This window comes from Cyanobium sp. NIES-981, from assembly GCF_900088535.1.
GTDB lineage: Bacteria > Cyanobacteriota > Cyanobacteriia > PCC-6307 > Cyanobiaceae > NIES-981.
Genome location: NZ_LT578417.1, coordinates 1,261,672 through 1,481,133, shown reverse-complemented (window position 1 = coordinate 1,481,133; position 219,462 = coordinate 1,261,672). Strand labels below are relative to the sequence as shown.

General features: G+C 66.5%; 239 protein-coding genes, 2 tRNA genes and 4 pseudogenes (2 of these 245 cut by a window edge). 126 read left to right on the top strand and 119 right to left on the bottom strand.

Features of this window, described 5'->3' with window-relative positions; genetic code table 11:
* Both CBM981_RS07580 and CBM981_RS07575 read right to left on the bottom strand, forming a co-directional pair.
* Positions 1-326, bottom strand: the 5' end (the start) of a protein-coding gene (locus CBM981_RS07580) for a DUF547 domain-containing protein (protein WP_087067917.1). Its footprint begins 367 nt before the window's first position; only the first 326 of its 693 coding nucleotides appear in the window; its start codon is at positions 324-326; its stop codon lies beyond the left edge, outside the window.
* Positions 326-1,039, bottom strand: coding sequence for a class I SAM-dependent methyltransferase (locus CBM981_RS07575; RefSeq protein ID WP_087067916.1), 714 nt, complete (start codon positions 1,037-1,039; stop codon positions 326-328). The genes CBM981_RS07580 and CBM981_RS07575 overlap by 1 nt, the downstream gene beginning before the upstream one ends.
* A gap of 126 nt (positions 1,040-1,165) precedes the next feature.
* Here CBM981_RS07575 and CBM981_RS07570 point away from each other — a divergent pair, with 126 nt between their 5' ends.
* Together CBM981_RS07570 and CBM981_RS07565 are read left to right on the top strand one after the other, a co-directional pair.
* Positions 1,166-2,101: an SMP-30/gluconolactonase/LRE family protein gene (locus CBM981_RS07570; protein ID WP_197686679.1), complete on the top strand. Its 936-nt coding sequence runs from the start codon at positions 1,166-1,168 to the stop codon at positions 2,099-2,101.
* Positions 2,102-3,643, top strand: a complete 1,542-nt coding sequence (locus CBM981_RS07565; protein ID WP_087067914.1) for an FAD-dependent monooxygenase — start codon at positions 2,102-2,104, stop codon at positions 3,641-3,643. It begins immediately after the preceding gene.
* Here the strand turns inward: CBM981_RS07565 and CBM981_RS07560 are convergent.
* A complete protein-coding gene (locus tag CBM981_RS07560; protein WP_197686678.1) occupies positions 3,573-4,457 on the bottom strand; it encodes a hypothetical protein in 885 nt (294 codons plus the stop codon). The genes CBM981_RS07565 and CBM981_RS07560 overlap by 71 nt on opposite strands.
* Before the next feature lie 149 nt (positions 4,458-4,606).
* Between CBM981_RS07560 and CBM981_RS07555 the strand changes: the two are divergent.
* The 4 genes and pseudogenes from CBM981_RS07555 to CBM981_RS07540 all read left to right on the top strand — a co-directional run.
* Positions 4,607-4,756: pseudogene (locus tag CBM981_RS07555) on the top strand (carotenoid oxygenase family protein); the annotation flags it as partial.
* A gap of 48 nt (positions 4,757-4,804) precedes the next feature.
* On the top strand, positions 4,805-5,641 hold the full coding sequence (locus CBM981_RS07550; RefSeq protein WP_225867599.1) for an alpha/beta fold hydrolase: 837 nt from the start codon (positions 4,805-4,807) through the stop codon (positions 5,639-5,641).
* A gap of 417 nt (positions 5,642-6,058) precedes the next feature.
* Complete coding sequence (locus CBM981_RS07545; RefSeq protein ID WP_087067912.1) at positions 6,059-7,042, top strand: SDR family NAD(P)-dependent oxidoreductase; 984 nt, start codon at positions 6,059-6,061, stop codon at positions 7,040-7,042.
* A 66-nt stretch (positions 7,043-7,108) separates the two neighbouring features.
* The gene (locus CBM981_RS07540; protein ID WP_087067911.1) at positions 7,109-8,104 is read left to right on the top strand and encodes a hypothetical protein; all 996 of its coding nucleotides are present in this window, start codon (positions 7,109-7,111) and stop codon (positions 8,102-8,104) included.
* A 19-nt stretch (positions 8,105-8,123) separates the two neighbouring features.
* Here CBM981_RS07540 and CBM981_RS07535 read toward each other — a convergent pair whose 3' ends face one another.
* Positions 8,124-9,179 (bottom strand): MFS transporter, encoded by a 1,056-nt coding sequence (locus CBM981_RS07535; protein WP_225867598.1) that lies wholly within the window; start codon positions 9,177-9,179, stop codon positions 8,124-8,126.
* 217 nt (positions 9,180-9,396) lie between these two features.
* Between CBM981_RS07535 and CBM981_RS07530 the strand changes: the two genes are divergently transcribed.
* On the top strand, positions 9,397-10,428 hold the full coding sequence (locus tag CBM981_RS07530) for a methyltransferase (protein WP_172820846.1): 1,032 nt from the start codon (positions 9,397-9,399) through the stop codon (positions 10,426-10,428).
* On the opposite strand, the gene CBM981_RS07525 is transcribed toward CBM981_RS07530, so the two are convergent.
* The gene (locus CBM981_RS07525; protein WP_087067910.1) at positions 10,410-11,942 is read right to left on the bottom strand and encodes an amidase; all 1,533 of its coding nucleotides are present in this window, start codon (positions 11,940-11,942) and stop codon (positions 10,410-10,412) included. The genes CBM981_RS07530 and CBM981_RS07525 overlap by 19 nt on opposite strands.
* A 145-nt stretch (positions 11,943-12,087) precedes the next feature.
* Here CBM981_RS07525 and CBM981_RS07520 point away from each other — a divergent pair, with 145 nt between their 5' ends.
* From CBM981_RS07520 to CBM981_RS07510, 3 genes are all read left to right on the top strand, one after another.
* Entirely contained in the window at positions 12,088-12,687 is a 600-nt protein-coding gene (locus CBM981_RS07520) for a hypothetical protein (protein WP_087067909.1), read from the top strand.
* On the top strand, positions 12,684-13,796 hold the full coding sequence (locus CBM981_RS07515) for an AAA family ATPase (protein WP_087067908.1): 1,113 nt from the start codon (positions 12,684-12,686) through the stop codon (positions 13,794-13,796). The genes CBM981_RS07520 and CBM981_RS07515 overlap by 4 nt, the downstream gene beginning before the upstream one ends.
* An 89-nt stretch (positions 13,797-13,885) precedes the next feature.
* Positions 13,886-15,559 carry a YdiU family protein gene (locus CBM981_RS07510; protein WP_225867597.1) on the top strand — a complete coding sequence of 558 codons (1,674 nt, stop codon included), beginning with the start codon at positions 13,886-13,888 and terminating at the stop codon, positions 15,557-15,559.
* A gap of 54 nt (positions 15,560-15,613) precedes the next feature.
* Here the strand turns inward: CBM981_RS07510 and CBM981_RS07505 are convergent.
* The 10 genes and pseudogenes from CBM981_RS07505 to CBM981_RS07455 form a co-directional block, all read right to left on the bottom strand.
* Positions 15,614-15,871: pseudogene (locus CBM981_RS07505) on the bottom strand (VapC toxin family PIN domain ribonuclease); the annotation flags it as partial.
* Positions 15,872-15,924: 53 nt separating this feature from the next.
* Positions 15,925-16,176 (bottom strand): CopG family transcriptional regulator, encoded by a 252-nt coding sequence (locus CBM981_RS07500; protein ID WP_087067906.1) that lies wholly within the window; start codon positions 16,174-16,176, stop codon positions 15,925-15,927.
* 187 nt (positions 16,177-16,363) lie between these two features.
* Positions 16,364-16,564, bottom strand: a complete 201-nt coding sequence (locus CBM981_RS07495) for a DUF433 domain-containing protein (RefSeq protein WP_087067905.1) — start codon at positions 16,562-16,564, stop codon at positions 16,364-16,366.
* A gap of 159 nt (positions 16,565-16,723) precedes the next feature.
* Positions 16,724-17,026 carry a DUF86 domain-containing protein gene (locus CBM981_RS07490; RefSeq protein WP_225867596.1) on the bottom strand — a complete coding sequence of 101 codons (303 nt, stop codon included), beginning with the start codon at positions 17,024-17,026 and terminating at the stop codon, positions 16,724-16,726.
* Positions 17,010-17,306: a nucleotidyltransferase family protein gene (locus tag CBM981_RS07485; RefSeq protein ID WP_087069272.1), complete on the bottom strand. Its 297-nt coding sequence runs from the start codon at positions 17,304-17,306 to the stop codon at positions 17,010-17,012. Before CBM981_RS07485 ends, CBM981_RS07490 begins: the two co-directional genes overlap by 17 nt.
* A gap of 38 nt (positions 17,307-17,344) precedes the next feature.
* Positions 17,345-17,692: pseudogene (locus tag CBM981_RS07480) on the bottom strand (DUF3427 domain-containing protein); the annotation flags it as partial.
* 54 nt (positions 17,693-17,746) lie between these two features.
* Positions 17,747-17,962, bottom strand: a complete 216-nt coding sequence (locus tag CBM981_RS07475; RefSeq protein ID WP_087067903.1) for a type II toxin-antitoxin system HicA family toxin — start codon at positions 17,960-17,962, stop codon at positions 17,747-17,749.
* Positions 17,955-18,203 carry a type II toxin-antitoxin system HicB family antitoxin gene (locus CBM981_RS07470; protein ID WP_369801678.1) on the bottom strand — a complete coding sequence of 83 codons (249 nt, stop codon included), beginning with the start codon at positions 18,201-18,203 and terminating at the stop codon, positions 17,955-17,957. The genes CBM981_RS07475 and CBM981_RS07470 overlap by 8 nt, the downstream gene beginning before the upstream one ends.
* A 14-nt stretch (positions 18,204-18,217) precedes the next feature.
* Positions 18,218-18,736, bottom strand: a pseudogene (locus CBM981_RS16100) (DUF3427 domain-containing protein); the annotation flags it as partial.
* A gap of 244 nt (positions 18,737-18,980) precedes the next feature.
* Positions 18,981-19,178 (bottom strand): type II toxin-antitoxin system HicB family antitoxin, encoded by a 198-nt coding sequence (locus CBM981_RS07455; protein WP_087067900.1) that lies wholly within the window; start codon positions 19,176-19,178, stop codon positions 18,981-18,983.
* A 139-nt stretch (positions 19,179-19,317) separates the two neighbouring features.
* Here CBM981_RS07455 and CBM981_RS07450 point away from each other — a divergent pair, with 139 nt between their 5' ends.
* Positions 19,318-19,578 carry an antitoxin gene (locus CBM981_RS07450; RefSeq protein WP_087067899.1) on the top strand — a complete coding sequence of 87 codons (261 nt, stop codon included), beginning with the start codon at positions 19,318-19,320 and terminating at the stop codon, positions 19,576-19,578.
* Entirely contained in the window at positions 19,578-19,976 is a 399-nt protein-coding gene (locus CBM981_RS07445; protein ID WP_225867595.1) for a type II toxin-antitoxin system VapC family toxin, read from the top strand. Before CBM981_RS07450 ends, CBM981_RS07445 begins: the two co-directional genes overlap by 1 nt.
* Before the next feature lie 173 nt (positions 19,977-20,149).
* On the opposite strand, the gene CBM981_RS07440 is transcribed toward CBM981_RS07445, so the two are convergent.
* Genes CBM981_RS07440 through CBM981_RS07430 form a run of 3 tightly spaced genes read right to left on the bottom strand, consistent with a single transcriptional unit; the run spans position 20,150 to position 23,838 of the window.
* Positions 20,150-20,407: a type II toxin-antitoxin system HicA family toxin gene (locus tag CBM981_RS07440; protein ID WP_369801677.1), complete on the bottom strand. Its 258-nt coding sequence runs from the start codon at positions 20,405-20,407 to the stop codon at positions 20,150-20,152.
* Position 20,408: 1 nt separating this feature from the next.
* The gene (locus CBM981_RS07435; RefSeq protein ID WP_087067897.1) at positions 20,409-20,627 is read right to left on the bottom strand and encodes a type II toxin-antitoxin system HicB family antitoxin; all 219 of its coding nucleotides are present in this window, start codon (positions 20,625-20,627) and stop codon (positions 20,409-20,411) included.
* A gap of 37 nt (positions 20,628-20,664) precedes the next feature.
* Positions 20,665-23,838 carry a DUF3427 domain-containing protein gene (locus CBM981_RS07430; protein WP_087067896.1) on the bottom strand — a complete coding sequence of 1,058 codons (3,174 nt, stop codon included), beginning with the start codon at positions 23,836-23,838 and terminating at the stop codon, positions 20,665-20,667.
* Positions 23,839-24,094: 256 nt separating this feature from the next.
* On the opposite strand from CBM981_RS07430, the gene CBM981_RS15290 reads away from it, so the two are divergent.
* Together CBM981_RS15290 and CBM981_RS15285 are read left to right on the top strand one after the other, a co-directional pair.
* Positions 24,095-24,739, top strand: a complete 645-nt coding sequence (locus CBM981_RS15290; protein ID WP_157665374.1) for a hypothetical protein — start codon at positions 24,095-24,097, stop codon at positions 24,737-24,739.
* A gap of 126 nt (positions 24,740-24,865) precedes the next feature.
* Positions 24,866-25,378, top strand: coding sequence for a hypothetical protein (locus CBM981_RS15285; protein ID WP_157665373.1), 513 nt, complete (start codon positions 24,866-24,868; stop codon positions 25,376-25,378).
* A 72-nt stretch (positions 25,379-25,450) separates the two neighbouring features.
* Here the strand turns inward: CBM981_RS15285 and CBM981_RS07425 are convergent, their stop codons facing one another.
* Positions 25,451-26,977: an IS5 family transposase gene (locus tag CBM981_RS07425; RefSeq protein ID WP_225867339.1), complete on the bottom strand. Its 1,527-nt coding sequence runs from the start codon at positions 26,975-26,977 to the stop codon at positions 25,451-25,453.
* Positions 26,978-27,647: 670 nt separating this feature from the next.
* Here CBM981_RS07425 and CBM981_RS07420 point away from each other — a divergent pair.
* The 4 genes from CBM981_RS07420 to CBM981_RS07405 all read left to right on the top strand — a co-directional run bounded on the left by CBM981_RS07420 (position 27,648) and on the right by CBM981_RS07405 (position 32,456).
* Positions 27,648-28,793, top strand: coding sequence for a DUF1837 domain-containing protein (locus tag CBM981_RS07420; RefSeq protein ID WP_197686677.1), 1,146 nt, complete (start codon positions 27,648-27,650; stop codon positions 28,791-28,793).
* Positions 28,780-30,858 (top strand): DEAD/DEAH box helicase, encoded by a 2,079-nt coding sequence (locus CBM981_RS07415; protein WP_087067894.1) that lies wholly within the window; start codon positions 28,780-28,782, stop codon positions 30,856-30,858. The genes CBM981_RS07420 and CBM981_RS07415 overlap by 14 nt, the downstream gene beginning before the upstream one ends.
* 48 nt (positions 30,859-30,906) lie before the next feature.
* On the top strand, positions 30,907-31,845 hold the full coding sequence (locus tag CBM981_RS07410; protein WP_087067884.1) for an IS481 family transposase: 939 nt from the start codon (positions 30,907-30,909) through the stop codon (positions 31,843-31,845).
* Positions 31,846-31,958: 113 nt separating this feature from the next.
* Positions 31,959-32,456: a hypothetical protein gene (locus CBM981_RS07405; protein ID WP_087067893.1), complete on the top strand. Its 498-nt coding sequence runs from the start codon at positions 31,959-31,961 to the stop codon at positions 32,454-32,456.
* Positions 32,457-32,673: 217 nt separating this feature from the next.
* On the opposite strand, the gene CBM981_RS07400 is transcribed toward CBM981_RS07405, so the two are convergent.
* The 7 genes from CBM981_RS07400 to CBM981_RS07370 form a co-directional block, all read right to left on the bottom strand.
* Entirely contained in the window at positions 32,674-33,750 is a 1,077-nt protein-coding gene (locus tag CBM981_RS07400) for a hypothetical protein (protein WP_157665372.1), read from the bottom strand.
* Positions 33,751-33,761: 11 nt separating this feature from the next.
* Entirely contained in the window at positions 33,762-34,262 is a 501-nt protein-coding gene (locus CBM981_RS07395) for a DnaJ domain-containing protein (RefSeq protein ID WP_225867593.1), read from the bottom strand.
* A gap of 225 nt (positions 34,263-34,487) precedes the next feature.
* Positions 34,488-35,753: a DUF2075 domain-containing protein gene (locus tag CBM981_RS07390; protein WP_225867592.1), complete on the bottom strand. Its 1,266-nt coding sequence runs from the start codon at positions 35,751-35,753 to the stop codon at positions 34,488-34,490.
* A 103-nt stretch (positions 35,754-35,856) separates the two neighbouring features.
* Entirely contained in the window at positions 35,857-36,306 is a 450-nt protein-coding gene (locus CBM981_RS15855; RefSeq protein WP_225867591.1) for a hypothetical protein, read from the bottom strand.
* Between the two features lie 499 nt (positions 36,307-36,805).
* Complete coding sequence (locus CBM981_RS07380) at positions 36,806-37,324, bottom strand: GNAT family N-acetyltransferase (protein ID WP_087067876.1); 519 nt, start codon at positions 37,322-37,324, stop codon at positions 36,806-36,808.
* Positions 37,321-37,605: a DUF1778 domain-containing protein gene (locus CBM981_RS07375; RefSeq protein WP_087067890.1), complete on the bottom strand. Its 285-nt coding sequence runs from the start codon at positions 37,603-37,605 to the stop codon at positions 37,321-37,323. Before CBM981_RS07375 ends, CBM981_RS07380 begins: the two co-directional genes overlap by 4 nt.
* Positions 37,577-37,924 carry a hypothetical protein gene (locus CBM981_RS07370; protein ID WP_087067889.1) on the bottom strand — a complete coding sequence of 116 codons (348 nt, stop codon included), beginning with the start codon at positions 37,922-37,924 and terminating at the stop codon, positions 37,577-37,579. Before CBM981_RS07370 ends, CBM981_RS07375 begins: the two co-directional genes overlap by 29 nt.
* 127 nt (positions 37,925-38,051) lie before the next feature.
* Between CBM981_RS07370 and CBM981_RS07365 the strand changes: the two genes are divergently transcribed.
* Both CBM981_RS07365 and CBM981_RS07360 read left to right on the top strand, forming a co-directional pair.
* Positions 38,052-38,306, top strand: coding sequence for an addiction module protein (locus CBM981_RS07365; RefSeq protein WP_225867636.1), 255 nt, complete (start codon positions 38,052-38,054; stop codon positions 38,304-38,306).
* Positions 38,303-38,512, top strand: coding sequence for a hypothetical protein (locus tag CBM981_RS07360; RefSeq protein ID WP_087067887.1), 210 nt, complete (start codon positions 38,303-38,305; stop codon positions 38,510-38,512). The genes CBM981_RS07365 and CBM981_RS07360 overlap by 4 nt, the downstream gene beginning before the upstream one ends.
* 653 nt (positions 38,513-39,165) lie before the next feature.
* On the opposite strand, the gene CBM981_RS07350 is transcribed toward CBM981_RS07360, so the two are convergent.
* The gene (locus CBM981_RS07350; RefSeq protein WP_087067885.1) at positions 39,166-39,795 is read right to left on the bottom strand and encodes a Fic family protein; all 630 of its coding nucleotides are present in this window, start codon (positions 39,793-39,795) and stop codon (positions 39,166-39,168) included.
* A 176-nt stretch (positions 39,796-39,971) separates the two neighbouring features.
* Here CBM981_RS07350 and istA point away from each other — a divergent pair, with 176 nt between their 5' ends.
* The 11 genes from istA to CBM981_RS07295 all read left to right on the top strand — a co-directional run bounded on the left by istA (position 39,972) and on the right by CBM981_RS07295 (position 47,396).
* Complete coding sequence (istA, locus tag CBM981_RS15850) at positions 39,972-41,528, top strand: IS21 family transposase (protein WP_087067414.1); 1,557 nt, start codon at positions 39,972-39,974, stop codon at positions 41,526-41,528.
* On the top strand, positions 41,443-42,210 hold the full coding sequence (istB, locus tag CBM981_RS07340) for an IS21-like element helper ATPase IstB (RefSeq protein ID WP_304441605.1): 768 nt from the start codon (positions 41,443-41,445) through the stop codon (positions 42,208-42,210). Before istA ends, istB begins: the two co-directional genes overlap by 86 nt.
* A gap of 337 nt (positions 42,211-42,547) precedes the next feature.
* Entirely contained in the window at positions 42,548-43,486 is a 939-nt protein-coding gene (locus CBM981_RS07335; RefSeq protein ID WP_087067884.1) for an IS481 family transposase, read from the top strand.
* A 279-nt stretch (positions 43,487-43,765) separates the two neighbouring features.
* On the top strand, positions 43,766-44,026 hold the full coding sequence (locus CBM981_RS07330; protein WP_087067883.1) for an AbrB/MazE/SpoVT family DNA-binding domain-containing protein: 261 nt from the start codon (positions 43,766-43,768) through the stop codon (positions 44,024-44,026).
* Positions 44,027-44,052: 26 nt separating this feature from the next.
* On the top strand, positions 44,053-44,406 hold the full coding sequence (locus tag CBM981_RS07325) for a type II toxin-antitoxin system PemK/MazF family toxin (protein WP_225867590.1): 354 nt from the start codon (positions 44,053-44,055) through the stop codon (positions 44,404-44,406).
* An 80-nt stretch (positions 44,407-44,486) separates the two neighbouring features.
* Positions 44,487-44,753: a DUF1778 domain-containing protein gene (locus CBM981_RS07320; RefSeq protein WP_087067881.1), complete on the top strand. Its 267-nt coding sequence runs from the start codon at positions 44,487-44,489 to the stop codon at positions 44,751-44,753.
* Between the two features lie 5 nt (positions 44,754-44,758).
* The gene (locus CBM981_RS16040; RefSeq protein ID WP_255376849.1) at positions 44,759-44,884 is read left to right on the top strand and encodes a hypothetical protein; all 126 of its coding nucleotides are present in this window, start codon (positions 44,759-44,761) and stop codon (positions 44,882-44,884) included.
* 623 nt (positions 44,885-45,507) lie between these two features.
* Positions 45,508-45,777, top strand: coding sequence for a prevent-host-death protein (locus tag CBM981_RS07310; RefSeq protein WP_087067880.1), 270 nt, complete (start codon positions 45,508-45,510; stop codon positions 45,775-45,777).
* Positions 45,778-45,785: 8 nt separating this feature from the next.
* A complete protein-coding gene (locus CBM981_RS07305) occupies positions 45,786-46,202 on the top strand; it encodes a PIN domain-containing protein (RefSeq protein ID WP_087067879.1) in 417 nt (138 codons plus the stop codon).
* A gap of 403 nt (positions 46,203-46,605) precedes the next feature.
* A complete protein-coding gene (locus CBM981_RS07300) occupies positions 46,606-46,899 on the top strand; it encodes a DUF1778 domain-containing protein (RefSeq protein WP_087067878.1) in 294 nt (97 codons plus the stop codon).
* Positions 46,896-47,396, top strand: coding sequence for a GNAT family N-acetyltransferase (locus tag CBM981_RS07295; protein WP_087067877.1), 501 nt, complete (start codon positions 46,896-46,898; stop codon positions 47,394-47,396). The genes CBM981_RS07300 and CBM981_RS07295 overlap by 4 nt, the downstream gene beginning before the upstream one ends.
* 334 nt (positions 47,397-47,730) lie before the next feature.
* Here CBM981_RS07295 and CBM981_RS07290 read toward each other — a convergent pair whose 3' ends face one another.
* The 5 genes from CBM981_RS07290 to CBM981_RS07265 all read right to left on the bottom strand — a co-directional run bounded on the left by CBM981_RS07290 (position 47,731) and on the right by CBM981_RS07265 (position 50,632).
* Positions 47,731-48,249, bottom strand: coding sequence for a GNAT family N-acetyltransferase (locus CBM981_RS07290; protein ID WP_087067876.1), 519 nt, complete (start codon positions 48,247-48,249; stop codon positions 47,731-47,733).
* Entirely contained in the window at positions 48,246-48,530 is a 285-nt protein-coding gene (locus tag CBM981_RS07285; protein WP_087067875.1) for a DUF1778 domain-containing protein, read from the bottom strand. The genes CBM981_RS07290 and CBM981_RS07285 overlap by 4 nt, the downstream gene beginning before the upstream one ends.
* A gap of 308 nt (positions 48,531-48,838) precedes the next feature.
* Positions 48,839-49,249, bottom strand: coding sequence for a hypothetical protein (locus CBM981_RS07275; RefSeq protein ID WP_087067874.1), 411 nt, complete (start codon positions 49,247-49,249; stop codon positions 48,839-48,841).
* Between the two features lie 50 nt (positions 49,250-49,299).
* On the bottom strand, positions 49,300-49,515 hold the full coding sequence (locus CBM981_RS16195) for an HIT family protein (RefSeq protein WP_369801691.1): 216 nt from the start codon (positions 49,513-49,515) through the stop codon (positions 49,300-49,302).
* 2 nt (positions 49,516-49,517) lie between these two features.
* A protein-coding gene (locus CBM981_RS07265; RefSeq protein ID WP_369801647.1) for an IS3 family transposase occupies positions 49,518-50,632 on the bottom strand; the annotation gives its coding sequence in 2 pieces (ribosomal slippage) (positions 49,518-50,371 and positions 50,371-50,632; 1,116 coding nt in all).
* Positions 50,633-50,901: 269 nt separating this feature from the next.
* On the opposite strand from CBM981_RS07265, the gene CBM981_RS07260 reads away from it, so the two are divergent.
* Positions 50,902-51,834, top strand: a complete 933-nt coding sequence (locus CBM981_RS07260) for a DUF5996 family protein (RefSeq protein WP_225867589.1) — start codon at positions 50,902-50,904, stop codon at positions 51,832-51,834.
* A 50-nt stretch (positions 51,835-51,884) separates the two neighbouring features.
* Positions 51,885-52,490 (top strand): TMEM175 family protein, encoded by a 606-nt coding sequence (locus CBM981_RS07255; RefSeq protein WP_225867588.1) that lies wholly within the window; start codon positions 51,885-51,887, stop codon positions 52,488-52,490.
* A gap of 22 nt (positions 52,491-52,512) precedes the next feature.
* On the opposite strand, the gene CBM981_RS07250 is transcribed toward CBM981_RS07255, so the two are convergent.
* Positions 52,513-52,698 carry a hypothetical protein gene (locus CBM981_RS07250; RefSeq protein ID WP_087069268.1) on the bottom strand — a complete coding sequence of 62 codons (186 nt, stop codon included), beginning with the start codon at positions 52,696-52,698 and terminating at the stop codon, positions 52,513-52,515.
* A 59-nt stretch (positions 52,699-52,757) separates the two neighbouring features.
* On the opposite strand from CBM981_RS07250, the gene dcd reads away from it, so the two are divergent.
* Positions 52,758-53,282, top strand: coding sequence for a dCTP deaminase (dcd, locus tag CBM981_RS07245; RefSeq protein WP_087067871.1), 525 nt, complete (start codon positions 52,758-52,760; stop codon positions 53,280-53,282).
* Positions 53,283-53,335: 53 nt separating this feature from the next.
* On the opposite strand, the gene CBM981_RS07240 is transcribed toward dcd, so the two are convergent.
* The gene (locus CBM981_RS07240; protein WP_087067870.1) at positions 53,336-53,995 is read right to left on the bottom strand and encodes a L,D-transpeptidase family protein; all 660 of its coding nucleotides are present in this window, start codon (positions 53,993-53,995) and stop codon (positions 53,336-53,338) included.
* A 136-nt stretch (positions 53,996-54,131) separates the two neighbouring features.
* Between CBM981_RS07240 and CBM981_RS07235 the strand changes: the two genes are divergently transcribed.
* Positions 54,132-54,818 carry a dienelactone hydrolase family protein gene (locus CBM981_RS07235; protein ID WP_225867587.1) on the top strand — a complete coding sequence of 229 codons (687 nt, stop codon included), beginning with the start codon at positions 54,132-54,134 and terminating at the stop codon, positions 54,816-54,818.
* Between the two features lie 33 nt (positions 54,819-54,851).
* The gene (locus tag CBM981_RS07230; RefSeq protein WP_087067868.1) at positions 54,852-55,532 is read left to right on the top strand and encodes a phosphoribosyltransferase; all 681 of its coding nucleotides are present in this window, start codon (positions 54,852-54,854) and stop codon (positions 55,530-55,532) included.
* A 33-nt stretch (positions 55,533-55,565) separates the two neighbouring features.
* Here the strand turns inward: CBM981_RS07230 and CBM981_RS07225 are convergent, their stop codons facing one another.
* Positions 55,566-55,826 carry a hypothetical protein gene (locus tag CBM981_RS07225; protein WP_172820845.1) on the bottom strand — a complete coding sequence of 87 codons (261 nt, stop codon included), beginning with the start codon at positions 55,824-55,826 and terminating at the stop codon, positions 55,566-55,568.
* Between the two features lie 90 nt (positions 55,827-55,916).
* Between CBM981_RS07225 and CBM981_RS07220 the strand changes: the two genes are divergently transcribed.
* Together CBM981_RS07220 and CBM981_RS07215 are read left to right on the top strand one after the other, a co-directional pair.
* A complete protein-coding gene (locus CBM981_RS07220; RefSeq protein WP_087067867.1) occupies positions 55,917-57,413 on the top strand; it encodes a glycosyl hydrolase family 57 in 1,497 nt (498 codons plus the stop codon).
* A 140-nt stretch (positions 57,414-57,553) separates the two neighbouring features.
* On the top strand, positions 57,554-58,198 hold the full coding sequence (locus CBM981_RS07215) for a hypothetical protein (RefSeq protein WP_197686676.1): 645 nt from the start codon (positions 57,554-57,556) through the stop codon (positions 58,196-58,198).
* Between the two features lie 10 nt (positions 58,199-58,208).
* On the opposite strand, the gene CBM981_RS07210 is transcribed toward CBM981_RS07215, so the two are convergent.
* Positions 58,209-58,619, bottom strand: a complete 411-nt coding sequence (locus CBM981_RS07210; RefSeq protein WP_087067866.1) for an MliC family protein — start codon at positions 58,617-58,619, stop codon at positions 58,209-58,211.
* A gap of 183 nt (positions 58,620-58,802) precedes the next feature.
* On the opposite strand from CBM981_RS07210, the gene CBM981_RS07205 reads away from it, so the two are divergent.
* Both CBM981_RS07205 and CBM981_RS07200 read left to right on the top strand, forming a co-directional pair.
* Positions 58,803-60,074 carry a serine hydrolase gene (locus CBM981_RS07205; RefSeq protein WP_087069265.1) on the top strand — a complete coding sequence of 424 codons (1,272 nt, stop codon included), beginning with the start codon at positions 58,803-58,805 and terminating at the stop codon, positions 60,072-60,074.
* Between the two features lie 110 nt (positions 60,075-60,184).
* Positions 60,185-60,991 (top strand): hypothetical protein, encoded by an 807-nt coding sequence (locus tag CBM981_RS07200; RefSeq protein ID WP_157665370.1) that lies wholly within the window; start codon positions 60,185-60,187, stop codon positions 60,989-60,991.
* Positions 60,992-61,732: 741 nt separating this feature from the next.
* On the opposite strand, the gene CBM981_RS07195 is transcribed toward CBM981_RS07200, so the two are convergent.
* On the bottom strand, positions 61,733-62,869 hold the full coding sequence (locus CBM981_RS07195; RefSeq protein WP_087066680.1) for an IS5 family transposase: 1,137 nt from the start codon (positions 62,867-62,869) through the stop codon (positions 61,733-61,735).
* 570 nt (positions 62,870-63,439) lie between these two features.
* On the opposite strand from CBM981_RS07195, the gene CBM981_RS07190 reads away from it, so the two are divergent.
* Together CBM981_RS07190 and CBM981_RS07185 are read left to right on the top strand one after the other, a co-directional pair.
* Positions 63,440-64,528 carry a DUF389 domain-containing protein gene (locus tag CBM981_RS07190; RefSeq protein ID WP_087067864.1) on the top strand — a complete coding sequence of 363 codons (1,089 nt, stop codon included), beginning with the start codon at positions 63,440-63,442 and terminating at the stop codon, positions 64,526-64,528.
* The gene (locus CBM981_RS07185) at positions 64,521-65,033 is read left to right on the top strand and encodes an ureidoglycolate lyase (protein WP_087067863.1); all 513 of its coding nucleotides are present in this window, start codon (positions 64,521-64,523) and stop codon (positions 65,031-65,033) included. Before CBM981_RS07190 ends, CBM981_RS07185 begins: the two co-directional genes overlap by 8 nt.
* A gap of 9 nt (positions 65,034-65,042) precedes the next feature.
* Here CBM981_RS07185 and CBM981_RS07180 read toward each other — a convergent pair whose 3' ends face one another.
* Together CBM981_RS07180 and CBM981_RS07175 are read right to left on the bottom strand one after the other, a co-directional pair.
* The gene (locus CBM981_RS07180; RefSeq protein WP_087067862.1) at positions 65,043-65,465 is read right to left on the bottom strand and encodes a lysozyme inhibitor LprI family protein; all 423 of its coding nucleotides are present in this window, start codon (positions 65,463-65,465) and stop codon (positions 65,043-65,045) included.
* Between the two features lie 68 nt (positions 65,466-65,533).
* Complete coding sequence (locus CBM981_RS07175; RefSeq protein WP_087067861.1) at positions 65,534-66,229, bottom strand: GAF domain-containing protein; 696 nt, start codon at positions 66,227-66,229, stop codon at positions 65,534-65,536.
* A 182-nt stretch (positions 66,230-66,411) separates the two neighbouring features.
* On the opposite strand from CBM981_RS07175, the gene CBM981_RS07170 reads away from it, so the two are divergent.
* The 7 genes from CBM981_RS07170 (at position 66,412) to CBM981_RS07140 (ending at position 73,124) form a co-directional block, all read left to right on the top strand.
* Entirely contained in the window at positions 66,412-66,684 is a 273-nt protein-coding gene (locus CBM981_RS07170) for a hypothetical protein (protein WP_157665369.1), read from the top strand.
* Positions 66,685-66,737: 53 nt separating this feature from the next.
* Complete coding sequence (locus CBM981_RS07165) at positions 66,738-67,904, top strand: ABC transporter substrate-binding protein (protein ID WP_087067859.1); 1,167 nt, start codon at positions 66,738-66,740, stop codon at positions 67,902-67,904.
* A gap of 66 nt (positions 67,905-67,970) precedes the next feature.
* Complete coding sequence (locus CBM981_RS07160; RefSeq protein ID WP_087067858.1) at positions 67,971-68,360, top strand: DUF6632 domain-containing protein; 390 nt, start codon at positions 67,971-67,973, stop codon at positions 68,358-68,360.
* 206 nt (positions 68,361-68,566) lie between these two features.
* Positions 68,567-69,976 (top strand): hypothetical protein, encoded by a 1,410-nt coding sequence (locus CBM981_RS07155; protein ID WP_157665368.1) that lies wholly within the window; start codon positions 68,567-68,569, stop codon positions 69,974-69,976.
* A gap of 250 nt (positions 69,977-70,226) precedes the next feature.
* Positions 70,227-70,691 (top strand): hypothetical protein, encoded by a 465-nt coding sequence (locus CBM981_RS16190; protein WP_369801676.1) that lies wholly within the window; start codon positions 70,227-70,229, stop codon positions 70,689-70,691.
* Positions 70,692-70,900: 209 nt separating this feature from the next.
* A complete protein-coding gene (locus CBM981_RS15700) occupies positions 70,901-71,557 on the top strand; it encodes a hypothetical protein (protein ID WP_197686675.1) in 657 nt (218 codons plus the stop codon).
* Positions 71,558-71,618: 61 nt separating this feature from the next.
* Positions 71,619-73,124, top strand: a complete 1,506-nt coding sequence (locus tag CBM981_RS07140) for a cytochrome P450 (protein WP_225867586.1) — start codon at positions 71,619-71,621, stop codon at positions 73,122-73,124.
* On the opposite strand, the gene CBM981_RS07135 is transcribed toward CBM981_RS07140, so the two are convergent.
* On the bottom strand, positions 73,119-73,622 hold the full coding sequence (locus CBM981_RS07135; protein WP_369801675.1) for a hypothetical protein: 504 nt from the start codon (positions 73,620-73,622) through the stop codon (positions 73,119-73,121). The two genes, CBM981_RS07140 and CBM981_RS07135, sit on opposite strands and share 6 nt — an antisense overlap.
* A gap of 393 nt (positions 73,623-74,015) precedes the next feature.
* Here CBM981_RS07135 and CBM981_RS16035 point away from each other — a divergent pair, with 393 nt between their 5' ends.
* Positions 74,016-74,150: a hypothetical protein gene (locus CBM981_RS16035; protein WP_255376848.1), complete on the top strand. Its 135-nt coding sequence runs from the start codon at positions 74,016-74,018 to the stop codon at positions 74,148-74,150.
* A 73-nt stretch (positions 74,151-74,223) separates the two neighbouring features.
* Positions 74,224-75,063: an MOSC domain-containing protein gene (locus CBM981_RS07130; RefSeq protein ID WP_225867585.1), complete on the top strand. Its 840-nt coding sequence runs from the start codon at positions 74,224-74,226 to the stop codon at positions 75,061-75,063.
* A gap of 195 nt (positions 75,064-75,258) precedes the next feature.
* On the opposite strand, the gene CBM981_RS07125 is transcribed toward CBM981_RS07130, so the two are convergent.
* Positions 75,259-76,101 carry a lysophospholipid acyltransferase family protein gene (locus CBM981_RS07125; protein WP_087067854.1) on the bottom strand — a complete coding sequence of 281 codons (843 nt, stop codon included), beginning with the start codon at positions 76,099-76,101 and terminating at the stop codon, positions 75,259-75,261.
* A gap of 155 nt (positions 76,102-76,256) precedes the next feature.
* On the opposite strand from CBM981_RS07125, the gene CBM981_RS07120 reads away from it, so the two are divergent.
* Positions 76,257-77,735, top strand: coding sequence for an FAD-dependent oxidoreductase (locus tag CBM981_RS07120; protein WP_087067853.1), 1,479 nt, complete (start codon positions 76,257-76,259; stop codon positions 77,733-77,735).
* A gap of 17 nt (positions 77,736-77,752) precedes the next feature.
* Here CBM981_RS07120 and CBM981_RS07115 read toward each other — a convergent pair whose 3' ends face one another.
* Positions 77,753-77,947 carry a hypothetical protein gene (locus CBM981_RS07115; RefSeq protein ID WP_087067852.1) on the bottom strand — a complete coding sequence of 65 codons (195 nt, stop codon included), beginning with the start codon at positions 77,945-77,947 and terminating at the stop codon, positions 77,753-77,755.
* A gap of 149 nt (positions 77,948-78,096) precedes the next feature.
* On the opposite strand from CBM981_RS07115, the gene CBM981_RS07110 reads away from it, so the two are divergent.
* Positions 78,097-79,125, top strand: coding sequence for a phosphate ABC transporter substrate-binding protein PstS family protein (locus CBM981_RS07110; RefSeq protein ID WP_087067851.1), 1,029 nt, complete (start codon positions 78,097-78,099; stop codon positions 79,123-79,125).
* On the opposite strand, the gene arsJ is transcribed toward CBM981_RS07110, so the two are convergent.
* The 3 genes from arsJ to CBM981_RS07095 all read right to left on the bottom strand — a co-directional run bounded on the left by arsJ (position 79,122) and on the right by CBM981_RS07095 (position 82,183).
* Complete coding sequence (gene arsJ / locus CBM981_RS07105) at positions 79,122-80,402, bottom strand: organoarsenical effux MFS transporter ArsJ (protein ID WP_087067850.1); 1,281 nt, start codon at positions 80,400-80,402, stop codon at positions 79,122-79,124. The genes CBM981_RS07110 and arsJ overlap by 4 nt on opposite strands.
* The gene (locus tag CBM981_RS07100; protein WP_087067849.1) at positions 80,402-81,427 is read right to left on the bottom strand and encodes an ArsJ-associated glyceraldehyde-3-phosphate dehydrogenase; all 1,026 of its coding nucleotides are present in this window, start codon (positions 81,425-81,427) and stop codon (positions 80,402-80,404) included. Before CBM981_RS07100 ends, arsJ begins: the two co-directional genes overlap by 1 nt.
* 90 nt (positions 81,428-81,517) lie before the next feature.
* The gene (locus CBM981_RS07095; protein ID WP_087067848.1) at positions 81,518-82,183 is read right to left on the bottom strand and encodes an SDR family oxidoreductase; all 666 of its coding nucleotides are present in this window, start codon (positions 82,181-82,183) and stop codon (positions 81,518-81,520) included.
* Positions 82,184-82,309: 126 nt separating this feature from the next.
* On the opposite strand from CBM981_RS07095, the gene CBM981_RS07090 reads away from it, so the two are divergent.
* From CBM981_RS07090 to CBM981_RS07085, 3 genes are all read left to right on the top strand, one after another.
* A complete protein-coding gene (locus tag CBM981_RS07090; RefSeq protein ID WP_087069261.1) occupies positions 82,310-82,762 on the top strand; it encodes an Hsp20/alpha crystallin family protein in 453 nt (150 codons plus the stop codon).
* A gap of 137 nt (positions 82,763-82,899) precedes the next feature.
* A complete protein-coding gene (locus CBM981_RS15610) occupies positions 82,900-83,079 on the top strand; it encodes a hypothetical protein (RefSeq protein ID WP_172820844.1) in 180 nt (59 codons plus the stop codon).
* 130 nt (positions 83,080-83,209) lie between these two features.
* Entirely contained in the window at positions 83,210-84,403 is a 1,194-nt protein-coding gene (locus CBM981_RS07085; protein ID WP_172820843.1) for a phospholipase D-like domain-containing protein, read from the top strand.
* Between the two features lie 283 nt (positions 84,404-84,686).
* Here the strand turns inward: CBM981_RS07085 and CBM981_RS07080 are convergent, their stop codons facing one another.
* A complete protein-coding gene (locus CBM981_RS07080) occupies positions 84,687-85,103 on the bottom strand; it encodes a hypothetical protein (protein WP_087067846.1) in 417 nt (138 codons plus the stop codon).
* Positions 85,104-85,280: 177 nt separating this feature from the next.
* On the opposite strand from CBM981_RS07080, the gene CBM981_RS07075 reads away from it, so the two are divergent.
* Positions 85,281-86,768, top strand: coding sequence for a hypothetical protein (locus tag CBM981_RS07075; RefSeq protein ID WP_087067845.1), 1,488 nt, complete (start codon positions 85,281-85,283; stop codon positions 86,766-86,768).
* Positions 86,769-86,813: 45 nt separating this feature from the next.
* On the opposite strand, the gene CBM981_RS07070 is transcribed toward CBM981_RS07075, so the two are convergent.
* The 4 genes from CBM981_RS07070 to cysT all read right to left on the bottom strand — a co-directional run bounded on the left by CBM981_RS07070 (position 86,814) and on the right by cysT (position 90,161).
* Positions 86,814-87,497 (bottom strand): fructokinase, encoded by a 684-nt coding sequence (locus CBM981_RS07070; protein WP_087067844.1) that lies wholly within the window; start codon positions 87,495-87,497, stop codon positions 86,814-86,816.
* Between the two features lie 47 nt (positions 87,498-87,544).
* Entirely contained in the window at positions 87,545-87,931 is a 387-nt protein-coding gene (locus tag CBM981_RS07065; RefSeq protein WP_087067843.1) for a hypothetical protein, read from the bottom strand.
* A 316-nt stretch (positions 87,932-88,247) separates the two neighbouring features.
* The gene (locus CBM981_RS07060) at positions 88,248-89,150 is read right to left on the bottom strand and encodes a sulfate ABC transporter permease (RefSeq protein ID WP_087067842.1); all 903 of its coding nucleotides are present in this window, start codon (positions 89,148-89,150) and stop codon (positions 88,248-88,250) included.
* Positions 89,151-89,291: 141 nt separating this feature from the next.
* On the bottom strand, positions 89,292-90,161 hold the full coding sequence (gene cysT, locus CBM981_RS07055) for a sulfate ABC transporter permease subunit CysT (RefSeq protein WP_087067841.1): 870 nt from the start codon (positions 90,159-90,161) through the stop codon (positions 89,292-89,294).
* 120 nt (positions 90,162-90,281) lie between these two features.
* Between cysT and CBM981_RS07050 the strand changes: the two genes are divergently transcribed.
* Positions 90,282-91,277, top strand: coding sequence for a sulfate/molybdate ABC transporter ATP-binding protein (locus tag CBM981_RS07050; protein WP_087067840.1), 996 nt, complete (start codon positions 90,282-90,284; stop codon positions 91,275-91,277).
* A gap of 43 nt (positions 91,278-91,320) precedes the next feature.
* Here CBM981_RS07050 and CBM981_RS07045 read toward each other — a convergent pair whose 3' ends face one another.
* Entirely contained in the window at positions 91,321-91,752 is a 432-nt protein-coding gene (locus tag CBM981_RS07045; RefSeq protein WP_087067839.1) for an Rrf2 family transcriptional regulator, read from the bottom strand.
* A 143-nt stretch (positions 91,753-91,895) separates the two neighbouring features.
* On the opposite strand from CBM981_RS07045, the gene CBM981_RS07040 reads away from it, so the two are divergent.
* Together CBM981_RS07040 and CBM981_RS07035 are read left to right on the top strand one after the other, a co-directional pair.
* Entirely contained in the window at positions 91,896-92,885 is a 990-nt protein-coding gene (locus CBM981_RS07040) for a sulfate ABC transporter substrate-binding protein (RefSeq protein ID WP_225867584.1), read from the top strand.
* A 7-nt stretch (positions 92,886-92,892) separates the two neighbouring features.
* Positions 92,893-93,738: a class II glutamine amidotransferase gene (locus CBM981_RS07035; protein ID WP_087067837.1), complete on the top strand. Its 846-nt coding sequence runs from the start codon at positions 92,893-92,895 to the stop codon at positions 93,736-93,738.
* A gap of 439 nt (positions 93,739-94,177) precedes the next feature.
* Here CBM981_RS07035 and CBM981_RS15270 read toward each other — a convergent pair whose 3' ends face one another.
* The 6 genes from CBM981_RS15270 to CBM981_RS07010 form a co-directional block, all read right to left on the bottom strand.
* Positions 94,178-94,327, bottom strand: a complete 150-nt coding sequence (locus CBM981_RS15270) for a hypothetical protein (protein ID WP_157665367.1) — start codon at positions 94,325-94,327, stop codon at positions 94,178-94,180.
* Between the two features lie 94 nt (positions 94,328-94,421).
* Positions 94,422-95,536, bottom strand: a protein-coding gene (locus tag CBM981_RS07030) for an IS3 family transposase (protein ID WP_369801674.1) whose coding sequence is annotated in 2 segments (ribosomal slippage) — positions 94,422-95,275 and positions 95,275-95,536 — 1,116 coding nt in all. Because the reading frame shifts where the segments join, the coding sequence is not laid out codon by codon here.
* Positions 95,537-95,607: 71 nt separating this feature from the next.
* Positions 95,608-96,570: a cation:proton antiporter gene (locus tag CBM981_RS07025; RefSeq protein WP_157665366.1), complete on the bottom strand. Its 963-nt coding sequence runs from the start codon at positions 96,568-96,570 to the stop codon at positions 95,608-95,610.
* A gap of 132 nt (positions 96,571-96,702) precedes the next feature.
* Positions 96,703-97,368 (bottom strand): DedA family protein, encoded by a 666-nt coding sequence (locus CBM981_RS07020; protein WP_087067834.1) that lies wholly within the window; start codon positions 97,366-97,368, stop codon positions 96,703-96,705.
* A gap of 7 nt (positions 97,369-97,375) precedes the next feature.
* Positions 97,376-98,500 carry a calcium/sodium antiporter gene (locus CBM981_RS07015; protein WP_087069260.1) on the bottom strand — a complete coding sequence of 375 codons (1,125 nt, stop codon included), beginning with the start codon at positions 98,498-98,500 and terminating at the stop codon, positions 97,376-97,378.
* Between the two features lie 199 nt (positions 98,501-98,699).
* Positions 98,700-99,512, bottom strand: coding sequence for a sulfite exporter TauE/SafE family protein (locus CBM981_RS07010; RefSeq protein WP_225867582.1), 813 nt, complete (start codon positions 99,510-99,512; stop codon positions 98,700-98,702).
* 110 nt (positions 99,513-99,622) lie between these two features.
* On the opposite strand from CBM981_RS07010, the gene chrA reads away from it, so the two are divergent.
* Positions 99,623-101,029, top strand: a complete 1,407-nt coding sequence (gene chrA, locus CBM981_RS07005) for a chromate efflux transporter (RefSeq protein WP_087067833.1) — start codon at positions 99,623-99,625, stop codon at positions 101,027-101,029.
* A gap of 58 nt (positions 101,030-101,087) precedes the next feature.
* Here the strand turns inward: chrA and CBM981_RS07000 are convergent, their stop codons facing one another.
* From CBM981_RS07000 to CBM981_RS06990, 4 genes are all read right to left on the bottom strand, one after another.
* Positions 101,088-103,232 carry a methyltransferase domain-containing protein gene (locus CBM981_RS07000; RefSeq protein ID WP_087067832.1) on the bottom strand — a complete coding sequence of 715 codons (2,145 nt, stop codon included), beginning with the start codon at positions 103,230-103,232 and terminating at the stop codon, positions 101,088-101,090.
* Positions 103,233-103,248: 16 nt separating this feature from the next.
* Positions 103,249-105,072, bottom strand: coding sequence for a DUF2194 domain-containing protein (locus CBM981_RS06995; RefSeq protein WP_087067831.1), 1,824 nt, complete (start codon positions 105,070-105,072; stop codon positions 103,249-103,251).
* 351 nt (positions 105,073-105,423) lie between these two features.
* Positions 105,424-105,552, bottom strand: a complete 129-nt coding sequence (locus tag CBM981_RS16030) for a hypothetical protein (protein WP_255376847.1) — start codon at positions 105,550-105,552, stop codon at positions 105,424-105,426.
* Positions 105,553-105,841: 289 nt separating this feature from the next.
* Positions 105,842-105,915, bottom strand: a tRNA-Arg gene (locus tag CBM981_RS06990).
* 75 nt (positions 105,916-105,990) lie between these two features.
* On the opposite strand from CBM981_RS06990, the gene CBM981_RS16095 reads away from it, so the two are divergent.
* Positions 105,991-106,887, top strand: a complete 897-nt coding sequence (locus CBM981_RS16095; RefSeq protein ID WP_304441611.1) for a hypothetical protein — start codon at positions 105,991-105,993, stop codon at positions 106,885-106,887.
* Here the strand turns inward: CBM981_RS16095 and CBM981_RS06980 are convergent.
* On the bottom strand, positions 106,884-107,117 hold the full coding sequence (locus CBM981_RS06980) for a hypothetical protein (protein ID WP_087067829.1): 234 nt from the start codon (positions 107,115-107,117) through the stop codon (positions 106,884-106,886). The two genes, CBM981_RS16095 and CBM981_RS06980, sit on opposite strands and share 4 nt — an antisense overlap.
* A gap of 38 nt (positions 107,118-107,155) precedes the next feature.
* Complete coding sequence (gene rsmI / locus CBM981_RS06975) at positions 107,156-108,019, bottom strand: 16S rRNA (cytidine(1402)-2'-O)-methyltransferase (RefSeq protein ID WP_087069258.1); 864 nt, start codon at positions 108,017-108,019, stop codon at positions 107,156-107,158.
* A gap of 78 nt (positions 108,020-108,097) precedes the next feature.
* Here rsmI and CBM981_RS06970 point away from each other — a divergent pair, with 78 nt between their 5' ends.
* Positions 108,098-109,024 carry a 3'(2'),5'-bisphosphate nucleotidase CysQ gene (locus CBM981_RS06970; RefSeq protein WP_087069257.1) on the top strand — a complete coding sequence of 309 codons (927 nt, stop codon included), beginning with the start codon at positions 108,098-108,100 and terminating at the stop codon, positions 109,022-109,024.
* 100 nt (positions 109,025-109,124) lie between these two features.
* Complete coding sequence (locus CBM981_RS06965; RefSeq protein WP_087067828.1) at positions 109,125-110,567, top strand: O-antigen ligase; 1,443 nt, start codon at positions 109,125-109,127, stop codon at positions 110,565-110,567.
* Between the two features lie 6 nt (positions 110,568-110,573).
* Here CBM981_RS06965 and CBM981_RS06960 read toward each other — a convergent pair whose 3' ends face one another.
* The 4 genes from CBM981_RS06960 to rseP form a co-directional block, all read right to left on the bottom strand.
* Positions 110,574-112,700, bottom strand: coding sequence for a polyribonucleotide nucleotidyltransferase (locus CBM981_RS06960; RefSeq protein ID WP_087067827.1), 2,127 nt, complete (start codon positions 112,698-112,700; stop codon positions 110,574-110,576).
* Between the two features lie 157 nt (positions 112,701-112,857).
* Positions 112,858-113,160 carry a 30S ribosomal protein S14 gene (gene rpsN, locus CBM981_RS06955; RefSeq protein ID WP_087067826.1) on the bottom strand — a complete coding sequence of 101 codons (303 nt, stop codon included), beginning with the start codon at positions 113,158-113,160 and terminating at the stop codon, positions 112,858-112,860.
* Positions 113,161-113,196: 36 nt separating this feature from the next.
* Positions 113,197-113,880, bottom strand: coding sequence for an endonuclease III (gene nth / locus CBM981_RS06950; RefSeq protein WP_087067825.1), 684 nt, complete (start codon positions 113,878-113,880; stop codon positions 113,197-113,199).
* Positions 113,881-113,908: 28 nt separating this feature from the next.
* Positions 113,909-114,997, bottom strand: coding sequence for an RIP metalloprotease RseP (gene rseP, locus CBM981_RS06945; protein ID WP_087067824.1), 1,089 nt, complete (start codon positions 114,995-114,997; stop codon positions 113,909-113,911).
* Between the two features lie 150 nt (positions 114,998-115,147).
* Here rseP and CBM981_RS06940 point away from each other — a divergent pair, with 150 nt between their 5' ends.
* Positions 115,148-116,221 (top strand): ABC transporter substrate-binding protein, encoded by a 1,074-nt coding sequence (locus CBM981_RS06940; RefSeq protein WP_157665365.1) that lies wholly within the window; start codon positions 115,148-115,150, stop codon positions 116,219-116,221.
* Here CBM981_RS06940 and serS read toward each other — a convergent pair.
* Entirely contained in the window at positions 116,185-117,471 is a 1,287-nt protein-coding gene (gene serS / locus CBM981_RS06935) for a serine--tRNA ligase (protein WP_087067822.1), read from the bottom strand. The genes CBM981_RS06940 and serS overlap by 37 nt on opposite strands.
* 260 nt (positions 117,472-117,731) lie before the next feature.
* Here serS and CBM981_RS15265 point away from each other — a divergent pair, with 260 nt between their 5' ends.
* The 3 genes from CBM981_RS15265 to CBM981_RS16185 all read left to right on the top strand — a co-directional run bounded on the left by CBM981_RS15265 (position 117,732) and on the right by CBM981_RS16185 (position 121,429).
* On the top strand, positions 117,732-119,612 hold the full coding sequence (locus tag CBM981_RS15265) for a hypothetical protein (protein WP_172820842.1): 1,881 nt from the start codon (positions 117,732-117,734) through the stop codon (positions 119,610-119,612).
* 3 nt (positions 119,613-119,615) lie between these two features.
* The gene (locus CBM981_RS06930) at positions 119,616-120,191 is read left to right on the top strand and encodes a type II secretion system protein (protein WP_087067821.1); all 576 of its coding nucleotides are present in this window, start codon (positions 119,616-119,618) and stop codon (positions 120,189-120,191) included.
* A gap of 563 nt (positions 120,192-120,754) precedes the next feature.
* The gene (locus CBM981_RS16185; protein ID WP_087067820.1) at positions 120,755-121,429 is read left to right on the top strand and encodes a type II secretion system protein; all 675 of its coding nucleotides are present in this window, start codon (positions 120,755-120,757) and stop codon (positions 121,427-121,429) included.
* Positions 121,430-121,469: 40 nt separating this feature from the next.
* Here the strand turns inward: CBM981_RS16185 and CBM981_RS06920 are convergent, their stop codons facing one another.
* Together CBM981_RS06920 and CBM981_RS06915 are read right to left on the bottom strand one after the other, a co-directional pair.
* A complete protein-coding gene (locus CBM981_RS06920; RefSeq protein ID WP_087067819.1) occupies positions 121,470-121,748 on the bottom strand; it encodes a NifU family protein in 279 nt (92 codons plus the stop codon).
* A gap of 55 nt (positions 121,749-121,803) precedes the next feature.
* Complete coding sequence (locus CBM981_RS06915) at positions 121,804-122,433, bottom strand: hypothetical protein (RefSeq protein ID WP_087067818.1); 630 nt, start codon at positions 122,431-122,433, stop codon at positions 121,804-121,806.
* A gap of 132 nt (positions 122,434-122,565) precedes the next feature.
* On the opposite strand from CBM981_RS06915, the gene lepA reads away from it, so the two are divergent.
* From lepA to CBM981_RS06880, 7 genes are all read left to right on the top strand, one after another.
* On the top strand, positions 122,566-124,374 hold the full coding sequence (lepA, locus tag CBM981_RS06910; RefSeq protein WP_087067817.1) for a translation elongation factor 4: 1,809 nt from the start codon (positions 122,566-122,568) through the stop codon (positions 124,372-124,374).
* A gap of 121 nt (positions 124,375-124,495) precedes the next feature.
* Positions 124,496-125,068 (top strand): hypothetical protein, encoded by a 573-nt coding sequence (locus CBM981_RS06905; protein WP_087067816.1) that lies wholly within the window; start codon positions 124,496-124,498, stop codon positions 125,066-125,068.
* Between the two features lie 32 nt (positions 125,069-125,100).
* Entirely contained in the window at positions 125,101-125,631 is a 531-nt protein-coding gene (locus tag CBM981_RS06900; protein WP_087067815.1) for a hypothetical protein, read from the top strand.
* Positions 125,632-125,684: 53 nt separating this feature from the next.
* The gene (locus CBM981_RS06895; protein ID WP_157665362.1) at positions 125,685-126,236 is read left to right on the top strand and encodes a hypothetical protein; all 552 of its coding nucleotides are present in this window, start codon (positions 125,685-125,687) and stop codon (positions 126,234-126,236) included.
* Positions 126,233-126,613 (top strand): type II secretion system protein, encoded by a 381-nt coding sequence (locus tag CBM981_RS06890; protein ID WP_087067813.1) that lies wholly within the window; start codon positions 126,233-126,235, stop codon positions 126,611-126,613. Before CBM981_RS06895 ends, CBM981_RS06890 begins: the two co-directional genes overlap by 4 nt.
* Positions 126,610-127,119 (top strand): prepilin-type N-terminal cleavage/methylation domain-containing protein, encoded by a 510-nt coding sequence (locus CBM981_RS06885; protein WP_087067812.1) that lies wholly within the window; start codon positions 126,610-126,612, stop codon positions 127,117-127,119. Before CBM981_RS06890 ends, CBM981_RS06885 begins: the two co-directional genes overlap by 4 nt.
* A 41-nt stretch (positions 127,120-127,160) precedes the next feature.
* Complete coding sequence (locus CBM981_RS06880) at positions 127,161-127,781, top strand: prepilin-type N-terminal cleavage/methylation domain-containing protein (protein ID WP_087067811.1); 621 nt, start codon at positions 127,161-127,163, stop codon at positions 127,779-127,781.
* 116 nt (positions 127,782-127,897) lie between these two features.
* Here the strand turns inward: CBM981_RS06880 and CBM981_RS06875 are convergent, their stop codons facing one another.
* Positions 127,898-128,371, bottom strand: a complete 474-nt coding sequence (locus CBM981_RS06875) for a prepilin-type N-terminal cleavage/methylation domain-containing protein (RefSeq protein WP_225867581.1) — start codon at positions 128,369-128,371, stop codon at positions 127,898-127,900.
* Between the two features lie 142 nt (positions 128,372-128,513).
* Between CBM981_RS06875 and CBM981_RS16090 the strand changes: the two genes are divergently transcribed.
* Positions 128,514-129,908 (top strand): sensor histidine kinase KdpD, encoded by a 1,395-nt coding sequence (locus CBM981_RS16090; RefSeq protein ID WP_087067810.1) that lies wholly within the window; start codon positions 128,514-128,516, stop codon positions 129,906-129,908.
* On the opposite strand, the gene CBM981_RS06865 is transcribed toward CBM981_RS16090, so the two are convergent.
* Positions 129,877-130,584, bottom strand: a complete 708-nt coding sequence (locus tag CBM981_RS06865) for a response regulator transcription factor (RefSeq protein ID WP_087067809.1) — start codon at positions 130,582-130,584, stop codon at positions 129,877-129,879. The two genes, CBM981_RS16090 and CBM981_RS06865, sit on opposite strands and share 32 nt — an antisense overlap.
* Before the next feature lie 140 nt (positions 130,585-130,724).
* On the opposite strand from CBM981_RS06865, the gene CBM981_RS06860 reads away from it, so the two are divergent.
* Positions 130,725-131,549 carry an ABC transporter permease gene (locus CBM981_RS06860; RefSeq protein ID WP_087069255.1) on the top strand — a complete coding sequence of 275 codons (825 nt, stop codon included), beginning with the start codon at positions 130,725-130,727 and terminating at the stop codon, positions 131,547-131,549.
* A gap of 84 nt (positions 131,550-131,633) precedes the next feature.
* A complete protein-coding gene (locus CBM981_RS06855; RefSeq protein ID WP_087067808.1) occupies positions 131,634-131,915 on the top strand; it encodes a hypothetical protein in 282 nt (93 codons plus the stop codon).
* 10 nt (positions 131,916-131,925) lie between these two features.
* Here the strand turns inward: CBM981_RS06855 and trmH are convergent, their stop codons facing one another.
* A complete protein-coding gene (gene trmH, locus CBM981_RS06850; RefSeq protein ID WP_087067807.1) occupies positions 131,926-132,615 on the bottom strand; it encodes a tRNA (guanosine(18)-2'-O)-methyltransferase TrmH in 690 nt (229 codons plus the stop codon).
* Positions 132,616-132,631: 16 nt separating this feature from the next.
* Between trmH and CBM981_RS06845 the strand changes: the two genes are divergently transcribed.
* Both CBM981_RS06845 and CBM981_RS06840 read left to right on the top strand, forming a co-directional pair.
* Entirely contained in the window at positions 132,632-132,973 is a 342-nt protein-coding gene (locus tag CBM981_RS06845; protein ID WP_087069254.1) for an MGMT family protein, read from the top strand.
* Positions 132,966-134,336 carry a 16S rRNA (cytosine(967)-C(5))-methyltransferase gene (locus CBM981_RS06840; RefSeq protein ID WP_225867580.1) on the top strand — a complete coding sequence of 457 codons (1,371 nt, stop codon included), beginning with the start codon at positions 132,966-132,968 and terminating at the stop codon, positions 134,334-134,336. The genes CBM981_RS06845 and CBM981_RS06840 overlap by 8 nt, the downstream gene beginning before the upstream one ends.
* Here CBM981_RS06840 and CBM981_RS06835 read toward each other — a convergent pair.
* The 3 genes from CBM981_RS06835 to CBM981_RS06825 all read right to left on the bottom strand — a co-directional run bounded on the left by CBM981_RS06835 (position 134,333) and on the right by CBM981_RS06825 (position 137,728).
* On the bottom strand, positions 134,333-136,390 hold the full coding sequence (locus CBM981_RS06835) for a PBP1A family penicillin-binding protein (RefSeq protein ID WP_369801690.1): 2,058 nt from the start codon (positions 136,388-136,390) through the stop codon (positions 134,333-134,335). The two genes, CBM981_RS06840 and CBM981_RS06835, sit on opposite strands and share 4 nt — an antisense overlap.
* Before the next feature lie 133 nt (positions 136,391-136,523).
* Positions 136,524-137,504 carry a chlorophyll synthase ChlG gene (gene chlG, locus CBM981_RS06830; protein ID WP_087067805.1) on the bottom strand — a complete coding sequence of 327 codons (981 nt, stop codon included), beginning with the start codon at positions 137,502-137,504 and terminating at the stop codon, positions 136,524-136,526.
* 8 nt (positions 137,505-137,512) lie between these two features.
* Positions 137,513-137,728, bottom strand: coding sequence for a cytochrome b6f subunit family protein (locus CBM981_RS06825; RefSeq protein WP_087067804.1), 216 nt, complete (start codon positions 137,726-137,728; stop codon positions 137,513-137,515).
* 143 nt (positions 137,729-137,871) lie between these two features.
* Here CBM981_RS06825 and hisF point away from each other — a divergent pair, with 143 nt between their 5' ends.
* From hisF to CBM981_RS16085, 8 genes are all read left to right on the top strand, one after another.
* Complete coding sequence (hisF, locus tag CBM981_RS06820; protein ID WP_087067803.1) at positions 137,872-138,678, top strand: imidazole glycerol phosphate synthase subunit HisF; 807 nt, start codon at positions 137,872-137,874, stop codon at positions 138,676-138,678.
* Positions 138,679-138,787: 109 nt separating this feature from the next.
* Positions 138,788-139,117 (top strand): hypothetical protein, encoded by a 330-nt coding sequence (locus tag CBM981_RS06815; RefSeq protein WP_225867579.1) that lies wholly within the window; start codon positions 138,788-138,790, stop codon positions 139,115-139,117.
* Complete coding sequence (gene ubiE / locus CBM981_RS06810) at positions 139,104-139,826, top strand: bifunctional demethylmenaquinone methyltransferase/2-methoxy-6-polyprenyl-1,4-benzoquinol methylase UbiE (protein ID WP_087067802.1); 723 nt, start codon at positions 139,104-139,106, stop codon at positions 139,824-139,826. Before CBM981_RS06815 ends, ubiE begins: the two co-directional genes overlap by 14 nt.
* 257 nt (positions 139,827-140,083) lie before the next feature.
* Positions 140,084-140,989 (top strand): glycine--tRNA ligase subunit alpha, encoded by a 906-nt coding sequence (gene glyQ / locus CBM981_RS06805; RefSeq protein WP_087067801.1) that lies wholly within the window; start codon positions 140,084-140,086, stop codon positions 140,987-140,989.
* Complete coding sequence (locus CBM981_RS06800) at positions 140,986-141,174, top strand: hypothetical protein (RefSeq protein ID WP_087067800.1); 189 nt, start codon at positions 140,986-140,988, stop codon at positions 141,172-141,174. The genes glyQ and CBM981_RS06800 overlap by 4 nt, the downstream gene beginning before the upstream one ends.
* Before the next feature lie 67 nt (positions 141,175-141,241).
* The gene (locus CBM981_RS06795) at positions 141,242-143,284 is read left to right on the top strand and encodes a ComEC/Rec2 family competence protein (RefSeq protein WP_087067799.1); all 2,043 of its coding nucleotides are present in this window, start codon (positions 141,242-141,244) and stop codon (positions 143,282-143,284) included.
* Positions 143,285-143,324: 40 nt separating this feature from the next.
* A tRNA-Ser gene (locus CBM981_RS06790) sits at positions 143,325-143,409 on the top strand.
* A 187-nt stretch (positions 143,410-143,596) separates the two neighbouring features.
* Positions 143,597-144,814: an integrase arm-type DNA-binding domain-containing protein gene (locus tag CBM981_RS16085; protein WP_087067798.1), complete on the top strand. Its 1,218-nt coding sequence runs from the start codon at positions 143,597-143,599 to the stop codon at positions 144,812-144,814.
* A gap of 49 nt (positions 144,815-144,863) precedes the next feature.
* Here CBM981_RS16085 and CBM981_RS06780 read toward each other — a convergent pair whose 3' ends face one another.
* From CBM981_RS06780 to CBM981_RS06740, 8 genes are all read right to left on the bottom strand, one after another.
* Positions 144,864-145,079 (bottom strand): AlpA family transcriptional regulator, encoded by a 216-nt coding sequence (locus tag CBM981_RS06780; RefSeq protein ID WP_087067797.1) that lies wholly within the window; start codon positions 145,077-145,079, stop codon positions 144,864-144,866.
* Between the two features lie 3 nt (positions 145,080-145,082).
* Complete coding sequence (locus tag CBM981_RS06775; protein WP_087067796.1) at positions 145,083-145,727, bottom strand: Bro-N domain-containing protein; 645 nt, start codon at positions 145,725-145,727, stop codon at positions 145,083-145,085.
* A gap of 294 nt (positions 145,728-146,021) precedes the next feature.
* Positions 146,022-146,675 (bottom strand): hypothetical protein, encoded by a 654-nt coding sequence (locus CBM981_RS06765; protein ID WP_087067794.1) that lies wholly within the window; start codon positions 146,673-146,675, stop codon positions 146,022-146,024.
* On the bottom strand, positions 146,665-146,904 hold the full coding sequence (locus tag CBM981_RS06760; RefSeq protein ID WP_087067793.1) for a hypothetical protein: 240 nt from the start codon (positions 146,902-146,904) through the stop codon (positions 146,665-146,667). The genes CBM981_RS06765 and CBM981_RS06760 overlap by 11 nt, the downstream gene beginning before the upstream one ends.
* The gene (locus CBM981_RS06755) at positions 146,901-147,668 is read right to left on the bottom strand and encodes a hypothetical protein (RefSeq protein ID WP_225867578.1); all 768 of its coding nucleotides are present in this window, start codon (positions 147,666-147,668) and stop codon (positions 146,901-146,903) included. Before CBM981_RS06755 ends, CBM981_RS06760 begins: the two co-directional genes overlap by 4 nt.
* A gap of 115 nt (positions 147,669-147,783) precedes the next feature.
* Positions 147,784-148,467: a helix-turn-helix transcriptional regulator gene (locus tag CBM981_RS06750; RefSeq protein WP_087067791.1), complete on the bottom strand. Its 684-nt coding sequence runs from the start codon at positions 148,465-148,467 to the stop codon at positions 147,784-147,786.
* A gap of 30 nt (positions 148,468-148,497) precedes the next feature.
* Positions 148,498-149,037 carry a hypothetical protein gene (locus CBM981_RS06745; RefSeq protein WP_225867577.1) on the bottom strand — a complete coding sequence of 180 codons (540 nt, stop codon included), beginning with the start codon at positions 149,035-149,037 and terminating at the stop codon, positions 148,498-148,500.
* Positions 148,983-149,324, bottom strand: coding sequence for a hypothetical protein (locus CBM981_RS06740; protein ID WP_157665361.1), 342 nt, complete (start codon positions 149,322-149,324; stop codon positions 148,983-148,985). The genes CBM981_RS06745 and CBM981_RS06740 overlap by 55 nt, the downstream gene beginning before the upstream one ends.
* Before the next feature lie 71 nt (positions 149,325-149,395).
* On the opposite strand from CBM981_RS06740, the gene CBM981_RS06735 reads away from it, so the two are divergent.
* The 7 genes from CBM981_RS06735 (at position 149,396) to CBM981_RS06705 (ending at position 155,012) form a co-directional block, all read left to right on the top strand.
* Positions 149,396-149,587, top strand: coding sequence for a hypothetical protein (locus CBM981_RS06735; RefSeq protein WP_087067788.1), 192 nt, complete (start codon positions 149,396-149,398; stop codon positions 149,585-149,587).
* Positions 149,574-152,054 carry an AAA family ATPase gene (locus tag CBM981_RS06730; protein WP_087067787.1) on the top strand — a complete coding sequence of 827 codons (2,481 nt, stop codon included), beginning with the start codon at positions 149,574-149,576 and terminating at the stop codon, positions 152,052-152,054. Before CBM981_RS06735 ends, CBM981_RS06730 begins: the two co-directional genes overlap by 14 nt.
* A gap of 392 nt (positions 152,055-152,446) precedes the next feature.
* Entirely contained in the window at positions 152,447-153,160 is a 714-nt protein-coding gene (locus CBM981_RS06725) for a hypothetical protein (RefSeq protein WP_225867576.1), read from the top strand.
* Positions 153,161-153,286: 126 nt separating this feature from the next.
* Positions 153,287-153,604 (top strand): hypothetical protein, encoded by a 318-nt coding sequence (locus CBM981_RS06720; protein WP_225867575.1) that lies wholly within the window; start codon positions 153,287-153,289, stop codon positions 153,602-153,604.
* A gap of 3 nt (positions 153,605-153,607) precedes the next feature.
* Positions 153,608-154,012 carry a hypothetical protein gene (locus CBM981_RS06715; RefSeq protein WP_087067785.1) on the top strand — a complete coding sequence of 135 codons (405 nt, stop codon included), beginning with the start codon at positions 153,608-153,610 and terminating at the stop codon, positions 154,010-154,012.
* Entirely contained in the window at positions 154,009-154,542 is a 534-nt protein-coding gene (locus CBM981_RS06710) for a hypothetical protein (protein WP_087067784.1), read from the top strand. Before CBM981_RS06715 ends, CBM981_RS06710 begins: the two co-directional genes overlap by 4 nt.
* Positions 154,539-155,012 carry a hypothetical protein gene (locus CBM981_RS06705; RefSeq protein WP_087067783.1) on the top strand — a complete coding sequence of 158 codons (474 nt, stop codon included), beginning with the start codon at positions 154,539-154,541 and terminating at the stop codon, positions 155,010-155,012. Before CBM981_RS06710 ends, CBM981_RS06705 begins: the two co-directional genes overlap by 4 nt.
* 28 nt (positions 155,013-155,040) lie before the next feature.
* Here CBM981_RS06705 and CBM981_RS06700 read toward each other — a convergent pair whose 3' ends face one another.
* The gene (locus tag CBM981_RS06700) at positions 155,041-156,567 is read right to left on the bottom strand and encodes an IS5 family transposase (protein WP_225867339.1); all 1,527 of its coding nucleotides are present in this window, start codon (positions 156,565-156,567) and stop codon (positions 155,041-155,043) included.
* A 121-nt stretch (positions 156,568-156,688) separates the two neighbouring features.
* Between CBM981_RS06700 and CBM981_RS06695 the strand changes: the two genes are divergently transcribed.
* Both CBM981_RS06695 and CBM981_RS06690 read left to right on the top strand, forming a co-directional pair.
* Positions 156,689-157,903: a terminase gene (locus tag CBM981_RS06695; protein WP_225867574.1), complete on the top strand. Its 1,215-nt coding sequence runs from the start codon at positions 156,689-156,691 to the stop codon at positions 157,901-157,903.
* 13 nt (positions 157,904-157,916) lie between these two features.
* Entirely contained in the window at positions 157,917-158,603 is a 687-nt protein-coding gene (locus CBM981_RS06690) for a sigma-70 family RNA polymerase sigma factor (protein ID WP_087067782.1), read from the top strand.
* Positions 158,604-158,673: 70 nt separating this feature from the next.
* Here CBM981_RS06690 and CBM981_RS06685 read toward each other — a convergent pair whose 3' ends face one another.
* Genes CBM981_RS06685 through CBM981_RS15260 form a run of 3 tightly spaced genes read right to left on the bottom strand, consistent with a single transcriptional unit; the run spans position 158,674 to position 162,193 of the window.
* Positions 158,674-160,641 carry a DUF3732 domain-containing protein gene (locus CBM981_RS06685; protein WP_157665360.1) on the bottom strand — a complete coding sequence of 656 codons (1,968 nt, stop codon included), beginning with the start codon at positions 160,639-160,641 and terminating at the stop codon, positions 158,674-158,676.
* Positions 160,638-161,135, bottom strand: coding sequence for a three component ABC system middle component (locus CBM981_RS16180; RefSeq protein ID WP_225867573.1), 498 nt, complete (start codon positions 161,133-161,135; stop codon positions 160,638-160,640). Before CBM981_RS16180 ends, CBM981_RS06685 begins: the two co-directional genes overlap by 4 nt.
* The gene (locus tag CBM981_RS15260) at positions 161,132-162,193 is read right to left on the bottom strand and encodes an ABC-three component system protein (RefSeq protein WP_172820841.1); all 1,062 of its coding nucleotides are present in this window, start codon (positions 162,191-162,193) and stop codon (positions 161,132-161,134) included. Before CBM981_RS15260 ends, CBM981_RS16180 begins: the two co-directional genes overlap by 4 nt.
* A 627-nt stretch (positions 162,194-162,820) precedes the next feature.
* On the opposite strand from CBM981_RS15260, the gene CBM981_RS06680 reads away from it, so the two are divergent.
* The 5 genes from CBM981_RS06680 (at position 162,821) to CBM981_RS06665 (ending at position 167,450) form a co-directional block, all read left to right on the top strand.
* Positions 162,821-164,140 (top strand): DUF4055 domain-containing protein, encoded by a 1,320-nt coding sequence (locus CBM981_RS06680; protein ID WP_225867572.1) that lies wholly within the window; start codon positions 162,821-162,823, stop codon positions 164,138-164,140.
* A gap of 46 nt (positions 164,141-164,186) precedes the next feature.
* A complete protein-coding gene (locus CBM981_RS06675) occupies positions 164,187-165,323 on the top strand; it encodes an IS5 family transposase (protein ID WP_087066680.1) in 1,137 nt (378 codons plus the stop codon).
* 187 nt (positions 165,324-165,510) lie between these two features.
* Entirely contained in the window at positions 165,511-165,666 is a 156-nt protein-coding gene (locus CBM981_RS15255) for a hypothetical protein (protein WP_157665357.1), read from the top strand.
* A gap of 143 nt (positions 165,667-165,809) precedes the next feature.
* Complete coding sequence (locus CBM981_RS06670; protein WP_087067780.1) at positions 165,810-166,229, top strand: hypothetical protein; 420 nt, start codon at positions 165,810-165,812, stop codon at positions 166,227-166,229.
* A gap of 3 nt (positions 166,230-166,232) precedes the next feature.
* On the top strand, positions 166,233-167,450 hold the full coding sequence (locus CBM981_RS06665; protein ID WP_087067779.1) for a LysM domain-containing protein: 1,218 nt from the start codon (positions 166,233-166,235) through the stop codon (positions 167,448-167,450).
* On the opposite strand, the gene CBM981_RS06660 is transcribed toward CBM981_RS06665, so the two are convergent.
* Together CBM981_RS06660 and CBM981_RS06655 are read right to left on the bottom strand one after the other, a co-directional pair.
* Positions 167,451-167,840 (bottom strand): PIN domain nuclease, encoded by a 390-nt coding sequence (locus CBM981_RS06660; protein ID WP_087067778.1) that lies wholly within the window; start codon positions 167,838-167,840, stop codon positions 167,451-167,453.
* A complete protein-coding gene (locus CBM981_RS06655) occupies positions 167,837-168,058 on the bottom strand; it encodes a type II toxin-antitoxin system VapB family antitoxin (RefSeq protein ID WP_087067777.1) in 222 nt (73 codons plus the stop codon). The genes CBM981_RS06660 and CBM981_RS06655 overlap by 4 nt, the downstream gene beginning before the upstream one ends.
* A gap of 120 nt (positions 168,059-168,178) precedes the next feature.
* Here CBM981_RS06655 and CBM981_RS06650 point away from each other — a divergent pair, with 120 nt between their 5' ends.
* Both CBM981_RS06650 and CBM981_RS06645 read left to right on the top strand, forming a co-directional pair.
* Positions 168,179-169,063 carry a hypothetical protein gene (locus tag CBM981_RS06650; RefSeq protein ID WP_087067776.1) on the top strand — a complete coding sequence of 295 codons (885 nt, stop codon included), beginning with the start codon at positions 168,179-168,181 and terminating at the stop codon, positions 169,061-169,063.
* 11 nt (positions 169,064-169,074) lie between these two features.
* A complete protein-coding gene (locus tag CBM981_RS06645; RefSeq protein WP_087067775.1) occupies positions 169,075-169,350 on the top strand; it encodes a hypothetical protein in 276 nt (91 codons plus the stop codon).
* Between the two features lie 50 nt (positions 169,351-169,400).
* Here CBM981_RS06645 and CBM981_RS06640 read toward each other — a convergent pair whose 3' ends face one another.
* The 3 genes from CBM981_RS06640 to CBM981_RS06630 form a co-directional block, all read right to left on the bottom strand.
* Complete coding sequence (locus tag CBM981_RS06640; protein WP_087067774.1) at positions 169,401-169,619, bottom strand: hypothetical protein; 219 nt, start codon at positions 169,617-169,619, stop codon at positions 169,401-169,403.
* Positions 169,620-169,805: 186 nt separating this feature from the next.
* Positions 169,806-170,072, bottom strand: coding sequence for a hypothetical protein (locus CBM981_RS06635; RefSeq protein WP_087067773.1), 267 nt, complete (start codon positions 170,070-170,072; stop codon positions 169,806-169,808).
* 3 nt (positions 170,073-170,075) lie between these two features.
* Positions 170,076-170,807 (bottom strand): L,D-transpeptidase family protein, encoded by a 732-nt coding sequence (locus CBM981_RS06630; RefSeq protein ID WP_087067772.1) that lies wholly within the window; start codon positions 170,805-170,807, stop codon positions 170,076-170,078.
* 244 nt (positions 170,808-171,051) lie between these two features.
* Here CBM981_RS06630 and CBM981_RS06625 point away from each other — a divergent pair, with 244 nt between their 5' ends.
* Positions 171,052-172,188 (top strand): IS5 family transposase, encoded by a 1,137-nt coding sequence (locus tag CBM981_RS06625; RefSeq protein WP_087066680.1) that lies wholly within the window; start codon positions 171,052-171,054, stop codon positions 172,186-172,188.
* A gap of 533 nt (positions 172,189-172,721) precedes the next feature.
* Complete coding sequence (locus CBM981_RS16025; RefSeq protein WP_255376846.1) at positions 172,722-172,853, top strand: hypothetical protein; 132 nt, start codon at positions 172,722-172,724, stop codon at positions 172,851-172,853.
* 239 nt (positions 172,854-173,092) lie between these two features.
* Here the strand turns inward: CBM981_RS16025 and rppB are convergent, their stop codons facing one another.
* Positions 173,093-174,472 (bottom strand): two-component system sensor histidine kinase RppB, encoded by a 1,380-nt coding sequence (gene rppB, locus CBM981_RS06615; protein ID WP_157665356.1) that lies wholly within the window; start codon positions 174,470-174,472, stop codon positions 173,093-173,095.
* A gap of 5 nt (positions 174,473-174,477) precedes the next feature.
* Positions 174,478-175,182: a two-component system response regulator RppA gene (gene rppA, locus CBM981_RS06610; protein ID WP_087069250.1), complete on the bottom strand. Its 705-nt coding sequence runs from the start codon at positions 175,180-175,182 to the stop codon at positions 174,478-174,480.
* Between the two features lie 109 nt (positions 175,183-175,291).
* Here rppA and CBM981_RS06605 point away from each other — a divergent pair, with 109 nt between their 5' ends.
* From CBM981_RS06605 to CBM981_RS06590, 4 genes are read left to right on the top strand one after another with little or no spacing between them, the layout of a single operon-like run.
* Complete coding sequence (locus CBM981_RS06605; protein ID WP_225867571.1) at positions 175,292-175,885, top strand: hypothetical protein; 594 nt, start codon at positions 175,292-175,294, stop codon at positions 175,883-175,885.
* Positions 175,878-179,009 carry an efflux RND transporter permease subunit gene (locus CBM981_RS06600; RefSeq protein ID WP_087067770.1) on the top strand — a complete coding sequence of 1,044 codons (3,132 nt, stop codon included), beginning with the start codon at positions 175,878-175,880 and terminating at the stop codon, positions 179,007-179,009. The genes CBM981_RS06605 and CBM981_RS06600 overlap by 8 nt, the downstream gene beginning before the upstream one ends.
* Entirely contained in the window at positions 179,006-180,139 is a 1,134-nt protein-coding gene (locus CBM981_RS06595; RefSeq protein WP_087067769.1) for an efflux RND transporter periplasmic adaptor subunit, read from the top strand. Before CBM981_RS06600 ends, CBM981_RS06595 begins: the two co-directional genes overlap by 4 nt.
* Positions 180,139-181,215 carry an EamA family transporter gene (locus tag CBM981_RS06590; protein ID WP_087067768.1) on the top strand — a complete coding sequence of 359 codons (1,077 nt, stop codon included), beginning with the start codon at positions 180,139-180,141 and terminating at the stop codon, positions 181,213-181,215. The genes CBM981_RS06595 and CBM981_RS06590 overlap by 1 nt, the downstream gene beginning before the upstream one ends.
* Positions 181,216-181,231: 16 nt before the next feature.
* Here CBM981_RS06590 and CBM981_RS06585 read toward each other — a convergent pair whose 3' ends face one another.
* Positions 181,232-181,489, bottom strand: coding sequence for a hypothetical protein (locus CBM981_RS06585; protein WP_087067767.1), 258 nt, complete (start codon positions 181,487-181,489; stop codon positions 181,232-181,234).
* Positions 181,490-181,931: 442 nt separating this feature from the next.
* Here CBM981_RS06585 and CBM981_RS06575 point away from each other — a divergent pair, with 442 nt between their 5' ends.
* The gene (locus CBM981_RS06575; RefSeq protein WP_157665355.1) at positions 181,932-182,579 is read left to right on the top strand and encodes a hypothetical protein; all 648 of its coding nucleotides are present in this window, start codon (positions 181,932-181,934) and stop codon (positions 182,577-182,579) included.
* 107 nt (positions 182,580-182,686) lie between these two features.
* Here CBM981_RS06575 and CBM981_RS06570 read toward each other — a convergent pair whose 3' ends face one another.
* The 6 genes from CBM981_RS06570 to CBM981_RS06545 all read right to left on the bottom strand — a co-directional run bounded on the left by CBM981_RS06570 (position 182,687) and on the right by CBM981_RS06545 (position 185,777).
* Positions 182,687-183,769: an IS110 family transposase gene (locus tag CBM981_RS06570; protein WP_087067765.1), complete on the bottom strand. Its 1,083-nt coding sequence runs from the start codon at positions 183,767-183,769 to the stop codon at positions 182,687-182,689.
* Positions 183,770-183,980: 211 nt separating this feature from the next.
* A complete protein-coding gene (locus tag CBM981_RS06565) occupies positions 183,981-184,160 on the bottom strand; it encodes a hypothetical protein (protein WP_197686674.1) in 180 nt (59 codons plus the stop codon).
* An 81-nt stretch (positions 184,161-184,241) separates the two neighbouring features.
* On the bottom strand, positions 184,242-184,700 hold the full coding sequence (locus CBM981_RS06560) for a hypothetical protein (RefSeq protein ID WP_087067764.1): 459 nt from the start codon (positions 184,698-184,700) through the stop codon (positions 184,242-184,244).
* On the bottom strand, positions 184,697-185,005 hold the full coding sequence (locus tag CBM981_RS06555) for a hypothetical protein (RefSeq protein WP_157665354.1): 309 nt from the start codon (positions 185,003-185,005) through the stop codon (positions 184,697-184,699). Before CBM981_RS06555 ends, CBM981_RS06560 begins: the two co-directional genes overlap by 4 nt.
* 206 nt (positions 185,006-185,211) lie before the next feature.
* The gene (locus tag CBM981_RS06550) at positions 185,212-185,559 is read right to left on the bottom strand and encodes a type II toxin-antitoxin system PemK/MazF family toxin (RefSeq protein ID WP_087067762.1); all 348 of its coding nucleotides are present in this window, start codon (positions 185,557-185,559) and stop codon (positions 185,212-185,214) included.
* Positions 185,559-185,777 carry a hypothetical protein gene (locus tag CBM981_RS06545; protein WP_087067761.1) on the bottom strand — a complete coding sequence of 73 codons (219 nt, stop codon included), beginning with the start codon at positions 185,775-185,777 and terminating at the stop codon, positions 185,559-185,561. Before CBM981_RS06545 ends, CBM981_RS06550 begins: the two co-directional genes overlap by 1 nt.
* A gap of 99 nt (positions 185,778-185,876) precedes the next feature.
* Between CBM981_RS06545 and CBM981_RS06540 the strand changes: the two genes are divergently transcribed.
* The 7 genes from CBM981_RS06540 to CBM981_RS06510 are packed head-to-tail and all read left to right on the top strand — an operon-like array spanning position 185,877 to position 190,045.
* Positions 185,877-186,785 carry a major capsid protein gene (locus tag CBM981_RS06540; RefSeq protein ID WP_087069248.1) on the top strand — a complete coding sequence of 303 codons (909 nt, stop codon included), beginning with the start codon at positions 185,877-185,879 and terminating at the stop codon, positions 186,783-186,785.
* A 33-nt stretch (positions 186,786-186,818) separates the two neighbouring features.
* Positions 186,819-187,277: a hypothetical protein gene (locus tag CBM981_RS06535; protein WP_225867570.1), complete on the top strand. Its 459-nt coding sequence runs from the start codon at positions 186,819-186,821 to the stop codon at positions 187,275-187,277.
* Between the two features lie 9 nt (positions 187,278-187,286).
* Positions 187,287-187,883 carry a hypothetical protein gene (locus CBM981_RS06530; protein ID WP_087067759.1) on the top strand — a complete coding sequence of 199 codons (597 nt, stop codon included), beginning with the start codon at positions 187,287-187,289 and terminating at the stop codon, positions 187,881-187,883.
* Complete coding sequence (locus CBM981_RS06525) at positions 187,870-188,061, top strand: hypothetical protein (protein ID WP_087067758.1); 192 nt, start codon at positions 187,870-187,872, stop codon at positions 188,059-188,061. The genes CBM981_RS06530 and CBM981_RS06525 overlap by 14 nt, the downstream gene beginning before the upstream one ends.
* A 57-nt stretch (positions 188,062-188,118) precedes the next feature.
* A complete protein-coding gene (locus tag CBM981_RS06520) occupies positions 188,119-188,772 on the top strand; it encodes a hypothetical protein (protein ID WP_087067757.1) in 654 nt (217 codons plus the stop codon).
* Positions 188,773-188,800: 28 nt separating this feature from the next.
* Complete coding sequence (locus CBM981_RS06515) at positions 188,801-189,850, top strand: hypothetical protein (protein ID WP_087067756.1); 1,050 nt, start codon at positions 188,801-188,803, stop codon at positions 189,848-189,850.
* Between the two features lie 3 nt (positions 189,851-189,853).
* Entirely contained in the window at positions 189,854-190,045 is a 192-nt protein-coding gene (locus tag CBM981_RS06510) for a hypothetical protein (RefSeq protein WP_087067755.1), read from the top strand.
* Positions 190,046-190,098: 53 nt separating this feature from the next.
* Here CBM981_RS06510 and CBM981_RS06505 read toward each other — a convergent pair whose 3' ends face one another.
* The 5 genes from CBM981_RS06505 to CBM981_RS06485 all read right to left on the bottom strand — a co-directional run bounded on the left by CBM981_RS06505 (position 190,099) and on the right by CBM981_RS06485 (position 193,099).
* Positions 190,099-190,428, bottom strand: a complete 330-nt coding sequence (locus CBM981_RS06505) for a hypothetical protein (protein WP_087067754.1) — start codon at positions 190,426-190,428, stop codon at positions 190,099-190,101.
* Positions 190,429-190,544: 116 nt separating this feature from the next.
* Positions 190,545-191,048, bottom strand: a complete 504-nt coding sequence (locus CBM981_RS06500; protein ID WP_172820839.1) for a type II toxin-antitoxin system YhaV family toxin — start codon at positions 191,046-191,048, stop codon at positions 190,545-190,547.
* A 2-nt stretch (positions 191,049-191,050) separates the two neighbouring features.
* Complete coding sequence (locus CBM981_RS06495) at positions 191,051-191,404, bottom strand: type II toxin-antitoxin system PrlF family antitoxin (RefSeq protein WP_225867569.1); 354 nt, start codon at positions 191,402-191,404, stop codon at positions 191,051-191,053.
* A gap of 131 nt (positions 191,405-191,535) precedes the next feature.
* Positions 191,536-192,333 (bottom strand): dioxygenase, encoded by a 798-nt coding sequence (locus CBM981_RS06490; protein WP_197686673.1) that lies wholly within the window; start codon positions 192,331-192,333, stop codon positions 191,536-191,538.
* Positions 192,334-192,373: 40 nt separating this feature from the next.
* Complete coding sequence (locus tag CBM981_RS06485) at positions 192,374-193,099, bottom strand: hypothetical protein (protein ID WP_087067751.1); 726 nt, start codon at positions 193,097-193,099, stop codon at positions 192,374-192,376.
* A gap of 305 nt (positions 193,100-193,404) precedes the next feature.
* Between CBM981_RS06485 and CBM981_RS15250 the strand changes: the two genes are divergently transcribed.
* Positions 193,405-193,542, top strand: coding sequence for a hypothetical protein (locus CBM981_RS15250; RefSeq protein ID WP_157665353.1), 138 nt, complete (start codon positions 193,405-193,407; stop codon positions 193,540-193,542).
* Between the two features lie 114 nt (positions 193,543-193,656).
* On the opposite strand, the gene CBM981_RS06480 is transcribed toward CBM981_RS15250, so the two are convergent.
* From CBM981_RS06480 to CBM981_RS06460, 6 genes are all read right to left on the bottom strand, one after another.
* A complete protein-coding gene (locus tag CBM981_RS06480; protein ID WP_087069246.1) occupies positions 193,657-194,265 on the bottom strand; it encodes a hypothetical protein in 609 nt (202 codons plus the stop codon).
* 117 nt (positions 194,266-194,382) lie between these two features.
* Entirely contained in the window at positions 194,383-195,453 is a 1,071-nt protein-coding gene (locus tag CBM981_RS15245) for a hypothetical protein (RefSeq protein ID WP_157665352.1), read from the bottom strand.
* 170 nt (positions 195,454-195,623) lie between these two features.
* Positions 195,624-199,472, bottom strand: coding sequence for an N-6 DNA methylase (locus CBM981_RS06475; protein WP_087067750.1), 3,849 nt, complete (start codon positions 199,470-199,472; stop codon positions 195,624-195,626).
* A 3-nt stretch (positions 199,473-199,475) separates the two neighbouring features.
* Positions 199,476-202,460 (bottom strand): helicase-related protein, encoded by a 2,985-nt coding sequence (locus CBM981_RS06470; RefSeq protein ID WP_087067749.1) that lies wholly within the window; start codon positions 202,458-202,460, stop codon positions 199,476-199,478.
* Positions 202,457-208,009: a DEAD/DEAH box helicase gene (locus tag CBM981_RS06465; protein WP_087067748.1), complete on the bottom strand. Its 5,553-nt coding sequence runs from the start codon at positions 208,007-208,009 to the stop codon at positions 202,457-202,459. Before CBM981_RS06465 ends, CBM981_RS06470 begins: the two co-directional genes overlap by 4 nt.
* 211 nt (positions 208,010-208,220) lie before the next feature.
* Positions 208,221-209,105 carry a hypothetical protein gene (locus tag CBM981_RS06460; protein WP_087067747.1) on the bottom strand — a complete coding sequence of 295 codons (885 nt, stop codon included), beginning with the start codon at positions 209,103-209,105 and terminating at the stop codon, positions 208,221-208,223.
* Positions 209,106-209,275: 170 nt separating this feature from the next.
* On the opposite strand from CBM981_RS06460, the gene CBM981_RS06455 reads away from it, so the two are divergent.
* The gene (locus tag CBM981_RS06455) at positions 209,276-211,411 is read left to right on the top strand and encodes an AAA family ATPase (protein ID WP_087067746.1); all 2,136 of its coding nucleotides are present in this window, start codon (positions 209,276-209,278) and stop codon (positions 211,409-211,411) included.
* 23 nt (positions 211,412-211,434) lie between these two features.
* Here the strand turns inward: CBM981_RS06455 and CBM981_RS06450 are convergent, their stop codons facing one another.
* Both CBM981_RS06450 and CBM981_RS06445 read right to left on the bottom strand, forming a co-directional pair.
* Positions 211,435-211,785 (bottom strand): hypothetical protein, encoded by a 351-nt coding sequence (locus tag CBM981_RS06450; RefSeq protein ID WP_087067745.1) that lies wholly within the window; start codon positions 211,783-211,785, stop codon positions 211,435-211,437.
* A 197-nt stretch (positions 211,786-211,982) separates the two neighbouring features.
* Positions 211,983-212,678 carry a hypothetical protein gene (locus CBM981_RS06445; protein WP_087067744.1) on the bottom strand — a complete coding sequence of 232 codons (696 nt, stop codon included), beginning with the start codon at positions 212,676-212,678 and terminating at the stop codon, positions 211,983-211,985.
* Between the two features lie 579 nt (positions 212,679-213,257).
* On the opposite strand from CBM981_RS06445, the gene CBM981_RS15240 reads away from it, so the two are divergent.
* From CBM981_RS15240 to CBM981_RS06425, 3 genes are read left to right on the top strand one after another with little or no spacing between them, the layout of a single operon-like run.
* The gene (locus tag CBM981_RS15240) at positions 213,258-213,917 is read left to right on the top strand and encodes a hypothetical protein (protein ID WP_157665351.1); all 660 of its coding nucleotides are present in this window, start codon (positions 213,258-213,260) and stop codon (positions 213,915-213,917) included.
* A complete protein-coding gene (locus CBM981_RS06430; RefSeq protein WP_087067741.1) occupies positions 213,910-214,410 on the top strand; it encodes a hypothetical protein in 501 nt (166 codons plus the stop codon). The genes CBM981_RS15240 and CBM981_RS06430 overlap by 8 nt, the downstream gene beginning before the upstream one ends.
* Before the next feature lie 25 nt (positions 214,411-214,435).
* Positions 214,436-214,633, top strand: a complete 198-nt coding sequence (locus CBM981_RS06425) for a hypothetical protein (protein ID WP_087067740.1) — start codon at positions 214,436-214,438, stop codon at positions 214,631-214,633.
* On the opposite strand, the gene CBM981_RS06420 is transcribed toward CBM981_RS06425, so the two are convergent.
* Positions 214,611-215,015: a PPC domain-containing DNA-binding protein gene (locus CBM981_RS06420; RefSeq protein WP_087067739.1), complete on the bottom strand. Its 405-nt coding sequence runs from the start codon at positions 215,013-215,015 to the stop codon at positions 214,611-214,613. The genes CBM981_RS06425 and CBM981_RS06420 overlap by 23 nt on opposite strands.
* Positions 215,012-215,509, bottom strand: a complete 498-nt coding sequence (locus tag CBM981_RS06415; RefSeq protein WP_197686685.1) for a GNAT family N-acetyltransferase — start codon at positions 215,507-215,509, stop codon at positions 215,012-215,014. Before CBM981_RS06415 ends, CBM981_RS06420 begins: the two co-directional genes overlap by 4 nt.
* A gap of 689 nt (positions 215,510-216,198) precedes the next feature.
* Here CBM981_RS06415 and CBM981_RS06410 point away from each other — a divergent pair.
* Positions 216,199-216,753, top strand: coding sequence for a DUF4236 domain-containing protein (locus CBM981_RS06410; RefSeq protein WP_087067737.1), 555 nt, complete (start codon positions 216,199-216,201; stop codon positions 216,751-216,753).
* Positions 216,754-216,860: 107 nt separating this feature from the next.
* Positions 216,861-217,103 carry a hypothetical protein gene (locus CBM981_RS06405; protein ID WP_197686672.1) on the top strand — a complete coding sequence of 81 codons (243 nt, stop codon included), beginning with the start codon at positions 216,861-216,863 and terminating at the stop codon, positions 217,101-217,103.
* Positions 217,104-217,716: 613 nt separating this feature from the next.
* On the opposite strand, the gene CBM981_RS15235 is transcribed toward CBM981_RS06405, so the two are convergent.
* Both CBM981_RS15235 and CBM981_RS06400 read right to left on the bottom strand, forming a co-directional pair.
* The gene (locus CBM981_RS15235) at positions 217,717-218,469 is read right to left on the bottom strand and encodes a hypothetical protein (protein WP_157665350.1); all 753 of its coding nucleotides are present in this window, start codon (positions 218,467-218,469) and stop codon (positions 217,717-217,719) included.
* Between the two features lie 320 nt (positions 218,470-218,789).
* Positions 218,790-218,927, bottom strand: a complete 138-nt coding sequence (locus tag CBM981_RS06400; RefSeq protein WP_225867567.1) for a hypothetical protein — start codon at positions 218,925-218,927, stop codon at positions 218,790-218,792.
* Between the two features lie 92 nt (positions 218,928-219,019).
* Between CBM981_RS06400 and CBM981_RS06395 the strand changes: the two genes are divergently transcribed.
* A protein-coding gene (locus CBM981_RS06395) for an IS5 family transposase (RefSeq protein WP_225867339.1) crosses the window boundary here: on the top strand, positions 219,020-219,462 show its 5' end (the start). It continues 1,084 nt past the right edge of the window; the window shows 443 of its 1,527 coding nt (coding positions 1-443); it begins with the start codon at positions 219,020-219,022; its stop codon lies off the right edge, out of view.

Genomic DNA, 219,462 nt, shown 5'->3' with positions numbered 1-219,462 from the left:
TGGGCCAGGCTGAAGTTCTGCGCGCCGAGGCGATGCACGGGCTGCGTGAAGAACCGGAGGAAGCCGAGCCAGTTCGGCATGCCCAGCAGGCTGGGGCGGATCGAGGCGATCGGGTAGCGCTCCAGCACCGCCTGGATCGTGAAGGCGTTGTAGAGGTTGATCCAGTGGGCCAGGTGATCCTGGCGGCCGCGGGTGATCGCCGATTGCCGCGCCAGCCAATCGGCGAGGGTGCGGGGCTGCTCCGCCTGCCAGGCCCGGTAATCCACCAGGCCGGCCCCATCCACGTAGGTGCGCAGCAGAGCATCCCAGGTGGAGAGTTCGACCATCACTTTCGGGCCCGCTGGAACACCAACCCCACGGTGTCTCCTCGGAGGCCCTGATGGCAGCCGGCATGGAACAGCCGGGCCGTCCAGCCGGGCTGGAGGCTGGTGAGCAGCGGCTCCACGAAGGGATGAATCACGGCCTCGGCCCCGAACTGCGTGTGGGCTGGATACACCCGAATCTCGCTGGCGGTGACCCGCATCAGCTCCCGTAGGGCGCTGCGGTGCCAGGCCAGATCCAGGCCGGGTCCTTCGAGCAGCCCCCCATCGGCTGCTGGCGCGTAGGAGAACAGCAGGCTGCAGCTCACCACAAGGTCGAAGCTCTGATCGGCGAAGGGCAGATCCGGCAGTGCGGCCGCGATGTAATCGCCGGGATGGGCCTGGCGGTCGTCAAGGAACTGGCGGTAGGCCTGCCGTTTCGAGGCGAGGTAGCTGGTCTTGTCGAAGTCGTCCCGGAAGATCGGATCATCGTCGAGCTGATCGGCCACCGCCTGGATATCACGCAGGGTTTGAGCCTCCAGGTGCTCGCGGGGGAGCGCATAGGCAGGGTCCACGGCGGTGGGAAGGGCGCCGTGGCACCGCAGGCTGCTGCTGAGGGAACCGGGCCCGCCTGGGCAGTCGAGAACGCGCAGCCCGTTCAGTGTGGCGGGCTGGAGCGCCAGGATCCGCAACAGCTCCTCGCCGGTGCGGCCGAAGCTGAGGATCCGGGAGAAGCGCATCGCAGGCGTCGCGGCGTCGGAGCCATCGTCCTTACCGCAGCCAACCCCGGCTACAACGGAAGGGATCGCCGATGGAGGCGACGAGGGAGGTCGGCAGCGGTGGAGCGGGATTGGCAAGGCGGCCCGGTGCACTACCCGGACCCGGCCATCGAGGTGGTCGCGCCGGCCTTTCAGCGCTACGTGCTCCCCAATGCCGCCGTGGAGCGGATCCACACCGGTGCCCGCTGGACGGAGGGGCCGGTGTGGTTCGGCGATGGCCGCTACCTCCTGTGGAGCGACATCCCCAACAACCGGATCCTGCGTTGGTGTGAAGACTCGGAACAGGTCAGTGTGTTCCGCAGTCCGTCGGACTACGCCAACGGCCACACCCGTGACCGCCAGGGCCGGCTGATCAGCTGCGAGCACGCCAGCCGGCGGCTGACCCGCACCGAGCACGACGGCTCGCTCACCGTGCTGATGGATCACTTCCAGGGCCGGCGGCTGAACGCCCCCAACGACGTGGTGGTGCACCCCGATGGCTGCATCTGGTTCAGCGATCCGGGCTACGGCATCCTCGTGAACTACGAGGGGAACCGGGCCGAGTTCGAGCTGCCCGCCAACGTCTACCGCCTCGATCCGGACACCGGCGAGGCCGGCGTGGTGGCCGAGGCGATCGAGAAACCCAACGGGCTCTGCTTCTCGCCGGACTACAGCCGGCTGTACGTCACCGATACGGGGGCCTCGCACAAGCCGGGCCACCCGCGCCGGATCCTCGTGTACGACGTGATCGAGGGGGCGCGGCTGGCCAACGGGCGGGTGTTCTGTGACATGGGGCCGGCCATGGCCGATGGCCTCACCTGCGATCTGGATGGCAATGTGTGGGCGAGTTCGGGCTGGGCCGATCCCACCCTCGATGGCGTGGCGGTGTTCTCCCCGGCAGGCGAGCTGATCGGCCGCATCCACCTGCCGGAGGTGTCCTCCAATCTCTGCTTCGGCGGGCGCCGGCGCAACCGGCTGTTCATCACGGCCGGGCAGTCGGTGTATGCGGTTTACGTGGAGGCCCAGGGCCTGCCGTTTCCCTAGATGTCGACAACGCTGCCCTCCCAGACCGCCGTGCTCGTGGTGGGTGCCGGCCCCACAGGGCTGCTGCTGGCGGGGGAGCTGCAGCGTCGCGGGGTGCCCACCCTGCTGATCGACGCCCGCGCCGAGGCGCTGCACTGGGACCGCGCCACGGTGATCCATGCGCAGTCGCTGGAGCTGTTCGAGGCCCTGGGGCTGGAGCAGGCCTTTCTGGCCGCCGGCTGCCGCCAGCGCCGGATCCTGATCCATGCCGACGGCCGCCGGCTGGGGGAGGTGGACCTGGCCGCCAGCGGCAGCCGCTACGGCTTCAACCTCGGCCTCTCGGAGGAGGTGACCGAGTCGATCCTCACGGGCCATCTCGAGCGCCACGGCGGCACGGTGCAGCGCTCCTGCCGGCTGCTGGGTCTGGAGCCCAGTGGCGACGGCGTGCGCGCCACGCTCGCCTGCGGCGAGCAGGAGCACCGCGTGGAGGCCCGCTGGCTGGTGGGCTGCGACGGCCTGCGCAGCACCACCCGCCAGCTGAGTGGCATCGGCTTCGAGGGCCAGGCCATTGCCCGCTCCTGGGCCGTGTTCGACGCCGCGGTGGAGGGCTGGGCTGATGCCTACGAGGCCAACGCGGCCTTTCTTGACACCGCGCCGTTGATCCTCACGGCCCTGCCCGGCCAGCGCTGGGGGGGGTACATGCGGCCCGCCTCCGAGCAGGGCGATCTGGTGGAGGAGGCCACCGCCGTGCTGCGCCGCTACCTGCCGGAGGCCCGCTTCCGGGATGTGGAGAACCCGACCCGCTTCCACTGCCACACCCGGGTGGCCAGCCGCTTCCGGGCGGGGCCGGTGTTCGTGGCCGGCGATGCCGCCCACGTGTGTTCGCCCGCCAAGGGCCACGGCATGAACTGCGGCCTGCAGGATGCCGCCAACCTGGCCTGGAAGCTGGCCCTGGTGCATCACGGTGTGGCGGCGCCGGCCCTGCTCGACAGCTATGAGCAGGAGCGCCGGCCCGCGGCCGTGGAGTTCACCCACTCCAGCGAGGCCGCCGACCAGGCCCAGCTGCTCGAGGGCCGCGGCGAGCGCACTGCCCGCGATGAGGCGATCGCCACGACGCTGGCCGATCCGGCGGCCTGCCGGCAGGAGGCCGTGGCGGAAGCGGAGCTGAATGTGAGCTACGCCGGCTCGGCGATCACCGCCGGCCCCGCCGACCCACCCCTCGGCGCAGGCCAGCGGCTGCCCACCACGATCCCCTTGCCGCCCGGAGCCGGTGCCGCCCATCTGCACCAGCTCACCCACCGGCGCGGCCACACCCTGCTGCTGCTGGCCGGCCCCCAGGCCGATCCGGCGGCGCTCGCAGCGCTGCGGGCCCAGCTGGAGCCCGATCCGGGGACTTCACCGCTGGTGGAAGCCGTGGAGACCATCGGGCTGGAGGAGAACTCCGGCCTGGGCCTCGCCCCCCTCACCCTGCTGGCGGTGCGGCCCGACGGCTTCATCGGCCTGCGGGCCGAGACCGACCACCAGGAGGCGCTGCGGCGCTACCGGCGACGGGTGCTGGGCTGATGGCCTCGAGCCAGCCGACGGTGAGATCGCGCGGATCCTCCTGCAGGTAGAGATAGCCGCTGCCATCGGCCATCACGATCGCCCGGTAGTTGTAGGCCACGCCCTCGGTGTCGCGTTGCACCACGGTGGCCAGGCAGGTGCGCTCCACTTCGAGCGTGCCGGAGTAGGAGGCCGTTTCCACGGCCCCGGCGTAGCTGCTGAGGGCCAACCCCTGCACCCGGCCGTTCCGCCAGGTTTCGCGCTGCACCACCGCATTGGGCCGCCAGCCGTCGTTCCAGCTCAGCCCCTGCTGCTGGCTGAGCACCGTTCCTGTCAGGGTTGCGGACGTGCAGGCCGCATCGACCTGCTGGCGCCAGATCCCGGAGATGGTGGTGCCGGCGACCCCGCTGAGGCTGTAGCGGGGCCGGCCGGAGGCATCCAGCACGGCCTCGGCCACCTCGCGCCCCCCGGGGCCGGCATCCGGCGTGGTGCGCTCCAGCCGCACCCGGCAGGGGCCGATCGGCCGCCACGTGCCGGTGGTGCGGAACTGCCGGAACGTCCGGCCGATTCGCTCGAACACGGTGCCCTCGGTCGTGCCGTCGGCCGTCCAGCGCTCCTGCCGGAGCCGGGCCAGGGGCCGCTGATCAGCGCCCTGGCCCAGCCAGCCCTTTTCCAGCACCACGTGGCGGGCCGCTGGCGGCGGCGGGCAGGAGGCCTGCTCCCTTGGTGCAGCGGCGGCGGGAGCGGGGCGGGCCGGCAGTGGCAGCAGCAGGCCCGAGGAGGCCAGCAGAGCCAGCGAGGCCGAGGGGCGCAAGCCAGCCGGAACGGAGGGCATGCAGCCGCCACCCATCATCCGTTCAGGCTAAGTGGCTGAGGCCATTCCAGTGAGGCAGCCGGCGTTCGATTCGAGCGATCCCACGGCCACCACCACTGCTGCGACGCCGTAACGCGGACCAACGTCGGGCGGCTCTTCAATGGCGGATTGGCTGGCTGCTGGCCCTGGTCTGGAATGCAGGGCGTGGGGGCAGTGATCTGGTGATCCTCGATGCCTCCAGCCTCGCTGAAGTGGCCCCGCTGGAGCTTCCCCTGGTGCTTCCCCATGGGCTGCACGGCAGCTGGAGTGCCAACGGCTGAGCCACCCCAACAGGGCCACCGGCACGATGGGGAAGTCGCCGAACCCCGTTGGCCAACCCCTCCATCACAGCATCGACGCCGCTGCTGCTGATTCATCCGATCGGCGTGGGCCTCTCCTCCAGGTTCTGGGATCGCTTCATCCGGTGCTGGCAGGCCAGCGATCCCTCGGCTGAGCTTCTGGCGCCGGATCTGCTCGGTTGCGGTGCTGCTCCCTGCCCGGAGCAACCCCTCACCCCGGAGGACTGGGCCAACCCCTTGCTCAGCCTGTTGCGTGAGCGGGGCTCGCAGCCGGTGGTTCTGGTGAGTCAGGGGGCCTCCCTGCCGATTGCGCTGGCGATCCAGGCCCAGGCACCTGAGCTGGTGAGCGCCCTGGTGGCGATCAGTCCCCCGGGCTGGCGCGTTCTGCATGAGGAATTCCCGCAGGAGAGGGCCCGCACCCTCTGGCGACTGCTGTTCAGCGGATCGATCGGGAATCTCTTCTATCGCTACGCCCGCCGCCGCAGCTTTCTGCGTTCGTTTTCGCAGAAGAACCTCTTCGCCCGCGCCGAGGACGTCGATGCCGAATGGCTGGACACCCTGGCGGAGGGATCCCGCTCGATGGCCAGCCGCTGGGCCGTGTTCTCCTTCCTTGCCGGCTTCTGGCGGCGGAACTGGGAGCCGCAGCTCACGCAGCTCTCCATCCCCGTGCTGGTGATCTTCGGGCAGGCAGCCACAGGGATCGGGCAATCGCGGTACTGGGACGATCTGAACGAACGGCTGGACACCTATCGCCGCCAATTGCCGCAGGCCACGATCAGCACCATTCACGGCAAGAACGTGCTCCCGTTTGAATCCACGGAGGACTGCGTCGCCTGCGTGCGCCAATGGCTGTCCAGCCTTGGCTGATGTCAGCCACCGGGCCTTTCTGCGTTGCCATGACAAAGCCCCTGGGTGTGATGCACCCAGGGGCCTGGAATCGTTGGGTTGTGGTCGGAGCTGCTGAGGGAGATCGCCTGGGGCCAGGTGTCCAGGGATGGAGCGGATGTGGCTCCTGGGGCACCTCAGGCGGTGCAGGTGGAGTGTCGATGGATCAGACGCTCAGGTGATGTCCGACCCAACGGCCCGCTCATGGTTGGAGAAGACTGTTGGAGCAGGGATCAGCAGTCAGCTCGCTCCTCGTGGCTGAGTCGGTGGATCGTCGTCCATGGATGCCCCCGAGTTCGATGGGAACAGCATCGACGGGAAGGCTTCCGGGATCAATAGGTCTTCATGCTGATGCTGCGCCGGACGCCACAGTGAACAGGCCACAACGGGGAGGGATGGATGCCGGGGGTGCTGGAGGGCGCGGTGGCGCTGGTGACCGGAGCCAGCCGGGGCATCGGTCGGGGGATTGCCGTGGGATTGGGGGAGGCTGGCGCCACGGTGGTGGTCACCGGCCGCAGCCTGCAGCCGGATGGAACCACCGATCCGGTGGGGGGAAGCCTCGCCGAGACCTGCGCGGCCGTTGAAGCAGCTGGAGGCCGCTGCCGGCCTGTCGCTGTGGATCACACCGACGACGCTCAGGTGGAGGCCCTGTTCGCACGCATCAGGCAGGACTTCGACGGCCGGCTGGATGTGCTGGTGAACAACGTCTACGGCGGGGTGCGGGCACTGCGCGAGTCGATGGGCCAGCCCTTCTGGGAGGCGGATCCCGGCCTCTGGGATGCCTGCAATGGGGTGGGGCTGCGCAGCCACTACATCGCTTCGGTGCATGCCGCGCAGCTGATGGTGCCGCGGCGGTGCGGCCTGATCTGCACGATCTCGTCGTGGGGAGGGCTGTTCCCCCTGTTCAATGCGGCCTACGGCACGGGCAAGGCCGCCTGCGACCGCCTGGCGGCCGAGATGGCTGCGGAACTGCGGCCCCATGGCGTGACCTCCCTGGCTCTGTGGCCCGGCATCGTCGGTACCGAGCACATCCGGGAGCTGGCCGAGGAGAGCCGGGAGTCGGGGTCGAGGGACCGCGCCATCCAGGCGCTGGCGAGCCAGGCCAACTGGGAAACCCCGTTGCTGAGCGGGCGTGTGATCGCGGCGCTGGCTGCAGACCCCGATCTGCTGCGCCGATCCGGCACGGTGGGAATCGTCGCGGAACTGGCGGCCACCTATGGGGTGGTGGATGCGGAGGGGCGCCGACCTGCCTCGCTGCGCTCGTTGCGGGCCGTGCTGCCCGCTGTGGTGCCCGCGCTGGCCTCGCGAGCCGGATGGATTCCCGATCTGCGGGTGCCCTGGTGGTTGCTGCTGCTCGCCGGTCGCCGGGCCCCGCGATTCTGAAACCGTCCGATGCCGCAGGGCTTGGCAGGGTGCAGGCAGACAGCGTGGGCCCAGGAGCGGAACGGCATGCAGGCAGCATTTCAGGAGGCCTGCCGCGCGGCGGCGGAGCGCACGGTGGCGTGGGTCTTGGCCCGGCTGAACTCCCCTGGAGGGCTGGGTGACGACCTGGCGGCCCACTACAAGGCGCCCTATCTGCTGCAGCTGGCCGGCCGCCCCCGCGAGGCGAGGCAGCTGCTCGACCTGATCGCAGCCCGCTTCCAGCAGCCCGGCGGCGACCTCCTCAGCCGCCCCGACCTGCGCACCAGCGATCCGGTGCTGGCCGCCTATCCGGCCTACATGGGCGGCTGGATCGCGATGGCGGCCCACAAGATCGGCCGCTTCGATCTGAGCCTGCCGGCCTGGGGCTTCCTGAAGCGCTTCTGGAGCGATACGCCGCCCGGCTTCACCCTCCAGCCCGGCGGCAAGGGCGTCGGCCACGGCCACAAGGCGGTGCTGGAACTGCTCACCTGTGCCCATCTCGGCCTGGCCTCGCTCTATTTCGGGGATCTGGAGCGGGCCCGAGGAGCGGCCCTCGCCCTTCAGTGCTTCCTTGAGGCCCAGCCCGCTCCCGCCAGCCGTCTCTACCTGCGGATGACTCCCGAGGGGCAGCTGCAGACAGAGTTCCCCCTCGAGGCCGCCCCGCTCCATTGCGTGGAGGCGGGGGAGCCGGGCCAGGCCTGGTTCTTCCTCGGCTATCCGATCGCGTTTCTCTGCCGCTTGCATCAGGCCAGCGGCGAGGCGGCCCCGCTCGCCACAGCGCGGGGCTACGGCGCCTTCGCCGAAGCCTGCGCCCCGCTCATGGTGGCCGAACCCTTCGCCCACAAGGTGGCCTGGGGCTGCGCCGAGTTGGCGGCTGCCACGGGGGAGGCCGCCCCGCGGGCGCTGAGCGAGGCGATCGTGCGCCACCTGCTAGCCGGCCAGAACGCCGACGGCACCTGGCTGGCGGACGCCCCGCTGCTCACCCGCATCGACCAGAGCATGGAGATCGCCATCTGGCTGCTGGAGGTGAGTGCGCTGGGGTGAGCTGGCCAGGCGCAGGCGTTCAGGCCCCGGCTTTGCCAGGCCGCTGCTGGCGCTGCCACATCGTGAGGACCGCCAGCAGCGTGGGATAACCGATCCCGTGCAGGGCACCCGCCGGCAGCAGCAGGGCCAGGGCCAGCGGGCCCGACGGCACCGCCACGAAGGCCGCGATCACGCCGCACAGCAGCAGCGCCACCCACCCCAGCAGCGCGCGGGGCGCCAGGCGGGCGTTGAGCGGCTCCACCAGCAGGCCGCTCGCCAGGGCGAGGCCGGTGCCCAGCAGGAACATGGCCAGGCTGGCCGCCTGGGTGCCGTAGCCGAAGCGTGCCGTGAGGCTGTCGGCGGAGAACACGTAGAACCCCATGAAGCAGAGCATGTAGGGGAAGTAGACGGCGGTGACCCGCAGCACGGCGCGCCGCTCCAGGCCGCGGGCGAGCAACCGCCACACCTCCAGCGGGCTGAGCCGCAGCGGCGCCAGGGCCTGGCGGGCATCGCGGAAGCTGAGGGCGATGAACACCAGCGCCACCAGGCAGAGCCCACCACCCACCACGAACGGCAGGGTGGGCGAGGCCCAGGTCCCCAGGAGTGCCGGATCGGAGAACACCCCGCCGATGATCGGGCCGATCACCAGGCCGCCGCTCACGCCCACGTTGGCCAGGCCGAGGTTGCTGGTGCTCTCTGCCTCGCTGCGGGCCAGGTCGATCATCGCCGCCGCCGCGATCGGTTGGGTGCCGGCCGTGAAGCCGGTGATGGCGCGCGACGCCACCAGCAACGGGTAGCTGCGCAGGGGGATCGCGGCGGCGGCCAGGGCGTAGCCGGCGAAGGCGCCCAGCAGGCAGATCAGGATGCCCCGTTTGCGGCCGATGCTGTCCGAGAGGCGGGCCACGTAGATCGAGCCGAACAGCCAGGTGAGGAAGAAGGTGCCGATGGCGATGCTGTAGACCACCTGCGCCTGGGATCGGGAGGTGGCCGCCGGCAGAAACCCCGAGCCGGCCTTGAGCAGCAGCGTGTCAAAGATCGGGAAGGCCAGACCCTGGCCCATCACATCCACGAAGCACACCACCATCAGGGCGAGCACCGCGAGCCTGAGGGCTGAGTTCGAGGGCCCGGGGACGGCGCCGCCGCTCATGCTCACGATGGAGGGTGGGTTGATTCCATCGTGACCACGGCCTGGGCCTACGGCATCGGCTTGGTGAAGCGTTGTGGGCGTGGTGCCGCCCCGGGGCGCCGTGGATACGGTGAAGGGACGCGATCACCACCCGGCAGGCCTGGCGTGGCGTCTCCCCTCTGCGCCCGTGAGCGACCCTGATCCCTCGGCCATCCTGGCCATCGCCAGCGGTTATGGCGTGTCCAAGGCGCTGCTGACGGCCGTGGGGCTGGGGCTGCACACACGGCTGGCGGCCGGGCCGATGACCTGCGAAGCGATCGCCGCCGCCTTTGGACTGCAGCCCCGGCCTGCCTGCGACTTCCTCGATCTGCTGGTGTCGGTGGACATGCTGGCCCGCGAGGGCGACGGGCCCCAGGCGCTGTACGGCAACACGCCAGCCACGGCGCGCTTTCTGGATCGCGGCCAGCCGGAGTACATCGGCGGGCTGCCCGAGATCTGGGAGCTGCGCGACTACCGCTTCTGGGCCGACCTCACCGAGGCCCTGCGCACCGGCCTGCCCCAGAACGAGGCCAAGCATGCCGGCACGCCGTTCTTCGAGGCGGTGTACCGCGATCCGGAGCGGCTGGAAGCCTTCATGAACGCCATGAACGGCTCCTCCCTCCGCAATTTTCAGGCCCTGGCGCGGGCGTTCCCCTTCGGCTCCTACGACACGCTCACCGACATCGGCGGAGCCGATGCGCTGCTGTGCCGTGAAGTGGCCGCCGTGCACCCAGCCATCCACTGCGTGAGCTTCGATCTACCCCCCGTGACGCGGATCGCCGAGCGCCGCATCGCCACAGCCGGCCTGGGGGAGCGGATCCGCGCCTTGAGCGGCGATTTCTTTGAGGATCCCTGGCCGCCGGCGCAGCTGATCGCGATGGGGATGATCCTGCACGACTGGAACCTGGAGCGGAAACAGACCCTCATCCGCAGGGCCTTCGAGGCGTTGCCGGAAGGGGGAGCGCTGATCGTGATCGAGGCGTTCATCGACGACGCCCGCCGCCACAACACCTTCGGGCTCTTTATGTCGCTGATGATGCTGATCGAGTTCGGCGACGCCTTCGACTTCACCGCGGCCGAGTTCCGCCAGTGGTGCTCCGAGGCCGGCTTCAGCCGCTTCGAGACGATCCCGCTGGAGGGGCCCTCCAGTGCCGTGGTGGCCTACAAGGATCCGCGCTGAGGTCGATCGGCCCCCAGGGTGGGCAGGAAGCGGGGCGGCTGGCGGTGCCGGGTGGCCTGCTCGAAGGCAAAGGCGTAGCCGAGGAGCTTGCCCTCCTGCCAGGACCCGGCGAAGAATGAGAGCCCCACCGGCAGACCGTGCACGAAGCCGGCGGGAACGGAGATGTGGGGGTAGCCGGCCACCGCGGGCGGCGTGGAGCAGCCGCCCGGAAGGATGTGATCGCCCACCAGCGGATCGATCACGAAGGGCGGCGAGCCCTCGGTGGGGGCGATCAGCGCGTCGAGCCGGTGCTCGCGCAGGGCCCGGTCGATGCCATCGGTGCGGCTCAGCCGGCGCAGCTCCGCCATCACCTGGCGGCAGGCGGTGTCGCCTGGGTCGCCCTTGGTCTGCGCCTGCTCCAGGAACTCCTGCTGGAAGAAGGGCATCACCTCGGCGGCATGGTCGCGGTTGAAGCGGATCAGCTCCTCCAGCGAGCGCACCGGTGCCAGAGGATGGCTGTGGAGATAGCGGTTGAGGCTGTCCTTGAGGCCGTAGAGGAAGAGTTCCAGCTCCAGCTCGCCGAAGAAGGGCAGCGCACTGGCGCGCACCGGATCGATGATCTCGGCGCCGAGGTCCCTCAGCTGCGCGATCGCCTGCTCGATCACCGCATCGGTGCCCTCGTGCTGGCCGAAGCATTCCCGCGCCACCCCCAGGCGGGCACCCTGCAACGCTGCCGGGTCGAGGAAGGCGCCGTAGTCCGGGGGGCGGTGCTCATCGGCGGCGTCGGTGGCGGGGTCGTTGGGGTCGCGGCTGGCCAGCGCATTGAGCAGCAGGGCCACATCGGCCACGCTGCGCGCCATCGGCCCCGCGGTGTCCTGGGGCTCGGCCACACCGATCCCCCCGGCGCGGCTGATCAGGCCCACGGTGGGCTTGAGCCCCACCACGGCGTTGCTGGAGGCCGGCCGCACGATCGAGCCATCTACCTCCGCACCGATGGCCGCCGTGCACAAACCCGCCGCCACCGCCACGGCCGAGCCGGAGCTGGAGCCCAGCGGACTGCGGTCGAGCACGTAGGGATTGCGCACCTGGCCGCCGCGGCTGCTCCAGCCGCTGCAGGCGCGGGTGGAGCGCATGTAGCCCCACTCGCTCATGTTGGTCTTGCCGAGCAGCACGGCACCGGCCTGGCGCAGGCGGGCTACCACGGCCGCATCCCGCGGCGCGATGTTGCCCACCAGGGCGAGGGAGCCCGCCGTGGTCATCATCCGGTCGGCGGTGTCGAGGCTGTCCTTCACCAGCACAGGCACCCCATGCAGCGGGCCGCGGGGGCCGCTCTCCTGGCGCTCCCGATCCAGGGCGGCGGCGATCGCCTCGGCGTCGGGATTGATCTCGATCACCGCGCGCAGCGTGGGCCCCGCGGCATCGAGCGCCGCGATCCGCTCGAGGCAGGCCCGGCATGCCGCCAGGGCTGTGCAGGTGCCCTGCGCGAAGGCGGCCTGGAGCTCGGTGATGCTGCACGTCGCCAGGTCGATGCTCATGGCTTGCGGATGGTCATGACGGCTGGGCGGGGCCCTGCAGGTTGTTTAGCCGGGAGTCGCTGGCCTGGTGTTCAACCGGGCCGGTTGCAGCGCGGTGCCCTGCATCGGCGCCCGCAGAATGCCCGCGACACTCCCTTTCACCTGGATGGGTCCTCCCGCCCTCAGCCTCGCGGCCATCAGCGCCGGCTGCCTCGCCGGAGCCCTCGCGCTCCAGAACCCGGTCGCCGCGGACCAGAGCGTGGACTGCTGGATGAACACAACCCAGCAGACCTGCACGACCAGACCCTGGGACAAGGGGGGCTTCGAGATCAGCTTCAGCCGTGGTGCGATCTTCCGCTTCGTGCCGGCCGGCCCTGCCACCACCGACAGGCGCCCGATGCGCGATGAGCAGGGCCGCCTCTGGCTGATGAGCGGCCACCACAGCTTCGAGCTGATCGAAAAGGGCGGGGATGGCAACCGCATCTCGGTATCGAGCCTGCGCAGCAAGGCCGCCCCGGCGGTGCGTCACGAAGCCCACAGCAAGGTGAAGCTCAGCGGCCACGGCCAGCCCACCGTGACCCTCTATGCCAGGCCGAACTACGGCTCAGCGATCGCCGGCATGGGCGTGTCGGGCGAGACGCTCGACACGCTCAAGTGCACCTCCAACAGCCAGGGCACCTGGTGCCGGGTGGGCTACCCCGGTCAGAGCGGCCGTGTGCTCTGGGCGCCCAGCGGGTCGCTGATCTTCCTCGGCGACGGTGAGTGACGATCCGCCATCTCGCCGTGAGCGGCTACCGCTCCCTGCAGAACGTGGTGCTGCCGCTGGACCGGCTGACGCTGGTGACGGGGGGCAACGGCAGCGGCAAGAGCAACCTCTACCGGGCCCTGCGGCTGATCGTGGCCGCCGCCCGCGGCGAGCTGGTGGGGGCCCTGGCCCGCGAGGGGGGCCTGCCGGCGGCGCTGTGGGCCGGTCCGGAACGGCTGAGCCGGGAGATGCGGCAGGGCGAGCAGCCTGTGCAGGGCGGCCCGCGCCAGCAACCGGTGCGGCTGCGTCTGGGCTTCGCGGCCGAGCCCTTCTCCTATGCGATCGAGCTGGGTTACCCCCAGGAGCGGCAGACGGCCTTCGCGCTCGATCCGGCCCTGAAGGGCGAATGGATCTGGGCCGGCGGCAGCTTCCATCCCCGCGCCGTGCTCGGCAGCACCCGGGGGCAGGTCGATCCCGACCGGAGCCTGTTCCAGAGCGGCGCCGACCCACAGGAGCAGCCCGAGGTGCATGTGCTGCGCGAGCAGATCCTGAGCTGGCGCTTCTACGACAGCTTCCGCATCGATGCCGGCGCGCCGGCACGCCAACCACGGGTGGGCACACGCTGCTTCGCCCTGGCGGGCGACGGCGGCGACCTGCCGGCGGCGGTGCAGACGATCCTGGAGAGCGGTGACGGTGAGGGATTGCAGCAGGCGATCGCGGATGCCTTCCCCGGCTCTCATCTGAGCGTGAGCACGGAGGCGGGGCTGTTCCGGCTGCGCTTCCATCAGCCGGGTCTGCTGCGGCCGCTGGACGCCTCGGAACTGTCGGACGGCACGCTGCGCTACCTGCTGCTGACGGTGGCGCTGTTCAGCCCGCGCCTGCCGCCCCTGCTGGTGCTCAACGAACCGGAGAGCAGCCTCCACCCCGATCTGCTGGCGCCGCTGGCGCGGCTGATCAGGGCCGCGGCGCAGCGCACCCAGGTGTGGGTGATCGCCCATGCCCCGGAGCTGATCGGCGGGCTGGCCGGACGCGAGCGTTGCCGCCACGTGCAGCTGCAGCGGGAACTCGGGGCAACGGTGGTGCAGGGGCAGTCCACCCTGGAGCGGGGCGCCTGGCGCTGGCCGGGGTGAGGCTCGCCAGGATGATGCGATCAGCGTCGGGGCCACGCCCAGACAGCCCAGAACCCGGGAGACCCGTGCCGACAAATTTGCTGACAGCAGTGCCGACCACCACGTTCACCGAGTTCACGCAACGGGCCGACTACTCGCTGCTGGATTCCCTGCGGGCCGATCCCCAGGCCAGCGCCGATGGCCACGATCACCGGCCCCGCCAGGTGTTCTCCGGCCACTACGTGCCGGTGACCCCCACGCCGATTCCAGCGCCGGAGTACGTGGCGCACAGCAGCACCCTCTTCCACGAGCTGGGCCTGAGCGAGGCGCTGGCCCACGACGACCAGTTCCGTCGTCTGTTCTCCGGTGACATCAGCGTGGCCACAGGGCCGATGCGACCGTTCGGCTGGGCCACCGGCTATGCGCTCTCCATCTATGGCAGCGAGTACATCCAGCAGTGCCCGTTCCGCACCGGCAACGGCTACGGCGATGGCCGGGCCATTTCGGTGTTCGAGGGGGTGTTCAACGGCAAGCGCTGGGAGATGCAACTCAAGGGCGGTGGCCCCACGCCCTACTGCCGCGGCGCCGATGGCCGGGCGGTGCTGCGCTCCAGCGTGCGCGAGTTTCTGGCCCAGGAGTTCATGCACGCGCTGGGGGTTCCCACCTCCCGCTCGCTGACGCTGTATAGGTCGCGGGCGGAAACGGTCCGCCGGCCCTGGTATTCCCCGAACTCCAGATCGTTCGAGCCCGACATCCTGGTGGACAACCCGGCGGCGATCACCACCCGGGTGGCACCGTCGTTTCTGCGGGTGGGCCAGCTGGAGCTGTTCGCCCGCCGTGCCCGCAGCGGTGCCCATCCGGAGGCGCACCACGAGCTGCGGATGATCGTGGCGCACCTGATCGAGCGGAATTACAGGCAGGAGATTGACCCGAGCCTGGAGTTCAGCGAGCAGGTGGTGGAGCTGGCGGGCCTGTTTCGCGGCAGGCTCACGGCCCTGGTGGCGAACTGGATCCGCGTGGGCTACTGCCAGGGCAATTTCAACAGCGACAACTGCGCCGCCGGTGGCTACACCCTCGACTACGGCCCCTTCGGCTTCTGCGAACTGTTCGATCCCCGCTTTCAGCCCTGGACTGGTGGCGGCGAGCATTTCTGCTTCTTCAACCAGCCGGCGGCGGCCGAGGCCAACTACCAGATGTTCTGGGCCGCCATCCGGTTGCTGCTGGAGGACAACCCGGAAGCCCTGGCCCGGCTGGACCAGATCCGGGAGGGATTCGCCGAAGCCATGCAGCAGGAGATGGAGGCGATGTGGGCCCGCAAGCTCGGCCTGAGCCGTTACGACGCCGAGCTGGTGAACCAGCTGCTCCAGCTGATGGTGCAGAGCAAGGTGGATTACACGATCTTCTTCCGCAGGCTGTCGGCCATTCCCGAGCAGGTCTCGGCTCTGAAGAAGAGCTTTTACCTGCCCAGCTCTGAGGAGCTCGATGCGCAATGGACGCAGTGGTTGCAACGCTGGCGGGATCAGATCACGGCCAACGGAGAGCTCAGCGTGATCTCCGCAGCGATGAAATGCGTGAACCCGGCCATCACCTGGCGCGAATGGCTGATCGCCCCGGCCTATGAACAGGCTGCCCAAGGGGACACCACCCTGATCCAGGAGCTGCAGCAGGTGTTCAGCCATCCCTACGAGGAGCCGTCCCCGGAGCTGGCGGCGCGGTACGACCAGCTGAAGCCCAGGGACTTCTTCAACGCCGGAGGCGTGTCGCACTACAGCTGTTCGTCGTGAAGCGAGGCCCCGGCCGCTGCGGTGCACCGCCAGCGCCACCAGATCGGTGGCGGTGAGCTGGTTGGCCTCCAGCAGCCTTGAAGGATCCACAGGACCCTGGTCCAGGAGGCTGAGGGAGTCTGGCCAGAACTGATGCTGCGGATGGCGGATCAGCTCCGCCACGAGTGGCGCCACCACCGCCGGTGGCCCCGGGCTGTTGGGATAGCGCGTCTGGCCGAGGACCCGCAGCACGCCGTTCTGTGTGAGCTGGCAGGTGGCCCAGCCATTCGCCTGAGCTGCCGCAAACCAGCCATGGGCGGGATCGTGGTGCACGTGGCGCCGATCCAGCAAGGCGATCAGCACGTTCACATCCAGCAGAGCCACACTCACGCCAGCTCGTCGCGCAGGTTGTTCACGAGCTCCAGATCCACCGGTGCTCCCTTCTCCTTCCAGGGCAGCAGGGGCAGGCCGCTGCCATGGTAGGACCGCTCATTTTCGGAGCCGGAGCCTGGCGCCGGCGCCACCAGGGCCTGGCGCGCCAGCGCGCTGATCACGGCACCAAGGCTGGTGCGCTGTTGCCGAGCCAACACCCGCGCCGCCGCCAGCAAGTCGTCGTCGAGCTGCAGGGTGATGCGCATCTGATGTGTTCGCATCAAGCATCAGATTAGGGGCACCTTTGGGGGGTGCCATGGCGAGCTGCCAGCGATTTCAGCTCCTCTCCAACCCGCAACCCCGCCGCCAAGCCAGGCAACAGCCAGGCAGCCACGGCGCCGGGATCTTCTGTTCCAGCCGTCAGCCGATCTCGCCTGGGCGAAGATCACATGGTCATCTGCATCCCTGAGACCGAGCTCTCTGACTGCCACCGCCTGGATCAGAGCGAAATGTGTTGTGATTCAACTCGCGTGCGGCGTAGCTGAGGGCTGCCTGCAGATCGTCGGGCTCAAGATCAGGAAGCTCGGCAAGGATCTGGTCGGGGGACAGCCCAGCGGCATAGAGATCAAGCACATCGCTGACGCGGATCCGCATGCCTCTGATGCAGGCCTTCTCCCCCGCACTGGGCTGGGTTTGTGCCAGAGCACGCCTTCGCGGTGGATCCAGGGACCTCTTGATCCCCGCAAGACCAGGCTGCTTGTCAGGACAGAACAGTCTTCAGCTGAAGGATCAGCAGGGGCAATTCCACCTGAACTACATCCCACACCACATCAAGTCGACCCCCAGATAGGCGTGGATGAGTTGATTGCGCATCGCGATGATCTCCCGCCAGGGGATCTCAGGATGAGCAAGCCTCACTTCCTCTGGGATGCGTGTGGCGGCTTCGCCGATCAGCTCGATGTTGCGAAGAACGGCGTCTTGCATCAGTTGATTCGCCTCGAACTGCGCACGATTCAGATCCGCGCAGTAGCGTAAAGCGCGATGGGCAAAGCGATCCATATCCTGCGCATAGAGGCGCCAATCGCGTTTCGGATTGCCGTCAGAGGGTGATGGCATCAGCTTCTACCGAAGACCTCAGCTCTTCTCTGAGTGCTCGTTCTGTCACCAGATCGATGGGCTGTTGAAGAAGGTCTTCAAGAAACAGCTGGAGGCCATAGAAGCGCCTGGCTGTGGCGGGGCCCTCGAACTCCACCAGCAGATCTACATCGCTGCCGGGTGTTGCCGTGCCGCGGGCCCAGGAGCCGAACATCCGGAGGCTTCGCACGCCGAAACGCTCACTCCAGATGGGCGCATGTTCGCGCAACCGGGTGATCAGGATGTCGGAACTGAGATCCATGGCCGGCAGGGAATGCTCAGTCGGGCCCTTGGTCAAGGCTAAACCGCCAACCCCATCGCCGGCATCCACGCTGCCGGAATCTCCCGCTCCAGCCGGCAGCGAATCGCCATGGGCCGCTCACCCTCATGGCTTTCGTACCGCGCAAACCCCAGGCAAACAAACGGCTCGGTGACCGTGCCCTGCCGACGCTGTTCCCGCACAAACAGCAGCACCCGTGAGCCGCGTGCCTCGTGGTGGATGTACCGCTGCCCGGTGGCGGAGGCGGCGGTGGTGGTGCTCTGGCTCTCCCAGTGGAACAGGGAGGGGCCAAGGGCGAGATCGCGGTAGCGAGTGGAGGGGGAGAAGAGGGCTTCGCACCTCTTGTGCAGCGAGATGAACAGCAGGCCCCTCAGCTCTTCCGCATGGGTGCACAGGTTGCCCTGATCCGGTTCAGAGCCAGTTCAGAGATGGTCCAGAAATTCGCGTACATCCACTTGAGCCTGCCTCAGCAGACCAGCCAGTGTTCCCACCTTGACCGGCTTGCGGAGAGGAACGACGCAACCTCTGCTGCCGCACCGCATCACCACATGGCTGCCGCTCTGTCGAACAGCCTCGAAGCCCATGCGCTCCAGGGCTCGGATGATCTCCCGTCCTGAAAGGTGCGGGAGCTTAGGCATGCGCAGGAACGCTGAACATGGTCACAAGGGGATGGCCCTTGAGAGCAGCAGGAAACTCCTCGAGGTAAAGCGTGGTGGCTTCGCGCAGGTTGGCGAGGGCCTCTTCAATGGAATCCCCCTCGGTCGTGGTGCCTGTTTCCGGGTTGAAGGCCACGTAGCCGCCTTCCTCCGCGGGGGAAAGCACTGCAGTGAGTTCCATCGGAAGGGATTCAGGCATCTCATTCTGACGGGGGGTGGTCATGGGTGCTGCAACCCTCAAACCGCCAACCCCATCACCGGCATCCACGCCGCCGGAATCTCCCGCTCCAACCTCCACCGAATCGCCATGGGCCGCTCACCCTCGTGGCTTTCGTACCGCGCAAACCCCAGGCACACGAACGGCTCGGTGACCGTGCCCTGCCGGCGCTGCTCCCGCACGTAGCCGAAGGCTTCCGCGCAGCGGTACAGCAGCACCCGTGAGCCGCGGGCCTCGTGGTGGATGTAGCGCTGCCCGGTGGCGGAGGCGGTGGTGGTGGTGCTCTGGCTCTCCCAGTGGAACAGGGAGGGGCCAAGGGCGAGATCGCGGTAGCTGGTGGAGGGGGAGAAGAGGGCTTCGCTCTAGTGCCTCCGGCACGCTGGCCTGCGGCCAGGTAGGCGCAGGGTGATGAACAGCAGGTCGGTGGCGCTGCTCTGCCGCCAAAGCACGCCTTCGCGGTGGATCCAGGGGGCGTCGGCGGTGAGCACGCCCAAAGCCGCTTCGATCTCGGCGCGGCTGTAGCGACCGTGCACGCGCAGAGCCTCAGCCATTGGCGCCGTTCGCGCTCGCCCAGGGCTTTTGGTGGGGGACAGGGGGGCGAGGCACCGCTGAGGCCCTCCTCTTCGGCCATCACAGCAGTTGGCGGAACTGCTCAGGCGTCAGACCTGCATCCCGGGCGATGGCGCCCATGGTGATGGCGTTGATCGGGTCGTGACGCGGAGTCACCAGACGCGTGGTGCCATTGCTCATGATCAGGTGGCCTGATCCCCGGCAGCCGGGGCATTACAGCGCCAGTTCGAGCGTTTCCACGCTCTTCACGCCAGCCTCCTCGGCCTCCACCTCAAGCCAGAGGGCGATGGCCTCACGGATGTTTGCCAGGGCCTCATCACGGCTCTCCCCCTGCGAATGGCACCCGGGCAGATCCAGACAGCTCACAGCCCAGCCTTCATCCGTTTCCAGGAGACGAATGCGATAGCTCATGGTGTGGCCAAGCCCTTTTACGCACTCTGGCGGGTCTCGAATGGGTGACGCCACCTTGAAGGGGGCCGCGGATCCCGTGGAAGGCGGCACGAGAGCAGGGGCCTGGTCTAGACTTGATACCGATCAGCTGTGGGGTGTCATGCGCGCCAAGTTGTTCCGCAACGGCCGCAGCCAGGCGGTGCGGCTACCGGCCGAGTTCCGCTTCGAGGGCACGGAGGTGGAGGTGCATCGCGATCCCGAGAGTGGCGCGGTGGTGCTCACACCGGTGCGGCCCTCGGCCCGTGCCTTGCTGGATCAACGGGATGCCCTGCTGCAGGAGCCTGGCTTCCAGGCTGAGCTGGAAGCGTTTTTCGAGGGATTGCGTGACACGCGCCCTGCGGAACCGGTGGAGTTCCCCTGATGGCTGCGGCCAAGGGGAGGCTGATGCTCGACACCAACGCCGTGAACGCCTTTCTGAAAGGCCTCTCGCCACGGCTGGATACCTGGGTGCGTGAGCAACGCTGTTGCCTGTCATCGATCGTGGTGGCGGAGATCCGTTACGGGCTGGAGAAGCAGCCGCCAACGTCGCGGTTGCAGTCGCTGGTGGAGAACACCCTCAGGACCCTGGAGATCCTTCCCTGGTCGGAAGCCTGCGCCAGGGTGTATGGCCGACTGCGGGCCGATCTCGAACGCAACGGCACGCCGTTGGCGGCGATGGATCTGCTGATCGCCAGCCATGCCCTGAGCGAAGGTTGCACCCTGGTGACGGCGGATCAGGCCTTTGCCCATGTGGCCGATCTGCACCTGGAGGCCTGGTAACGGCCAGCCGCCCACGAGCCACGGGCGCCAGCGGCCGCTCGCCGTCATGACGGCGGTGGTGGTGCTCTGGTGCCAGAGCACGCCTTCGCGGTGGATCCAGGGGGCGTCGGCGGTGAGGACGCAGAAAGCCGCTTCGATCTCGGCGCGGCTGTAGCCGCCGTGCACGCGCAGGTTCAGGATCCGCGATGAAAGGCGTCAGAGGACATCGTGAACGTTTCTGCGTCCACTCCTGCCTGGCGAAGCACGCTTCCAAGTGTCCCCACAGCCAGATCGCGGCGATGGAGTGGCACCACGCAGGTCACAGGGGCTTTGCCACTTTCAGGGTTGGGGGACTGTCTTCGCAGCACCACATGGCTGCCTCTCTGACGCACCACTCGAAAGCCCAGACGTTGCAAGGCGGCGATGACGGCGGACGCCGGCAGCCGCGGCAACTTAGGCAACGTTGACTTCGAAGGTGGTCAGCAGCCGGGGCGCCAGCGCAGGTTGCGGACATTCCTCCAGGTAGAGCTCGGTGGCTTCGCGCAGGTTGGCCAGGGCTTCCTCGATGGTGTCGCCCTGGCTCGCGGTGCCCACCTCCGGACACTCCGCCACGTAGACCTCATCTTCCCGGTACAGGATCGCCGTGAGGCGCTGGGGGGTGGCGGTCGTCATGGTCGCCGAGGTGGTGTGGCCTCCAGTCTGGCGGGTCTCAAACCGCCAACGCCATCACCGGCAGCCACACCGCCGGGATCTCCCGCTCTAGCCGCCAGCGGATCGCCATCGGACGCTCCCCTTTGTGGCTCTCGTACCGCGCAAACCCCAGGCAAACAAACGGCTCGGTCACCGTGCCCTGCCGCCGCTGTTCCCGCACCAACAGCAGCACCCGTGAGCCGCGGGCGGCGTGGTGGATGTACCGCTGCCCGGTGGCGGAGGCGGCGGTGGTGGTGCTCTGGCTCTCCCAGTGGAACAGCCCGGGGCCGAGGGCCAGGTCGCGGTAGCGGGTGGAGGGGGAGAAGAGGGCTTCGCTCTTGCGCAGGGTGATGAACAGCAGGTCGCACTGGGTGGCCTGGTGCCAGAGCACGCCTTCGCGGTGGATCCAGGGGGCGTCGGCGGTGAGCACGCCGAAGGCCGCTTCGATCTCGGCGCGGCTGTAGCGGCCGTGCACGCGCAGCGGGATGGGCAGGGTCCAGGGCAGGGGGTGCAGGCGGTGGTCGGCGCGATCGGCCAGGAGCAGCAGCAGCTGCCGCAGTTCCTCCCGCCAGGCGGCGGCCTGCCAGAGCACGGCCAGGGCTTCGGGCAGGGGGCGGAAGCGGCGGCCGGTGCCGAACAGCTGAACGGTGAGCATCAGCCACACGCGCCTTTCGCGCTCGCCCAGGCCGGCGGGATCGGGGGGCGCGGCGGCCTCCAGCTGGGCCGCGAGCCAGCGCAGGCGATCGGGGTCGTCCTGGTGGAGCAGACCGTTGGCGATCGCGCGGGTGAGGCGTTCCTCCTCCGGATGGGGCGGATCCAGGAGCCAGCCCAGCTCGCGCCGCAGGGCGGTGAAGCTCACGCCGCCGATGGCGTAGAAGTCGGCCGGGTCCATGGCGAGCGCCTCGAGCCAGTGGGCCAGGCCGCTGGCGGGGCCGATCTCGCCGGCGGCGGCGAGGGAGCGCAGCTCCTCCAGCAGCTGGGGACGGCGCGTGGGCAGGCACTGGCGCAGGCCGGTGAGCACGCGCTCGCTGGCGACGCGATCGAGCACCAGGCGGCAACCGGGCGGCAGAAACGGAAATCCCTGCTGCAGTTGCTCCTGCAGCTGGCGGCGGCTGCCGCCGAGCAGGGCGCGGTAGCGGAGGTCGAAGCGGAAGCGGCGGTGCTGCTGGCCGATGAAATCGAGCACGGTGAGGCAGCTCTTGCCGGTGTCGGGGGAGAGGCGCAGGCCTCGGCCCAGCTGCTGCAGGAACACCACGGCGCTCTCGGTGGGGCGCAGCAGCAGCACGGTGTCGATCGAGGGGATGTCGAGCCCTTCGTTGAAGAGGTCGACCGCGAACAGGACCTGCAGCTCGCCGGTGTGCAGGCGGCGCAGGGCGGCCTGGCGGACGTCGGCGGGGCTGGTGGCGTCGAGGGCTTCGGCGTTGAAGCCGCGGGCGCGGAAGCGTTCGGCCATGAAGCGGGCGTGCTCCACGCTCACGCAGAAGCCCAGGGCGCGCATGCGCAGGGGCTCGGCCACCTTCTTCTCCAGCTCGCTGAGGATCAGATCCACGCGGCGGTGGTCGCCGGTGTAGAGGGTGCTGAGCTCGGCGTGCACGTAGCCGCCGCGGCGCCATTCCAGGGCGGAGAGGTCGGTGGCGTCGGCCACGGCGAAGTAGTGGAAGGGGGCAAGCAGGCCCTGATCGAGTGCTGTCCAGAGGCGCAGCTCGGCGGCGATGCGGCCGTCGAACCAGTGGAGGATGTCGAGCCCGTCGGCGCGCTCGGGGGTGGCGGTGAGGCCGAGCAGGAGCTCAGGGCGAAGGTGATCGAGCCAGCGGGTGTAGCTGGCGGCGGCGGCGTGGTGGAACTCGTCCACGATCACCACCTCGAAGCGATCGGCGGGGATCTCGGAGAGATCGCGCTGGGCGAGGGACTGGACCGAGGCGAACACATGGCGCCACTGGCTGGGGACCACGCCATCCACGTAGAGCTCGCCGAAGGAGGGATCGCGCAGCACCTGGCGGAATGTCTGCAGGGCTTGCTGGAGGATCTCCTTGCGGTGGGCGATCAGCAGCAGGGAAGGGGGATCGGGCGAGGGGAAGCGCTCGGGAAAGTCGGCGTGCAGGCGGGCCACGTCGAAGGCGGCGAGCACGGTTTTGCCGGTGCCGGTGGCGGCCACCACCAGGTTGTGCCAGCGGTTGTGGAGCGAGCGCTCGGCCGCCAGCTGATCGAGCATCTCGCGCTGGTAGGCGTAGGGCCGCAGATCGAACCACACCGGCAGGGCGGCGCCGCCAGCAGTGGGATCGTCGCCCCGGGCAAGGGCGAGCTGGTGATCGAGGCGGGCCTGCTGCTCGGCGGTGGCGGCATAGGGCTCGAATTCGCCCTCTTCCCAGTAGGTGTCGAACGTGTCCTGGAACTTGCTGAGCATCGTCGGCGTTTCCAGGGCGGCCAGGCGCACGTTCCACTCCAGGCCGTCGAGCAGGGCAGCGGCCGAGAGGTTGGAGGAGCCGATGTAGGCGGTGCTGGCGCCGCTGGCGCGATGAAACAGCCAGGCCTTGGCATGCAGGCGGGTGCGGCGCGTGTCGGTGCTGACGCGCACCTGGGCACCCCGGGCCACCAGCCAGTCGAGGGCCTTGCGGTCGGTGGCACCCATGTAGACGGTGGTGAGCACACGCAGGGGGCGGCCGGTGGTGAGGTGGGCGCTCAGCTGCTCCTGCAGCAGCCGCAGGCCGCTCCACTTGATGAAGGCGCAGAGCAGATCGATCCGATCGGCTGAGGGACATTCCGCCTGCAGGGCCAGGCCCACGCTGGGCTCACTGGGGGCATTGATCAGCAGGGTGCCGTCGGCCAGGGGGATCAGGGGGCGGGGTGTGGGCTCCTCGCCCGGCAGCAGGGGGTCAGCGCGCAACTCCTGCAGCAGCCGGGCGCTGGGGTGGAGCTGGTCGCCAGGGGTGATCGCGGTGGGTGCCTGCTGGTGCAGCAGGGCCACGATCTGGTTCACCAGCGCCAGTTGCTGCTGCTGCCGCTGGGCCTCTGGCAATGCCGCCAGGGCGGTCTCGCTGAGCTGGCGCAGGTAGCGGGCCAGGCGCTGGGGGGCTTCGGCGGGGTCGAGGGGCTCCAGGTGGTGCAGCCCCGAGAGCTGAGAGGCAAGAGCCTGGCCGACCGCCTCGCTGAGCGGCTGGTCGTAGAGACCGGGGGGCGGGTCCTGGGCAGGCACGCAAGCAACCGTTCAGCTGATATGGCCCCGTTGAACCTGCCGGCCAAGGTTGGCTCTGTAGCGATTTTATGCGGACCCAGATAATCTGACAGCAGATAGAGGCTTCGGATTGGGAACAGGCGTCCTTTCTGGCTTCGTTGCCACAGATGCCAACACAGGAGGCCGTTTTATGCGGAAACAGGATTGGGCCGCTACAACTTATACGCACCTGCCCAATAACAAGTTAGAATTCCTCATATCAAACCACGATTAGCCTATGGCAGCCTGCCCTTTTTCAGTTATTGAGTCTCGCTGGTGGGATAAAGGCAATCACAGTGTTCGACCTTTATTCGAAGCGGTTGCCTCTATTCATTACGACAATCCCAGCGCATTCGCTTACGATATGTTTGCCGATAAATCATCGCTCTCTGTTGTAATGAATATGCGGGGCGCCGATGAGCGAACCGAGATTGTATACCTCGCGAGCCATGGCGATGAAAAAGCGATAGGACCCAGCGTCGATAAGTCAATTAGCAGAGCTGAGGCTCGTAATATCTTGATTACTGCGAATGCAAGCAAGCAGATCAAGGGGTTGTTCTTGGGCACATGCCTCACCGGTAACGCGGACTTCGCGCGTTTCTTCTTAGAAAACAAGAAAACAAACCTCGAATGGGTCGCCGGCTATGCGAAATCTGTCGACTGGGTAGATGGCAGTGCAATTGACATGATCTTCTTCTCTAAACTAGCCGAGCTGTATGTTGCAAACAAAAGCAAAAGAAAGGGAAAGCTGTCTCCACGAAATATGGCTCATTCTGCCGCCACAAAGCTGGTGGAGCTAGTTCAGGGCGCATATTCATCATATGGATTTAACATTTACTTTCACGAGGACAATAAGCTTACAAGTATGTTCAAGGATCCCTAATTCTAGCACGGCTATGCGCCTAATCTGACTCCGCCGATTGACTGTGCCTTCTGAGGATCTTTTCCTATACCCATCTGCGGGCAGGCGATGCCCAGCATTAGAAGTACTGCAGCTTAACACTGACACATGAACGATCAAAGCATTAAGGCTGATGTCATTCAAAGACTTCAGGCCAATCGGTATGACGCACAGGCAATACCAGAGACGAATGAAAAGACGCCTGATATAGCTGCCTGTGGGCATAATGAATCCCTATTATTCGAAATAAAAGAGAGAATTGCTCCCGCCGGATATCGCGGAGAAGATTCAATCAATACATTTGGGCTTTGTAGGCAGAACAGGATTTCCGGCGTCATCAAGGAGTCCGTGAAGCAGCTTAAGACATATAATCATGATCAAGCCTTTCGTCTACTTTGGATTATTGCTGATCGAGAGTGGGCGGAAGATGTTTATGAGCAGTTTCGCTCAAGCGCGTATGGCCTTAGTCTTGTTGCAGGGAATCGTGACGGCCGTGGAATTCTTAAGGATGCTTACTATGTAGACAACAGTGACTTTTACCGACAAAGAAATGTATTAGATGGAATCGTTGTAGGGCGCACCATGGCCGGACTGTTTCTGAACGACCATAGCCCTAAATAGGGCCTCCTGAGAAAGTGAGCCGCGGGCAATGCGCACCACAATGAGCCTGCCCGGGCGACCTCTGAGTGATCCTCAGGCCCCGCTGAGCTGACAACTCAGCTCTCTGCTGCTGGAGCTCAGAGCCCGTGCGGCGGAGACCAAGAGTTGCCAGCAGAGCACAAAATAGAGACAAAGAAGCTCCAGGAGCTTCTGGAGGTTCATGACCAGGACATTCATCGCGATGGATGAACCCTGTGTTGCCGGCAGTTTCTCTCGGATCAATCCCAATCCATAGCGACGCTTGCCTTGACCGATCTTGCCTTCAACAGCATTGCGCCGCCTTTGATCATCAACGAACTGCCGCCTCTCGGCTGCCACCAACTCCGGATCATTCTTCGGGCGACCAAGACGAGGCCCACTCAGCCGAATGCCGTGACGCTGGCAGAATGCCCGATTTGATCTTGTGCGGTAGATCTGATCAGCGCAGATCACCTCCGGATAGCAGCCGTATCGACGACGATAGGCTTGGGCCTGAACTTTCAGATCTTCCCCTTCGTTGTAGGGGTCAAAGCTCAGCCGATCCAGGAAAGCAAATCCTTCATCGGTGACAGAAAGTGAGATCTTGGCGCCGAACTCAACATTGCACCTCGCCTTGCCGCGAACAATTGGCCTGATGTGCGCTTGACAGAGGCTGACGATGCGAGCGGGAATACTTCTGGTGTCTGAGCGATAGAGAATGTTCTGCTGGCGGACCAGCTCACTGACAACCAACAGCTTCTGATAGGCATGCCGCCCAGCCGCCAGAAGGCTTGCGCCACAGGCTGTCAGGGCGTCAATGTTGGCAAGGTTGCGCTTGAGATGCCCAAGCTGTTGCTTGATCGCTTTGCGGATCTTGAGAAACCGAGGGCGTTTTTTCTTGGCCACGGCGAGGAACTGCTGCCTGGCCTGCTTCCGATGCGTTCGTGGTTTGTGACCAAAGGACTCTCTGACCTGCGAATACATGGCATCGATCAGAGTCTCGGTGAGCTCTCGGCCTTCATTGAGCAGCGAGAGATCCGTTGGATGCCGAATATCTGCCGGAACGCATGTCGCATCAATCAGCAGTGACCCCTGATTTGGCCGTGGCGTTTTGGATTCAATCTTCTGATCAGCTGCGCTCCCGGCTCCGCCTCCATCGCTGCTGTCGTGCTCATCAACTGCAGACGAACGGATCACGTTCAGACCGTGACGCACGATTCGTTCATTGCAGTCATTCACGACCGAATCTGGCAGCCGCTTCCGGAAGTACACCATCATTGATGGGTCAAACGGAGCCGAGTACTGAAATGCCTCCAGGCCGATGAAGAACTGGAGATAGGGGTTCTCTTTGATTTGCTCAACCAGTTCTTCATCAGTCAGCCCCATGCGGGCCTTGATGATCAGGGCGCCCAGTGCCATGCGAAATGGCTTTGCCGGGGCGCCAAAGCCCTTGCAGAACTGAGCTGCATAGTCACCTTCCAGCTCATCCCATGGGATCAGCTCAGCCAGCTTGATCCAGCGATTGTCACCAGAGAGCTTTCCTCCAAACGGCAGGAAGAAGTCCTCGAACGAGAGCTGATCACGATGCTCACGTCGGTACATGTGGAAAACTCTGGGCGGCTTTTGGGCGCAAACGAGCCCAATCTCGTACATTTTAGCCGAGAAAACTGCTCACATCCATTGCGCTGCAGTGGATGTGGCTTTTCTCAGGAGGCCCTAAATATCCAGAGCTAAGAGATAGCCACTTTAGGCGTCTCTTTGGCAGATTTGTTTGCGATCCAGTAGAGCTGGAAAGAACGGGTAAAGCACTTTACCTGCGAGGCGACTTTGACAGATCCAATCATACAGAAGTCGTGAAGCAGCTTGAGGCTCAGTGTGAAATGGAAGTGGGGAGTATTACGTCACTGATCGCCTTTGACGCTAGCATCACCATTGGCACTCCGATAGAACAGGATGAGTTTCTTGATAACACCTAATCATGAAAGACTTCTAACATCTCGATGCACTTGAACTGCCACCGTAAGATGCTTTAAAAATGCTGTCAGCTCTTGCAGTCAAGTGATCGTCGAGTTAGGCACAATGGAAGCTCTGTTGCGATCTCGCGTAAGCACGCTGCAAGTGACGAACCTTTAGCGACAGCACCAAGCCATTACCGCATCTCGGCAGTATCGTCAAGCGAGTCCAACGATGTTTTCATTACGCCAGATATGAGAGGAGGCCAGGCATGAAGGCGAGCGCAACCGCAATAGGGGCACCAACTGCGCAGCCTGCGGTGTCCCCCACGCGGCCGCTGGAGCCGCTGGCAGTGGCACTCGCACGCCTGGCGCGGGGCGAACCGACGGACCTTGCTGCAGTGCTACACGACGTTGAGCGGCATGTGGTCGTTGAAGGTACGAACATCACAGCGCATTGCCACTGCCTCACTCTCGATGGCAACGGACGGCCGCGAATCGAGAGCCTAGTCGAGGCGGTTGCCGAGCATGTCTTGGATTACGCGATTCCGAGGAGCGAGTACCGCGCAGCTTGCGAGGAAGCTGCTCGTACGGGATCGAGCCAGAAGGTGGTCAGGCTCCACACGAAGGCTCGTGAGCTCTTCACTGACCTCATTCTGAGCGGCGAAGGAGGCGAGCTGCTCTTGTTCGCGCTCGCTGAGAAGCTCCTTAAGCTCCCGCAACTCATCTGCAAGATGAGCCTGAAGACCAACACGCGCATGCACATCCACGGTGCTGATGGTCTTCACGCAGGCATTGACGAGGTGAGTGGCAAGCTCCTTCTCTATTGGGGCGAGTCCAAGATTTTCGGCAATGTGACTAGCGCAATTCGAGATTGCCTCAAGTCGCTGGCTCCAATGCTCCAAGATCATGAGGCTAGCAAACGCGACCTGCAGTTGCTACAGCGTCACCTCGATGTCGACAACGAGGATCTAGAGAACGCGCTCAAGAAGTTCCTCAACCCCGATGATCCGGGTTTCAACTTGCTTGAGTTCCGAGGTCTATGTCTCGTAGGCTTCGACTGCGATGCCTACCCAGAGGGACCCTCGAGGTCCGAGCTCGAAGAAGTCGTCTCCGCCATCACCTCGTCGTTGCCGGATTGGAAGAAGCACGTCGTCAAGCGCGTGACGGAAGAGAAGATCGAAGCGTTCTCGATGCACTTCCTATTCGTTCCGTTTCCATCTGCAGATGAGTTTCGGAAGCTATTCCGAGAGCACCTCGGCCTGAGCACGGAGGCGAAAGAAGGTGCACCGGAGATGACGTGCAATCATCCGTCTTCTGTGGTAGCGGAACTAGCCGCCGCGGCTGCGCCGCCCGCTGCTCGTGCTGGTTCGGTGCCGAAGGGTTCCAGCGTGCGGTCTGGAGCGCCGACCGCCAAGCGCTCGCGTTCGCCGAAGAACAAGGGGGCTCCTCGTGGCGCTCCGTGACCTTGGAGGCTGGCTGATCGACGTTCCGGCCTTCCGCAAACGCGCAGACACCGTCGTTGTTGACGCAGCATGCGGTGAGCTCGAGGTGGGAACTCGTTTCACCAGGCTAAACGAGCACCAAGCACTCAAGCATGACTGGAGCTACTTGCTTTTGTGTGCGAGCGCGCTCTCGCATGCCGAGGACAGTCGGTGCCAGTCGGTGGCGCTGCGCATCGCGCAGACCTGCTTGTGCGACGAGTCAGCAACCGACGTTCAGAAGGACTCGGCGGCCCTCGTTCTCGACGCGCTCGCAAACCATCCCGCCATCAATTTGGCGGTGCGCAGACAGCTGCTACGCCCATCATTCGAGGCACGTCTTCCTGGTGCCGCGCGCCTTGACTTCGATCGCCGTTCAATCGAGCAGTCGATCTTGATCCAAGATGACACCTCGCTCCGGGTGAACCGGTTCCAGAAACAGTTTTGGAACGTGATCCAAAACCAGGGATGGATGTCGGTGTCGGCACCGACGTCAGCTGGCAAGTCGTTCATCCTGGCGCGCTGGGTCTGCGAAATGATGCGGGAGTCAGAGGCTGCCAATATCGTCTACCTCGTCCCAACGAGGGCATTAATCAGTCAGGTGGAACGAGACCTTCGCGACCTTTTCGTACGGGAAGGCCTCGAGGAGGTTTCCGTCTCTGCGATGCCGTTTCTAAGGGTGGACGAGTCCACGCCACCGGTTCGTCGGCGCGTTCTCGTTTTCACGCAGGAGCGGCTCCACATCCTCCTATCCTCGCAATCTGACCTAGATGTCCGTGCGCTCATCGTGGACGAAGCACATAAGGTTGGGGACCGCCAGCGTGGCGTGCTGCTTCAGGATGTCATCGAGCGGCTTGGGGAGATGAACAAGGAGCTGCGAGTACTCTTCGCAAGCCCTATGACAAGCAATCCGGAAGTTCTGCTCGCGGATGCTCGTGATAACCGAGCCACATACGCTTTTGCGAACGATGACGTAACGGTCACCCAGAACCTGTTCTGGGTGACCCAAAGACAGCGCAAGCCAAAGATCTGGGACATCTCCCTGTGCTTGCGAGACACGAGCATCTCGCTAGGCTCCGTCGAGCTAGAGGCTTCTCCGAGCCCGGAGAGCAAGCGGCTATCCTTTATCGCGCACGCCATCGCAGGGTTTTCCCACGGCAACATCGTCTACGTGAACGGCGCTGCGGAAGCAGAGAAAATCGCCGGCCAGCTCTACGATCTCATCGGCGCTGACGACGCCGATTCCTCGAAGGATCTGCAGAGACTCGCCGAACTTTCACAGCACATAGTGCACAAGAGGTTTCTCTTGGCGACCTACCTGCGGCGTGGAATTGCTTTCCATTATGGAAACATGCCTTTGCTCATACGCGAGGAGATCGAGCGTCTCTTCACCGCGGGCACTATCAGGTACCTCATCTGCACGGCGACCCTGATCGAAGGGGTCAATATGTCGTGCCGTAATATCTTCATGCGCGGGCCGACGAAGGGCCGAGGCAGCCCTTTGTCTGCAGAGGACTTCTGGAACCTCGCTGGCCGCGCGGGACGCTGGGGCAAGGAGTTCCAAGGAAACATCTTCTGCATCGACCCCGACCGGAAAGATCTGTGGGGGCCCGATGGCCCACCACGCGAACGATCCAGGCAGCCGATCAGACGCACGACAGATGACGTTCTTCGAGTGCCAGCAGAGCTCGTAGAGTTCATCAAGAACCGAGCGCCACTGGATTCTGCCCGGCAGCGACCAGAGTTCGATTACGTCTTTTCATATCTCGCCGGTATTCACGTCCGCTTCGGCGGGCTGCTCGAGGCACCGTGGGCGGGACGATATGAAGCGGGTAGCCTTGATGGCCTGGCGGACGCGGTGAAGGAGGCTGTTGAAGCTCTTGCGATCGAACCAGTCATCATCGCCCGGAATCCCGGCATCAGCCCATTCGCGCTCCACGACCTGCTCGATTACTTCCGAGAGCGTGATGGTGACATCGAAGAACTGCTGCCCGCGGATCCCGCTAGCTGTGTAGTCCCACCACGTTGTTCAGCTGACGATTGGGTGTGAGGTCGCCAGGGTCGGGGTGTCACCGCCCATCCCAAGACCTCACACCCCATGCATAGCCACCCCAATGCCCGACTGACGCCGATCAGTCGGGAACGCCTGATTCGTCGGCACCTCAATGAGGGCGTGCCGCTCAAGGCCCTTGCGGCACAAGCCGGGATCAGCCTGCGCAGCGCCTACAAGTGGCTGGCGCGTTTCCGTGATGGCGGCGTAACGGCACTGGCGGATCGACGGAGTGTTCGCCGCACCCAGCGGCGGACGCTCGATCCGCAGCAACTGCAGCAGGCTGTGGATCTACGGCACCAGCGCTGCACTCTCCGGCGCATCGCCAGGGCCGTCAAGGCGCCCCTCTCGACCGTCGGACGTGTGATGAATGCCCTGGGGCTGGGACGGCTCAGAAATCTTGAACCCAAGGTTCCAGTTCGCCGCTACCAGTGGGAGCGGCCTGGCGACATGATCCATGTCGACACCAAACAGCTGGCCAGGTTTGAGCGGGTCGGTCACCGGATCACCGGTGACCGTCGTCAAGGCTCTTCCCGAGGCGCCGGCTACGAGAAGGTGCACGTCGCCATCGACGACGCCACCCGCCTGGCGTATGTGGAGGTGCTGGCCGACGAGCAGAGGGCAACGACTGTTGGATTCCTGGCCCGTGCAGTCGGTTGGTTCTCGGAGCAGGGGATCACCTGCCGGAGGATCCTGTCGGATAACGGCTCCGCCTACCGCTCAGGGGATTGGCGAAAAGCCTGCCGGGCATTGGATCTGAAACCCATCCGCACCAAGCCCTATACGCCGCAAACCAACGGCAAGGCCGAGCGGTTTATCAAAACGATCCTGGCGGAATGGGCCTACGTGATCGCCTACCAGACATCAGAGGAACGCAACCGCTGGCTACGTCGCTATCTGGCCATCTATAACGGCAACAGGTGCCACATGGCTCTCGGTGGCCTCACGCCTCAGCAGTCCCTCCAGCGATTGCTGATCGCTGAATGACCTGGTGAGAAAACACAGCTAGCAACGACGCAGCCAATGTCTACGCGGGCATCTTCGGACGGCTTTGTAGGCGGGCGTGTCCAAAACTTGGCCCCGAGGGTGGTCGTTCCTTCATGCTCGCCTTGCTTGTAACGCGCTGGATGCGCGGATTCCCGCTTTCCCGCCTGATTCAGGACCGCATCGACTACGTCATGAAGAAGGGCAAGGCGGCTGACGTAGCCGTCATGATAAGGACGGTGATGAACGAGGTGGAGCAGATCGCTCGTTTCGAGGCGCCCCGCGGGTTGAGCTGCTACTGCGACGTGCTTCGCCAGCACCTCTGCGAGATCGGGCGCGAAGACCTCCTCGATCAGCTCCCTCTCTTCAATGTTTTCCTAGAGCTCGGCGTCAACCAGCAGACCCAGATCGCATTGATCGGCATCGGACTCTCGCGCACCTCAACCATCGCGGTCTCGGAGCTCATCACAGCGGATTCGCTGACCGAGTCTCAAGTACTCCTGTGGCTTGAGGCCAACGTCGAGCTGTGGAGCCACGCTTCGCTGCCTGCGTTAGTGAAGCGGGAGATCGAAAGAGTCCTCGCGCAACACAAGACGAGGAAAGGCTTGAGATGAGCGTCGACGAGATTAAAGGAGCGGCTATGTGCCTAATCGCGAGAGGCCGTTTACCAGGGTAGTGGATAGAGGATCCTGTAGTGCATGATTGTGTGCGCGGTGCATCGCGCCACGGCTACCAACAGCAGAAGTGTTATTGGTGGCTCGCCTCCACTGCGCTGTACCTAACAGCGCGTTGCGGCGGACGGCTAAAGCCGGCCGCCGCTGAACGCGAGCGTTAATAAAGGAGCTGATTCCCTTCGAATCTTGCCTGTAGCAGTTCCAGCCGATTCATGAGCTTCTCCAGCTTTTTCTCCTTCTGCTTCCGCGTGCTTGGAGGCCCATCAAAATAGCTCATCTCGTTGCGCAAGAGATAGTCGACAAAATCCTTGGGTTCACATGGCTTGGCGCCGATCCACTTATGGAAGTTTTGGTGGATGCTCTGGGTGATCACAATCAGGTTGTCTTCATAGGCCGCCAGGTCTGGCCTTGAGCTGGCATCGAACAGATGATGGGCTTCCAGCTCCACAGGTTGCTTGTCGGATGGTGATGGCCTGCAACCGGACACTGCACAACCCGGTCCATCTTTCCGTAAAGCCTTCTGTCGCACCCGATCCTTGGTGGCTTTCACCCGGGCTTCGTGGCTTTCCAGGATCTTCCGCTGGGTCTCGAAGCAGTCTTCTGCAACATCCGCCACCGCCTTGACCCAGGCCTTGCGGGCTTTTGTGATTTTTCCTTTGTCGTTCATCGTCTTGGCTAAGCGCACGATGCCGCGCTGGCTCCAATGCCGCTGTTCCTTGCCTTCAAAGTCGTCAAAGTGAACACCGATCTCAAGACCCTCAGCGCCTTCTAGCCCGGCACTCTCCTCTTGGATTCTCCGAATGGTGCCAGCCATGCCCTTGCCATTGGTGCCCAGCACACTCACAACAGAGCGCTGCTCCAGGAAGACAAGATTCCCTCGGATCTCGATGGCGGTTCGATCTTGGGTGACTTGAATAATCCGCCGCTTAACGAGCGTGCGCGTCACGCGGGCCCTGTGATGGGTGAAAAACTCTCGAATCTTGGCAAGAATGCTGCCTCCCTCTTTCTCTTCAAGGTATTTGGCGATGGCCATCACGCCTTCTTCGTAAAAGCGCCGGCTGCGGGCTTGCCCAGGCTCATACTCGAAAAACTCTCCTTCCACTAACTCCCATTCGTCGTCTTGATGGGCATCAAAGAACTGACAGATGCCGTCCAGCTTCTTTGCGCTGATCCCAAGAATCTTGGCGGTCTCCTGGAAGGAGAAGGCATCCCTGAGTCGCTTGGATACTGCCATCATCATTCAGATCAGAGGAAGGCCAGAAGGGAATCGCGCATTTTCTGCAGTCTTTCCATCACGCGTGGATCTCCGCCTGCATCGGGATGGTGTTCCTTGGCGAGTCTTCGAAAGGCTTCCTTGATGTCTTCGGCAGTGGCTGATTTTGGATCGAGGGAAAAGACGTGCCAGGGCCTGAAGTTTTCCAGGACATCAATGCCGTTAATGCACGTCCTGCCACTCCTATCCCGTTCACTCCTGGGCACTCCCACCCACTCTCGGTAGAGCTTGAGCCAATCGGCCTTGGTTTTGAGATTGAACTCCCGGCCTGCCATCGCCAAATTGAACTCGTTCGACTTCCGTAGTTCGGTAGCGTTCTTGCATCCGAACACCTTGCAGACAGCCTCTTTGAGCTGTGTAACCGTTAGGACGGGTTCTGGGAAGGGTTTGCCGTTGATGAACTCCGCAAACGACAGAAGAGTTTCTTCATCCGGAGGACCGGCTGAGAGAATCTCTGCAATGCGTGCCTGCACGGCGGGCCGATCCAGTTTCTTGCGCGTTGGCGACCGAGTTGCCACGGTTTCGTAGGCTGGCTACCCGTTAATAGCCATCGATGCCGCCCGGCGGGGCGAATTGTCATCAGATGTTTCCTGCAGTCGCTCAATAGCTCGCTTCTGGGCCTTCGCCTTCGGGTTATTCGTAGCACTTAATCGTGGTGGTGTAATCGATGCTGGACCATCGTTCATAGCTGAACGACTTCAGGGCTTTGTCATTGCGCCTGCCGCTTCTTTCAACCACCCATTCAACTCCGGATCACAGGCAAACACCCAGCACGCCTTCGTGCCTCGGCTCATCAACGTTCGGTAGGTGTTGCGGATGATCGCGTCAGCCTTCAGCCGGATTGCCTGGGGGTCGCGCTTCAGCCCCACCTTGAACCCCTTCAACGACTGATCCGTGCGCGCCCGCGCCGTGGGCACCGTCACCACCTGGCTATCCCGGTAGGCCAGATCCGGCCCGATGATCACGCCGATCGTTTCCAGCTCCAGGCCCTGGCAGGTGTGGATGCAGCCCACCTCCTCCACCGTGCCCGGCTTCATGATCCACACGCTGCCGTCCTTGCTCAGGTTCCAGCGGGCCCGGTAGCCCCAGGGCTCGATCGTGATGTCCCAGGCGTTCGGGTGGTACTTCGACGCCCAGTTCCAGCAGTAGCCCGCCACCATCCGGGCCTGGTTGGCGTGGTTGGCCTGGCGGATCGCCTCGTGCAGATCCACCGGATCATCGAACACCCGGAAGTCGTAGCTGGCTGGATCCAGCCGCTCGTTGGCCGTGGCGCGGATCCCCAGGGTGGAATCCAGCCAGGCCAGGTAGCCATCCGAGCCGCTGCATCGGAACTGCGACGGCAGCCTGTCGCGGTGCAGCTCGGCCTCATGGAACTGGCTCCACTTTTCGATCTCAGCCGTGCTGCCGATGTCGTCGAAGGTGACGCGCTGGTCTTCATCGAGGAAGAACACCGCCAGCTTGCTGGCGTGGATGATCTCCTTGACCTGGTTCTCGCCCTCCTTGTCGTAGATGGTCTTGCTCATCAGCCGGTGGCTTTCGTCCACGATCAGGGCGTCGTAGAAGCCCTCCGGACAGCCAACAAAGCAGGCCGAGCCGCAGAACAGGTTGTCGTATTCGCCCTTCTGGAGAGAACCAGTGAGCTTGGCGCGGTACACCGCTCGCGGCGCCGCGTTCTTGCTCACGTAGCGGGCATTGAGGCCCAGGCCCAGGAGCCTGGCCAGCAGGTTCACCGCCACCACCGATTTCCCCGTTCCGGGCCCGCCCTGCACCAGCAGCACGCAGTGCCGCCCCTCCCGCAGGTGGCGTGCCAGGGCCAGGGCCTTCTCGAACACCACCTTCTGCTCGTCGATCAGCACGAATTCGGTGTTGCCCTTCAGCATCCGCTCCACCGCATCGGCGAGCTGCTGGCTCGGCTTGGCCTTGCCGTCGCGGATCCGCTCGATCGTGCGGCCCCGGTCGCCCACCTCCAGGCAGCGGCGCCTGCTCCAGATAGGGCCGGTAGCGCGCGTCGCTGATGCCGCTGCCATCGGTGCAGTTGTGCAGGTAGGCGCAGGGCTGCAGCGCGATTCAGTGCGCCACCACGGCTGTGTTGAATCCGCGCAGCAGGGCGCCGTAGCTCATCGCCTGGTACGAGGGGTGGGTGGTCTCCCGCGGTCCCTTGCCCAGGAACGTGCGCACCACCCCATCCAGCTCGGTGGGCTCCACCGTTTCCCACTGCTTCAGCTCCACGATCACCGCCGCCGGCGCACCCGTGGCGTCGCGGCCGGAGAGCAGCAGGTCGATCCGCTTGGCGGTGTTGTGGATCCTGTACTCGATCGCCACCCCCAGCTCCCTGGGGATCGCCTCGAACTGCAGCACGTTGCCCACGCACTGCAATGAGTTCTGCCAGGCGCGGAATTCATTGGCAGCCACCGTGTGGCCTGTGCGGGCGATGTAGCGCTCGCGAACCTCCTCCTCGATGCGCTGCTCGCGCACGTGCTGGAGGAACTCCTCCCGGGTGGCGAGGTCGATGATCACGGCGGCAGGGGGCGGTCACTTGCTTTCTGGCGGATTCTGCCCCTGATGGGCGGATCAGGTGGTTGTTGGAGGCACCGCATCGGTTCCGTGAATGGGTTGACCGGGTGTGACTTCACGCCGTTTGCGTTCTTCTTCATGAGCTGTCGTTGTGGAATTACCCCCCTCACCCCACCTCTCGGATCTTCAACATCCCGTTCCCGCCTTGGAATCAGATGCCTGTGTGTAAGAAGCACCGTGCGCATGCGCCCCGCAGCTCCAGCTGTATGAGCGGTTGGTCGATCGGGCTCATGTGCATGCATTCGGCGACGTCGTCGCGAAGGGAGGCGGGGTGGAACTCAAGGGTTGAGCAGCACTGCAGCTTGGCGATGGCTGGTCAGCCGCGCGCTTCACATGTTCTGGAGCAGCTCTGTATCCGGAAACCGGCTCAGTTCCTCAACCAGGCTCTTCACGGTTCTCATTTGCGGAATCCCTTCTTGGATTGATTGCGAGCGCAGGAAAATCATCTCAGCGTGCGCAGGATGTCCTTCATCAGCAGCACCAGATGCAACGGGTCGGTGGGAGATGGTTCGAATTCCGGGATCAGGTGGAGGTAGAACGCCCGCGCTGCAGTGCTCTCGGCATGGACGAGCAATCCCCGGCAGCCCACTTCAGTGCCGATCTGTGCCGTGCGGCTGATCACATCCGCCAGCAAGGCGGCACCGAGGCCCCGTCTTTCATGGTGCAGGTCCACTCCCAGCCGGGCCAACAGGGCCACGGGCTGGGGATAACGGCCAGCCCCTTTTCGCAGCCGCGGCGGAGCCTCCACAGCCGTGAGGCTGGCCATGCACCAGGCGTAGTACGCCACCACGTCGCTTCCGCCGACTTCGGTGACCACGAACACCCGGCTGGTGCCACCGCGGGCATGGGCCTGGCGGGCGTGCTTTCTCAGCCAGATCGTCTGCTCCTCGGATCGGCACTCGAAACCGTCGAGGCGATCAGCGGCCGCCAGCAGCCGGGGCGACCGGTACGTGGCGCTCATTCCTGGAAGGGAGAGGGTCGATCCATCAGCGCGCGTAGACCCTTCAGCGACCGTGCCGGCCGTTGGTTGATGCGCTCCCACGCCTCCAGCGCTTCGGGGTCGAGGCGGAACTCCTCACGATCAGCCAGCACCTGCTGCGCAGCGAGGCGCAGATGGGTGAGCACAAATCCGGTGAGATCGGTGCCGGAAGCGGCCACAGCCCGATCAATCAGTTGGCGGTCTTCAGCTGTGGCGCGGATTTCGATACGCCGATCACGGGCGCGGCTGCCGGCGGTGTCCATTGGCCTGCCTGTGTGTACGTCCATGGTACGGCCAAAGCCATCGCCTGACACCCGCGGCGTCGTGGCCGGAGAGCAGCAGGTCAATCCGCTTGGCGGTGTTGTGGATCCGGTAGTCGATCGCCACCCCCAGCTCTCTCGGGATGGCGTCGAACTGCAGCACGTTGCCCACACACTGCAATGAGTTCTGCCAGGCGCGGAATTCATTCGCCGCCACCTTGTGGCCCGTGAGGTCGAAGTAGCGCTTGCGCACCTCCTCCTCGATGCGCCGCTCGCGCACGTGCTGGAGGAACTCCTCCCGGGTGGCGAGGTCGATGATCACGGCGGCAGGGGGCGGACCGGGGGCGCCGGGGGGGATTCTTGCGGGATGAGACGGGGGTGGCACTGGTGGAGGAGAAGCTCATGCGCCATGGCATCCATCTCTCGAGTCCCATTGCTCCCCTTTGACCGTGCCTACAGTGGGTCCCTCGCTGGATGTGGTGGCGATGGCGCCCATGTCTGACCTGCTGCAACTGCCGCCGAGCGAGCGGTTGGCCTTGGCGATCGCCCTCTGGGACAGCCTCGATGACCAGGCCCGAGATGGGGCGCTGCCGCTCGATCCCGACCTCTGCGCTGAGCTGGATCGGCGCTGGACAGCCCATCTCAGCAACCCTGACGCAGCTCTGGGCTGGGATGAGGTGCGCAGCCAGCTCGGCATGGGATGACGCTGCCTGCAGTGCGCTTCCTGCCGGAGGCGGTGGAGCGCATCCGCCAAAGCCCCCAATCCTTCCCTTTGATTCACGGCCCGATCCGCAGGCTGGTGCTGGGTCGATTTCCCTATGCCGTCTATTACCGCGAGCAGGGCGCTGAAATCCTCGTGATCGCTCTGCACGGCCGCCAGGATCCCCACCGTTGGCAGCAGCGCACCTGAACGGGCATGGCAGGCCCAGTGCTAGCAGGGGTTGTGGCAGCAGGTAGCCCTCGGCGAGGCAGAGCACCAGTTCGTTCCCCAGCAGCACACGGCCGCTGCCCTCCAGCGCGCAGTAATAACCACTGATCGGCGCGCGGAAGGCATCGAGGCGTTGGCGGCAGAGCTCCAGCAACTGGTCGCGCTCGGCGTCGCTCAGCTGCTCGCCTCCCACCAGGGCGTAGGTGCCCTTCTCGCAGCGGGTGATGCCGTTGCCGGTGAGCACCTTGCCCACCATCCGTTTCCCAGGATCCGCCGGGCCACGTTCTGCGCCGGGACCAGGCTGCGGAGGCCGAGCAGTTCCATGAGCATGAGCGGTTGGTAGATGTGGCTCATGCGCATGCGCTTGGCGATGGTCTCGCGCAGGCGCTCGTAGGTGGTGGAGGGGGGCGGGGGCATGGGGGCATCCTGTCTGGGGGTGATGGGGGCACTCTCCTGCGACATTGCTGCAAGAATGAAGGGTGGAATGATCGTGCCGATGCCCAGTTCCGACCCTGAGCTTGAACGGCTGCGCCAGCAAGCGAGTGTGCTGCCGCTTGACACGCGCATCATCCGTGCTGTCGCCAGTTCTACGGCCATCGAAACAGGCCAGCCAGTTGCTGAGATTGAGCGTGCACTCACGGATCGTCAGTCGAGCCAGGCAACACCTGCCTGAAAAGTTCCTCCATCGGGGCCATTTCCAGCACGGCCCCTGCGCGGATCGCAGCAAAATACTGCTCTCGGTGTTGATCCCAGGCCGAATAGTCCAGCGGACCGATCCCTGCCTGGCATGCCATTACGTCAATCAGCAGGCGCGCGATTCGCCCATTTCCTTCGCGGAAGGGATGAATGAGCACGAACTCAACATGGACATGAGCAAAGCTGCTGATCAGCTCATCCATCGATTCGGGATTGAATGGAGTCAGCCTGGCCAGCTGCTCTGATTCAAAAGCCTTGAGAAGATCTGGCAGCAGATGAGCACTCGCAAAGGCAAAACCCTGCTTGCTCAGATTGAACGTTCGCACCTTCCCTGCCCACGCATAGACAGATCCCAGCCATTGCCGATGCCATCCGATCAGATCTTTGATCCTGAGGCGGTTGGTGGGAGTACCGTTTCCGATGATCGTCTGGTAAAGATCAAGCAGCAGATCCCGCTCTACTACCTCCATTACGGCCGGATCTTTGATGCCCAGTCGATTGTGCAAGACCAGGCCATTCGACCCTGGCTCACACTCCGCTGCTGACCCAACAACGCTGTAACGGCTCATCGCTTCATCTCCAGGGCCCTTGGCCCCCTAGATGTGTCACTGTCCGGCGACAATCTGGTTGAGGGGTCGCGCCGATCTGGTTGACCGCTTCTGAGGGGGTCTGCTGAATCCGGTTGCCATGCGCAGGGCACCGGGCCATGCCTGCTCCCCTCACCGCTCAACAGATTGCGCTGTACATGTCCAAACGACGAGCCGGCAGCCGCCAGGAGGTGGCTGCCGCAGCGGCGGGCATCTCGGTGAGCAGTGCCCACCGCATTGATGCAGGCCGCCTCCAACCCAAAGCCGCCAAGCCCCGCACCAGGCGCCGACCCGATCCATTGGCGGAGGTCTGGGAACCACTCTTACTGCCGCTGCTGGAGCGCCATCCAGCGCTCACGCCCACCACCCTGCTGGAGCACCTGCAGGAGCAAAAGCCTGATCAGGACTGGAGTTCGGTGAAACGCACCCTGCAGCGGCGGGTACAGCAGTGGAAGGCACTGCATGGCCCGGCGCCGGAGGTGATGTTCCCGCTGGCCTACCAGCCCGGCGAGATCGGCTTCTGCGACTTCACCCGGGTGAAACGGGTGGCGATCACCCTGCGCGGACAACCGTTCCCCCACCTTCTCTTTCACTACCGCCTGGCCTGGAGCGGCTGGGCCTACGGGCAGATCGTCCACGGCGGAGAGAGTTTCGTGGCCCTCTCCGAGGGTCTGCAGAACGCCCTGGCCGCCTGCGGTGGGGTGCCCAGAGAGCTGCGCACCGATCGGCTCTCGGCCGCCAGCCGCAACCGGGATGGCAGCTACGCCCTCGACATCACCCCCCGCTACCAGGCCCTGTGTGCCCACTACGGCCTGTCCCCCAGCCGCAACAACCGGGGTGTGGCCCACGAGAACGGCATCGTCGAGGGACCCAACGGCCATGTGAAACGGCGGCTGGAGCAGAAGCTGATCCTGCGCGGCAGCTGTGATTTCGAGGAGCCGGCCGAATACGGCGAGCTTCTCGCTGAGGTGTTCAGCGCCCTCAACGCCCCCCGGCAACGGCGCTACGAGCAGGAGCTGGAGCATCTGGCCCCTCTGCCGGCGTTCCGCTTTGCCGACTACGAGCGGCTCACGGTGCGGGTGCGGAGCACCAGCACGATCGAGGTGAGGCAGGTGATCTACTCGGTGCCGCCCACCCTGATCGGCCGTCAGGTCACGGTGCGGCTGCACCACGACCGGCTGGTGGTGTTCCTGGGCAGCGGCTGGGTCTGCCAGCTCCCGCGCGCCTATGGCGCCGCAGGTGAGAAGCGGGCCTGGTGCATCGATCTGGAGCACCTGATCGATGGCCTGCGGGCCAAGCCCCGGGCCCTGCTCCATTGCCGCTACCAGCGCCACCTGTTCCCGGATCAGCGCTGGTGGGAGTTCTGGCAGCAGTTGCTGGCCGGCGGTGAGCGTGACGGTGCGGCCCGGCTGATGGCGGAGGCCCTGTATGTGGCGGTGCGGGTGGCCTCGTTTGAGTTGGTGCTCGCCTTCCTGGAGCAGGCCCAGCGCCGCCAGTCCCTGTCCCTCTCGGCTCTGCAGCAGCGCTTTCGCGTGCCGCCCCGCTGCCCGAGCCTCCCCGATCCCGTCATTCCCCAACACCTGCTGGCCTCCTATGACCACCTCGTCCCCGCTGCCGCGCTCACAGGCGGTGGAAGCGGCCCTGCCGCTGCTGCTCAAACAACTCAAGCTGGCGCGGTTTCGCAGCCACTGGCAGCCGCTGGCCGAGCAGGCTGAGGCCCAGGGCTGGAGCCCGGGCCAGTTCCTCTACGCCCTCTGCGAGCAGGAGCTGGAACAGCGGCAGACCGCCCGTCAGCAGCGGCTGCTGCGCGGTGCCCATCTCCCCTGGCAGAAGGGCCTCGACGGCTTTGACCACCAGCACCTCGATCCCCGCCAGTGGCAGGAGCTCCAGAGCCTGGCGCGGCAGACCACCTGGCTGCTGCAGGCGGAAAACCTGCTGCTGTTCGGTCCCAGCGGGGTGGGCAAGACCCACCTGGCCATTGCCATCACGATGGCGATGGTGGCGCAGGACCAGGTCTGCCGCTTCTTCCCCGCCACCACGCTGGTGCAGCTGCTGCAGAAGGCCAAGGCGGCCTACGACCTGCCGGCGATGCTGCAGAAGCTCGATCGCTACGCCCTGCTGGTGATCGACGACATCTCCTACGTGCGGCGCAGCGAGCTGGAGACCTCGGTGCTGTTCGAGCTGATCTGCCACCGCTACGAGCGCAAATCACTGCTGGTGACCAGCAACCAGCCCTTCCGCGAGTGGGACGACATCTTCCCCAGCGGCTCCATGACCGTGGCAGCGGTGGACCGGCTGGTGCACCACTGCCACATCATCGGCATCAAGGGCGAGAGCTACCGGCAGAAGGCAGCTGCTGCAAGGGTTTCCAGCGATTCCAGCGACCCGCCAACGTAATTGACGCGGGCGTCAGCACCGGCACGATCACCGGCATCAGCGGCCCAGACGTCCAAGACCAGGGCGGCGACGCGACAACTGGCCCACCTGTCGAGGCAATCTCCCCGCGCAACCAACCAGATTGACGCGCCGCGACATGCCTGGTCACGATCCAGTCCTCATCGGCAGTTCAGGCCTGCAGCAGGGGCAAAACCGGTGCCGCTCACCGGTCAACCTGATTGACGCCACCCTTCAACCTGATTGACACGGGACAGTCCCACCACGTTGTTCAGCTGACGATTGGGTGTGAGGTCGCCAGGGTCGGGGTGTCACCGCCCATCCCAAGACCTCACACCCCATGCATAGCCACCCCAATGCCCGACTGACGCCGATCAGTCGGGAACGCCTGATTCGTCGGCACCTCAATGAGGGCGTGCCGCTCAAGGCCCTTGCGGCACAAGCCGGGATCAGCCTGCGCAGCGCCTACAAGTGGCTGGCGCGTTTCCGTGATGGCGGCGTAACGGCACTGGCGGATCGACGGAGTGTTCGCCGCACCCAGCGGCGGACGCTCGATCCGCAGCAACTGCAGCAGGCTGTGGATCTACGGCACCAGCGCTGCACTCTCCGGCGCATCGCCAGGGCCGTCAAGGCGCCCCTCTCGACCGTCGGACGTGTGATGAATGCCCTGGGGCTGGGACGGCTCAGAAATCTTGAACCCAAGGTTCCAGTTCGCCGCTACCAGTGGGAGCGGCCTGGCGACATGATCCATGTCGACACCAAACAGCTGGCCAGGTTTGAGCGGGTCGGTCACCGGATCACCGGTGACCGTCGTCAAGGCTCTTCCCGAGGCGCCGGCTACGAGAAGGTGCACGTCGCCATCGACGACGCCACCCGCCTGGCGTATGTGGAGGTGCTGGCCGACGAGCAGAGGGCAACGACTGTTGGATTCCTGGCCCGTGCAGTCGGTTGGTTCTCGGAGCAGGGGATCACCTGCCGGAGGATCCTGTCGGATAACGGCTCCGCCTACCGCTCAGGGGATTGGCGAAAAGCCTGCCGGGCATTGGATCTGAAACCCATCCGCACCAAGCCCTATACGCCGCAAACCAACGGCAAGGCCGAGCGGTTTATCAAAACGATCCTGGCGGAATGGGCCTACGTGATCGCCTACCAGACATCAGAGGAACGCAACCGCTGGCTACGTCGCTATCTGGCCATCTATAACGGCAACAGGTGCCACATGGCTCTCGGTGGCCTCACGCCTCAGCAGTCCCTCCAGCGATTGCTGATCGCTGAATGACCTGGTGAGAAAACACACCTAGAACCACCCGGGCCCAGGAGTTCCATGCGCATCAGGGGTTGGTGGATTGGGCTCATGCGCATGCGCATGGCGATGGTGTGCCGCAGGCGCTCGTAGGTGGCGGAGGGGGGCATGGAGCGATGTTGGCGGCTGCCTGGCGACCGGGCCAGGTTTGGATTTGGGCGGCTCGTCAGGCAGGCGCCCCTGCTGGGATCCCCTCTGGCGTGGGCGTGCAGCGGGCCAAGAGCGTCTATCCTTTTGTTTATACGCCTGAGTCCCATGGCTGCCACCCCTTCCCGCCAGGCCCTGCGCCGCTGGGGCAACAGCCTCGGCATCCGCTTGCCCGCCGCCATTGCCCGTGAGGCTCAGCTTCAGGCGGATCAGACCGTGGAACTCTCCGTTGTGGAGGGAGGCGTGATGATCCGGCCGGTGCAGCATCGCCTCTCCCTGGCCGAACGGCTCGAGGCCTACGAGCCCATGGCTGGTGAACCCACCGAGGCCATGGCCTTCCGTCCGGTTGGTGCTGAGGTCATCGAGTGAGTCCCCGCCGTGCCGTCCAAGGCTGGGTGCCGGATCGCGGCGATGTGATCTGGATCGACCACAACCCCCAGGCCGGCCGCGAGATGAAGGACCACCATCCCTTTGCGGTGCTCTCCACCGCTTCCTTCCATTCCACCGTGGGCCTGGTGGTGGGCTGCGCGATGACCACAGCTCCTTACAACCGTGGCTCCACCCTTGCGGTGGACCTGGGACCCATCCCCGATCGGCCGGGTTCCCACAGTTATGTGCTCTGCCAGCAGCTCAAATCCTTCGACTGGCGCGCCAGGGGCGCTCGCCCCCATCCGATCGGGCGACTGCACGACTCCCAGCTGGAGGAGGTGATGGCGATTGTGGGACAGATCCTTGGGTTGGTGGTGTAGGTCATGGCGTCGCGATGATCATCTGCATAGACACCGTCGACCCATGGGGGCTGGGGTGGCTGAAGGCCTGCTGTTCATCCGTGGCTGCCAACCCTCGCCTCAGCTGGAACCTGCGGGTCACGCCCGACGATCAGGCGCTGATCGATCACGCAGTCCGGTCCTCCGGCCTCACCCGAACCGACTTCGTTCTGCAGGCGGCCCGCACCGCCGCCCGTGAGCTGCTGGTGCAGCATGCCTGGCAGGCTGTTTCGCCCGAGCACTTTGACCAGTTTCTCCGCCAGCTCGATGCTCCTCCCAGTCCCACGGATCGCCTGCGACGCACCATGACGGCACCCAGGCCCTGGTAGCGCTGATGGATCAGCTGGCGCCGCAGCCGCTGGCGCAGCATCACAGCACGGCAGGCTTTGGCTGCGGCGACTCCGGCCTCAACCGCTGGCTCCAGCAGCGTGCCCTGGCCAACCAGACGCAACAGGCCTGATCCCATCCCCGTGGTGGTGCTGGCGCGGTTGGCGGTCTGCCGCAGCGTCCAGGGGCGCGGCATCGTGGTTGATGCCGCCTCCGCGGAAGCCCGCAGCTTCTTTCTCCCCATGGGTTTTGATCCCTCACCCATGGACCCCGACACCCTGCTGATCCGTCTCTCCGATGTGGGTGCTGGCGGCACAGCTGCTGCAGCTCGTCGCGTAGTGGCTCCGCCACGCTGGCCAGGTACCGCAATCGCTCAGTTCGTCGCCGCCGCTCAGGGAGTCGGCACCGTTGCCAGCGCGGCTGATGCGTTGAAGGTGAACCTTGCCCACCTTGCGCTTCCCAGGATCCACCAGGCCACGTCCTGCGCCGGGGCCGGGCAGGCTCTGGCCAGGCAACACCGTGGCCGAGCAGTTCCATGAGCATGAGCGGTTGGTCGATGGGGCTCATGCGCATGCGCATGGCGATGGTGTGCCGCAGGCGCTCGTAGGTGGCGGAGGGGGGCGAGGGCATGGAGGCATCCTCGCTGGGGTGAGACGGGGGTGGCACTTGCATGGTGCAGGTCCTGCCCCGCTCCACGTTCCTCATCCCAAGACCCCAGGAACGCCTAAGGTGTGTACACAAGTAGGCCAGGATGCCATGGTGGCCCGCGTTGGCATTCGGGAGTTGAGGGCCAGGCTTGCCTCCCATCTGGAATCAGCCACGCCGATCGAGGTCACCCGCCATGGCCGCACGATCGGCCTTTATGTGCCGCTCCCCCAGCAGGGTGACATGAGTGAGCGGGAGAGGCTGCTGGAGGCAGGCCGCCGCATGCAGGCTGAACTCGAGCGGATCGGCCTGGATGAAGAGACTCTTCAAGGCGACTTCCAGACCTGGCGCCAGCAGCAACGTGCCGGCCAGCAAAGCTGAAGCTGGAGATGGAACGCAAGCGTCTTGTACTGGACGCCAACATCCTGATTCGTGGTTGCTTCGGTCGGCGCGTGCGGGCTGTTCTCGCCGACCATGCTGATCAGGCCGATTTCTTTGTGGCTCAGGCGGCCTTCTCTGAAGCCAGCCGCTATGTCGCCGATCTTGCAGGTAGGAGGGGGTTGGATGCGGCTGTCTGCACCGAAGCGCTCCACAGTCTGCTGAGCATTGTGCAGGTGGTCGACGATGAACTGCTGGAGCACGCCAGGGATGAAGCGCTGGCCCGAATCAGGGATCCCGAAGACTGGCCCACCCTGGCCCTCAGCCTTCAACTGGAGTGTGCGGTCTGGACAGAAGATCAGGATTTCTTCGGTACCGGAGTGGCCACCTGGACCTGCGCCACCGTGGAGCGGTATCTGAGGGGTTGACATGGCCCGCCAGACGATTCGCCCGATAGCAGATTGGCGCTGTCGATCAGGGAGCAGGCACCGCTGCCATAGCGGGTGATGCCGTTGCAGGGCTGCGGCGCCCGAGCAGTTCCAATCGCTGCGCGGAAGCCTTCGGCTACAGCATCAAGGGCTGATTCATGGGGCTCATGCGCAAGCGCTCGGCGATGGTGTGCCGCAGACGCTCGTGGGTGGCGGGGGTGGCGGGGCATGGAGGAATCCTCGCTGGGGTGAGACGGGGGTGGCACTGGTGGCGGAGAAGCCCGACGGTCATGCCATGCCCTCCGTCATGCCCTCAGCCAAGCCTTGCGGGACGCCTCCTCACCCGTTGCGTGCGTCGGTTGTACTAACATTGTGCAGCTGCTTAAGCAGGAGAGGATTCGCCATGGCTGCCACCGGAGCTTCGCGTCCTGCGCGCTCAGCCCGGCTCGGCCTGCGCGCCACGCCGGAACAGGAAGCCGTGCTGCGCCGTGCCGCCGAGGTCACCCACAAGTCGCTCACCGACTTCATCCTCGACAGCGCCTGCCTCGCTGCCGAGCAGACGCTCCTTGATCAGCGCCTGTTCATGGTCTCGGGGTCCCATGCCCAGGCCCTGATCGATCTGCTGGACCGCCCTGAACAGGCCAACGAAGGGCTCCGTGATCTGTTCACGCGGCAGGCACCCTGGGACGCCCAGTGACCTGGCGGCCGCCGGAGCCGCTGGCCGTCCAGCACCGGCTGGAAGCCTTTGACTGCGGCAAGCCCACACTGAATCACTGGCTGTTTCACCACGCCCGCCAGGCGCAGACCAGTGGCTCGGCCCGAACGTTCGTCGTCGCGAACGAGGAGAACCGCGTTGTCGGCTATTTCAGCCTCACCGTGGGCCAGGTCGACACGGTGAAAGCGCCAGAGCGCATCCGTGCGGGCATGGGGCGATTCCCGCTGCCCGTGGTCATCCTGGCCAGGCTCGCCGTGTCACGGGAGAACCATGGACGTGGCCTCGGTGTCGGGATGCTTCAGGACGCGATCCGTCGGACGCTGGTGATCGCTGACCAGGCCGGAATTCGGGCGATCCTGACCCATCCCATCGACGACGATGCGGCCCGCTTCTACACCCGGTTCGGATTCATCACATCGCCGCTGCGCCAGCAGCAACTGCTTCTGCTGCTCAAGGACGCGAGGAAGATCCTCCGGTGAGCACCACCTCTCGGATCTTCAACATCCCGTTCCCGCCTTGGAATCAGATGCCTGTGTGTAAGAAGCACCGTGCGCATGCGCACCGCAGCTCCAGCTGCATGAGCGGTAGGTCGATGGGGCTCATGGGCCTGCATTCGGCGACGTCGTCGCGAAGGGAGGCGGGGTGGAACTCAAGGGTTGAGCAGCACTGCAGCTTGGCGATGGCTGGTCAGCCGCGCGCTTCACATGTTCTGGAGCAGCTCTGTATCCGGAAACCGGCTCAGTTCCTCAACCAGGCTCTTCACGGTTCTCATTTGCGGAATCCCTTCTTGGATTGATTGCGAGCGCAGGAAAATCATCTCAGCGTGCGCAGGATGTCCTTCATCAGCAGCACCAGATGCAACGGGTCGGTGGGAGATGGTTCGAATTCCGGGATCAGGTGGAGGTAGAACGCCCGCGCTGCAGTGCTCTCGGCATGGACGAGCAATCCCCGGCAGCCCACTTCAGTGCCGATCTGTGCCGTGCGGCTGATCACATCCGCCAGCAAGGCGGCACCGAGGCCCCGTCTTTCATGGTGCAGGTCCACTCCCAGCCGGGCCAACAGGGCCACGGGCTGGGGATAACGGCCAGCCCCTTTTCGCAGCCGCGGCGGAGCCTCCACAGCCGTGAGGCTGGCCATGCACCAGGCGTAGTACGCCACCACGTCGCTTCCGCCGACTTCGGTGACCACGAACACCCGGCTGGTGCCACCGCGGGCATGGGCCTGGCGGGCGTGCTTTCTCAGCCAGATCGTCTGCTCCTCGGATCGGCACTCGAAACCGTCGAGGCGATCAGCGGCCGCCAGCAGCCGGGGCGACCGGTACGTGGCGCTCATTCCTGGAAGGGAGAGGGTCGATCCATCAGCGCGCGTAGACCCTTCAGCGACCGTGCCGGCCGTTGGTTGATGCGCTCCCACGCCTCCAGCGCTTCGGGGTCGAGGCGGAACTCCTCACGATCAGCCAGCACCTGCTGCGCAGCGAGGCGCAGATGGGTGAGCACAAATCCGGTGAGATCGGTGCCGGAAGCGGCCACAGCCCGATCAATCAGTTGGCGGTCTTCAGTCGTAGCCCGGATTTCGATCCGCCGAGCACGAGCACGGCTGCCGGCGGTGTCCATTGGGCTGCCTGGGCGTACGTCCATCGTACGGCCAAAGCCATCGCCTGGGACATCGGTGGCACCAGTCCTTGCAGCCGCCCCACCCCCTTGCCCACCCGTGCCGTCTTCTCGTTCAAAGGCTTTCCCGGCGTCCCGGTGCGCCACCTCTATCTCCACCACGACGGCTACCCCACCGGCGCCGCCTGGCGGTTTGCGGAGACCTTGCGCGCGTCCTCCGATCCCGCTGCCCTCCTGGCCACTTTCCTGAGATCCCAGCCCAGGGCGGAGCCGATCGAGAACCCCGAGCAGGCCGCCGATGCCGAGTACCGCTACCAGGTGCAGCTGCTCCACGGCCCGGATCCCAGGCTGCAAGTGCAGTGCTGGAGGCGTCCTCCGGGCAGCAGCGGCTGAAGCAGCTCGAAAAACGTCTGCGGCACCAGGTGCTGCCGCAGCGGCTGCCAATTCACCCGCACCAGCCAGCCCTCCTGGCTCCAGTTCTCGCCCGTGGAGCCAAACTCCGGCGGCTTCTCCGCCGTGACCGCCGCCGTTTCCACCAGCCCGATCTGGCTGATGCGCCCATTCGCATAGCTGAACACCACATCCCCCCGCTGGCAGCGGCTGAGGTTGTCGTAGCTCACATTGCCCGCGCCGTTGGCTTTCGTCTTCGGCGACCAGATGTAGCCGCCGTCGGTTTCCTGGCGGTAGGTCTGCTTGTGGTTGACCCACCAGTAGGAGGGCACGGATCCGGACTGGGCTTTGCTTGTTGTAGACGAGTCTGCCCTGGCTGGCCTCAATAGCCCTGCTGGGTTGGGATCACCCCCCGCACCCCACCCCGCGGCTCCTCGCAATCCCCCTCTCGCCTGGGAATCAGATGCCAGTGCGCATGAAACACCGTCTTCCCGGTCGCCTCGCCTGAATTCAGACCCACGTTCCAGACGCTGATCGAGGTGTCCTGGGTGACGTGACCCCCTTTATCGGTCCAGGGCTTATGAGAGTGGGTGGTCATGGTCATGCTGCAGCTCCTTGTTGAGCTGCCTCCAGGGGCGTACGCCCCTGGAGGGCCGAATGCGGCCTGAGTGAGTTGTACTCCCATCGCCAGCGATCGGCCAGGATCTGAGCCTCCGGGGCTGTGGTGAACAACTCGGTGTTGAGGAATTCATCGCGGAAGCGGCCGTTGAAGGATTCTGCGAATCCGTTCTCCCATGGGGATCCCGGCGCGATGTAGGCCGTGCTGGTGGCGCTGCTGGCCTCGCACCAGTCCCGTAGGGCCTGCGCAATGAACTCCGGGCCGTTGTCCGATCGGATGAACGCTGGCGCCGGGTAGAGGCTGGTGAGTTCCTCCAGCACAGTCACCACGTCTTTGGCCTTGCACCGCCTGCCCACCCGGATCGCCAGGCAGAGGCGGCTGTGCTCGTCGATCACGTTCAGGAACTTGAGTCTGCGGCCATCGGCGGTGGCATCGAACTGGAAATCCATGGCCCACACCTGGTGGGGATGCTGGGCCCGGTGACGCCTCACCGAGCCGTCGGCGGGCCGTGCCCGCTTCCGCTTCCTGGGAGTGGGCCGCTGCAGCCCCTCCTCCCGCCAGAGCCGTTGCACCCGCTTGTGGTTCACGGTCCAGCCCTCCCGACGCAGCAGGCGGTAGGCCATGCGGCGGCCCCAGCGGATGTGCTCAGCTGCAATCTCCCTCAGGCGGTGCCGAAGCTTGGTCTCCTCCAGGTCGACGACCTTCCCGCAATGGCGCTGGGTGCTGCGGTGCTGCCCCACAACACGGCAGGCCTGGCGCTCTGATGCCCGGTAACGCTCCTGCAGGACCGTGACGGCCCTGCGACGGCGTTCCGGGCTCAGAAGTTTCCCTCCGCAAGGTCCTTGAGCATCGCCTTCTCCAACTCGGCTTCTGCCAACAACTTCTTGAGCCGGGCGTTCTCCTTCTCCAGCTGCGTCAGCCGGCGGGCCTCCTCGGCCTGCATGCCGCCGTACTGCTGCCGCCAGCGGTGATACGTCGGCTGCGTCACCTCGATGACGCGGCAGACATCGGCGACGGTCTTGCCCTGGGCAATCAGCTGGTCGGCGGTCTTGAGCTTGCGGATGATCTGCTCCGCTGTGTGCCTGGTGCGTTTCATGGTGAAGTCCCCGGCCCAGTCTGGCCGGCTGAGGACTCTCATTCACCCTGGACCAATTCCCGGGGTCCACGTCATGGGCACTCAGCTGCTCCCGGCGCTGCTTCAGCAGCTCCACCACGGCGTTCCATTGCGGCTGGTGCAGCGCCAACCCGTCGGCCCCATGGCCTGACGCCATGGCGATTCACGACGGGAGGGTGGATCGCGGGCGGCTCGAGCCGCCGCCACGGCTAGAACGACCACATCACGCCGGTGCCGGCGCCGCCATGGCGATGACGCCCCACTCTCCCCAGGCCGCCTGGCCGCCGGGCCTGCCCTACGCGGACTGGCAGGACACCTGCAGGACCCTGCACCTGTGGACCCAGATCGTCGGCAAGATCCGGATGGCGCTCACGCCCGCCATCAACCACTGGTGGCACGCCACGCTCTACGTGACCCCGCGCGGACTCACCACAGGCACCATTCCCTGCGCCGCGCGCACGTTGGAGATCCGCTTCGACTTTCTCGAGCATCAGCTGCGCCTCGAGGCCAGCGATGGAGCCAGCCGCAGCATCCAGCTGGCGCCCCGATCCGTCGCCGATTTCCACCGGGCGGTGATGGCGGCCATGAACGAGCTGGGCATCGAGGTCTCGATCTGGACCATGCCTCAGGAACTGGCGGATCCGATTCCGTTCGAGCTCGATGAGCTCCATGCGGCCTACGATCCGGCCGCCGTGCAGCGGTTCTGGCAGATCCTGGTGCAGGCGGATCGTGTCTTCACCCTCTTCCGATCCGGATTCATCGGCAAGTCGAGTCCGGTGCATTTTTTCTGGGGCAGTTTCGATCTGGCGCTCACCCGGTTCTCCGGTCGTCCGGCTCCGCCCCATCCCGGTGGCGTTCCGGGGATGGCCGATTGGGTCACCCGGGAGGCCTACTCCCATGAGGTGAGCAGCTGCGGCTTCTGGCCCGGCGGCGGATCGATCGCCGAGCCCGTGTTCTATGCCTATGCCTATCCCGCCCCTGCTGGCTACAGCGCTTCCCCCGTTCACCCCGGGGAGGCCTTCTTCAGCCCCGAGCTGCAGGAGTTCCTTCTCCCCTACGAGGTGGTGAGGCAGGCGGCTGATCCCGATGCCCTGCTCCTGGACTTTCTCCAGAGCAGCTACGACGCTGCCGCCAATCTGGCCCACTGGGACCGTCCGGCGCTGGAGCGCACAGCAGCAGGGTGATTCGCCAGTCGCGGGCCGATCAGGGAGGTCACCACACGATGCCGGAAACCATGGCGAACAGTCAGATCCGTGCCCCCCGGATGGCCAAGGGCCGGCTGGAGGCCTTCAGTGATGGGGTCATCGCCATCATCATCACCATCATGGTGCTGGAGCTGAAGGCACCGCCCCAGGCCGATCTGGCGGCGATGCGGGCGCTGATCCCGGGATTCCTGAGCTATGTGCTGAGCTTCGTGTATGTGGGCATCTACTGGAACAACCACCACCATCTCTTTCAGGTGGTGAAGCACGTGAACGGCGCCACCCTCTGGGCCAACCTGCATCTGCTGTTCTGGTTGTCACTGTTTCCCTTCGCCACCGCCTGGATCGGGGAGAACCCGTTCGCCGCCCTGCCCGTGGCCTTCTATGGGGTGGTGCTGCTGCTGGCGGCGCTGGCCTATTTCCTGCTCACGCGCACCCTGGTGCTGCATCACGGGGCCGGCTCCGCCCTGGCCAGAGCCCTGGGCCGTGATCGCAAGGGCAAGCTCTCGTTGCTGCTCTATGCCGCAGCGATTCCCCTCGCCTTTGCCAGCGCCTGGCTGGCGTGTGCGCTCTACATCCTGGTGGCCGTGATCTGGCTCGTTCCCGATCGCCGGATGGAACGGGCGCTGACCCCCTGAACCCGGGCCGATCGAGCCGTTTCTACCCCACCCCGCCGGAGCCGAGCGAGCGCAGGATCGCCCAGAGGCTGCCGCCGGCCTCGGGCCGCTCGATGCCCCGGTTCACGAACCACATCGCGCCCGCCATGCCGTTGAGCGCCAGCACCGCCAGCCACACCTTCCATCCCTCCGGCAGCTTCATGGCATGGGCCCAGGCAACGGCGCCCATCATCTCCGCCGCCCCTGCCGCCTGACACAATCCACAGGCGCCCACCCCCAGGCAACACCATGGCCGTTCTCGGGAAGGAGGCGATCCTGCAGGCGATCGCCCAGGGCGCGATCACGATCACGCCCTTCGATCCGGAGCGGGTGGGGCCGGCCTCGGTGGACCTCACCCTCGCCTCCACGGTGCGCGTGTTCCGCAAGGTGCATGCGGTGATCCACGTGGGCGAGCACACCGACTACCGGGAGCTCACCGAGAAGATCGAGGTGCCCCAGGGCCAGCACATCCTGATCATGCCGGGCGAAACGGTGCTGGGCATCACCCAGGAGCGGCTGCGGCTGGGGCCCGGCCTCTGCGGCTGGCTCGAGGGCCGCAGCCGCTTCGCGCGCCTCGGCCTGATGGTGCACATCAGCGCCCCGTTCATGGGCCCGGGCATCGACAGCCAGCAGGTGCTGGAGATGAGCAACTTCGGCCCCGCGCCCCTGGCGGTGTATCCCGGCACCGCCATCTGCCAGTTCGTGTTCCAGAAGCTGCAGGGCAGCGAGAGCTACGCGGGCCGCTTCGCCGGGCAGACGGAGCACTCCTTCTGAGCGCCTGCGCAGGCCGGGCCCGCGGGCAGCACGGCGCGGCTTGGCCCCTGCCTTCAGGGCGTGCAGGCCCCCTTGGCGCTGATCACCACCTCGTCGCCCAGCTTCACGCTCTGGAGCAGGGTCCGCATCATGGGCTCGGCCACGTTGAGGCAGCCACCGGTCACCTGCTCACCGATGCGCGCATCGTTGTTGCTGCCGTGGATGGCGAAGCTGTACCAGCGGAATGTGCCGTCGTAGGTGTTGAACGCAAAGGGCTGCGGCACGCTGTCCACCGGTGCCAGGCTCACGTAGCCGATGCCGTACTCACCGGTTTCGCCATCGCCGCTGAAGTCGATCGCGTTCATGTTGCGGAACAGGGTTGTTTTCAGCTCGGTCTCGGATTTTCCCGACTGGGCGATCAGCGCCGGATCCATCACGAAGCGGTCGTTGCTGAGAATCGCATTCACCTTGAATCGCCCCAGCGGCGTGTAGCCCTCCTCGAAGCGGCTGCCCGCGCAGGTGATGCCCTTGCGGCCGAAGCCCACCTTGAACACGGTGCGGTCTTCGCCGCGGGGCAGCACACCGAAGCTCAGGGAGGGATCGCCCGGATCGAGCTCGATCTTGATCGGGCCCGTGATGCCGGTGGCCTCCTGCCTGGCCTGCTGGCTCTCCCCACAGCCGGACAGGGCCAGAAGAGCGACCCCCATCAGGCCAAGGGTTGCTACACGAGGCATGGCGGGCCCGCACGTCCGGGCCCATGATGCCGGGCCGTGCATGAGCTGGTCTGCCGCTGGCGGCCGGGCAGCCCGCTGTCCGGTGGCAGCGGCGTGGCTAGGGATGGGGAAGAGCTGCCGGTGCGGGCAGAACCCTGTGAGCCGTTCCACTGTGAGCCGTTCGAGCGTCATCGAACGCGAGGTCATCGTCCAGTCGGCAGGCGTCGTGCTGGCAGGCAGCCTCACGCTGCCGGATCCTGCTGCCGCCCTGGTGCTGTTCGCCCACGGCAGCGGCAGCAGCCGCTTCAGCCGCCGCAACCGCGCCGTGGCGAGGGTGCTGATGGAGGGCGGGCTGGCCACGCTGCTGTTCGATCTGCTCACCACCGCCGAGGGGCGCCGCGATGCGCTGGATCGCTCGCTGCGTTTCGACATCCCCCTGCTTGGCCGGCGCCTGATCGGGGCGATCGACTGGGCAGGCTGCCAGGCGGAGCTGGGCGGCCTGCCGATCGGCCTGTTCGGGGCCAGCACCGGCGCTGCCGCCGCCCTCACGGCGGCAGCGGCTCGCCCGGATCGGGTGGGCGCCGTGGTGTCCCGCGGGGGGCGCGCGGATCTCGCTGCCGAGGCCCTGGCGCGGGTGGGCAGCCCCACGCTGCTCATCGTCGGCGGAGCCGACCTGGAGGTGCTGCAGCTCAATCGCTGGGCCGCCGCGCGGCTCACCGCCCCCCATGCCCTCCAGGTGGTGCCGGGAGCCAGCCATCTGTTCGAGGAGCCCGGAACCCTGGAGCAGGTTGCCCAGCTGGCCCGCACCTGGTTTCTCCAGCACCTCGCAGGGGCCAGGCCCTGAAGGCTTCCAGGATCCCCTACCCCTCCTCAGACCATGGCTGCTCGACCCCCTCTCTGGACCGATCGCCACCAGGCGGGTGTGGCCCTGGCGCACGCCTTCGCCGACCGCCGGGGCCGCGCGCATGACACCACCCTGCTGGCGCTGCCGCGAGGGGGTGTGCCGGTGGCGGCGGCGATGGCCTCGCGCCTGGGCCTACCCCTGGCCACCTGGTCGGTGCGCAAGGTGGCCGATCCGGCCTCGCCGGAGCTGGCGATCGGTGCGGTGGCCGCCGGCGGGGTGGTGGTGTGGCGCAACGGCGAGGGCGCCCGCCGCCGGGCGACCAACGCCACCACCCACGGCTGGCTGGCGGCGCAGGAGCAGGAACTGCGCCGCCGGCAGCAGCTTTTCGGCGATCCGCCGGCCGAGCGGCTGCGGGGCCGCCATCTGATCGTGGTGGATGACGGCATCGCCACCGGCATGACGATGCAGGCGGCCCTGCTTTCCCTGCGCCAGCTGGAGCCGGCCTCGCTGGAGCTGGCCGTGCCGGTGGTGGATCGGGTGGTCGCCACGGACCTGAGCCGGCAGGTGGATCGGCTGGTGGCCCTGGCCTCCGTGGATGATCTCCGGGCCGTGGGGCTGTGGTACGAGCACTTCGAGCAGCTTCGGGATGAGCAGGTGCTGGCCCTGCTCAACACCACCCCGCCGGCAGGGGAGCCGCTGCCGGCGGGGCCCTGAGCACTGGCCGCCACGTCAGGCCGGCGGCCGGGTTCAAAAGATGCCCAGGGTTTTCTTCTTGCAGTAGCCCGCCCCAACATTCATCCAGCCCGACTCGCAGGGCTTGCCGTTGGTGGGCTTCATCTCGTAGTAGATGGGCGAATTGCAGTGCTGCTTGAGGTCATTCACATACCCGAGCGGGCACTCGTCATAGCCCGGCAGTTTGGGAATCCGCTTCTGGGCCAGGGCTGCGCTGGGGATCCAGGCCGGAAGGCTCAGGAGGGCCGTGGCGAGAACGAGGGAGGCCTGCTTCACCGGGCGAACACTCAGCTGGTGCAACTGTAGGAGGGCTGCTGCTCATGGCCACGCGCCAAGCCCTTTCGCATCGGCGCCATCCCCCCAGCCATGAGCCACCAAACCCTGCCGCCGCTCGCCGGCCGCGAAGCCGAGCTCCTGGCCCTGGTGCAGCAGCCCGGCCCGGTGGCGCTGTCCCACACCAACCTTCAGCTGGGGGCGATCCGCTCCTGTTTCGCCTGTGCCCTGCACATGCACCAGCCCACGATTCCGGCCGGGGCGCAGGGCGAGCTGATCTGCCACCTGCAGTACATGCTCGAGCACCCGGGCGAGGGCGACAACCACAACGCCGAACCCTTCGCCCACTGCTACAGGCGCCTGGCCGAGATCCTTCCTCAGCTGATCCGGGAGGGGTGCAACCCGCGGATCATGCTCGATTACTCCGGCACCCTGCTGTGGGGTTTCCAGCAGATGGGCCGCCACGACATTCTCGCGGCGCTGCAATCGCTGGCCTGCGATCCCACCCTCCAGCCCCATGTGGAGTGGCTGGGCACCTTCTGGGGCCATGCCGTGGCGCCCTCCACGCCCATCCCCGATCTGTTGCTGCAGATCCAGGCCTGGCAGCACCAGTTCGCGGCCCTGTTCGGCGACGCGGCCCTGCAGCGGGTGAAGGGCTTCTCCCTGCCGGAGATGGCCCTGCCCAACCATCCCGACACGCTCTTTGCCCTGGTGCAGGCGCTGCGGGAGTGCGGCTACCGCTGGCTGCTGGTGCAGGAGCACAGCGTGGAGAACCTGGACGGTTCACCCCTGCGTGATGGGCAGCGCTTCCTCCCGAACCAACTGGTGGCCCGCAGTTCCAGCGGGGACGAAGTGTCCATCACCGCCCTGATCAAGACCCAGGGTTCCGACACCAAGCTGGTGGGCCAGATGCAGCCGTACGACCAGGCTCTGGGGATGGACCGGGTGGCGCTGGGGGGGATCCCGATTCCCCCAGTGGTGAGCCAGATCGCCGATGGCGAAAACGGCGGCGTGATGATGAACGAATTCCCGCCCGCCTTCATCCAGGCCCATCAGCGCATCGCCGCCGAACAAGGCGGCACCGCGGGTGGCGCCGCCGCGGGCACCGTGGCGATCAACGGCACGGAATACCTCGAACTGCTGGAGGCCGCCGGCCTGCCGTCCGCCGCGTACCCCCGGATCCAGGCGGTGGGGCAGCAGCGGCTCTGGCAGCAGCTGGGCGGCCCACCGACCCAGGGCGGCACCCCGGCGGCTACGACAGCGGCCATCACCGCGCTGCAGGCGAGTGATCCCTCCTTCGCCATGGAGGGCGCCTCCTGGACCAACGACCTCAGCTGGGTGGAGGGCTACACCAACGTGCTGGAACCGATGAACCAGCTCAGCGCCCGCTTCCACCAGGTGTTCGATCCCCTGGTGGCTGTTGACCCCGCCACAACCGCGACCCCCGCCTATCAGGAAGCTCTACTCCATCTGCTGCTGCTCGAAACCAGCTGTTTCCGCTACTGGGGCCAGGGCGTCTGGACCGATTACGCCCGAGAGATCCACCGGCGCGGCGTCGCTGCCCTCGGGGGTTCGCCGCCCTCTGCCTGAGCCGAGCAATTCCCATACGATCGCCGTGTCGATGCCTCCCAGGAGCGATGCAGCGATCAGAACGGGACTTCATCACCAGAGACCCCCACAAGGGGGGGGCGGCTTCACTGGCCTCCCTTGGTGTCCCGGCCTCCATCGCGATGGTGCTCGCCATCGGGCTGGCGGGCCGCGGCTCGGCTGGCGAAGGGCCGTCCTCGCTCGCCGCGCCGACGCCCACCCCCATCCCCGCCCGCCTGGCTCCGTTCGGCGACGGCTACCCCGCGGCGGGGGATCCCTGCCGGCGCCTCGGCGAAAGTGCGGCCACCTCCTCCTACCTCGATGACAGTGCGGTGCTGGTGGGCTGCCCCAGTGTCGAGGCCGCGGCGGCCCTGGGCGGCCGGGTGGTCGCCACGGTGGACGGCACCACGCTGGTGTCGATCCCAAGCTCGGCTTCCTTCCCCCGCTCGGATTCCACCGGGGGCGACGCCCTGGTGCCGGGCACCGACTACAACGCCACCACTTCGGTGGCCTGCGGCTTTGACGGCGGCGAACCCAGCGGAAGCTGCCCGGCCGGGGTGAAGCGCCGCTGGGGCGAGGACGGCACCACCCTGGTGGAGATCACCAAGCCCGACGGCCGCAAGCGGGCCCTGTTCTTCCGGGGCACCACCCCCTACGGCGCCGACAGCGCCCAGGCGGACGGGTCGGCCGGCTGGTCCTTCGCGGTGTCCCGTCGCGACGATCAGAGCGTGATCCGCTTCGGCCCGGAGACCTACGTGATCGTGGATGCCTTCGTGGTGGGCGGCTGAGCCACCGGGCTCACTCGCTGTCCGTGATGCAGCCCTCCAGCACGGTCTGCCAGTCGCCCTGGTCGTCCAGACGCTGCAGGAAGCCCTCCTCCCCCTTGCTCCACCACTGCCAGAGCTGGCCGCTGCTGTAGCGCGCTCCCGAGCCCGACACCAGCTGCGGCAAGGTGAGGAGCTGCCCGCCGGGCGGCTGCAGCCGCACGAACGCGAGGCTGTCGTCGCTGAGGCGGCCGTAGCGCACCGCCAGTTCCCTGGCGCCGCTGCAGCGGTAGAGCACCGGCTCCCCCAGCTCCACCCCAAGGTCTTCCGCTGCCACGGGAGCCACGCCAGCCACGGGAGCCACGGCCGTGAGCAGCAGCATGCCGACAGCCAGCGGCGCACTGGCCAGGCGGGCGATCAGGGCAGAACAGGGTTGCAGCACCATCCAATCCGCGGCTGCCCACCAGTCTCGGCCCGTTGCAGGCGCTTGGCGGGGCCGTCAGCTGACGCCACTCTGGAAGCAGCAGCCAGGCGTCCGATCACCCGTCGTCTTCCGCTTCATGGCTGGCTTCCCCTGCCGGGTGCCCTGGTCCTGACGGCCCTTCTGCTGCTGGCACCGGCCGCGGCGATGGGCGCCGCAGCTCCGGACGGGCGCCCCTGGACCGCCGCCTCCTCCGATCCGCGCACGCTTGGCTGGATGCAGGGCTCGCCGCCGCCGCCGGATCGGGTGATCGGATTCGGGGATCCCCAGGCCTTCAGCTTCCCCCGGCTGCGCTGGAGCGTGTGCCACACCGACCAGCTGATGCCCACCCGGGCCGTGAGCCGCGGGCTCGGACCCGTGCGCCCCCTGCCGCGCCAGGAACGTGCCGACCTCGACGCCGTGCGCTTCCAGCCCTGGGGCACCAGCCAGCCGATGACCTGGGGGCAGGCCTTCGACGCCAACTTCACCGACGGCCTCCTGGTGCTGCACCGGGGCGCGGTGGTCTACGAGCGCTACGCCGGCTGCCTGGGCCCCACCGGCCGCCATGCCGCCATGTCACTCACCAAGTCGCTGGTGGGGCTGCTCGGTGAGGTGCTGGTGGCCGAGGGCGTGCTGAACGCCAACGCGCAGGTGTGCGCCACCATCCCGGAGCTGGCCGGCAGCGCCTTCGGCGAGGCCACCGTGCGCCAGGTGCTCGACATGACCACCGCCCTCGACTACTCCGAGGACTACGCCGATCTGAACGCCGGCGTCTGGAAGCACGCCGCCGCTGGTAACGCCCTGCCCAAGCCGTCCGACTACAGCGGCCCTCGCACCTACTTCGAATTCCTGCAGACGGTGAAGCCGAAGGGGGTTCATGGCCAGGCCTTCGGCTACAAGACCGTGAACACCGACGTGCTCGGCTGGCTGATCAGCCGCGCCACCGGCCAGCCCCTCACCGATGTGATGGCCGAGCGGCTGTGGAGCCGCCTGGGAGCTGAGGCCGGCGCCTTCTTCAGCGTGGATTCGATCGGCACCCCCTTCGCCGGCGGCGGCTTCAACGCCTCCCTGCGCGACATGGCCCGTGTCGGCCAGCTGATGCTCGAGGAGGGCCGCGTCGGCACCGAGCAGGTGATCCCCGCGGCGGTGATCCGCGGCATCCGCGCCGGCGGCGATCGGGCCGCCTTCGCCCGGGCCGGCTACAAGCAGCTCCAGGGCTGGAGCTACCGCGGCATGTGGTGGGTGAGCCATGACGCCAACGGCACCGTCATGGCCCGGGGCGTGCACGGCCAGTCGCTCTGGATCGACCCGGCGGCCCGGGTGGTGATCGCCCGCTTCGCCTCCCACCCGGTGGCCGGCAACGCCGCCAACGACGCCACCACCCTGCCGGCCTACCGGGCGATCAGTCGCCATCTCGTTAGCCACTCGGTTCGACGCTGATCGGTCTGGAAACCACTTGAAATCCCTCGGCGCTGAAGGGAGACAAGGGGTCAGAGACAAGGGGTTTTCTGCAAAGTTCTGTCATTATGCCGTTTATATATCCCGAAATAATGTTTGCTGATCAGCTGGACCCCGAGGCGCAGCGTTTCCCCTGGCTGGGGCGTGTCTGGTTTTTCAGCCGGGTTGGCCTGATTCTGTTGGCCCTCTTGGCCGTGAAGCTCCTGGTGCACCGCATGGGCTGGGAAGTACTGGACCCGAATCTCCTGCTCCCGGCATTGGTGGCATCCGAGGTATTTCTGTTGGGCTTCCTGTTGAATGGGATCTTGATGGATTACAAGGAGAGTGAGAAGATTCCAGGCGAATTGGCCGCTGCTCTGGAGTGCCTCGCCATGGAGGTCAGAAGTATTCGGGAGCTTCATCCGGAGGCTGAGGTCGTTGGTTCATTGGCGTTGCTGGTTCGCTTCAGTGAGGAGCTCCTGGCCTGGATGAAGCATGGCGGCCTCGACACCAGGCTTCTGGATTGCCTCGATGAACTGCAGCGTTCAATCCAACAGCTGGGTATCTGGCTAGCGGCCCCACTGCAGGCTCGCCTTCTGCTCGAACTGGCTAACATTCGGCGCGCCTTGTATCGGATCGAGGTGATACGTGAAATCACTTTTGTGCCCACTGTCTACTGGATGGCCTATGCAGGGACTGGATTCCTCATTGGAGGACTTATTCTTACTGAAATTGAGCCATTTGGAGAATCTCTTTTCTTTATTGCCGTGATATCATTCCTGTTGATCAAGTTGCTGTTGCTGATTGCTGATCTCGATAACCCGTTTGCGCGGGGTGAAGTGATGTCCGTCGAAAACGTATCGCTTCTGCCGGTCTCATTGGCTATTCGCAGGCTCCAAGATCTGGTGGAAGCTGCATGAGGCTGCTGCATTCTTAAGCGGACCCACAGGGCTCGCGCAGGGCAAAGACGAGTCGCAAGGCAGTGAACTTCCGCCGCAAGGTGGCGAGCGAAGCCTAGGCGCTCATAGCTGTTCTGCTTCCTGCCCGTGACCAGGACAAGCTGCCAAGCCGTCAATGCATGAAATTTTGAGCTGGGCGCAAAGGCCATCATGTCGGCTGGCGGAACATCAGCTGCAACAGCTGCGGCCAGTTGGGCTGCCACACGCCCGCTATGCGCCCTATTGGTCAAGATGATATTGCCTCCGTCGACTCTTCAGGTCTTCGGAGTTGCACATCCGGTCGCCTCGTGATAATCGCCGGCCTGAATCCGATCCGCTGGGACTTCGCCACGATTGGCATGCCCGGCACTCCCCATGGCCGTCAGCCCGAGGGCTCCAACCATTGCTGGGTTGCCCATGCGCATGGACTAGGAGCACGGCAATTGCGGTAGCAATCCCCTTGTTGATCGCGACCAAACTGCCTGCCCAGGATGCACGGCTTCGACGAGTTTTTGACAACCTTTATCACCTGAACCCGCTAGGAGTTTGCAGAAAAAATCTCGTCGCGAGGCGAGTTCTCCCCCTCCGTGACCCAGCCAGCTGGTCATGGCGAGGCGATTATTGGAATGACTCAGGCTCGCTGTGAGTCCCTGATCCTCGGGATTGGTACCTCGCTCGACGCTGAATCTCCTCGCAGGCTCCCATCTCTGGAGAACGGCCTGTTCATGCCATCGCCTCCACAGGCCTGAGCAGGTTGCTCAGGCGGATCAGGTTGTAGGCGATCACATGCAGTCCGAACATGGCACTGACATTGGCCTGGCCGCGCAGCTTGAACTGGCGCAGGCCGCCGAACTGCTTGATCCAGCCGAAAACCTTCTCGATGCCGCGGCGTGCATGGATCGACTTGGCATAGCCCTCATGGCGAGTGGTGCGGCCATCGATGGCGGAGCCGCCGGAGCGTCCTGCGTTCTGGGCGACATGCGGGGTAACGCCGATCCGTCGCATCTCTGCGACGAATCCATGGGTGTCGTAGTTCTTGTCAGCACCGATGGTTTTCTGGTGGTGCCCGGGGAGATCGGCGGCCATCTCCTTGGCCGCATCCCGTTCGCCGTAGCCGTCAGCCTGGGTCACCCGGCAATCCACCACCAGGGCATGGCGGTTGTCCATGAGCACATGCCCCCGGTAGCTGGGCAGGGCCGGGTGAACATTCGACTTGCGGGCCAGAAGAGCGTCGGGATCCGTGCCGGAGCGATGGGTCTTGTTGCTGAGACGCACCCCGCGGAAGTCGCCCTTGGCCCGCTTCCTGCCATCCTTGGCCGCCCCGAATCCCTCGCCAGGGCCTGATGGCGGAGGCGGCGGGTCATCCTCTCCGTCGATTCGCTCCAGGGAGGCATGTGAGGCCCAGGCTTGGAGCAGGGTGCCATCGACGGAGAAGTGTTCATTGCTGAGCAGCGGTTTCACCTCCGGTGCCGCCATCAGCTTCTCCAGGAACCGGCCCATCAACTGCTCGTTGAGCAGCCGCTCACGATTCTTGGTGAACGTGGTCGGATGCCAGATCGGATCGTCAGGACTCAAGCCCACAAACCAGCGGAACAGCAGGTTGTAGTCGAGCTGCTCCAGCAGCAGGCGCTCCGAACGGATCCCGTAGAACGCCTGCAGCAGTGAGGCCAGCAGCAATTGCTCAGGCGGTATCGATGGCCTGCCTTCTGAGGCATAGAGATGGCAGAAGGTGGGATTGAGGCGATCGAGAGCCTGATCCGCCAGCTTGCGAATCCGCCGCAGCGGATGGCCGGCCGGAATCCGCTCCTCGATCGAGACGTAGGAGAACAGTGAGCCTGTGCGCTCCTGCTGACCACGCATCAAGCCTGAGGCGGATACTCCATTTTCGCAGGGGTGGGCGGGTTTTTCAGCGAACTCCTAGAGAATCCAGGGAATCCAGACTGCCCGAAGGACCCTCTCTTCCAGGCGAAGTTCGCGACCCGCGCTCTGTTGCACACCAAGGCCGACGGGAAGGAAGGCCAGGCTGTGGCTACATAGGATGGGGTGCCATTGCTGTCTGCGTGGACATCGGTGCGGGTGGGGGCCGAAACGGGCGCTCAGCCGCTCCACCGAAGGGATTGGTGAAGCGGTAGACAACATGCCCCCGTGGGATCCCATACCTCCTGGGGATCAGGTGCTTCCCAGAGGAAACTGGATCTGTCAGTAGGCCTGGCGCACCATGATCAGGCTCCTGCCCTGTATCGGGGTCTGTACGTTCGTCAACCTGCGAGTAGGGCGGCAAGCCCTACGTGTTGTGACTTGCTTCGGGGATTAGCCCGTGATCCGCTGGCCATAATCACCGAGTGTTGCTGGCGTGGTTGGCGAAAGCTCCACCCATCCGGCTCCGCCCATCCGGCTCCGCCCATCCGGCTCCGCCCATCCGGCTCCATCGTGAACAGCACCACTGTGTCGCCCGACGACCTCCGCCTCGAGGCCCTCCGGCTGGAATTCGAGCACGAGGCCAGCTTCAATCTGGTGTTCGTGGTGCTCACGGTGGGGGCCACCCTGATCGCCACCCTGGGTCTGCTGGCCAACAGCCCCGGGGTGGTGATCGGCGCCATGGTGGTCGCCCCCTGGATCCTGCCCCTGCAGGCGATGGCCTTCGAGATCCTGCGGGGGCGGCTGCCGATGTTTCTGCGGGCCCTGCGCACCCTGCTGCTGGGGGTGGTGATCTGCGTGCTCCTGGCCATGGGGGTGGGCCATCTGGTGGCCTTCCCCAGCTTCGGCAGCGAGGTGATGAACCGCACCAGCCCCAACCTGCTGGATCTGGGTGTGGCCCTGGTGGCCGGCGCAGTGGCGATGTTCGCCAAACTCCGCAAAGAAGCGATCTCGGCCCTGGCCGGGCTGGCGATCGCCGTGGCCCTGGTGCCGCCGATGTGCGTGGTGGGAATCCTGCTGGCCTCGTCGTACTGGGCCCAGGCCTACGGGGCCCTGCTGCTCTTCACCACCAACCTGCTGGGGATCATGGTGGGCGCGATGGCGGCCCTGGCCACCCTCGAGCGGGTGTATCGGCGCCGCCTGTTCCACAGCCGCCTCGGTGTCACCAGCGTGGCCCTCACCGCTCTGCTGGTGATCCCCCTCGGGACAAGCTTCTTTCGCCTGGTGGATCGCTACCGGCTGGAAACGAAGGCTCAGCAGCTGGAGACCGTGATCGAACAGCAGCTGCGCAGCAGCACCATCACCCTCGGCGGCGATCCCGCCATTGATCTGGCGGGGATTTCCATCGACTGGCAGCAGAATCCACCGCTGATCCGGGCCCAGGTGCGGGTCACCGATCCCAAGCTGCCCACGTCCAGCCAGGTGGCGGCGGTGCAGGACTTCATCAACAGGAAACAGGCCCCCCTGCGCTTCCGGCTGATGGTGCAACGCACCGCGGTGGACCTGATCGGCCCGGAAACCGCTCCCAATCCCCCCGAACTGGAGGTGCTGCCTCCGCCGGAGCTGCCGCCGTTGCCGGAGGCCGTCCGACAGGATGGGTGATCTCCAAGATCTGATCGCCTCCACGCTCACGCCAGCGGCCTTCGCGCCGTTCGGCTTTGTGATCCAGCCTCAGCCCGATGCCGATCCCTGGCAGCCGGGGGATGCGGAGCTTCACTTCCGCGGCGGTCCGCCCCGCCTTTATCTGATGACGCTGCCGCCGCGGGGCCTGGCGCTGTCCGAGCTCGCCCGTCATCGGCTGGTGAGCCAGGCACTCGGTGCCATCGACAGCCCTGACTGGTTCCTGGTGGTGGCCCGGCCCGACCATCCCGCCGATCGCCCCTTCGATCCCGCCACCGATCTGCACGCCTTCCGCATCCCGTCGCGCCGGCTGGTGGTGCTGCATCCGGGCACCTGGCATGCCGGACCGCTGTTCGAGGGGCCGGGCGAGCGGGTGTTCCTCAACCTGGAATCCCGCACCACCAACCTCGACGACCGCACCCTGTTGCCGATCGGAGGCAGCGGCCGCTGCGTTGTGGTCAGCGACGCGGCGGTGGGCCGCCACTGACGTTGCAGCTCAGGGGGCGAACTGCTTGAGCAAGGTTTCCGTGAGCTCGATCTCGCAGCTGGTGGTGAAGATGCCGTAGCCGGTGCCCTGGAATGCCATCGACTTGGCGTAGCCGCATACCTTTCGGCGTTCACTGCGGAAGGCCTCGGCCTGCTCCTTCGGGTCCGCACTTGTGCGGTAGAAGTTCGTGAGGTTGTCGCGCCAGAGGCTCTGAAAGGTATCGCTGGGTACGCCGGCGGCCTCCGTGGCGACGCCCATGAGGGCCGTCTCAAGACTCCGGTCCACGGCCTCAAGGACCTGGATCAGGCAGCGGGTTGCCTCCACCGTGGACTGGGCATCGCTGCACGGAGTCTCCGCCGCCCGGGCCACCCCCTGCAGAGGCAGTAGCGGGGCCGCCAGCAGAGCCAGCAGCATGGGCCAGGGCTGGACCATCGTGTGGGTCGAGACGTTGCTGCCATCCTCTGGTACCGGTAGGCCCGCCGGATTTCTGCCGCAGGGGCTCACGGCAGCGGCGGCACCTCCGGGAAGTGCTTCGCCATGCAGGCCTCGCACACGCCGTGGGAGAACTCGACGTTGTCGTGGCTCTTGATGAACGCTTCCACGGTTCCCCAGTAGCCCTCGTCGTTGCGGATGCCCTTGCAGTAGGAGCAGATCGGGATCAGCGCCTCCATCACATCGATGCGCTGGAGGGCGCCGGCGAGCTGATCGGACACCCGTTTCAGTTCCAGCTGCAGCACCACCTGCCGGGCCAGCGCCTCCAGGGAGCGGAGTTGCGCGTCGCTGAGGTCCCGGGGCTGGTGATCGATCACGCAGAGGGTGCCGATCCTGAAGCCATCCGGGGTGCACAGGGGCACCCCGGCATAGAACACGATGTGGGGGGCACGGGTCACCAGGGGGTTGTCCCGGAAGCGTTCGTCCTCACGGGCGTCCCGCACCACGAGGGGCTCCTCGCCCTGGATGGCGTGGGCGCAGAACGACACATCCCGGCTCGTTTCGCTCACATCCACGCCCACCCTGGATTTGAACCACTGACGCTCGGCATCCACCAGGCTGATCAAGGCGATCGGCACGGAGCAGAGCTGGGTGGCCAGCAAGGTGATGTCGTCGTACGACTGCTCGGGGGCCGTATCGAGAACGCGGTACCCCTTCAGCGCCTCCAGGCGGGCCTGCTCGCGGGGAGCCACAGTCGGGCGCATGCTGGGCGCACCGGGGCGGGAAGGCTGAACCATGGGCTGGAGAGGCCGGCTCAAACGTAGGGAGGGCCCTGGGGGGCGCCTTGCAGGGGTTCACATCTCCTCATGCCGGGCCGTGGCGCCCGCCGGACGGTGCTGTCTACGTTGAAGACGAGGTAATCCCTGCAGCGGCGATGACCGAACCCATGACTGAAGCCACGTCTGACGGCACTCCAGACGGCTCCCCGGACGGCTCCCCCACCCGCGCTCAGGCCAGCCCTGAATTCGTGGCCTGGGCCCGGCACCACGAGGAGGAGCACAGGGCCTACCGCCCCGAGCTCGCCGAGGTGAGCGAGCACCAGCACCCCGAGGGCACCGCCAACGCGGCCCACCAGGAGCAGGTGTGGGCGGCCCGGCGCGACCACGAGCAGCGCCTGCACGACAGCGCCATCGAGCAGATCCGCCATCACGACAGCTAGCCAGGAGCCTCGGCTCTGGGAACGGGGCCCTGCGGTTCGGGCAGACTTCCGCGATGGCATCCCGCGGACTGCTGGCGCTGGTCACCCCTCTGGCCTTGCTCCTGGTCATGCCCGCGGCTCTGCCCCCCCGTGCCGCTGCGGTGGAGCCGGAGAATCGGGTGGCGTCGCCGCCACCGGTGCTGCGGGTGGGGGTGGTGGATGGGGCGCCCCCCTGCAGCTACCGCGAAGCCGGCGACTGGCGCGGCCTGTCCGTGGAGCTGTGGAGCCGGATCGCCACCCGTGAGCAGCTCCCCTCTGTGCTCTCGGGGTGGCCGTCGGTGCAGGCGATGTTGGAGGCCAGCCGCAACGGCGCGCTCGATGTGGCGGTGGGCTGCATCAACGTGTCGCCCGACCGCCTGGCGCGGTACCGCTTCAGCCTGCCTTTTCAGGAGGACGGGCTGGCGGTGATGGTGCTGCAGAGCCGCCTGGACCTGGGCCGCTCCTTCCTGCTGGCGCTGTTCACCCCCACCCTGCTGCAGCTGCTGGGTGGCTACCTGGCGGCGATCGGGCTGCTGGCCCTGCTCACCTGGCGCGTGGAGCACTACCCCGCCCAGCCCCAGACCCTGAGCCGGGGTCGCCGGCGCAGCTTCATCGCCCTGTTCCAGGTGCTCGCCACCGGGCCCGGCAGCAACACCGTGGCGACCACCAGCCGTGGCAACGCCATCGTGCTGCTGGCCTATCTGGTGCGGATCGTGTCCGCCTCGCTGCTGGTGGGCTACCTCACCGTGAACGTGGCCCGCCAGGTGCAGGGCACCCCCGCTGCCCGGATCCGCTCCGAGGGCGATCTGCGTGGTCTGCGGGTGGGGGTGCGGGGCGGCACCGTGAGCGAGGCGCTGCTGCAGGAGCTCAATGCCGGCGGCCGCGGTGCGAAGGTCACGGTCGTGCCCCTGGCCAACCTCCGCTCGGGCATGGATCTGTTGGTGTCCCGCCGCCTCGATGCTCTGCTGGGCGACACCCTGCAGCTGCGCTATCTGCTGATTCACGCGCCGCTGCAGGGCGCCCGGCCCACCCTGGCTCTGCAGGGGATCCGCCCCGAATCCCAGGCGTTCGTCTTCTCCCCGGCCCTGCCGGCGGCCACCGCCGCCCGGATTGACCGGGCGATCAGCGCCCTCAAGCGCCAGGGCGTGGTGAGCGCCCTGCGGCAGCAGGCCATCGAGCCGGCCGGCAGCCCGAACCGCTGACGCCCGGCGTGGCAGTGGCTAAGGAATGGGTCACCCGGCGGACCGCAGCTCCAGGAGGCAGGACCCATGAACGCCCCCAACCCGGACAGGGCCCTGCGGATCGCCCTGATCGCCGTGGGCCTTGTGTACACCTTCGGCCTCTATCCGCTCACGGTGCTCTGGCCCGATGGCTTCATGTGGATGCCGCGCCAGGCCGAATACGAGCAGATGATCCTCGCCACCTTCGCCGTGCTGGGGGTGTTCCTGCTGCTGGCCGCCCGGGCGCCGGCCGAGCACCGCAGCCTGATCGGTTTCGCCGGCTGGTCGAGCCTGGTGCATGGCCTGGTGATGCTGGTGCAGGCCCTGCGCGATCCGATGGAGCAGGCCAACCTGTTCGGCGACATCCCGGCCCTGATCGTGGTGGGAGTGCTGCTGCTGGTGCTGAACCGTCCCGCGGTGAGCCCTGCCCGGGGCTGACGGCCGCTGCCCCGTGATCGCGAGGGCGGCGACCGCGGGAATGACTACGTTGAAGCCATCGCGTCTGGGGAACCGGGCGGGGTCCCCTGTGCGGCAGGTGCGCGATGCAACTCAGCCTCTCCATCGACGTGCCTGCACCCGATGCGGTGCTCCAACCCCGGAGTCGCACGGTCTTCAGCGGGACCTACTCCGCCTCCATGAGCCCCTTGACTCCCGCAATCCCGACACTCCTGGGGCTGGGCTGGCGGATCGAGCAGCTCGCCACCGGGCTCTTCTGGCATCCCCCATCGGAATCGTTCACCTCCGAGGCCCGCTTCTGGGACTGCGGCGGCCCCATCGATCCCGACACCGGGGAGTCGGCCTTCAGCTGGGCATCCATGCCCGGTGTGTTCCGCTCGGCGTCCTGGGTCACGGCCGTGCCCAACAGCCGCCAGCTGGACCTGGCCCTGTTCCCCGATGGGGAGTACAGCGTCCAGGTGGAGCTGAAGGCCAGGCGCACCCTGGGACCCATCCGCACGGCGACCGCGCAGGCCAGCTTCAGTATCGACAGCCGCGAGCCGGTGGTGACCATCGAGTCCCCAGTGGCCGGAGGCGTGGCGGCCATCCCGGTGGCCCGGATCCGGGGAAGCGTGAGGGATCCCGGCGACAACCTGCTGGGCCTGCGGATCGCAGTTCAGGACCGCGTCAGTGGACTGTGGTGGGATCCGGCCGGCTGGTGGCGCGATCGGCGGGTGTCGATCGAGGTGCCAGTGCAGGGGGAGAGCTGGTCGTACCGCTTCCTTGGCGGTGCGTTCGGGTCAGGCTCCTATCTCCTGGAGGTGGCCGCCTGGGACGCGGCGGCCAACCTCAGCGAGCAGACACGCACCTTCCTGGCTGACTTCGGTCCGCCCGCGGTGGATGTGCTCGCTCCCCAGCCCGGCTCCCAGGGCCAGGCGGCGTCGGTTGAGTTTCTGGGCTTCGTGCGCAACCGCAACCACGGATCGGTGCGCCTGGAGGTGGTGGTGGAAGACCTGGAGCGCGGCACCCGCTGGGACGCCGCGCAAAACGACTGGTCGACGACCGCCTCGCCAGCCGAGGCCAGTATTGATGACAGCCTCAGCTGGCGCTCCGCCTGGTCGTTCAGCTTCGATGTGCTTCAGGCTGCCGCCCTGGGCGGTTCAGGCTCCTACCAGGCCAGCTTCACGCCCCGCATCGCCCGCCTCTTCCCACGTTCCAGGGGAGAGACCGTCGTCGTGCCCTTCTCCACCATCCCGGTCGGCGACACCATTCGCCCTGACACCGTGATCGTCCGTCCACTCAGCAGCGACACCCTGCCCCAGGGGATCGTGGAGATCGAGGGCACGGCCTCCGACAACTTCGCTCCAGTGGAGGTACGTGTCACCGTGGCGCGCTCCACCGGCAACAGTTCGGTGCCCTATGAATACTGGAACGGCGCCATCCAGGCCTTCACCCCGACGCGGGTGGAGAATCAGGCCCTGCTCGAGGCAGACGGCACGTGGATCTGGTCCTGGGATGCCACGGGCTATCCGGGTGCTTACAACGTCAGTGCGGCGGCCTATGACGGCACGGGGAACCGCGATCAGTCTCCCTCCGGCATTGCGCTCTTCATTGCCTGACGGCCTGTTGGCCAGCAGGGAGTGGCTCTCTGGGCGGCCCCTCGACCTGCCGGACGGATCTCCGTACCCCCAGCGGTGAGAAACGGCCGCCGGCGCTGAAATCGACAGGCGGTCATCCGTCCCGGGCTGCATGGCGCCGGTTGGATTTCAGTCGATCCGGGAAATGCCGTCTATGTTGATGCCAGGGAGAAGAAGCAGGAACAGATCCGGTTCAACGCGTATCGAATCCATCGCGTATTGAATCCATCGCGTGTTCAATCCATTGGGTGTTCAACCCAGCGCGTGTCCAAGCCAACGCGTCTGGCATCCGCCATTGGATTCAGCGGCGATTGCCATGGTCAGGGAGGCCATCGGGGATCGCTTCGCTGCTCTTCTTTTTGTTCAGGCCGGTGATTCGGGCCCAATTCCAACAATTTCATCAGCGGAGATGATCGTCATGACCCAAGCAACGCAGCCAAAAAAAGTGAGAAACTATGCGGAGTCTGAGGGAGGCATGTGGGATTCCGAGGATTCGCAACTGCTCGATCCCAAGGTGATTGAACCGAAGATGTACAGGGCCAGTGCGGAGAGCGACAGCGGCTGGGGTTTCCACCGCCGTGCCGAGCTGCTCAACGGGCGCCTCGCCATGCTCGGCTTCGTGATCGGGGTGCTGGTCGAGGCCGTTTCCGGCCAGGGGATCCTGCAGCAGATCGGCCTGGGAGCACTGCTGCGCTGACCCCGGCACTCGCCATGGCCGTTCGGGCGGCTGGGCATCCAGTGCCGTCCCTTTCGTGATCCCAGCCACGTCAGCCGCACCGGCGTGATGGCCGACATCCCCGACCGTGCGGGAGGACGGCCTCAAGCCGGAGACGACGCGGTTGCTGCTTCAACCAGGTCCTGATCCGGGATGATGGGCCCCTGTTGTTCCACCCCGGACCCCGCAGCATGCTTCCGTTGGTGCGCGAAGCGCTCGCCAGGGTGCTGCCGGCGGGCAGCCTCCGCCACATCGCCTTCTCCCCTGTGGAGCCTGATGCGTGCGGCTTCCTGAGCGGGAAGCTCGCCGCCACACACCCGCCCACCCTCGCCTGCAGGCACGGCGGCAGCTCGCGCGGCGATGGGGCCAGCCTGCTGGGGGCGCTCAGCCTGGCGCTGGTCGCGGGCCTGCTGCCGGCTGTGGCTCGGGCCCAGCCGGAGCCCGCGGCAGCGGCGCCGTGGTCGCCCCCGGCGGAACCGGCAGCCTGGGCGTCGGTGCGGGCCTCCCTGCTGCGGCAGGGGCCGCCCGAGGGGCTGGCCCGCCGGAGCTGGATCTTCGTGCGGGCCGTCGATCGGCCCGATCTCCGCGCCGGTGAATACCTGGCCGATCTGGTTCCCGCTGCCGACGCCGCCGGCCCGCTGGTGGCCTTCCAGGCGGTGGTGCTGCTGCAGCGTCCGGCGAACGGGCCTGCCTGGCAGGTGCGGGAGCGCCGGATGCGGGCCCGCTGCGCCGATCAACGTCTGGAGGTGCAGGATCCGGCGGGAGCCTGGGTCGCCTACACCGGCACGCCGGATCCACAGTCACCGGCCAGGCTCGCCTGGATCTGCAGCCGGCCCGTCAGACCATGACCTGCTCCTGGCTGCCGTGCTGACCCAGGCGCCATGGCTGCTGCCTGCGTTGCCTGTGGCAGTGGCGGGCCTTCTGGCCTGGGGGGCCTGGCGCCGGCGCCGGCACTTCGCTCCCCTGCGCCAGCTCCCCTCACCGCCGGGGGTGCCCCTGCTCGGCCACATCCCGGCGGTGCTGGCAGCCGTGCGCCAGAAGCGCTTCTTCCAGCTCCTCCATGTCTGGAGCGAGACGTATGGACCGGCGTATGTGTACTGGGCCGGCAGGCCCGTGCTGGTGCTCAGCCGCCCGGCCCTGATCGAGACCACCATCGTGCAGGGCATGCGCTCCGGCTGCCTGATCCGCTCCCCCGGCACACGGCGGGCCTGGAATGACATGCGCGGCCCGATCCTGATCGGTGAGGACGGGCCGGCCTGGCAGTGGCGCCGCCGGGCCTGGAATCCCGAGTTCACCGCCGCCAGCATCGCCGCCCATCTGCCGCTGCTCCAGCAGGCCAGCGCCCAGGTTCTGGAGCGGCTTGCGCAGGCGCCGGCAGCACAGGCGATCCCCCTGGATCCTCTCTTCGTGGAGATGGCGATGCGCGTCATCGCCGCCCTGCTGCTGGGCATCCCCCTGCGGCCCGGGGCGGAGAGTCCGGAAGGCCCGCCGCTGGATGTGGCCCGCACCTATCAGGCCATGGGCGTGCTGGGGTACCGGTTTCTGCGGCTGGCCACCGGCGAGAGCCGCTGGATGAAGTTCGTTCCCACCCGCGCCTCGCGCCGGTACTGGGATGCCCGCCGGCAGCTGGAGGATCTGCTCGCTCCCCGGGTGGCCCTCGCCCTGCGCCTGCGGGATGGGAACGCCGGCGACGACGCGGGCCTCACCCCCGGGTTCCGCCAGTGCCTGCTGGTGCGGATGGCGGCCAAGGAGCCCCGCTACGACCAGGACGCCCTCACCGCTGAGGCCATTGAATTCCTGATCGCCGGCACCGACACCACCGCCCATACCCTCTCCTTCGCCGCCGGCTGCCTGGCCCTCCAGCCCGACGTTCTGGCCCGGGTGAGGCAGGAGGTGGATCGGGCCTGGGAGCGCCATGGCGGCCTGACGCCGGCCTGCATCGGTGCCCTGGATCTGGTGCGGGGGGTGATCAAGGAGACGCTGCGCCTGTTTTCGGTGGCCTCCGGATCCACGTCCCTGCAGGTGGTGAAGGCGATCAACCTCGACGGGCTCGGCAGGGTGCCGGTGGGCACCACGCTGCTCTGGTCGATGCTGGGGGCCGGGCGGGATCCCCAGGCCTACCCCAGGCCGCTGGAGTTCCTGCCGGAACGCTGGCAGCAGGGGGGGGCTGACACTCCTGCCCCCCCGATGATCGACTTCGGCTCCGGCGCCCACCGCTGCATCGGGGAACATCTGGCGATGCTGGAGGCCACGGTGATGCTGGCCCAGCTGCTGCGCCACTACACCTGGGAGCTGGTCAACGGCGCGGCGTCGCTGGAGAACCAGCGGCAGAACCTGCTGATCTATCCCGCCGACGGCATGCCCGTGCGCATCCGGCGCCGGGGAGCGGCGGAGGGATCAGCAGCGTGGTCATGAGCCGGGGTAAGGCCGGAAGCTCACCGGTTCGTACTTGGCGATCGAGACGCTCCAGACCCTGGACGCCAGGGCCCGGAGCTCCTGCAGTGCCGCCTCGGTGTCGCCCCCGGCGATCCACCTCGCCTTCAGCTGGGGCAGCTGCGCGTTCATCGCCTCCATCGGCATCACCACGAGCAGCAGGCTGGCGTCGCCGGCGGCACGCCGCAGCGGCCCCCCATCGCTGCGCTGCCAGATGCGCAGCAGCAGCTCGAGCGCCAGGCCATGGCCCTCCTCGCCGGGATCCTCGCGATCGGCGGCGGCGCTGAGCGATCGGCCCCCCAGCGGCAGGGCCCGGCTGCCGTTCTGTTCCAGGAAGGCCAGGGCGATCAGGTAGGGCGCTTCCGCCATGGAGAGACCAACAAACACACCTTCACCCTGATGCAGCACCAGGCTCACCGGGATGTGCCCATGGACGGGTGGACGGCTGGATTCGACAGGCTTGGCCAAGTGCTGGGCCATGGGTGTGGTGATCGACCCCTGCGGATGTCAACGGCCGGTTTGATGTCAACGGCCGGCTTGATGTCGACTGAAGTCTCCGCCTCCACAACCACACCGGCGATCGGTGAGCTTGAGGCCCGCCATTCCCCCCGTTTTCGGACTTTGTGCATTCCGCCTGCCGCCCAAAACGGGACACTCCTTCAACAACATCAAGCGCACAATCTGCAGGCTCAGGTTGGCAAGCCGCTCTGCCGCGTCGGGTTCGGGACCCAGCGCCTCTCGACGTTGTGCTCAAGCGTGTGATGGAGCCGGAGGGTGGGGCGGCGTGGCCGACAGCATCACCATCCACTGCAGCCTGATCGACCCCATCCTCACCCCAGACCTCACTGGTTTGCAGGCAGGTGGCGCCGATGAATGACGGTTTCCCCGGAAGCCGATGGGCACCTGGCCCTGACCATGAACGGCCGCCCGTTCCTGCGCACCCCGGGGGTGCACAACCACCTGCAGGCCGTGCTCGGGGGGATGCGCTGCGGTTTGGTGAATCGGTGAAGCCCTCGTCGCGCCGCTGTGAGCTCCGAACCTTCTTCCAGGGCGTCTGCCCCTTGAATGGCCGTTCCGAGCGGTGGAGATCTTGAGCGGCATGGCCGAACAGCTGGTGGGCCATGTGGAGGCGCTCTGGCGCTATCCGGTGAAATCCATGCTGGGGGAGCAGCCCCCGCAGGTTGATGTGACCGCCGGCGGCATCTGCGGCGATCGGGCCTACGCCCTCTGGGACCATGCCACCCAGCGGGTGGCCAGTGCCAAGAATCCCCTGGTGTGGAAGGCGCTGCTCCACTTCCGTGCCCAGTTTCTCTCGCCTCCGCAGCCCGGAGAGCCCATGCCGCCTGTGGCCATCGCCGGCCGCGAGACGGCCGCCCCCCTGCACAGCGGCGACTCCGGCATCGACGCCGCCCTCACCGGCCTGATGGGCCGACAGGTGAGCCTGCTGAACCAGGCTCCGGCCGGGGCCAGCCTGGATCAGTACTGGCCTGATGTGAAGGAGCGGCAGTTCCAGAACGTGGTGAACGAACTGCCGCTGCCGGAGGGCACGTTCTTCGATGCCTGCCCGATCCATGCCCTCACCACGGCCACCCTGGAGGAGCTGCGGCGGAGGGAGCCCCAGCTCGATTTCGCCGTGGAGCGGTTCCGCCCCAACCTGCTGATCCGCCCCAGCGGCCCGGCCGAGGGGTTCGTGGAGGAGGCCTGGAGCGGCCATACCCTGCGGCTGGGCCGTGAGGTGCTGCTTCGGGTGGACGGCGGCTGCCCCCGCTGCGTGGTCACCACCCTCGCCCAGGGCGACCTGCCCCAGGAGATCGAGATCCTGCGGGCCACGGCGCGCCACAACCAGGTGGTGGCGGGGATGCGCCTCTCGGTGCTGCAGCCCGGCTCGGTGGCGCTGGGGGATCCGGTGCTGCTCTGCTGAGTGCAGAACGTTGCTCAGGGCCCGCCCACGGGCTGGGCAGGGGCGTGAAGCTCACCGGTTCGTACTTGGCGATCGAGACGCTCCAGACCCGGGACGCCAGGGCCTGCAGTTCCTGCAGTGCCGCCTCGGTGTCGCCCCCGGCGGTCCACCTCGCCTTCAGCTGGGGCAGCTGCGCGTTCATCGCCTCCAGCGGCATCACCAGCTGCACACGCCCCCACCCTGGCGGACGGTCTGCGCCAGCCGATCCAGTTCGGCCTGCATGTGGGCCACCACCTGCTGGTAGCAGGCTCGCACGTAGCTCCGGTCGCGGCTGGCGGCATAGCCGGTTCGCGGGAACACCACCGGTGCGCACACCCGCGTGTGGATCGGCACGGGCAGGGGCAGGTTGGGCAGCGGACCCACGCCGAGCCCCCACGGCAGGCCGAGATAGAGGGGAACGACCTCCGGGTCGATGCCCAGCAGCCAGGGCATGCCCAGGTCGTGGAGGCGCCGGGCCTGGGCGGTGCAGTCGTCCAGCACCAGCAGGGTGTCGTGGGCGCCCCAGGAGATCAGCGGGATCAACGGCAGTTCCCGCCACAGGGCCAGGCGGATGAAGCCGGTGCGCCCGCCGAAATGGATCCGATCCCGCTGGCGATGCGGCCGGAAGGCATCCTCGCCGCCGCCGGGGTACACCAGCAGGCTGTGGCCCTGCCCCAGCACGGCCAGGGCCTGGCGCGGGTGGAAGGGCACGGCGCCCACCCGGGCCGCCAGCGCGGCGAGGCGGGGGAAGGCGCTCCACAGCTTGACGTGGGCCAGGCCGTACACCTCCCGCTCCACGCCGTAGCGCCGCACCCAGTCCACCAGGAACATGGGCAGATCGGGCGTTGCCAGACCGCCGTTGTGGGAGCCCACCAGCAGCACCTGCCCCTGGCTGGGGATGTGCTCCCAGCCACTGGTGCGCACCCGGAAGTAGTGGCGGTAGAACCACTCCCACACGGGCATCAGCCGCTGGATCACGCGGGGGTCGCGGTGGAGCGCCGGTGGGGGGAGTGGGGGCATCGGGGGCGTCGGCGGCGGGCCGGGTGGATCGAGGGGCGCGATGGAGAGGGGCGCGATGGAGAGGTTGGCGGTTGGGGTGGGAAGAGGGGCCGGTGGCCGGGATACCCCCCACACTGGGCACTCTGGAAGCACCCGGCGACGGGATGGCTGGATCGATGACGCAGCCACTGCTGGAGCGGTCACAGAGGGAACGGCCTCTGGCGGAACCCGTGGATGTGGTGGTGGTGGGAGGTGGGCTCTCCGGTCTGGTGGCCGCCGGGGCAGTGCAGCAGGCGGGCCGCTCGGTGCGGCTGATCGAGGCTGCCGAGGTGCTGGGCGGGCGCATGACCGGTCAGCGGCTGGTGCTGGCTGGCACGGCCTTGCAGGGCTCCAGCCCCTGGGTCGATCTGGGCGGCCAGTGGGTCGGCCCCACCCAGACCCGCGTTCTCGCCCTGCTCGATCGCCACGGCATCCGCCGCTTCGCGTCGCCCCATACCGGTGACACGGTGCTGGTGTTCGGCGGCAGCCGCTGCACGTTCGCCGGCTTCTTCCAGGGGTTCCCCGAGGGCCAGCCCCCCGCCGTGCCCAGCGCCGACTGGGCCGACGCCATGGCCGCCCTGGAGCAGTTCCAGGCGCTGGTGGCCCAGCTGCCCGTGGGGCATCCCCACCACCATCCCGCCGCCGCCGCCCTCGACCGGCAGAGCTTCCAGCACTGGATCGACGCCCACACCCACACCCCCTTCGCCGCCTGGTATTTCGCCTACTTCTGCCGCGCCGTGGGCTTCCTCGGCCCAGCCGAGCCCGCGCAGGTGTCACTGCTGCACGTGCTCTGGGGCCAGCGCACCGCCCCCCAGGGCGAGCACCCGGAGCAGGAGCTGCTGCACGGCGGCGCCGGCCAGCTGCCCCCTCTGCTGAAGGCACAGCTGGGGGAGGGGGTGGTGCGCCTGGGCGAGCCGGTGCGCGCCATCGAGCAGCACGCCAGCCCCCCTGGAAACCGGGCGGCGGCGGCGCTGGACCATCCCGTGGTGGTGCACACCGATCGGGCGCGCCACACCTGCCGCGCCGTGATCGTGGCGATGCCGCCGGCCATGGCGGCGCGGCTCGCGTTCACGCCGGAGCTGCCGGCCGACCGCCTGGAGCTGCAGCGGGCCATGCCGATGGGCGCCTGCGCCAAGGTGCTGCTGGTGTACGGCAGGCCCTGGTGGCGGCAGCTGGGTCTCTCGGGCATCGCCATCGGCGATCGCCCCACGGTGGAGCTCTGCGCCGACAGCTCCGACCCGGAGAGCGGCTGCGGCGTGCTGGCCGCCTTCGTGGCCGGACACCGCTATCGACGCTGGGCGGCCCTGGAGGAGGGGGAACGGCGGCAGGCGGTGCTCGCTGACCTGGCCGCCTATCTGGGCCCGCAGGCCCGCACTCCCCTGGCCTATGTGGCGAAGGACTGGCCGGCCGTGCCCCACGTGGGCGGGGCCTTCGCCGGCTGGATGCCGCCGGGGCTCTGGACCCGCTGCGGCGATGCGCTGCGCCGCCCCCATGGCCGGGTGTTCTGGGCGGGCACCGAGGTGGCGGAACGCTGGCCGGGCTTCTTCGAGGGCGCGGTGCGCAGCGGCGAGGAGGCGGCCGCGGCGGTGCTGGAGCAGCTGGCCACCGGAAGCTGAGCCTTCGCTGCGGAGGGTCAGGGGCGACCTGCGTTGCCTGCCCCATCCCCTCCGCCGGCCTCCGGCCGCGGCTGGAGCCCAGCCTGCTGGCGCTCAGCCTCCTGCCGGTCGATGCACGTGGAGCAGAACACGCGGCCCTTCTGCTGGCGGTAGAGGCGAACGGAGCGCTCGATCTGCACGCCGCAGCCGGCACACGCGAAGAGAGGGCTCATCGGGATCGGGGCTCCTCTGTTCACTGGCGGGCATCATCAGACCTGGCCCTGATGCGCTTTGTATCCGCTGGGAGGCGGCTCCACCATCCCTTAACCAACAACGCAAGTTGATGGGTCAGGCTGGAGGCCTCCGGGTCGCTCCGACTCCGATGGCCATCCCCCTTGCCGGTGCCCTGCCGCTGCTGGCTGCGCTGCTGGCCGCCTGTGCTCCCGCGCCCAAGCCCCAGGCCAGCCCCATCCGGATCACCGGCTCCAGCACCGTGTTTCCGATTCTCGAGCGGGCTATCGCCGGCTACGGCGCCACCGCCCGCGGCCGCGGCGTGAAGCTGGAGCTCAGCGAGGTGGGCACCAGCGCCGGCCTGCGGGCCTTCTGTTCGGGCGAGGCCCCGCTCGCCAATGCCTCACGCCCGATCAGCACCGAGGAGCTCCAGGCCTGTGCCGACACCGGCATCACCTTCATCGAACTGCCCCTGGCTTTCGATGCGCTCACGGTGGCGGTGAACAGCGACAACAGCTGGGCAACCTCCATCTCCACCCAGGAGTTGCAGCGCACCTGGTCGCGGCCGGCGCAGGGCCGGGTGACGCGCTGGGGCCAGATCAACAACGCCTGGCCCGACCGTCCGCTGCGTCTCTGTGCGCCGGGAGCGGATTCCGGCACCTTCGACTACTTCAACGAGGCGATCAATGGCGGCAAGACCAACGCCCGCACCGATGTGGAGAGCAGCGAAGACGACACGGTGCTCGTGGAGTGCGTGGCCCGCGATCCCAACGCCATGGCCTATTTCGGCATCGCCTACTACACCGCCAATGCCGCGCGGATCAGGGCCCTGTCCATTGCCGCCCCGGGGAGGGAGCCGGTGCCACCCTCGGTGAGCGCGGTGCAGAAGGGCCTCTACAAGCCGCTCGCACGGCCGCTGTTCCTCTACGTGAACGACCGGGCCATGCGTGCCGATGACGAGATCCGCAGCTTCGTGGGCTACACCGTGGGCAACGGCCTGCGCTTCGTGGAACAGGCGGGTTTCATCCCCCTGCCGGCCGACACCTACCGGCTGGTGGAATCCAAGCTCTACCGCCCCATCCTCGGCACCTCCTTCGGTGGGGATCTGCCGGTGGGTCTGGGCATCGAGGCCGCCCTGCGGCGCAGCTTCGACGACACCCGCAAGCCCGAGTTCCGCTAGGCTGCAAGCCCCTGGCCAAGCCCCTGCCGGGGCGGCACTGGCAGCCGGGTGCCCGCCGCCCAGGCCAGGGCCACCTGCAGCGCCGAGCACCAGAGGCAGGCCTGCAGGCCTCCCACCAGGAACAGGGCCCCGGAGAGCAGGGTGCCCACCAGCCGGCCGGCGGCGTTGGCCATGTAGTAGAAGCCCACGTTGAGGCTCACCGATTCGGCGTCGGTGTAGGCCAGCACCATGTAGCTGTGGATCGAGGAATTCATGGCGAACACCACCCCGAAGGCCGCCAGACCCACCACCACGGCGATGCCGGGATGGCCCACCTGGCGCCAGAGGCTGATGGCGATCAGGGCCGGAATGGCGGTGAGCACGGCACTCCAGAACTGCACGGCGGCCACACCGGGCGGGCCGCTCTGGCCCCAGCAGCGGCGCAGGGCCGGCACGGCGCCCTGCACGATCCCGTAGCCGATCACCCACAGACCCATGAAGCCGCCCACCTCCCAGTAGCGCCAGCCCAGGGCGGCCTGCAGGAACACCGGCAGGGCCACCACGAACCACACATCGCGGGCGCCGAAGAGAAAGAAGCGGGCCAGCGACAGCACGTTGATGCCCCGGGATTTGGAGAACAGGGCGGTGAAGGCGGGCTTGCGCTTCATGCGGCCGAGGTCGCCGGGCAGCACCAGCGTGAGCAGGAAGGCCAGAAACAGCCCGGCCGCCATCGCCCCCACGGCGGCGTTGAAACCGAGCGTGGTGAGCAGCACGCCGCCCAGAAAGAACCCCACCCCCTTGAGGGCGTTCTTGGAGCCGGTGAGGATCGCCACCCACTGGAACAGCTGGGTCTCGCCGCGGCTGTGGTCGTCGGGGGTTTCCGGCACCACCGTCTTGATGGCGCTCTTGGCGCTCATCTTGTTGAGGTCCTTGGCGATGCCGCTGATCGCCTGGGCCACCATCACGTAGGCCACGCTCCACCACTTCGGCCAGCTGTCCGCCACCGGGATCAGCAGCAGCAGGGCGGCCACCTGCAGCAGGGTGCCGCTCCACAGGGTGAGGCGCAGCCCGAAGCGGGCCCCCAGCCAGCCGCCGTAGAGGTTGGTGACGATGCCGAAGAACTCGTAGAAGAGAAACAGGAAGGCGATCTCGAGGGTGCTGTAGCCCAGCTGGTGGAAGTGGAACACCACCAGCATCCGCAGGGCGCCGTCGGTGAGGGTGAAGGCCCAGTAGTTGGCCGTCACGATCGCGTACTGCTGCAGCGCGCTCAGGGGCTGCCGCTGGCTGAGCAGGGCCATCACTTGCCCTCCGCCGCGGCCACGTGGCAGGCCAGATCGGCCAGGCGGCAGCTGTAGCCCCACTCGTTGTCGTACCAGGCGTAGACCTTCAGCTGGGTGCTGTTCACCACCAGCGTGGAGGGGGCGTCCACCACCGCGCTGCGGCTGTCGTTGACGAAATCCACCGACACCAGGGGCCGGGTTTCGTAGCCGAGGATTCCCCGCAGCGGGCCCTCGGCCGCCGCCTGGAAGGCGGCGTTCACCGCCTCGGCGCTCACGGGCCGCTCCAGCTCGAACACCGCGTCGGTGAGGGAGGCGTTGAGCAGCGGCACCCGCACCGCGTGGCCGTTGAGCCTGCCCTGCAGTTCGGGGAAGATCAGGCCGATCGCCCGGGCCGAGCCGGTGCTGGTGGGGATCAGGCTGTGCAGGCAGGAGCGGGCCCGGCGCAGGTCGGCCTTGAAGCCATCCACCACCACCTGGGTGTTGGTCACATCGTGCAGGGTGGTGATCGAGCCGTGGCGGATGCCGAAGGATTCGTGCACCACTTGCACCACCGGCGCCAGGCAGTTGGTGGTGCAGGAGGCGGCCGTGATCACCCGGTGGCGGCTCGGGTCGTAGAGCCCGTGGTTGATGCCGAACACGATGTTCAGCACCTCCGCGCCGGCCACGGCGCCCTTCACCGGGCAGGCCACGACCACCCGCTCCACCCCCAGATCGGCGATGTAGGGCTCGAGGGTTTCGGGGGTCTTGAGCTTGCCGCTGCACTCCAGCACCAGCTCCACCCCCAGCTGGCGCCAGGGCACCAGCGCCGGGTCGTCGGCCTGGGAATAGCTGATCGCCTGGGCGTCCACCTGGAATCCGTGGGCAGCGGCAATCACGGCGTGCTCCCAGCGGCCGTGCACCGAGTCGAAGGCCAGCAGGTGGGCGGCGGCAGCCGCATCGCCGGCCCTGTCGTTCACGTGCACCAGCTCGATGCCGGGCCGACCCCACAGGGCTCGGAACACGAGCCGGCCGATGCGGCCGAAGCCGTTGATGCCCACCTTCATGCCCAGCCCGCCGCTGCAGTCAGTGTCTCATCAAGAAGAGTTGATGAGTGTTAGGGCGGGGTTAAGGGCTGGGCTGGTTCAGGCGCGGCCTCACCAGGGCAGCACCTCGCCATTGGCGTGCCAGAAGGTGCCGCTGTTCTCCAGGCTGAGCCCGTCGATGCGCTGCAGCAGGCCCCGCACCGCCTCTTCCGGAGGGATCCCCTGGGGGGTGAAGCCGGTCATGCGGGTGCGCACCAGCCCCGGGTGCAGGATCGCCACGGCGATGCCGCGGGGCTTCAGGTCGATCGCCAGCGACTTGCCGGCCATGCAAAGGGCCACCTTCGACATCCGGTAGCCGTAGGAGCCGCCGGAGCTGTTGTCGGCGATCGAGCCCATGCGGCTGGTCATCAGCACCAGCTTCGCGCCCGGATGCAGCTGGGGCAGCAGGGCGCGGCTGAGCTGCAGCGGCCCCAGGGCATTCACCGCGAACTGGCGCCGGAGGCTCTCCGGATCGAGGTTCTCCAGGCTGGTGCGCTCCAGGATGCCGGCGTTGTGGATCACCAGATCCAGCGGCAGGCCGTCGAGGCGCCGAACCAGATCGGCGATGGCTTCAGGGGAGGTGATGTCCACCCCCGGCTCGATCCGCACCCCCAGGCTCTCCAGCTCGGGGGAGGGGGTGCGGCACACCGCGATCACCGTGTCGCCCCGGGCCTGCAGCTGGCGGCAGTATTCGGTGCCGATGCCGCGGTTGGCACCGGTGATCAGGGTTGTCGCCATGGCGGGGTGGGGAGGACGGCCTCCCGCACCTTCCCATCACAGGGGGGCGGATGGATAGTCGAAACAGGAGGGGCCATGAGCCTGCTGCCCCTCCTTCCCAGTTGTTCAACCCAGGAGGTCAGCACCATGGCGCTCTTGAAACGCGAATCCCTCAGAGACGTCGAAGATCTCTTCGACCGCTACACCCTCTCGCTGCCCTGGCCCTTCGGCCGCAGCAGCTTGCCCCTGGCGGGCACGGCCCTGCAGGACTGGCACCCGCGGGTGGACATCTCCGAATCCGACCAGGGCTATGAGGTGCGGGCCGACATTCCCGGCGTCCGCAAGGACGACCTCAAGGTGACCCTGCAGGACGGCGTGCTCACCATCCAGGGCGAACGGCACCAGGAGCAGAAGCACGAGAGCGAGCGCATGCACCGCGTGGAGCGCAGCTACGGCAGCTTCAGCCGCAGCTTCCATCTCCCCGAGGATGCCGATGCCGACGCGATGAGTGCCAGCGCCAGCGATGGCCAGCTCACCGTGACGGTGCCCCGCAAGGGCCCTGCCCCCGGTGCTGATCCGGTGCAGATTCCGGTGCAGTAGTGCGTTCTATCGGCCTGTCTGCCCCACGCCTGCCCTCCCGGTAGGCGCGGGGCAGATGGAATGATGGGCCCCCAAGAGCTTGCCTTAGTGACAGATTCCAGGCCCAAGGTCAACATGGAGTGTTGACAGGAATGGCAATGACGGAAGGGCAAGCTCACGGTGCTGCTTTCGGCACTGTTGTCGTCACCGGTGCCCTGGCTGGGTCTTTCTTTGGTCCGGTGGGTGCTGCGGGGGGAGCCGCGGCCGGTGCGGTGGGTTATGGCGTCGGCTACCTCATCACCAAACTGTTCGAGGACGATGAGGACTACGCCCCCTGAGGTTCCAGCAGACCCTCAGGCGATCGGCGTTCAGGCCCACTTCACCTCCGACGCGTCCAGCTGCACGCCACGGCAAGCCATCCTGGATGCCCTGGGGTATGCCCGGCGGCTGGCCATGGGGGGTGAGGTGGTGGATGTGCACATCACGCTGTTTTCGATCACGGATCAGCTGCTGGCCGCGGCTCTGCTGGAGCTGGCCAGAGATTGTCCGCTGCTCTCCCTGCGCATCCTCTGCGATTGGTGCCAGGGGGGACCGGGTTCCGGGCGCCTGATCCAGAGCGTTCTGCGGCTGTCCCTTCCCAATCTGGAGGTGCGGTTCAAAAAAGATCAGCCCTATCTCTACGATGCCGATACGCAGTCCCTGAAGTGGTCGTACAAGGCGAGCCGGGGCCTGCTGCATCACAAGATGCTCTCGGTGAACAGGAGCGGCAGGCCGGTACTTCTGGCCTTTGGCAGTTACAACTGGACGGCGCGTGCCGCCCAGCAGAGCTACGAGAATCTGCTGGTTCTGCGCGATGATCAGCCGTCCAGGCGTGCGGTGATGGTGCGGTATGAACTGGAGTTCCGGGAACTCTGGTGCTCTCCCGCGGCCAGCCTCTCATCGCAGCGGAGCCAGGAAGCGGCCGCCCACATCCTCAGCATGTACACAAAGCGGCCCTCCACGGCGCCCCAGAGCATCGCGATGGAGGCCTTCGGTGATCGGGGACGTCTTCCTCCCCATCTGTTGGATGATCTGGGGCAGCATGAACTGATCGAGCAGGACACCCGCATTGCCTTCAGTTTTCGCGCCTGCGACTCGTCGACGCCAACCCATGGCATGGCGGCGATCAATCACGCCCAGCGTTTCGACCTCACCAAGCCGTCGGGACGGGTGAAGTCGGTGCCTCTTTCCATGACTGTTCTCTCGCTGGATGTGATCCACCGTGCCCTGCAGGGGGAGAGATTGCTTGTGGCGATGTTCGCCTTCTCGCGCCGCGTGGCGGAATTCAGCGCCCTGCTCGATGCGGCACGCCGAGGCGTTCGGATTCAAGTGCTCACGGATCGCCGAACCAGCGCTGGTTTTCTGCGGGAGATGGGGCGCCACCGCGATCTGCAGATCACGATCAAGACCGGGCAGCGCTTCATGCACCAGAAGTATGTGGTTCATCCGGCCAGCAACACCGTGGTGAGCGGAACCGCCAACTTCACAACGGATTCGTTGAAACGCCACGCGGAGAACCGTGTGTTGTTCAATTACGATGCCAAGCTATGCCGTGCCTTTGAGGCTGACTTCCGGCGGATCTGGGCTCGGCTGGATCGCTACCGACCCAGCGCCAGGCATTGAGGTGGCCTGACAGCCATGGACAGCCAAAAAAAAGAAGCAGAACCAGAGGCACAGCATCTGCCTACTGGTTCTGTGGAAAGGCTGAGAGGTGGAGAGCCTAAGGATCACACCCCTCTGAACGCAAGGAAGCCGCGCTGGACAACCCAGTTTCAGCCGACGTCACGCCGGTTGTTCTGATTATGGCGTGGCGGTTGGGCCAAGGGGAGCTGGGCGGTGGCGCCTTCACACTTCTTCTCCTCGCATCGGGTCTGGCCGCGGGCATGCGGGCGGCGCACCTACGGATTCATCGGCAGCCTGCTGCCCGCCTTTCGGTTGCGATGGCCCTGGCATGGGCATCGAGGCCTTTCTGAGCCTCGGCGAGGCTGCTGATCTGGTCTTTCACCATCGCCCAGTAGTGGCGGGTCCACACCTGTCCGTTCCAGTTGGAGTAGTAGTGGTTCCCCTTGGTCACCGCGTTGCTGTGCTCCTGGTAAGCCTGGCGTAACTGGCCATGGAAGGAGGTGAGAAAGCCGCAGAAACGCTCCTTGCCGCGCTGCCTTTCCCCGGGATTGGAGCTGCCCTGGGAGAGCCGGTAGGCGTGGGCCTCCGCCTGATGGTGAACGCCTGTGGTCTGGGCCTGACCGGCTGCCTCTGCAGCTCGCTCGGCTGCTCTTTCGAAGATGCGCTTGTCCCTGGTGATCGCCTCGAGGTTTCCAGCCATGGCGGTTCCGCGTTGCCTCTGCTCCCTCTCCGGTGTAGGCACGCGGTCGTTGGGCTGCCACCCACCACCTCGAGGATGCCCCGTGGGCGAGGATTGAAAGGATACGAATCACGAAGCCCGGGGCGACGTCGCTCCTGCTGGAGCTAATAGCTGAGGAGAAGCACCAGACGGCTGCCCATGGGTCGACTCTTCACCATCGGCGACAGCATCTCCCAGGGCTTCCGGAGTGGCTGCACGGCCTTCACCGAGCATGCATACAGCACCTACCTCGCCACTGCCCTGGGCCTGGGGGGTAAGGATTACCGCTACCTGCGCTGGCCAGCGGAGAAGCTGAAGTGTGATCTGGAGGCCATCTTCCGGTTGATCCAGAGCAGGCATGGCACCACGATCGATGGCGTGGAGTGGATCAAGATCTTTTTCGATGTTTCAAGATTTCTGGATAAGGCTGAAGATTATTACGAACGTGGCGATGGCGCCTTGGGTCAACCGATCCCCGCGTATGGCCATGATTTCACGGACAACTGTGCCGTTGAGGGGATGCGGGTTGCGGATGCCTGGGAGGTCACTCCGGCTCTCTGCGAAGCTCGAATCCTTCAGGACCCCAATGGCCTGAGGAACAACGCCGGGCTTGCCATTGCCAGCAGCCCCTTCTACAGAGCTGCCCATCGGGTTCTCAACCCTGCCTGTAAGCGGAAGTACAACGATTATTCCGCTGTCCGCTGGTTGCAGAGTGTGGCAGAAACAGAGGGTGTGGACAACATCATCATCTGGCTAGGTGCCAACAATGCACTCGGCACCATCTTTGACCTCGAGGTCAGGCTGACTCCCGGCACGGCGGCCACCCGGGGTTCCCGTCACGATCCAGAGGAAGAAACCAAGTACAACCTGTGGCACCCCAGAGATTTCGCCCACGATTACACCTTGCTGCTCAAGAAAGTGGAGGCGGCGCTGAAGAAAAATCAGACCAGTGACTGGAAGGTGTATCTGGGCACAGTTCCCCTGGTCACGATTGCTCCGATGCTCGAAGGATTCGGCGAGGCCCGGTTGGTTGATGATCCTCAGGTTCCTCCGGGCCAGGCAGCCAAGCAGTTTCGTTATTTCCAATACTACAAGCACTATGGCGTGAATGAATCCACGGCCATCCGGGATGAAAGCAAGTTTCTTCGTTTCAGGGATGCACTCTTCATTGACAAGGTGATTGGCGACTACAACGCAACGATCAGATCGCTTGTTGCCGAGAGGAACGCTGCCCTGGGCAGGCAAGCCTATGTGCTGGTGGACCTGTCCACCACCCTCTCAACGATGGCGTGGAAGCGGAACAGCGGCATGCCCACCTTCGAGTATCCCCCAGAGCTTCAGTGGCTCTATCCTCCCCTGAACACCAAGTTCTATCGGGTGAATGCTTCAGGGGAGATCACTGACGGTGGCATCTTCAGTTTGGATGGAATTCACCCCACCGTGATCGGGCAGGGTGTGATCGCCTCGGAGTTTCTCAAGGCCTTCAAGCAGAGTGGCTCGAGCCCTGACCAGGCCGCACTGGATTGGGACCAGATTGTGCGTGACGACACGCTGCGCCAGGATCCAATCGCTGTGCTGCACGATATCGTCGAAGTGGATCAGGCCATCGACTTTGTTGTGCAGGTGTTTTCCCTGCTCGGCAAGTAAGCCGCGGACGATGGCCTGGGTTGATCCCCACTCCCCGGATCCAGCTCACGGCTGGGCTGCCGCGGCCGCCGCCAGCAGCTGCTCCGCCAGCTGATCGGGATCGGCGATGGCGTCGATGCCCGGGCCCGCATTGCCGAGCAGGGCCGGGTGGGCGCAGAGGTTCTCCAGCAGGTGGGCCAGAAAGCCGCTCTCGCCCTGCAGCAGTTCGGGCGCGATACGCCCCTGGCGGCCGCCGATGCACCAGGCCAGGGCACCGTCGCGCTGGCGCACCAGCACCGCCGGCTTCTGGGCCATCTGCCGATGCATGGTGCTGGGATCGTCGCTGGAGAAAAAGCACTCGGCTTCATCGGCCGTGCAGCGGATCAGCTGGGCGCTCTGCGCCAGGGGCCTGAATCGCCGCATCACCTCGGCGGTGGGCGGAGCGTTCTCAGGCAGTCCCCAGCGCGGCGGTTGCCAGTCCACGTCCAGGGCGACGGACACCCCGGCGGGGAGGGCACGCTGCAGCACCATCTGAAGCACCTGGCTGCGCGTGGTGTCGGCCAGGGCCTGGCTGCTCACCCGCAGCCAGAACGTGCCGCTCACCTCAGGCAGCAGCCGTTCGGTGAGGCTGGCCGGTGTGGCCGCAGTGGAGGCGTCGTCACTCCGACGGAACGCCTCGGCGAAGTCGACCACGCCGCTGGCGCGGTCCTTGAGGCCGGGCTGGCCGGTGTCGGTGCTGGAGAAAGGCATGGGGACGCTGGAGCTGATGGTGTACAGGGTGTCGGCGCTGGGCAGGTTCAGTGCTGCTGCGTGGCGAAGTCGTGGAAGCGGCGGGCCAGGCTCTGGAACACCTCATCGCTCCTGCGCAACAGCGATTCCCAGCTCTCCTGGGTGGCCTGTTGCAGCTGCTCGAGCTGGGCCCGGGCCTGGTCGCGGGCCTGGGTCAGTTCAGCCAGGCGCAGTTCCGTGGCGGAGCGCACATTGTCAGCCGCTGAATCCAGGGCCTGCTGCACCTGGTCGATCTGCTGCGACCAGGCCTCGATCTGCGCCTCCTTCTTGTTCAGGATCGCCTGGCGCAGCTGCGCATCGGCCTCACGCACCGTCATGGGGCTGCTGTTCTGCGCGCCGCTGGCTGCGGCATCGATGGTGGTGGCTGTGGTGGTGTTGCTGAGCGTGGTGTTCATAGGAGTTGATGGGAGCATTGAAATAACAACCTGACGCGTCGGCCGCGTGCAGTTATGCCGGTGAGTTCACCGCTACGGAGCCTGCTCACGCCACAGCAGCAAAGGGGAGAAATCCTCTCGCCGGATGCACGTTGCGTGATGCAGGACCAGCGACAAAGCCTTTGGAATCACTGTGACGTGATTCGCTTCGCCGCGTCATCCGTTGAGATCAACTTACCATTTCTGTGGTTGTTGTCAACCATCCGGCGCAAGATCGTTGGGCGATCGCATTGCCAGAACCGCTCAGATCTCCTCCTCTCACTGGATTCTCAGCAGTTCAATCCCAGCCGGTTTCCGTGGCTGTGTCTGCGCGTTGGGCGGTGCTCCTGCCTGGCTGCGGGTGCTTCTGCCCCAGCATCTGCTCCACCACCAGCTTGAGCAGCAGCGACACCAGCCCCACGCCGCCGAGCACCAGGGCGGCGCCATAGGCCAGCTCGGTGTTGTACTGCTTGTAGGCGTCCTCCACGAACAGCGGCAGGGTCTGGGTCTGGCCGGCGATGTTGCCGCTCACCACGGCCACGGCGCCGAATTCCCCCAGGGCCCGAGCCGTGGTGAGGATCAGGCCGTACACCACCGCCCAGCGCACCGAGGGCAGGGTGACCTTCCAGAACACCTGCCAGTTGCTGGCACCGAGGGTGCGGGCCGCCTCCTCCTGATCCCAGCCCTCCTCTTCGAGCAGGGGAATCACCTCCCGGGCCATGAACGGGAAGGTCACGATGATCGTGGCCAGCGCCATGCCCGGCCAGGAGAAGATGATCTGCCAGCCCAGGCTGCTCACGATCCCGCCCAGCAGGCCGTTGGTGGGGCTGTAGAGCAGCACCAGCATCAGCCCCACCACCACCGGCGAGATCGAGAAGGGCAGGTCGATCACACTCAGCAGCAGGGCCTTGCCGGGGAACTGGCGCCGGGCGATCGCGGTGGCCGCCGCCAGCCCGAAGATCGTGTTGGCCGGCACGGCGATCAGGGTGCAGCGCAGGGTGAGCAGCACCGCGGAGCGCAGCTCCTCGGAGTGGACGTTCTCCAGGAAGGGCGCCAGCCCCTTGGCGAAGGCCCCGGCCACCACCTCCAGGGCCGGCAGGAGGATGATCACTCCCACGTAGAGGCAGGCGATCAGGGGAACGAGGAAGGAGGCCGATGGGCGGGGCAGGGCTTCAGCCAGGGAGCGCAGCAGGGGTCGCATGGGGCGGTGGGGAACGGCGGAAACAGCGGAAATCAAGGGAACAGAGGAAGGGATGGGGCTGGGATGCGTCGCCATTGCGGTGCGTCGCCATCGCCGTGCGTCGTCATCGCGGTGCGTTGTCACCGCGGTGCGTTGTCAGGCTCAGACGCTCCGGGCAGGGTTGGCTTCCCAGTGGCGCCCCCACACCTGCAGGCCGTTGATCAGCAGCAGGCTCAGCAGGGAGAACAGCAGCATCACCATGCCGATCACCGTGGCGGAGGCGAAGTCGTACTCCTCCAGCTTCTGGATGATCAGGGTGGGGGTGATCAGATCCTGGAAGGGCACGTTGGAGGAGATCATCACCACCGAGCCGTATTCGCCCACGGCGCGGCTGTAGCCCTGGGCCACGCCGGCCAGGATCGCCGGCATCAGCTGGGGCAGCACCACCTTGCGCAGGGTCTGGCGGGGGGTGGCGCCGAGGCACCAGGCGGCCTCCTCCTGATCGTGTTCCAGCGCCTCCAGCACCGGCTCCACGCTGCGCACCACGAAGGGCAGGGAGATGAACACCATGGCGATGGCCACCCCCAGCCAGGTGAACGACACCTTGAGGCCGAACAGGGCCTGCAGCGGAGCCCCCAGCCAGCCGTTGCTGCTGTAGATCGCGGCCAGGGCCAGGCCCGCCACGGCCGTGGGCAGGGCAAAGGGGAGATCGATCAGGGAATCCAGCAGGCGCCGGCCGGGGAAGGCGCAGCGCACCAGGGCCCAGGCGATCACCACGCCGAACACGCCGTTGACCAGGGCGGCCAGCAGCGCCAGCCCGAAGCTGATCCGGTAGGTGGCCAGGGCCTCCGGCGTGGTGGCCAGCTGCCAGAACTGGCTGGGCCCCACCGCCGCCGCCTTGAGGGCCAGGGCCCCGAGAGGCAGAAACAGCACCAGGCTGAGGCCGAGCCAGGTGATCCGCCACGACCAGCTGAGCTGCAGCCAGCGCGGCCAGGCGAAGCCCCGGCGGCGGGCCAGGAGCGCAGGAGCCATGGAGGGAACCCAGAGGTGGGCGGACCGTATCACCGTTCGGCTGTTTATTCAACGGTTTACCGGTGGGGAAATGAATGTATGCCGTAGGCTGGCGCCCGTCGTCCTGTTCTCTTCCCCGCCATGGGTATCCGCGTTGCTGGCGTGTGCAAGGAGTTCGGCTCCTTCCGGGCGGTGGACCATGTGAGCCTCGATGTGGACACCGGCTCCCTGGTGGCCCTGCTGCGGCTGATCGCCGGCCTGGAGCAGGCCGATGCCGGCCGGGTGTGGATCACCGGCGAGGAGGCCACCACCCGCTCGGTGCAGGAGCGCCAGGTGGGCTTCGTGTTCCAGCACTTCGCCCTGTTCAAGCACCGCACCGTGCGCCAGAACGTGGGTTTCGGGCTGGAGCTGCGCGGCTGGAAGCACGAGGCGATCCGCCGGCGCGTCGATGAGCTGCTGGAGCTGGTGCAGCTGCAGGGCTTCGGCAACCGCTACCCCTCCCAGCTCTCCGGCGGCCAGCGCCAGCGGGTCGCCCTGGCCCGGGCCCTGGCGGTGCAGCCGCGGGTGCTGCTGCTCGATGAGCCCTTCAGTGCCCTCGACGCCCAGGTGCGCAAGGAGCTGCGGGCCTGGCTGCGCCATCTCCACGAGGAGATGCACGTCACCACGGTGATCGTGACCCACGACCAGGAGGAGGCCATGGAGGTGGCCGATCGGATCGTGGTGATGAACCGGGGCCGGATCGAGCAGATCGGCACCCCGGCCCAGATCTACGACCAGCCCGCCAGTCCGTTCGTGATGCGGTTCGTGGGGGCGGTGAATGTGCTGCCGCCGCACATTCCCCTGGCCGGTGCCGCCCAGCAGCCAGCGAAGGACTGCGGGCCAGGGGGCCAGCTGTTCATTCGACCCCACGATCTCGAGCTGCATCGCCTGCCGCGGGAGGGGAGCGTGCCGGCGGTGCTGCGCCGCCTCACGCACCTGGGGCGTGACATCCAGGCCGAGCTCACCCTGGCCAGCGGTGAGCTGGTGATCGCCCAGCTGCCGCGCGAGCGGATCGACCATCGCAGCCTGCGGCCCGGGGATGCCCTCCACATCACCAGCCGCGATTCCCGCACCTTCGTGCCGGACTTTGCCATCTGAGCCCGGGGAATCCTGGGGGCGCTCCTCGGCTCAGATGTGGAACTCAGATGTAGAACATCGGGGCCGGCTGCCGCAGGCTGTCGCGCTCCAGCAGCAGCTGGGCCAGGGTGGTGGAGGCCAGCAGCGCGGTGCGGGCCTGCTCGGCCCTGCCGGCCAGACGGTCCAGCACCTGGAAGGCGGGGTTGCTCCGGTTTCCCTGCCGCTCCGGGGTGGACTCGCCGTCGAGGCACTGCTCCAGCTCCGCAATCGTGATCCGCTCGGGCGAGCGGGTGAGCTGGAACCCGCCACGGGGCCCGCGGATGCTGGTGAGGTAGCCCCCCTTGCGCAGCCGCGTGAGCACCTGCTCCACGTAGCGCTCGGGCAGGTCGTGGCGGCGGCAGAGCTCGCCGGCCTGCACCAGCTCGCGGCTGGCGTGGGCTGCGGCGAGCTCGATCAGGGCCACCAGGCCGTACTCCATCTTGGCGCTGAAGGCCATCGGCGGACGGGCTGCTGCGACCAGTGTGCCAGGCAAAGGCCGGTTCGCAGATGGGAAATCCACCCTGCCCTGGCCCGGAATCGCTCCGAAGGCCTTACCATTCTGCAGTTCCCCATCGGATTACCGGGGTTTTATGGATCCTGTTGTCCCCCTGCGCCGGCGGGCGCTCCTGGCCGCCGCCGCCCTCGTGCTTCTGGCCGGCTGCGGCAGTGCGGGCCCGGGCTCCCGCGGCCCCGATCCGGCCCGCCAGCTCCTGGCCGGTCTTCTGCTTCCAGGAGGACTGGAAGCAGAAGACCGGCCAGGAGCTGGAGATCAAGACCAGCTACGGCGGCTCCGGTTCCCAGACCCGGGCCGTGATCGACGGCCTCGATGCCGATGTGGTGACGCTGGCCCTCTCCGCCGATGTGTTCAAACTGGAGGAGGCCGGCTTGATCGAGGCCGGCTGGCAGCAGGAGCTGCCCAACAGCAGCATCATCACCAACTCCGCCGTGGCCTTCCTCACCCGCCCCGGGAATCCCAGGGGCATCACCGGCTGGAGCGATCTGGCCAAGCCCGGTGTCACGGTGGTGACCGCCAACCCGAAGACCTCCGGCGGCGCCCGCTGGAACTTCCTCGGCCTCTGGGGGTCGATCACCCAGACCGGCGGCTCGCCCCAGCAGGCGGAGGCCTACGTCACCAGCGTGTACAGCAAGGTGGACAACCTGCCCAAGGATGCGCGGGAAGCTTCCGACGTGTTCCTCAAGCGCGGCCAGGGGGATGTGCTGCTCAACTACGAGAATGAGGCGATCCTGGCCACCAGAAGCGACGGTCTGCGCGATCCCTTCGTGGTGCCCGAGCTGAACATCCGCATCGAGGGGCCTGTGGCCGTGGTGGACAGAAACGTGAACCGCAAGGGCACCCGTGAGGCCGCCGAAGCTCTGGCCGCCTACCTCTTCTCCGAGGAAGCCCAGACCATCTTTGCCGAGGAGGGCTTCCGGCCCACCAGCCCCACCGTGTGGGCGCGGGTGAAGGATCGCTTCGCACCGGTGAAGCGGTTCTTCTCGGTGCAGGATTTCGGCGGCTGGAGCCAGGTGAACGAGGAGTTCTTCGGCAAGGGCGGCCTCTGGGATCGCCTCTTCGCCAGGACGCGCTGAGCCTGCCATGTGTGAACTGCTGGGCCTCAACGCCAACACCCCCACCGACATGGGCTTTTCCTTCCGGGGGCTCAGCCGGCGGGGCGGCGGCACCGGCGAGCACGCCGATGGCTGGGGCCTGGCCAGCTTCACGCCGGATGACCAGGGCCTCACCCTGCTGCGGGAGGAGGCCCCGGCCGCCTTCTCCGCCCTGGCGGATCAGCTGGCGGAACGTTCGCCCCGGGCCCTGGTGAGCATCGCCCACATCCGCAAGGCCACCCGCGGGGAGGTGGCGCTGGAGAACTGCCATCCCTTCTCCCGCCGCTGGCGGGGGCAGACCTGGGTGTTCGCCCACAACGGCGATCTGCGCGGAGAGATCCCCCTGGGCCACCGCTACCGCCCGTTCGGCTCCACCGACAGTGAGGCCGCCTTCTGCTGGATTCTCGAGCAGCTGGAGCAAGCCGGTGCGGATCCCCTGGATCCCGGCGCCATCTTCGACCAGTTGCATGGCCTCGCTGCGCACCTGGCCGAGCGGGGCACCTTCAATGCCCTGGTCAGCAATGGCCAGTGGCTGTTCGCCACCGCCACCAGCCGGTTGCACTGGCTCACGCGCCGGGCCCCGTTCCGCCGGGCCACCCTCGCCGATTCCTCCTGGCAGGTGGATTTCTCCGCTCTCACCACTGCCACGGATGTGGTGACGATCCTGAGCACCGAACCGCTCACTTCCGACGAGCAGTGGCACAGCTTCCAGGCCGGTGAGTCGTTGCTCCTCTGCGCCGGTGAGGTGCAGAGAAGGGGTCGCCATGGGGTGAGGCCGGGGGTTGCGCCGGCTTGTGCTGCCGAAGTGCACCCCGGTTGCCCACCGCTTGGCTAGCTGATTTGCTCGTCCCTGGGCGACATGGAATAGCTGGAACGGCTGAACCCTGGGTATTCTGGGTCAGCCGACCCGCAGGAGACTGACTGGTTCCCCATCGCTGGGCTGGCCCTAAGTTGATTGTGACCTGTAGCAGCACCCCCTTCACCTGTGCTCTCTGAGCGTGGTTCTCTGAGCGTGTGCTGTCTGAGCGTGGTTGTCGTTCTGTCGGGCTTACGGCGCAGGCCTGTCCGTTTGCCGCCCCTGCCTCCGCTTCCCCCCTTGCCTCCACTTCCACCCCTGCAACCGTTGCCAGGCTCGAGAGTTGCGAACGTCTCGTTCCTTGGTCAGGTGGTTGTCCAGGGAGCCCATCAGACCGCAGCACAGAGTGCGGTCTGTGCGCTGACGATCGGGCCCGATCGAGGGAAAGAATGAGGGAACAGTCGCCTAAGGCCTGCGTTCAGGCCCCTGTGACCTTGGCCATCCGACGCTCCAGCAGGAGGAGACCCATCACGGTGGTGGCCACCACCATCAGCACCAGGGCAGAAAACTGCTGGGCAGTGATCATCCCCTTGCTCAGCGCCGTGGAGGCAAAGACCAGGCCGGGCAAGCCACGGGGGATGAGCCCAAACACCACGATCCATCGGTCGACCTGACGTGACCCCCTTTATCGGTCCAGGGCTTATGAGAGTGGGTGGTCATGGTCATGCTGCAGCTCCTTGTTGAGCTGCCTCCATGGGCGTACGCCCTTGGAGGGCCGAGTGTGGCCTGAGCGTGTTGTACTCCCATCGCCAGCGATCGGCCAGGATCTGAGCCTCCGGGGCTGTGGTGAACAACTCGGTGTTGAGGAACTCATCCCGGAACCGGCCGTTGAACGACTCGGCAAAACCGTTCTCCCACGGGGATCCTGGCTCGATGTAGGCCGTGCTGGTGGTGGTATTGGTCTCACACCAGTCCCGTAGAGCCTGGGCAATGAACTCAGGGCCGTTGTCCGATCGGATGAACGCTGGCGCCGGGTAGAGGCTGGTGAGTTCCTCCAGCACAGTCACCACGTCTTTGGCCTTGCACCGCCTGCCCACCCGGATCGCCAGGCAGAGGCGGCTGTGCTCGTCGATCACGTTCAGGAACTTGAGTCTGCGGCCATCGGCGGTGGCATCGAACTGGAAATCCATGGCCCACACCTGGTGGGGATGCTGGGCCCGGTGACGCCTCACCGAGCCGTCGGCGGGCCGTGCCCGCTTCCGCTTCCTGGGAGTGGGCCGCTGCAGCCCCTCCTCCCGCCAGAGCCGTTGCACCCGCTTGTGGTTCACGGTCCAGCCCTCCCGACGCAGCAGGCGGTAGGCCATGCGGCGGCCCCAGCGGATGTGCTCAGCTGCAATCTCCCTCAGGCGGTGCCGAAGCTTGGTCTCCTCCAGGTCGACGACCTTCCCGCAATGGCGCTGGGTGCTGCGGTGCTGCCCCACAACACGGCAGGCCTGGCGCTCTGATGCCCGGTAACGCTCCTGCAGGACCGTGACGGCCCTGCGACGGCGTTCCGGGCTCAGAAGTTTCCCTCCGCAAGGTCCTTGAGCATCGCCTTCTCCAACTCGGCTTCTGCCAACAACTTCTTGAGCCGGGCGTTCTCCTTCTCCAGCTGCGTCAGCCGGCGGGCCTCCTCGGCCTGCATGCCGCCGTACTGCTGCCGCCAGCGGTGATACGTCGGCTGCGTCACCTCGATGACGCGGCAGACATCGGCGACGGTCTTGCCCTGGGCAATCAGCTGGTCGGCGGTCTTGAGCTTGCGGATGATCTGCTCCGCTGTGTGCCTGGTGCGTTTCATGGTGAAGTCCCCGGCCCAGTCTGGCCGGCTGAGGACTCTCATTCACCCTGGACCAATTCCCGGGGTCCACGTCAGACCCCTGCCTGCTCATCGCTCTGGCTGATTCCCACCCCGCAAATCAGTTTGCAGAGCACGGCCACCAGGAACAGCACAGTTGCCATCCCCCAGGCCGAAGGCTCCAGCAGACTGGCGGCCTCGAGGCTCAGACCCACACTCAGGAAGTAAAGCGGGAGGAACACGTCCGAAAGCAAGGCCAGTGGGCTATGCAGCCCTGGCCCCAACTGCGCGTGCCCCGGCTCCGGCAACAGCTGCCGCAGCAGCATGCCTCCCCAGAGGGCGCCCAGCAAGCTGGTGAGGCCGGACACCTCCCCAAGCCAGCTGCTGCCAGCGAGCACAAGCATCACTCCCAGCGCATCAGGTGTCCAGCGTCCGCGATGACTCCGCCACCAGCGGCAGAGCGGGAAGCTCAGGGCCATAACAGCCAACACCAGCCCGGTGGCCAACAGTGCGTTCCCAGCTGCTGGGTTGGCTTCCCCAGGTGCACCTGTCGCGGATCCAAGAAGCGTGGCCAGCATCAGCAGCAGGATGGCAGGCAGGTCGTCAAGCACTGAAACTCCCACCAGCAACTGGCCAGAAGGTGTCTGCAGGGCACCGCCCTGAGACAGCGCCCGCAGCGTCACTCCTGTGCCCGTGGCGCTGAGCACCGCCAGGAACAGCACCGTGGTGGAGCCGGCCAGGTTGAACAGGTGCTTCAGCGGCCACCAGGCCAGAAGTGGTGTGAGAGCGGAAAGCAGCACCAGTCGCAGCACGACACCAGGGCGTGGGCCCAGGAGTCCACCACGCACCTCCAGGCCAACAAGAAAGAAGAGAGTGAGAACTCCCAGATCCGTGATCCCTGAGAGAGGTTGGATCCGGCTGAACGGCAGCACGGTGTTCCCCAGGAGAAAACCCACCAGCAGCTCAAGCACAAGGGCAGGCACGGCCCACCGTTTCATCCGCTTGGCCGTGAGGCGAGCAACAAGGGCGCCCAGCAACAGCAGCAGCAGGGCAGACAGGGGGGAAGACATCATCGTGCATGGCAGGACGTGTGACCCCACCCTGAGGGCGTGATGGATGGAAACGGGTGTCTGTTCAACCCATGAACACCGCAGGATCGTCAGGTGGTTTCACGCTTTCCCTCGAGGAACTCGCCCTTTCTTCTGCAGCCACAGCACAATGAAGGCCACTGCTGCAAGAAGTAGAACGCCCAGCAGTGTCGCGGTCAGCACGTCACCAAAGGGCTTCAGGACACGGCCAATCTGTTCATAGCTTGCCCCCAAAGCCTGACCCGCCAGGGTGAGCAACAGAATCCAGATCAGGCTGCCGGCCGTGGTCCAGGCAAGAAACAGGGGTTGGGGCATCAGTTCAATCCCCGCGGGAAGTGAGACAAAGGTGCGCACCCCTGGAATGATCCGCCCCCAGAACACCACAGCCACTCCGTGGCGATGGAACCAGCGGCGGCTTCTGGCCAGATCCTCCGGCCGGAGCCCCAGCCAACGGCCATGGCTGCGGAGCCAGCCTTCGATCCGCTGCTCATTCACCAGACGGCCCATCCCATACCAGAACCATGCCCCAAGAACGGTGCCGAGGAGACCTGCCAGCACCGTGGGCAACAGCAGCAGCTTCTGCTGCTCGACCAGGAAACCGGCCAGGGGCATCACCAGCTCCGAAGGAATCGGCGGCACCACATTTTCCAGAAACATCACCAGGGCAATCACGCCATACCCAAGCAGTGGGTTGGATTCCGCGGCCTCCAGGATGATCCGGGGCAACTGCTCCATCAGATCGGCCATGGCGCGCTCAGGAGTGGCGACGCTCTTCCCGCCAGGCGAGAACCTGCCAGGCAACAAAAATCAGCGTGGCGGGGAGCAGGATGATCAGGACGCCCAGGCGGAATTCCTCGCTGTAGCCCGGAGCCAGGGAACCCAGTAACTGTTCCGCCAGATACACCCCGTACAGCAGCACCAGCACTGCACCTTCCAGTCGGGTGATCACGCCGTGGGACCAGAAGATGGGGAGGCAGGCCAGGGTGGTGATCACCATGATGGGCAGGTCCCGCTGAATCATCACAGGGTCGACGCCCAGGCCCCGCGTGCCCGAGACAGCTGCACACAGGCCGAGGATCACCAGCTGGTTGAGCAGGTTGCTGCCGATCACGTTGCCAATGGCCAGATCCGCCTTGCCCCGATAGGCCGCCACGAGGGACGTGACCAATTCCGGCATGGAGGTGCCAGCGGCCACAATCGTGAGACCGATCACGGTGGTGCTCACCCCGAGGGCGAGGGCGGCCGTTGTCGCCCCCGTGACCAGCAGCTGGGATCCGCCCACCAGCAGAACCAGCCCAAAGACAAGCTTGAGGGCGGCCACCGCAGGGGTGTGGCTCCCGGAGCCATCCATCGCATCGGGCTCATCCGGGTTTTCCCTGGCTGTACGGACTTCCCACACGATGTTCATCACCGTGGCCACCAACAGTGCCGCACCTGCCTGCCACGTGAGACGGCCTCCCGACGCCATTCCCCAGACCGCCATCGACACGCCCAGCAGCAGGGGCACATCCCGGCGTATCAGCCTGCTCTTGACGCGCAGGGGCACGACGAGTGCGCTGAGGCCCAGAACAACAAGAACATTAAAGATATTGCTGCCCACGATATTGCTCACCGCCAGATCATCAGCCCCGGCGATTCCGAAATTGCCTTGAACCGTTGAGATCAGGCTCACGAACAACTCCGGGGCACTGGTGCCCAGGGAGACCACCGTGAGCCCGATCACGATCTGGGGAATTCCGAGGAGCAGCGATAGCGCCACCGAACCGGCGACGAACAGTTCACCGCCGGCAAAGAGAAGGCCGATGCCGATCAGGATCTGCAGGCCACTCCCTAGAAAATCGCTCACCGGTTTCAGGCTTGGTTGCCTATCATGGGGCATCGCCATCCCCACAAGGCCTCCTCACAAGACCAAGGCATGGCGGCGGCTCGCCAGGTGCACATTCCCTGGACGATCTTGGCCAGCCTGGGCTAGGGCCAGCCAGGCCCACGGCCAGCAAGCCTGTCTGCCAGGGGGCCTTCTGCGGAATCCTCCGCAGCGGAGTCGTCATTGACCAGGGAAATCAAGCCTGCTGTCTGGCTCAGCGCAGAAAGAAGGCCGTTGCCACCAGCAGCCCCAGCAGCACCACCACCGCCCGCAGCCGCTCGGGATTGATGCGGCCGGCCAGCCGGCCCCCGAGGGCACCGCCGGCCGTGGCCCCCGCCGCCATCACCAGGGCCGCGGTGGCGTGAATCTGGCCCGAGCCCAGAAACAGCAGGGCCGCAGCCAGATTCACCGCCAGGGCCAGGGCCTGCTTGAGGCCATTGAGGCGGGTGAGGCTGCCGGAGAGCAGCACCGCCAGCACGGCCAGCAGGATCACGCTCAGCCCCGCCCCGAAGAAGCCGCCGTAGACCGAGGCCAGGAACACCGGGGCCAGTGCCAGCACCTCCAGCCGCTCCGGCCGGCTGGCGTGGGGATGGGCCAGCAGCCGCCGGCGCAGCGGTTGCTGCAGGGCCAGCAGGGCGGTGCCCACCAGGATCAGCCAGGGCACCAGGCTGGCGAACAGCGCCTCGCCGCTGACCAGCAGCAGCACCCCGCCCAGCAGTCCCCCCAGGAACGCCGCCGGCAGCAGCAGCAGGAGCCGGCGGCGCTGGCCGCGCAGGTCGCCCCGCTGGGCGGCCGCCGCTCCGGCGTAGCCCGGCAGCAGGGCCACGGTGTTGGTCACGTTGGCCACCACCGGCGGCAGCCCCACGGCGGTGAGCACCGGAAAGCTGATCAGGGAGCCGCCCCCCGCGATCGCGTTCACCAGCCCGGCAGCCACCGCCGCCAGGGCGATCAGCCCCAGATCGAGGGCGCTGAGCTGGAGGGCGGAGGCCATGGCAGCGGGCATGAACAGGGGCACGAACCGGGGCATGAACCGGGGAGCTGCGTGCAGCGGAACCCCCTGCGGCGTTCGAGCATGGCCGGCGATCCTGGTGCCCGGTGAGGATGGTGGCCGCTTCCCGATGATCCGGATCCTCCGGCATGGTCCGCCCCTCGTCTTCCGCCCATGCCGCCCCTGCGGAACGCTCTGCCGTAGGCGTGGGTCTGGGGGAGGCCTCGCGGTTCTGGCTGACGCTGGGGCTGGTGAGCTTCGGGGGACCGGCGGGCCAGATCGCCCTGCTCCAGCGGGAGCTGGTGGAGCGGCGGCGCTGGCTGAGTGAGCGGCGCTTCCTCCATGCCCTGAACTACTGCCTGCTGCTGCCGGGGCCGGAGGCCACCCAGCTGGCCACCTACCTGGGCTGGCTGATGCATGGGGTGCCCGGGGGGCTGATCGCCGGCGGGCTGTTCCTCGCCCCATCGGTGCTGGTGCTCATAGCTCTGGCCAGCGGCTATGCCCTCTGGGGGCAGCTGCCGCTGCTGGTGGCGGTGTTCACGGCGCTCAAGCCGGCGGTGCTGGCGATCGTTCTGGTGGCCGCCTGGCGCCTGGGACAGCGGATCCTGGCCACCCCCCTGCTCACGGGAATCGCCGCGGCGGCCTTCCTGGCCCTGGTGGTGCTGGGGCTGCCCTACCCGCTGGTGGTGCTGGCGGCTGCGCTCGGCGGGCTGGTGGTGGGCCGCTGGCGTCCGCAGCTGCTGATGGCGCCGGGCCGGGGCGGGGGCGCAGCTGCACCAGCGGCGGCAGAGCCAGAGGAGCCGGCAGGGCCAGAAGGGCCCGGGGCGCCGATTCACGGCGATCACACGCCCACGCCCGCCCATGCCCGCTTCTCGCGCCGCCGCCTGGCGGCGACCCTGCTCGCCTGGGGCCTGGCCCTGCTGGGACCGCTGGCCCTGCTCACGGCCACCGGCGGTTGGGAGGGAACCCTGGCGCTGATGGCCCGCTTCTTCACGCGGGTGGCCCTGCTCAGCTTCGGCGGCGCCTATGCGGTGCTGCCCTACGTGGTGCAGGGGGCCGTGGAGCAGTTCGGCTGGCTCAGCGCGGCCCAGATGGTGGACGGGCTGGCGCTGGGGGAGACCACGCCGGGTCCGCTGATCATGGTGGTGGCCTTCGTGGGCTTCATGGGCGGCTGGAACGGCTCCCTGGGCCACTGGCCCAGTGCGGTGGCGGCCACTCTGGTCACGGTGTGGTTCACCTTCCTGCCCTCATTCGGCTTCATCCTGGCCGGGGCGCCGCTGGTGGAGGCCAGCCGCGACGATCTGCGCCTCGGCGCCCCGCTCACGGCGATCACGGCGGCGGTGGTGGGGGTGATCGCCAGCCTGGCGGTGGTGTTCGCCCGGCCGGTGCTCTGGCCGGATGGCCAGTTTGCCGTTCCGGCCGCCGTGGTGCTGCTACTGGCGCTGTGGGCCCTGCTGCAGTGGCGCTGGAGCGTGCCGCAGCTGATCGGTGCCGCGGCCGTCGGGGGGGGTGTGGCCGGAGCTGTGCTGCCGTGGCTGGCCGCACGGCTTGCCTGAGCTGGCCCGGGGCCATTGGGTGGAAAGCCTTATGCGCCTGGTCTCTGATCCTGCAGGCTCACAGGTGGTCCAAGCGTGCTTCGGGAGGTACGTCGGTGGCGTGCTTCTGGTGGTGAAGGGATCTCGACAGACAGCTCCGCTGGCGTTCGAGCAACTGGCCCATGGACTTGATCAATGTCTGACTTCCTTCAAGCAGCAAACCCTTTGCTTCGCATTCACGCTGGAGTTCACGCTGGAGAGTTTCGATGGCCGCACACAAGTGTTGTCTCTCAATCGCGTCTTGATGCTGCCTTGAGGCCTGGTTCCAAAGATGCCGGAGAACGCAGTACTGTTCGTGGGGCCGGCTCGACTCAAGTCGAGCGTCAATGGCGTGCGAGAAAAAGGCAAGCCAGTCTCTGGCTTTGACGTTCCACGACCATGGCTGGATTGACTGAAGGTTCTCCGCTGAAAGCTGACTTCTCAGCTCAGGACTTGTTGCGAGCTCCTTCAGCTTGGCGTAGAACTCCGGTGAGTTTCGATCTTGAACGATGTAGCGCGACTGCAATGGGCCGAACAGCTCCCGGACCACACCAACATCGGTGGTGAGCACTGGCAGGCCAGATGCCATGGCTTCCAAGACAGGGTTCGGGGTGCCTTCGTGCAGGGAAGCGTTGACATAAATATCAATCTGGCCGTAATAGTCGGGCATGAGGTGGTGTTCAATCCAGTTAACCTCCCTATCTTGATATTGACCTCGAGCTGATACTCCCTCCTGCCGGAGTCTCTCGACAGCGGGGATAATGACACTTCTGAGTCCCTTGTGGTCATCCTGTTCGTGTTCGTTGTTGGGGCCTCTCCAATTGCTGTTGCCTGCCCAACCAATTACAACCTCACGTTTTGAGCCGTCTTCTTGCAGCCTTTCGATTCTGTGGGGTTTGAATATCTGCAGATCAATCCCATCAGTAATCACTTGGCTTGGCGGGCTGATGAAGTCAACTGAAGCATAGATATCTGCCAGCTTCTGAGAACAGGTGGAGTAGCTATCGGCCAGTGGCATGAAGCTTCGCATGGTGGTGTCCTGGGGGTCGTCCCTCAGGAATAGGTGGTCATAGACGGAGGTTGTTTTTGTCGCCATGGCCGTGTTCCAAAGAAAGAAGTCTCTATCTTTGTCAGGCAGGTCTTGGGCTGCGGCATAAAGGTTCTCGGGCTCAAAGAGAGCAAACAAGGAAGGGCGCCAAAAGAAGTGAAACAGATCGTAGTGGAGAACGTCGCCAAAGAACTCTCTGTACATGGCAGCGTAGCTCGGGTAGTTAATCAAGTAATGAATATCAACCGAGCAGTTGTTGCCACTATGGCGTTGAATGTTCTTGGCAATATTGTCGAAGGCCCAGCCTGGGCGGTCTGCAATCAGTGCAATCTTAGGCTTTGCAATGGATTGTGAGCAAGCCGACGGAATGGAAAGATGGCTGCTGAGTGGTGCGGGGTAAAGTGCGGAGGAATTATGCTCATGATGATGTCCGGCAATACCAAAAAAATAGGCAGTAGTGCTGGGATTAACTTTGCTCTCGCTGCCAGGGGTGATCATCACAGAAGCCATGGCCTCTGCTTGACAGATCTGATTGAGCAGGCTCACCTCCTGGCGATGCTGCTTGTCGAGGTAGACATTGGTGAATCCAAGAGCCTTTGTTCCAACTCCGTAGGAAACCTGGGGAAACCTGCTGTTCAAGAGGTCTTGAAAGCTGCCATAGGTAAAGGTTCTCAGATGGTAAGGATTTGTAGATTCACCTGCGCCATAATACCATTCGTCGTTGGGGGCAGTACAGATGAAGATGCCATCATCGGCCATCAAGCTCTTCACCCCATCCAGAAAAGTATCAACGTCCTTGACGTGTTCGATGGTCTCAATCGAAACAATCAGATCAAAGGGTCCGTAATCCCTAAGCTCAATCAAGGATTCAGCACAATGCTGTAGATAGTGCAGCTTGGATGAGTTGAAGTGCGAATTCGCTTCGTGGATCGCTTCAGATGAATAGTCAACCCCGAGAACGTGTTTAGCGCCCCATTTTTCGGCCATCAGCCAAGCGCCATACCCCTCTCCACAGGCCACATCAAGAACTGATTTCCCGCGGCATAGCTTCTCCGCCAACATATAACGCGCTACATGTATGGAGGCTTCAACGCTGTTGCCGGAACCTGCTGATGCGCTGAGATTGAGGCGCTCCATGGTCTGACAATAGTGACTACAGCTTGTAAGAGAGTGTAGCAGTATCAGCACACATCTGTATCACGATAATCTCGAAGTCTTCAAGGACGTCATGATGTACAATCTCTAACCGTTTGGCGGTTATCTCCCTAGTTTTTTCGCTCTCCTGCAGACGTAGGAGAAGGTAGGTGCCGACGGGTGCGCTGATTTCAATTCTTCCCGGAAGGTGGCTTACCTTTGGCTTTGATGTCAGGTAGTTTTGAACGGCATGCAGGCCATCTGCTGTGGTGCGATACCTCAGCCAAGGATAGTTGTTTTTCATGAACTGGAGCCATTGGCGGTACGCGCCTAAAAGAGTGCAGGCATTTCCTGTTTTCCAGGCAAGGTGCTTTGGATTTCTTCTCCATTCGAGTTCTGTATCATTGTCAGGTGTGTCAATGATGTCGTCTGGATGGATGAAGTGAGTCCAACCACCCATCATGGCTACCTGGCACACAGTCATCAGCTGCTGAAGGGGGGTCAGGACATAGCCACTCGTGACCCGTGGAAGACTGAAGAGCTGAGAGTCCCAAGGTTCGGGACCAAATTCCCGTGCTTCTCCAAGGTTCGGATCACCCTCGAAGCAGCTGCATATCCCCTTGATGGACGGCACAGCCTCTGATACCGCCCGGATGCCAGCAGGGTCAATATTGTTCATGGGTGGTGCATAGCTACGGGGGAGAGGGCCCAGGTTATGTTTTTCCCACTTCTTCAACGTTCTGCGAAGGGCTCTCACCATAGTTTTCTTCGACCTCCAGTTGGTAAGCGTGAGAGGGATGTGGTTGTAGCCATGAAGAGCCAGCTCATGCTGCTTGCCGATCGCGCGACAGCATCGAACAGCAAACGGAAGCTTGCTGCCCTTTCTGTAACTGCTTGGGGCATGAAACTCAAGAAAGTCAAAGGGGGGACTTACGGTTGCGTTGTAGGCAAAGGGCATGAAGAAGGTGAGATGGATGCCGAATTCTTCGCTGATGGTCAGGATGTCTGGCAGCCAGATGTTCTCCAGGAAGGGAAGAAATGTTGTATTGAATTCATTTTGTAGGGGCTTCCTGTCGAGATCGCTGAAGGCCGCCGGAAAGTCATCCACATGAATCATGGCGGCATTGGCGATCGGCATCACGCCTAACTTTTGTGCTGCCAGGAGTGATTGCACGAGGAGGCCGCGGCAGAGCCGATGGGTGATGACCTCCGTATTCCAGACCACCACTCTTCCCTCTCCGTATCGACCCTTCCAGGCGAGTGGCCGACGCGATGGAACGGCCTCGGCCAGTACTGTGAATTGATCCGGGGGGTAGAGATCGCACTCAACGATCCTGCTTGCCAACTCGCGCGTCGAAACTGTCGTGCCCTTGAGCCCGGGGAAGAGGTCATGGCAGAAATGGATGGCCTCATGCTGCGAGCTGGAAGCAGCATGATCTGCGGTCGGCCCGCGGATCCCGATCACCTCGTCCAGCTCTGCTGTGGAGGGTGGCGCCAGAACGACCAGGCCACCGCCGCTGCGGATGTGGGCAACCAGGGGTGCGAGCTCTGGTTGCCCACGGCTTCCCAAGACGCCCGTGGTGAGAACAATGCACTGGTACTGCCCCAGCTCATGCAGCGGTTCCTCGGTCGCCAGGTCAAGGACCGTCAAGCGGTGCCCGCAGTAGTGGGCTGACTGCTGGAGCTCCGCTGACAGCAGATTGGACCGCGGGTCTTCACGGTGCGTCAGCACCAGGACCTCCGGGGTTCTGGCCTGCCCACGGCTGGGCTGCTCCAATCGCTTGAGGCTGTGCCACGTGCGCGTCAGCACCCTGTGTGTGTGTTCACGAAGACTGACGGCCATAGGTTCAGGATCCGGAACGTGCCTGAGCGTACGTATCTACGTATCTTCGTACGTTGATGTTAAGCCAGACCACCCTATGCCGGATCGAAATGTTGGTCAATTCGCATCCATGCTTCTCTTTCCCCATGCCGGCCTGACACTTTCCCAAGCCGGCCTGACACCTTCATTCACCGGGTGAAGGAAGAGGAGGCCTGCGGCAGGCTCGCAGTGACCCCGCCAGCTGCGCTGACCTACGGCGATCGCATGGGCATGCACGTCCACCGGGTGCTCCCCATGGTCGAGGCCGAGGCGTGCTGGTGCCCCAACGCACTCTCCCTGATGTCATCCATTCATCACCAGGGCACGCCGGGATCACGGACTCCCCGGCTGGGTCCAACGCCGCTTCAACATCAGCACGCCCAGGGACCCGTAGTGCACGTGCAGCAGCTGCGGAGCATTGGTCGCACCAGCCGCAGGAACGCTCTGCACCGCGATGGCCATCAGTCTCAGAGGCCGCGATGGTGCGTTCTCGTGACGTGGATCTCGAGCAGTGCTCCAGAGTGAAGGACAGCCCCCAGCCGCACGGTTGGGGCAGGGAACTCCACCGCCAATCGAGTCCGGTCGATACCGGGCCGATCAGCCACAGGTGCGAGGCAGCCGCTGAGGGCAGTGGTTCACCCCTGGTCCACTCCAGCCTGGGCATCCAGCACGGCGGCATCCAGCGCCATGCGGTGAGGAGGATGGCGGAGAGATCGCTGAAAACCCTTGCTGGAGATGGGTTTTCTGCAAGCGCCCCCTGTTGGATTCGAACCAACGACCGGCTGCTTAGAAGGCAGCTGCTCTATCCAGCTGAGCTAAGGGAGCAGTCCGGCCCGGCGGGCCGGCTCGGGGCATTGTGGCAGTCCCCTGGAGGGTGGCGCCTACACTGGCCTGCTCTGGATGCGACGGACGATGGTGGCGAGCCGGCTTTCCGACGGCCAGAAGGGTGAGGTGGTGGCGCGCTACCGGGCTGGGGACTCCAGCACGGAACTGGCGAAGGTGTTCGGCTGCAGCGCCAACACGATCACCCGGGTGGTGAAGGCGGCCCTCGACCCCCAGGAGTACGAGGGCCTCAAGCTGCGGCGCGGCAAACCTGCGCGTGCCGGCACCCCTGCCCCCACCGACGGCACCGCGATGGACAGGGAGGCCGCTGCCGCCACCTCACCGGCACCCGAGGCCGCCGTAGAGGAGGCCACGGCGGCCGCCCCTGAGGATTCCAAAGAATCGGCCACAGCGGCGGCCGGGGACGAGGCCCCAGAGGCGGCCGATGAGGCCTCCGAGACCTTCGACGACGAGGAGGCCGATGCTCCCCACCACCGCCGGGTGCTGGCGATCGACGACGCCGACGACTTCGGCGACGACGACGAGAGCGACGACGAGAGCGACGACGGCGATGAGGCCGACGGGGACGACCCGGACCGCGACGATGCCGCCACGTTCATGGCGGTGCCCGTGCTTGCCCTGGAGCAGCAGCCGCAGCCGGTGACCTGCCGGCCCCTGGCCGAGGCGGCCCTGCCCGAGAGCGCCTACCTCCTGGTGGACAAGCAGGTGGAGCTGGAGGCCCGGCCCCTGCGGGAGTTCACCGAGCTCGGCCCGCTGCCGGACGAGGAGGCCGAGCGGCAGGCCTTCATGGTGTTCGTGAATCCCCGCCAGGCCAAGCGCCACTGCGGGCGGAACCAGCGGGTGATCAAGCTGCCCGACACCGGCCTGCTGCAGCGCACCGCGCCGTTCCTGCTGGCCCAGGGCATCAGCCGGGTGGTGATCGAAGGCAGCCTGTTCGCCCTGCCGGGCTCCTAGGACTCCGGCCGGCGCACCGGCAGCAGCAGGGCCGCCGAGCAGCCGCCGCTGATCACCCCGGCCACCAGGGCCACCCCCACCAGAAAGCCCGCCGGCAGGGGGGCGGTGCTGCCCCGGCCCAGCCACAGCCGGGGGCGCTGGTCCAGGTTCTGGGCCCCGAGGCAGAGCAGCAGCAGCAGCAGGCTGGCCCCCGCCAGGCTGCTGAGCACCAGACGCAGACGCAGCAGCATCGAGGCGGGGGCGGCATGGCAGGAGTCTGCCTGGTCGCTCAGGGGCGATGCAGCAGGGCGTAGAGATCCCGGCGGCTGTGGCCGCTGCTCTCGGAGAGGCTGCGGGCCGCATCCCGGCCGCTGAGGCCGCCGGCCATCAACGCCTGCAGCTGTCCGCGCAGGGCCTCGTCATCCCAGGCGGCAGGGGCGGCCGGTGGGGCGCCCCCCAGCACCAGGGTGCATTCCCCCTGGGGCGCCGTGCGGCGGAAGTGCTCCAGGGCGGCACGCACGCTGGGGCCCACCTGCTCCTCGTGGCGCTTGGTGAGCTCGCGCGCCACCCGCAGCGGCCGGTCGCCGAGCACGGCCAGCAGGTCTTCGAGCAGATCCAGCAGCCGGTGCGGGGCCTCGAACAGCACCAGGGTGCGCTCCTCGCCGGCGAGCTCCTGCAGCCTGCGGCGCCGCTGCGGCGCCTTGGCCGGCAGGAACCCCTCGAAGCAGAAGCGGCCGCAGGGCAGGCCGCTGCTCACCAGCGCCGTGGTCACGGCGCTGGGCCCCGGCACGCAGATCACCGGCAGGCCTTCGCCGCGGGCGGCGGCCACCAGGGCCTCGCCGGGGTCGGAGATGCCGGGCAGGCCGGCATCGCTGATCACCGCCACCGCCTCCCCATCCCGCAGGGCCTGCAGCAGTTCGGGGATGCGGGAGATCTGGTTGTGCTGGTGGAACGACACCAGCCGCGGCCCCTGCTCGCGGCTGCGCAGGCCGAGCTGGTGCAGCAGCAGGCCGCTGCGGCGGGTGTCCTCGCAGGCCACGCGCTGCACGCCGGCCAGCACCTGGCGGGCCCGGGGCGAAAGGTCGCCGAGGTGGCCGATCGGTGTGCCCACCAGATAGAGCACCCCGGGGGCCGGTTCGGGCTGCTGGCTCAGGGGCTGCTGCAAGACCTGCTGCTGGACGATCTGCTCCTGCACAGTTTGCTGCTGCACAATGCGGTCTGCAGCTTCAGCATGATGCCGGCCAGCCTCACTCTGCCTTCGGGGATCGCGCTCGACACGCTGCTGGCCGAGCTGCGGCGCCTGAGCTGGGGTGCTGCCGACATCCTGCGGGCCTACGCCCGGGGCGAGCAGCCCCCCTACGGCTTCCCCGCCGCCCTGAGCGTGGACGCCGGCGGCGAGGGACCGGTGAGCGCGGCGGATCTGGCCGTGAACCGCTGGCTGCTCGATGGCCTGGAGGCGGCCTTCCCGGCGGCCGACTGGACCCTGCTCAGTGAGGAGACGGCGCGGGAGCAGCTGGTGGAGGGCCAGCCGCTGGCGGCGGAGTGGCTGTGGATCCTCGATCCCCTCGATGGCACCAAGGACTTCCTGCAGGGCACCGGCGAGTACGCGGTGCATCTGGCCCTGGTGCGCGGCGGAACGCCGGTGCTGGGGGTGGTGCTGCTCCCGGAGATGGAGGAGCTCTGGATCGGCGTGGTGGGGGATGACGGCGGTGAGGCCTGGTGCGAGAACCGCGGCGGCGAGCGCAGCCCGGCCCGCTTCTCCAGCCGCTCCCGCCTCGGTGAGCTGGTGCTGGTGGCCAGCCGCAACCACCGCGACCAGCGGCTGGAGCAGCTGCTGGAGGCCCTGCAGCTGGGCGACACCAAGGCGATCGGCAGCGTGGGCGGCAAGGTGGCCACGATCCTGCGCGGCGAAACCGACCTCTACGTGTCGCTCTCCGGCCGCAGCGCCCCGAAGGACTGGGACATGGCCGCCCCCGAGGCGGTGCTGCGGGCCGCCGGCGGTGCCTTCAGCCATGCCGACGGCGCCCCCCTCACCTACAACAGCGGCGACGTGCGCCAGGCGGGCTGCCTGATCGCCAGCCATGGCCTGGCCCATGGCGAACTGTGTGAGCGGGCGGCGGCGGCGATGGCCCGCATCGACCCCGGCTTTGCCGTGTAGGTGTGCCGTGTAGCGGTGCCGTCTCGGTCCCCTGGCTAAGGCCGGGGCCTCTGGTCTTTCCCGTGACCACCGCTACCGTCCGGCCAGTTGGGGCACCGGGGTGATTCCTGCGGCGGAGCGGCGCAATCCACTGCGCTGGTATCTGGCGGCTCTGCTGCTGGCCATCCTGCTGACCCTCAGCGAGGGCTACCCGCTGCTGAAGTTCCAGTCCCAGCGACTGGCCGAGCTGCTGCCCGCGCTCGGGCTGCTGCTCTGGTGCTTCCGCCGCCAGCCGCGCAGTTTCTTCGAGGCGCCCGCGATCAGCGGCTGGTATGGCCTTGGCCTGCTCGGCCTGGCGGCCGTGGCCCTGGTGGGCGGCGCGGTGGGCCCGGTGCCCTGGATCTCGCTCGGTTTTCTGGGGCTGGCCCTGCTCCAGTTCGGGCTGCTGCCGCTGCTGCAGCCGGCCTGGCGCCAGCACCGGGCCGATACGGCCCGGCTGCTCGCCCTCTTCGCCGTGGTGCTGGTGGGCATGGATGTGGGGCTCAGCCTGGTGGCGCGGCTGTACGGGCTGCCCGTGCACACCTGGGTGAACCGCCTGACACCGGAGGGCGGCGTGTTCAGCCTGCCCTACCTGCACCTCAATGCCCGCTGGGCCAACCAGATGGCGGTGCTGCTGCTGTGGACGTTCCTGCCCCTGCTCCAGCAGCTGCAGAGCGGCACCATCCGCCGCTGGCGTGGGTTCTGGTGGCCGATCTGCGGGGCGGTGCCGCTGGTGTGCCTGCTGCAGATCGGCCTGAGCCAGGGGGATGGCGCCGCGCTGGCCAGCGTCCTGGGCACCGTGATGGTGGGATGGCAGGCCTGGCGCAGCGGCGGGGAGCGGCGCCGGCTGTACGGCACGGGGCTGCTGCTGCTGCTGGGCGCGGCCCTGGGGGCCACCGTGCTCACCCTGGCCCTCAGTGGTGGCAGCTTCTTCTCCGAAGCATTGCAACGCAACAGCGCCGAGCTGCTGGAAGGGGGCAGTGAGCCGTCGATGCGGCTGTCCAACTGGCTGGTGTACGGCCGGGCCCTGCTGGCCTCGCCGCTCTGGGGCGTGGGGATCCAGGCGGTGCCGGCCGGCGCCGGCCTCTGCGGGCCCCACAACCTGCCGCTGGCCCTGCTCTACTGGCTGGGGATCCTGGGCACGGGCTGTGCCCTGCTGCTGGCCACCGGGTTCGTGCCGAAGCGCTGGAGCGGCTTCCGCCACAACGCCATGGCGGCACCGCTGCTGGTGGCCCTGTTCGCCTACCAGCTGGTGGATGACATCTGGCTGCGGCCGCTGGCGTTGGCGCTGCTGCTGGTGCTGCTGCCCTCGCTGCTGCCCGATGGGGCCCTGGACGGCTGGCCCGTGCCGTCCAGGCTGTCGCCTGTGCTGGCCCGCTTCGCGCTGCCGCCGGCGCGCTACCGGCTGATCGCCCTGATCGGCGTGCTGCTGATCCTGGTGTCGGCGGTGGTGCCGGGAGGGGTGGGTTTCCAGCCGTCGCCGGCTGTGGCCACCCCCGGCAGCACCTGCCTGCTGTTCTTCTGAGCCGATTCAGACCGGCACGGGGGAATCGGCCTGGGGCACGCCGCGCAGGGTGAGGTTGATGCGGCCGCGGTTGTCGATCTCCCGCACCCGCACCGTCACCTGATCGCCCACGTTCACCACGTCCTCCACCTTCTCCACTCGGGCTTCCGAGAGCTGGGAGATGTGGATCATCCCCTCCTTGCCGGGGAGGATCTCCACGAAGGCGCCGATCGGGATCACGCGGGTGACGCCACCGGTGAACACCTCGCCCTCGGACACCCGCCGGGTGAGGCCCTCGATGATGCGCTGGGCCTCCTCGGCCGCGGCACCGTCGTGGCTGGCGATCGTCACGATGCCGCCGTCCTCGATGTCAATCTTGGTGTTGGTGCGCTCGGTGATGCCCTTGATCGTGCGGCCGCCGGGACCGATCACGGTGCCGATCAGCTCAGGATCGATGCGGAAGCTGAGCAGGCGCGGCGCGTGGGGGCTGAGGGTGTCGCGGGGCTTGTCGATCGCCTCGAGCATCTTCTCGAGAATGTGCAGCCGGGCGGGGCGGGCCTGGTTCACGGCCTCGGCCACGGTGCCCACCGCCAGACCCGTGATCTTCATGTCCATCTGCAGGGCGGTGATGCCCTTCTCGGTGCCGGCCACCTTGAAGTCCATGTCGCCGAGGAAGTCCTCGATGCCCTGGATGTCGGTGAGGATGCGCACCTCCTCGCCCTCCTTGATCAGGCCCATGGCGGCGCCGCTCACCGGCGCCTTGAGGGGCACGCCGGCATCCATCAGGGCCAGGGTGCTGCCGCACACCGAGCCCATCGAGGTGGAGCCGTTGGAGCTGAGGCACTCCGACACCACCCGCAGCACGTAGGGGAAGGATTCCTTGGTGGGCAGCACGGGAATGAGGGCCCGCTCGGCCAGGGCGCCGTGGCCGATCTCGCGGCGGCCGGGGGAGCGCATCGGCTTGGTCTCGCCGGTGGAGTAGGGCGGGAAGTTGTAGTGGTGCAGGTAGGTCTTCTCGGTGGACGGGTTGAGGTCGTCCATCTCCTGGGCATCGCTCGGGGTGCCGAGGGTGGCGCAGGAGAGCACCTGGGTGAGCCCGCGCTGGAACAGGGCGGAGCCATGCACCCGCTTGGGCAGCACGCCGGCGGCGGCCTGGATCGGGCGCACCTCATCGAGGCTGCGGCCATCCACCCGCTTGCCCTCGCCCACGATCTGGGCGCGCATCAGCTTCTTGGTGAGGCCCTTGTAGCTGTTGCCGAAAGCCTTGCCGGCGGCCGCGGCGCGCACCGGGTCGTCGTCGGCGAGGGCGGCGATCTTCTCGCCCACCTCGGCCTTGATGGCATCGAGCTTCGCATCGCGCTCGGCCTTGGTGAGGCTGAACTGCTGCAGCACCTCACCGATCGCGGCGCTGCATTCCTTCTCCAGGAAGGCGGGCAGGGTGGGGTCGTCGCTGCGCTCGTCGGGGAACACCTGTTCGATGCCCAGATCCTTGAGCAGGTTCTGCTGGGCCTTGATCAGCTCGCCCACGGCTTCGTAGCCGAAGTCGATGCCCTCGATCACATCCTGTTCGGGCAGCTGGTTGGCGCCCGCTTCCACCATGATCACGCCCTGGGGGGTGCCGGCCACCACCAGGTCGAGGTCGGAGCGCTCGATCTCGCGGTAGCTGGGGTTGAGCACGAAGTCGTCGCCCAGCAGGCCCACCCGCACGGCGGCCATGGGGCCGTGGAAGGGGATCCTGGCCAGCAGGGTGGCCATCGAGGCGCCGGTCACGGCGAGCACATCGGGCGGCACCCGCTCATCGAGCGAGAGGCAGGTGGCCACGATCTGCAGGTCGTCGCGCATCCAGGCCGGGAAGAGCGGCCGCATCGGGCGGTCGATCAGGCGGGCGATCAGGGTGGCGCGCTCGGGGGGGCGGCTTTCGCGCCGCATGAAGCTGCCGGGGATGCGGCCGGCGGCGTAGAGCCGCTCCTCGTAGTCGCAGATGAGGGGGAGGAAGTCGATGCCTTCGCGGCCGCCGGAGCGGGTGGCGGTGACCAGCACCGCGGTGTCACCGCACTCCACCATCACCGAGCCCCCCGCCTGGGGAGCGAACCGACCTGTGGTCAGCCGGATCTCCCGACCATCGAAGGAGATCGACTGAGTTTGTCCTTGCACTGGGCCTTATCTCTCTTTGTCAAGGGGCATTCTCGCATTTTGCCCCCGGCGGCCGGCGGAACCCCTGCATTTTTCTAAGCCTCGGCGGCCCAGGTGCCAGCTACAACAAAGGGCGCCCGCAGGCGCCCTCGGAAGGCTCAGGCGGGCGAGCCCGCGATCACCAGGACGACTTGACCACGCCGGGCAGCTCACCCTTGTGGGCCCGCTCGCGCAGCTGGTTGCGGCAGAGGCCGAAATCGCGGTACACACCGCGGGGCTTGCCGGTGGCCCAGCAGCGGTTGCGCACCCGGGTGGGGGCGCTGTTGCGGGGCAGCGACTGGATCTTGCGGTGGATCTCCAGCCGCTCCATCGGATCGGCGGTGGCCTCGAAGGCGGCCTTGAGGGCAGCGCGCTTGGCGGCGAAGCGGTCCACCATCTTCTTGCGCTTCACATCGCGCGCAATCATCGACTTCTTCGCCATGCGGGCTGGAGTGCGGTCGGTAACGGATTTCTGAGCCTACCCTGCGGCCCGCCCCGCCACCTTCTCCCTCGCGGCTGGAGCTGGCGCGCTGGGGCAGAGGTCGGCGAGGCCGCAGGCGGCGCAGAGGGGCTTGCGGGCGGCGCACACGGCACGGCCGTGGAAGATCAGCCGGATCGAGAGGGTCTGCCACTGCTCCCGGGGCACCAGCTTCATCAGGTCAGGTTCGATGCGGCGCGGCTCGCCGTGGCGGCTGAGCCGCAGGCGCTGGGCCAGGCGGCTCACGTGGGTGTCCACCGTGACGCCGGCATTGATGCCGAAGCACCAGGCCAGCACCACCGAGGCGGTCTTGCGGGCCACGCCGGGCAGCTGCAGCAGCTCCTCCATGGTCTGGGGCACCTCACCGCCGTGGCGCTCCAGCAGCAGCCGGGAGGCGGCCACGATGTTCCTGGCCTTGTTGCGGAAGAAGCCGGCCGACCTCACATAGGGCTCCACCTCGGCCGGCTCCACGGCGGCGGCCGCGGCGGCATCGGGGAAGCGCTCGAACAGGGCCGGCGTGATCCGGTTCACCCGCTCGTCGGTGCACTGGGCCGAGAGCATGGTGGCGATCAGCAGCTCGTAGGGCGTGCGCCAGTCGAGCGAGCAGGTGGCCTCGGGGTAGAGGGTCCCGAGCCGTTCGAGGATCACCGGCGCCCGCTGGCGGGCCGTGGGCAGGCGGGGCATGGGCTGGGGGCAGGGCGGCGCGCCGGGATCAGTGGCCCAGCAGCTGCTGCACGGCCGGCAGCTGGGAGGTGTCCTTCACGATCAGCACCAGGCTGAGGCCCACCAGGAACACGAAGCCCGACTGCATGAAGGCCATCTGGAAGCGCTGGGGCAACGGCTTGCCCCGCAGGCCCTCGAGCAGCAGCAGCACGAACTGGCCGCCATCGAGCAGGGGCAGGGGCAGGGCGTTGAGCACCGCCAGGTTGATCGAGATCAGGGCCGTGAACAGGAAGAGGCTGCCGCCGCCCTGCTGGGCCAGGGAGGCGCCCATCTCCACGATCTTCACCGGGCCGCTCACCTGGGAGGCGGTTTCACCGAAGTGGGTGAGCAGGGTGAAGAAGCCGCCGGCGGTGCGGCGCAGCAGCAGCGACGTGTCGCGGTTGGCCTGGCGGATGGCCTCCAGGGGGCTGCGGGCCGGACGGAAGATCTCGGTGCCGTTGGGCTGCAGCTGGGCTCCGATCCGCCCGATCCCGGCGAGGTCGTCGGGGGTGAGCCGCAGCTGCAGGCGCTGCTGGCCGCGCTCGGCGATCAGGGGGAGGGTGCGCTCGGGGGAGCCCTTGATCTGCTCCACCAGGGCGGCCACCGCCTGCTGGCCGCCGCCGATCTCCTCGCCGGCCAGGCCCACGATGCGGTCGCCCGGCTGCAGACCGGCGGCGGCGGCGGGCAGGCCGGGCTGCACGCCCGACACCAGCACCCCCGGGGTGGCGCTGAAGCCCGCCGGGATGCCCACCACCAGGCCCTGGCCCACCAGCACCAGCCAGGCCAGCAGCAGGTTGGCCAGCACGCCGGCGGCGATCACCAGGGCGCGCTGGTGCAGGGGGCGGTTGGAGAGCAGGTCGGGGTCGTCCTTGGCGATCGGGCTGTCCTCGTCGTCGTCGGGGAAGGCGACGAAGCCGCCCAGGGGGATGGCCCGCAGGGCGAACTGCACGCCACGGCGCTGGCGCTCGAGCAGCACCGGCCCGAAGCCGATCGAGAAGCTGCTCACCCGGATGCCCTGCCAGGTGGCGGCGAAGAAATGGCCGGCTTCGTGCACCACGATCAGGCCCGCCAGGATCGCCAGTGCCGCAAGAACGCCCATTCAGCCCGCATCGATGGAGTGTGGTGTCCATTGTGGGCGCTACCGGCCTGCACCGTTGGAGTCGTGCTGCTGGGCACCATCGGCGCCAGGGGATCGACCTAGCGTGAGCAGATCGGCGTTGTCCTCTGCCACCCCACGGCCGTGCCACCCGTGCCGCCCCGCCCCGCTGATCAAGCTCCACTCCGGGGTGGCCGGGGGAGTGGTCGGGTGCGGGTGTGGCTGCTGTGCTCGGCGGTTGCGGCTCTGGCCTCCGCCGGTGTGGTGAAGGCGTGGCGGGGGGATGGGGCCCTGACCCTGCCGATCGGCCCTGTCCCCGTCGACCGCTACTTCGCCCTGGCCGAGCGCGACGGCCTTCCCGGCGCCCACGACCTGAGGCTGCAGCTGGATCCGCAGCCCGGCACGCAGGAGGTGGTGGCTGCCTACCTGCGGGAGGAGCACTGGCTGGTGCCGATCAGCACCGCCGATGCCCTGACCATCTGCTCCCTGCAGGCCAGGCGCTGCCCCACGCTGATCCTGGTGCTGAGCGAATCGGCCGGGGCCGATCAGCTGATGGCGCGGCCCTGGATTCATTCCGTCCAAGACCTGCGGGGCAAACGCGTGGCCGTGGGCCGCTCTGCCGTGGGGCGTGATCTGCTGATGGGTGCCCTGGAGCGGGAGGGCATCGACCCTGCCCAGGTGCGCCTGGTGACCATGCCGATGGCCGCGATGCCGGCCAGCCTGCGCCGGGGGGAGGTGGACGCCGCCGTGCTCGCGCCGCCGTACAGCAACGCGGTGCAGCGGCTGGGCCTGGCCCGCTCGCTGGAGGACAGCCGCAGCAGCCCTGGGGAGGTGCTGAAGGTGCTGGCCGTGGATCCTGCCCGCCTGCAGCAGGCCCGGCCGCAGCTGGTGCGTCTGCTGCGGGTGTGGCAGGCGGCCCATGCTGCCGCCGCCGCCGAGCCGCGCCAGGCCCGCACCTGGATGGGGAAAGCCATCGGCCTCAACGCCACCGGCTTCCAGCGGGCCGAGGCGGGCCTGCTGTACCACCCGCTGGTGCAACAGCCGCCGATGCTGAAGCCCGAGGGGCTGCTGGCCTGGAACCTGCAGCTGGTGGCGTCGCGGTATCACTCCCGGGGCTGGGTGGAGGAGGGCGTGCCGAGGCCGGCCGTGGATGCCTCGCTGGTGCAGGAGGCGCTGCAGACGCCGGGGGCTCAGCCCTCGCTCACCAGTTCGGCGGCACCGAAGTAGGGCACCAGGGCCGCGGGCAGCGTCACCGTGCCGTTGGCCTGCTGGCCGTTCTCGAGCAGGGCGGCCATGGTGCGGCCCACCGCCAGGCCGCTGCCGTTGAGGGTGTGCACCAGCTGGGTGGTTCTGGCGTCGGCGTCCTTGAAGCGGATGGCGGCGCGGCGGGCCTGGAAGTCGTTGCACACCGAGCAGCTGGAGATCTCGCGGTAGGCGCCGGCGCCCGGCAGCCACACCTCCAGATCAAAGGTGCGGGCGGCGGAGAAGCCCAGATCAGCCGTGCAGAGCTCGATGCGGCGGTAGGGGAGTTCGAGGGCCTCGAGGATGGCTTCGGCGTCGGCGGTGATCTGCTGGTGGGCCTCGGCGGAGTGGTCGGGGTGGCAGAACCAGTAGAGCTCCACCTTGTTGAACTGGTGCAGGCGGATCAGGCCGCGGGTGTCGCGGCCGTAGGAGCCGGCCTCGCGGCGGAAACAGGGGGTGTAGGCGCAGTACTTGAGGGGCAGCTGCTCGGCGGGGATCACCTCGTCGCGGTGCAGGGAGGTGAGCGGCACCTCGGCGGTGGGGGTGAGCCAGAGGTCGTCGCCGGAGCAGCGGAAGCTCTCCTCGGCGAACTTGGGCAGCTGGCCGGAGGCGGTGAGGCTGGCGCTGTTCACCAGGATCGGCGGCATCACCTCGGTGTAGCCGCGGCGGTGGTGCCGATCGAGCATGAAGCTGATCAGGGCCCGCTCGAGGCGGGCGCCCTGGCCGAGCAGGGTCACGAAGCGGCTCTGGGCGATGCGCACCGAGCGCTCGGTGTCGAACAGGCCCAGCCGCTCGGCGATCTGCCAGTGCTCCTGCAGGCCGCTCTCCTGGCGCGGCGTGCCCCAGCGCTTCACCTCCACGTTGTCGGCCTCGCTGCGGCCGTCGGGCACCACGGCGGCGGGCAGGTTCGGCAGGGCGAGCAGGGCATCGTGCAGCTGCTGCTGCAGGCCCTTCTCCCGCTCCTCGAGGGCCGCCACCTCCTGCTTGATGGCGTTGCCGCGCTCCCTGAGGGCCTTTACCTCGGGGCCGCCCGGGGCGGCGCCGGCCTTGATCTGCTGACCCACCTCCTTGCCGATGCGGTTGCCCTCGGCCTGCAGGCTGCTTCGCGTCTCCTGCAGGTCGCGCTGCTGCAGGGCGACCTGCTGCAGGCTGGCCAGGTCCGGATTCAGGCCGCGGCGGGCCAGCGGGGCGGCGATCAGCTCGGGGTTGTCGCGCAGCAGACGCTGGTCGAGCACGGAGGGGGGGCGGGTGAGGGGGAGCCTAAAAGCCGGTGGTCTCGGGCCCAATCAGGACGGATGAGAGGGCCAGGGCTCGATGCATAAGACATGTGATCGATGAGACCAAAGGCTTTCCCATCGTCATCGGCCTTAGTAGCATGGACTACTGAGCGAGAGTCTAGATAGAGAACGTCGTGGCTACCACTTCGCACAGCAGCCGATTCTCTGTTACACAACAACGCCGCGCGCCCGGTGTGCCTGCGCCGATCGTGCTGCTGTTGCGCTGCAACACTGAGCAGGCTCGACAGGGGCGTGATGGTGGGTATGTGCTTCAGCTGGCGCTCATCACCTTCCTGGCCCTGGTGATTGGAGCTGTGGCCTTCGCTTCCCGCACGAGCTCCGGATTATTTGGAGCCTTCTCTCAGGGAGTGAACCGTGAAGCGAGGGATACGGCCGAGAGTGCAATCGCTGAGTTTGCGAACACTATGAATAGGGAGCGAAACCGTCATATCCTGATTGCAGGCAACGCTACATCGGCGGCATGGGATTCTGCTACCAACCCATGTACGCAGTACGACTCTGCAGGTGTTCAGACTTCTACAACCTCGTTATCGGTTGTGACAGCTGACCGTGACCGGTTCCTGCCGGGAGGAACGGCAAAAAATTTGGTGGCTGGCAATACAGATCGCCGCTTTGTAGTGGAATCCATTGAATATCTTGATCAGAATCGCAACACCTTTGCAACTGCAATCGCCAGCAATCCCAACTTTCTCTCAGACATTCGCAATGGCGGCAACCGCACACTCATTCGAATCACGGTACGTGGTGAGTCCACCCGTAACGGTCGCACCAGCACGGCCCGTGTGGCGCGTGAATTCGAAGTGGTGCCCAAGTGCTGTAAACGGTCGTTCGGAAGCAATGGAGCCGTGAACTGGGGCCGTGATAGGGAGGCGTGCACGATCACCCAGAACCCCGGTGGTGGTCGAGGCATTATCGGGTCGCTGAACGGTACCCCCAATGGATGGCCCAACAGCAGCCGAAACACCAAGGATATCAGGGATGAGAACGGAGATATCATTACTCAGGGCATCTGTTGGGCCGGGAACGGGACACCTTCAACGCCCAGTGATCTGACGGGAACCCCCAGCTCAGGATGTACGGGGGGAACCTTGACCATCGGTAATTCCGGAACGAGCACCAGCAATACGGGAATTTCCTTGGCCCCGCAGGAGTTCCGGCTAGTCTTGCCGACTTACAACAACCCTAACCCCGGCACGGTTGGATTTGCTGCACTTAATTTGGGAAACAATAACAACCGTTATGTTTATTTTGATACGGTAGATAATCGGGTTAATCTATGCCAACTTAGTGGCTCATCTGTATCCAACTGTCAGCGGCTCGATGGGCAGCTCCATACAGCTACAAGCCCAACCAATCCCGACCCTTGCTACGTTGTCAATGCAGCGAACCCAACGGCAAGCCCCCCAGTGCCCTATGCCCAGGTGAACTGCAGAATGCGGTCAATATCCCTGGGAAATAATACAACCATGTCTATCGATACAACTGCGGCAAAGATCAATCTATTTTTTGATGACAATACCTATACCGGCGTTTACATGGATCAAGGGAACGGCCAATATCAGCGCGTGGATTGTAGGCAGGCTTCAAGTCTAGGCTCAGCTCCAGCCACCAACTATTCAGGAGGGTCTAACCGTTGCACCCGTGAGCTCCCTTGGAGGCTGTTGCCGGGTGATACTCAGCTTGCTTTTACAAGCAAATGCACAGCCGGAGCTACAACCTGCCCTGCGTATGATGCTTCTGAGCTTCTTAATGTGTTCGCTACTGGTACAGGAAGTTTCAACTTAAATGGCACGACAGCCTCGATAGGTATGAACTTCTATGCGCCTAAAGCTAGTATTCGTGTGAATGGCGGCGGCAATAGAAGGGGATGCGATCCAGTTGATCCCCGCTATCCGAATGACCCATGTCCCAATATTATGGGAAGAATTTGGGCTGATGGCATTGATCTTGATGGTGCAATTACAGTAAAGACATTGGCTTCTCTTCCTTCATTCTGTACTACTGCCTCATGCCCGCCCGGCGGAATACCTTTCTTTGACTTCATGGCGCGTAGTTTTACACATTCTTCCGGTTTTTAGGGCATGCAGCACGATCTGGCACCGATAGCTCTACCCAGGAGGCTTGGATCCGCTCTTGGCTCGGATGCGGGCTTCACCTTGATAGAGGTGCTTGTCGGCACTGTTGTCATTGCTGTCACAGTTGCAGCCACCGCTGGCCTGTTCGGTACCGCAATCAATATCATTCGTCGGACGGGGCTCCTGGCATCTCAGGGTTCAGTGATTGACGCTGACATCTCCAGGATTGGTGAACTCTCCGTGAACTACAACGCCTGCACCACTCCAACAGGGTCGTTTGCGGCATGCCCTGGTCAAGCAGTAGGAACTTCCTACTACTACTTCCCGTCGACAAGCGCCAATGCGACAGCCTTTTTCTCTGCTTGCAATTCTACAACTGCTTCCTCGCACATTACCGCTAACTTTATTGCCGCCATCAATAATCTTCCCCAGCCAGGCTCAGGTGTGACACGCCAAACGGCCCAGCGTGAGGACGGTTCCAACTCGGGAAACCATGTTGTGGTTATCCGATGGCAAACAGCTACCCAAAACCCAATCAGAGTGTTGAAAACTCTACCTGTATTGTCTGCTTGGTGCAATTGAATGTCAAATCACATCCGTAACTCTAAGACCACGCCGCAGGAAGCCGAAGGGATCACAACCATTGAGCTGCTCATCGTGGTTGTGATCCTTGGCATTGCCGCTAGTGTTTCGATAGTGGGCATGAACTCGGTGCTTCGCCGAGAACGTATCAATTCTGTAGCCCTTGAAGTTGCCGGTTGGCTGGAAGAGGTACGCAACCTAGCCGCAAGGCGTGTAGATTCCTCCACCGGTACAGGCGGATGTGCGATCACCCTGTCCCCCGGGAGCAGTATGACCAGTGGAGCGGTGCTGGCCTCGGTAGAGACAGCCTGCAGCCCCAGGGATGCTCAGCAGCTTCGCGTTCCTGGCAACTTGTCTGGGAGCACCGTGTCAATGGCAAGCACCAATGGCAACTCAATCATCTTTACCCCTCGTGGTTTGTGGATTGCAAGTCCGGCAGTTTCGGGAGCATTGGAGATCAAATTGCTCTTAGATGGCGGCGGACCCCTGCGCTGTGTTCGCCTCTCAGAAACCCTGGGTTCAGTGGACATAGGCCGGGCTAATGCAACGACAGTGTCAGCATCATGTTCAGATTACGTCGCCTTATGAAGCCATCAGGTCAAAGCATGCCCTTTCGAGCTGCTGATTCACAGAGAAGCGCAGGTTTCACGCTCCCCGAGCTTCTAGTTGGCTTGGTCATTACTGCGGTACTGTTCAGTGTTGTGGGATATCTCTTGCTCAACCACATGTTGAGTGTGCGCCGAATTGAGAGAGGGCAGCGGTTTCGAGAAGATGCCAATCGTTTTAACTATCTATTAGCAATTGAAACAGGGGAGTCTTCTGCAATTCAATACAACACCTCATTGGATGCAGCATGTTCCGACGGGGGTACATCCTTGGTGTCATTAACGGTGCCAAGGCCCACGGGGGTCTACGCGGATGCAACCAATGTTTCAAGGATTTTTTATTATAACTTAAATGGGGACATCAAACGATGTGGTCCACCTTCCAATCGGAATGGGGTGTTAGATCACGGGGCCACTAGTGTGACAGGAGTTGTGGCGCGGCGAACAACTCTTGATGTGATTGCATCTGGTGGAAACTGCGGCAGAGTCAGCGATAATCGGACAGTTGTTTACAACCTCAATTTCGCCGACTCCGGCGGAGGGGCTTATTCCCAGTGCCAGATAGCTCGCGCCAAGACGGTCTTTGTCTGCAATCCCCCTGCCAGTTCGGGTGGCGGCATAGGGGATTGCTGACAACCGGCATCAAACAATGCAAGCCATAAGCCGGTGTGGTTCACAGCACCTGCACCACCTCGCTCACTTCGGGAATCGCCTCGCGCAGCTTGCGCTCGATGCCCATCTTCAGGGTCATGGTGCTGCTGGGGCAGGAGCCGCAGGCGCCCTGCAGGCGCACCTTCACGATCGGGCCATCGATCTCCACCACCTCCACGTTGCCGCCGTCGGCCATCAGGTAAGGGCGCAGTTCATCGAGGGTGCGCTCCACGTTCTCGATCGTGAGGGCGCGGGGATCCAGATCGGTGCTGGCTTCGCTGGTGGCTGCTTCGGTGCTCATCGATCGATCCGCGGGTGTTCTGCCGCCATCATAGAAATGGCCGCCGGGGCTGGGGTCAGCCCTCGAGGCTGTACAGCCGGAAGAAGCTGGGGTCGGGATCCTGCTTGCCGAGGCTGCGCCAGCGGATCACCAGCTCGTTGAGCGCCTGGCGGTGCTTGCGGTAGCGGCTGGCGAGCCACACCAGATACACCACGCCCGGCAGCACCCCCAGCAGCAGCAGCGCCGCCGCGATCAGCAGGTGCCGCCACCAGGGGCCGATGCAGGGGAACCGGCGCCCCTGGCTGATCGCCCACACCAGGGCACGGTCTTCGTCGCTGCGCAACCGCAGGCGCTGGCGCGGATCCATCGGGGCCGCCAGGCCGAGGTTGGCGCTGCTGTCAAACCGGGACACGGCCAGCCGGGCCTGGCGGTGGCGAAAACGCAGCATCCGCCGCACCTCCGGCAGCGGGAGCCGCGCGATCAGCGTGCCCTCCTCCGTCTTGAGCGCGAAGCTGGTGCGGCTCAGCACCGACTGTTCGAGCGAGGCGGTGGTGCCCTCGTCGAGCAGGCCCTGCTGGCGGGCGATGTCCTGGGCGGCGGCGAACAGCAGCTGCCTGCCCTGCTCGCGATCGATGCGCCGCCGCTCCGTCCTCCGGGCCGGCGGCCCGTTGCTTCGGGGAGACCGGTGCAGGGGGGGGGACGTCACCAGCCTCGGCTCCCGCAGTCAACCGGCACGCGCCTCCAACCTACAGGCACTCCCCAGCCGCTGCCTAGGATTGGTGCTCCCCAGCCCCGTGCTGCCGCCACCCAGCCCATCCGGAGCGGCCGAACCCCACGCATGACCGACGTTCCCGTTTCGCGGATCCGCAACTTCTGCATCATCGCCCACATCGACCACGGCAAATCCACCCTGGCGGATCGGCTGCTGCAGACCACCGGCACCGTGGCCGATCGCGACATGCAGGAGCAGTTCCTCGACAACATGGAACTGGAGCGTGAACGCGGCATCACGATCAAGTTGCAGGCGGCCCGCATGGAATATCAGGCCGCCGACGGCCAGCCCTACATCCTCAACCTGATCGACACCCCCGGCCATGTGGACTTCTCCTATGAGGTGAGCCGCTCGCTGCAGGCCTGCGAAGGCGCCCTGCTGGTGGTGGATGCCAGCCAGGGCGTGGAGGCCCAGACCCTGGCCAATGTGTACCTGGCTCTGGAGAACGATCTGGAGATCATCCCGGTGCTCAACAAGATCGATCTGCCCGGCGCCGATCCGGATCGCATCGCCAGCGAGATCGAAGCGATCATCGGCCTCGACTGTTCCAATGCCATCCATTGCTCCGCCAAGACCGGCCTTGGCGTGCCCGACATCCTGCAGGCGGTGGTGGACCGGGTGCCGCCACCGGCCGACACCGTGGCTGAGCCGCTGCGCGCCCTGATCTTCGACTCCTACTACGACCCCTACCGGGGGGTGATCGTGTACTTCCGGGTGATCGCCGGCACCATCCGCAGGAAGGACAAGATCCTGCTGATGGCCTCCGGCAAGACCTACGAGCTCGATGAAGTGGGGGTGATGGCGCCGGATCAGCGCCAGGTGGAGGCCCTCCATGCCGGTGAGGTGGGCTACCTGGCCGCCTCGATCAAGGCCGTGGCCGATGCCCGGGTGGGCGACACCATCACCCTGCTGGCCAATCCGGCCGCCGAGCCCCTGCCCGGCTACACCGAGGCCAAGCCGATGGTGTTCTGCGGCCTCTTCCCCACCGACGCCGACCAGTACCCCGATCTGCGCGAGGCCCTCGACAAGCTGCAGCTCTCCGATGCGGCCCTGCGCTATGAGCCGGAAACCAGCAGCGCCATGGGCTTCGGCTTCCGCTGCGGCTTCCTCGGCCTGCTGCACATGGAGATCGTGCAGGAGCGGCTGGAGCGGGAATACAACCTCGATCTGATTGTCACCGCCCCCTCGGTGATCTATCAGGTGAACATGATCGATGGCTCCACCCTGATGGTGGACAACCCCGCCACCCTGCCCGATCCCCAGAAGCGTGAATCGATCGAGGAGCCCTATGTGCGGCTGGAGATCTACACGCCCAACAGCTTCAACGGCACCTTGATGGAGCTGTGCCAGGAGCGGCGGGGTGAGTTCATCGACATGAAATACATCACCACCGACCGGGTGACGCTCCACTACGAGATGCCGCTGGCCGAGGTGGTCACCGATTTCTTCGATCAGATGAAGAGCCGCACCAAGGGCTACGCCTCGATGGAATACCACCTGATCGGCTACCGCCGCAACGAGCTGGTGCGCCTCGATGTGCTGATCAATGGCGAGAAGGCCGATCCGCTCACCACTATCGTGCACCGCGACAAGGCCTACGGTGTGGGCAAGGGGCTGGTGGAGAAGCTCAAGGAGCTGATTCCCCGCCAGCAGTTCAAGATTCCGATCCAGGCGTCGATCGGCAGCCGGGTGATCGCCTCCGAAAGCATCAGCGCCATGCGCAAGGATGTGCTGGCCAAGTGCTACGGCGGCGACATCTCCCGCAAGAAGAAACTGCTGCAGAAGCAGGCCAAGGGCAAGAAGCGCATGAAGGCGATGGGCAAGGTGGATGTGCCCCAGGAGGCCTTCATGGCCGTGCTCAAGCTCAACCGCTGATTGGCTTACGCGCTGAGCCGCTGGGTTTTGCCGCTGCCGGGGTCAGTTTCTGATCCGGATTGGCCCGCCCTTGCTATAAGCCGCGGCGGCGTTACAACCATGGCTTCTCTGCACGCCCTGCGTGTCTGCACCACTCTCGGCCTTCGTCACCAAGCCCGACTGGATCACCGCCCAGCGGGCCCGGGGCCGTAAAGCCTCCATCATTCAGCTCACCGGCAATTCCACCTGGCTGCGGCAGCCCGTGGCCTGGGATGCCACCATGCGGGTGTCGTCCCTGAAGCAGCGCCAGGCGGCCAAGGCCGGCCTGATCGATTCCGCCGACATCGTGACGGGCTTCCGCGTGAACAACGCCATGGCCCGCAGCTGGACCTTCATCGGTTCGAAAGGCTCGGACCTGATCGACTTCCAGGCCAACGCCGGCGCCATCACCAAGCGTAGCCAGAGCGTGATCAACTTCGGCAACGACACCGCCCGCGACCGCTTCTTCTTCACCAACAACACCAAAACCCACGGTCCGTTCAATCACATGCAGCGCTATGTGATACGGAACTTCGGCCGGGAGGATGTGGTGACCCTGCGCAACATCGGCCGCAGCTTCGGTTACAACGATCTCGTGTCGTATGGCAACGGCGTGATGGGCTTCCGTGGCGTGGATCCCACCAAGCTGCGGGTGGTGCCGATCAGCGGGCTCTGAGGTAGACCAGCGGGTAGTCTCCACCCCTCCTGATGGCCATCCCGATCCAGGGGCTGGTGACCCGCCGCTCCCGCCGTTTCGCCCAGCATCTCCACAACGCCTCCGGCCGCGACAGGGTCGTGGCCTACTGGAAGAACGGGAGGGGGCTGGGACGGGCCTTCGGGCCCATGTCCACCGAGGAGAGCCGGGCGGTGAGCCGGCTCTTCTCCCTGGTGGACCGGCTGACGGGCGTGCGTTTTGTGGCCGTCAGCCGCCGGGCCACCGCGGACATCCAGGTCCATCGGGCCAGCGCTCTGCCGGACGACCTGCTGGGTTATGCCCAGCCCATGGCCTACGGCGCCCGCATCGTCTGGAGGGATCTGGGGGGGCCGGCGATGCGCTCCCTCGAGAAGCACATCGTGGCCCACGAGATCCTCCACACGCTCGGCCTGGATCACCCCTTCGGCAACGGCTTCAACCGCCGCTACGACACCCGCGACACGGTGATGTCGTACCACTACCGGGGCTGGCGCGGGCTCACCAGCTCCGATGTGCGCGCCCTCCGCTCCCTCTGGGGGGCCTGATCCAGCGGGCGGGGCTGTGGCAACGCTGAACGGCGACCCTCGCCGTTGATGCCTTGCTCAGGAGTTTGCGCTTGCACGGCCGCCGTTCGCGGCCCCCGCAGGGTTTCGTGCTGCCCCTGGCGGCCACCGCCTCGATGGTGCTGGTGCTCAGCAGCCTGTCGCTGCAGGCGATGGCCCTGCAGGAGCGCTCCCGCCTGGCGGCGCTGCAGCGCCTGCGCAGCCAGGAGGATCAGCTCATGTCCGCCGCCCAGCTGGTGACGGGCCGGCTGCAACGCCGGCACCGCTGCCTGCTGGCCCTGCCGGCCAGCGCCTGGGGCCAGGACGCCTCCTGCAGCCCTGCCGCCGCCCTGGCCGAGCTGCTGGAGCCGGCGACCCTGCCCGACCCCGTGCGGCTGCTGCACTACTGCCCCCAGCCGGGGGAGCCGCCCCAGGCCACCCTGGTGCTGGAGCTGGCGTCCACGCCCACGCCCCGGCGCGCCTCCTTCCGCGTGGCCCTCGCCCCGGGGGAACGGCAGGACGCCCCGCCGCGGGTGGTGGGGCTGCAGGATCAGGGGCTGCTGGGCGGCCAGGCCCTGCCGGCGCCCTGCCCGGAGCCGGCGCCATGAGCCTGGTGGAGGTGATGGTGGGGGCCGGGGTGTTCGCCCTCTCGGCCGGATGTTCGCTGCAGGTGTGGAGCGGCACCGCCAGCTGGAGCCAGCGGGCCGAGCGCCAGCGGCAGGAGCAGGAGCAGCTCGAAACCCGCCTGCTGGCGGTGCAGGCGGTGCTGCAGCAGCACGCCGGCACCCCCCTGGCCAGCGACTGCGACGCGGCCCTCGCGGCCCTGGCCCCCCGGCTGCCGGCCCAGGGCGCCTGGGTGGCCCAGGACGGCGGGGTGCTGGTGGTGCTGGATGGAGCCGAGGCCGCGCGGCGGCAGCGCTGGTTTGATCCGGCGGCCTACGGCCTCTGCGGGGTGGAGGCCGCCGCCGCGCCGGAGGAGCCATGACAGGGTCAGGCCCAGCCCCGCGCCGCGGCGGGCCCCGGCCGGCGGGCCCGGGCGGTTTTTCCCTGGTGGAGCTGCTGGTGGCGCTCGCCCTGCTCACGCTGCTGGCCCTGCTCGTGATTGACAGCGGCCGGCGGCAGCTCGCCAGCGGCCGGGTGGAGGCCGCCGCCCGCCGCCTCGGCAGCCTGCTGGAGCGCAGCCGCGACCTCGCCACCGTGGCCGGCACTCCGTTGGCACTGCCGCTGCAGGGGGAGGAGGGCCTGGAGGCGGCGGTGCTGGAGGGCGACACCACCCTGGCGCTGCATCACACCCTGCCCAGCCAGCTGCGCTTCACGGCCAACGGGCTGGTGATCGACGGCGGCACCGCCGTCGTGAGCGGCAGCGGCACCGATCTGCGCCGCTGCCTGGTGATCGGGCTGCCGCTGGGGATCGTGCGGGTGGGGCGCTATGCGGGCGATCCCGGCGCGGGCCCCAGCAGCAGCCTCTGCCGTCCGGATCCCAGCCTCTGAATGTCTGTGGCCCCCGTGTTGTTCCCCCTGCCTCACCCGCCATGGCTGCCCGCCCCCCCCGCCGCCGCCTCTTTCCCGGCCTCCCCGCTGCCCCTGGCTTCACCCTGGTGGAGCTGCTGCTGGCCCTGCTGCTGGGCTGCCTGCTCAGCGCCCTGATGCTCCAGTGCGTGCTCAGCGAAACCCGCAGCGGCCAGCGGCTGGCGCGGTTGCTGCGGGAGCGCCAGGCCAGCCAGCGGCTGCTGGAGCTGATCCGCTCCGAGCTGCAGCAGGCGAGCGCGGCGAGCATTGGGGCCGCGGCGGCCACGGCCCTCCCGCCGGCCTGCAACCTCGGCTCCCGGCCGGTGGTGCTGCAGATGCAGACCCCGGCCGGGGTGATCAGTTACAGCCAGGGCGCCGCGCCGGACGCGATCTGGCGCGGTGCCGTGCTGATGCGCTGCGGGCCCGCCTACGGCCTCGACGGCCAGCTCGGCAGCGGAACCTCCCAGAACCGGGTGGTGCTCGATGCGCTGGTGGCGGACACGGGGTTCACAGTGCAACCTTCGGCCCAGGGCGGCAGCGCGCTGGCGGAGGTGCGGCTGCGCAGGAGCTTCGCCGCTGGTGGCCAGCTGCAGGAGGGTGGCGGCATGCTGCTGCCGCTGCCTCCCGGCCCCCAGGAGCCCTGAGCACCACCAGGGCCTGCCCGCCGCAGGGGCGGCCCGGCCTTGCTGGGGAGGAACTGCGGTGTGAAGAAACTGCCGGGGGGCGGGGACCCCCCGGCAGCGAGGCCCGCAAGCGAGGCTCAGATCGTGCAGTTCGGTGCCGTGCCGCCGCCCCTGTTGCCGGAGATGGCACAGGTTGTGAGGCGAACGCTGCCATCGGACTCCACCCTGGCCACCGCCGCTGTTCCCCCGGTTGCGAGCGGGGTGGTGGCGGTGTAGTTGACCCCGGTACCGGCCGCCGGGCACGCTGCGAAGACGACGCTCCCCAGGTTTTGTGCCGTGAGCGTGCCTTGATCGTTGGTGACCTGGGCCGCAGCGCAGGCCCGAGCGGCGTCGATGGCGGCCGTGTTGGAGGCTGCCACCCGCGCCCTGTCCTGCTGGTTGAGGAAGGCCGGAACGGCAATCGAGGTGAGAACCCCGATGATGATCACCACGATCAACAGTTCGATCAGGGTGAAACCGGCGGCCAGGCCACGGCGGCGCCGGCTCCTGTCGCCGAGCATCTGGATCAGGGAGCGTTGCGCCAGCAACCTGGCCTCAAGACGAGATCTCATGGGTTTGGGATGAATTGTGTTTCCTGTGAACATTGTTGGGAAGCATCCTCAACCTGCCAACCAAGCTTGGAAGAAAGTTTTCTGAGAATTCCCTGAAGGCATGAATCTGAGGGCATGACTCTGAAGTCAGGACTCTGAAGGCATGAACCTGCTGCCCATCTCCCGGCTGCGCCTCTGGCTCCAGAGCGCCTCCCTGCTGGCGGTGCTGGCCGGCTACGGCGTGATGCTGGGCTTCAACCAGGTCTTGTCCGGCTACGAGCGTGACCAGGCCCACCGGCAGCTGGCGGAGGAGGTGGCCTCCCAGCTCAGCCAGCAGACCGGCTCCCGCCAGCAGCTGCGCCAGCTCTTGCTGGCCCGCTCTCGGGCCCCGCTGCTCCAGCTGCGGCTCACGCCCCTGCCGGCCGGTCCAGCCCCTGCCGGCCCCCTGCGGGGGGAGCCCCGGCTGGTGAGCAGCGGAGCCCAGAGCTGGCTGGTGAGCCGGGTGGCGATCCCCCTGAGCAGCGGTGAAACCGTCTGGCTGCAGGTGGAGCAGAACGTGAGCGCCTCCGTGCGCCAGCAGCAGCTCGGCTCCTGGCTGCTGCTGGTGGCGGCCGGGCTGGCGAGCCTGATCACCAGTGGTCTGCTCCGCCTGGTGCTGTGGCGGGGGCTCAGCCAGCCGCTCGAGGTGTTCCGTGTCCAGCTCAGCGGCATCGAGGCACCGCCGCGGCCCGGCGATCAGCTGGTGGTGGCCGATCAGCCCGAGGAGCTGCGGCCCATCGCCCGGGCCTTCAACGCGCTGCAGCAGCGCCTCGCCGCCTCCTGGGAGCGGCAGCGCAGCTTCGTGGATGGTGTGGCCCATGAGCTGCGCACCCCGATCACCCTGGTGTCGGGCCACGCCCAGCGGTTGCTGCGCCGCCATCCCGATCCCGCCCTGGTGCCCTCCCTGCGGCTGATTCAGCAGGAGTCGGCCCGGATGGGCACCCTGGTGGCCGACCTGCTCGATCTGGCCCGCCAGGATTCGGGCCGCCTGCGCCTGCGCTGCCGGCCGATCCAGGCCGATGACGTGCTCCTGGCGCTCCACGAGCGGCTGGCCCTCGGGGCCGCGGGCCGGCTGCGGCTGGCCGGCTCCGACGCCAGCGGAGAGCCCGGGCCGCCGCCGGCCCTCGCTGATCCCGACCGCCTGCAGCAGTGCCTCACCGCCCTGGTGGACAACGCCCTGCTCTACAGCCCCCCCGGCTCGCCGGTGACGGTGGGGGCCGCCGGGGCGGCTGACGGCCGCCTGCTGCTCTGGGTGCGGGATCACGGCCCCGGCGTGGAGGAAGCCGAGCGGGAGCGGATCTTCGGGCGCTTCGTGCGTGGCTCCGCCGGCCTGCGCGGCGATCAGCGCGGCAGCGGCATCGGCCTGGCGGTGGTGAAGCTGCTGATGGAGGCGATGGGGGGCGATGTGCGGGTGGTGGAAGCGCCGGGTGGGGGGGCGGAGTTCCAGCTGCGTCTCCCCGCGCTGGAGCCCGCGCTGGAGCCGGGGCTCAGTCCCGCGGCGGACCCTCCTTCAGCATGAAGCCCACGCCGCGCACGGTCTGGATCAGGCTGGTGGCACCCGCTGGCTCCAGCTTGCGCCGCAGCGAGCGGATGTACACATCCAGCACGTTGTCGTCGCCCACCCAGGTCTCACCCCACACCGCCAGCAGGATGTCGCCGCGGCGGTGCACCTGCTGCGGCTGCTCCAGCAGCAGATGCAGCAGCTTGTATTCCGTGTGGGTGAGGTGCACCGGCGCCCCGGCCCGGCTCACCTCATGGCGGGCCGGCACCAGCTCCAGATCCGCCAGCCGGAGCACCTGCAGGCCCGGCTCCCGGGGCTGCTCCGGGGGGTGCCGCCTCAGCCTGGCCCGCACCCGCGCCAGCAGCTCCTCGATCGAGAAGGGCTTGGTGAGGTAGTCATCGGCGCCGGCATCCAGGGCCTCCACCCGTTCGTGCACGTCGTCACGGGCCGTCACCATCAGCACCTGGGTGGTGTCACCGGTGGCCCGCAGGCGGCGGCAGATCTCCACCCCGCTGAAATCGGGAAGGCTCCAGTCGAGCAGCAGCAGCTCCAGGCCGCCGGCCCGCGCCAGCTGCAGGGCCTCCTGCCCCGTGGCCGCCTCCGCACAGCGGTAGCCCTCCAGCTCCAGCTCGGTGCGCAGGAAGCGGCGCAGCTCCGGGTCGTCATCTACGATCAGCAGGCTGGAGCCGGTCAAGACTGGAGCAGGGGCGGGGCCCCTGCAGTCTGGGTGGTGGCCGCCTTGGCTGGAACCCCCAGGGCCTGCGGCGGTTGAATGGGGCCTGCTGCCCCGCCCCGGTGCTTCTCCGCTGGCGCCCCGCCACCCTCTCGGCGCGCATGGCCCGCTGGGGGCTGCTGATCGTGCTCGCCTACCTGCTGGTGGCCGTGCTCACGCCCCTGCTGGTGCAGGCCGGCTGGCTGCCGGATCCCAACGCCGGTCTGCAGAACCCCATCTACGCCCCACCCTCGCCCCAGCACTGGTGCGGCACCGACCGCCTCGGCCGTGACGTGTGCGTGCGCACCCTGGCGGCCAGCGGCGTGGCGCTGCAGGTGGTGCTGCTGGCCCTGGTGGTGGCCCTGGTGGTGGGCGTGCCGCTGGGCATGGTGAGCGGCTATCTCGGCGGCTGGGTGGACCGCCTCCTGGTGCTGCTGATGGACACCCTCTACACCCTGCCGGTGCTGCTGCTCTCGGTGGTGCTCGCCTTCCTGCTGGGCCGCGGCCTGCCCAATGCCGCCGCCGCCCTCTGCGTGGTGTACATCCCCCAGTACTTCCGGGTGGTGCGCAACCAGACGGCCCAGGTGAAGGCCGAGCCCTATGTGGAGGCGGCCCGCTCGCTGGGGGCCAGCGCCCTCTGGATCCTGCGCGTCTACCTCTTCCGCAACGTGATCACCTCGGTGCCGGTGCTGCTCACCCTCAATGCCGCCGATGCGGTGCTGGTGCTCGGGGGCCTGGGGTTCCTGGGCCTCGGCCTGCCCGAAACCATCCCCGAGTGGGGCGGCGACCTGCAGCAGGCCCTCACCGCCCTGCCCACCGGCATCTGGTGGACGGCCCTCTATCCCGGCCTGGCCATGTTCGTGCTGGTGCTGGGCCTCTCCTTCCTCGGTGAGGGCCTCGAGAGCTGGCTGAGCGGCGAGGGCCAGGCCTCCCGGGCCGCCCGCTGAAGCCCCGGGGCTGCTGAGGCGCGCAGCCCGCTGCCGCGCCACACTGAACACGACTGCGCGGGCCGATCGCGGCCCTCCCTGGCCATGCCCTGGTGGTTGGATCTGGTGTTGCTGGCCCTGGCGGTGGTGCTCTGGTTCACCGGCAGCGCCGACCGCGACGACGTGTGGAGCCTGTTCCAGCGGATGCTCGCCGTGGTGGCCGTGGCGGTGGTGCTGCTGGGCGGCCGCCAGATCCCCCTGGAACTGCTGGCCCTGGCGGTGGCGCTGTGGCTGCCCAGTGCCGGCAGCCGTCGCCTCGCCAGCCATGATCTGGACGGCATCGGCACCGAACCGCCGCACTTCCCCCCCGGCCGCGGCCGCCCCTAGCAGGGCGTCCTCAGCAGCGCAGCCGCAGCGTGCGGGGCAGGGATTCGGTGATCGCCCCCTCCCCATCCAGTTCCGGGTAGGGCCTGCCCTCCCGCCGGCACCAGGCGGCCACCTCCGGATAGGCCCACTCGAACAGCAGGGCGCGGTAGCGCCCGGGGTCCAGCCCCTCACCGGCGCTGGGCACCAGGCCGGCGGCCTGCCGCTGGCGCAGGGCCTCGAACAGCAACGTGGCGGTGGCCACACTCACGTTCAGCGACTGCACCATGCCGCTCATCGGAATCAGGATGGCCTGGTCCACCAGGGCGGCGCACTCCTGGCTCAACCCCCACTTCTCGGCCCCCAGCACGAAGGCGGTGGGGCCGGTGAAGTCGCAGCTGCGGTAGTCCACCGCCCCGGCGCTGAGATGGGTGCCGTAGATCCGCAGGCCCTGCTGCCGCAGGCTCTGCAGCGCGGCGGCAGCGCTGGCGTGCCGGTGCAGCGGCACCCACTTCTGGCTGCCCTGGGCCGTGCTGTTGAACGTGGGCAGGCGCCCCTCCAGGCACACCGCGTGGGCCTCCAGCACCCCCACCGCATCACAGGTGCGCAGGATCGCCGAGAGGTTGTGGGGCTTCTCCACGTGCTCCAGCAGCACCGTGAGGTTGGCCATGCGGCGGTTGAGCACCGCCTGCAGGCGCGCAAAGCGGCGGGGCAGCAGCGGCATGGGCAGGATGCACGGCATGGACGCCCCCAGCTTCGACCAGCGGGTCTACGCCGCTGTGCGCCGCATCCCCCCTGGCCGGCTCGCCACCTACGGCCACATCGCCGAGCTGATCGGCGCCTACGGCTGTGCCCGCCAGGTGGGCTGGGCCCTGCGCCGCCTGCCCCTGCCCTCCACCGTGCCCTGGCACCGGGTGGTGAACGCCCAGGGGCGGATCAGCTTCACGCCCAGCCGGGAGGGGAGCGACTGGATCCAGCGGCAGCTGCTGCTGGCCGAGGGCATCCCGGTGGATGCGGAGGGGAAGCTGCCGCTGGGGCGCTATCTGTGGGTGCCGCCCCTGGACCCGCCGCCGCTTGGTTGATTCCGCCTCCGTCGCTGCGTCGCCGGCTCCGGCCACGGGCCTGGCCTCCCGCCAGCTCGCCTGGGAGGTGCTGCTGGCGGTGGCCGGTGGCGCCTACGCCGATCTGGCCCTGGAGCGGGCCCTGCAGCGCAGCTCCCTCGAGGGCGCCGACCGGGCCCTGGCCACCGAGCTCGCCTACGGCGCCATCCGCCAGCGGCGGCTGCTCGATGCCTGGCTCGACGCCCTCGGCCGGGTGAGCAGCCAGCGCCAGCCGCCCCGTCTGCGCTGGCTGCTCCATGTCGGGCTGTACCAGATCCTGTTCAGCTCCCGGGTGCCGGCCGCCGCCGCGGTGAGCACCACGGTGGAGCTGGCCAAGCGCGGCGGCCTGGCCCGCCTGGCCCCGGTGGCCAATGCTGTGCTGCGCCAGGCCCTGCGGCGGCGACCAGCCCCGGCCGCGCCGCCGTGGCAGGGGCTCACGCTGCCGGCCGATGCGGCCGGCAGCCTGGGGCTGCGCCACTCCCTGCCGGACTGGCTGGCCGCGCAGCTGCTGCAGTGGTTGCCGCCGGAGCGGGCCGAGGCCTTCGCCGTTGCCGCCAACCAGCCGCCGGCGCTGGATCTGCGGGTGAACCCGCTGCGCACCAGCCGCGACAGCCTGCGGGCGGCCTTCGCCGCGGCTGGAATCCCGGCCAGCGCCCTGCCCCACACCCCCTGCAGCCTCAGCCTCGAGGGCCGGGTGGGGGATCTGCGCCGTCTGCCAGGCTTCCAGGAGGGCCACTGGAGTGTGCAGGACCGCAACGCCCAGCGGGTGGTGCCCCTGCTCGATCCCCAGCCGGGTGAGCGCCTGCTGGATGCCTGCGCCGCTCCCGGCGGCAAGTGCACCCAGATGGCGGAGTGCCTCGGCGATCAGGGCGAGGTGTGGGCGATCGATCGCTCGGCGGCCCGGCTGGAGCGGCTGGAGCGCAATGCGGCCCGGCTCGGACTGCGCTGCGTGCACACCCTGGCCGCCGATGCCACGGGCCTGGCCGAGCTGCGCCCCGAGTGGCGGGGCCGTTTCGATCGGATCCTGGTGGATGCCCCCTGCTCGGGGCTCGGCACCCTGGCCCGCCATGCCGATGCCCGCTGGCGGCTGCAGCCCGGCGCGATCCACGACTTGGTGGCACTGCAGGCTCGGCTGCTGGAGGGGCTGCTGCCGTTGCTGCGGCCCGGCGGGCGGCTCGTGTATGCCACCTGCACAGTGCATCCGGCGGAGAACGGTGCGGTGGTGGAGGCCCTGCTGGCCCGCCACCCGGGCTGGCGAGGCCTGGAGCAGTGGCAGGCCTGGCCGGAGCCGGGCGGTGGTGATGGCTTTTTCGCCGCCCTGGTGCAGGCGCCGCAGGCCGCCTAGAGCGGCGGCGGCGGTGCAGGGGCAGGGGGCGGCGGAGCCACCGGGGCGGGGGGCGGTGGTGGTGGCGGCGGCGGCGGGGCGGGAGCCGGCGCTGGAGGCACGCTGGGGCCCCGGGGCCGGGCCGCCGGATCCACGCTGGGTCGGGCCGCCGGCGGCTCGGCGGCCGGCGCGCTGCGCTCCGGTGGCGGGGAGGCGGGCTCGGAACGGCTCGGCTGGGTTGTGGGTTCCTCCTCCGGCCGGGATTCGCCCGGCTCCGGGCTGGTGTCCGACGGCTGAGAGCGGCTGGGGGCGGGCTTGCTGGCCGGTCTCGCCTTCGAGGGCTTGAAGGTGTTGCTCAGGGAGGGTTTGGGGGGGAACTGCAGCACCGGCAGGTCCTTGGTGATGGCGGCCATGAAGCGGCGCCAGGCGTAGGTGGCCACCACGCTGGTGCTCTTGGTTTCGCGGCTGTTGTCGTAGCCGAGCCACACCCCCGTGGTGAGCTGGGGGATCGAGCCGATGAACCAGAGGTCGCGCCCCCCTTCCGAGGTGCCGGTCTTGCCGGCCACGGGCCGGTTGCCCAGGGAAGCGCCGCCGCCGGTGCCGGCCCGCACCACCTGCTGCAGCATCCAGGTCATCGCATCGGCGATGTCGCTGTCCACGGCCCGCTTGCCCTGGTCGCCATCGCTGCGGCGGCTCCAGAGCAGTTCGCCGTCGGGCCCCAGGATCTCCTCGAAGGGGGTGGGCTTCACGTACACACCGCGGTTGGTGATCGCCGCGTAGGCCGCCGTCATGTCGAGCACGGTCTGCTCCTCCGCGCCCAGGGCCAGGGGATAGAACTTGCCGAGCGGGCCGGTGATGCCCAGGCTCCGGGCCGTGGCGATCACCTTGTCGAAGCCCAGTTCCTGCAGCAGCGCCACCGCCACGGTGTTGAGCGAGTTCTGCAGGGCGCGCACCATCGTGACGGTGCCGTAGTAGCGGTTGCCGAAGTTCTTGGGGCAGTAGCCCCCGAAGCAGCGGGCCTTGTCCACCACGCTGCGCTCCGGCACCATCCCCTCCTTCAGGGCGGTGAGGTACACGAACAGCTTGAAGGTGGAGCCCGGGGAGCGCAGGGCCTGGGTGGCGCGGTTGAACTGGCTCGCCTCGAAGTTCTTGCCGCCCACCAGGGCCCGCACCAGTCCGGTGCCCGGCTCCATCGCCACCAGGGCTCCCTCCATGCTGCCCGGTGCGGAGGCATTGATGGTCTTCTGGGCCTCGGCCTGCCAGGTGAGGTTGACGCTGCTGCGCACCGTGACCCCGCCCACCTCCAGCTGCTCCGGGGTGAGCACCCGGGCAAGTTCCTGTTGCACCCAGCTGCTGAAGTACGGCGCCTGACTCACCCAGTACTTCGGTTCGGCGGGTTGGAGCGCCAGGGGGGCGCCGTCGGCCTCCAGCCGTTCGGCCTCGCTGATGTAGCCGGCCTCCTGCATGCGGCGCAGCACCACCGCCCGCCGCTCCAGGGCCAGCTCGGGGTTCACCAGCGGCGAGTACACAGAGGGGGCCGGCGGCAGGCCCGCGATCAGGGCCGCCTCCGGCAGCGTCAGCTGGCTGGGGTTCTTGGAGAAGTAGATCCAGGCCGCATCCGCCACCCCGTAGGCGCTGGAGCCCAGGTACACCAGGTTCAGGTATTCGGTGAGGATCTGGCGCTTGCTGAGCTGGCGCTCGAGCTTGCCCGCCAGGGCCGCCTCCTTCAGCTTGCGCACGATCGTGCGGTCCTGGCTGAGGAACACGGTGCGGGCCAGCTGCTGGGTGATCGTGCTGGCCCCCTCCTCCACCGAGCCCTGGGAGATGTTGCGCACCATGGCCCGGGCGATACCGAGCGGGTCGACGCCGTCGTGCTGGTAGAAGCGGCGGTCTTCCGCGGCGATGAAGGCCTGCTCCACCAGGGGGGGGATCGAGCTGGCCGACAGCTTCTCGCGCGACACCGGCCCCACCTTGTGCACCACCTGGCCGTCGGCCGAAAGGATGGTGAGCGTTCCGGGCCGGTTGTAGTGGTTGATGCCCCGGGCGTCGGGCAGCAGGCTGTCCAGGCTGGACATCAGGGCCGCCTGGCCCACCGCCACACCGCTGCCCAGACCAGCGGCCAGCAGACCCGTGATCACCAGGCGGCGCTTGCCGCCACCGGGGCGGCGGGCGCGGGGCTGGGATCTGGCGGAGGCGGTGCCGCTCACATCACGCCACCAGGGCGCTGTGGCCGATCGCCAGGGCCGTCACCAGCATGCCGAGCACCAGGAACGGCTGGGCGCTGGCCTGGTATTTCACGTCATAGGCCACCGGATCCCGCAGCAGCCAGATGTCCTGGAAGGTGATCTGCGGCACGATCAGCAGCACCAGCAGCACGGCAGCGAAATGCTGCCCGATGGCGATCAGCACCGCAACCATCGCCAGCTGGAAGACATCGATCATGGCGGCGCTGATCCAGCTGGCCTTCTCGATGCCGAACACCACCGGCAGGCTCTGCAGGCCCAGGGCCCGGTCGCCCTCCACGCTCTTGAAGTCGTTCACCACGGCGATCCCCAGACCCGCCAGCGAATAGGCCAGGGTGAGCAGGGCGGTGGTCCAGGTGAGCTGGCCGAACAGGGCCTGGCCCGCCCACCACGGCAGGGCGATGTAGCTGGCCCCCAGGGCGTAGTTCCCCAGCCAGCCGTTCTGCTTGAGCTTCAGGGGCGGAGCCGAGTAGATGTAGCTCACAAACGAGCCCCCCAGGGCCAGCAGCAGCAGCACCGGAGTGCTGTGGCCGGCCCAGCGGTCGAGGCCGTAGGCCACCGCCAGGCCGGCCAGCAGCAGCACCCAGATCTGGGCCTTCACCTGGCCCAGCGGGATGGCCCCGGAGGGAATGGGGCGGTAGGGCTCGTTGATCGCGTCGATCTCGCGGTCGTAGTAGTCGTTGATCGTCTGGGTGTAGCCCGCCAGCAGGGGGCCGCTCATCAGCATGCAGGCCACCGACGCCCCCACGTTCGGCAGGGTCCAGCTGAACTGGCCGGAGGCGGCGGCGCCGCACAGCACCCCCCAGATCAGGGGGATCCAGGTGACCGGCTTCATCAGCTGCAGCCGGATCTTCCAGAGGCTGGAGGTGCCCGCGGCACCCTTCATGCCGAGCAGCTGGCGCGCCGCCGAGCCGCTGCTCACCTGGGGATCAGGGCTGTTGGTCAAGGGGGAACTCAGGCGAGGGTGACTTCGTCGTCGAAGAACCAGGCACTCCTGCCGGCGCCCAGATCCACCACCACGCCGACGCCCTGGCCATCCACCGTGCGGAAGCCGGTGACGATGCCGGTGGGGTCGCTCTTGAGGGCCTCGACCAGATCGGCCGGGATGCGGTCGCGCACCCGCAGCACGCGCACCTTGGAACCCACGTGGATCGTGGCAGCCTGGGCCATGGCCGTCGCGACTGAAAAGTGGCGCAACCTTAACAGTGCTGCCGCGTCGGCCTTCAGCGGCCAAGCAGCGCGCCCTCCAGACTGCCCGGCAGCCCCCAGGCCGGCGCCCACGCCGCCACAACGCCCACGCCGCCACAACGCCCATGGTTGCCAAGCGCATCATCCCCTGCCTCGACGTGGCCGATGGCCGCGTGGTGAAGGGGGTCAACTTCGTGGACCTGCGCGATGCCGGCGACCCGGTGGAGCTGGGCTGCCGCTACAGCGCCGCCGGCGCCGACGAGCTGGTGTTTCTCGACATCGCCGCCAGCCACCAGGGGCGGGCCACCCTGGTGGAGCTGGTGCAGCGCACCGCCGAGGCGGTGACCATCCCCTTCACGGTGGGCGGCGGCATCGTGAGCGTGGACGGCATCACGGCCCTGCTGCGGGCGGGTGCCGACAAGGTGAGCCTCAACTCCTCGGCGGTGCGGGATCCGGAGCTGGTGCGCCGCGGAGCCGATCGCTTCGGCGCCCAGTGCATCGTGGTGGCGATCGATGCCCGCCGTCGCACCCAGGCCGGCAGCGGCGCCGGCCACGATGCCGCGCCCGCCTGGGACGTGTACGTCAAGGGGGGGCGCGAGAACACCGGCCTCGATGCCGTGGCCTGGGCCCGACGGGTGGTGGAGCTGGGGGCCGGCGAGATCCTGCTCACCTCGATGGATGGCGATGGCACCCAGGCCGGCTACGACCTCGCCCTCACCCGGGCCGTGGCCGATGCGGTGCCGGTGCCGGTGATCGCCTCCGGCGGCGCCGGCTGCATCGACCACATCGCCGCCGCCCTCAGCCAGGAGCCCGGTGGCGGGGGCGCCGCGGCCGCCCTGCTGGCCTCCCTGCTCCACGACGGCGTGCTGAGCGTGGAGGAGATCAAGACAGACCTGCTGGCCCGGGGATTGCCGATCCGGCCCCTCGCGTGAGCGGCGGCGCGGCAGGGTTGCCGCCCCTGCCGTCACGCCCGGTCGTTACGCCTCGTTACATTGGTTCAGGTCCTTCGGCTGCAGGACTTTCCCCGGATCGGTCACTGCGTTGAACGTCTTTGATTCCCTGCCACCCAGCGTCGCCCGGGGCCTGGCCCTGCTGATGGTGCTCGCGGTGGTGGCGCTGGTGGCCTGGGCCCTCCAGCTGATGCAGGCCGCCAACGACCGCCAGGAGTTCTCGCTCATGCTGGCCGGCTGCATGGTGTGCTCCGCGGCCGTGGGCCTCGCCACCGTGATGGTGATCACCTTCACGGCTCCGCAGCGCCTGCCGATGATGGCGGCGGAGGCCCTGCCCAGCGCCGGGGTCAGCCTCGATGCGGTGTCGCTGCCTGAGATGCTGCCCGATTCGCTGGTGCTCCCCTGGGATGGGCAGCTTTAGGCCAGGAGATCCCGAGCAGGTTCAGGCACTGTTCGAGCAGATCGCTCCGCGCTACGACCAACTCAACGACCTGCTCAGCCTCGGCCAGCACCGCCTCTGGAAGCGCCAGGCGATCGCCTGGCTGCGCCCCCGGCCGGGCCAGACCCTGCTCGACCTCTGCTGCGGCACCGGCGATCTGGCCCTGGTGATGGCCGCCAAGGTGAGGCCGGATGGCCACGTGATCGGGCTCGACGCGGCCGCGGCACCCCTGCAGCTGGCGGCCCGCCGCGCCGCCCGCCAGCCCTGGCTGCCGCTGCAGTGGCGGCAGGCCGACGCCCTCGCCACCGGCCTGGAGACCGGCCTGGCCGATGGTGTGGCCATGGCCTACGGCCTGCGCAACCTCGCCGATCCGATGGCCGGCCTGGCGGAGGTGCGGCGCCTGCTGCGACCCGGCGGGCGGGCGGCCGTGCTCGATTTCAACCGCCTGGACGGGGACACCCGCCGGGGCCGGATCACGGCAGCGGTGCAGCGCCTCTGCCTGCGGGGCGTGGTGGTGCCGGCCGCCACCCTGGCCGGCCTGCGGCAGCACTACACCTACCTGGAGGCGAGCCTGGAGCGGTTTCCCACCGGCGCGGAGCAGGTGCGGCTGGCGCGGCGGCTGGGCTTCAGCCAGGCCCGTCACCGCCCCCTGGCCGGCGGACTGATGGGGCTGCTGGAGCTGGAGGCCTGATCGGTCCTGGCCCTGGGGCCGAACGACCCCAGCACCCGGGTGCGGTCTTCATGGGCGGCCGTCCCAAGGCTCGGCAGGGCCTCCTTGCTCCAGAGGCAGTGGTTCCGGAAAGAGCAGTCCCAGCGGAAATTTCAACGCTTTCGCGCCTTCACACCCCATCCTTCCCGTTCCGGTACCGGCGTTGTCGACGGGATCCCCGTGCATGGGACCCTTGGGTGGGCCCCGCCGCCTTCACCCCTTCCCCCGGGCATCCCGCGATGCATTTCCAGGACATCATCAGCACCCTCAACCGCTTCTGGGCTGAGCAGGGCTGCCTGATCCTGCAGCCCTACGACACGGAGAAGGGAGCCGGCACCATGAGCCCCCACACGGTGCTGCGGGCGATCGGCCCCGAACCCTGGGCCGTGGCCTACCCGGAACCCTGCCGCCGTCCCACGGACGGCCGCTACGGCGACAACCCCAACCGGGCCCAGCACTACTTCCAGTACCAGGTGCTGATCAAGCCCTCGCCCGATGCGATCCAGGAGACCTACCTGGCCTCGCTGGAGGCCCTCGGCATCCGCGCCGCCGACCACGACATCCGCTTCGTGGAGGACAACTGGGAATCCCCGACCCTGGGCGCCTGGGGCGTGGGCTGGGAGGTGTGGCTCGACGGCATGGAGGTGACCCAGTTCACCTACTTCCAGCAGTGCGGCGGTCTCGACTGCCGGCCCGTGTCGATCGAGATCACCTACGGCCTCGAGCGCCTGGCCATGTACCTGCAGGACGTGGAGAGCATCTGGGATCTGGCCTGGAACGGCAGCCGCAGCTACGGCGACATCTGGCTGCCCTTCGAGAAGGGGCAGTGCACCTACAACTTCGAGGCCTCCAGCCCCGAGCGGCTGCAGCAGCTGTTCGCCCTCTACGAGGCGGAGGCCGCCGATCTGGTGGCCCGCGGCCTGCCGGCGCCGGCGCTCGACTTCGTGCTCAAGTGCAGCCACACCTTCAACCTGCTGGAGGCGCGCGGGGTGATCTCGGTGACGGAACGCACCGCCACGATCGGCCGCATCCGCGCCCTGGCCCGCCAGGTGGCGGAGGCCTGGCTGGCGGAGCGGGAGGCCCTCGGCTTCCCGCTGCTGCAAGGCGCGGCGCCGGCCGCCAGCCCCGCCCTGGCGGCCGCATGAAGCCGCTGCGGCTGCGCCTGCTGCTGCTGGTGCTGCTGCTGGGGAGCTTTCAGCTGGGGCGGCTGAGCGAACGGCGGATCTGGCCCTGCCGGCTGCGGCCCCTGGCGGCCCTGGTGGAGCCCTGGCTGGGCCAGGACCTGCCCAGTGCCCAGCTGTGTGAGCTGCTGCTCCAGTTGCCGGGATAGGGCTGCATGCGGTGCGGCGCGCCCTCCGGCGCCGTGGCAACGCTGCAGGCACCTCCCTCCACCCGCCATGCCGGCCACCCCTGTGCTTCAGGGCTCTCCCCCGCCGGGGAGGGGGCCCTGGCTCCGCCGGCTCGTGTGGGGCGCCCTGCTCGCCCTGGTGGTGGTGCGGGCCCTGTGGGTGGTGGCCCTGCCGTCTCCGCCCGCTGCGGCAGACCCCGTCTGGAGTCTGAATGGCCGCGCCGGCGCCCCCGGGGCGGTGGTGACGCTGCGGGGCCGGGCCCTCAGCGATGCCCTGCCGGCGGGCGGCGGTCAGTGCCGGGCCCTGCTGCAGCTGCCGGTGGGACGCACCGAGCTGCGGCTGCCCGCCTGCGAGCCCCTGCAGGAGGGCTGGCGCCTGGAGGCGCGGGGCCGGCTGCGCCAGCCCCAGCCGGCTCCCCATCCGCTCCTGGCCGGACCGGCGGAACGGCTGCGCCGCGCCGGTGCCGCCACCCAGCTCCAGGTGGAGGAGCTGGTCGTGCTCAGCAGGCCCGCCACCCCGGTGGCGGATCTGCGCCGGGCCCTGGCCCAGCGGCTGGTGGCGGGTGCCGGGTCCGAGCGCGGTGGCGTGCTGGCGGCCCTGGTGCTCGGCAGTGCCCGGGTGCCGTTGCCGGACACGGTGCGGCAGGCGTTCCGGGCGGCGGGCCTCTCCCATGCCCTGGCCGCCTCCGGCTTCCACCTGAGCGTGCTGCTGGGGGCGGTGCTGCCCCTGGGCCGCCGCCTGCCCCGCTGGCCGCGGCTGGCCCTGGCCCTGGGGGCCATGGCCCTGTTCGTGCTGCTGGCCGGGCCCCAGCCCTCGGTGCTGCGGGCCGTGCTGATGGGCGGGCTGGCGCTGGCGGTGCTGGAGTGCGGGCAGCAGGGGCGCCCGTTCGGCATCCTGATGGCCAGTGCCCTGCTGTTGCTGCTGCTGCAGCCGGCCTGGCTGGCCGATGTGGGCTTCCAGCTGAGCGTGGTGGCCACCGCGGCCCTGGTGGTGGCGGCCCCTCCCCTGGAGCAGGCCCTGCGCCGCCGGCTGCCGCGGCGCTGCCCGGCCTGGCTGGCGGCCTCGATGGCGGTGCCCCTGGCGGCCTCCCTCTGGACCCTGCCGCTGCAGCTGTTCCACTTCGGCGTGGTGCCGCTCTATGCCGTGCCGGCCAATCTGCTGGTGGCGCCCCTGCTCACCCCGCTCACCCTCGGGGCCATGGCCCTGGCGCTGCTGGCGGTGCTGCTGCCCGGGCTGCTCCCCCTGCTGCTGCCGCCGGTGGCCTGGCTGGCCGGCCTGGTGCTGGCCATCGTGAAGGCGGTGGCCGCATGGCCGCTGGCCCAGTGGCAGCTGGGGCGGCCCACTCCCCTGCTGGTGCTGCTGCTGGCCCTCGGGCTGCTGGGGCTCGGTCTGCCGCGGCTGGCGCGGGGCTGGCGGCGGCTGGCGCTGGCTCTGCTGGTGCTGGTGGCGCTGGGGCACGTCGCCCTGCTGCGGGGAGACCAGCTGCTGCTGGTGCATCAGGGCAGCCGCGATCTGCTGCTGGCCCGCCATCAGGGCCGGGCCGCCCTGGTGAGTGCCCAGGCGGATGGGCTGAGCTGCTCGCAGGCGCGCCAGCTGGCCACGGGGTTCGGCGTGGCGCGCTTCGACTGGGTGCTGCTGCTGGATCCGCTGCCTGCCGCGGAGCCGGCCTGCTGGCAGGCGCAGGCGGGCCTGGTGCTGGCGAGCGAGGACGGCAGTCCACCCCTCCGGCAGGGGCAGTGGCTGGGCAGCCCCGGCCTGGTGGCTGAAGCGCTCAGCGGCGACAGCCGGGGCGTGCGCCTCTTGGTGGGATCCCGCCGCTGGCTGTTGCTGCCCGACCGCCAGGCCCTGTGGGCCTGGCAGCAGCTGGCCGGGGAGGGATCAGCGCCGGCGGGTGAGGGTGTCTGGCTCGGCTTTCCGCCGCGCCGCGCCGAGCGGCGGACCCTGCCCGCCGGCAACGGCCAGGCCGTGTGGCTCAGTGGCGGCCAGCCCGGGGGCGGCGAGGCCGGTGCTGGAGATGCCGTGGGCGGGCGGCTGCCCCCGGGCTGGGCGACCACGGGGGCCAGCGGATCGCTGCAGCAGGGGTGGGGCTGACCGGTCTTTAGAGTGCCTGCGGCCCAGTGGGGTCCCACCTGGAGAGGTGGCTGAGTGGTCGAAAGCGAACGACTCGAAATCGTTTGAAGGGCAACCTTCCGTGGGTTCGAATCCCACCCTCTCCGTTTCAGAGCTCAAAACGGTGATTCCCGGGGTTCCCGTGACGTCCCACTGATTCCCGAGACCCACTGCCCTGCAGTGGGTTTTCTGCTGTTTGGGCGTCCCATGGCATCCCGTCAAAACCCAGGCAAGCAAACAATTGTGGTGGTGTAAGTGGTGGTGTAAAACTGGGGTGGTGGTGTAAATGGGGTCTTGGCTCTAACCGACAAGGAAGTTCGCGCTCTGCCACAGCGATCTCGGCGCTACCGGGTCTCGGACGGCGCTGGGCTGCTCCTGGAGGTCGATCCCGCCGGTGGCAAGTACTGGCTCTGGCGGCACCGCTTCCCGCCCACCAAGGACGGACGACGGCAGGATTTGCGCATCGGCCCCTATCCAAGGATTTCGCTCAAGGCCGCCCGCGACATCCGAGATGAGCAGAAACGTCTGCTCTATGAGGACGGAATCAATCCCTGTGATGCCAAGAAACGCAGCAAGGATCACCGCTGGGGCAAGCATGCCCAGCTCACCTTTGAGGCCGTGGCCCTCGACTGGCACGCCACCAAGACGGCCGGCACCTGGACCGAGCGCCACAGCGATGACGTCCTCAAAAAGCTCAACAAGGACATCCTTCCCGCCATCGGCGGCATGGCCATCGCTGCCATCACCGCCCAGGACTGCCTGGTCGTGCTGCGCTCCATCGAGCAGCGGGGCTCCCACGAAACCGCCAAACGCTCCCTGGGCGTGATCAGTCAGGTGCTCGATTACGCCGTCGCCATCGGCCACTGCACCATCAACCCGGCCCACTCCCTCAAGCGCCATGCCCCGGTCAAGCAGACCACCAGCCACTACCCCTGCATCGCCTGGAGTGAGCTGCCCGAGCTGCTGGCGGCCATGCGCGCCAACACCATCGGCGCCGATGCCAGCACGCTCAACGCCATGGCCTTGCTGGCCCTGACCTTCGTGCGCACCAGCGAGCTGATCGGCGCCCGCTGGGAGGAGTTCGACTTCGAGGAGGCCCTCTGGACCATCCCGGCTGAGCGCATGAAGGGCCGGCGCGGCAACCGCCGTGAGCACCTCGTGCCCCTCTCACGCCAGGCCGCGGCGATCCTCCAGGCCCAGCACGCGATCAGCGGTCCCAGCGGCTACGTCTTTCAGAGTCAGCGCACCGCCACCGGATTCATCAGCAACAACACCGTGAACATGGCCCTCAAGCGCATGGGCTTCGATGGGCGCATGTGCGGCCACGGCTTCCGCGCCCTGGCCATGACCAACATCCAGGAGCAGCTGGGCATCGAGCTGCGCATCGTCGATCGCCAGCTTGCCCACATCGAGAAGAACAAGGTCACTGCCGCCTACAACCGCGCCGAGTATTGGCCGCAACGGGTCGCGATGATGCAGCGCTGGGCCGACCTGCTCGATCAGGTCGTCTGAGCACCGTTGATCCGCCCCGATGGCGGTTCGGCTGTTGCCGCATCGCCACTCAGGAATGGTCCGACCGCTCAGGCGCACCCTGGATCCGCTGCTCGATCCAGGCCTCCAGGTCGTCCTGACACCAGGCCACCGTGCGCGGCCCGATGCAGACCTGCCTGGGGAACTGGCCCTCCGCGATCAGCCGGTAGATGGCGGTGCGGGACAGGCCCACTTTCTGCTTCACCTCCGGCAGGCGCAGCAGACGTCGTGTCGTGGAGACAGTCATGGCTCAAGTTGTTGGTGGTGGGCAACGATGCGAATGCGGTGGTGAATCGGGCCAACGGCCGGACGCCAGAGGATCTGCTGTCCGGTCGCCATCCCCGATGGAGACCTGCTCCGGGCGGTTCTGCAGGACCTGCAGCAGCGCCGTTGTGGACAGGCCCGTATTCACCTCGATGGCGGCCAGGGCCGCCGCCATGGCATCGGCGGATCTGACCCCAGGCAGGCGGGCCATGGCCTCGGCAATGTTCAGCAGCGCCACCACGATCTGCGTGGGCCTGGCTGTCTGAAGGTTCTTCGCCGATGCGGTTGAGGCGTCGATGCGGCGATGCAGGCAGGGCAGCACCTGTTGGGTGATCCAGCGCCGCAGCCGCCGCGCCTTTGGACGATCCCCGAACCGCAGGATCCGCAGCAGGCCCGCTTCGCTGACCAGGGTCAAGGTGATGGGAACGGTGCCCGGTCCCTCCCGGGAATGGATGCTGCACTCGTCCTCTGCGAGCACCGCCAACGTTCGGTCCTGGCGCAGCGCCAGCGCGGCGCAGACATCGGCAGCGACAAACCAGGCATCGCCCCGATGATCGGTGCACACGCGGATGCCATGCCCTTCGAAGGCGACAGACACGAACCCACAGGGGTGATCAGCGAGCTGGTCCATGGGTTTTCTCGCTGGAATGCTGTGGCCTCACCAGGGCATCTGGGCTTGAAGGGGTCTCCGCCACCGCTGTGGATCGGCGCCAGGCAGGGCCGGGCGTCAGGACCGGTGGCACGGGCCCGGCGATCACCAGCAGAAGCGTGCTCAGTTGAAACACGAGCACCAGGAGCACGAGGCGCTGCAGGGCGGCCAGGCTGCTGACGCTGACCGTGGCGGTGGGGCGCCGGGTGCGGCAGAACGCCGGCAGTTGCGGCCGGTTGCTGCGAGGCGCAACACGGGCGGGGGGATGGTGGCTCATCAGAACGGCACCTCCTCATCGGCGAACTCATCGCCGTAGTCCTCCCCATCCGCCAGCGGGATCGCCTGCTGCTGGCGGGCCGCGGCTTCATCCGAGCGGTAGGCCTGCTCCGCTGCCTCGATCCAGGCCGGGTCACTCCCCTCGCGGATGCTCAGCGGGCCGTAGAAGCCGATCGTGACGTTGCGCGGCACCGCGTCGGCGGCGGCCTGGTCTTCGATCTTGGGGCCCTTGGGGTTGCCGTCCTGGTCGTACTGCTGGGCCCAGCGGGTCTCGAGCACCAGCACATCCCCCACATTCAGCCGGCCGCGGCGATGCTGACGCCGTGCCTCGATCCAGTCGCCGAAGCCCTTGGCCTTGAGGATCAGCCGCACCCGATCCCCCGGGGCCGGAACGCCGCCCTCATCACCGATGCGAGCCTCCATCGTCGTGCCGGGCATGGCGATCGCATGGACGACCATCTCCTGCTTGACCTTGGGTCGGCCCTGGCGGTCGGTGCCGTTGGGGATCGGCTCCATCGCCCCGCTGGTGAGGTTCTTGCGCAACCGGTCGCGCTGCTCGGGCCGCACGATCGACAGAACGGCCACCTCACCGAGGCGCTGTTGACGGATCACCGGCGCCGCGATGCGGCTGCCGTCGTTGAGTTCAATCGCCATGGGACTTGCTCGAACAAGTGGACGGGGAAGAGGTCAGGGGAAGCAGGGGCTCCAGGCCGGCCCCCAGCCGCAGCAGGTGATGGGCGGCGCCGGAGAGGCTCAGCTGGTGCTCGGCCGACAGTTGCCGCACCTGCCGGTAGACATCGCTGTGCACGCAGACGCACAGGTAGTGACGGCCGTGCTGCGACGGCGGCTGGGGCCTGGCGTAGGCGCGGCGGCAGACGCTCATGGCGTCCCCCCGGCCAGCTCACGCTCGAACACGTCGATGAAGTCCTTGTGGCGCCGCTGGGTGATGCGGTCCTTGATCGTCCGCACCTCCCTGGGCACCTGGAAGTGGTGGCGGAACTCGATCGTGAACCGCTTGCGCGCCTCCTGAGGCATGGCTCCGAGGAACTTGTGCAGGGTGGCGATCTCCTCGTCCGTCAGGGGCTCCAGGCCGGAGTCGCTGGCTTCGGGGCCATCCGGAGCGCCGGTGTCCCACTCGTCGCCTGCGGCCTCAGGGTCATCCGCAGCGTTGGCGGCGGCTGCACTGCCGGCGCCCGCGGTGTCCGCCACCGATGGCTGCGGCTGCGGTCGTGGCCGATCCGGCTCGATAGTCCGAGGAGGGTTGCCCACTGGAATGCCCAGCAGGCCCGCCAACAGGGAAGCGGTCAGCGCGTGCCAGGCCGCACTGCCCTCCTGGGGTGCCTGGGCCTCGCTGAACTCCTCGGCGCCGCCGCGGTGCCGCAGGGTCACCCGCAGCACTTCGTGCTCCTCGCTGATCAGCTTCTGGGCGCTGAACGAGAAGCCCAGGGCAAAGGCAGCCGCCGCCGCCTGAACGACCTCCTGCATGGAGGTCTCGGCGATGGCGGCCATCTGGGACTGGAACTGGGCCAGGCCCTCGGCCCACTGGGCGCGGGCCTGCTCGCGGCTCTGCAACAGGGCCTGGTTGAGATCAAAGGCGGAGGTGGGACCTGGCGTCGGCTCCATCCGCCCGCAAGGGGTGGTGGTCATCGAAGGCACTGCGGGACCAGCGCCCGCTTGCCTCGGATATTAGCGGCTCGCTAATCCGAATCTGTATCTTGCACAACGCAAGACATGGCGTACTCCGAGCCTGTTCGTGCATGCTTCAGCTGGCGCCCGTCTTGGCGGACCATTCCTCCAGCCAGCGCTGCGGCAGCCACGCCTCTCCGTCCCACATGCCCTGCAGCTGCTCGGCGGAGTACGGCTCAAAGCCGGCCAGCATCGCCTGAAAGGCCTGCCGCTGCTTGGCTGGCGCCACCTTGGCGGCGGAACTCAGGGCCTCCATCACGCCGATACCGTGCTGCTTGGCGGTCTGTACCAGCTGGCCGCGCCACTGCTCGCTCAGCTTCGCCGCTTCTGCGGCATCCACCTCGGGCTGGGTCGGCACCGCAGGCGCCTGGTAGGCGGTCGGCACCGGCAGTAGGCCCAGGTGGCAGCTCCAGAACTCCGCGGGCCCCCACACCCGCTGCTCGTCATCCACCAGGGGCTTGGCCTGGCTGATCAGGTCCTTGAGAGCGCGGGTGCGCACGCCACTGAAATCCCTAGCGGCCAGGCGGCGATTCACCTCGGCGAGGGCAAAGAAGCTCTCCGGGCGGGGCTTGGGGGCCTTGCCGTTCTCGAACACGCTCAAGGTGCTCGGGGCCATCACTTCAAAGCCGGCCTCCTTGGCCCACTTGTAGGCCGTGTACTGGGTCCAGTTGTTCAGCTCCCGCCAGCGCCTCAGCATCCGGCCGAACTCCTGACCGGCTTCGAGCTGTTTGGCCTCGATGTACCGGTACTCAGAGGACATCAGGACTGGGTTCTGGCCATTAGCGAAAGGCTAAGGCTTCTGCTGCCGATTGGAATTGGCAGCACCGTGATGGCAGCGGCCATGGGCCCGGGCCCGCTGTCGCCAGTGCCGGCCCTTGCCGCGCCGAACCTCAGGCTCCACCAGGCCATAGAAAACGGCTTGATCAGGCGGGAACAGCGGCGCTGGCCAGCAGATGGCCTCCCGCAGCAGGCGCTCCAGCTGGTGGCGCTGCTCCGGCTGCAGCAGCGCCACCGGCTCCAAGATGCGGCTGTCGGGTCCCAGGGTCCAGTCGTCGCGCTGACAGCCGAACTCCCAGTTGCGCCCATCGGGGGCCCGGGCCCAGAGCAGCGCCCCAAGCTGGTCGCGCTCGATCGCGATCTCCAGCTGCCAGCCGCTTGCCAGATCGAGCCGCATGCGCCCCCACCAGATCTCACTCCAGGGCCGATCCGCCAGGAAGGCCTCCCCCGCCAGCAGGGCCAGCAAGGCCTGCTGGATCTCGCTGGCGCAGCAGCGGCTCAGGGGGAGCAGAGCGGGTGACGCAAGCCATTGCCACGGCACCAGAGCGCCCACTCCCCTGGCGCGATCGGGTTGCCGCAGCACAGGCAGCGGCCGGGATGGCGCACGCGGATGCGGCGAAAGGCTCCCGGGCCATGCCCCTGCTCCACGCCCGTCGCCACAGGTGGCTTGGCGGGTGAAGGGCGATGGGTGGTGATCTGCAGCCCGTGCTCGCGAATCAGGCGACAGGCCAGGAAGGCGCTGGTGCGCGCCTCCTCCAGGTGGGGCGAGGCGCTCATCGCCACCAGCTTCTCGACCTTGGCCAGCGCTTTCTGCGCCGCTGCTCCAGCGTCCATCGCCATTCATCTCATCTGTTCAGCCTAGCGAGCCTGAGTCAGTGTCGATAGGCTGGTTCTGCTCATCGAAGTCCCCCATGGCTCCGCTGATGACCCCGCTCTCGGTGCAGTTCACCCCCGAGCAGCAGGCCTGGCTGGATCGGCGCACCCGCGGCGGTCTGCTGTCGCGTTCCTCCGTGATCCGCCTGATCGTGGCCGAGGCGATGGAGCGCGAACAGCTGATCAGCGCCCAGGCCCTGCAGCGCCAGGGGCTCCATGGCCAGCGCTGAACCGGTTGCCGCCTCCCCGCAGGCCTGCATCGACCGCGGCGCCGCTCAGCAGTTCCTCTCCCTGCTGGGCAAGGACCCTGCCCGCGCTCGGTTGCGCGCCTTTCCCCACCGCGCCAACCCAGCCAAGGGGCAGATCGGCGCCCGCAAAGGCCCCTTCGATCTGGTGGTGGCGGAGCAATGGCAGCGGGAAGGCCGGGGCATCTACCTGGTGATCAACGACGGCGGCGACCGCAAGAGCGAGATCACGGCCTGCCGGGCGTTGTTCGTGGAGTGGGACGACCGGCCGATCGACTGGCAGCTGAACGCCTGGCGTGAGCTGGGCCTGCCTGAGCCTTCGCTGATCGTGCTCAGCGGCGGCAGGTCGGCCCACTGCTACTGGCTGCTGAATCGCCCCATCCCGCCGCAGGAGTGGGCCCCGCTGCAGGCGGAGCTGATCGCCTATGCCGCGGGCGATCCCCACTGCAAGGACGCCTCGCGGGTGATGAGGCTGCCGGGCTGCTGGTACATCGATGCCGCCGGTCAGCCCACCTCGCCGGTGGAGCTGGTGCACGCGAGCGACCAGCGCTACGCGCCCGAGGACATCGCCCTGGCGCTGCTGCCCGATGAATTCGCCGAAGCCGCTCCAGACCCGGCGCCACAGCAGGGCATTCCGCTGCCCGAGCTGGTCGACGAGGACTTCGTGCCGCCCCGGCCGCTGGAGCAGATCCGCACCGCCCTGGCCGCCATCCCCCGGCGCGTGGAGGGCAGCAACACCTACGCCGACTACCGCAACCTCCTCTGGGGTCTGATCCAGGCCTGTGAGCAGGCCGGCCACGACCGCGAGCTGGCGATCGCGCTGATGGAGGCCCACAGCCCCTCAGCCAGCTGCGGCTGGGACATCCGCCAGGTAGCGAGCTCCGGCGGCGAGCAGATCGGTGCGGCCACCTTCTGGTTTCACGCGCGTCAGCACGGCTGGCTGCCGCCGGAGCCGGCCCACACCCCCAGGCCTCCCGGAGCGCAGGCCACAGGCAGCCGCCGAAACCAGGGCGACACCGGCGGACGCCATCCCGGTGGCAAGAGCAGCGACCGCTCCAGCAGCAGCAATGCCAGGGGCGCCAAGGGAGCTGGGTCTGGAGCTGGTCCGCAGCGCTTCTCGCCTCGGCCAGACACCCGGGTGCGCTGGGGAAAGGTGCACCTACCGATCAACCGCCGCCTCAACGCCTTGGAACACTGCATCCGTTCCCTGGTGGGGCGAGAGCGCAACAGCCTGCGCCGCTCCGCCCGCGTGCGGGAGGCCCATTCAGCCCTCCAGCTCAAGACCGCCCTGCGGCTGCAGGAGATCGGCCAGCTGATCCTCGAGGCCCACGACCTGCGCAACGGCAACCGCTTCCGAGGTCTTGATCAGGCCGAGCGCCTGGCGATGCCGCAACCCGTGGTGGAGTGGGAGATCCACGGCTGCATCCCCCGCCGCGATCTCTCGATCGTGGGCGGGCGGGCCAAGGTGGGCAAGACGCGGCTGGTCCATGCCCTGGCCCGCTGCCTGCTCTGCGCCGAGGACTTCCTCGGCTTCGGGGCCCCGGACGCGCCAAGGCCCGTGATCCTGGTGACCGATGACCAGGGCGACGGCGACACCGCCCAGATGCTCCAGCAGCTCGGGATCTGGGATCACCCGTTGCTGCTCTGGTCGCGTCGCTTTCGCGCCACCGAGGCCAACCTCGATGCCCTGCTGGCCTGCCTGGCCGCACATCCCGGCGCGGTGGTGATCCTGGACTCACTGCGCTCGATCACGCGCAGCTGCTGCTTCGGGGAGAACGACCCAGAGATGGGCTCCTTGATCTACGACCTCAAGCACCAGATCACCGATGCCGGCGGCACCTTGCTGCTGATCCATCACTGCAACAAGGCCAACGACACCACCGGCACCGAGGCCCTCTCGGGCCACAACGCCATCGCCGGGGCTGCCAACACGATCCTCACCCTGCACTACCTGGCCAAGGGCAATCGGCAGATCAAGGACTCTCCCCAGCGCCGCCTGGTGCGTGAGGCCCGCTCCGGCCCGCCGGTGGATCTGGTGGTGGCGATCGACGGCAGCAGCGGAACCTTTGCGCGGCTGGGGACCTACGACGCCCTCCAGGAACAGCAGGAGCAGGAGAGCGACCTCGATCGCGCCTCCCACCGGGTGCGCAAGGCGAGCGAGAAGCAGCAGGAGGCCCTGCGCTATCTCCAGGTTCTCCATGCCAATGGACTGGCCGGCGTGGGACTGCTGGAGCTGTTGCAGGCGATCGGCGCAGCCCCGGCCGAAGCCAGGCTGAAACGGGACCTGGAGGGAGACACGTTGAGCACCTACAACGCCCTCGGCCGCTTCCTCAGCCAGCTCGACGGCCTGGTGACGGCCACCCGGGTGGGCACCAGCGGCCAGAGCTACTACCTCCGCTACGGCCTCAGCGACGCCGGCGCCGAGTGGTTGGCGCATGCGTTCCATCTGTAGGGGGCGGATTCTTTGGATTCTTTGCTCTCCCCTGCAGCGCAACCGATCTGGCCGGTTCACCAGCGTGCGATCTGCCCCACACGCTTTCGCTTCTTTGCTGCCATCCCAGGGCCTCAGCAACACAACGCCGCTGGGATGAACGCCCATCCCATAGGGGCTGAATTCATCGCTTTCTTTCCCCTCCACTGCGCCGCAAGCGTTCTCAGGAATGTCAAGGGTTCATTTATTTGGCCACTCTTTGCCTTCTTTCAGTGGCGGGGTCTGCGGCCTGCTGGGGGCCAAAGAATGTCAAAGAATCGAAAGAATGCGCCGCGCCCTAACTGGCTCAGACCCCTTGCGCCAGAGGGGAATACAAAGAAACGAACGAATTTGGTGTATCACGTGAGGTTCTGGTGATCAGGCGTACTCCCACGCCAACCAGCAGATCTGCTGCCGCTGTCCCCAGCGACTGGCTGCCACCAATTCCAGGTCTGCGGCGCACGGATCCAGAGCACCGCTACTGGCTGGGGGATCACCTGTTCGCCGTGTCCGTCACCGGTGTGGTCGGCTCCAGCAAGAGCGACTGGGCGATGGCCCGCATCGAGGCCACCCGTCACATCTGGGAGCCGCGAGGCCACACCGTGCACCTGGCGCTGGAGGCCCTTCTGCACAGCCGCTTCCATCCCCTGCCCCAGCACCAGCAGCAGGCCAACGAGCGGCTTCAGCACCTGCGCTCTGGCGACTACCAGGACTGGATCGAGCCGCTGCTGGCCCACATGCACTGGCAGCAGGTGACGGTGATCGCCTCCGAACGGCCCACTTGCTGCTTGATCCGCAACCTGGCCGGCACCTACGACACCGGCTACATCCAGCACGCCGGCGGCTTGCGGGTGCTCGCTGACCTCAAGACCCTTTCGCGACCCGGCTCCGGCAGCTACTGCACCCGCGCCCAGCTGGGGGGCTACATGGCGCTGGAAGCCACCTGGGGTGTGCACTACGACGGTGGCCAGACGATCTGGGCCAGGCCGGGGGAGACCCGCTTCTCGCCGCTGTATTCCCGCGAGGAATGCCTGGCGGCCTGGGCAGCGGCCTGGGCGGGCTACGTGAGCAGATTTCGGCACTGGTGAACCACTGTCCGAACCCATGTGTTCGGACTATCGAGCCGCTATGGTTTGTGACAGGGTGCATGCCTGCGCTTCTTTGCTCCTTCGCTGGCTCTGCTGATGGCTGCCACCACCGCCAGCTCTTCCCCAATGGCTGGCGCCGCCCTCGACGCGCTGCTCGATCGCATCACGGTCCTCAAGCTGCAGCAAAAAGCCATCGAAGCCGAGCTCTCCCCGCTGCTGGAGCAGCTCAGCGGGGCCCTGGAGTCCGGCGAGCTGGATGCCTCCTTCTCCCACAACGGCTGCAGCTTTTCCTGGTCGGCCGGGCGCACCAGCTTTGCCTATCCCGAGCCGCTGCAACAGCAGGAGCAGGCCCTCAAGGAGGCCCAGCGGCTGGCGGTCGCCAGCGGCGCCGCCACGGAGAAGCACGGCAAGGCGTTCTGGACGATCAAGCCGGGCCGGAGCTGAACGATGGCCAATCCCCAGAAGCGCAAGGGGGATGCGGCGGAGCGGGAGGCGGCGCTGCTTTTGAGCGAGCTGCTGGGGATGACGGTGCGCCGCCGATTGGGGGCAGGGCGAACCACCAGCGCTGGCGGTGACACCGGTGATCTCGATGGCGTGCCCGGCCATGTGATCCAGGTGGCCAGCTGGGCCAACACCGCCGCCGCGGCCCGCACCAAGCCCGAGGAGGCCGCGCTGCAGTCCGTCCATGCCGGTGCGCCATTCGCGGCGACGTTGGTGCGCTTCCGCGGCGGCACCTGGCGGGTGGTGCTCACCCCCAAGCAGTGGGCTGCCTACGTGAGCTGGATCCTGCGGCAGTCCCCCCAGGGGACGGCGCTCCCTGATCTGCCGCCCAGTTGCGGAGGTGGAGCATGAGCCCCGAGCAGCCACCGACAGCGGGCGCTTGCTCAGACGCGGGCGCTGAGTCGCTGGAGGAGCTGCGTGCTGCTCCGCCCCAGCAGGACGACGACGGCAACCCGGTTTGGCCGGCCGCCGACCCCAGCAGGCCGGTGGGGAAGGGCAACCCACCGCGGGGCCGCCGCAGCAAAACCCACAAGCCCCGCGCCACCCACATGGAGGTGGAGACCCGCATCGCTGAGGCGCAGCTGTGGATCGCCCAGCGGCTGCCGCTGGCCGTAATCAGGGAAAAAGCAGCCCAGAACTGGGGAATCACCAACATCAAAACGGTGAGCCGCTACCTCGCCCAGGCGCGGCAGCGGATGGTGGAGGAGCTGATCTCAGACCGCCGCCGCCACCAGGCCGAGCAGATCTTTGCCCTCAACGAATGCGCCCGCCGGGCGATGGACGCCGAGCAGTTCAACGCTGCCGTGGGCGCCTTCCGGGTGATCGCCGAGATCGGCGGTTTGCTGCGGGCACCGATCAAGCCGCCGGAGCCACGGGCATGACGGCGAGCACCACCGCCACTGAGATGCCAGCACCGGTGCTCACGCCTCAGCCCCCTGCAGAAGGCGGCCTGCTGCTGAGCGAGCTCGACCCCTGGGGTGACGCCGGCCTGCTGCACCTGCCGGCCAGCAGCACCCCAATCCAGGCAGAACCGCAGAGCCTGCGCAGCTTCATCGCCGAGGCCTACCCCCGCTATGGATTCCACCGCTGGGCTCAGGTTCTGATCGACCTGCTCCAGCAGGTAGCGGATGGCCAGCTCAGTCGGCTGATCGTCACCTGTCCTCCCCGGCTGGGGAAGAGCCTCCTGGTGTCCAAGCTGTTCCCGGCATACTTCCTGCAGCGCTACCCGCACCTGTTCGCGGCGATTGCGTCGTACTCGGCGGAGCTGGCCTATGCCCACTCCAGGGAAGCGCGCCATTTCTACAGGGGGCCTCCTGAGAAAGTGAGCCGCGGGCAATGCGCACCACAATGAGCCTGCCCGGGCGACCTCTGAGTGATCCTCAGGCCCCGCTGAGCTGACAACTCAGCTCTCTGCTGCTGGAGCTCAGAGCCCGTGCGGCGGAGACCAAGAGTTGCCAGCAGAGCACAAAATAGAGACAAAGAAGCTCCAGGAGCTTCTGGAGGTTCATGACCAGGACATTCATCGCGATGGATGAACCCTGTGTTGCCGGCAGTTTCTCTCGGATCAATCCCAATCCATAGCGACGCTTGCCTTGACCGATCTTGCCTTCAACAGCATTGCGCCGCCTTTGATCATCAACGAACTGCCGCCTCTCGGCTGCCACCAACTCCGGATCATTCTTCGGGCGACCAAGACGAGGCCCACTCAGCCGAATGCCGTGACGCTGGCAGAATGCCCGATTTGATCTTGTGCGGTAGATCTGATCAGCGCAGATCACCTCCGGATAGCAGCCGTATCGACGACGATAGGCTTGGGCCTGAACTTTCAGATCTTCCCCTTCGTTGTAGGGGTCAAAGCTCAGCCGATCCAGGAAAGCAAATCCTTCATCGGTGACAGAAAGTGAGATCTTGGCGCCGAACTCAACATTGCACCTCGCCTTGCCGCGAACAATTGGCCTGATGTGCGCTTGACAGAGGCTGACGATGCGAGCGGGAATACTTCTGGTGTCTGAGCGATAGAGAATGTTCTGCTGGCGGACCAGCTCACTGACAACCAACAGCTTCTGATAGGCATGCCGCCCAGCCGCCAGAAGGCTTGCGCCACAGGCTGTCAGGGCGTCAATGTTGGCAAGGTTGCGCTTGAGATGCCCAAGCTGTTGCTTGATCGCTTTGCGGATCTTGAGAAACCGAGGGCGTTTTTTCTTGGCCACGGCGAGGAACTGCTGCCTGGCCTGCTTCCGATGCGTTCGTGGTTTGTGACCAAAGGACTCTCTGACCTGCGAATACATGGCATCGATCAGAGTCTCGGTGAGCTCTCGGCCTTCATTGAGCAGCGAGAGATCCGTTGGATGCCGAATATCTGCCGGAACGCATGTCGCATCAATCAGCAGTGACCCCTGATTTGGCCGTGGCGTTTTGGATTCAATCTTCTGATCAGCTGCGCTCCCGGCTCCGCCTCCATCGCTGCTGTCGTGCTCATCAACTGCAGACGAACGGATCACGTTCAGACCGTGACGCACGATTCGTTCATTGCAGTCATTCACGACCGAATCTGGCAGCCGCTTCCGGAAGTACACCATCATTGATGGGTCAAACGGAGCCGAGTACTGAAATGCCTCCAGGCCGATGAAGAACTGGAGATAGGGGTTCTCTTTGATTTGCTCAACCAGTTCTTCATCAGTCAGCCCCATGCGGGCCTTGATGATCAGGGCGCCCAGTGCCATGCGAAATGGCTTTGCCGGGGCGCCAAAGCCCTTGCAGAACTGAGCTGCATAGTCACCTTCCAGCTCATCCCATGGGATCAGCTCAGCCAGCTTGATCCAGCGATTGTCACCAGAGAGCTTTCCTCCAAACGGCAGGAAGAAGTCCTCGAACGAGAGCTGATCACGATGCTCACGTCGGTACATGTGGAAAACTCTGGGCGGCTTTTGGGCGCAAACGAGCCCAATCTCGTACATTTTAGCCGAGAAAACTGCTCACATCCATTGCGCTGCAGTGGATGTGGCTTTTCTCAGGAGGCCCTACAGGGTGACTGGCCACCTGCTGGCCCGAGATTCGGCGGCGGTGGGCAACTGGCTGACGCGGCAGCGGGGCGGCTGCATCGCCGCCGGTGTGGATGGGCCGTTCACCGGCAAGGGTTACAGCCTGGGGATCATTGACGACCCCTACAAGGGTCCGGGCGATGCGGCGAGCCCGGCGATGCGGCAGAAGCTGATCGACTGGCTGCGCTCGGTGTGGCTCACCCGCGCCGAACCCGCCACGGTGCTCGGGCCGGATGGCCGGGAGCACCCGAATCTCTCCGCCCAGGTGATCGTGCTGACCCGCTGGGATCACCAGGACGTGGTGGCCTGGCTGCTGGAGCAGGAGCTGGGGGAAGCGCCGCAGCACTGGACGGTGCTCGACCTGCCCGCGATCGCGGACGAGCCGAATGAGCGCCCGCAGCTGCCGCCCACCTGCACCCTGATTCCGGACTGGCGTCAGCCGGGCGAGGCGCTGTGTCCGGAGCGGTTCCCGCTGGCGGAGCTGATCAAGATCCGCGCCCGCCTGGGTGCCTACTGGTGGGCGGCGCTGTACCAGCAGCGGCCAAGCCCGGCGTCGGGCTCGATTTTCCACCGGGAGTGGATCCGGCCGCCCTTCCCCCGCGAGACAGGGAGCCAGCGCCCGTACGCCCTGCTGGCGCTCTCCTGTGACCTGAGCTTCAAGGGGGAGGCGGAGAGCGACTACTGCGGTTTCTGCCTGGCTGGTCTGTTAGCTCCACCGGCCCGCGGCGCCATCCCCCGATCAGGGGATTCTCAAGAGCCCATGCCCCCGGCGGCGCTGGAGATCGAGGTGCTCTGGGCGGTGCGGCACCGCTTTGGCCTGCCGGAGGTGATTCGCTTCCTGCTGGACTGCCTGCAGATGATCGAACAGCAGGGCCTGCGTCCCAATGCCGTGCTGATCGAGGACGCGGCCAACGGCCCGGCGGTGCTGCAGACGCTCCGACGCCGGGTGCCGGGGATGCTGCCAATCACGGCTCGGGGCAGCAAGGAAACCCGCGCCCATGCGGTGGCCCCGCTCGTGGAGGCCGGGCAGATCCGCTTTCACCACCGCGCCCAGCCGCTGGTGGAGGAGGCCATCCGCTTCCCCAAGGGAAGCAAGGACCTGGTGGATGCCTTCTGCCACGGCGCCCTGTGGCTGGAGGGGAGGTACTGGAAGGCCCAGGGGATCCAGCCGCTGGTAACGCCACTGCTGATCAGTCGGTGAGGGGGATGGAACCATGAGCGCTGCTCTGCTGCCTTCGCCAACTGAGACGAGCGCCACAGTGGTGCAACTGGTGCTGCCGATCACGGTGGTGCTGGTGGGTGATGCCGCCAGCGCGGCGCGGATGCTGCGGCAGCGCCGCTACCGGCGGCCGGCGTGCCATGCGCGGGCAGAGCAGCTTGAGATCAGCCTGCAGGCACAGGCGCGTCACCCGCCCAGACCGGTGGGTCAGGTGCCGATGCGCTGCAGGCCGCGGCGAGAGCGGCCAGTACATCCCCATGCCGCGGCCGATGCCCTGGCTCTACAGCACATGGATCTGGCTGAGAAGATTGCCGGCAACTTCGCCCGCCGCACCGTTCACCCCAGGGAGGACCTGCTTCAGCTCGCGATGATCGGATTGATCAAGGCGGCGCGGCGGTATGACCCCTCACGGGGACCCTTTCGGCCCTACGGGCGCACCTATGCCAATGGGGAGATTACGCACTTTCTGCGGGATCACGGTTTCCTGCTGAAAGTGCCGCCGACGTGGCGGGAGATTCATGCGCGGGGGCACCGGTTGCTGACTTCAGGTGTCGATGCAGCTCTGATGCTGGAACGCTTGGGTGTGAGCCGGGCGCAGTGGCAGCGCATCGCTGAGGCTTGCTCGGTGCGGGTAGTGGCAATGCCACATGAGGGAAGCAAAGTCTTCTCGACGAATGAATAGATTCGTCAACTCCCATTACTTCCAATCAACTCGGCAGGAAATCTTTCCTGCCTTTTGACTGGTCCTTAATTCAGGGCAAGTCCCACTCCGGCGGAACTAGCATTACGCCGTCCCGCCATCTCTCGACCACGCAGTCCTGGAACCAGTCTTGGTTGATATTCGCATGATCAGTCACTATTATCTGAAGCTGGTTGCCGAGCATCTGCACAACATCGTATGCCAACCTGTACATGCGCTCAACCTTATGCCTGTCTTCGCTGATAACTGTCGTACTACTATCTATGTGTTGCCAGTCTTCATCTTCCGGGAAGTACACTTGAGAAGGCTGATCAATGAAGAGGAACCGCGGTACGGGGCGATCTCTATTTGCAAACCATCGGTGAAGAGCGAAGTGAGCGATTAGATGGTAACCGACCCAGTTTTCTCCACTCCCCATTTGGTCCATTGGGATGGGCCGACCGTCAACTCCGTCCGCAACTACAGTTAGCCGGCGGAGGTCGAGGCGGAGTGGTAACTCAGCATGCTCAAGCTGTAGATTTGCTGCCCAGTCATTCATGTCTCGGGCGATAAATGAGAGGGACGACTCAACACGTTCCTGGGTAGTCTCGTTGCTCAGTTCATCTTCAAGTCTTCCAATACGTGTCCTCAGCTCTGCAACCTGGCTTTGGAGCTCGCTGCTGTCTTCTGTCTGGGGAATGCTCTCAAGGTAGAGGCTGATTCGGCCTAGCATATGTGCCCTTCGTGCATTCTGATCCCTATACTCTTGTATCCTTGCATTTTCTTGTTGAACTCCATTCATCAGCTCCTTATTGCTTCGCAGCCGAGACTTAAGATCGGCCTCCATTTCTTCCAGCTTCAAAATGACTACCTGCATCTGAGGTGCCCGGTCTTCGACATGTCGAACTTGGGCTTCGAGTTGAGTAATTTTGTCCTGGACTTCTCTAACTGATGGAGCCACGTGCTCAGCAGATAGTGACTGCTGACATAGAGGGCAAGCTTCATGCCCGCTCATAACTTCGTGTTGAGCGTCGAACAGCCCAATGCTCTTCAAACGCAGAACCTGTGCGTGTGCCTCTTCAGAGAAACCCCGACGATCTGTTGTAAGGTCATTAGCCGCCTTGAGCTGATCTCGCGTTTTTCGAAGTTCTTGTGATAACGCATCGCGCTCAGCCTGTAATCTGTTGAACTCCTCTCCCTCAACTGCTATTTGCTCCTCGTCCGAAACGTCATTCGCCAGATTCAAATCTCGGAGAGCCTGAATGTAATCATCCCAGGTTTCCGGCATTGGCTGTCCGGAGCGTAGCCCGAGGTCGGTAGCTTCGGAAAGCAGACTCTGGACAACAGTGATGCCTTCACCCCTGATAGATGTGTAAGTCTCGAGGTTGCGCTCAATTCTCCGCAATTCCCTGCGGAGCCGCCTCAGTTCGGCCATGCGGGCAACATAGTCATCATCAACAGCTCCAAGAAAATACGGGATAGTGTCCTTAATGGCCTGAGGCAGCCACTGTTCGCTCTGCTTGTGAAAAAGGTAGCGGTTGCTATCAATTTCTGTCTGATGCTGGAAGCAGTAGATCAGCGCATGCGCTATTCCAGCCTGAAGTGGATTTCGTGTTTGACCTGGCTGCGGATCATGTCGATTCTGGCCAATCCCCGCATGCGCCGCGAGAAGACCCTCTAAGGCAGTTGGGTTCGTTGTCTGCATTAGCTGATCGGCTCGTGGCAGTGAAACTTGCTGCCCGACTACATAATGCACATCTGTTGATGAATTATATCCCGGTCTAGGCACTCTTCTAGCGATAAACGCTTCACCTCCGGAGACTTTTAATTTGACACCTACCCATGCAATGGCGCGACGCATAATCCCTGCAGGAATATGGCAATCTGCTGAGCCAAAGCAGTACTCAAGGACTGATATGAGTGCTGTTTTTCCGGTCTTGGATGCACCGGTGATAATGTTAAGCCGACCAGGAATTAACTCCAACCTTCGGACTTGGCCGCGATGTGAGTAGAGGACTATTTCAATGATCTGAAAACTCATGGGCGAATCCCCCAAAGCGCCATCAGTGTCTCTGTGGATATGCTCGTCCCGAACCATTTCCCCAGAAAGCGAGCACGAGCTATGCATTCCTTCGCATCACCATCAAGTGACCGGATTGCGCGATTCACTCGTCTATCAGGAACTACACATTTAATCAATCCAGAATCTCCTATGGCCATCCAATGAGAAGCAAGGCCAAAACGTAATGCCTCTCTTGTGTGAGGTGTTAAGGACATGACTCGCTCGTGGAAGCCAATCCTTGCTTCACCATGGTTCTGAAGCCAGGCGGGAACGGAAGTCCGGGTGTTACGGGGCAGTGATTCCCGAGTGTTCTTATGCAAGACTATAGGAAGTACCATGAATGCCAAGGCAAACGGTAATGACTGGTCGCTTGGCTCGCTGAAACCAGCGCAGGCTGAGGTCAAGGCGACACAGCAGAATGCGGGATTGAGAAGGTGAGCTTCTTCTCGAGTTCGTTCAGTCCATGGCTTCATGAAATAGCCTCCGAGGTTGTGAGGAGGTTCGTAAGCCGATTGTGGAATTCAAGATGCCAACCTACTCGTAACTCATCTGCCAGCATCTGATATGTGCCGCGTGAAATAGCAGGTTCTGTAACGCCAGATCTGATGGGATGGTGTGCTCCAGTCTCAACCCACTTGTAGAGTATCTGAGCAGCTTGAGTAATCGCATCTTGAGCCGCAGAGTCACCAAGATCATCGCGCATCTGCTGGAAGAGCAGATCCCACTCCTCAACCAGGCGATCTTCATAGCGGTCGAGTTCACCCACATACAGGAGATCCTCTCTCACCCAGCGTGAACGCTGCTCGAATGCCCGATAGTAGTTTCGGATTGCGTGAAATACTCTGGCCTGATTCACTCCGATGAGATTCAGCTGCTCTACAAATGGTCTACCTACATAGCCGCTGGCATCGACCGTCGCCCGCATGATGTCATCATCAATAGGAAGATCATCCTCCTTGAACTGCTCTCGAATCCGATTCGCCTCAGACTCGATTTCTTCTCCCAAAATCGGGTTGGCAGCCACGTCAGTCAGATGGCGAAGAGATCGGCTGTACCACCAGGCTTCTAGTCGCTGAAGATACGAATCGAGGAAGCGTCTTTCGACCGCAAAAAAAACTGCTTGTCGAAGATGGTCATCTAGTTGACCGATAGATGGTGAACCGTCCAGAATCATCACTGACTTTGCAAGCCGGCACCGTCCGTTGTCGTCGAGCGACGTAAATGCTAGATACGCCTGGGCATTCGTGGCACTAGTTGATGTTGTGGCAGTAGAAGCCAGCCTTTCAAGCGCCTTCTTCTCGTCTCTTCCCTGAGCACGTAGATATGCTGCCGCAGTCCCGTCTGGGCAAAGCGCTGTAGTTATCATGAAGAACTGCGCATCATTTGGAATCGTTCCGTCAGCTTGACCTTCAATCCAGATTCGCAGCGTCTTCCATAAGTCAGGAGATGCGTCGGTGAGAGTGGCCTCAGTATTAATATGGTGCTTTGTCTGCAGAACATCTACCGCAGAGCTGTCGGTTTCAAATACCACGTCATCAAGGGTCTCGATGCTGACACATATTCTTTCTCCTTGCGGTAGACGACGCAAGGCTTCTAGCAGGGCATATCTACACTGGTAGAAGTAGCCTAGAGCCGAAGGCGCTGCCGAGTATTGTCCGCGATTTTGTCGTGCCAATTTTTACGCTCCTTACTGGTTGCGAGAACTTGTGCTTCTTGGGTCGCTATATCTGCAGATACAAAACAACTCTTTCCCGTGAGAGTGCTCATTTTTCGAGCGTGGGCAGGGTGGGCCTGTGCGGTCCAATGGGTTTCTCTGATAGAGAGCAAGTCTGGCATTAAATCTCGCATCCGGAAGCCACCTATTAATACACATATACATTGCCTTTGTTGCGCCTTGAGGTCTGCCAGTTCGAGAGAGCAGCATGGCTTGCAATTCCTTTGGCAAAGGTGATATTTGCCACCTTTCCTCGCGTTGGGTCGATCACCTCGGGCTCCCCTCCGTTTCTAGCCTGCTGATGTGCCATGGCAACAGCTTTCAATTCAGCTGCCGTCTATGCCAACCACCCGCCGCACTCACGCCAGGAACTCCACACAAGAATCGTTCCACGCGCCTGCACTTGATCAGCCCCCCTGGCAGGAACACCCCACCCTGAGCGGCTTGCGGGAACGTCTGCAGCTCGTCTACGACTGCTGGAGCCTGCTGGAGCTCCCCGACGGCACCAGCCGCCGGCCGGTGTATCTGCCCCGGGGCGTGGAGGAGCCAGAGACCTGCTACCGCCAGCGGCTGGAGGCGGCCCGGCCGACGGGCTTCTTCCGCGATGCGTTGCGCACCTACGCCGGGATGCTGTCGCGGCTCCAGTGGCAGGAGCTGCCGGATTCCCTTAACCGGGTGCTCACCGATGTGGACGGACGCGGCACGGACCTGGGCCTGTTCCTGTTCCTGGCGGATCTGCTGGCGCTGCGGGATGGCGGCTGCCTGCTCCTGCTGCTGCCGCCGCAGCACCGCTGGCCCTCGGAGGGCGACCGTCTGGAGGCCATCGCCCGAGGGGATCGGCTCTCGTTGCCGCGCCTGCAGCTGGTGCCGCGGGGAGACCTGCTCAATTGGCGGCTGGCCACCGATGGTGCCCCTCAGGCGTTGCCGGCCTCCGGGCCGCTGGCGATCGTCTGGCGGGAGCCGCGCCGCTCGGCCCTGCCGCCCCGCTACGCCAGCAGGAATGCCTCGGTGCCCACGGTGGTGCTTGATGCCCATGGAGGGCTGGCCGCGGACCTGCAGGCCTGGACCTACCGCAGCCTCTCCGTGAGCGATGACGGTCTGCTGCTGCAGAGCTGGCTGGCGGAGCCCAACCCCGCTGAACCGTCGGGCTACAGCGTCAGCTCCGCAGGCCCGATGGAGCGGATCCCCCAGCGCTTTGACCTGCCCGCCCTCTGGTACAGCGCCGATGGTGCTGCCTTCGGTGAGGGCGACCTGCCGCACCTGGGCCTGGCGCACCAGTACCTCAACCACTACCGCTGCCGCAGCGAATACGAAGACCTGCTCTCCCGCACCGCCCTGCCGGTGGGCGTACGCACCGGGCTGGTGGATCCCTACGGCTTCCGCAAGGGCGACGGTGGCGATGGCAGCGGGGCCTCTCCCCAGCGCCCGCAGCGGCTGGTGCTCTCCAGCTCCTCGTTCATGGACCTGCCCGAGGGGGCCTCGTTCCGGTGGGTGGAGATCGAGGCCCGCTCGCTCGCAGAGCACCGCGCCTACCTGCAGCAGCTGGAGGAGGCCATGCGCCGCGATGCCCTCAGCCCCGCCCTGGCCGGCGGGCCGGCCCGCACAGAACTGGAGGTGTCGCTGGCGGCCGGTCAGGGGTTTGCCGTGCTGCAGTCGCTGGCGGCGCAGAAGGTCTCGCTCTGCTCTTCTCTGCTGCGGCAGTGGAGCGCCATCACCGCCGAGCGGCTGTGTGAGGGCGCCGGGGCCTGCCTAGGAGTTCGCTGAAAAACCCGCCCACCCCTGCGAAAATGGAGTATCCGCCTCAGGCTTGATGCGTGGTCAGCAGGAGCGCACAGGCTCACTGTTCTCCTACGTCTCGATCGAGGAGCGGATTCCGGCCGGCCATCCGCTGCGGCGGATTCGCAAGCTGGCGGATCAGGCTCTCGATCGCCTCAATCCCACCTTCTGCCATCTCTATGCCTCAGAAGGCAGGCCATCGATACCGCCTGAGCAATTGCTGCTGGCCTCACTGCTGCAGGCGTTCTACGGGATCCGTTCGGAGCGCCTGCTGCTGGAGCAGCTCGACTACAACCTGCTGTTCCGCTGGTTTGTGGGCTTGAGTCCTGACGATCCGATCTGGCATCCGACCACGTTCACCAAGAATCGTGAGCGGCTGCTCAACGAGCAGTTGATGGGCCGGTTCCTGGAGAAGCTGATGGCGGCACCGGAGGTGAAACCGCTGCTCAGCAATGAACACTTCTCCGTCGATGGCACCCTGCTCCAAGCCTGGGCCTCACATGCCTCCCTGGAGCGAATCGACGGAGAGGATGACCCGCCGCCTCCGCCATCAGGCCCTGGCGAGGGATTCGGGGCGGCCAAGGATGGCAGGAAGCGGGCCAAGGGCGACTTCCGCGGGGTGCGTCTCAGCAACAAGACCCATCGCTCCGGCACGGATCCCGACGCTCTTCTGGCCCGCAAGTCGAATGTTCACCCGGCCCTGCCCAGCTACCGGGGGCATGTGCTCATGGACAACCGCCATGCCCTGGTGGTGGATTGCCGGGTGACCCAGGCTGACGGCTACGGCGAACGGGATGCGGCCAAGGAGATGGCCGCCGATCTCCCCGGGCACCACCAGAAAACCATCGGTGCTGACAAGAACTACGACACCCATGGATTCGTCGCAGAGATGCGACGGATCGGCGTTACCCCGCATGTCGCCCAGAACGCAGGACGCTCCGGCGGCTCCGCCATCGATGGCCGCACCACTCGCCATGAGGGCTATGCCAAGTCGATCCATGCACGCCGCGGCATCGAGAAGGTTTTCGGCTGGATCAAGCAGTTCGGCGGCCTGCGCCAGTTCAAGCTGCGCGGCCAGGCCAATGTCAGTGCCATGTTCGGACTGCATGTGATCGCCTACAACCTGATCCGCCTGAGCAACCTGCTCAGGCCTGTGGAGGCGATGGCATGAACAGGCCGTTCTCCAGAGATGGGAGCCTGCGAGGAGATTCAGCGTCGAGCGAGGTACCAATCCCGAGGATCAGGGACTCACAGCGAGCCTGAGTCATTCCAATAATCGCCTCGCCATGACCAGCTGGCTGGGTCACGGAGGGGGAGAACTCGCCTCGCGACGAGATTTTTTCTGCAAACTCCTAGAGGTGACGCCCCTGGCCCCGCCGCAGAAGCCGCAGCCCACGGTGGGCGAATGGCTGCAGCTGCACGAGCGTGGCGTGGTGGATGCTGCCGAGCTGCGCCGCCAGCTGAGCCTGGAAGCCCACGGGGCAGTGGAGGGCCCTGGCAAGGGGAGGGCATGAGCCTCCCCTGCTGCAAAAAACCTCCCTCCATCGGGTCCTGCCCGCCGCCTGGCGAACCACCCAGGTCGGCGGAGCTTTCGGCCCCGGGCTGCCGCTGGCGGCCGGAGGACGCCGAGGTCCTGCGCATCGCCCTCTCCATCCCCGTGACCGCGGCTGCCCTCTCGGCACTGCAGCGTGAGATGGCGAGCCTGGAGATCCACTACCCCGTGGGGGTGTGCACGGCCCAGGGCCACCTCGAGGCGATCACGGCCCTGCACCAGCAGTTGGCGGCCCTGACGCCGGCCGAGCTGAACGCGCCGATCCGCCGCCGCCGCAAGGGCGTGGCCGGCGGCGTCGTGCCCAACCCGTTGCCGTTGAGCAAGCTCGATGTGGTGGAGTACGCCACCGAGCTGCTGCTGGAAGAGTCGGACACCGAGTGGTCAGCCGAGGGTCCCTCGGCTGCGGTGGTGCTGAGCCGGCAGCGGGCCGTCCATATCGAGCAGCTGGTGCTGCTGCTGCCGCGACTGGCCAACTGGCGGCTGACGGACACGGATCCGTTCCAGGGAAGGTTGGTGCGGGGGTAGGGGATGAGCGACCCACTTTCGCCGCTGAACCAGGGCCTCAACCCCCTGCGCGGTGCTCCGCTCTGGGGTCAGCTGGTCGCCCTGCCCACCGCCTCACCGACGATCGACAGCGGCGTGGCGAACACCACGTCAACACCCCCTGGGGCCATACCCCTTGGGGCTCAGCCCCTGTGGCTGGCGCTGCAGCCCTACGCCAACGCCCGCCTCTGCCTGTTCGAGGTGGACCGGCCCGAGAGCAAGGAGCCGATCCCCCTTCGCCGCCATGTGCTCGATGTCTTCCTCCGCTTTGAGCAGGTGGTGGGCGGCTACGACGACACCGCCCTCACTGACCCCGGCGACGTGCGCTACTCGGGCTTCCTCTGCCGCGCCGCCGTGCTGCCGCTGGCCACCAGCAACACCTTTGACTGGCTGGCGGCGGAGCAGGACTGGGGCACTCCCGGCTTCCGCGACGGTCAGCCCCTCCCGTGGGATCCGGCCCTGCTCGGCACCGTGGTAGCCCCCTGCGAAGGCGTGATCTGGCTGGGGGACCTGGCCCTGCTCCAACCGGAGGGGGTGCTGCCCAAGGAGCCGCGGGCTCAGTTCGCCGGCTGTCTCGTGCAGCACTTCGGGGCGCGTTACGGCAGCGGCGGCATCGGGCTGCTCACCCAGCCGCTGCTCGGTGAGGCGATCGAGCTGGTGCTCAAGCCCCACAGCGTGCTGGTGCTCCGCCCCGGTGACACGCTCACCCTGCTGGCGGAGCGCTACGGCACCACCGTGCAGACCCTGCGCAAGCTCAACCCACACCTGGAGAGCACCCAGACGATCACCACCGCCGAGGGCGATTCGCTGGTGGTGCTGGCGGGCCGCCATGGCACCACGGTGGAGACGTTGAGGCGCCTCAACCCCGTACTCCAACAAGCCGAGCCCTATGTCGCCGTCAGCGGTGACACCCTCACCAGCGTGGCCGCAGCCTTTGAGATGACAGTGACGGCGCTGCGGGAGCTGAACCCGGACTACGCCCGCTGGCCCCGCTACGACCCGCTGCCGATCGGCGCAGAACTGCTGGTGCTGGCGGTGCGGCCTTCGGCACCGCTGCAGAGAGGCCAGCCGCTGGTGGTGCCTGCCTATCTGCCATCGACGGAGCTGCCGGCCGGCGAGTGGATCGTGATCCCCCGCCGGCCGGCAACGGTGGTGGGCGATGTCTGGGACACCTCCACACCACCGTCGGAGCCAGGCGTGTGATCAGGCCGGCTCCAGCCCCAGGTGCTCGATGTAGGGCGCAAAGTCGCGGTCGCTGAACAGCAGCGGCAGGTTGGCCTCGATGCAGGCGGTGGCAATGATGCCGTCGATCGTCTTGCGGACCGTGATGCCCATGCGGCGCAGGGTTCTGTAGTTCTCCGCCGCCTTCCAGGCGTTGCTGCCGCCCAGCATCGGCAGCAGGGCCAAGGAACGGAACAGCTGGCGGGCGGTGGCCACATCGCGCTCGTTGCGGAAGCCCTGCAGCACCTCCACCAGGATCAGATCGCCGATCGCCAGCGGCGTCGCCCCGAGCAGCCCATCCAGGCGCTCCACCTCGGGCGTGCTCACCCCATTGAAGAAGTCGATCCAGACCGAGGAATCGACAACGATCACGGCTGCTTCTCAGTTGCCTCGGTCTGCGCGTCCAGGCGCTGGGCGTCCAGATCGCCGTCCCAGCGCAGCCGGCCGCGGAAGGAGCGGATCTCGCCCTGCTGCTGCAGCTTGACAAGGGTGCGCAGCCCCAGCTCGACCGCCTCGCGTTTGCTGCGGGCCCCGCTGGCCTGCATTGCCTGCTTCATCAGGGCGTCGTCAATGACGATGTTGGTGCGCATGGCGGCCACGGGGGCGATGTGTAGAGCCTAGGCCGTTCATACACATCCAGACCTGCTGGCAACAGGAGGTGCAGGTGCAGCCCGGACGGGGCGCCTGCAGCACCACAGCCGTGATGGGTGATGCCTTCCTCTTTTCGCCACCAATTCAGCGCCGAGCCCGGCGCTTTCCAGCCCCAGCTCCAGCACCAACCCAACCAGGGCCCGGCCACTGCTCCTCTGCCCAGCGAGCCCGACCTGGCTCCCCTGGAGGACGACGAGCTCGATGAAGCCCCGCCCGTCAGCGAGGAACCCGAGCCCGCCGGCAGCAGTGACAGCGACGATCCCCCCGCCGGCACGGCTCCGCCTCCCGGGGCGGATCCCCTGCGGGCCGAGCGCCGCCGCAGCAACCAGCTCGAGAAGGAGCTGCGCAAGGCCCGCGCCCAGCTGGCCCGCTTCTCGGAGATCAACCCCGACGAGTACGCCCGCCTGCAGGAGGCCGAGCGCAAGCGGGAGGAGCAGGAACGCCAGTGGAACCTTCGCGAGCAGGAGCTGAACAACGCCAATCGCCGCCGCGTGCAGGCGGTGGAGAAGGAGCGCGATGACGCCCGCGAGCAGGCCCTGGGCCTGCGCAAGGAGCGGCTGCTCGAACGCCTGTTCATCGACGCCGAGGGCCGGGTGGGCGGCGATGAGCGCAGCTCCTTCTTTGACACCTTCTGCAAGCTCTGCGGTGGCCAGTTCCGCCTCAGCCAGAGCGACGGCCGGGAACGGCTGGAGCCGATCGATGCCGCCGGCCAGCCCTATGCCCTCGATGGCGTGGCGCTTTCCGCCAGCGACTACATGGAGGAGCTGCGCCGGCATCCGGTGTACAGCTTCCTGTTCCAGCAGCGCAACGGGCTCTATCAGTCCACCGCGGAGGGCGGTTACGACAGCGCCGGGGTGCCGGTGAACCTGCAGTCGATGAGTACGCGGGAGCTGTACATGGAGGCGATGCGCTCCACCACGCCGCGGGTGCCGGCGCGCAGCTGAGGCGCCGAGCGATGGCCTGGTACCTGGTGTTCTGGCGGAATCGCAGCACCGCAACCGTGGTGACGGCCGCCAGCGCCAGCCAGGCCAGACGCCGGGCCCTGGCCAGGCAGAAGCGCGGCTACGGCACCATCACCGCCGCCCGCCTCGCCAATGCCCAGGACGCCCAGCTGATCCGCAAGGGCGTGTGGGTGCGGCGGCGGCGCGATGGCTCCAGCCCGCAGTTCGGCAGTGCTGGATCGAAGGCCCGGGCCCGGCGCCAGCGCAGCGCTTACCGGCACTGGCTCTGAGGCCAGCAGGACAGCCCGGCCCGTGGCAGGGCCGGGCCAGAGCCGGAGGCTCAGCAGACCGAGACGGTGCAGCCGGGGGTGCCCTGCAGCTTGCGGGCAAACGCGAAGGCCTTCTCAGCGGGGATCAGCCGCATCTTTTTGACCGGCTTGCCGCGCCGACCGAGGTGCTCGATGGCGAGGGGCGCGGCACCGAGCTTCCGGGTGCCGGGCGCATAGCGGTGAACCGTGAGCAGACGGAGCTCGCAGACGGGGCCTTGGGGAGCTGCCATGGCGGACTTGGTGCGGAGAACACGGGCCCAGCTCCCCGCGCGCGCAGGGCTGGCCAGGGGCGTGCAGCGCACGACTCGCGTCAGCCCTGGCCGGCCCGAGCACGGGGGGAATGCTGAGGACGGTGTTCCGCGCCGGGCCCGCCAGCAGCCCACCAGCAGGTGACCTGCGCCGGATCCGTTCGCGACTCACCGCGTGCTCTCACCGACGGCCTTGCCGCCCAGCAGGGCCAGCAGGGTGTTGAGCGCCACCGCGAAGGCCGCCTCGAGGCTGCTGTCGACCCGATGGCAGAGGCTGCCCGGCGGCAGCGGGCGGCTGCGGGCCTGGACGATGCAGGTGGCGGCACCGAGAGCGAACAGCAGCACTTCACCGATCAGGATCAGCGCCACCAGACGGAGCAGGAAGCGCTCGCGCTGGAAGCCACCTGCCGGTTCCGGTTCCGTGTGGCCGGCCACGGCCTACGGCTCCTGGAAGACGCCGACGTAGACGGTGCCCTGCCGGTAGAGGGGCAGCACCTTGTCGCGCAGGTCGACGTTGTGGAGCCGAATGCAACCCAGCGTCGGCAGGAGTGGTTGCTTGGGCGCCCAGGCACCGGGCCACCCGCAGCCGGAGCCACCGCCGTGGAGCATGATCCCGGCCCGGCCGACCTTGACCTCCTGCCCCTCCAGCTCCTCCATGTCGAAGCTGTACCAGCCGTAGGACATCGCGGTGTCGCTGCAGGGGGGATTGGGGTTCTGCTCGTAGTCGGGGTAGAGCTGGCCGAGCCTGTAGAGCCCCGGCGGGGTGTCGGTGCTGGTGTGGGTCCAGTCGTTGTCCGCCCCCTGGCCGCGGGCCAGACAGGGCACCTTCCAGAGGAAGGCCCCGGTGTGGTCGTAGGCCTCCATGTCCTGGTCGCGGTCGTTGACCAGCAGGTAGGAGTCGCCGGGCTCAACCGGTGCCTTGCGCTTGGGCCCGACCAGACCGGCCTCCTCGGAGCCCCGCGGATCCAACCCACCCGAACTGGTAGAGGGTGAGGGCGGCTCCGAGCTGAAGGTCACGGCCCAGGGCGCCTGCTCATCGAGGATCTGCTCCGTCGGCAGGCCCTCCGCGATGGCCTGGTGCAGCTGCTGCACGCCTTGGTGCTGCTGGGGCTGGCCCTTGTAGAAGCGGAAGCGGTCCTCGAACCGCTCGGCGCTCATCGGGGTGGTCATGGCTGGGGTGCGGCTGAGCCCTGTTGCCAGCGGCTGCGAGCAAAAAGAGAGCCCCGGCTGCAGCCGGGGCCAGGGCGGCTTGCCCTCAGAAGGGCAGCTCGCTCTCGGGGAACGTGCTCGGCAGCGGCGGATTGAGGCGCTGCCGATCGAAGAGGAGATCAGCGCAGAGGCGTTCCAGCCGATCTAGGAGTTCGCTGAAAAACCCGCCCACCCCTGCGAAAATGGAGTATCCGCCTCAGGCTTGATGCGTGGTCAGCAGGAGCGCACAGGCTCACTGTTCTCCTACGTCTCGATCGAGGAGCGGATTCCGGCCGGCCATCCGCTGCGGCGGATTCGCAAGCTGGCGGATCAGGCTCTCGATCGCCTCAATCCCACCTTCTGCCATCTCTATGCCTCAGAAGGCAGGCCATCGATACCGCCTGAGCAATTGCTGCTGGCCTCACTGCTGCAGGCGTTCTACGGGATCCGTTCGGAGCGCCTGCTGCTGGAGCAGCTCGACTACAACCTGCTGTTCCGCTGGTTTGTGGGCTTGAGTCCTGACGATCCGATCTGGCATCCGACCACGTTCACCAAGAATCGTGAGCGGCTGCTCAACGAGCAGTTGATGGGCCGGTTCCTGGAGAAGCTGATGGCGGCACCGGAGGTGAAACCGCTGCTCAGCAATGAACACTTCTCCGTCGATGGCACCCTGCTCCAAGCCTGGGCCTCACATGCCTCCCTGGAGCGAATCGACGGAGAGGATGACCCGCCGCCTCCGCCATCAGGCCCTGGCGAGGGATTCGGGGCGGCCAAGGATGGCAGGAAGCGGGCCAAGGGCGACTTCCGCGGGGTGCGTCTCAGCAACAAGACCCATCGCTCCGGCACGGATCCCGACGCTCTTCTGGCCCGCAAGTCGAATGTTCACCCGGCCCTGCCCAGCTACCGGGGGCATGTGCTCATGGACAACCGCCATGCCCTGGTGGTGGATTGCCGGGTGACCCAGGCTGACGGCTACGGCGAACGGGATGCGGCCAAGGAGATGGCCGCCGATCTCCCCGGGCACCACCAGAAAACCATCGGTGCTGACAAGAACTACGACACCCATGGATTCGTCGCAGAGATGCGACGGATCGGCGTTACCCCGCATGTCGCCCAGAACGCAGGACGCTCCGGCGGCTCCGCCATCGATGGCCGCACCACTCGCCATGAGGGCTATGCCAAGTCGATCCATGCACGCCGCGGCATCGAGAAGGTTTTCGGCTGGATCAAGCAGTTCGGCGGCCTGCGCCAGTTCAAGCTGCGCGGCCAGGCCAATGTCAGTGCCATGTTCGGACTGCATGTGATCGCCTACAACCTGATCCGCCTGAGCAACCTGCTCAGGCCTGTGGAGGCGATGGCATGAACAGGCCGTTCTCCAGAGATGGGAGCCTGCGAGGAGATTCAGCGTCGAGCGAGGTACCAATCCCGAGGATCAGGGACTCACAGCGAGCCTGAGTCATTCCAATAATCGCCTCGCCATGACCAGCTGGCTGGGTCACGGAGGGGGAGAACTCGCCTCGCGACGAGATTTTTTCTGCAAACTCCTAGGGGCGTGGGGAGGTGGGCGGAGGCCTCCTCGCAGAGCAGCTCCAGCGTGCGGGAGCTGAGGAGCTGGAAGGCGCGGATCCGGGCTGCGGTAGCCATGGCAGGCGTAGCGGAGACCCCGAAGCAGGCCGGGCGGGGTCAAGGGGCAGCCCCCTCTGAAATGCGGAGCGCAGCGCAGCCAGCGCAACAGTCCGGCTGACTTGCGCAGCCCTTGAGGCCGCCCGGACCATGAGGAGGGCTGCGCGTAGCCGATCCACTGAGCGCCGGTGGGGCAGGGGCTGGATCAGCTCTGTCCGGCTGTGGTCGCTTGGTGCAGCGCTCCGGCTCCCAGAGGCGCCCGCCTCCTCAGTGATGCTGTCCTCGCCCGAGGCTCATGCCGTGTTCCGCACCACCAGCCTGTTTCTGCTGACGGCGGCCGCCGAGAGCCTGGGGTGTTACCAAGCCGACCTGGTGCTGCGTCAGCAGCGGCCGATCTGCTCCTGATCTCCGCCGCCATCTCCCTGGCGATTTAGGTACGGCTGCTCACCTTTCACCCCACCGCAGCTCGCCGGGTGTACGCCTCCTTTGGCGCGATTGTTGTGGCGATTGCCCTGGTGTGGTGACGGCTGGTGGATGGGGTGCTGCTCACGGCCCGTGATCTCACCGGGGGGCTGTGATCCTCACCGGAATGACGATCCTGATGGGCTGAGAGGGGCGCCCCTCTGCCGCAATCCAGTCAGGGATCAGGCTCTTTGCTCTCCGTGATGGGTTGAATCCGCCAGAGGGACGGCCAGGCAGAAGCAGCTGCCTGCTCCATGCGTGGATTGGACGCTGATCACACCCCCATGGCGGCGGGCGATGGCCTGGGCGATCGCCAGGCCCAACCCCGTGCCTCCCTCCTGGCGGGAGCGGGCAGGATCCAGGCGCGTGAAGCGATCAAAGATGCGCTCGTGCTCGGCAGCCGGGATGCCGGGCCCGCGGTCACGGACCGTCAGCCGGATCTCGCGGCCGCGCTGCTCCAGGCCCACCATGACGGCCGCGCCCGCAGGGCTGTGCTGAATCGCGTTGCTCAGCAGGTTGATCACCAGCCGGCTGAGCTCCGACTCGACCCCCAACACCCTGGCGGAGGCGATCCAGGGAGCCTGCTCCAGGCTGACCTGGGCGGCAGCGGCCGTCTCGCCGAAGTCCTCCAGCACATCGGCCGTGATCTCCGCGAGATCACAGCTCTGTTTCTGGCTCTGGAGGCAGGGTCGCTCCAGGCTGGCCAGCAACAGCAGATCGGCGATCAGCTGCTGCAGGCGCCGGCCCTGGGCAAGGACCCGATCCAGGCTGGGGGCGGCCTTGCCGTTTGGCGTTGCTGCACTGGCGCTCTGTTCTGCCTCCACCAGCGCCAGCAGGTTGGCCAGGGGCGTGCGCAGCTCATGGGCCACATCGGCGCTGAATTGCTCCTGTCGGCGATAGGCCTCCAGCAAGGGAGCCATCGCCAAACCCGCCAGCCACCAGCTGGCCAGTGCCATCGCCACCATGGCCAGCAGGAACACCCCATGGCCCAGCCACCACAACCGCTCGGCCTCCGCATCGAGATCCGCCAGGCTGCGGGAAATCTGGAGGTAGCCCCAGATCGGTTCGCCAGAACCATTGGAGTGATGAAGGTGGATCGCATAGGTGCCCCACCGCCCCCTTCCGCGCGGGCTGCTGAGTGACCAGCCCAGGGTTTCTGGTGTTGATTCCACCGGTAGGTCGCCAGGGGATCGGGCGATCAGGGCCCCCTGGTGGTCCAGCACCCGCAGCTTGTAGCGGCTGGGATCCGTGGCGCTGATCGCATGGCGATGGAGCAGATCCGGCGCTGGGCGGCAGACCTCACCAGCCAGGCAAAGCCCCGGCAGCACCGCTGCGAGGCTGGTGGAGGGCACGGCATCCCGCGGCAGCACGGGCTTGAGGCTGTCGTGCAGGGTGCCGGCCAGGGTCTGCAGCTCCCGTCGGATCGCCGTTTCCTGGCTCTGCAGCAGCAGCCGGCCCATGGTCAAACCCGCGGCATAGAGGAGCGCTCCCATCACCACCAGGGACAGGCCCGCCAGACGCAGACGCGCACGCCAGAGCAGGCCAGGCGCCGGGGAACGCATCGGGCTCATGCCGGCCGATCGAGCTGAGGCTGGAAGCGATAGCCCTTGCTGGGCACCGTTTCGATCGGTGACGGCAGGCCATGGGTCGCCAGCTTGCGCCGCAGCAACCGCACCTGGGCCGCCACCACATTGCTCACCGGGTCCTGGTGCAGATCCCAGAGCTGATGGCGCAGCCGCGAGCCGGGAATGATCTGGCCGGGATGTTCCATGAAATAGGCCATCAACTGCTGCTCCTTGGCCGACAGCTCGACGGCCACCTCCCCGCCTGGCGTGCGCACCAGCAACTCAGCCTTGGCCGGATCGAGGCGAAAGCAGCCCACCTCCATCAGCGGTTCCCGGTAGGCAGGCTGACGGCGCTGCAGGGCCCGGATCCGGGCCAGCAATTCCTCCATCGCAAAGGGTTTGCTGAGGTAGTCGTCGGCACCGGCATCGAGTCCCTCCACTCGATCGGCCGTGTCGCTGCGAGCGGTCAGCAACAGAACCGGTAACTCGTAGCCGGCCGAGCGGGCCCGGCGGCAGAGCTCCACACCGCTCAAGGCCGGCAGCATCCAATCCAGGATGGCCAGGTCGTAGCGAGCCAGCTGGGCGCCCAACAGGGTCCAGCCCTCGAGGCCATCGCCGCAGTGATCCACCACATGGCCTTGCTGCTGCAACACCGCCTGAATCGCGCCGGCCAGATCCGCCTCGTCTTCCACCAGCAGGATCCGCAGCGGCATCGGCAGGGGGCTTGAGCTGGCAGATGCTAGTGAGCACAAGCGATTTCACCTGATTTTCATCGCGGTTGCGCCAACCTCCGTCCACTTGTTGCTTCCGTGGGCCTTGCTCAACCGACTCCTGCCGCTGACCGCCGGTGCCAGTCTCGCGGCCGCTGCCCTGCTCACCGTTCCTGTCGCCACTCCTGTCGCGGTGGCGCATGTGGGCCATGGAGACGAGTTCCAGCAGACGGGCGATGCCCGCCAGGTGCAGCGCAATGCCGATGGTGACGCCCTCCTGGGCATTGCCACCACGAAGCCGGAGTCAGGGCCGGATGGCCTCAGCGTGCCAGCCACGGCGCTGGTGGATGCCAATGGCAAACCCCTGCTGTTCGTGCAGACGGAGAAGACCTACGACCCGGTCTACGTGGTGATCGGTGCCAACCAGGGCGATCGGGTTGTGGTGACGGAAGGCATCGATCCCACCGACGACGTGGTGACCACGGGGGCGCTTTCGCTCTATGCCGAATCGAGGAAGACCCAGCAGGCCGAGCCTGCGTCGGCGAACGACAAGCCGGATGAAACAACGGCTTCTGCCCCTGAATCGGTTGCAGCCAGCTCTGGGTTGCCGATTCCTGGGCTGGCCGTGGGCGCCGGCGCCGCTGTGCTGGTCATCGGCGGTGGGATCTGGCTGAGCCGTCGCAAGAATACGGATGCTTGAGCGGCTGCTCAACGCCACGCTGCGGTTTTCGATCGCTCGCCGCTGGCTGATCGTGGCCGCTGCAGTCGTGGTCAGCCTGTGGGGCCTGCTGGCCGTGAGCCAGATTCCGCTGGATGTGTTTCCGCCCTTTGCGCCGCCGCAGGTGGATGTGCAGACCAGCGCCGATGGCCTCTCGCCCGAGGAGGTGGAAACCCGGATCACCCTGCCGATCGAGTCGGCCGTGAACGGCATCCCCGGGGTGGAGACGGTGCGCTCCTCCTCCAAGGCGGGCCTGTCGATGGTGCAGGTGGTGTTCCACCAGAACGCCGACATCTACCGCGCTCGCCAGTCGGTGGCGGAGCGGTTGCAGCAGGTGAGCACCCAGCTTCCCGCCAATGCCGCCGCACCGGAGCTGTCGCCGCTTGTGTCACCGCTCGGCACGATCCTGCAGGTGGCCTTCACGGCGGCAGGCGATGGCGCCACATCCTTGATGGATCTGCAGCAGCTGGTGCTGCGCTCCTATCGCCAGGCCATCCTGGCGGTCCCTGGTGTGGCCCAGGTGACGATCTACGGCGGGGATGAGCAGCAGTTTCAGGTGCTGATCGACCCCCACGAACTGCAGGTGCAGAACGTCTCGCTCCAAGCGGTGATGGAGGGGGTCTCCAATGCCATGGCCACCAGCCCCGGAGGCTTCCTGATTGCCGGCGGCCAGGAGCGGCTGATCCGCCCGATGGGGCAGATCGAGCACCTCAGCGACCTGGCGGAGGCGGCGGTGCGCAACGAGCAGGGGCAACCGGTGCTGCTTTCCACCCTGGCGGAGGTCAAACGTGACGCAGCGCTCAAACGGGGTGACGCCAGCTTCAACGGCAAGCCCGCCGTCGTGCTGATGGTGACCAAGCAGCCCGACGTGGACACACCCACCGTGACCGGCGCGGTGGAGCGACGCCTGGCCGAACTGAACCGAACCCTGCCGGCGGATGTGCAGACCCACGTCACATTCCGGCAGAGCAACTTCATCGACAGCGCTATCCGCAATGTGAGCGAGTCGCTGCTGCAGGGGGTGGTGATCGTCTCGGTGGTGATCGTGCTGTTCCTGATGAACTGGCGCGCTGCCGTGATCAGCCTCAGCGCCATTCCGCTTTCGCTGCTGATCGGCCTGATGCTGATGAAGGCCCTGGGTCTCGGCATCAACACCATGACCCTGGGCGGGCTGGTGGTGGCGATCGGTTCGGTGGTCGATGACTCGATCGTCGACATGGAGAACTGCTACCGGGGCCTGCGCCGCAACCAGGCGAGCAGCACGCCCAAATCATCGCTGCAAGTGGTGTTTGACACCTCGGTGGAGGTGCGCCAGCCCGTGCTGTTCTCCACCGTGATCATTGCGGTGGTGTTCGCGCCGATCTTCTCGCTCACCGGCGTGGAAGGACGGATCTTTGCGCCCATGGGCCTGGCCTACCTGCTCTGCATCGGCGCCTCCACCCTGGTAGCGGTGACTCTGTCACCTGCCCTCTGCGCCATCCTGCTGGCGCCGGTTCAGCTGCCCGAGGAGAACACCTGGATCGCCAACCAAGCCCAGCGCCTCTATCGCCCTGTGCTGGATCTGGCCCTGGCCTCCCCGCAGCGGGTGCTGGCCATGGCCCTGGCTCTGGTGATCGCCACCACCCTCATCCTGCCGGCACTGGGGCGGGTGTTTCTGCCCGAGTTCCGTGAAAAGTCGCTGGTGAATTCGATGGTGCTCTACCCAGGGGTGTCACTCGAGATGACCAATCGGGCCGGCCTGGCCCTGACCCGTTCGCTGCAGAACAACCCTCTGTTCGAGTGGGTGCAGGTGCGCACCGGCCGCGCGCCTGGTGATGCCGATGGTGCGGGTGTGAACCTGGCCCATGTGGATGTGGAACTCAGTGATCGGGCGATGGCCAACCGCCCAGCCGCCATTGCTGAACTGCGGCAGGCGTTTCAGAAGCTGCCGGGCGTGGCTTCCAACATCGGCGGCTTCATCTCCCACCGCATGGATGAGGTGCTCTCCGGGGTCCGCAGTGCCATCGCGATCAAGATCTACGGCACCGATCTGGGCGAGCTGCGCCGCATCGGCGAGGCCGTGGAGACAGCGATCAAGCCGATCAACGGAGTGGTGGATCTGCAGCTGGAGCCCCAACTGCCCATCCCCCAGGTCCAGATCCACTACGACCGCCCCCTGGCCTCGGCCCTGGGCCTCAGCATTGAAGAGCTGTCGCAGGCCGTGGAGATTGCCCTCAACGGCAAGGTGGTGGGCCACGTAGTGGAAGCCGGGGTGCGCAGCGATGTGCTGGTGCAGCTCCAGCCAGACGCGCGCGCAAGCCTGGAGGCGATCCGCTCGGTGCCGGTGGCCTTCTCCAATGGCATGACGGTGCCGCTGGGCAGCGTCGCCTGGATCGACGAAGGCCTGGGCTCCAACGTCGTCAACCGGGAGGACGTGTCCCGGATGATCGTGGTCTCCGCCAACGTCAGCGGCCGGCCGCTCGGCACAGTCGTCAAAGACATCCAGCGCACCATTGCCCGCGAGGTGCCACTGCCTCAGGGCTACACGATCCGCTACGGCGGCCAATTCGAATCAGAAGAACGGGCAACCGCGTCTCTGATCTTCTACAGCGCTGTTGCCGCAGTGGTGATCAGTGTGCTGATGGTGATCTCGGTGAAATCTCTGCCGGCCACGGTGGCGATCATGCTCAATCTGCCCCTGGCCCTGATTGGCGGTGTGGTGGCCGTGTTGCTCACGGGAGGAGTGCTATCAATCGCCTCGCTGATCGGCTTCATCACGCTGTTTGGCATCGCCGTGCGCAATGGGTTGTTGCTGGTGGACAACTACAACCGCCGCCATGCCGATGGGCAACCCCTGAGCGAGGTGATCCGTGAGGGAAGCCTGGAGCGCCTCAACGCCATCTTGATGACTGCGCTCTCGTCCGCGCTGGGTGCCTTGCCGTTGGCGCTGGCGTTCGGGGCCGGCAACGAAATCCTGCAGCCCCTGGCCGTTGTGGTGCTGGGCGGCCTGATCACCTCCACGGCGCTGACATTGCTGGTCCTACCCGCGCTGTATGTGCGCTTTGGCCGTTGGCTGTTGCCGCCGATCCACACCTCCATGCCTTCTCTCGCGCTGTCTCAGCCATGAGCTCAAGCCTCCAGGCCATCACCGCTCGGTTGCGCGAGCCCCGCGCCCTCTTGCCCATCGCGATCGCCGGGTCGCTGCTGCTGGGGATCGCCGTGGGCCGCCACAGCGGTGGGCCTGCCCCATCCACGCCCAAGGCGAGCACAGAAGCAACCGCCGCCCGCAACACGATCAGCCTGAGCGCGGAGCAACTGCGGCGCTCGGGTCTCCGCATCATTCGCCCGGAAGCCAGCACCGGCACGGAACGGCCGATCTCAGGCTTTGTGGAAGCGGCCGTTGGCGCACGCTCCAGCGTGGGCATGCCCGTGGCTGGCCGCATCGTGCACCTGCTGGTGGCCCCGGGCACCACCGTGCGCAGCGGCGAGGTGATCGCCAAGGTGCAGAGCCCGGAAGCCGCCGTGGTGCGTGCCGACGCCGACGCCGCCCAGGCCACGGCGCAATCGCTGGCTTACCAGTACCGGCTCGCTGCCCCGATGGCCAAGCAAGGCGCCCTCTCGGCGCAGGAGCTGGAAAGCCGGCGGATTGCCAGCGTGACCGCGGCCAGCACCGCGCGGGCAGCAACGGCCAAGGCCATGGCGATGGGAGAGCCCGACGCCATGGGGCGTCTGCCCATCAGAAGTCCGATCAGCGGACAGATCGCCGCCGTCAAGGCATCCCCTGGTGCTGTGCTGCAGGCGGGAGATGAGGTGGCCCAGATTAGCGATGCGCGGGGTAGTGAATTGCGCTTCCTGGTTTCTCCTGTGCTGGCCGCCAATCTGGAACCCGGCCAGCTGCTGCGGGTGAAGGCCGGTGCCAGGGATCTGCGAGCCCGGGTGCTGGCGGTGGCACCAGACAGCGGCAGCGGCAATCGGGTGAGCGTCGTGCGCGCTCAGACCGTCGACGCACCGATGCCGCCTGCCGGTACGGCGGTGACGGCCTTTGTGATGGTGTCCGCCTCCGAGCAGCGATTCACGGTGCCCGCCGATGCCGTCCAGGTGGTGAACGGCTCACCGACGGTGTTTCGCTACCAACGTGGTGTAGTGGAGCCTGTGCCCGTTGTGGTGGGGCAACAGTCGGCCGATCGGGTGGTGATCCTCCAGGGCGTGCGCGCTGGAGACAGCTTGGTGGCTGGACCCACGCAGATGCTCCGTTGATGTCCCTGCAGCGCCGCGGTCAACTCGCCGGACTCGCCGCAGCGGTGCTGTTCGGTTGCAGCGCCCCCCTGATCAGCACCCTCACAGGCCAGGGCTCGGCCGTGAGCATCGCGGCCCTGCTCTATGCCGGGGCGGCCATGGCCTTGCTGCTGCTGCGGCTGGTGCTGGGCGGCTCCCAGTCGGAAGCGCCGGTGCAAGCCAGTGATTGGCCGGCTCTGGCCGGGCTCACCGTGCTCGGGGGCATGGTGGGCCCGGTGGCGCTGGTGCTGGGTCTGGCTCGTCTGCCGGCAGCCTCCAGTTCGCTGTTGCTCAATCTGGAAACACCGTTCACGCTCGCGATCGCGGTGCTTGTGGGCCGAGAGCACCTGGGACGTCGCGGCATCACGGCAGCGGCTCTCACCACTGCCGGAGCCGTGGTGCTCTCCGGAGGTTCCCTCCATGGTGTCAACGGCCCAGGGGCTCTGCTGATCGCGGCGGCAACCCTGGCCTGGGGGATCGACAACAACCTCAGCCAGCGCCTCAGCCTGCGCAACCCGATTCAGATCGCCACCCTCAAGGCCGCTGGAGCTTCCCTGCCCATGCTGGGCCTGGCCCTGCTGCTGGGGGAACGCTTTCCACCAATGCCAACGACTCTGGGGTTGCTCGTCATCGGCGCCCTTGGCTATGGCATCTCGATCTGGCTCGATCTGCTGGCGCTGCGGGGTCTGGGTGCCGCTCGGGAAGCCCTGATCTTTGCCACGGCCCCGTTCGTGGGGGCCTTGTTTGCGCTAGTGGTGCTGAGAGAAGCCCTCACCACCCAGCTCGCCGTGGCGGCAGGCCTGATGGCAGGCGGGGTAGCCCTGCTGTTGAACGAGCAGCACAGCCACTGGCATCGCCACGAGCCTCTGGAGCACTCCCACCGCCATCGCCACGACCCCAGCAACAGCGATCCCCATCACGACCATCCCCATACAGAAGACGACCTCAGGGGAATGCCCGACGATCAACCCTTCTGGCATGCCCACGGCCATCAGCACACGGACACAGCCCATGCTCACCCCCATGTGAGCGACGCCCATCACCGCCATCGGCACTAAGCGTGGCGGCCCGGCGTCAGAGGCCTTCGCAGTGCTGCACAGCTTTGAGGTAGATCAACTTCCCAGGGCCCTCCTGCCCCGCCAGGTTGCTGGCTTGCCGCAACCGCACCTGCGTATCAATGCACTGGTTGTAGCGGTGGGCTTTGACGGCACCAGGGATCTGGAGCAGGGCAATGGCCAGCAGGCTCAGCGTGCTGATCGCTGCCAGCACGGGGTAGGCATGAGCCCGCACCATCTCTCGAGCCGTGAGCTGTTGTGCGCCGTGATCGCTCATCTGGATCCATCACCTTCTCCCCAGGATGCCTGGATGGGGCCTGGCCCTTCAGCACCGCAGCGGAGCAGGTGGCGTCCATTGGTGCGGGCAGGTTCGCAACCCCTCCTGTTACTGCTGGCGCCAGAGCGTGATCAGCTCCAGCCGCTGCGCCCATCGCTCAGCCAGCCTTCCTTGGGGGAGAGGGGCGGATGCTTGCTGGTCGCCATGCCCGGCTCAGGTCACCTCGGGTGCCCAGCCCTGCTGGCGCACCAAGTCGTCGGTCCAGCCCTGGCAGCGGTTGGTGAGGTGCTCGCCCTGGGCGATCAGCCCCTGGTGCAGCTGACACTCCTATGGATTGTCAAGCCCCGCCTGCCACACCTCCGTGATCGACTGGTGGTTGCCCGGTACTGGAGGAGCAGGTTGAGCTCAGCAAGGATGGAGCCGATACCGCTTTGCCCATCCTGTGGAGCCGATCACCACATCGAACCAGCTTCTCCTCTTGGAGGCTATCGATCGGGTACGAAACGACGTGGATGCTCCGCGTTTGCCACTCGAGGAATTGACCGAGACCACTTTCACCCTGGTGGCGGAGCATATGTCGCTGACGCAGATCATCGAGGCAGCGGAAGGCCTGATCGAGCTGGCTTCCCATCCCACCAGGCCAAAACAAGCGCCACCGATGCCTATTGATGAATTGCAGGCCCTGCTGGAGAAGGTCATTGATCTCCGGGATTGGCAGGAGCTGGAGGAGGACGACGATCGCAGCGACATCCAGAAGCTGATCGACAACTCCACCGATGCCGACGCCGTGCTGGTGCGCGACCCCTCCGGCACCCCTGAGCTGCAGGAGATCGGCATCCTCGAGCTTCTACAGCGCTATCCCTGCCGCGGCAGCGAGGCCCGCTGGAGCCCCGATGACGCGATCGCTTTTCTGGAAACCAAGACCCGTTGGCTGGATGCAGCGCTGGAGAGCTGGGATGCCGATGGCGAGGCCATCGATGCTGACAGCCATCTGATCGAGGCCAAGGCCGTCGTCCTCGTTGTGCCGGAGCAACGAGGCCAGGCGCTGCGGACCGAGCTGCATGACGTGCTGATCCCCGTCGACAGCTGAACCGCCGGCCGGCTCTGGAACCACCGGAGTGGCTGCCTGGCCTTGGAGGGGCAGGCAGCCACTCCGGCGGGAGCCTGGGTGCCTACAGCGGAGCATCGCGCTGTTGATCAGGCCGCTGCCGTGCGAACGGTAGGACCTCCACGCAGGATGCCAAACACCTCGCGGGCTACAAAGCGCTTGAGGCAGCGGATGATCTCCCTGATCGTGCGGCCCTCTGCGGTGCGGCGCTCGACATAGTCCCTGGTCTGCTGGTGCCGCTGCATCCGGCAGATGACGATGCGGTGCAAGGCACAGTTGGCCTGGCGGTTGCCGCTGCGATTCAGCCGGTGTCGCACCACCTTGCCGGAGCTGGCCGGCAGGGGATTGACGCCGCACAGTGCGGCGAACGAGGCCTCCGATTTCAGCCGTTCCTGGTTGTCGCCCACCGCAACAACCAGGGTGGCGGAGATGTCCACACCGATGCCGTAGGTGTTGCGCAGCTCCGGGCAGTGCTGCGTGGTCAACTGATCCAGCTGCGCCAGGGTCTCCTTGAGTTCCTGATCCAGCTGCTGGATGCGGCGGGCGAGAGCGCGCAGGGCCATCTTGGCTGCCGCCAGCGGCGTGCTGATCTCTCCAGAGCGCAGGCCAATGCAGCATTCCACCAGCTTCTTGCCCTTGAGCCGCTGCAGCCTCTCCCGCAGCGCTGCCGGTGCAGTCACCACAATCGCGTGCAACTGATTGAGGGCTGCCGTGCGGTTGCCAGAGGCCGAATCCTTGACCACCTTGAGCATGCGGATCATCTCCACCAGGTCATTGCCTGCCTTGGGAATGACGGTCGATTGGCCGGCAATGAAGGAGCGGGCAGCTGCCTCCGCGTCGATGGTGTCGACCTTACCTCGCCGGTGCCGAGTGGAACGATCCGGCCGGTTCACTTCCACCACCTCAAGCCCTGCCAATTGCAGGGCTCGGCAGAGACCGGCCCCGTAGCAACCGGTGCCCTCCACTGCGAACACCGGACTGCGGCCGAACTCAGCAGACCAATGGATCAGCTCCTCGTAACCACTGCGCTTGGCATCCAGCTTGAGGCTGCCCAACCAGCCGCCATTGGCGCTGAGGGCCACTGCCATGTGAATGAGCTTGTGGGTATCGACGCCGATCACGACGTCGGGGCCAGTGCTGGTCTCGGGGGCAGGTGCCGGCGCTGCGCTCATGGCTTCTTGGGACAGGAGGGGGTGCAACCAACCGGGCAGACGGACAGGCCATTGATGGGACGGGAACGTCGGACTCCTATGAGGTCACGAAACTCCCCGGCTGGTTGCCCCACCGCACAGACCGACAGGTCAGCGCGAAAGACACCGCTCCAGAACGGATCGGGTCAGGCAGGTGATGGGTCAGACCCGTGCTGGTGGGGTCCCGGAATCATCAATGGCAGGTGAGCAGGGGGATGCAGTTCACACCGGCGTGGTGGCGAAACCAGTGGCAGGCCATGCAGACCTTGCGGCTGCGGGCCGGCACGAGCACCTCCTTCCCCAGGTAGGGCCACTCCTCGATCGGGGCATCGAGCCGTTGCCCCAGCGATGAGGACCCCCGACTCCCAGCCATTCCCATGCGACCCCTTGATGCGTACACCTGTACTAGCACGAATAGTCTGGGTTTGGTGCAGGCTCAGGGCGGCCGCAGGCTTCAAGTGCGCAGCGCCTCGATGCAGGCCCGCAGCTCCCCGTAGCTGATGCCTGGACCAAAGGCCCGGATCAGCGGTTGCAGGCCAATCGATTTGCGGCCTTCATGCAGCTTTCCCGTGGGAACCACCCAAAAATGCCACTGGGTGAGGTCCTGGGGATCCACCAGCTCGGGGTCCTGCTCCGCCAGCAGGCAGAAGACGTAGGCGGTGGCGACCCGCTGCTCGATCGGGAAGCTGATCACACTGGGCTTTGCCTGCGGCCACGACTGCACATAGGCCGCCGACTTCACCTCCAGGGTGATCCCTCCATCGGTGACATCCACATCCGCCCATTCGATGCGGTGCTCACCGGGATCAAGGCCCAACGCCCGATGGACCAGCCACTCGGCATAGGCACCTCGGGTGCGGTTCTCCAGCAGGTGGCCGGAGTTCCAACGGAGGAACGCGTCGAGGTCGGTCATGGACGGTTGCTGGCTGGGCGCAACGGCACAAAGATCCGGTTGCCGTTGGTCTTGTTGGTGAACACGGCGTTGCCCTGCACGTAGATCTCCCGCTCCCAGAGGCCGCCCAGGCTGTCCCGCAGGGTGGAGATGGGGAAGCCCTCCTTGATGAGGCGGTAGGTCATCGCCTTGCCGTCCTTCCAAACGATCCGCACGGTGCCGTCGCTGCTGTGGCTGTCGCGGCAGGGGATCGGCTGGTCGTTGTAGGCGCAGTTCTTCCAAGGTTCGGCGCGGCTGGGGGCGCCGCCGATCAGCAGGGCCGCCATCGCGGCGATCCCCCAGGTCGACCGGGTACCGCGGCACAGGCCCGGCGCGGAAGGGAGGCACCGCAGCCGCTCACGCATCAGCGCCACCATCCACCGCTTGCACTATCCGAAGGATGGACGCGGTGGACCGTGAGGGGAACGGGCCGCTGTTGCGTGAGCTGGCGCAGGCCACTGCCATCACGACGAACTGGCCAACAGGGAAAACTTCAGCCTTGGCCGCAGATCACTCGCTGCAGCAGCTGCTGGCACCCCGTCTGCAAGGCCACCGGCAGCACCCCGATGCGCCGTTTCACCAGTGGCATCGCCAGGGTTGTCATGCGGCTGAGCCTCAGCCTCGAACTCACTTTCAGGCCAGTATCTGAGAAGCCTGGATGGTCGGCAGGGATATCGAGCTCATCGCGGTCCGGGGGCCCGCTGACATTGGAGCTGATGAAGGCCAGCAGCACATCCCCATGGCGCTCACTGGTGGTGATCACCAAGGCCGGCCGGGGCTTGGCCGCTGGCCCATCGGTGAAGGGGAAGGCGACCAGCACGATGTCGTAGCGGCTCAGCATCAGCCGGCGCCGATCGCTTCTCCGTCCGAGAAGCTGTAGAGGTCAGGCTCAGCCGCCAGGTCGTCAAAGGCACCCCCGGCCATCGCCATCTCTGCCAGGGCCCCGTGACCCAGGTCGCTGCTGTCCTGCTCCAGCTGCTTGAGCAGCCAGCGGCGATCATCAGCCGGCAGGCTACGGATCACCGCAAGCAGGTTCTCGGTGAGCTGGGGATTGGTCATCGCCCCAGGCTAAGCAGCCGGAACCTGATGGATCACCCTGCGCGCAAAGCACCTGGCAACAGGAGGTGACGTGTCTGGGGCCAGGCCCCGGGAGTGACCATGGGCCTCACCCTGCTGGAGGCGGCCAAGTACGAGAAACGGGTTGAGCGCCTGGCCGTGCTCAAGACCTTCTCGGAGGGCGAGCTGCTGCGCCGCCTGCCGTTCCGCAACCTGATCGGCGGCTCCCTCTCTTTCCCCGCCGAGGTGAAGCTGCCCCGGGTGGGCTTTCGGGCGGTGAACGAGGGCTACCGCCAGAGCTATGGCGTGATCCACAACGACAGCGAGTTCGTGCACCTGTTCGGGGGCGATCTGGATGTGGACCGCTCGATCGTGGATCTGCAGGGCCCCGAGGCCCGCGCCGCCCAGACCGAGATGAAGGTGCGCTCGATGCGGCTGACGCTTGAGGCGGCGATCATCAATGGCGATGACACCTTCGATCCGCGGGCCTTCAACGGGCTGAGCAAACGGCTGGTGCCGGGGGAGGCCCAGACGATCGACAACGGCGGCGGCACCCTCAACCTGCTGGCGGTGGAGGCGTTGATCGACAGCGTGGTGAGCTACGGCGGCGACAAGGTGCTGATCGGCAGCAAGGCCGCCCGCCGCCAGCTCAGCACCGCCTCGCGCCAGGCCGGCGGCGATCTCTACGAGGTGATCGACGGGCGGCATTTCTTCGAGGGGGTGGAGTTCCTGCTGGTGGAGGACGACGCCGAGGGCCATCCGGTGCTCGGTTACGACGAACCCGGCGACACCACCTCGCTGTACTGCTGCGTGCTGGGGGATGCGGCGGTCTGCGGTCTGCAGGGCCCCTTCGAGGGGCGGTATGGGATCGCGGTGCGGGACTTCGGGGAGGTGCATGACGCCCCGGTGTTCCGCACCCGCATCGACTGGTACGTGGGCTTCGCGGTGTGTGACCGCAAGGCGGCGGCCCGGCTGTACAACGTCGCGCCCATGCCGCTGGCCACCCCCTGAGCTGCACCCGAGCGCTGGAACAAGCACTCACCCATGACCCCATTGCAAGAGGACCCCATGACCACCCAGGCCACCCGGCTGCTGGATGCCCAGACCGTGCTCGTCGGCTGGATCAACCACTCCGCCACCGACTGCTACGAGCACATCCGCAGCAGCGGCGAGATCATCAACCTCGGCACCGACCTCGAGACCAGCGCCTCCTTCGTGCTGGTGGCCTCCCACCCGGGCCACAGCGAGGCGGTGACCGTGACGCTGGAGCTGGCGCCGCTGCTGCCTGACGGCAGCGCTGGCACCTGGATCACGGCTGCTGCCGTGGCCATCCCCGCCGCCGGCGGCAAGGTGGAGGCGACGATCGCCGGCCAGGGACTGCTGCCCAACCCGGCCGATGCCGCGACCGCCGAGCCGCCCTGCATCCGCCTGGCCCGCGCCCTGGTGTCCCCCAGCTCGCCGGAGGGAATGCTGGTGGCGCTCACCTCCTTCCAGGGACTGTGAGGTGCAGCGATGAGCCCCATCCCCGACGCCCTGCCCCTGGATCTGCTGCCGCCGCTGGAGCCCAGCCACCAGCTCGTCACCCCCAACCCGCCGGGCGGCGAGCAGCGCTCGGTGCTGCTGCTGAATGACGCCAACGGCAACAACCTCGATCCGATGTCCTCCAGGCTGCTGATCGGCAAGGACGGCCAGACCCGCTCGATCTGGCCGGTGCACCTGGCCGGCTGGCAGGCCCTGGGCTGGCAGCTGCTCAGCCCTGCCCCGCCGGCCACGCCGGAGCCGGCAGGGCCAGACCCGGAGCAGACGGAACCGGACCCTCATGCCCCAGAGCCTGTACCCATGGAGCTGGAGGAACTGCTGGAGGTTCCCCTGGCTCCTGATCCGGAGGCCGGTGAGGCCCTGCTGGCCGAGGAGGCCCCCGACTTCCAGGCGATGACCAAGGCCGAGATCGTGGCGTTTTGCTCCGCCACCTATGGCGTGAGTCTCGATGGCGGCATGACCAAGGCGGAACTGGTGGAGCAGGCCACCGCCCTCCATGCCGCTGCCGGTGCCGTTGGCAGCGGGCCAGACGGGGCTCCGCTGCTGGAGCTGCCTGATGGGCTCCTCTGATCGGCTCGAGGGGGTGGTGTTCCTGGGGGAGGCGCAATGGCAGAGCACGGAGCCGCCGCCTTCCCCGGAGGACGCCATCAGCTCCGTGGAGGCTCTGCCACCGCTGGTGAGCAGCGAGCGGGAAGGCGTGGTGAGCCTCCACCTCGATCTGCAACTCCTCGACCCCCTGCCGCCCTGACCAGCACCGCGGCCCCACACGGGGCCGACCCCTTCCGCACTCCTGTCCCGCTCTCCCATGGCCAGCACCGCCACGACCCAGCCCACCGACCTGCTGCTGGTGCAGCGGGGAGCCACCGCCCACAAGGCCACGGCCGAGCAGGTGAAGTCCTACATGCTCACCCCCGCCACCACAGCGGCAATCGGTGGCATCAAGCCCGGCACCAACCTCACGGTGGAGGCCGACGGCACCCTTCATGCCGACCTCCCCGGCGCCCTGCTCTACAAGGGCGTGATCGACCCCACCACGACGGACGCCCCGGCGGATGCGGCGGTGGGCGATGTCTATCTGGCCAGCACGTCTGGGGTGGCCCTGGCCAGCTGGAGCGGAATCGGCGGGGACGCGATCAGCCAGGGGGATCTGCTGCTGTTTGACGGCAGCAGCTGGAGCGCCAACGCCGCCCTGGGCCCCGATGGCGTGGGGGTGGTGCGGGTGCGGGGGGCGGCACCGGTGACGGTGGACGAGAGCGATCCGGCCCAGCCCTTGATCGGCGTGAGCGCCGCCACGACGGAAGCAGCCGGGGTGGTGCGGCTGGCGAGCAGCGAAGACCTCAGCGGCGGCACTGCCGGGGCCGTGGTGGATGCGGCCCAGCTGGCGGAGGCCCTGGCCGCTACCCAACCAGCCGGCAACTACATGCCCCTGGACATCAGCAGCCTGCCGGCCCTGCCCTGAGCGATAGATCCGATCCAGCAGCCCCCTGATGACGCTCCAACCCGATGACCGGCTGGCGATCACCCGCCCCAGCGGGCCCCAGGCCGGCACCTACCAGCTGCCGGCCTCTGCCCTGGCGGCGCTGCTGAGCCCGGCGCCGGTCCTGGGGATCAGCGGCCTGCTGTGGGCGAGCGCCCGCTCCGCGGTGGACAACAGCTGGCAGGCGGTGTGCTGGTCGCCGGAGCTGCGCCTTTTCGCCTGCGTGGCAGGAAGCGGCACCGGCAATCGGGTGATGACCTCCGCCGATGGATTCCGCTGGAGTCCCCGAGCCGCAGCAGCGGAGAACAGCTGGCTGGCGCTGTGCTGGGCTGCTGAGCTTGGGCTGTTTGTGGCCGTGGGCGAAAGCGGCAGCGGCAACCGGGTGATGACGTCTCCCGATGGCCTCACCTGGACAGCGCGGACGACCCCGGCCGACAACAGCTGGACCTCGATCTGCTGGTCTCCCGAACGCGGTCTGCTGGTGGCGGTGGCCAACAGCGGCACGGGCAACCGGGTGATGACCAGCCCCGATGGCCTGACCTGGAGCTCCCGCCCCGCCGCCTCCGATCAGGACTGGCGATCGGTGTGCTGGGCGCCGCCGCTGGGCCTGTTCGTGGCCGTGGCCAGCACCGGGACCGGTCAACGGGTGATGACCTCCCCCGATGGCAGCCGCTGGACCCTGCGCAGCTCCCCGGCCGACAACAGCTGGATGGCGCTCTGCTGGGCCGCTGAGCTGGGGCTGCTGGTGGCGGTGAGCAGCAGCGGCAAGAGCAACCGGGTGATGACCTCCGCCGATGGGATCACCTGGACCGCCAGGGCCTCGGCCGCCGACAACGTCTGGACCTCCCTCTGCTGGGCACCGGAACGGGGGCTGCTGGTGGCGGCGGCCAGCAGCGGCACCGGCAACCGGATCATGACCAGCCCCGATGGCCTCAACTGGAGTGTGCGCAGTTCTGCTGCCGATCTGGGTTGGCGCTCGATCGCCTGGTCGCCGCAGCGGGGGCAGTTCGTGGCGGTGAGCAACAGCGGCACTGGCAACCGGGTGATGGTGAGCCCCTGAGCCATGACCGCCAGCCCCACACCCCTGCCGGCGATCGGCGAGCCCTGCTGGCGTGACCTGATCAGCCCCGGCACTGGCGCCACGGTGCTCAGCCTCGAGAGCAGCAGCCCCGAGGATCCGATGGTGGAGCTCAGCTACGACGAGGGTGGCGGCGGCTGGTGGCCGCTCAGCACCCTGGTGTTCGCTGCCGACTGAGCCCTGAGGGGAGCCAGGGGACCGGAGCCCCCCAGCTGGGCTCAGGAGCTGGCTCAGGCCTGTGCCAGTACCAGCTCAGCCATGCGCTCGGCCTCGATGTGGGCGATCTCGGCCTCCTGCTGGGCCTGCAGGCGCTGATCCAGCTCATCCACACGCGCCAGGCACTGCTGGATCGCGGGGATCACCTCCTCCTCCAGCAGGGTGAACTCCTCCTCGCCATAGGGCTGCTCGATCCAGGTGCGGCGCAATGGCAGCCCCCGGCTCCGGCGCAGGATCTCTTCCATCGAGCGCAGCGTGGATTCGAGCAGCAGAAAGGGATCCTCCTCGGGCCGGCAGAACGGGGAGCGGGCAAAAACCGGGGCGCTCGCAGAGGGCATGGCCATGACGATCGGCGCCGGGGGCGGCGCAGCGACGGGACCGATCCCAGCGGAGGCCCGACGTCAGGAGGGCCTCAGACTGGAGAGGCCCCGAGCCAGCCCCCTTCAGCATCCGATTCCGCTCAAGGGAGCCGATCGGTGAGCTGCTGCAAACGCCCGGCGGCCTGTGTGGCCTCCTGCAGGAGTTCGTCCCAGTCGTCGGGCGGATGGCCGCTGGCCAGCATGGACTGGAACACCCGGTAGGCATCGGTCTTGCTGCCGTAGGCGCGCTTGGTGCCGGTGTCGTTCACCCAGCCCAGCACGATCAGCCGTGAGCGCGTGTGAAAACGGAAGAACAACCGGTACTGCTGAAAGAACTTGGCCCGTCGCCAGTGGCGATGTTCAGCCCCGAGGGTGGACCCTTGCTGGTATTCCTTGCGGTTGGGGTCCTGGGGAATGTCCTGGAGCATCAGGCGGGCGATGGCCGCCAGGCGCTTGCTGGGGTTCTTGCTGCCATACCCCTCGGGGTCCTTGCGGCGCAGCGACTCCACCTCGGTGATCAACGCCTCCAGCTGATCGAGAAACAACGGGTGCGCATAGAGCCTCCACCCGTTGATCACCGCGGGCGATCCTGCCGCTGTGCCCACCGTCAGGCGGGCTCGTCGTCTGGCAGTGCTTCATCGAGATCCACCTCGATGTCACCCACCAGATCCTGCAGGCGCTGAACCAGCTCTGCGCCGATGGGCTGCAGCCGCTCGGGATGGCTGGCGATGTCCCGCTCCAGGAGCGCGAGGAAGGGAGCCAGGGCCGGATCCTCTGCTGCTGGTTCGGTGCTGACGCGCTGCAACACCACCTCACCGTTGGCGCGGAAGGCGTAGCGAATGCGGTCGCGCTTGCGCAACCCAAGGGCCCGCCGCACGGGTTGCGGCACGGTGGTCTGATAGCGATCCGTCAGCGCCGATTCCACCTCCTCCTGGGGGGGGCTCACGGAGGTACCGGCCACGTCAGGAGAGGAGAGAACAGCCATAAGGCCACCCGCTGAAGCCATGCCAATGGTAATGCACGTGCATTGCCTTGCTGGGGTTGGATGCTCTGGGGCGGGTCGGACGACGCCCTGAGGACTCTGCCGACGGCTTAGGCAGCCCGCTCGAAGGCGTAGCTGTCCATGGCGATCACGTGATCGCGGATGCCGCGATGAATCGCCCTGGCACGGGCCTCAGGGCCGGCGGCCCCGAGGGCGGTGAACAACGGCAGCAGTTGCTCGTCGCGGGGCTGGGCCTGCTCAGCATCGGGCTGGCAGTCGCGGTAGTGCAGCAGCGCCTCCACCTGGCCACCGCTCAACTGCGCGTCGACCCAGTCGGAGAAGCGCTGGGCGTAGCTGACATCCACGCCAAAACCGCGGCTGGCCTGCTGCCAGTCGCGCAGGTTGTGGGTGATGTTGCCGGAGGCCACGATCAGCCAGCCCCTCTCGGTCAGCGGCGCCAGCGCCTGGCCCACGCGGAAGGCATGGTCCGGCCCGCCCTGGTGCTGGATCGACAGCGGCACCACGGGCACATCCGCCGCGGGGAACAGGTAGCGCAACGGCACCCAGGCCCCATGGTCCAGTCCGCGCTCGGCGTCGGTGGTTACGGGCAAGCCAGCGGCCGACAGTCCAGCAACGACTTCCTGCGCCCCTTCGGGGCTGCCGCTGGCGGGGTACTGGATTGCGTAGAGGGCCGGATCAAAGCCCCCGAAGTCGTGGATGGTCGTCAGCTGGCTGGCCGTGCTCACCGTGGCCACCTTCGTCTCCCAGTGGGGACTGATCACCAGCACCGCCTGGGGCCGCTGCAGGGTCGTGGCGAACTCGGCAAGGGCCGCCCCGGCGGCACCGGGCTGCAGGGCAAACATCGGTGAGCCATGGGCCAGGAACAACACCGAGGCAGAGGTGGTCACGCCGCTCCTTGAACCAGGGGGCAGTCTGGGGGCATGCCCCTCAGCTGCAGTGGGCCGCTGCCGCCGCCGCCCGGAGGCCATGGGCGGGAAAGGTGATCACGAACGGCCGATCGGCCTGGGCGCAGAGGGGAATCCCAAAGCGGCCGCCGCAGCTGATGCACTGGACCTTGCGGCCGCCTTTCCCCCGGCGGCTGGCGGGGCAGGCCACAAAGCGCACGCCCTCGTGGCGGAACACCGCCGGCGCATCGGGCGGCACCACGCAGACGGATGGGATGCCCTTGCGCTGCAGCCCCGCCGCCACGGAGCGGGATTCGGTGGAGGCATTGACCACCAACCCCTTGGCGGCTGCTTGCCGCACGGCGGCCTGATTCTCCGGGCCCATCGGGAAGTGGGTGAAGGACCAGGCCGCTCGCAGATGCCGTGTGGCCCGAGCCAGCTGGAGCAATAGGGCCTGATCGATGCGCAGCGGATCGGCCGGATCAGGCCATTGATCGCCCGCCACGCAATGGCGGAACAGGATCCCGGCCGGCAGCGCCAGCACCTGGCGGATGAAGGCCTCTGCCGGCAGGCCGCTCTCGCCCCGGCTGAGCCGATCCCAATGGAGCCGGGTGTGGAAGCCAGCCTCGGCGTAGCAGCCCTGATCGCCGGCCAGGGGGCAGCTGGAGGGGCAGGTGCGGCGGCTGGTGCTGGAGACAGCGATCGGACCGGTTTTGGCGTTGCTTGAGGGGAAGGACAGGGAGGCACGGTGGGACTCGGCAGCAGCCACAGGAGGGGTGACGCAGGACCCGCCCTGCAGCCGCGCCGCCCGGCAAGGGCCAGCCACCAGTGAATGGCGCAGCGCAGCGGAGCCCGACGCCCAACCCGGCTGGCTGGTGAAACCCTTGCCAAGGCGCGGAGCATGGAAGGGCCTGCGGCACCGACCTCACAGCGCAGCCGATCGCTCATGGCACATCGCCACCGGCATGAACGTCCGTCGCGCTTGTGCCATTGGTTGCCCGGCCCTGTCAACTTCTGGGCTGGCGCAGCGGGCCGGCCCGATCAGGCTGGTGGCCAGCACGTTGAGCCAACGCCATGCTCCGGATCCACGGCAACCGCGCCAGCCTGCTGGCAGCCCTGTCCGCCCAGTGGGCCGACCAGCAGCTGCAGATCCCACCGACGCTCAAGCCCTTGGTGCGGCCGATCCGCCGCGGGCCTCGGCCGATGCGCTGAACGTGCTGTGAGCCCCACGGCAAGCCGTCTTCTGAGGAACTCGGCTGGATCCGTGACGTGCTGAGACGACTGACTGATGGATTGGCTGACTTCGGAGGCGCCTACCCGTTCCGCTCACCCATGGCTTCGAGGGCCATTACCCGCAGGCTCCTTGCGGAGGACCCCCGAGAAGCCCATCACCACCGGCGGCTGAAAGGGCTGGAGCTGCTGGGCTGTGGCCTCCAGAAACGCCACCAGAATCGTGATCAGCAGGATGTAGTCCCGCAGGGCTGGCTCCAGGGGGCCGTGGGCTGAGGGTGGCTGGGCAGCCAGCACCGTCTCCAGGGGAGCCCAGAGGGGATTGGTGCGGGCCTCGGCATAGATCTCGGCCAGACGAGCGCTGTGGGCAGGATCAGCCAGCGACGCCGATTCAGCGGAATGGGCAAAGGCGTTGCGCAGCTTGCGCAGGGCAGAGAGAGCCCGCTCCACCGGGGCGTCGATCAGGCCCAGACGGCGAGCGAGTGCCACCTTTGCGCCGAGGGATCCCAAGGGCCGATCCGGCAGGAACAGGCCGTCACCGCGGTTGGCTGCCGGGGCCATAACCGCCTGTAGCAGGTGCTCAAGAGCGGCATCGACCCGGGCCACACCCACCAACACCGCGCCCCGGCCGCGCTCCTCGAGCATCTGCAGGGCGATGGTACGGGCTGCGTTGGCAGCGGCAGTGTCAGGGGCAGGCGGAGGCATCGATGAGCCGATTTCAGACATTCACGTTTCTATGAGCATTCTGATCAGCAGGTGCGATCACAAGATCAAAAGCATTGCCTAGCATCCACCTTGTTCTTGCTCGCGGATTTGAACGACTTACTTGACGATGCGGAGGAGATTAAGCAGGCTAATATATCGGAAACTGTTTTCTTTTGTCCCATAGAACGTGCACAGCCCGTGCATAATCGCATGTCGATTATAGTTTTCACATGTCCCCTCCTTGTCTTTCGTGTTGAGATTAAATGGGATGCCGCCATCCGGCTTGGAATGAAAAAGCAGTGGCAGGAAGTCGCTCCATGCTAGCTCGTGACGATCACATATTCCAGCCAGAATAGACTCGTAAATCTCCCGGTAGTCGCTTGGAGCGTCGCTCTTGTGCAGAGAGAACAGGCCAAATCCACGCAACTCTCTAAAGATCCCATCTGCTTGTGCAATGAAGACGGGAATTGATAAGCAGTAAAGCCCTCGCTCGTGCGCAGCAAAGGCTGGCTCTAGAATGTGACCGCGGGTCCTAAAGCGCGAAAGGATTGATGTCTTGATGTCACTATATCGCTCTTCAAAATACTTGACTGCACTTACATCAATCTCTTCGATTAGCGACAATGGCGGTGCATTTTGATGCTCTTCCGAGAGGCCTCTAAGGGTCTTTGCTGACGCCCGAATGCGCCCAATTGTCATCTCCAAGTCAATGAACCAGCCGTACCGCGCAATGGTGGCAACATCACGATATCTTTCGTAGGACTCCCGGGCTTCGGGGCGACGGAGCAATTTTGCAAGCTCATCGGCAGAAAGATTATCAACGTCAAATCCGTCCTTTTCAACTTGCTCTAGCCTCCTCCTTAGATCAATCCAAAAGCGCTGAAGCTCTTTTCTCTCATTTTCTATTTCTTCATTCCATTTTTTGAGATATGATTCCCGCAGCTCAGCTAGCGCGGTGGCGGAGGGCCTTGTCGACAATTCACCACGAAGGAAGATGCTGCAAAATACTTGAAGTTCAACCTCGGAAAGTCGAAGGCATTGATCCTCGGTAAGGATCAGCTCGTGGGGTCGACCTATGCCCTCGCGCAACCGATCAGCAGGAAAGCAGCTGTATCGGAACACGGCCCGAGCAAATTGAACATCTGATAGTTCGCCAGAAAGAACCTGCTTGCACAACGCTGTTTTCATGTCCTGAGCTGCTCCAGCACTCAACGCGAATACAGCAAGCCTTCCTATCTCTGATTCTATGTAGTCTATTGGTGGCCAACACCTGAGAAGCTTCCGATAGTCTACTTTGTTATCGCTCTCTTCTATCGTCATGACTTCTCAGGCAATGGCTGATCATTTAGGATTAGCACTTATTTATCTCCAAACAACCGATCCCACGCCTCCAGCACCAGCCGCTGGGTGCGGTACTCACCGAACTGGCGGATCTCGTTGTTTTTGAGCACGCGAAAGGTTTCGCTGGGGTAATCGGGGCCCATCACATCGGCAGGATCAAGGATGTAGCGCAACTCATCGCGATTGAGGCCGTAGAGGTGGGCGTAGAAGGCATCGAGTTCGGCCCGCAGCAGGGATCGGCGTTCGGGATCGAAGATGAAGGGTGGGCCGTCGTAGCCGAGGTCTTCGGCCCAGGGCTTGAGGTCGTGGGCGGTGTAGGTGAGTTCGAGGACTCGGGACAATATAAATCCCAAATGACTATTTGTGTACGTTTTTGGTGTGATTATAGGCAGCTGCTTAACAATATAGAAATTCAGATGATTGCCGCCTGTCTTCATCCTTGCCACAAAGTCAAGGGATAGAGAATTCAAGTTTCCAAGCAAAGCCGCATAAAGACGATTGTCGTCAAGCTTTCCTGTTAGCAACAGCGGGAGGTTGTTTCCCGCGGCGGTGGCTGGGACTACTGAAGCAATAAACGTTCTTAGAACATGCGCACTGGTTACATCTCTCCAGCCAATAAGCCATTTATAGTTCCACTGCTTAGACTTTAGCTTTTCCTCCACAAGCGCACGGTCGACCCAGTGTCGTGATATGCCTTTGTAGTCATGATCGACTTTCTCTGATTCACTAACGTCCCTAGTGCTCCCATCCTGTTCATATGTGGCCCATCTGTGATCATATTGGTGAATCATTTTTCCTTCATATAGCGGGCATAGTCCTGCGCTTGGCGCCGAACGAAACAGATGGCTATCTGTGTTCATCATGAACATCAGCATGAAAGAGGTCATCCAGCGATTCCCGTTCACTGGATCTTCGTCATTGACAAGGACGGGAGTGGATGAGTAAATTTTCTTTGCCAGTGCGTAATCTTGCTGACTTCTAAAGACGGGGCAGTTCTTGGTATTTGGATTTATGATATCAAAGTCTTCCTTTGACATCGAGAAAATCTTTCCGGTACGCACAATATCATCCGGCCTTCTAAGAAAGAAGGCGAAGGATGGATTTTTAGTTTTGCCCAGTGTCAATAGGCCAAAGCGGAAAGAGTGGTGAACATTGCTAAAGATAAAATCTTCATTTTCGAAGCTGAATAGACTTACGAGGCCCGATTCAACGATAGTCCTAAATAGAGCTTGTGTAAATGAGTCGGTTGAGATTCCGGACGGCACAATCATGCCGGCTCGCCCATCCCGAGAAACAATATTAATAACCGCTTCTGTAAAGAGATATGCTAGGTTTAGCCTCCCAACGCTTGAGTTGGGAAATCTTCCCGAGGTGTGAAAGAATCCCTGTGATCCATTATTTGCTGCTACGGCGAGTTCGTACTCTCTGAATAAGGCGGGATCTGAACTGGCAAGATCGCCGATCAAGTTTGAGCGAATGGCCGAGGTCTTCGCTATAGATATCTGGCTATTTCGACAGGCAAACCATTCCTGGGGGTCGACTTGAACCATCTCCCAGGGTGGGTTTCCTAGTACACAATCAAAGCCGCCTCTCTCCATCACCTCGCCAAAGCGCAGGTGCCAATGGAAGAAGCGGAAGTCTCTGGCGGCCTGTTCCACCGCCAGCTCCACGTCGCCGGGGATCTCCTGGCCACCCCGTAACAGCAGAAGATGCTCGCTGGTGGGCACCTTGGGCCGGCTGGCCTGGGTCTTGGGCAGGAAGAAGGCCGCGGTGTAGAGATCCGCCGCGAGGGTCTGGGGATCGCTGCTGCGCTCCTGCTCCCAGGCTTCGTAGGCCGCCTGTTTGGCTGATCCTTCCGCCAGGGTGGTTTCGGGCATCGCCTCGATCTCCTGGAGCCGTTGCTGGCTGCGGCTGATCGGTGGGCTGGCCTGGAGATTGAGCGTGCCCTGCAGGGTTCCCTTGTTCCCAGCCTTGCGGAAGCTGGCGTTTTCCTTCTTCAGGCTGGTGCAGGTGGGTTTGTCGTCGCCGGTGAGCGGTTTGTACGCCTCATCGGGGATGCCCTGCTCCAGCACCTTCGGGTCGAACACGCCCACCAGCGAATCGCCGCACTGGATGTGGGCATCGAGGAAGCTGAGCGGCTTGCCGGGGTCCACCGCTTCGATCCAGAGCGCCACCTTGCACAGCTCCACCGCCATCGGGTTCTTGTCGACCCCGTAGATGCAGTGGGCCACCACCTCGCGCAGGCATTCCTGGCGCAGCTCCTCGCTGGGTTCCTCATCGCCGGCGCGGATGCAGGCGAGCTCCAGCGCCAGGCGCCGGGCGGCCGCCAGCAGGAAGTGGCCGCTGCCGCAGGCTGGATCGAGCACCCGGATCGCCAGCAAGGCCTGCTCCTTCTCCTCCGGCGTGGAAGCCTTGGCGAGCCGATCGGCTATCACGGGCAGCAAGGCCGACACGATCAACAGCTGCACCAGCTGATCCGGTGTGTAGTAGCTGCCGGTGGTCTTGCGGTCGCTGCCGGCGCCGCCGCCGTAGCTCAGCTGCCAGCTGCCACCGGCGCGCTCCAGCTGGGGATGGAGCTCCAGCAGCCCCTCATACACACTGCCCAGCTCCTCGGTGTTGAGGTCGCGGTAGTTGACGCGGGTGAGGGTGTCGCCAGCCTGGAACCAGCCGATCGCCCGGATCGCCCGCAGCAGAAAGCGGTTGGCCAGTTCGCACTGCTCCAGCGCCATGCATTGCGGCTCGGCGAACAAGCCCCCCAGGCCGGGCAGCCCCAGCGGTGAGCTGCTTTGGCGCAGCTGCAGGAACACCAGCTTCTGGGTCTGCCACAGATCGCCGTAGGGCCCCTCCGAGGCGCTGCGGCGGATCGCCAGTTCCCGCAGCCGCCCCACGCTGTAGCCCTCGCGGTAGATGCGGCGGCGCGGATCCTCCTGGCCCAGCGACCTCGGGAACAGCAGGTCCCGGTCTTCCGCCGTGAACAGAAACAGGAAGCGATACACCAGCCGCAGCAGCTGGCGGTGCAGCTCCTGGCCGCTGAGGGCGCCACTGGCCAGCTGGGAGCGCAGGGCCTCGTTGTCGGGGTGTTGCAACAGGCCATTGCCCAGGGCTTCGAGGGCCTGCTGCACGCCGTTGCGCAGCTGCCCCAGCACCCGCTCACCCGCCTCCTGCGCCTGCTCCTTCCAGGCATCCAGAACGCAGCTGCCCGTCTGCGGATGGCGGAAGCGGCTGGCGTGCAGCAGCAGCCAGAGCACCGCGAACTCATCGAACAGCTCGCCTTCCACCAGCAGCTCCAGATCCACCGCCAGGTAGGCCGGCTTCACCAGCGAGGGGTTGTCGTGCAACAGCCGCAGTCGATCTCCCGTGAGCAGCAGCCCCCAGTTGGCGTTGTCGTCGGCATTGAGGCATTCCTGCAGGCAGCTGTGCGGAGAGCGGCGACGACCTTCCTGGCCGAACTGGCTGCTGCCCTTGTCGAGCTGATCGGCCGCGATGCCGCGCACGATCAGGGGAACGGTGCCCTCAAAGGCTCGGTGGGTGATCGGGAACTGGGATTCGCCGTGTTGCCAGCCGCTGCAGGGCTGCAGGTCCGGCCAGCCCAGCACCTCGCGCAGGATGCGCACAGAGGCATGCAGGCCCGCCGTGCTCTGCGCCGCCCGTTCACGCAGATCTCTGTATTCCTCCCAGATCTCCTTGAGCCGTACCCAGGCCGCATCGATCCGCTCCCGTAGCCGCTCGCCCTTGGCCAGGCCGTAGTCGGCCTCCTTCTGCATCGGGGCGTTCAGGCGGGCTACCTGCTCCAGAAGGGATCCCGGCAGCAGGCTGCCCTTGAGCTCGATCGCCTGGAAGCTGACGGTGGCGGTGGTGCGGGCCATGGCTCAAAGGTTGGGGGCAGGGAGGAGAACAATCAGGCCGATCACATCCACCGGCAGGCTCGGTTCACAGCGAAAGCGCATCCGCAGCGATTCCCCCGAGCGCAGCGAGGCCTCGCGTACGCGGCGGTGGTCTTCCTCCGCCAGATCGGCACGCCGCTCAGCCAAGGCCGCCAATGCCGGCTGCAGAGCATCGAGCTCTGCCACCGCCTCTTGAAGCCACTGCTGGCGCTGCCCCGGATCGATGTTGCCGCTGGCGGGGGCTTCCAGCAGCTCCAGCGCTGCGGCACCCTCCAGTGGTTCCAAACCATCACCGTTCACCCGGGCCGTGAGGCATTCCTCCACCAGCAGATCGGGCAGGGCCTCGTACTGATTGCCCGTCCACCGCGACTGGTGCAGCTGGTGCCGCAGCCGCAGCACCAGCACCTGGGTGCGTTTGGCCACCGCCTTGGTGCGGATCACGGAGGCGCGAGCCGCCAGCTCAGGCTCCAGTCCGCTGAGGGCCCGCTCGGCCACGAAATCGGCCAGCTCCACCACCAGCGGATGGGAGCGGCTGAGCAGCTGGCTGCCGTCACGGGCAGGGGAGCGGAAACTGAGCCGCAGCTTGCCGCCGAGGTCGTGGTTGCGCAGGCGCTCGTTCAGGGCCTGGCGGTTGTCCTCCAGGCGGGTGAGATCGAGCTCCCAGCCACCTGCAGCCGGCAACGCCCCGATCGGCAGGTTGAGGCGGCGGCAGGCGTTGAGCACCAGCCGCTCCACCGCATCGGCGCTGCCGAGGGATTCGCGCGTGCGGTCCCATTCGCGGAGGGCTTCCTCCGGTTTGAGGCTGCGCTGGGCAAAGATCGTGCGCGTGGCCTTGGCGTTCTCCTTGGCGCTCTGCCATTCGGCGTCAATCACGGCATCAAGGTCTGATCCAGAACCACCGAAGCCAGGCAGGCCGAGGTTGAGGAACCCCTGAATTGCCTTGGCGGCCTTCCCGAAGATCCCGCCCAGAACCGCCTGGGTGATGGTGTTGGCGTTGCCGGGGATCGGCACGCTCACCCCCAGCTCCTTGCGGATCGTCTTCTCCTTTTCGAGGATCACCGTCCGCACCCGCTCATCCACCGGGTTGGAGTCGCCGCCGTGCAGCATCAGCGCCCGCACGGCACTGCGAGCCTGGCCAAAGCGATCCACCCGACCCTCGCGCTGCTCGTGGCGGGTGGGGTTCCAGCAGAGGTCGTAGTGCATCACCGCATCGAAGGTGTGCTGCAGGTCGATGCCCTCCGAGAGGCAGTCGGTGGCCACCAGCACGGGCACCTTGCCGTTCGCCAGCTCCTGCTGCAGCTCGCGGATGCGCTCCACCCGCTCCTCCGGCGGCAGATCACCGGTGACGGCCATCACCACATGCGCGCGCTTGGGCAGTTCCTCCTCCAGTTGCTCCGCCAGGTAGTGAGCTGTGGGCCGGAAACGGCAGAAGATCACTGGCCGGAAGCCCTCCGCCAGCAGCCCCTTGAGCTCCTTCAGCAGCTGCTTGAGCTTGGGATCGTGGGCCTTGCCGCGCAGGCGATCCGAGCGCTCGATCAGATCCTTCAACAGCCCGGCATCGGCCGACTCCGCCAGATCGGCTCCCGGGGCTGCTTCTTCTGCGCTGAACTCCTCTTCGGCGCCGTCGAGCACGGCCAGGGTGGCCATGGCTTCCAGGTCATCGGCCAGCTCGTCATCACTGGGCGCCGAGGCGGCATCAGCGCCGTTCTGGAGATTGAACAGCTTGGTGCGCAGGGAGGCGGAGGCTGCGGCGGGGCTGCTGCTGACGCAGCGCAGCAACGCCAGGGCCGCCCACCAGCTCATCCGCTGGCGCAACTTGCTTTCGCCAACGCTCCGCTCCACGAGTTCACGGGCATAGGCCAGCACGTCATCGAATAGACGTCCCCAGTCGCCGCTGAGGGTGTAAGTGGCCTCGCGGGTTTCACGATCGGGGAAGTCGGCTCCCTCGGTGCCCCACTCTTCCTTGAGATCGAGCCGGCGGCGCTGCACGAAGTAGTTGCCCAGCTCATCGCGCAGGTCCTTGCGGCGCTGACCCTCGGGCATCTCGCTGAGGCCCTCGAACTTGGGATCGAGCAGCCCGAGCAGGTTGTCGAACGCCTCCTTGTCGCCGCTGTGGGGGGTCGCGGTGAGCAGCACCAAGTGGCGCTGGGGATCAGCGGCCAGGCCCCGCAGCAGCACATAGCGCTGCTGGCGCCCGCCCCCCTTGCGGGCCGCGCAGGTGTGGGCCTCGTCCACGATCACGAACTCGCCGCAGCTGCGCAGGAAGCCCTCGCGGTTGCGGTCGCTCTTGATCCAGTCGAGGCTCACCACCGTGAACGGGATCACATCAAAGATCGACTTGCCGGCCGGCAGGCCCCGCTCCAGCTTCTGGGCCGTGCCAGGCCGCACCACCTCGGCCGCCAGGTTGAACTGGCGGATCATGTCGCTCTTCCACTTCTCACACAGGTGCGGCGGGCAGATCACCGTGACCTTGCGGATCTCACCGCGATCGAGCAGTTCCCGGGCGATCAGCAGCGCCTCCACCGTTTTGCCGAGGCCCACTTCATCGGCGATCAGCACCCGACTCACCTCCTGCTTGAGCGCCATCAGCAGCGGCACCAACTGGTATGGCCGGGGCTCCAGCGCCACATTGCCCAGGCAGCGGAACGGGCCCGCACCGGCGCGCAGCTTGAGCAGCAGGGCATCGCGCAGCAGCAGCGCCGAGCTCTGGGAGCCGCTGAGGGCCGGATCCGGCAGGGCAAAGCTGGCCGGCTTCACCTGCTCGCCCTCCAGCGGCCAGAACAGGGTGGCGATCGTCTGATCCCCGCCGCCCAGGGGCCGCAGCCGCAGCACCTGGTCCTGCTTCTCCACGCGGCTCTGGGGCAGCGTCACCCACTCCCGCCCGCGCACCTTGACGATCGAGCCGGGGCTGGGGATGTCGGGCAGCGCTGGGGGTTGGCTGGAGGTGGGCTGGCTGAGGGTGCTGGTCATGGCTGAGCCTCCTTGCCGAACAGCTGCTGGTGTTGGGCAAACACGGCATCAAGGGCTTCACCAAGATCCGGTCCTTGGGATTCGTGGCCGGTGGCGGGGCCCCCTGACGGCTGCTGCGGTGCTGGAGGGGGGCTGCTGCCACCACCCTTCCCTTCCCCGAAGAGCCAGGCGTGCTCGCGGAACACCCCCGGCCATTCATCGCTGTGCTGGTCAAAGACCACCACGCGGATGCCGGCATCCTTGAGGTCCCGGCGCTTCTGTTGGTCCAGCCGCTGCTGCAGGGGTTTCTGGTGGTGGGGGCCATCGATGAACACCAACGCCCCGGCCTCGCGGTAGGTGAAATCAGGCGTCACGAAGTGACCGCTCACCTCCTTCTGGGCGTCATCGGGCAGGTGATGACCCAGCCGGAAGGCTGTCTCCAGCCAGAGGCGCTCCAGGCCGCTCTGGCAGAAGCCACGCAGCCGCTCCAGCCGCTCGCTGCGGCTGTCGGTGCCTCCCTGACCCACCAGCTCACCGCGGGCCAGATCCAGCAGGAACTGCTTGAGCTCAGGGATGCGGCGGTCGATCCGGTCGTGCTCTCGTTGGTTGTGATAGCCGAGCAGGCAGCGGTAGCAGCCGGCCTCACACTCCGGATCGGCATCCTCCAGGGCCGCTTCGAGCACCGGCAAGGGATCGCTCAGCCGCCAGTGGCACACCTCCAGGGCGGTGCGGCCCAACTGCCGCAGCGCTGCGGGGCTCTCCACCAGGCGGCTCAGCACCCCGGCCCCGCCCTCGGCGCTCTCATAGAGCAACAGGGCGCTGGCCTCCTCGTCGTTTGGCATCAGCTCAGCGGCGATCTCGCTGCCATCGAGCTGGAAGGCCACCTCGATGCCGCGCTTCAGGGCGTTCTTCAGGCTGAGCAGCTGCAGCGCCGTCCAGTTGCCGCTGGCCGGCTGATTGGGGAACTGCAACAGCAGGGCGTTCTTACGGTCCTGCACGTAAGGCGTGATCTTCACGTAACCCACTTCGGCCGCATCGTCCTCTCCCTCGCCAGTGGTGGCGTTGCCAGCTTCCAGCTGTTTCTCTCCGCCCCAGCGGCCGCTGATCGGGTGGATGGGGAAACCCATGTCGCTGCGGTTCTCGCGCCGTCGCCAGCCGAGGTTGATGCGGCTGATCGTGGTGGCGGGCGCATAGCTCAGCTCCAGCAGCGGCTGGCCGCCACTGCTCACCTGCGCCCGCGCCACATTCACCACACCGTTCTCCTGCGGGAACTCATAGGTGGTGAGCAGCTCGTAGCCCAGCCGTTGCCGCTCCTCGTCGTCGGAGGTGATCCGCTCGGCGCGGCGGGTGTTCACCTGCTCGATCTGATACAGCCGTGGCACCCGCACCGCCTTGCCTTTCGGTTCCTCCTGGAGCGGCGCACCGCAGTGGCGGCACAGCTCCACTTCATCAAGGGCCGAACCCAGGTGGGCATGACCACAGACGCCGCAGAGCAGGGCGTCCTGGGTGGCCAGGGTCACGGTGCCCGCGGCCACCGCGTTGTCCTGCAGGCCCAGGATCGCGCCCTTCACCTTGTAGGTGTTGCCCTCGTGATAGATCAGTGAATGGGGCCCGAACTCGCTGATCCCCACGAAGCGCGGCCGGGTGATAAACGTGCCGCCTCCCACCTGCTCACGGCTGCCGGGGATGTAGGCCATCAGCGGCAGGCGCGGGAAGTTGTAGCCCGGCATGAAGCCCTGGCTGGCCAGATAGCGGTAGGTGCTGAAGTCGTTGTTGTTGTTGCCGCTGCCGGGTTTGTCGGCCAGCAACAGCTGCTGTTGCAGCCGTGCCGCTCGCTGCCGCTGATCCGCCGCCTGCCGTTCGCGCTCTGACAGAGCGTGATTGGCCAGATCCTTCTGGGCCTGGGCGAACTGGCTGTCGACCGCCTCCAGCAGATCCCGCCAACGGCGCAGCGCCGCGTCGAAATCGAGGGCCGCACCCCGGATCAGGGCATCCAACCAGCTGCCGGTGAGCCAGGTTGGCGGGCTGCTGCCCAACCAGTGGTTCTCGATCAGGTCGTCGACGATCGCCTGGCCATCGGCCTGGGCACTGCGGCAGGCGTCATCACTGGCCAGGGAGTCGCGCAGATCCGCCACCAGCGGCCTTCCCTCGGCGGCGAGATCCACGAGCTCCTTCACCTTGCCTGGCAATCGCTGGCGCGTGGCTGCCAGCCACAGGGCCCGGAAATGCGCTTTCAGCAGCTCCTCATTGGCCAGCTCCAGCGTGGGGGCGCTCACGGCACCGGCCACCATGCGGGTGGGGTCGGAGAAGAAGTATTGATCGTGCGGCGACGTGGCACCGCAGTAGCTGAGCACCAGCGCTGGTTGTCCGCTCCGCCCGGCACGGCCACTGCGCTGGGCATAGTTGGCCGGTGTGGGCGGCACATTGCGCAGGTACACCGTGTTGAGCGAGGAGATGTCCACGCCCAGCTCCATGGTGGGGGAGCAATAGAGCAGCCGCAGGCGGGCATCACGGAACTGCTTCTCCCGCTGTTCCCGAACCCCGGCATCCACCTGGGCCGTGTGCTCCCGTGCTTCCAGGGTCTGAACGAATGGCCTGCCTTCGGCCTGGCCTGAGTCGGCAATCAGCGCAGCAAGATCCTCATAGAGGTTCCGGAAATAGGCATTCACGGGTCCGCGCCGGCCGCTGGATTCCAGTTGCTGGCGCAACCGCTCGGCGTAGGCGGCCTGCGCTGGAGCATCAGGATCCACCAGGTTCCAACGCAGGGCTGAGCTGTTCAATCGCCAGCCCTGCAGCACCTCGCTCTTGCGCTTGCCGACCTTCACCTCTTTTGGCTTGACCAGACCCCAGGCCGTGAGCATCGCCAGCAGGTGGCCGGTGATCTCCTGATACAGGTCGTCCTTCCACTTCAGGCCGCGGTGCAACTCCTCCACCGACAGCCAGCGCTCGCGGGCCTTGAGCCAGCGTCCAAAGGCACCACGTAATGACAGACCCTCCAGTCGCTGCAGGCGCTGCTCTGCGGTGACCGGGCTCATCAGCACGGTGCGAGCCAGCTCGGGCTGTTCTTCCGCCCGGATGCCCCACACCTCCTCCAGGTCGAAACAGGCCTTGCGGCGGCGCTCGAACTCCTCCAGTCCCAGGGCATCACAATCGATTGCCAACCGCTCGCGCATCTCCTCCAGCAAGCGGTGCAGGATCAGGAAGCGCTCCTCGCTGCTGGCCTGGGCCAGGAGCGGATGGCGCTGCTGCCAATCGGCCTGGTCCTCGGCGCAGTTCACCAGCTCGGCGTAGTCGATCTCCAACAGCCGCAGCTGCTCCAGGTTGGGGTTGGTGAGCCGCCAGCCCTTGCGCAGATCCACCAGCAGCCGATACTCCAGCACCCCCCGCAAAGCCTTGCGGCGCTCCTGCTCCACGTTGGGTTTCACGCCCTTGGTGGCGATGAAGTCATCGGCTGACAGGCGCAGCGCCTTCTCGGTGTCGAGCGCCAGAGTCTCCAGGCTCAACTCATGGCCTGGCTTGCCGCGCAGCGCCGCCACAAGACCGGCCCGCAGCTGCAGCACCCGCACGAAGTCGTTGAAGTGACCCGCCTGCAGCGAGGCGTCCTGGCGGTTGTCGCTGAAGGCCAGGAGCTTGCGAGCGTTGTCGGGGATCTCCTGCTCCGGGAAGCTGAGCAACTGGCGCAGCACCGCCAGGCTCAAGGTGGTGGTGGCCGAGCTGCGGCCCTCGGAATTCAGGCCGCAGAGCTTGCGGAACTCGCTGCCGCGCACGTTGTGCTCCACCCCGCAGCTGGGGCAGAAGCGGAAACTGCCTTTGAGGAACCAGGCTGGGGTTCCGTCACTGCTCGTGCCTCCATCCGCTTTGATCCGGCACGGCACCGGAGCGAACTCCCGGTAGGTGCGCTTGAGCACCAGCTCGCCGCTTTTGTCGGTTTCCAGCCAGCCATCGGGGAACCTGGCCTTCTCCAGATCCTCCACCTCATAGGCACCCTCTGCATCGGGCATCAGGTAGCCGTTGACCACATCCCGTTCCCGCAGGCTCGATTCATCAGAGAACTCACGCGGCTCGAACCGCTCCGGCCTGCGGCTGTGCAGATGGGCCCATACCGGGTGGAACTCCTGGCCGCAACTGCGGCAGAACACCACCGGGTACAGCAGAGCCTGACGGCCGGCGTTGGGCTGGTATTTCTGGCCCTTGAGGGTCAGGTAGCGCCGGCCAGGAGCCTCCAGGCTGGAATGCACATCACCGCCGGCCGAGACAAACTGGTGCAGGCGGAAGGCAAAGAAGCGGCGGTTCGGCCCCACCTCCACCTGATAGGCCGCCAGCAGAAACTGGCGCAGGCTGGTGAGCACTGCCTCTCGCATGCGCTGCCCGGGTTCTGAGTCGGGGTCTGCATCCGCAGCCAGACGCCCGCTGGCCCTGGCGAGCTCCAGGGCTGCATCCTGCAAGGTGCGCGGCCGGCAGCGCACCCACTTCCCATCCGCACGGCCGTCCTCCCGTTCCAGGCCAAGCCGCAACTCCACCCAGCGGGCCAGGGGGTGGTGGCGCAGATCATCCGGTGACCATGCAGCAGTGGTTTCCGGTGAATAGTCACCATCGAGAGCTGAACCCAGTTCAGTGGCATCGGGCAGATCGCCAACGGTGAGGCGCTCCAGCGTCTCGGTGACGATGTTCTCCACCGGGATGCCGGTGCCGAACAACTTGCTCGCCACCTGGGCCACGGTGCCATTGCGCTCGGCTGCGGTGCCTTCTGAGGCCATGGTGGCGGAGGTGCCGATGCAGATCAGATCGGCATTCAGGCGCTGCCGCACCCGGCGCACCAACAGGGCCACATCAGCACCTTGACGCCCCCTGTAGGTGTGCAGTTCATCCAGCACCAGGAACTCCAGACCCTGGGCATCGCTGATCACCTTCTGATCCAGCGGATCCTGCCGGGTGAGGATGTACTCCAGCATCACGTAGTTCGTGAGCAGGATGTCGGGAGGATCGTTCTTGATCTTTTCTCGTTCTTCCTCGCTCTCCTGGCCCGTGTAGCGCGCAAAGGTGACACGCGGACCGCCGGGATAACCCCAGCCCAGGTATTTCTGCAGCTCCTCAATCTGGCTGTTGCAGAGCGCATTCATCGGGTAGATGACGATCGCCCTGATCCGCTTGCTCTGGTCGCCTCCCTGGCGCTCTTCCAGCACCCGATTGATGATCGGGATCATGTAACCCAGCGACTTGCCGGAGCCCGTGCCGGAGATCACCACCAGGCTGCCGCCGGCGCGGGCGATCTCGATCGCTTCCCGTTGGTGGCGATGCAGGAGCAGCTCCACCCCCTCGCCCCTGTCTTTGCCCCAGCGGAAGATACGGCTGCATTCCGGGTGCAGCAGGCCCTCCTCCACCAGAGCCCCGATACTGCCTCCCCCCACGAAACTGGGGTTGAGCTGGATCAATGGTGAGGGCCAGTACTCACCAGCGCCGTAGCGGCCATCGACAAAATCCCGCAGATCACGTGCCTTGATCTGCGTGAAGCTGCGGCTGAACTGCCCGTAGTCCTCGACGACCCGGTCGCGGAAAGAGAAGACGTCCATCAGCGGGCAGCCTCCGGAAGCTGGGGCGGCCAGGTCGGCATTGAGAGTTGGTGGGGGCGTCTCAGCGCAGTTTGGTGCTTATGGGCCGTCCTGGGAACCCGCCATCCCAGGCCCTGGACTTGAATCCGCACCGCTATGCACCTGGCGCATGCTTTCGCGCCCAGCCGCACGCCCTTTGTTGCTGTTTTCCCTATCGCAGGATCCAGGTGGCTCATGCTCCCTCCTCTTCGCGCAGGGCCGGATGGGTCTGCAACTGCTCGGCCGTGTGGGCCAGCACCGTCTGCTGCTGCCAGCCGGTAGGTAGCACCAGCCACAGCGGCATGTACAGCGGCTGCGGCAGCGGCTGTCGTTGCAGGGGCTGCCACCAGTGCGCCGGCTCCAACACAGGCAGGGGCATGGCCAGGGAGGAGCGGGCCAGACGATCCAGCCATTGGGCCGGCGATTGGCAGGTGTTGCCGGCGGTCTTCAAGGAAAGGCCGCACGCCGCCAGGCCCCGCTGCAGACCCTGCGCCACCGCGCGGTTGGGCACCAGCACCGTGGGAGGGGTGGAGCCGAGGCCGATCACGGCACCGGAAGCGGTGGCCAGGCCCATCGGCAGCGCGCCAAGGTGCAGCAGCTCCAGCCCATGGCCCGCGGGCGGCCCCCCGCCCTGAAACTCCAGCCCCGACACCAGGGCACCATCGAGCACCCCCTGGCGCACCAGCTCCAGCCAGCTCTCCACAGGGCGGAAGCGGGGCGGGGCCGGCAGCAGCCAGCCACAGCCCGCCAGCAGCGGCTGGAGGAGGACATCCGACCCCAGCCGTGCCACGCCTGCCATCAGCCGATGGGCACGACAGCCCAGGCGCAGCAGCCGCATCGCCGGGTTGCTGCCGTAGCGACAGCCCACCAGCCGGCGGCGGTTCACCTCGAGGGCGAAGTCATGGGCCAGCAGGCGGTTGCGGCGGCTCACGGTGGGCTGGCTGAGCTGCACCAGCCGACTCACCTCCAGGGTGGTGCCGCTGAGCTCCAGCAGATCCAGCAGGCGGATGTCCTGCAGCAGGGTTGGCAGGCGGTAGCGGTGCGCCGGGCGGGGTACGGCTTCAATCGAGAGGACCAAGGGGATCTCTGGGGCGCTGCTGGAAGCTTCTGGCCCCTAAAACCGATAGGGGCAGATTCTCCTGCGAAAGAGCAATGGGCTCCAGTTGAACCCAGGCCCCAGCTGCAGCGGTATGTGCTTCTTCGCAGGAGAGGCTTGCAAGAGGTGGCCGCAGCGGCCAGGCTGCGCGGATGCCCATTTCCCCGCCCAGCGACCGGCCCGTTCCCCTGCGCTGCCATCTGCTGATCGGCCCGCCCGCCAGCGGCAAGACCACCCTCGCCGGTGTGCTCGCCGGCCTCACCGGTGCCGTGGTGCTCTCCACCGACGTGGTGCGTAGCGAGCTGTTCGGCGATGCGGCCGTGCAGGGCCCCTGGCGCGACATCGAGGCCCGACTGCACCAGCGCATCCGCGACTGCGTGGCGGCCGCCACGCCGGTGATCGTGGATGCCACCCACGCCCGCCGTCCCTGGCGCCTGGCGATCACCCAGGCCCTCACCCTGCCGGCGCCGGTGGAGTGGATCGGCTGGTGGCTCTACACACCCCTCGCCACCTGCCTGCAGTGGAACCAGACCCGCAAGCGCCTGGTGCCCGAACCCGTGATCCGCGAGATGGCCGCCGCCCTGGCGGATCCAGACTTCGGGCCGTCGCGGGCTGAGGGGGTGGCGGCCCTGGTGGCGGTGGTGCCCACCCACCAGCGCGAACTCGAACCGCTGCTGCGCGACGAACTGGCCCGCCTCGATCACCGCATCCGCTCCGCCCGCAACCGCGAGCGGCGTTTTGAGCTGCACGGCTACTCGCGGCTGCTGGATCTGGAGCGGTTGCTCTACCTGCTGCGGCTGCTCCTCAACTTCCCCGAACTCTCCAGCGCCGATCCGGCCACCCGAGCCGAGCTGGAGGCGATCGTGTCGCCGCTGCCGGAGGGCGACCTGGCCCATCAGGCAGCCGCCTACCTGCGCAGGCTCCACGGCGACTGCTACGGCGACGTGGCGGCAATCCGTGCCGATCTGGCTTGGCTGGAGGCGAATGGCTTCTGCGCCGCCGAGTCTGCGCTGGCGCCGATCCAGCCGCCTCCGCCCCTCGCGGCGTCGCAGCAGGACCAGTGGCTGGGGGGCGTGAACGGTGGCCATCCGCCCCTGGGGGATGGGCCGGTGTTCCAGCGGGTGTTCACGCTGCTGCGCCACCTGCTGCAGCAACCCTTCGATCGGGCGCCTGGTCTGCCCTTGCCGGAGCATCTGATCGCCCAGATGGAGGCCATCCCCGGTGCCTACCTGCCCGGTGAGACGGCCACCCTGCGCAAGGACCTCGAAAAGCTGCTCACCCCCTACGGCTTCCGGCGCCGCAACGACAACGTGCGCCACGGCTATGCCCTGGGCACGGCGCTGCTCTCGGCCCACCGGCTGCGGGAGATCCATGGGGTGGTGAGCCAGGCCGCCGGCCGGCTGGCCGATCCCAGCGCCCAGGATCTGCTCAGCGAACTGGAGCAGCGGCTCAGCTGGGGCGGGATCGCCCTTGATGGCGCCCCGCCGGTGCGGGCCTTTGCGAATCGCTCGATCGTGAGCAGCGCCCTGGTGCGGCCCGATTCCCTGGCGGCCGAGCGCCAGGCGGAAGCGCTGGAAACGGCGATCGTGGAGCGGCGCCGCATCGAGCTGGAGCGCTACGTGTCGGTGGCGTCCTTCCCGGACAGCCCCAGCGGCGCGCTCCGCGTGTGGCCGCTGCAGCTGCTCTTCCACAACATCGGCTGGTATCTCGTGTTCGAGGAGGACGCGGTCGGCACGGGCGTGGGCCTGATCCGCAGCGAACGCCTCGATCGCCTTGCCCTGCGCCGCAGCGAACGCGGCAACCGCCGCACCGACGACGCCCACGCCCAGGCCCTGCGCCGCCTGGAGCTGCTGCTGCACCACAGCGGCGGCATCTACTTCGGGAACGATCTGCAGGCCCAGCTGCGGCTGGCCAGCCCCAACGCCCGTCAGCGCGCAAGGCAGCTGGTGACCCTGCGCTTCTGCTGCCAGGGCTGGGCCTTCGCCTTCATCCGCGAGGGCCTGCAGCGCTACCCGATCGAGCACACCCGCTTCTCCAAACCCCTACCCGGCGAGCAGTGGTGGCATCACGCCAACGCCCCACACGTGTTGGAGCCGGGCTCCGCCGCCGATACCCATCCCTACCCGGTGGAACTCGATCTGCCCGCCTGGACCGTGGAGCGCGACATCGACCTGCGCAACTGGCTCTTTGGTTTCGGGGCCGGCATCCGGATCGAGAGTCCGACAACCTTGCGGGACGAGCACCGGCAGAAGCTGGAGGCAGCCCTGGCGGTGTATCAGGCCACCTGAAGGGGCTGCGGCTGGCGTCAGCCTCAGTTGAGCGAGCGGGCCCGGCGCTGCTTCCGAGAGGCCTGCTCGATTGCCTTCAGCTCCTCGGCCTCCTGCTGGAGCTCACCGGAGAGGGCCTCCAGGTCGTCGGCAGCGCGTTCCAGTTCCTCGCTCAGCTGGAGTCCTTTTTCGATGCTGCGGGCGTAGGCATCGCTGGCGGCATCGATGGCGCTGAACAGCTCCCGGTATTCCTCCGGTGGGTTGTGGTGCCAGTCGGGGTAGGCCTCCTGGGCCTTCTGCAGCACCGCCAGGGCCTGGGACCAGCTGACCTTGCGGCGGAAATCGAGGTGGCGCAGATCAACGTTCTGGCGTTTGAGTTCCTTGGTGCTGCTCACCTTGGCCAGCGCGAAGACAGCACGCTTGAGATCGGCCAGCGGGGCTGTCGTTTGAGCGGCAGTCGGTGTTGGAGAGGAGGACGGCTGCTCTTCCGCAGACTTGCCCTGCGGCACTGCCCCTGGCTTTGCCGCAGGCTTGCTCCTGGACGGGCGTCTTGGGGATGTCTGGGGCCTGGCTGAGGTGGTTGCCATGGTCTTCATTCCGCGAGGCCGAACCTCAGCTGCTCGCGGGCCCGCAGCTGTTCGATGTCCCGGCGCAGCGATTGGGTGAGGCTGCGTTCCTGGCGTAGAGCCTCGGCCAGTTCATCTCGCTCTCTCCTGTAGCGGTTGGTGTGGGCCACACGGCCACCAAGGCTCTGATTGTTCTTGGCCAGCCGCTGGCGATGCTCCACCACCTCGTCGTAACGAAGCTGGAGCGCCTCAAGTTCCTGCTGGATCTGCTCAGTTGCCTTCGACTGTTGCAGTTCAGCGAGTAGAGCCGCATTGTCAGCCTCAAGGAGCCGGATGCGCTCCTCCAGCCGATCGATGACGACCTGCTTCCCGCGCAGCAATTCCTTGAGCTTGGCGATGAAGCCAAGCAGCTTGGAGCGCTCCTGTTGCTGCTCAGCCGCGACCTCACGACATTGTCTGGCGTAGTCGCGCAGCAGTCCTGTCCGCCGCTGCAGCACCTGTGCGGTGCATTCATATTTAATGATCGCGATGACACGGCAACGCTCCAGGTCATCGAGCGTCAGTACGGCCGGTAGATGCCTGAGATAGTCGTAGTTCGTGCACTCGTGCCGAAGAACCTGTGTGGGGACGTGCTGCTTGGATGCGATCAGATCGAGATTGCGGATCTGCACACGATCGTGCCAATAATCGAACAGATCCTTTTGATTGGCATCTCCGAGCATTGCCTAGCCCCCTCCGCGATGCGATTCAGTGTTCTGAATCCTAGGAAGTACCACGGCTTCCGTCCTCAGGTCGTGGGGGCGACGGTCGTCGCTTGGCGGCGCTCCAACCGCAGGATGCGTTGGGCGTGGAGATCGGTCTGAGCGGACCACCGTCCAGGCGCTGGCTCCTCCTGCGGCGGCTCCACCGCCGTTTCCCGGGGTGAGGGACTGTCCAGCGTGGCCACGAGCAGCAGGGCCACCACCAGCTCGGCAGCCATAAGCAGATCAATGTGTGGCATGGGATCGGGGCCTCTACAGATGGTTCCCAAGCCTCTGCCGCTCGATGGCCCTATGGCTCGGTTTTCCTGCGAAAGACCAGCGACCACACCGCTCACCACAACATGGGCCCCTGGTTGGGGGTGAGTCTGTGAGGGTCTGTGAACCTTCTGGGACTCGCCGAGCCTGTGAAGCTCCGCGGAGTGGGTCAGTGTTGCCAAGCGATTGCTGCAAGGCTATGCAGCTCGTGAATAGTTCTGCAGTCTGATTCCGTCTGCTTGAGCGTGCAGCAAGAGGCAGGATTGACCCTGAATAGCTGGCCGTATGGTTTTCCTGCCTCCTACCTCAGAGTTTCCACCCGATCCCGAGCCTCTGGACCGCGACAGCCTCAACAGCACCTACCGGGAATTGCGAAGTTGCTACGCCAGCTCGATGCGCAGCCGGGCGCAACACCGCCGTCTGGCGACCAAGGCGAAGGACGAGACAACGGAGCTCAGGGAGCGGCTCACGGCACTCGCCAGTCGTGATCTACCCAATCGCAAGGAAATCTATGAAATTCTCGAAATCGCCACGTCGATCGTGGAGGACATGGAGGATGTGGGTGATGGCCTGGTGAATGGCTATGGCCTTTACAAGACGGGACGACGTGGTTTTCATGGGGGAGGTTATATTGGTGATCTGATTCGGGCTGTGATTCATTTCATCAATCGCTGGGGGCGCACCAAGGATCGCCTTGGCGATCTCAAGAAGAAGCAGCAGGATCTGATTGATCGCTCCAACGGGCTTTTCCCTCCCCCGCCATCCGAGGACCCGAACGGTGACGGCAAGGGACAACCGCCTGGGCTCAAGGGCGCATCCGATGCTGGCCCCAGCCTGCCCAGCGGCAGCCAGGCTGTAGACCCGCCATCCGACCATCGCCCGCAGTCATCTCAGCCACCAGGAGACGACGGGGACGAGCCACAAGGAGACAACGGCCATGGGTGAGATCGCCGACACGCTGCGCTCCACCCTCCGGGAGCTGGCCCAGGCTGATGCGCGCCTGTATCGGGGCCTGGCCGAAGAGCTTGGCGACAACAGTTCATCCAGCAGTCCGCCAGCAGCACTGCTCGAGGGCGACTCCCCGGCCAGCCGTGAGGAGTTGAAAGACCAGAGCAAGGACCTCCTGCTCAGGTTCTGCAAACAGCGGGCCATCCCACGGCTGAGCAGCAAGAACAAAGACCAGCTCATCGAGTTGTTGCTCAGCCACCCGGATGGCCCGCCCCTGCGCAGCGCCCTGCCCGTCAAGGCCACCAAAGGCAGCAAGAGCAGTGTCGGTGCTCGCAAGCCAGGGACCATGGCCGCTGCCGCCGAGCTACAGGCCCTGGAGCAGCGCCTCGATCGGCTGGAGCGGCTGATGGTGCTGATCGCCCAGCAGGTGGGGGTCCCCCCGGCGGCGATCACCCAACTGGCGACACCCACTGCCCTTCCGCCAACCTGAATCACCTCTGTGCTGGCGTCAGTCCGTGGCGGTGAACCAGGAGTCGCTGGAGAAGCTGGGCCGCTTCCTGCTGCGCGGCCTGCGCATCGGCGCCAGCACGGTGGCGATCGTGGAGCTGCTCCGCAATGACTGGACCGGCGGCATCAGCGCCGGCGTGGCCTGGCTGGTGTTCCTCCAGGTGGAGCGACGCCTGCCGCCGCTCAGCCCGGAGCCCAAGGACTGATCCGCAGCTCGGCGTAGCCCGTGGCTGGATCCAGCTCCCGGCAGAAGCGCCACTGGGGCAGCAGGCCGATCACCAGCTCGACGGTGGTGCGCACCAGCGAGCCGGTGCCGAGGTGCCCACCGATCACGGCGCCGCTGCTGTCGGCGACAGCGATGTGCAGGTGGGCACCATCGGGTGAAAGGGTGCCGGAGAGGCTGAGGATCTCCAGATCGCCCCGGATCACCGTGGCTTCAGCGGCTCCCGCGAAGCGCACCCGGGCCACCGACAGGCTGCCGACGGCGCTGATCACACACGCTGCCTGCTCCTGCTGCTCGCCCATCCACACCTCCAGCGCCCGGCGCAGGTCATCGCCTGGTTCCAGCCGCAGCGGCACCACCTTCATGGGGTCGGTCCCTCCAGCAGGGACTGGACCATCACCAGGGCATCGACGTAGCCCAGCTGCATGTGGCGAAAAGCCCCCGGCAGGGTGCCGACGATCTGAAAGCCGTTGCGCTGCCAGCAGCGGATCCCGGCGGTGTTGGTGCTCACCACGAGGTTGAACTGCATCAGGCGGAAGCCCAGCCGGCGGGCTGCCTGCAGGGAGTGCTGGCAGAGGCGGCTGCCGATCCCCTTCCGGCGGGCGTGTTCGGCCACCACGTAGCCGGCGTTGGCGACATGGGCTCCGAGGGCGAGGGAGTTGGGCCTCAGGTAGTAGGTGCCCACCACGGCCCCGGCCGGATCCACAGCCACCATCACCGCCTGGCTCTGCTCCACCCAGGCCAGCTGGGCCTCAGCCTCGCTGATGGCTGGGTCGTGGGGGAAGGTTTCACCCGCGCGGAACACCGGCTCCAGCAGGGCCCACACCGGCGGCCAGTCGCCGGTCCCATAGGGACGGATCTGAAGTGGCGATGGAGCGGGAGTCAGAGATCAGGTGCGCTGCCCTGGTGATTGTCTCGCCAACAGGAAGGCGCCCCGTGCGGGGCGCCTTAGCACCGGTTGCGGCGGTCACCTCCTCACACCAAGGACTGCCGGTCGGGTGTCTGTTGTTCACGCATGACCTGTCTTGGGCCTGGCAGGGAAGGAAGGGAGATCACGTCTGGGAGAAGAGATGCTCGAGGCTTGACCTTCTCGGTTGTGATCCCGACTCGGGTTATGCAGCCCGGGGTGTCAACACGCGGGAAACAGAACGGGCGTATCTCTTCTTGCGGCTACGGGATGACGTTCGCGCTGCGTCGTCGAGTTCACCTGTTGTGTGTCGCATCGTTGGCGCACCTCCGCTGTGCGCACCGGCTCGGGTGCTCCCTGGCCGGACTCTGTTGGAGGGCGAGGGTCGGGTTGGCTCCCGGGCCTCCCCTCAACCACAAATTACGCCTTCTGGCCGAAGGTGGGGGCTGGCTCGAGTGCCTGTTCCCGTACCTGCAGAAACCCAGACAGCGCAATGCTTTTGACGCGCACCCTCCTGCTCCTCTGGAGGCTGCGGCACCGGCGGTTCTATGCGCTGGACGCATGGATTTGCGGACTGCTGTATCCACGCGGCACCCTGAACCCTGCTCGGGTCATCCCTGCGAGCCGACCCGCTGATTGCCATGGGCTTCCGCTTCCGCCGCTCCGCCCGCCTGGGCCCGCTGAGGTTCAACTTCTCCAGCGGGGGATTGAGCTCGATCTCCGTCGGCGGCCGTGGAGCCTCCTTCAACATTCCGGTGAGCCGCAGTGGCGGCCCGCGCACCACCGTGGGGCTGCCGGGCACCGGCCTGAGCTGGAGCGTGGAGCACACCCCGGATCGCCCAGCCGCGATCCCGGCCGGTCCTGCGGCGGGCTTGCCCAACAGCCGCCGGCTGCGCTCCGGTCAGCTCGATGCCCTCAAGCGGTCGCTGCTGGGCGTGCTGCGTCAGGAGCTGTTCGCTCCAGGCTCCACCGGGGAGCAGCTGTGGGATCACGGTCTGGTGAGCCGCCTGCTGGCCGATAGATCCCTCGGTGCCCGAACGGCCGGCCTGCTGGCGGTGATCGAAACGCCAGAGGCCCTGGAGGGCTATCTGCTGCGGGCCCAGGGCCAGGACGACGCGAAACGCCGCGCCCAGCGCTGCATCACGGCCGTGCAGGAGGCCTCAAGGCTGGCTGCTGGGCGGGGCTGGCTTGCCTGACATTGCAAGGGCAGGTGCCCGCAGGGCCGGTTCCCCGTATCCGGCCGTACCTGCCAGAACGCCTCAGCAGGCCAAGGATGGTGCCGGAAAGAAGGAGATACCCCCGCATGCGTGAGGTCGTGTTCCGCCTGGAGGCTGAGCGCCCCGGCCACCTGGAAGCCAAGGCCGAGACCCTGCCCATCCGCATCACCGCCCCAACGCTCGAGGAGCTGCAGCATGAGGCCCGCGAGGCTCTGATCGAACACCTGGGGCCGGCCCATTGCACGGTTCGGGTGAGGGTGCGCCGCGACCCCCGTGCTGCCGTCAGCAGCATCCGTTCGCTCGGGCGCCATGCAGCCCTCTGCCGCTGAACCCTGCAGCTGGCTCTGGAGGAGTCAGCGCAAGCCCAGCATCTTGAAGGCCCGTTCATGAAGCCGCCTTGCCCGTGGTGAAGAGCGGTGTCGAATGGGCTGCGGCCCTTGTTGGCACCGCCAGGCGGCTCCATTGTGGCTGCAACGGGATTCGGAGGATCCGCTGATGGACGACACCCCCCCTGAGCACCAGCCAGGAGTGCGCTGACGATCCGGCCCCTGCTCCAACATTTTTGACCAGATGTGACGTTCCTGGTGTGTCAAGCCAGTCGCCGTCCACTGCACCGCCCCAGGTGCCCCGGACCCAACGGAACGTCCCGATTGACACCTGGCCCCAGGTGCCAGCGCCGGCAGCTCCGACCACAAGTGAAGAGACCCTGATCTGACGATCAACCGACCGCGCAGCTGCGCCCGACCCCCTTGGGACGGCACCACGGCTGAGCAGACAGAAGCCCGGGGCCAACGCTCCGGGCTTTGTTGTGTTCACCCCTGCCCGTTGATCACGTGCTGCATCACCTCCAGCACTCCCTCGGCCAGGGGGCGGCGATGGGCAACGAGCTTGCTACTCCAGATCAAACCCGCCAGCAATTCCTTGAGTCTACCTGCATCAGGCCTACGACTCAATAAATGAATAACGGGTTATTAGGTTATTCCGATCTGAGTGAGGCCGGCCGTTGATGTCAACGCCTCCAATATAGTATCTGTGCCCGCTGAGTCTCCCGAATGTCTCGAAGTCTCCATGCTCATCAAATCGACCGTATTGTATATTTCCTCCAACGGATCTAATCGATGGATCATTTATTACTCTACCGAGCGAAGCGTGAGCGGCGCTGAGCAGACTTGAGCAGAAAGTCGAGTCAAGCACGTCTCTAAACGCCTTGTCGCCGTTTCCGATCTCGTAGATACTGGGCTGCGGAGGCAAGACATGCCACCTTGTCTCAAAGCCGTCTTCTTTGTTCTGGCTAATCGAAAACTGGGCGAGCTTCACGACCTTTGCCGTGGGACAGAGTCCACTGAAAAAGAAATCAACCGTAAGATCGACGTGAAGTTCACTAACAAGGCGCTGACAGACCTCATCATAGAAGTTCTGAACATAAGAGCATATATCCGAAAAGCTGACATCATAGAACGGCCACCTCTGGATACTGGCAAGTGCAATGTCCAAGTAGGACTTGAGGATTTGCATTCCGGTAAAACTGCCGGAGAAGCAGATTCCGTAGTTCTTGTCGAAATAAGTTGGCAAGACCGTTGGGTCGCCCGAGGCATTCGTTTCTTGAGGGTCAAATATTCTTACCCTTGCTGGCAGTACTTTGACCGCAATTTCTGAGTGATAACCATTCATCGTCGCTGTGGAGTCAGAGAGCATATGGATGCTCTCGTTTTCGTCAATTACCGCGACGCATAGTGTCATAGCGATTAGCTGTCGTGAAATTTATATGCAACTTAGTGGCTGACTGTCATCTCTGCCGGCGCTTTTGGTCGCAGAGCTTCCGCGCTTTTTCCGATTCAGCTCCCAGCGTCGCTTGAGCAGTGGCACCAACTGATCCGGCAGCAGCTCATCGCTGGTGATCTCTAGCCGCTGGCTCCAGCGATCACAGAGGGTGGGCCGGAAGTGCCGCACCTGGCGGCCGCCTGAGATCCAGGTCTCCCGAGGCGACAGCGGCGGCCTGTTCCCAGGTCCACGGCTCACGCCACCTCAGGCGCCCAGCCCTTCTGCCGCGCCTGGTCGTCGGTCCAACCCTGGCAGCGGCTGGTGAGGTGCTCGCCGTGGGCGATCAGGCCCTGGTGCAGTTGGCAGGTGGGGCCTCCTGAGAAAAGCCACATCCACTGCAGCGCAATGGATGTGAGCAGTTTTCTCGGCTAAAATGTACGAGATTGGGCTCGTTTGCGCCCAAAAGCCGCCCAGAGTTTTCCACATGTACCGACGTGAGCATCGTGATCAGCTCTCGTTCGAGGACTTCTTCCTGCCGTTTGGAGGAAAGCTCTCTGGTGACAATCGCTGGATCAAGCTGGCTGAGCTGATCCCATGGGATGAGCTGGAAGGTGACTATGCAGCTCAGTTCTGCAAGGGCTTTGGCGCCCCGGCAAAGCCATTTCGCATGGCACTGGGCGCCCTGATCATCAAGGCCCGCATGGGGCTGACTGATGAAGAACTGGTTGAGCAAATCAAAGAGAACCCCTATCTCCAGTTCTTCATCGGCCTGGAGGCATTTCAGTACTCGGCTCCGTTTGACCCATCAATGATGGTGTACTTCCGGAAGCGGCTGCCAGATTCGGTCGTGAATGACTGCAATGAACGAATCGTGCGTCACGGTCTGAACGTGATCCGTTCGTCTGCAGTTGATGAGCACGACAGCAG

Coding starts and splice junctions, on each gene's coding strand:
- CBM981_RS07215 (WP_197686676.1), top strand. CDS start 57,554: ATGGTGCTCGCCATCGGGCTGGCGGGCCGCGGCTCGGCTGGCGAAGGG.
- CBM981_RS07100 (WP_087067849.1), bottom strand. CDS start 81,427: ATGAAGGTGGGCATCAACGGCTTCGGCCGCATCGGCCGGCTCGTGTTC.
- CBM981_RS06845 (WP_087069254.1), top strand. CDS start 132,632: ATGGACGCCCCCAGCTTCGACCAGCGGGTCTACGCCGCTGTGCGCCGC.
- CBM981_RS16025 (WP_255376846.1), top strand. CDS start 172,722: ATGCTGTCCTCGCCCGAGGCTCATGCCGTGTTCCGCACCACCAGCCTG.
- rseP (WP_087067824.1), bottom strand. CDS start 114,997: ATGGGCGTTCTTGCGGCACTGGCGATCCTGGCGGGCCTGATCGTGGTG.
- CBM981_RS06665 (WP_087067779.1), top strand. CDS start 166,233: ATGAGCGACCCACTTTCGCCGCTGAACCAGGGCCTCAACCCCCTGCGC.
- CBM981_RS07060 (WP_087067842.1), bottom strand. CDS start 89,150: ATGCGACCCCTGCTGCGCTCCCTGGCTGAAGCCCTGCCCCGCCCATCG.
- CBM981_RS07285 (WP_087067875.1), bottom strand. CDS start 48,530: ATGGACACCGCCGGCAGCCGTGCTCGTGCTCGGCGGATCGAAATCCGG.
- CBM981_RS07050 (WP_087067840.1), top strand. CDS start 90,282: ATGGGTATCCGCGTTGCTGGCGTGTGCAAGGAGTTCGGCTCCTTCCGG.
- CBM981_RS06825 (WP_087067804.1), bottom strand. CDS start 137,728: ATGGCCCAGGCTGCCACGATCCACGTGGGTTCCAAGGTGCGCGTGCTG.
- CBM981_RS07165 (WP_087067859.1), top strand. CDS start 66,738: ATGGCATCCCGCGGACTGCTGGCGCTGGTCACCCCTCTGGCCTTGCTC.
- CBM981_RS07010 (WP_225867582.1), bottom strand. CDS start 99,512: ATGCCCCGGTTCGTGCCCCTGTTCATGCCCGCTGCCATGGCCTCCGCC.
- CBM981_RS07135 (WP_369801675.1), bottom strand. CDS start 73,622: ATGGCCCAGCACTTGGCCAAGCCTGTCGAATCCAGCCGTCCACCCGTC.
- CBM981_RS06590 (WP_087067768.1), top strand. CDS start 180,139: ATGTCCCTGCAGCGCCGCGGTCAACTCGCCGGACTCGCCGCAGCGGTG.
- CBM981_RS06520 (WP_087067757.1), top strand. CDS start 188,119: ATGGCCAGCACCGCCACGACCCAGCCCACCGACCTGCTGCTGGTGCAG.
- CBM981_RS06445 (WP_087067744.1), bottom strand. CDS start 212,678: ATGCTCGGAGATGCCAATCAAAAGGATCTGTTCGATTATTGGCACGAT.
- trmH (WP_087067807.1), bottom strand. CDS start 132,615: ATGCCGCTGCTGCCCCGCCGCTTTGCGCGCCTGCAGGCGGTGCTCAAC.
- rpsN (WP_087067826.1), bottom strand. CDS start 113,160: ATGGCGAAGAAGTCGATGATTGCGCGCGATGTGAAGCGCAAGAAGATG.
- lepA (WP_087067817.1), top strand. CDS start 122,566: ATGACCGACGTTCCCGTTTCGCGGATCCGCAACTTCTGCATCATCGCC.
- glyQ (WP_087067801.1), top strand. CDS start 140,084: ATGCATTTCCAGGACATCATCAGCACCCTCAACCGCTTCTGGGCTGAG.
- CBM981_RS07375 (WP_087067890.1), bottom strand. CDS start 37,605: ATGGACACCGCCGGCAGCCGCGCCCGTGATCGGCGTATCGAAATCCGC.
- CBM981_RS07120 (WP_087067853.1), top strand. CDS start 76,257: ATGACGCAGCCACTGCTGGAGCGGTCACAGAGGGAACGGCCTCTGGCG.
- CBM981_RS07405 (WP_087067893.1), top strand. CDS start 31,959: ATGCTCGCCTTGCTTGTAACGCGCTGGATGCGCGGATTCCCGCTTTCC.
- CBM981_RS07490 (WP_225867596.1), bottom strand. CDS start 17,026: ATGCCATCACCCTCTGACGGCAATCCGAAACGCGATTGGCGCCTCTAT.
- chrA (WP_087067833.1), top strand. CDS start 99,623: ATGGTCCGCCCCTCGTCTTCCGCCCATGCCGCCCCTGCGGAACGCTCT.
- CBM981_RS06595 (WP_087067769.1), top strand. CDS start 179,006: ATGAGCTCAAGCCTCCAGGCCATCACCGCTCGGTTGCGCGAGCCCCGC.
- CBM981_RS07095 (WP_087067848.1), bottom strand. CDS start 82,183: ATGGCGACAACCCTGATCACCGGTGCCAACCGCGGCATCGGCACCGAA.
- CBM981_RS07470 (WP_369801678.1), bottom strand. CDS start 18,203: ATGACCACCCCCCGTCAGAATGAGATGCCTGAATCCCTTCCGATGGAA.
- CBM981_RS16040 (WP_255376849.1), top strand. CDS start 44,759: ATGGATCAGCTGGCGCCGCAGCCGCTGGCGCAGCATCACAGCACGGCA.
- CBM981_RS06630 (WP_087067772.1), bottom strand. CDS start 170,807: ATGACCACCCCGATGAGCGCCGAGCGGTTCGAGGACCGCTTCCGCTTC.
- hisF (WP_087067803.1), top strand. CDS start 137,872: ATGGTTGCCAAGCGCATCATCCCCTGCCTCGACGTGGCCGATGGCCGC.
- CBM981_RS06550 (WP_087067762.1), bottom strand. CDS start 185,559: ATGCTGAGCCGCTACGACATCGTGCTGGTCGCCTTCCCCTTCACCGAT.
- CBM981_RS07090 (WP_087069261.1), top strand. CDS start 82,310: ATGGCGCTCTTGAAACGCGAATCCCTCAGAGACGTCGAAGATCTCTTC.
- CBM981_RS07230 (WP_087067868.1), top strand. CDS start 54,852: ATGGCTGCTCGACCCCCTCTCTGGACCGATCGCCACCAGGCGGGTGTG.
- CBM981_RS15610 (WP_172820844.1), top strand. CDS start 82,900: ATGACGGAAGGGCAAGCTCACGGTGCTGCTTTCGGCACTGTTGTCGTC.
- CBM981_RS07560 (WP_197686678.1), bottom strand. CDS start 4,457: ATGCCCTCCGTTCCGGCTGGCTTGCGCCCCTCGGCCTCGCTGGCTCTG.
- CBM981_RS07170 (WP_157665369.1), top strand. CDS start 66,412: ATGACTGAAGCCACGTCTGACGGCACTCCAGACGGCTCCCCGGACGGC.
- CBM981_RS06625 (WP_087066680.1), top strand. CDS start 171,052: ATGCGTGGTCAGCAGGAGCGCACAGGCTCACTGTTCTCCTACGTCTCG.
- CBM981_RS06755 (WP_225867578.1), bottom strand. CDS start 147,668: ATGACCACCACCCCTTGCGGGCGGATGGAGCCGACGCCAGGTCCCACC.
- istA (WP_087067414.1), top strand. CDS start 39,972: ATGTCCAAACGACGAGCCGGCAGCCGCCAGGAGGTGGCTGCCGCAGCG.
- CBM981_RS06795 (WP_087067799.1), top strand. CDS start 141,242: ATGCCGGCCACCCCTGTGCTTCAGGGCTCTCCCCCGCCGGGGAGGGGG.
- CBM981_RS15240 (WP_157665351.1), top strand. CDS start 213,258: ATGGTTTTCCTGCCTCCTACCTCAGAGTTTCCACCCGATCCCGAGCCT.
- CBM981_RS07000 (WP_087067832.1), bottom strand. CDS start 103,232: ATGGAGCGCCTCAATCTCAGCGCATCAGCAGGTTCCGGCAACAGCGTT.
- CBM981_RS16185 (WP_087067820.1), top strand. CDS start 120,755: ATGTTCAGATTACGTCGCCTTATGAAGCCATCAGGTCAAAGCATGCCC.
- CBM981_RS16180 (WP_225867573.1), bottom strand. CDS start 161,135: ATGAAGCCATGGACTGAACGAACTCGAGAAGAAGCTCACCTTCTCAAT.
- CBM981_RS06420 (WP_087067739.1), bottom strand. CDS start 215,015: ATGAAGGTGGTGCCGCTGCGGCTGGAACCAGGCGATGACCTGCGCCGG.
- CBM981_RS07290 (WP_087067876.1), bottom strand. CDS start 48,249: ATGAGCGCCACGTACCGGTCGCCCCGGCTGCTGGCGGCCGCTGATCGC.
- CBM981_RS07065 (WP_087067843.1), bottom strand. CDS start 87,931: ATGAACACCACGCTCAGCAACACCACCACAGCCACCACCATCGATGCC.
- CBM981_RS06480 (WP_087069246.1), bottom strand. CDS start 194,265: ATGCCTCCGCCTGCCCCTGACACTGCCGCTGCCAACGCAGCCCGTACC.
- CBM981_RS06510 (WP_087067755.1), top strand. CDS start 189,854: ATGACCGCCAGCCCCACACCCCTGCCGGCGATCGGCGAGCCCTGCTGG.
- CBM981_RS06650 (WP_087067776.1), top strand. CDS start 168,179: ATGCCTTCCTCTTTTCGCCACCAATTCAGCGCCGAGCCCGGCGCTTTC.
- CBM981_RS15235 (WP_157665350.1), bottom strand. CDS start 218,469: ATGCTCTCTGACTCCACAGCGACGATGAATGGTTATCACTCAGAAATT.
- CBM981_RS07330 (WP_087067883.1), top strand. CDS start 43,766: ATGGCTGCCACCCCTTCCCGCCAGGCCCTGCGCCGCTGGGGCAACAGC.
- CBM981_RS06405 (WP_197686672.1), top strand. CDS start 216,861: ATGCGTGAGGTCGTGTTCCGCCTGGAGGCTGAGCGCCCCGGCCACCTG.
- CBM981_RS06585 (WP_087067767.1), bottom strand. CDS start 181,489: ATGAGCGATCACGGCGCACAACAGCTCACGGCTCGAGAGATGGTGCGG.
- CBM981_RS07260 (WP_225867589.1), top strand. CDS start 50,902: ATGACGCCCCACTCTCCCCAGGCCGCCTGGCCGCCGGGCCTGCCCTAC.
- CBM981_RS07305 (WP_087067879.1), top strand. CDS start 45,786: ATGGAACGCAAGCGTCTTGTACTGGACGCCAACATCCTGATTCGTGGT.
- CBM981_RS07300 (WP_087067878.1), top strand. CDS start 46,606: ATGGCTGCCACCGGAGCTTCGCGTCCTGCGCGCTCAGCCCGGCTCGGC.
- CBM981_RS06655 (WP_087067777.1), bottom strand. CDS start 168,058: ATGCGCACCAACATCGTCATTGACGACGCCCTGATGAAGCAGGCAATG.
- CBM981_RS07575 (WP_087067916.1), bottom strand. CDS start 1,039: ATGCGCTTCTCCCGGATCCTCAGCTTCGGCCGCACCGGCGAGGAGCTG.
- CBM981_RS07185 (WP_087067863.1), top strand. CDS start 64,521: ATGGGTGATCTCCAAGATCTGATCGCCTCCACGCTCACGCCAGCGGCC.
- cysT (WP_087067841.1), bottom strand. CDS start 90,161: ATGGCTCCTGCGCTCCTGGCCCGCCGCCGGGGCTTCGCCTGGCCGCGC.
- CBM981_RS07380 (WP_087067876.1), bottom strand. CDS start 37,324: ATGAGCGCCACGTACCGGTCGCCCCGGCTGCTGGCGGCCGCTGATCGC.
- CBM981_RS15285 (WP_157665373.1), top strand. CDS start 24,866: ATGAACGATCAAAGCATTAAGGCTGATGTCATTCAAAGACTTCAGGCC.
- rppB (WP_157665356.1), bottom strand. CDS start 174,472: ATGCGTTCCCCGGCGCCTGGCCTGCTCTGGCGTGCGCGTCTGCGTCTG.
- CBM981_RS06775 (WP_087067796.1), bottom strand. CDS start 145,727: ATGGACCAGCTCGCTGATCACCCCTGTGGGTTCGTGTCTGTCGCCTTC.
- CBM981_RS06735 (WP_087067788.1), top strand. CDS start 149,396: ATGGCTCCGCTGATGACCCCGCTCTCGGTGCAGTTCACCCCCGAGCAG.
- CBM981_RS06470 (WP_087067749.1), bottom strand. CDS start 202,460: ATGACCAGCACCCTCAGCCAGCCCACCTCCAGCCAACCCCCAGCGCTG.
- CBM981_RS06740 (WP_157665361.1), bottom strand. CDS start 149,324: ATGGCGATGGACGCTGGAGCAGCGGCGCAGAAAGCGCTGGCCAAGGTC.
- CBM981_RS07335 (WP_087067884.1), top strand. CDS start 42,548: ATGCATAGCCACCCCAATGCCCGACTGACGCCGATCAGTCGGGAACGC.
- CBM981_RS07485 (WP_087069272.1), bottom strand. CDS start 17,306: ATGGATCTCAGTTCCGACATCCTGATCACCCGGTTGCGCGAACATGCG.
- CBM981_RS06900 (WP_087067815.1), top strand. CDS start 125,101: ATGGCCATCCCGATCCAGGGGCTGGTGACCCGCCGCTCCCGCCGTTTC.
- CBM981_RS06730 (WP_087067787.1), top strand. CDS start 149,574: ATGGCCAGCGCTGAACCGGTTGCCGCCTCCCCGCAGGCCTGCATCGAC.
- CBM981_RS15245 (WP_157665352.1), bottom strand. CDS start 195,453: ATGAAAACAGCGTTGTGCAAGCAGGTTCTTTCTGGCGAACTATCAGAT.
- CBM981_RS07540 (WP_087067911.1), top strand. CDS start 7,109: ATGCAGGCAGCATTTCAGGAGGCCTGCCGCGCGGCGGCGGAGCGCACG.
- CBM981_RS06700 (WP_225867339.1), bottom strand. CDS start 156,567: ATGTACCGACGTGAGCATCGTGATCAGCTCTCGTTCGAGGACTTCTTC.
- CBM981_RS07180 (WP_087067862.1), bottom strand. CDS start 65,465: ATGGTCCAGCCCTGGCCCATGCTGCTGGCTCTGCTGGCGGCCCCGCTA.
- CBM981_RS07350 (WP_087067885.1), bottom strand. CDS start 39,795: ATGAGCCGTTACAGCGTTGTTGGGTCAGCAGCGGAGTGTGAGCCAGGG.
- CBM981_RS06880 (WP_087067811.1), top strand. CDS start 127,161: ATGGCTGCCCGCCCCCCCCGCCGCCGCCTCTTTCCCGGCCTCCCCGCT.
- CBM981_RS06640 (WP_087067774.1), bottom strand. CDS start 169,619: ATGGCAGCTCCCCAAGGCCCCGTCTGCGAGCTCCGTCTGCTCACGGTT.
- CBM981_RS06705 (WP_087067783.1), top strand. CDS start 154,539: ATGACGGCGAGCACCACCGCCACTGAGATGCCAGCACCGGTGCTCACG.
- CBM981_RS06750 (WP_087067791.1), bottom strand. CDS start 148,467: ATGTCCTCTGAGTACCGGTACATCGAGGCCAAACAGCTCGAAGCCGGT.
- CBM981_RS07435 (WP_087067897.1), bottom strand. CDS start 20,627: ATGACGACCGCCACCCCCCAGCGCCTCACGGCGATCCTGTACCGGGAA.
- CBM981_RS06760 (WP_087067793.1), bottom strand. CDS start 146,904: ATGAGCGTCTGCCGCCGCGCCTACGCCAGGCCCCAGCCGCCGTCGCAG.
- ubiE (WP_087067802.1), top strand. CDS start 139,104: ATGGGCAGCTTTAGGCCAGGAGATCCCGAGCAGGTTCAGGCACTGTTC.
- CBM981_RS06675 (WP_087066680.1), top strand. CDS start 164,187: ATGCGTGGTCAGCAGGAGCGCACAGGCTCACTGTTCTCCTACGTCTCG.
- CBM981_RS06430 (WP_087067741.1), top strand. CDS start 213,910: ATGGGTGAGATCGCCGACACGCTGCGCTCCACCCTCCGGGAGCTGGCC.
- CBM981_RS07410 (WP_087067884.1), top strand. CDS start 30,907: ATGCATAGCCACCCCAATGCCCGACTGACGCCGATCAGTCGGGAACGC.
- CBM981_RS07125 (WP_087067854.1), bottom strand. CDS start 76,101: ATGCCCCCACTCCCCCCACCGGCGCTCCACCGCGACCCCCGCGTGATC.
- CBM981_RS07425 (WP_225867339.1), bottom strand. CDS start 26,977: ATGTACCGACGTGAGCATCGTGATCAGCTCTCGTTCGAGGACTTCTTC.
- CBM981_RS07400 (WP_157665372.1), bottom strand. CDS start 33,750: ATGGCAGTATCCAAGCGACTCAGGGATGCCTTCTCCTTCCAGGAGACC.
- CBM981_RS06800 (WP_087067800.1), top strand. CDS start 140,986: ATGAAGCCGCTGCGGCTGCGCCTGCTGCTGCTGGTGCTGCTGCTGGGG.
- CBM981_RS06860 (WP_087069255.1), top strand. CDS start 130,725: ATGGCCCGCTGGGGGCTGCTGATCGTGCTCGCCTACCTGCTGGTGGCC.
- arsJ (WP_087067850.1), bottom strand. CDS start 80,402: ATGGCCCTGCTCAGCCAGCGGCAGCCCCTGAGCGCGCTGCAGCAGTAC.
- CBM981_RS07175 (WP_087067861.1), bottom strand. CDS start 66,229: ATGCGCCCGACTGTGGCTCCCCGCGAGCAGGCCCGCCTGGAGGCGCTG.
- CBM981_RS07035 (WP_087067837.1), top strand. CDS start 92,893: ATGTGTGAACTGCTGGGCCTCAACGCCAACACCCCCACCGACATGGGC.
- CBM981_RS07475 (WP_087067903.1), bottom strand. CDS start 17,962: ATGCCTAAGCTCCCGCACCTTTCAGGACGGGAGATCATCCGAGCCCTG.
- CBM981_RS07015 (WP_087069260.1), bottom strand. CDS start 98,500: ATGCCCCATGATAGGCAACCAAGCCTGAAACCGGTGAGCGATTTTCTA.
- CBM981_RS16195 (WP_369801691.1), bottom strand. CDS start 49,515: ATGACCACCCACTCTCATAAGCCCTGGACCGATAAAGGGGGTCACGTC.
- CBM981_RS07545 (WP_087067912.1), top strand. CDS start 6,059: ATGCCGGGGGTGCTGGAGGGCGCGGTGGCGCTGGTGACCGGAGCCAGC.
- CBM981_RS06875 (WP_225867581.1), bottom strand. CDS start 128,371: ATGAGATCTCGTCTTGAGGCCAGGTTGCTGGCGCAACGCTCCCTGATC.
- CBM981_RS07495 (WP_087067905.1), bottom strand. CDS start 16,564: ATGCGGATCCGCGTCAGCGATGTGCTTGATCTCTATGCCGCTGGGCTG.
- CBM981_RS06835 (WP_369801690.1), bottom strand. CDS start 136,390: ATGTCCAGCCTGGACAGCCTGCTGCCCGACGCCCGGGGCATCAACCAC.
- CBM981_RS06685 (WP_157665360.1), bottom strand. CDS start 160,641: ATGAGTTTTCAGATCATTGAAATAGTCCTCTACTCACATCGCGGCCAA.
- CBM981_RS07070 (WP_087067844.1), bottom strand. CDS start 87,497: ATGCCTTTCTCCAGCACCGACACCGGCCAGCCCGGCCTCAAGGACCGC.
- CBM981_RS07205 (WP_087069265.1), top strand. CDS start 58,803: ATGGGCGCCGCAGCTCCGGACGGGCGCCCCTGGACCGCCGCCTCCTCC.
- CBM981_RS06530 (WP_087067759.1), top strand. CDS start 187,287: ATGAGCCCCATCCCCGACGCCCTGCCCCTGGATCTGCTGCCGCCGCTG.
- CBM981_RS06555 (WP_157665354.1), bottom strand. CDS start 185,005: ATGGCGGCCCTGCTGATCGGCGGCGCCCCCAGCCGCGCCGAACCTTGG.
- CBM981_RS06980 (WP_087067829.1), bottom strand. CDS start 107,117: ATGCTGCTGCGTCTGCGTCTGGTGCTCAGCAGCCTGGCGGGGGCCAGC.
- CBM981_RS16095 (WP_304441611.1), top strand. CDS start 105,991: ATGCGACGGACGATGGTGGCGAGCCGGCTTTCCGACGGCCAGAAGGGT.
- CBM981_RS07520 (WP_087067909.1), top strand. CDS start 12,088: ATGGGTCCTCCCGCCCTCAGCCTCGCGGCCATCAGCGCCGGCTGCCTC.
- CBM981_RS06930 (WP_087067821.1), top strand. CDS start 119,616: ATGCAGCACGATCTGGCACCGATAGCTCTACCCAGGAGGCTTGGATCC.
- CBM981_RS06995 (WP_087067831.1), bottom strand. CDS start 105,072: ATGGCCGTCAGTCTTCGTGAACACACACACAGGGTGCTGACGCGCACG.
- CBM981_RS07110 (WP_087067851.1), top strand. CDS start 78,097: ATGGCCATCCCCCTTGCCGGTGCCCTGCCGCTGCTGGCTGCGCTGCTG.
- CBM981_RS07080 (WP_087067846.1), bottom strand. CDS start 85,103: ATGGCTGGAAACCTCGAGGCGATCACCAGGGACAAGCGCATCTTCGAA.
- CBM981_RS07360 (WP_087067887.1), top strand. CDS start 38,303: ATGACGCTGCCTGCAGTGCGCTTCCTGCCGGAGGCGGTGGAGCGCATC.
- CBM981_RS07250 (WP_087069268.1), bottom strand. CDS start 52,698: ATGGGCGCCGTTGCCTGGGCCCATGCCATGAAGCTGCCGGAGGGATGG.
- CBM981_RS06570 (WP_087067765.1), bottom strand. CDS start 183,769: ATGAGCGCAGCGCCGGCACCTGCCCCCGAGACCAGCACTGGCCCCGAC.
- CBM981_RS06535 (WP_225867570.1), top strand. CDS start 186,819: ATGACCCCATTGCAAGAGGACCCCATGACCACCCAGGCCACCCGGCTG.
- CBM981_RS06475 (WP_087067750.1), bottom strand. CDS start 199,472: ATGGCCCGCACCACCGCCACCGTCAGCTTCCAGGCGATCGAGCTCAAG.
- CBM981_RS15250 (WP_157665353.1), top strand. CDS start 193,405: ATGCTCCGGATCCACGGCAACCGCGCCAGCCTGCTGGCAGCCCTGTCC.
- CBM981_RS07255 (WP_225867588.1), top strand. CDS start 51,885: ATGGCGAACAGTCAGATCCGTGCCCCCCGGATGGCCAAGGGCCGGCTG.
- CBM981_RS15290 (WP_157665374.1), top strand. CDS start 24,095: ATGGCAGCCTGCCCTTTTTCAGTTATTGAGTCTCGCTGGTGGGATAAA.
- CBM981_RS07240 (WP_087067870.1), bottom strand. CDS start 53,995: ATGCCTCGTGTAGCAACCCTTGGCCTGATGGGGGTCGCTCTTCTGGCC.
- CBM981_RS06690 (WP_087067782.1), top strand. CDS start 157,917: ATGAGCGCTGCTCTGCTGCCTTCGCCAACTGAGACGAGCGCCACAGTG.
- CBM981_RS06540 (WP_087069248.1), top strand. CDS start 185,877: ATGGGCCTCACCCTGCTGGAGGCGGCCAAGTACGAGAAACGGGTTGAG.
- CBM981_RS06710 (WP_087067784.1), top strand. CDS start 154,009: ATGAGCCCCGAGCAGCCACCGACAGCGGGCGCTTGCTCAGACGCGGGC.
- CBM981_RS06765 (WP_087067794.1), bottom strand. CDS start 146,675: ATGGCGATTGAACTCAACGACGGCAGCCGCATCGCGGCGCCGGTGATC.
- CBM981_RS06920 (WP_087067819.1), bottom strand. CDS start 121,748: ATGAGCACCGAAGCAGCCACCAGCGAAGCCAGCACCGATCTGGATCCC.
- CBM981_RS06645 (WP_087067775.1), top strand. CDS start 169,075: ATGGCCTGGTACCTGGTGTTCTGGCGGAATCGCAGCACCGCAACCGTG.
- CBM981_RS07200 (WP_157665370.1), top strand. CDS start 60,185: ATGTTTGCTGATCAGCTGGACCCCGAGGCGCAGCGTTTCCCCTGGCTG.
- CBM981_RS06410 (WP_087067737.1), top strand. CDS start 216,199: ATGGGCTTCCGCTTCCGCCGCTCCGCCCGCCTGGGCCCGCTGAGGTTC.
- CBM981_RS06400 (WP_225867567.1), bottom strand. CDS start 218,927: ATGTGGCTTTTCTCAGGAGGCCCCACCTGCCAACTGCACCAGGGCCTG.
- CBM981_RS07210 (WP_087067866.1), bottom strand. CDS start 58,619: ATGGTGCTGCAACCCTGTTCTGCCCTGATCGCCCGCCTGGCCAGTGCG.
- CBM981_RS06455 (WP_087067746.1), top strand. CDS start 209,276: ATGCCCATTTCCCCGCCCAGCGACCGGCCCGTTCCCCTGCGCTGCCAT.
- CBM981_RS07160 (WP_087067858.1), top strand. CDS start 67,971: ATGAACGCCCCCAACCCGGACAGGGCCCTGCGGATCGCCCTGATCGCC.
- CBM981_RS06715 (WP_087067785.1), top strand. CDS start 153,608: ATGGCCAATCCCCAGAAGCGCAAGGGGGATGCGGCGGAGCGGGAGGCG.
- CBM981_RS07195 (WP_087066680.1), bottom strand. CDS start 62,869: ATGCGTGGTCAGCAGGAGCGCACAGGCTCACTGTTCTCCTACGTCTCG.
- CBM981_RS15700 (WP_197686675.1), top strand. CDS start 70,901: ATGCTTCCGTTGGTGCGCGAAGCGCTCGCCAGGGTGCTGCCGGCGGGC.
- CBM981_RS07020 (WP_087067834.1), bottom strand. CDS start 97,368: ATGGCCGATCTGATGGAGCAGTTGCCCCGGATCATCCTGGAGGCCGCG.
- CBM981_RS07445 (WP_225867595.1), top strand. CDS start 19,578: ATGGCTGCGGCCAAGGGGAGGCTGATGCTCGACACCAACGCCGTGAAC.
- CBM981_RS07075 (WP_087067845.1), top strand. CDS start 85,281: ATGGGTCGACTCTTCACCATCGGCGACAGCATCTCCCAGGGCTTCCGG.
- CBM981_RS07115 (WP_087067852.1), bottom strand. CDS start 77,947: ATGAGCCCTCTCTTCGCGTGTGCCGGCTGCGGCGTGCAGATCGAGCGC.
- CBM981_RS06515 (WP_087067756.1), top strand. CDS start 188,801: ATGACGCTCCAACCCGATGACCGGCTGGCGATCACCCGCCCCAGCGGG.
- CBM981_RS07045 (WP_087067839.1), bottom strand. CDS start 91,752: ATGGCCTTCAGCGCCAAGATGGAGTACGGCCTGGTGGCCCTGATCGAG.
- CBM981_RS06565 (WP_197686674.1), bottom strand. CDS start 184,160: ATGGCTGGGAGTCGGGGGTCCTCATCGCTGGGGCAACGGCTCGATGCC.
- CBM981_RS06890 (WP_087067813.1), top strand. CDS start 126,233: ATGAGCCTGGTGGAGGTGATGGTGGGGGCCGGGGTGTTCGCCCTCTCG.
- CBM981_RS06545 (WP_087067761.1), bottom strand. CDS start 185,777: ATGACCAATCCCCAGCTCACCGAGAACCTGCTTGCGGTGATCCGTAGC.
- CBM981_RS07525 (WP_087067910.1), bottom strand. CDS start 11,942: ATGAGCATCGACCTGGCGACGTGCAGCATCACCGAGCTCCAGGCCGCC.
- CBM981_RS16030 (WP_255376847.1), bottom strand. CDS start 105,552: ATGGCCATCGCGGTGCAGAGCGTTCCTGCGGCTGGTGCGACCAATGCT.
- CBM981_RS06560 (WP_087067764.1), bottom strand. CDS start 184,700: ATGACCGACCTCGACGCGTTCCTCCGTTGGAACTCCGGCCACCTGCTG.
- CBM981_RS06505 (WP_087067754.1), bottom strand. CDS start 190,428: ATGGCCATGCCCTCTGCGAGCGCCCCGGTTTTTGCCCGCTCCCCGTTC.
- CBM981_RS06525 (WP_087067758.1), top strand. CDS start 187,870: ATGGGCTCCTCTGATCGGCTCGAGGGGGTGGTGTTCCTGGGGGAGGCG.
- CBM981_RS07455 (WP_087067900.1), bottom strand. CDS start 19,178: ATGAGCTATCGCATTCGTCTCCTGGAAACGGATGAAGGCTGGGCTGTG.
- CBM981_RS07565 (WP_087067914.1), top strand. CDS start 2,102: ATGTCGACAACGCTGCCCTCCCAGACCGCCGTGCTCGTGGTGGGTGCC.
- CBM981_RS07450 (WP_087067899.1), top strand. CDS start 19,318: ATGCGCGCCAAGTTGTTCCGCAACGGCCGCAGCCAGGCGGTGCGGCTA.
- CBM981_RS06780 (WP_087067797.1), bottom strand. CDS start 145,079: ATGACTGTCTCCACGACACGACGTCTGCTGCGCCTGCCGGAGGTGAAG.
- CBM981_RS06600 (WP_087067770.1), top strand. CDS start 175,878: ATGCTTGAGCGGCTGCTCAACGCCACGCTGCGGTTTTCGATCGCTCGC.
- nth (WP_087067825.1), bottom strand. CDS start 113,880: ATGCCCCGCCTGCCCACGGCCCGCCAGCGGGCGCCGGTGATCCTCGAA.
- CBM981_RS07220 (WP_087067867.1), top strand. CDS start 55,917: ATGAGCCACCAAACCCTGCCGCCGCTCGCCGGCCGCGAAGCCGAGCTC.
- CBM981_RS07500 (WP_087067906.1), bottom strand. CDS start 16,176: ATGCGCATCACCCTGCAGCTCGACGACGACTTGCTGGCGGCGGCGCGG.
- CBM981_RS06720 (WP_225867575.1), top strand. CDS start 153,287: ATGGCTGGCGCCGCCCTCGACGCGCTGCTCGATCGCATCACGGTCCTC.
- CBM981_RS07310 (WP_087067880.1), top strand. CDS start 45,508: ATGGTGGCCCGCGTTGGCATTCGGGAGTTGAGGGCCAGGCTTGCCTCC.
- CBM981_RS06970 (WP_087069257.1), top strand. CDS start 108,098: ATGATGCCGGCCAGCCTCACTCTGCCTTCGGGGATCGCGCTCGACACG.
- CBM981_RS16090 (WP_087067810.1), top strand. CDS start 128,514: ATGAACCTGCTGCCCATCTCCCGGCTGCGCCTCTGGCTCCAGAGCGCC.
- CBM981_RS16035 (WP_255376848.1), top strand. CDS start 74,016: ATGACGGTTTCCCCGGAAGCCGATGGGCACCTGGCCCTGACCATGAAC.
- dcd (WP_087067871.1), top strand. CDS start 52,758: ATGGCCGTTCTCGGGAAGGAGGCGATCCTGCAGGCGATCGCCCAGGGC.
- CBM981_RS06465 (WP_087067748.1), bottom strand. CDS start 208,009: ATGGACGTCTTCTCTTTCCGCGACCGGGTCGTCGAGGACTACGGGCAG.
- CBM981_RS06885 (WP_087067812.1), top strand. CDS start 126,610: ATGACAGGGTCAGGCCCAGCCCCGCGCCGCGGCGGGCCCCGGCCGGCG.
- CBM981_RS06855 (WP_087067808.1), top strand. CDS start 131,634: ATGCCCTGGTGGTTGGATCTGGTGTTGCTGGCCCTGGCGGTGGTGCTC.